At 45.2% G+C, this 230,686-nt stretch carries 188 protein-coding genes, 1 tRNA gene, 1 rRNA gene, 1 other RNA gene and 1 pseudogene (1 of these 192 cut by a window edge); 62 read left to right on the forward strand and 130 right to left on the reverse strand.

Annotated elements, in window-relative coordinates; translation table 11 throughout:
- The 12 genes from ACU1JV_RS20030 to ACU1JV_RS20085 form a co-directional block, all read right to left on the reverse strand.
- Positions 1-98, reverse strand: a 16S ribosomal RNA gene (locus ACU1JV_RS20030); the annotation flags it as partial.
- 387 nt (positions 99-485) lie between these two features.
- The gene (locus ACU1JV_RS20035; protein ID WP_413987370.1) at positions 486-2,096 is read right to left on the reverse strand and encodes an FAD-dependent oxidoreductase; all 1,611 of its coding nucleotides are present in this window, start codon (positions 2,094-2,096) and stop codon (positions 486-488) included.
- A gap of 23 nt (positions 2,097-2,119) precedes the next feature.
- A complete protein-coding gene (locus ACU1JV_RS20040; protein ID WP_255305283.1) occupies positions 2,120-3,061 on the reverse strand; it encodes an ROK family protein in 942 nt (313 codons plus the stop codon).
- A gap of 116 nt (positions 3,062-3,177) precedes the next feature.
- Complete coding sequence (locus ACU1JV_RS20045) at positions 3,178-4,017, reverse strand: MurR/RpiR family transcriptional regulator (RefSeq protein ID WP_337684100.1); 840 nt, start codon at positions 4,015-4,017, stop codon at positions 3,178-3,180.
- Positions 3,995-4,714 carry an N-acetylmannosamine-6-phosphate 2-epimerase gene (locus ACU1JV_RS20050; RefSeq protein ID WP_413987369.1) on the reverse strand — a complete coding sequence of 240 codons (720 nt, stop codon included), beginning with the start codon at positions 4,712-4,714 and terminating at the stop codon, positions 3,995-3,997. The genes ACU1JV_RS20045 and ACU1JV_RS20050 overlap by 23 nt, the downstream gene beginning before the upstream one ends.
- A 5-nt stretch (positions 4,715-4,719) precedes the next feature.
- A complete protein-coding gene (locus ACU1JV_RS20055; RefSeq protein ID WP_413987368.1) occupies positions 4,720-6,261 on the reverse strand; it encodes a DUF4127 family protein in 1,542 nt (513 codons plus the stop codon).
- 95 nt (positions 6,262-6,356) lie between these two features.
- On the reverse strand, positions 6,357-8,183 hold the full coding sequence (locus ACU1JV_RS20060; protein ID WP_413987367.1) for a protein O-GlcNAcase: 1,827 nt from the start codon (positions 8,181-8,183) through the stop codon (positions 6,357-6,359).
- Between the two features lie 50 nt (positions 8,184-8,233).
- The gene (locus ACU1JV_RS20065; protein ID WP_264217704.1) at positions 8,234-9,124 is read right to left on the reverse strand and encodes a carbohydrate ABC transporter permease; all 891 of its coding nucleotides are present in this window, start codon (positions 9,122-9,124) and stop codon (positions 8,234-8,236) included.
- Positions 9,124-10,005, reverse strand: coding sequence for a carbohydrate ABC transporter permease (locus ACU1JV_RS20070; protein WP_013369014.1), 882 nt, complete (start codon positions 10,003-10,005; stop codon positions 9,124-9,126). Before ACU1JV_RS20070 ends, ACU1JV_RS20065 begins: the two co-directional genes overlap by 1 nt.
- Before the next feature lie 64 nt (positions 10,006-10,069).
- Positions 10,070-11,344 (reverse strand): ABC transporter substrate-binding protein, encoded by a 1,275-nt coding sequence (locus tag ACU1JV_RS20075; RefSeq protein WP_413987366.1) that lies wholly within the window; start codon positions 11,342-11,344, stop codon positions 10,070-10,072.
- 184 nt (positions 11,345-11,528) lie between these two features.
- Positions 11,529-12,095: a DUF420 domain-containing protein gene (locus ACU1JV_RS20080; RefSeq protein ID WP_013369012.1), complete on the reverse strand. Its 567-nt coding sequence runs from the start codon at positions 12,093-12,095 to the stop codon at positions 11,529-11,531.
- A gap of 286 nt (positions 12,096-12,381) precedes the next feature.
- The gene (locus ACU1JV_RS20085; protein ID WP_013369011.1) at positions 12,382-12,657 is read right to left on the reverse strand and encodes a GNAT family N-acetyltransferase; all 276 of its coding nucleotides are present in this window, start codon (positions 12,655-12,657) and stop codon (positions 12,382-12,384) included.
- A gap of 193 nt (positions 12,658-12,850) precedes the next feature.
- Between ACU1JV_RS20085 and ACU1JV_RS20090 the strand changes: the two genes are divergently transcribed.
- The 3 genes from ACU1JV_RS20090 to ACU1JV_RS20100 all read left to right on the forward strand — a co-directional run bounded on the left by ACU1JV_RS20090 (position 12,851) and on the right by ACU1JV_RS20100 (position 15,383).
- Positions 12,851-13,813: an ATP-dependent DNA ligase gene (locus tag ACU1JV_RS20090; RefSeq protein ID WP_216976271.1), complete on the forward strand. Its 963-nt coding sequence runs from the start codon at positions 12,851-12,853 to the stop codon at positions 13,811-13,813.
- Positions 13,814-13,923: 110 nt separating this feature from the next.
- Positions 13,924-14,463, forward strand: a complete 540-nt coding sequence (locus tag ACU1JV_RS20095; RefSeq protein ID WP_025674441.1) for a MarR family winged helix-turn-helix transcriptional regulator — start codon at positions 13,924-13,926, stop codon at positions 14,461-14,463.
- A gap of 56 nt (positions 14,464-14,519) precedes the next feature.
- Positions 14,520-15,383, forward strand: a complete 864-nt coding sequence (locus tag ACU1JV_RS20100) for an alpha/beta hydrolase (RefSeq protein ID WP_413987532.1) — start codon at positions 14,520-14,522, stop codon at positions 15,381-15,383.
- Positions 15,384-15,445: 62 nt separating this feature from the next.
- Here the strand turns inward: ACU1JV_RS20100 and ACU1JV_RS20105 are convergent, their stop codons facing one another.
- On the reverse strand, positions 15,446-16,381 hold the full coding sequence (locus ACU1JV_RS20105) for a manganese-dependent inorganic pyrophosphatase (protein ID WP_413987365.1): 936 nt from the start codon (positions 16,379-16,381) through the stop codon (positions 15,446-15,448).
- A 362-nt stretch (positions 16,382-16,743) separates the two neighbouring features.
- Here ACU1JV_RS20105 and ACU1JV_RS20110 point away from each other — a divergent pair, with 362 nt between their 5' ends.
- Positions 16,744-21,027, forward strand: a complete 4,284-nt coding sequence (locus ACU1JV_RS20110; protein WP_413987364.1) for a S8 family serine peptidase — start codon at positions 16,744-16,746, stop codon at positions 21,025-21,027.
- Positions 21,028-21,110: 83 nt separating this feature from the next.
- On the opposite strand, the gene ACU1JV_RS20115 is transcribed toward ACU1JV_RS20110, so the two are convergent.
- On the reverse strand, positions 21,111-22,607 hold the full coding sequence (locus ACU1JV_RS20115; protein WP_413987363.1) for a sensor histidine kinase: 1,497 nt from the start codon (positions 22,605-22,607) through the stop codon (positions 21,111-21,113).
- A complete protein-coding gene (locus ACU1JV_RS20120; RefSeq protein ID WP_014599406.1) occupies positions 22,604-23,290 on the reverse strand; it encodes a response regulator transcription factor in 687 nt (228 codons plus the stop codon). The genes ACU1JV_RS20115 and ACU1JV_RS20120 overlap by 4 nt, the downstream gene beginning before the upstream one ends.
- A 241-nt stretch (positions 23,291-23,531) precedes the next feature.
- On the opposite strand from ACU1JV_RS20120, the gene ACU1JV_RS20125 reads away from it, so the two are divergent.
- The 5 genes from ACU1JV_RS20125 to ACU1JV_RS20145 all read left to right on the forward strand — a co-directional run bounded on the left by ACU1JV_RS20125 (position 23,532) and on the right by ACU1JV_RS20145 (position 29,265).
- Entirely contained in the window at positions 23,532-25,880 is a 2,349-nt protein-coding gene (locus tag ACU1JV_RS20125) for a glycosyltransferase family 39 protein (RefSeq protein WP_413987362.1), read from the forward strand.
- A gap of 17 nt (positions 25,881-25,897) precedes the next feature.
- Entirely contained in the window at positions 25,898-26,989 is a 1,092-nt protein-coding gene (locus ACU1JV_RS20130; protein ID WP_264217712.1) for a glycosyltransferase family 2 protein, read from the forward strand.
- A 3-nt stretch (positions 26,990-26,992) separates the two neighbouring features.
- Positions 26,993-27,415 carry a GtrA family protein gene (locus ACU1JV_RS20135; RefSeq protein WP_413987361.1) on the forward strand — a complete coding sequence of 141 codons (423 nt, stop codon included), beginning with the start codon at positions 26,993-26,995 and terminating at the stop codon, positions 27,413-27,415.
- Positions 27,412-28,332 carry a UTP--glucose-1-phosphate uridylyltransferase GalU gene (gene galU, locus ACU1JV_RS20140; RefSeq protein WP_413987360.1) on the forward strand — a complete coding sequence of 307 codons (921 nt, stop codon included), beginning with the start codon at positions 27,412-27,414 and terminating at the stop codon, positions 28,330-28,332. The genes ACU1JV_RS20135 and galU overlap by 4 nt, the downstream gene beginning before the upstream one ends.
- Before the next feature lie 105 nt (positions 28,333-28,437).
- Complete coding sequence (locus tag ACU1JV_RS20145; RefSeq protein ID WP_413987359.1) at positions 28,438-29,265, forward strand: class I SAM-dependent methyltransferase; 828 nt, start codon at positions 28,438-28,440, stop codon at positions 29,263-29,265.
- 163 nt (positions 29,266-29,428) lie between these two features.
- Here the strand turns inward: ACU1JV_RS20145 and ACU1JV_RS20150 are convergent, their stop codons facing one another.
- The 13 genes from ACU1JV_RS20150 to ACU1JV_RS20210 all read right to left on the reverse strand — a co-directional run bounded on the left by ACU1JV_RS20150 (position 29,429) and on the right by ACU1JV_RS20210 (position 46,448).
- Positions 29,429-30,175 (reverse strand): glycerophosphodiester phosphodiesterase, encoded by a 747-nt coding sequence (locus tag ACU1JV_RS20150; protein ID WP_413987358.1) that lies wholly within the window; start codon positions 30,173-30,175, stop codon positions 29,429-29,431.
- Between the two features lie 90 nt (positions 30,176-30,265).
- Positions 30,266-31,327, reverse strand: a complete 1,062-nt coding sequence (locus tag ACU1JV_RS20155; RefSeq protein ID WP_013368997.1) for a hypothetical protein — start codon at positions 31,325-31,327, stop codon at positions 30,266-30,268.
- 24 nt (positions 31,328-31,351) lie between these two features.
- Positions 31,352-33,247 carry an HSP90 family protein gene (locus tag ACU1JV_RS20160; protein ID WP_413987357.1) on the reverse strand — a complete coding sequence of 632 codons (1,896 nt, stop codon included), beginning with the start codon at positions 33,245-33,247 and terminating at the stop codon, positions 31,352-31,354.
- A 424-nt stretch (positions 33,248-33,671) separates the two neighbouring features.
- Entirely contained in the window at positions 33,672-35,186 is a 1,515-nt protein-coding gene (gene arfA, locus ACU1JV_RS20165) for an arabinosylfuranosidase ArfA (protein WP_413987356.1), read from the reverse strand.
- 331 nt (positions 35,187-35,517) lie between these two features.
- Positions 35,518-36,216 carry a muscle M-line assembly protein unc-89 Uncoordinated protein 89 gene (locus ACU1JV_RS20170; protein WP_413987355.1) on the reverse strand — a complete coding sequence of 233 codons (699 nt, stop codon included), beginning with the start codon at positions 36,214-36,216 and terminating at the stop codon, positions 35,518-35,520.
- 432 nt (positions 36,217-36,648) lie between these two features.
- Positions 36,649-38,496 carry an ABC transporter ATP-binding protein gene (locus tag ACU1JV_RS20175; RefSeq protein ID WP_413987354.1) on the reverse strand — a complete coding sequence of 616 codons (1,848 nt, stop codon included), beginning with the start codon at positions 38,494-38,496 and terminating at the stop codon, positions 36,649-36,651.
- Between the two features lie 65 nt (positions 38,497-38,561).
- Positions 38,562-39,707, reverse strand: a complete 1,146-nt coding sequence (locus tag ACU1JV_RS20180) for a hypothetical protein (RefSeq protein WP_413987353.1) — start codon at positions 39,705-39,707, stop codon at positions 38,562-38,564.
- Positions 39,704-40,393 (reverse strand): ABC transporter permease, encoded by a 690-nt coding sequence (locus ACU1JV_RS20185; RefSeq protein ID WP_025674410.1) that lies wholly within the window; start codon positions 40,391-40,393, stop codon positions 39,704-39,706. The genes ACU1JV_RS20180 and ACU1JV_RS20185 overlap by 4 nt, the downstream gene beginning before the upstream one ends.
- Before the next feature lie 4 nt (positions 40,394-40,397).
- Entirely contained in the window at positions 40,398-41,276 is an 879-nt protein-coding gene (locus ACU1JV_RS20190) for an ABC transporter ATP-binding protein (RefSeq protein WP_446724620.1), read from the reverse strand.
- Positions 41,266-42,687, reverse strand: a complete 1,422-nt coding sequence (gene papB, locus ACU1JV_RS20195) for a PapB family radical SAM/SPASM ranthipeptide maturase (RefSeq protein WP_413987352.1) — start codon at positions 42,685-42,687, stop codon at positions 41,266-41,268. The genes ACU1JV_RS20190 and papB overlap by 11 nt, the downstream gene beginning before the upstream one ends.
- Positions 42,688-43,400: 713 nt before the next feature.
- Positions 43,401-44,255 carry a carbohydrate ABC transporter permease gene (locus ACU1JV_RS20200; RefSeq protein ID WP_413987351.1) on the reverse strand — a complete coding sequence of 285 codons (855 nt, stop codon included), beginning with the start codon at positions 44,253-44,255 and terminating at the stop codon, positions 43,401-43,403.
- Between the two features lie 18 nt (positions 44,256-44,273).
- A complete protein-coding gene (locus tag ACU1JV_RS20205; protein ID WP_016820227.1) occupies positions 44,274-45,158 on the reverse strand; it encodes a carbohydrate ABC transporter permease in 885 nt (294 codons plus the stop codon).
- Positions 45,159-45,194: 36 nt separating this feature from the next.
- A complete protein-coding gene (locus ACU1JV_RS20210) occupies positions 45,195-46,448 on the reverse strand; it encodes an extracellular solute-binding protein (protein ID WP_413987350.1) in 1,254 nt (417 codons plus the stop codon).
- Positions 46,449-46,952: 504 nt separating this feature from the next.
- On the opposite strand from ACU1JV_RS20210, the gene ACU1JV_RS20215 reads away from it, so the two are divergent.
- From ACU1JV_RS20215 to ACU1JV_RS20225, 3 genes are all read left to right on the forward strand, one after another.
- Positions 46,953-49,127, forward strand: coding sequence for a glycoside hydrolase family 3 N-terminal domain-containing protein (locus ACU1JV_RS20215; protein WP_413987531.1), 2,175 nt, complete (start codon positions 46,953-46,955; stop codon positions 49,125-49,127).
- A 13-nt stretch (positions 49,128-49,140) separates the two neighbouring features.
- Positions 49,141-52,581, forward strand: a complete 3,441-nt coding sequence (locus tag ACU1JV_RS20220) for a GH36-type glycosyl hydrolase domain-containing protein (RefSeq protein ID WP_413987349.1) — start codon at positions 49,141-49,143, stop codon at positions 52,579-52,581.
- A 166-nt stretch (positions 52,582-52,747) separates the two neighbouring features.
- The gene (locus ACU1JV_RS20225) at positions 52,748-53,752 is read left to right on the forward strand and encodes a LacI family DNA-binding transcriptional regulator (protein WP_413987348.1); all 1,005 of its coding nucleotides are present in this window, start codon (positions 52,748-52,750) and stop codon (positions 53,750-53,752) included.
- A gap of 94 nt (positions 53,753-53,846) precedes the next feature.
- Here the strand turns inward: ACU1JV_RS20225 and ACU1JV_RS20230 are convergent, their stop codons facing one another.
- The 6 genes from ACU1JV_RS20230 to ACU1JV_RS20255 all read right to left on the reverse strand — a co-directional run bounded on the left by ACU1JV_RS20230 (position 53,847) and on the right by ACU1JV_RS20255 (position 58,598).
- On the reverse strand, positions 53,847-54,524 hold the full coding sequence (locus tag ACU1JV_RS20230) for a hypothetical protein (RefSeq protein ID WP_413987347.1): 678 nt from the start codon (positions 54,522-54,524) through the stop codon (positions 53,847-53,849).
- Between the two features lie 73 nt (positions 54,525-54,597).
- Positions 54,598-55,830 carry a stalk domain-containing protein gene (locus ACU1JV_RS20235; RefSeq protein WP_413987346.1) on the reverse strand — a complete coding sequence of 411 codons (1,233 nt, stop codon included), beginning with the start codon at positions 55,828-55,830 and terminating at the stop codon, positions 54,598-54,600.
- Between the two features lie 355 nt (positions 55,831-56,185).
- Positions 56,186-56,671, reverse strand: a complete 486-nt coding sequence (locus tag ACU1JV_RS20240) for a CcdC protein domain-containing protein (protein ID WP_025674386.1) — start codon at positions 56,669-56,671, stop codon at positions 56,186-56,188.
- Between the two features lie 39 nt (positions 56,672-56,710).
- On the reverse strand, positions 56,711-57,478 hold the full coding sequence (locus ACU1JV_RS20245) for an ABC-2 transporter permease (RefSeq protein WP_264217725.1): 768 nt from the start codon (positions 57,476-57,478) through the stop codon (positions 56,711-56,713).
- Complete coding sequence (locus tag ACU1JV_RS20250) at positions 57,475-58,188, reverse strand: ABC transporter ATP-binding protein (RefSeq protein WP_264217726.1); 714 nt, start codon at positions 58,186-58,188, stop codon at positions 57,475-57,477. The genes ACU1JV_RS20245 and ACU1JV_RS20250 overlap by 4 nt, the downstream gene beginning before the upstream one ends.
- Positions 58,185-58,598, reverse strand: coding sequence for a GntR family transcriptional regulator (locus ACU1JV_RS20255; protein ID WP_013368976.1), 414 nt, complete (start codon positions 58,596-58,598; stop codon positions 58,185-58,187). The genes ACU1JV_RS20250 and ACU1JV_RS20255 overlap by 4 nt, the downstream gene beginning before the upstream one ends.
- Before the next feature lie 218 nt (positions 58,599-58,816).
- Here ACU1JV_RS20255 and ACU1JV_RS20260 point away from each other — a divergent pair, with 218 nt between their 5' ends.
- Together ACU1JV_RS20260 and ACU1JV_RS20265 are read left to right on the forward strand one after the other, a co-directional pair.
- Positions 58,817-59,392 (forward strand): hypothetical protein, encoded by a 576-nt coding sequence (locus tag ACU1JV_RS20260; protein WP_264217727.1) that lies wholly within the window; start codon positions 58,817-58,819, stop codon positions 59,390-59,392.
- 261 nt (positions 59,393-59,653) lie between these two features.
- Positions 59,654-60,199, forward strand: coding sequence for a GNAT family N-acetyltransferase (locus tag ACU1JV_RS20265; RefSeq protein WP_025674379.1), 546 nt, complete (start codon positions 59,654-59,656; stop codon positions 60,197-60,199).
- A gap of 50 nt (positions 60,200-60,249) precedes the next feature.
- On the opposite strand, the gene ACU1JV_RS20270 is transcribed toward ACU1JV_RS20265, so the two are convergent.
- Positions 60,250-60,582, reverse strand: a complete 333-nt coding sequence (locus ACU1JV_RS20270) for a hypothetical protein (RefSeq protein ID WP_025674377.1) — start codon at positions 60,580-60,582, stop codon at positions 60,250-60,252.
- A 186-nt stretch (positions 60,583-60,768) separates the two neighbouring features.
- Between ACU1JV_RS20270 and ACU1JV_RS20275 the strand changes: the two genes are divergently transcribed.
- On the forward strand, positions 60,769-61,593 hold the full coding sequence (locus ACU1JV_RS20275; protein WP_058711935.1) for an alpha/beta fold hydrolase: 825 nt from the start codon (positions 60,769-60,771) through the stop codon (positions 61,591-61,593).
- An 82-nt stretch (positions 61,594-61,675) separates the two neighbouring features.
- On the opposite strand, the gene ACU1JV_RS20280 is transcribed toward ACU1JV_RS20275, so the two are convergent.
- The 3 genes from ACU1JV_RS20280 to ACU1JV_RS20290 all read right to left on the reverse strand — a co-directional run bounded on the left by ACU1JV_RS20280 (position 61,676) and on the right by ACU1JV_RS20290 (position 65,043).
- On the reverse strand, positions 61,676-61,891 hold the full coding sequence (locus ACU1JV_RS20280) for a cold-shock protein (protein ID WP_013308357.1): 216 nt from the start codon (positions 61,889-61,891) through the stop codon (positions 61,676-61,678).
- A gap of 131 nt (positions 61,892-62,022) precedes the next feature.
- The gene (locus ACU1JV_RS20285) at positions 62,023-62,223 is read right to left on the reverse strand and encodes a cold-shock protein (protein WP_007428290.1); all 201 of its coding nucleotides are present in this window, start codon (positions 62,221-62,223) and stop codon (positions 62,023-62,025) included.
- Between the two features lie 384 nt (positions 62,224-62,607).
- A complete protein-coding gene (locus ACU1JV_RS20290) occupies positions 62,608-65,043 on the reverse strand; it encodes a LamG-like jellyroll fold domain-containing protein (protein ID WP_413987345.1) in 2,436 nt (811 codons plus the stop codon).
- A gap of 430 nt (positions 65,044-65,473) precedes the next feature.
- Here ACU1JV_RS20290 and ACU1JV_RS20295 point away from each other — a divergent pair, with 430 nt between their 5' ends.
- Together ACU1JV_RS20295 and ACU1JV_RS20300 are read left to right on the forward strand one after the other, a co-directional pair.
- The gene (locus ACU1JV_RS20295) at positions 65,474-65,815 is read left to right on the forward strand and encodes a DUF805 domain-containing protein (protein WP_264217729.1); all 342 of its coding nucleotides are present in this window, start codon (positions 65,474-65,476) and stop codon (positions 65,813-65,815) included.
- 291 nt (positions 65,816-66,106) lie between these two features.
- The gene (locus ACU1JV_RS20300; RefSeq protein ID WP_025674361.1) at positions 66,107-66,505 is read left to right on the forward strand and encodes a hypothetical protein; all 399 of its coding nucleotides are present in this window, start codon (positions 66,107-66,109) and stop codon (positions 66,503-66,505) included.
- Between the two features lie 76 nt (positions 66,506-66,581).
- Here ACU1JV_RS20300 and pyk read toward each other — a convergent pair whose 3' ends face one another.
- Positions 66,582-67,997 carry a pyruvate kinase gene (pyk, locus tag ACU1JV_RS20305; protein ID WP_413987344.1) on the reverse strand — a complete coding sequence of 472 codons (1,416 nt, stop codon included), beginning with the start codon at positions 67,995-67,997 and terminating at the stop codon, positions 66,582-66,584.
- A gap of 178 nt (positions 67,998-68,175) precedes the next feature.
- On the opposite strand from pyk, the gene ACU1JV_RS20310 reads away from it, so the two are divergent.
- The gene (locus tag ACU1JV_RS20310) at positions 68,176-68,964 is read left to right on the forward strand and encodes a helix-turn-helix domain-containing protein (protein ID WP_413987343.1); all 789 of its coding nucleotides are present in this window, start codon (positions 68,176-68,178) and stop codon (positions 68,962-68,964) included.
- A gap of 127 nt (positions 68,965-69,091) precedes the next feature.
- Here ACU1JV_RS20310 and ACU1JV_RS20315 read toward each other — a convergent pair whose 3' ends face one another.
- The 5 genes from ACU1JV_RS20315 to ACU1JV_RS20335 form a co-directional block, all read right to left on the reverse strand.
- Complete coding sequence (locus tag ACU1JV_RS20315) at positions 69,092-70,510, reverse strand: sucrose-specific PTS transporter subunit IIBC (RefSeq protein ID WP_013368965.1); 1,419 nt, start codon at positions 70,508-70,510, stop codon at positions 69,092-69,094.
- Positions 70,511-70,577: 67 nt separating this feature from the next.
- The gene (locus ACU1JV_RS20320; RefSeq protein WP_413987342.1) at positions 70,578-72,053 is read right to left on the reverse strand and encodes a glycoside hydrolase family 32 protein; all 1,476 of its coding nucleotides are present in this window, start codon (positions 72,051-72,053) and stop codon (positions 70,578-70,580) included.
- Positions 72,054-72,222: 169 nt separating this feature from the next.
- Entirely contained in the window at positions 72,223-73,245 is a 1,023-nt protein-coding gene (locus tag ACU1JV_RS20325) for a LacI family DNA-binding transcriptional regulator (RefSeq protein WP_413987341.1), read from the reverse strand.
- Positions 73,246-73,411: 166 nt separating this feature from the next.
- Entirely contained in the window at positions 73,412-74,254 is an 843-nt protein-coding gene (locus ACU1JV_RS20330; RefSeq protein ID WP_413987340.1) for an aldo/keto reductase, read from the reverse strand.
- 31 nt (positions 74,255-74,285) lie between these two features.
- Positions 74,286-75,482: an MFS transporter gene (locus ACU1JV_RS20335; RefSeq protein WP_264217733.1), complete on the reverse strand. Its 1,197-nt coding sequence runs from the start codon at positions 75,480-75,482 to the stop codon at positions 74,286-74,288.
- Positions 75,483-75,622: 140 nt separating this feature from the next.
- Between ACU1JV_RS20335 and ACU1JV_RS20340 the strand changes: the two genes are divergently transcribed.
- Positions 75,623-75,988, forward strand: coding sequence for a winged helix-turn-helix transcriptional regulator (locus ACU1JV_RS20340; RefSeq protein ID WP_413987339.1), 366 nt, complete (start codon positions 75,623-75,625; stop codon positions 75,986-75,988).
- A gap of 80 nt (positions 75,989-76,068) precedes the next feature.
- On the opposite strand, the gene adhP is transcribed toward ACU1JV_RS20340, so the two are convergent.
- Positions 76,069-77,085, reverse strand: coding sequence for an alcohol dehydrogenase AdhP (gene adhP, locus ACU1JV_RS20345; protein ID WP_013368958.1), 1,017 nt, complete (start codon positions 77,083-77,085; stop codon positions 76,069-76,071).
- 241 nt (positions 77,086-77,326) lie between these two features.
- Here adhP and ACU1JV_RS20350 point away from each other — a divergent pair, with 241 nt between their 5' ends.
- Entirely contained in the window at positions 77,327-78,163 is an 837-nt protein-coding gene (locus ACU1JV_RS20350; RefSeq protein WP_013368957.1) for a carbonic anhydrase, read from the forward strand.
- Positions 78,164-78,282: 119 nt separating this feature from the next.
- Here the strand turns inward: ACU1JV_RS20350 and ACU1JV_RS20355 are convergent, their stop codons facing one another.
- Positions 78,283-79,569, reverse strand: a complete 1,287-nt coding sequence (locus ACU1JV_RS20355) for a Gfo/Idh/MocA family protein (RefSeq protein ID WP_058831167.1) — start codon at positions 79,567-79,569, stop codon at positions 78,283-78,285.
- A gap of 137 nt (positions 79,570-79,706) precedes the next feature.
- Here ACU1JV_RS20355 and ACU1JV_RS20360 point away from each other — a divergent pair, with 137 nt between their 5' ends.
- The gene (locus ACU1JV_RS20360; RefSeq protein WP_013368955.1) at positions 79,707-80,543 is read left to right on the forward strand and encodes a helix-turn-helix transcriptional regulator; all 837 of its coding nucleotides are present in this window, start codon (positions 79,707-79,709) and stop codon (positions 80,541-80,543) included.
- 10 nt (positions 80,544-80,553) lie between these two features.
- Here the strand turns inward: ACU1JV_RS20360 and ACU1JV_RS20365 are convergent, their stop codons facing one another.
- From ACU1JV_RS20365 to ACU1JV_RS20410, 10 genes are all read right to left on the reverse strand, one after another.
- A complete protein-coding gene (locus tag ACU1JV_RS20365; protein ID WP_013368954.1) occupies positions 80,554-81,384 on the reverse strand; it encodes a carbohydrate ABC transporter permease in 831 nt (276 codons plus the stop codon).
- Positions 81,374-82,246, reverse strand: coding sequence for a carbohydrate ABC transporter permease (locus ACU1JV_RS20370; protein ID WP_413987338.1), 873 nt, complete (start codon positions 82,244-82,246; stop codon positions 81,374-81,376). The genes ACU1JV_RS20365 and ACU1JV_RS20370 overlap by 11 nt, the downstream gene beginning before the upstream one ends.
- 38 nt (positions 82,247-82,284) lie before the next feature.
- Positions 82,285-83,583 (reverse strand): ABC transporter substrate-binding protein, encoded by a 1,299-nt coding sequence (locus ACU1JV_RS20375; protein WP_413987337.1) that lies wholly within the window; start codon positions 83,581-83,583, stop codon positions 82,285-82,287.
- A 267-nt stretch (positions 83,584-83,850) separates the two neighbouring features.
- Positions 83,851-84,408 carry a GNAT family N-acetyltransferase gene (locus ACU1JV_RS20380; RefSeq protein WP_165083253.1) on the reverse strand — a complete coding sequence of 186 codons (558 nt, stop codon included), beginning with the start codon at positions 84,406-84,408 and terminating at the stop codon, positions 83,851-83,853.
- A gap of 125 nt (positions 84,409-84,533) precedes the next feature.
- On the reverse strand, positions 84,534-85,562 hold the full coding sequence (locus tag ACU1JV_RS20385; RefSeq protein ID WP_165083255.1) for an iron ABC transporter permease: 1,029 nt from the start codon (positions 85,560-85,562) through the stop codon (positions 84,534-84,536).
- 276 nt (positions 85,563-85,838) lie between these two features.
- Positions 85,839-86,288, reverse strand: a complete 450-nt coding sequence (locus ACU1JV_RS20390) for a hypothetical protein (RefSeq protein ID WP_337684073.1) — start codon at positions 86,286-86,288, stop codon at positions 85,839-85,841.
- Positions 86,289-86,336: 48 nt separating this feature from the next.
- Complete coding sequence (locus tag ACU1JV_RS20395; RefSeq protein WP_013368947.1) at positions 86,337-86,480, reverse strand: hypothetical protein; 144 nt, start codon at positions 86,478-86,480, stop codon at positions 86,337-86,339.
- Entirely contained in the window at positions 86,481-86,843 is a 363-nt protein-coding gene (locus ACU1JV_RS20400; RefSeq protein WP_058831160.1) for a DUF1304 domain-containing protein, read from the reverse strand.
- A gap of 131 nt (positions 86,844-86,974) precedes the next feature.
- A complete protein-coding gene (locus tag ACU1JV_RS20405) occupies positions 86,975-88,486 on the reverse strand; it encodes a methyl-accepting chemotaxis protein (protein ID WP_413987336.1) in 1,512 nt (503 codons plus the stop codon).
- Between the two features lie 258 nt (positions 88,487-88,744).
- On the reverse strand, positions 88,745-89,998 hold the full coding sequence (locus tag ACU1JV_RS20410) for a cation:dicarboxylate symporter family transporter (protein WP_013368944.1): 1,254 nt from the start codon (positions 89,996-89,998) through the stop codon (positions 88,745-88,747).
- A gap of 211 nt (positions 89,999-90,209) precedes the next feature.
- Between ACU1JV_RS20410 and ACU1JV_RS20415 the strand changes: the two genes are divergently transcribed.
- Positions 90,210-91,514, forward strand: a complete 1,305-nt coding sequence (locus tag ACU1JV_RS20415) for a sensor histidine kinase (protein ID WP_040102352.1) — start codon at positions 90,210-90,212, stop codon at positions 91,512-91,514.
- Between the two features lie 5 nt (positions 91,515-91,519).
- Positions 91,520-92,449, forward strand: coding sequence for a response regulator (locus ACU1JV_RS20420; protein WP_013368942.1), 930 nt, complete (start codon positions 91,520-91,522; stop codon positions 92,447-92,449).
- A 101-nt stretch (positions 92,450-92,550) separates the two neighbouring features.
- Here the strand turns inward: ACU1JV_RS20420 and ACU1JV_RS20425 are convergent, their stop codons facing one another.
- Complete coding sequence (locus ACU1JV_RS20425) at positions 92,551-93,033, reverse strand: MarR family transcriptional regulator (protein WP_013368941.1); 483 nt, start codon at positions 93,031-93,033, stop codon at positions 92,551-92,553.
- 97 nt (positions 93,034-93,130) lie between these two features.
- A complete protein-coding gene (locus tag ACU1JV_RS20430; protein ID WP_337684070.1) occupies positions 93,131-94,630 on the reverse strand; it encodes a monooxygenase in 1,500 nt (499 codons plus the stop codon).
- Between the two features lie 309 nt (positions 94,631-94,939).
- On the opposite strand from ACU1JV_RS20430, the gene ACU1JV_RS20435 reads away from it, so the two are divergent.
- On the forward strand, positions 94,940-95,437 hold the full coding sequence (locus ACU1JV_RS20435; RefSeq protein ID WP_337684069.1) for a DinB family protein: 498 nt from the start codon (positions 94,940-94,942) through the stop codon (positions 95,435-95,437).
- A 122-nt stretch (positions 95,438-95,559) separates the two neighbouring features.
- Positions 95,560-96,828: an MFS transporter gene (locus ACU1JV_RS20440; protein WP_413987530.1), complete on the forward strand. Its 1,269-nt coding sequence runs from the start codon at positions 95,560-95,562 to the stop codon at positions 96,826-96,828.
- A gap of 25 nt (positions 96,829-96,853) precedes the next feature.
- Here the strand turns inward: ACU1JV_RS20440 and ACU1JV_RS20445 are convergent, their stop codons facing one another.
- The gene (locus ACU1JV_RS20445) at positions 96,854-97,675 is read right to left on the reverse strand and encodes an endonuclease/exonuclease/phosphatase family protein (RefSeq protein ID WP_413987335.1); all 822 of its coding nucleotides are present in this window, start codon (positions 97,673-97,675) and stop codon (positions 96,854-96,856) included.
- Positions 97,676-97,680: 5 nt separating this feature from the next.
- Positions 97,681-99,345: a PTS transporter subunit IIBC gene (locus ACU1JV_RS20450; RefSeq protein ID WP_025674323.1), complete on the reverse strand. Its 1,665-nt coding sequence runs from the start codon at positions 99,343-99,345 to the stop codon at positions 97,681-97,683.
- Positions 99,346-99,589: 244 nt separating this feature from the next.
- On the opposite strand from ACU1JV_RS20450, the gene ACU1JV_RS20455 reads away from it, so the two are divergent.
- The 9 genes from ACU1JV_RS20455 (at position 99,590) to ACU1JV_RS20495 (ending at position 112,908) form a co-directional block, all read left to right on the forward strand.
- Positions 99,590-100,597 carry a LacI family DNA-binding transcriptional regulator gene (locus tag ACU1JV_RS20455; protein WP_013368935.1) on the forward strand — a complete coding sequence of 336 codons (1,008 nt, stop codon included), beginning with the start codon at positions 99,590-99,592 and terminating at the stop codon, positions 100,595-100,597.
- Positions 100,598-100,751: 154 nt separating this feature from the next.
- Complete coding sequence (locus ACU1JV_RS20460) at positions 100,752-103,034, forward strand: glycoside hydrolase family 65 protein (RefSeq protein ID WP_413987334.1); 2,283 nt, start codon at positions 100,752-100,754, stop codon at positions 103,032-103,034.
- A gap of 24 nt (positions 103,035-103,058) precedes the next feature.
- Positions 103,059-103,724 carry a beta-phosphoglucomutase gene (gene pgmB / locus ACU1JV_RS20465; RefSeq protein WP_413987333.1) on the forward strand — a complete coding sequence of 222 codons (666 nt, stop codon included), beginning with the start codon at positions 103,059-103,061 and terminating at the stop codon, positions 103,722-103,724.
- A gap of 164 nt (positions 103,725-103,888) precedes the next feature.
- A complete protein-coding gene (locus ACU1JV_RS20470; RefSeq protein WP_413987332.1) occupies positions 103,889-105,367 on the forward strand; it encodes a spore germination protein in 1,479 nt (492 codons plus the stop codon).
- Positions 105,368-105,371: 4 nt separating this feature from the next.
- Positions 105,372-106,523 (forward strand): Ger(x)C family spore germination protein, encoded by a 1,152-nt coding sequence (locus ACU1JV_RS20475; RefSeq protein WP_446724622.1) that lies wholly within the window; start codon positions 105,372-105,374, stop codon positions 106,521-106,523.
- Positions 106,524-107,642: a GerAB/ArcD/ProY family transporter gene (locus tag ACU1JV_RS20480; protein ID WP_413987330.1), complete on the forward strand. Its 1,119-nt coding sequence runs from the start codon at positions 106,524-106,526 to the stop codon at positions 107,640-107,642.
- A gap of 193 nt (positions 107,643-107,835) precedes the next feature.
- Entirely contained in the window at positions 107,836-109,491 is a 1,656-nt protein-coding gene (locus ACU1JV_RS20485) for an SWIM zinc finger family protein (protein ID WP_413987329.1), read from the forward strand.
- Positions 109,488-112,451, forward strand: coding sequence for a DEAD/DEAH box helicase (locus ACU1JV_RS20490; RefSeq protein WP_346835038.1), 2,964 nt, complete (start codon positions 109,488-109,490; stop codon positions 112,449-112,451). Before ACU1JV_RS20485 ends, ACU1JV_RS20490 begins: the two co-directional genes overlap by 4 nt.
- Before the next feature lie 112 nt (positions 112,452-112,563).
- Positions 112,564-112,908, forward strand: coding sequence for a hypothetical protein (locus ACU1JV_RS20495; protein ID WP_016820169.1), 345 nt, complete (start codon positions 112,564-112,566; stop codon positions 112,906-112,908).
- Between the two features lie 87 nt (positions 112,909-112,995).
- On the opposite strand, the gene ACU1JV_RS20500 is transcribed toward ACU1JV_RS20495, so the two are convergent.
- Positions 112,996-115,089, reverse strand: coding sequence for a pectate lyase family protein (locus tag ACU1JV_RS20500; protein WP_413987328.1), 2,094 nt, complete (start codon positions 115,087-115,089; stop codon positions 112,996-112,998).
- Positions 115,090-115,429: 340 nt separating this feature from the next.
- Here ACU1JV_RS20500 and ACU1JV_RS20505 point away from each other — a divergent pair, with 340 nt between their 5' ends.
- The 8 genes from ACU1JV_RS20505 (at position 115,430) to ACU1JV_RS20540 (ending at position 126,813) form a co-directional block, all read left to right on the forward strand.
- Positions 115,430-115,951 carry a ClbS/DfsB family four-helix bundle protein gene (locus ACU1JV_RS20505; RefSeq protein ID WP_165083293.1) on the forward strand — a complete coding sequence of 174 codons (522 nt, stop codon included), beginning with the start codon at positions 115,430-115,432 and terminating at the stop codon, positions 115,949-115,951.
- A gap of 75 nt (positions 115,952-116,026) precedes the next feature.
- Complete coding sequence (udk, locus tag ACU1JV_RS20510; protein ID WP_013368919.1) at positions 116,027-116,662, forward strand: uridine kinase; 636 nt, start codon at positions 116,027-116,029, stop codon at positions 116,660-116,662.
- Between the two features lie 236 nt (positions 116,663-116,898).
- On the forward strand, positions 116,899-118,464 hold the full coding sequence (locus ACU1JV_RS20515) for a response regulator transcription factor (protein WP_413987327.1): 1,566 nt from the start codon (positions 116,899-116,901) through the stop codon (positions 118,462-118,464).
- A 39-nt stretch (positions 118,465-118,503) separates the two neighbouring features.
- Complete coding sequence (locus ACU1JV_RS20520) at positions 118,504-120,318, forward strand: cache domain-containing sensor histidine kinase (protein ID WP_165083296.1); 1,815 nt, start codon at positions 118,504-118,506, stop codon at positions 120,316-120,318.
- A 290-nt stretch (positions 120,319-120,608) separates the two neighbouring features.
- Positions 120,609-121,898 (forward strand): ABC transporter substrate-binding protein, encoded by a 1,290-nt coding sequence (locus ACU1JV_RS20525; RefSeq protein ID WP_013368916.1) that lies wholly within the window; start codon positions 120,609-120,611, stop codon positions 121,896-121,898.
- Positions 121,899-121,999: 101 nt separating this feature from the next.
- Positions 122,000-122,896: a carbohydrate ABC transporter permease gene (locus ACU1JV_RS20530; protein ID WP_165083298.1), complete on the forward strand. Its 897-nt coding sequence runs from the start codon at positions 122,000-122,002 to the stop codon at positions 122,894-122,896.
- Positions 122,893-123,717, forward strand: a complete 825-nt coding sequence (locus ACU1JV_RS20535) for a carbohydrate ABC transporter permease (RefSeq protein ID WP_013368914.1) — start codon at positions 122,893-122,895, stop codon at positions 123,715-123,717. Before ACU1JV_RS20530 ends, ACU1JV_RS20535 begins: the two co-directional genes overlap by 4 nt.
- A gap of 51 nt (positions 123,718-123,768) precedes the next feature.
- A complete protein-coding gene (locus tag ACU1JV_RS20540) occupies positions 123,769-126,813 on the forward strand; it encodes a glycoside hydrolase family 2 TIM barrel-domain containing protein (protein WP_413987326.1) in 3,045 nt (1,014 codons plus the stop codon).
- Positions 126,814-126,982: 169 nt separating this feature from the next.
- On the opposite strand, the gene ACU1JV_RS20545 is transcribed toward ACU1JV_RS20540, so the two are convergent.
- From ACU1JV_RS20545 to ACU1JV_RS20560, 4 genes are all read right to left on the reverse strand, one after another.
- Positions 126,983-128,599 (reverse strand): DUF4179 domain-containing protein, encoded by a 1,617-nt coding sequence (locus tag ACU1JV_RS20545; protein ID WP_413987325.1) that lies wholly within the window; start codon positions 128,597-128,599, stop codon positions 126,983-126,985.
- Positions 128,583-129,101 carry an RNA polymerase sigma factor gene (locus tag ACU1JV_RS20550; RefSeq protein ID WP_013368911.1) on the reverse strand — a complete coding sequence of 173 codons (519 nt, stop codon included), beginning with the start codon at positions 129,099-129,101 and terminating at the stop codon, positions 128,583-128,585. Before ACU1JV_RS20550 ends, ACU1JV_RS20545 begins: the two co-directional genes overlap by 17 nt.
- Positions 129,102-129,338: 237 nt before the next feature.
- Positions 129,339-130,277, reverse strand: a complete 939-nt coding sequence (locus ACU1JV_RS20555) for a YwqG family protein (protein WP_129548547.1) — start codon at positions 130,275-130,277, stop codon at positions 129,339-129,341.
- Between the two features lie 115 nt (positions 130,278-130,392).
- Complete coding sequence (locus ACU1JV_RS20560; protein WP_413987324.1) at positions 130,393-131,286, reverse strand: helix-turn-helix transcriptional regulator; 894 nt, start codon at positions 131,284-131,286, stop codon at positions 130,393-130,395.
- A gap of 130 nt (positions 131,287-131,416) precedes the next feature.
- On the opposite strand from ACU1JV_RS20560, the gene ACU1JV_RS20565 reads away from it, so the two are divergent.
- Positions 131,417-133,672, forward strand: coding sequence for a beta-L-arabinofuranosidase domain-containing protein (locus ACU1JV_RS20565; protein WP_413987323.1), 2,256 nt, complete (start codon positions 131,417-131,419; stop codon positions 133,670-133,672).
- 117 nt (positions 133,673-133,789) lie between these two features.
- Here ACU1JV_RS20565 and ACU1JV_RS20570 read toward each other — a convergent pair whose 3' ends face one another.
- Both ACU1JV_RS20570 and ACU1JV_RS20575 read right to left on the reverse strand, forming a co-directional pair.
- Positions 133,790-134,938 (reverse strand): RDD family protein, encoded by a 1,149-nt coding sequence (locus tag ACU1JV_RS20570; protein ID WP_413987322.1) that lies wholly within the window; start codon positions 134,936-134,938, stop codon positions 133,790-133,792.
- Between the two features lie 6 nt (positions 134,939-134,944).
- On the reverse strand, positions 134,945-135,787 hold the full coding sequence (locus tag ACU1JV_RS20575) for a LysR family transcriptional regulator (RefSeq protein ID WP_413987321.1): 843 nt from the start codon (positions 135,785-135,787) through the stop codon (positions 134,945-134,947).
- Between the two features lie 134 nt (positions 135,788-135,921).
- Here ACU1JV_RS20575 and ACU1JV_RS20580 point away from each other — a divergent pair.
- Positions 135,922-136,910: pseudogene (locus ACU1JV_RS20580) on the forward strand (zinc-binding dehydrogenase).
- Between the two features lie 86 nt (positions 136,911-136,996).
- Here the strand turns inward: ACU1JV_RS20580 and ACU1JV_RS20585 are convergent.
- The 3 genes from ACU1JV_RS20585 to ACU1JV_RS20595 all read right to left on the reverse strand — a co-directional run bounded on the left by ACU1JV_RS20585 (position 136,997) and on the right by ACU1JV_RS20595 (position 142,006).
- Entirely contained in the window at positions 136,997-138,388 is a 1,392-nt protein-coding gene (locus tag ACU1JV_RS20585; protein ID WP_064962697.1) for an MATE family efflux transporter, read from the reverse strand.
- Between the two features lie 276 nt (positions 138,389-138,664).
- The gene (locus tag ACU1JV_RS20590; protein ID WP_165083310.1) at positions 138,665-140,035 is read right to left on the reverse strand and encodes an MFS transporter; all 1,371 of its coding nucleotides are present in this window, start codon (positions 140,033-140,035) and stop codon (positions 138,665-138,667) included.
- 27 nt (positions 140,036-140,062) lie between these two features.
- Complete coding sequence (locus ACU1JV_RS20595; RefSeq protein ID WP_413987320.1) at positions 140,063-142,006, reverse strand: glycoside hydrolase family 127 protein; 1,944 nt, start codon at positions 142,004-142,006, stop codon at positions 140,063-140,065.
- 193 nt (positions 142,007-142,199) lie between these two features.
- Between ACU1JV_RS20595 and ACU1JV_RS20600 the strand changes: the two genes are divergently transcribed.
- A complete protein-coding gene (locus tag ACU1JV_RS20600) occupies positions 142,200-143,075 on the forward strand; it encodes a helix-turn-helix transcriptional regulator (protein ID WP_064962695.1) in 876 nt (291 codons plus the stop codon).
- Between the two features lie 99 nt (positions 143,076-143,174).
- The gene (locus ACU1JV_RS20605) at positions 143,175-144,572 is read left to right on the forward strand and encodes a phytase (RefSeq protein ID WP_413987319.1); all 1,398 of its coding nucleotides are present in this window, start codon (positions 143,175-143,177) and stop codon (positions 144,570-144,572) included.
- Between the two features lie 79 nt (positions 144,573-144,651).
- On the opposite strand, the gene ACU1JV_RS20610 is transcribed toward ACU1JV_RS20605, so the two are convergent.
- The 6 genes from ACU1JV_RS20610 to ACU1JV_RS20635 form a co-directional block, all read right to left on the reverse strand.
- The gene (locus ACU1JV_RS20610) at positions 144,652-148,392 is read right to left on the reverse strand and encodes an alpha-L-arabinofuranosidase C-terminal domain-containing protein (RefSeq protein ID WP_413987318.1); all 3,741 of its coding nucleotides are present in this window, start codon (positions 148,390-148,392) and stop codon (positions 144,652-144,654) included.
- A gap of 260 nt (positions 148,393-148,652) precedes the next feature.
- Positions 148,653-149,645: an SPFH domain-containing protein gene (locus ACU1JV_RS20615; protein WP_413987317.1), complete on the reverse strand. Its 993-nt coding sequence runs from the start codon at positions 149,643-149,645 to the stop codon at positions 148,653-148,655.
- A gap of 21 nt (positions 149,646-149,666) precedes the next feature.
- Positions 149,667-150,461 (reverse strand): TPM domain-containing protein, encoded by a 795-nt coding sequence (locus ACU1JV_RS20620; RefSeq protein WP_413987316.1) that lies wholly within the window; start codon positions 150,459-150,461, stop codon positions 149,667-149,669.
- Positions 150,458-151,492 (reverse strand): TFIIB-type zinc ribbon-containing protein, encoded by a 1,035-nt coding sequence (locus ACU1JV_RS20625; RefSeq protein WP_413987315.1) that lies wholly within the window; start codon positions 151,490-151,492, stop codon positions 150,458-150,460. The genes ACU1JV_RS20620 and ACU1JV_RS20625 overlap by 4 nt, the downstream gene beginning before the upstream one ends.
- A gap of 26 nt (positions 151,493-151,518) precedes the next feature.
- Positions 151,519-152,178, reverse strand: coding sequence for a PspA/IM30 family protein (locus tag ACU1JV_RS20630; RefSeq protein WP_013368895.1), 660 nt, complete (start codon positions 152,176-152,178; stop codon positions 151,519-151,521).
- A 177-nt stretch (positions 152,179-152,355) separates the two neighbouring features.
- Positions 152,356-153,198, reverse strand: coding sequence for an aldo/keto reductase (locus ACU1JV_RS20635; RefSeq protein ID WP_413987314.1), 843 nt, complete (start codon positions 153,196-153,198; stop codon positions 152,356-152,358).
- Positions 153,199-153,533: 335 nt separating this feature from the next.
- On the opposite strand from ACU1JV_RS20635, the gene ACU1JV_RS20640 reads away from it, so the two are divergent.
- Positions 153,534-155,105, forward strand: a complete 1,572-nt coding sequence (locus tag ACU1JV_RS20640) for a hypothetical protein (protein WP_107734416.1) — start codon at positions 153,534-153,536, stop codon at positions 155,103-155,105.
- A 1,622-nt stretch (positions 155,106-156,727) separates the two neighbouring features.
- Here ACU1JV_RS20640 and ACU1JV_RS20645 read toward each other — a convergent pair.
- Positions 156,728-159,112 (reverse strand): phosphoketolase family protein, encoded by a 2,385-nt coding sequence (locus tag ACU1JV_RS20645; protein ID WP_413987313.1) that lies wholly within the window; start codon positions 159,110-159,112, stop codon positions 156,728-156,730.
- Between the two features lie 292 nt (positions 159,113-159,404).
- Positions 159,405-160,127, reverse strand: a complete 723-nt coding sequence (locus ACU1JV_RS20650) for a GntR family transcriptional regulator (protein WP_013368893.1) — start codon at positions 160,125-160,127, stop codon at positions 159,405-159,407.
- A 316-nt stretch (positions 160,128-160,443) separates the two neighbouring features.
- On the opposite strand from ACU1JV_RS20650, the gene ACU1JV_RS20655 reads away from it, so the two are divergent.
- Positions 160,444-161,595, forward strand: coding sequence for a glycosyltransferase (locus tag ACU1JV_RS20655; protein ID WP_040102387.1), 1,152 nt, complete (start codon positions 160,444-160,446; stop codon positions 161,593-161,595).
- Between the two features lie 211 nt (positions 161,596-161,806).
- Here the strand turns inward: ACU1JV_RS20655 and ACU1JV_RS20660 are convergent, their stop codons facing one another.
- The 12 genes from ACU1JV_RS20660 to ACU1JV_RS20715 all read right to left on the reverse strand — a co-directional run bounded on the left by ACU1JV_RS20660 (position 161,807) and on the right by ACU1JV_RS20715 (position 172,516).
- On the reverse strand, positions 161,807-162,757 hold the full coding sequence (locus ACU1JV_RS20660; RefSeq protein WP_413987312.1) for a ring-cleaving dioxygenase: 951 nt from the start codon (positions 162,755-162,757) through the stop codon (positions 161,807-161,809).
- Positions 162,758-162,832: 75 nt separating this feature from the next.
- A complete protein-coding gene (locus tag ACU1JV_RS20665; protein WP_013368890.1) occupies positions 162,833-163,231 on the reverse strand; it encodes a DoxX family protein in 399 nt (132 codons plus the stop codon).
- 69 nt (positions 163,232-163,300) lie between these two features.
- The gene (locus ACU1JV_RS20670) at positions 163,301-163,528 is read right to left on the reverse strand and encodes a DUF896 domain-containing protein (RefSeq protein ID WP_013368889.1); all 228 of its coding nucleotides are present in this window, start codon (positions 163,526-163,528) and stop codon (positions 163,301-163,303) included.
- A 337-nt stretch (positions 163,529-163,865) separates the two neighbouring features.
- Positions 163,866-164,282 carry a DUF4280 domain-containing protein gene (locus tag ACU1JV_RS20675; protein ID WP_064962686.1) on the reverse strand — a complete coding sequence of 139 codons (417 nt, stop codon included), beginning with the start codon at positions 164,280-164,282 and terminating at the stop codon, positions 163,866-163,868.
- Positions 164,283-164,804 carry a hypothetical protein gene (locus ACU1JV_RS20680; RefSeq protein ID WP_413987529.1) on the reverse strand — a complete coding sequence of 174 codons (522 nt, stop codon included), beginning with the start codon at positions 164,802-164,804 and terminating at the stop codon, positions 164,283-164,285. It abuts the gene before it with no gap.
- Between the two features lie 14 nt (positions 164,805-164,818).
- Positions 164,819-166,069 (reverse strand): pentapeptide repeat-containing protein, encoded by a 1,251-nt coding sequence (locus ACU1JV_RS20685; protein WP_413987311.1) that lies wholly within the window; start codon positions 166,067-166,069, stop codon positions 164,819-164,821.
- A gap of 77 nt (positions 166,070-166,146) precedes the next feature.
- On the reverse strand, positions 166,147-167,562 hold the full coding sequence (locus tag ACU1JV_RS20690; protein ID WP_413987310.1) for a hypothetical protein: 1,416 nt from the start codon (positions 167,560-167,562) through the stop codon (positions 166,147-166,149).
- Positions 167,559-168,233: a hypothetical protein gene (locus ACU1JV_RS20695; protein ID WP_413987309.1), complete on the reverse strand. Its 675-nt coding sequence runs from the start codon at positions 168,231-168,233 to the stop codon at positions 167,559-167,561. Before ACU1JV_RS20695 ends, ACU1JV_RS20690 begins: the two co-directional genes overlap by 4 nt.
- A 554-nt stretch (positions 168,234-168,787) precedes the next feature.
- Complete coding sequence (locus ACU1JV_RS20700) at positions 168,788-169,279, reverse strand: GNAT family N-acetyltransferase (RefSeq protein WP_413987308.1); 492 nt, start codon at positions 169,277-169,279, stop codon at positions 168,788-168,790.
- 388 nt (positions 169,280-169,667) lie between these two features.
- Positions 169,668-170,975, reverse strand: coding sequence for a DUF6270 domain-containing protein (locus tag ACU1JV_RS20705; RefSeq protein WP_129548532.1), 1,308 nt, complete (start codon positions 170,973-170,975; stop codon positions 169,668-169,670).
- 756 nt (positions 170,976-171,731) lie between these two features.
- Entirely contained in the window at positions 171,732-172,007 is a 276-nt protein-coding gene (locus ACU1JV_RS20710) for a hypothetical protein (RefSeq protein ID WP_025675891.1), read from the reverse strand.
- A gap of 23 nt (positions 172,008-172,030) precedes the next feature.
- The gene (locus tag ACU1JV_RS20715) at positions 172,031-172,516 is read right to left on the reverse strand and encodes a hypothetical protein (RefSeq protein WP_025675890.1); all 486 of its coding nucleotides are present in this window, start codon (positions 172,514-172,516) and stop codon (positions 172,031-172,033) included.
- A 749-nt stretch (positions 172,517-173,265) separates the two neighbouring features.
- Here ACU1JV_RS20715 and ACU1JV_RS20720 point away from each other — a divergent pair.
- Together ACU1JV_RS20720 and ACU1JV_RS20725 are read left to right on the forward strand one after the other, a co-directional pair.
- Positions 173,266-174,246, forward strand: a complete 981-nt coding sequence (locus ACU1JV_RS20720; RefSeq protein ID WP_025675889.1) for a hypothetical protein — start codon at positions 173,266-173,268, stop codon at positions 174,244-174,246.
- Between the two features lie 91 nt (positions 174,247-174,337).
- Positions 174,338-175,846: an Eco57I restriction-modification methylase domain-containing protein gene (locus ACU1JV_RS20725; protein ID WP_025675888.1), complete on the forward strand. Its 1,509-nt coding sequence runs from the start codon at positions 174,338-174,340 to the stop codon at positions 175,844-175,846.
- 1,079 nt (positions 175,847-176,925) lie between these two features.
- On the opposite strand, the gene ACU1JV_RS20730 is transcribed toward ACU1JV_RS20725, so the two are convergent.
- The 7 genes from ACU1JV_RS20730 to ACU1JV_RS20760 form a co-directional block, all read right to left on the reverse strand.
- A complete protein-coding gene (locus tag ACU1JV_RS20730) occupies positions 176,926-177,447 on the reverse strand; it encodes a hypothetical protein (RefSeq protein WP_025675887.1) in 522 nt (173 codons plus the stop codon).
- 21 nt (positions 177,448-177,468) lie between these two features.
- The gene (locus ACU1JV_RS20735) at positions 177,469-180,453 is read right to left on the reverse strand and encodes a contractile injection system protein, VgrG/Pvc8 family (RefSeq protein ID WP_025675886.1); all 2,985 of its coding nucleotides are present in this window, start codon (positions 180,451-180,453) and stop codon (positions 177,469-177,471) included.
- An 88-nt stretch (positions 180,454-180,541) separates the two neighbouring features.
- Positions 180,542-180,958, reverse strand: a complete 417-nt coding sequence (locus tag ACU1JV_RS20740) for a DUF4280 domain-containing protein (protein WP_025675885.1) — start codon at positions 180,956-180,958, stop codon at positions 180,542-180,544.
- Positions 180,959-180,972: 14 nt separating this feature from the next.
- Positions 180,973-181,497, reverse strand: a complete 525-nt coding sequence (locus ACU1JV_RS20745; protein WP_025675884.1) for a hypothetical protein — start codon at positions 181,495-181,497, stop codon at positions 180,973-180,975.
- Positions 181,494-182,786, reverse strand: coding sequence for a pentapeptide repeat-containing protein (locus ACU1JV_RS20750; protein WP_025675883.1), 1,293 nt, complete (start codon positions 182,784-182,786; stop codon positions 181,494-181,496). Before ACU1JV_RS20750 ends, ACU1JV_RS20745 begins: the two co-directional genes overlap by 4 nt.
- Before the next feature lie 62 nt (positions 182,787-182,848).
- The gene (locus ACU1JV_RS20755; RefSeq protein ID WP_025675882.1) at positions 182,849-184,264 is read right to left on the reverse strand and encodes a phage baseplate assembly protein V; all 1,416 of its coding nucleotides are present in this window, start codon (positions 184,262-184,264) and stop codon (positions 182,849-182,851) included.
- Positions 184,261-184,935, reverse strand: coding sequence for a hypothetical protein (locus ACU1JV_RS20760; RefSeq protein ID WP_025675881.1), 675 nt, complete (start codon positions 184,933-184,935; stop codon positions 184,261-184,263). The genes ACU1JV_RS20755 and ACU1JV_RS20760 overlap by 4 nt, the downstream gene beginning before the upstream one ends.
- 302 nt (positions 184,936-185,237) lie before the next feature.
- Between ACU1JV_RS20760 and ACU1JV_RS20765 the strand changes: the two genes are divergently transcribed.
- From ACU1JV_RS20765 to ACU1JV_RS20775, 3 genes are all read left to right on the forward strand, one after another.
- Positions 185,238-185,633, forward strand: coding sequence for a hypothetical protein (locus ACU1JV_RS20765; protein WP_025675880.1), 396 nt, complete (start codon positions 185,238-185,240; stop codon positions 185,631-185,633).
- The gene (locus ACU1JV_RS20770; RefSeq protein WP_025675879.1) at positions 185,606-186,121 is read left to right on the forward strand and encodes a hypothetical protein; all 516 of its coding nucleotides are present in this window, start codon (positions 185,606-185,608) and stop codon (positions 186,119-186,121) included. The genes ACU1JV_RS20765 and ACU1JV_RS20770 overlap by 28 nt, the downstream gene beginning before the upstream one ends.
- 85 nt (positions 186,122-186,206) lie before the next feature.
- Positions 186,207-187,247 carry a hypothetical protein gene (locus tag ACU1JV_RS20775; RefSeq protein WP_025675878.1) on the forward strand — a complete coding sequence of 347 codons (1,041 nt, stop codon included), beginning with the start codon at positions 186,207-186,209 and terminating at the stop codon, positions 187,245-187,247.
- Positions 187,248-187,268: 21 nt separating this feature from the next.
- On the opposite strand, the gene ACU1JV_RS20780 is transcribed toward ACU1JV_RS20775, so the two are convergent.
- On the reverse strand, positions 187,269-187,631 hold the full coding sequence (locus tag ACU1JV_RS20780; protein ID WP_025675877.1) for a helix-turn-helix domain-containing protein: 363 nt from the start codon (positions 187,629-187,631) through the stop codon (positions 187,269-187,271).
- 535 nt (positions 187,632-188,166) lie between these two features.
- On the opposite strand from ACU1JV_RS20780, the gene ACU1JV_RS20785 reads away from it, so the two are divergent.
- The 7 genes from ACU1JV_RS20785 to ACU1JV_RS20815 all read left to right on the forward strand — a co-directional run bounded on the left by ACU1JV_RS20785 (position 188,167) and on the right by ACU1JV_RS20815 (position 196,871).
- Positions 188,167-189,795, forward strand: a complete 1,629-nt coding sequence (locus ACU1JV_RS20785) for a hypothetical protein (RefSeq protein WP_025675876.1) — start codon at positions 188,167-188,169, stop codon at positions 189,793-189,795.
- A 139-nt stretch (positions 189,796-189,934) separates the two neighbouring features.
- Positions 189,935-190,918, forward strand: a complete 984-nt coding sequence (locus ACU1JV_RS20790) for a hypothetical protein (RefSeq protein ID WP_025675875.1) — start codon at positions 189,935-189,937, stop codon at positions 190,916-190,918.
- A 214-nt stretch (positions 190,919-191,132) separates the two neighbouring features.
- Positions 191,133-191,696, forward strand: a complete 564-nt coding sequence (locus tag ACU1JV_RS20795) for a bifunctional DNA primase/polymerase (protein WP_025675873.1) — start codon at positions 191,133-191,135, stop codon at positions 191,694-191,696.
- Entirely contained in the window at positions 191,678-193,588 is a 1,911-nt protein-coding gene (locus ACU1JV_RS20800) for a DNA primase family protein (RefSeq protein WP_025675872.1), read from the forward strand. Before ACU1JV_RS20795 ends, ACU1JV_RS20800 begins: the two co-directional genes overlap by 19 nt.
- A gap of 391 nt (positions 193,589-193,979) precedes the next feature.
- Positions 193,980-194,345, forward strand: coding sequence for a hypothetical protein (locus ACU1JV_RS20805; RefSeq protein ID WP_025675871.1), 366 nt, complete (start codon positions 193,980-193,982; stop codon positions 194,343-194,345).
- A 128-nt stretch (positions 194,346-194,473) separates the two neighbouring features.
- Positions 194,474-194,923: a JAB domain-containing protein gene (locus ACU1JV_RS20810; protein ID WP_025675870.1), complete on the forward strand. Its 450-nt coding sequence runs from the start codon at positions 194,474-194,476 to the stop codon at positions 194,921-194,923.
- Between the two features lie 388 nt (positions 194,924-195,311).
- A complete protein-coding gene (locus ACU1JV_RS20815) occupies positions 195,312-196,871 on the forward strand; it encodes a recombinase family protein (protein WP_025675869.1) in 1,560 nt (519 codons plus the stop codon).
- On the opposite strand, the gene ssrA is transcribed toward ACU1JV_RS20815, so the two are convergent.
- The 10 genes from ssrA to ACU1JV_RS20865 all read right to left on the reverse strand — a co-directional run bounded on the left by ssrA (position 196,832) and on the right by ACU1JV_RS20865 (position 208,707).
- Positions 196,832-197,196, reverse strand: a transfer-messenger RNA (tmRNA) gene (gene ssrA / locus ACU1JV_RS20820). The two genes, ACU1JV_RS20815 and ssrA, sit on opposite strands and share 40 nt — an antisense overlap.
- A gap of 255 nt (positions 197,197-197,451) precedes the next feature.
- Positions 197,452-197,931, reverse strand: a complete 480-nt coding sequence (gene smpB, locus ACU1JV_RS20825) for an SsrA-binding protein SmpB (protein ID WP_007428162.1) — start codon at positions 197,929-197,931, stop codon at positions 197,452-197,454.
- Between the two features lie 263 nt (positions 197,932-198,194).
- Entirely contained in the window at positions 198,195-200,804 is a 2,610-nt protein-coding gene (rnr, locus tag ACU1JV_RS20830; protein WP_413987307.1) for a ribonuclease R, read from the reverse strand.
- A gap of 188 nt (positions 200,805-200,992) precedes the next feature.
- On the reverse strand, positions 200,993-201,226 hold the full coding sequence (secG, locus tag ACU1JV_RS20835; protein ID WP_013368823.1) for a preprotein translocase subunit SecG: 234 nt from the start codon (positions 201,224-201,226) through the stop codon (positions 200,993-200,995).
- A gap of 327 nt (positions 201,227-201,553) precedes the next feature.
- The gene (gene eno, locus ACU1JV_RS20840) at positions 201,554-202,840 is read right to left on the reverse strand and encodes a phosphopyruvate hydratase (protein ID WP_165084372.1); all 1,287 of its coding nucleotides are present in this window, start codon (positions 202,838-202,840) and stop codon (positions 201,554-201,556) included.
- A 63-nt stretch (positions 202,841-202,903) separates the two neighbouring features.
- The gene (gpmI, locus tag ACU1JV_RS20845; RefSeq protein WP_165084370.1) at positions 202,904-204,448 is read right to left on the reverse strand and encodes a 2,3-bisphosphoglycerate-independent phosphoglycerate mutase; all 1,545 of its coding nucleotides are present in this window, start codon (positions 204,446-204,448) and stop codon (positions 202,904-202,906) included.
- A gap of 1 nt (position 204,449) precedes the next feature.
- The gene (gene tpiA / locus ACU1JV_RS20850) at positions 204,450-205,202 is read right to left on the reverse strand and encodes a triose-phosphate isomerase (RefSeq protein ID WP_013308264.1); all 753 of its coding nucleotides are present in this window, start codon (positions 205,200-205,202) and stop codon (positions 204,450-204,452) included.
- A gap of 59 nt (positions 205,203-205,261) precedes the next feature.
- Entirely contained in the window at positions 205,262-206,443 is a 1,182-nt protein-coding gene (locus tag ACU1JV_RS20855) for a phosphoglycerate kinase (protein WP_044786793.1), read from the reverse strand.
- Between the two features lie 123 nt (positions 206,444-206,566).
- Positions 206,567-207,577, reverse strand: a complete 1,011-nt coding sequence (gap, locus tag ACU1JV_RS20860) for a type I glyceraldehyde-3-phosphate dehydrogenase (RefSeq protein WP_013368817.1) — start codon at positions 207,575-207,577, stop codon at positions 206,567-206,569.
- A gap of 92 nt (positions 207,578-207,669) precedes the next feature.
- Positions 207,670-208,707 carry a sugar-binding transcriptional regulator gene (locus tag ACU1JV_RS20865; RefSeq protein ID WP_013368816.1) on the reverse strand — a complete coding sequence of 346 codons (1,038 nt, stop codon included), beginning with the start codon at positions 208,705-208,707 and terminating at the stop codon, positions 207,670-207,672.
- A gap of 259 nt (positions 208,708-208,966) precedes the next feature.
- On the opposite strand from ACU1JV_RS20865, the gene ACU1JV_RS20870 reads away from it, so the two are divergent.
- Both ACU1JV_RS20870 and clpP read left to right on the forward strand, forming a co-directional pair.
- Positions 208,967-209,038, forward strand: a tRNA-Arg gene (locus tag ACU1JV_RS20870).
- Positions 209,039-209,249: 211 nt separating this feature from the next.
- Positions 209,250-209,846, forward strand: a complete 597-nt coding sequence (gene clpP / locus ACU1JV_RS20875) for an ATP-dependent Clp endopeptidase proteolytic subunit ClpP (protein WP_013368815.1) — start codon at positions 209,250-209,252, stop codon at positions 209,844-209,846.
- Positions 209,847-209,958: 112 nt separating this feature from the next.
- Here clpP and ACU1JV_RS20880 read toward each other — a convergent pair whose 3' ends face one another.
- From ACU1JV_RS20880 to lgt, 22 genes are all read right to left on the reverse strand, one after another.
- On the reverse strand, positions 209,959-211,068 hold the full coding sequence (locus tag ACU1JV_RS20880; RefSeq protein ID WP_413987306.1) for a PdaC/SigV domain-containing protein: 1,110 nt from the start codon (positions 211,066-211,068) through the stop codon (positions 209,959-209,961).
- Between the two features lie 237 nt (positions 211,069-211,305).
- Positions 211,306-212,061, reverse strand: a complete 756-nt coding sequence (locus ACU1JV_RS20885) for an SIMPL domain-containing protein (RefSeq protein ID WP_137077578.1) — start codon at positions 212,059-212,061, stop codon at positions 211,306-211,308.
- Between the two features lie 273 nt (positions 212,062-212,334).
- Positions 212,335-212,604 (reverse strand): HPr family phosphocarrier protein, encoded by a 270-nt coding sequence (locus ACU1JV_RS20890; RefSeq protein ID WP_013368811.1) that lies wholly within the window; start codon positions 212,602-212,604, stop codon positions 212,335-212,337.
- 135 nt (positions 212,605-212,739) lie between these two features.
- Entirely contained in the window at positions 212,740-213,684 is a 945-nt protein-coding gene (gene whiA / locus ACU1JV_RS20895) for a DNA-binding protein WhiA (RefSeq protein ID WP_013368810.1), read from the reverse strand.
- 5 nt (positions 213,685-213,689) lie between these two features.
- The gene (locus ACU1JV_RS20900) at positions 213,690-214,676 is read right to left on the reverse strand and encodes a gluconeogenesis factor YvcK family protein (RefSeq protein WP_013368809.1); all 987 of its coding nucleotides are present in this window, start codon (positions 214,674-214,676) and stop codon (positions 213,690-213,692) included.
- Between the two features lie 12 nt (positions 214,677-214,688).
- Positions 214,689-215,588: an RNase adapter RapZ gene (gene rapZ, locus ACU1JV_RS20905; protein WP_013368808.1), complete on the reverse strand. Its 900-nt coding sequence runs from the start codon at positions 215,586-215,588 to the stop codon at positions 214,689-214,691.
- A 63-nt stretch (positions 215,589-215,651) separates the two neighbouring features.
- Positions 215,652-216,602 carry an ROK family glucokinase gene (locus ACU1JV_RS20910; RefSeq protein WP_058831115.1) on the reverse strand — a complete coding sequence of 317 codons (951 nt, stop codon included), beginning with the start codon at positions 216,600-216,602 and terminating at the stop codon, positions 215,652-215,654.
- A gap of 406 nt (positions 216,603-217,008) precedes the next feature.
- The gene (trxB, locus tag ACU1JV_RS20915) at positions 217,009-217,962 is read right to left on the reverse strand and encodes a thioredoxin-disulfide reductase (protein ID WP_013368806.1); all 954 of its coding nucleotides are present in this window, start codon (positions 217,960-217,962) and stop codon (positions 217,009-217,011) included.
- A 39-nt stretch (positions 217,963-218,001) separates the two neighbouring features.
- Positions 218,002-219,771 (reverse strand): tetratricopeptide repeat protein, encoded by a 1,770-nt coding sequence (locus ACU1JV_RS20920; RefSeq protein WP_413987305.1) that lies wholly within the window; start codon positions 219,769-219,771, stop codon positions 218,002-218,004.
- A gap of 224 nt (positions 219,772-219,995) precedes the next feature.
- Positions 219,996-220,820, reverse strand: a complete 825-nt coding sequence (gene hisJ, locus ACU1JV_RS20925; protein WP_025675864.1) for a histidinol-phosphatase HisJ — start codon at positions 220,818-220,820, stop codon at positions 219,996-219,998.
- Between the two features lie 36 nt (positions 220,821-220,856).
- Complete coding sequence (hisIE, locus tag ACU1JV_RS20930) at positions 220,857-221,597, reverse strand: bifunctional phosphoribosyl-AMP cyclohydrolase/phosphoribosyl-ATP diphosphatase HisIE (protein WP_058711444.1); 741 nt, start codon at positions 221,595-221,597, stop codon at positions 220,857-220,859.
- On the reverse strand, positions 221,594-222,352 hold the full coding sequence (gene hisF / locus ACU1JV_RS20935) for an imidazole glycerol phosphate synthase subunit HisF (RefSeq protein ID WP_016820119.1): 759 nt from the start codon (positions 222,350-222,352) through the stop codon (positions 221,594-221,596). Before hisF ends, hisIE begins: the two co-directional genes overlap by 4 nt.
- Positions 222,353-222,363: 11 nt before the next feature.
- Positions 222,364-223,095 (reverse strand): 1-(5-phosphoribosyl)-5-[(5-phosphoribosylamino)methylideneamino]imidazole-4-carboxamide isomerase, encoded by a 732-nt coding sequence (hisA, locus tag ACU1JV_RS20940; RefSeq protein WP_013368801.1) that lies wholly within the window; start codon positions 223,093-223,095, stop codon positions 222,364-222,366.
- Positions 223,096-223,187: 92 nt separating this feature from the next.
- Positions 223,188-223,817 (reverse strand): imidazole glycerol phosphate synthase subunit HisH, encoded by a 630-nt coding sequence (hisH, locus tag ACU1JV_RS20945; RefSeq protein ID WP_129548524.1) that lies wholly within the window; start codon positions 223,815-223,817, stop codon positions 223,188-223,190.
- Between the two features lie 3 nt (positions 223,818-223,820).
- The gene (gene hisB / locus ACU1JV_RS20950; protein ID WP_013368799.1) at positions 223,821-224,429 is read right to left on the reverse strand and encodes an imidazoleglycerol-phosphate dehydratase HisB; all 609 of its coding nucleotides are present in this window, start codon (positions 224,427-224,429) and stop codon (positions 223,821-223,823) included.
- Positions 224,413-225,726 (reverse strand): histidinol dehydrogenase, encoded by a 1,314-nt coding sequence (gene hisD, locus ACU1JV_RS20955; protein ID WP_413987304.1) that lies wholly within the window; start codon positions 225,724-225,726, stop codon positions 224,413-224,415. The genes hisB and hisD overlap by 17 nt, the downstream gene beginning before the upstream one ends.
- Positions 225,727-225,789: 63 nt before the next feature.
- Complete coding sequence (hisG, locus tag ACU1JV_RS20960) at positions 225,790-226,434, reverse strand: ATP phosphoribosyltransferase (protein ID WP_013368797.1); 645 nt, start codon at positions 226,432-226,434, stop codon at positions 225,790-225,792.
- Positions 226,431-227,636: an ATP phosphoribosyltransferase regulatory subunit gene (locus ACU1JV_RS20965; protein WP_013368796.1), complete on the reverse strand. Its 1,206-nt coding sequence runs from the start codon at positions 227,634-227,636 to the stop codon at positions 226,431-226,433. The genes hisG and ACU1JV_RS20965 overlap by 4 nt, the downstream gene beginning before the upstream one ends.
- A gap of 225 nt (positions 227,637-227,861) precedes the next feature.
- Entirely contained in the window at positions 227,862-229,013 is a 1,152-nt protein-coding gene (locus ACU1JV_RS20970) for an acyltransferase (RefSeq protein WP_413987303.1), read from the reverse strand.
- 143 nt (positions 229,014-229,156) lie between these two features.
- Complete coding sequence (locus ACU1JV_RS20975) at positions 229,157-229,654, reverse strand: acyltransferase (RefSeq protein WP_013368793.1); 498 nt, start codon at positions 229,652-229,654, stop codon at positions 229,157-229,159.
- A complete protein-coding gene (ppaX, locus tag ACU1JV_RS20980; protein ID WP_413987302.1) occupies positions 229,651-230,304 on the reverse strand; it encodes a pyrophosphatase PpaX in 654 nt (217 codons plus the stop codon). The genes ACU1JV_RS20975 and ppaX overlap by 4 nt, the downstream gene beginning before the upstream one ends.
- A protein-coding gene (gene lgt, locus ACU1JV_RS20985; protein WP_413987301.1) for a prolipoprotein diacylglyceryl transferase crosses the window boundary here: on the reverse strand, positions 230,301-230,686 show its end. Its footprint extends 670 nt past the window's final position; the window shows 386 of its 1,056 coding nt (coding positions 671-1,056); its start codon lies beyond the right edge, outside the window; the stop codon is at positions 230,301-230,303. The genes ppaX and lgt overlap by 4 nt, the downstream gene beginning before the upstream one ends.

Consider the following 230,686-nt stretch of genomic DNA (forward strand, 5'->3'; position numbering starts at 1 on the left):
GTTATGTAGAAGCAAGCTTCTAAATAACCCCGCTCGACTTGCATGTATTAGGCACGCCGCCAGCGTTCGTCCTGAGCCAGGATCAAACTCTCCATTAAAGACCAACCGAAGCTGGTTTATAGAAAGAGCGATTAGCTCATGTTGAAACTAACGAGATAAAATATCTCTTGTTTGATTTTGCGAACAAAATCATTTACTCACTCGTTGTTCAGTTTTCAAAGATCAAATTCTTTTCACTGCGTTTTTCAACAGCTATAAGATCATATCATGTTCATTTCAAAAATGCAAGGGTTATTTTTTTTCTTCTTTTCGAAGATTGTTTCGCCCTAGTTATTCTTTTTCGAAACGGCTGTTTTGTTGTCAGCTCAAATAATATATCATATACCTAAGCAACTTAGCAAGTATTTTTTTATTATTTTTATTTTTTGAATACATCTACTCATTTTCTGCTCCGATAAATCAGTCAAGGGGCTTGTGCCCCTTCATTAACTGGTCACTCCTTCTGGTTCGAACACCTCTACTGGCCAATGCAGCTCCACACCTTGACGAAGGAGAACATTTTGAAAACGTCCAAGATGTTCTTCTGATCGGCTCACTTCAATAGGATATACTCCGTTGGAGACACAGTAAGCCGCCAAGCTTCCCGATGATTCTCCTATATTCCATTCTGTAGGATGTAGCCGATAGCAACCATTGGCTATTTGAGTCATCCCTATATTTTTGCATGCAGGAAGCAAATTACGTACTCTCACAGGAATCAGTGAACCCAATGGAATTTCATAAGGATAGTTAGGGATGTAAAAGGTTCGCTGAGATACCGTAGTCGGATGAAGATCTAAATGATAGCTGCCCACACCTACACTGTCTGAATATCGTTTGGGTCCCTCCTTCCCCCGAAGCTCACGACTTACATCAAACTCCGAAATCGTATACTTGGCCTTAATCCGGCGCGACTCGCGAATATAAGCCGTTTTAGCCAGACCGTCAGAAGTGCCAAGAAAATCACCCCGTGGTCGAATTCCAGGATAGCCGAAACCTCCATCTAATCGGGGAGCCTCAGTTTGAAGCCAATATATTAATGAACGAGTCAACTCACGCGCTCCTTCTCGATGCCTTGCCTGCTCCTGAGCGGTGACACCAATCAATGGTCCTAGGTAATAATCATTTTGAGCCCAGTTTAAAAGAGTAACCTCACCATCGTTTAGCGGTTCGCTCCATATGGAAGGATCTACGATACGACGATAATCCCATAAGGATACAATACCCTGATCGTTAGGGAATAATGTGAACTGTTTTAGCTTACTGGTATCATCTGCATCTGTTGCAAACCAGCTCAAAATCGGAAAACGGGAAAAGGACGGGATATAATTTCTCCAGAAATCGTATTGTTGCGGTCGCTCTATAATGAAGCTTTCCTGAGGAATGTAGTCTACAGCAGCCACATGCGTGATAGATTGCATATCAAGAGGATTAGCATACTCCAGTGCATGAGGCTCCCCCGTTGAAGCTCGGGATTCCGCTCCACTTGTATGCTCCACACCCGCCATGGGAAGGAGATCACCACACTCTGTGGCATCCAGATAAAACGTTCCATGCAGCACTCTGAGGCCACTCTTATGATCAGGATTATACGAGGTGCGGACGGTAACAGAAGTGATAGAATCTCCATCTGTCTGAGCAGCAATAGGCACAGTGTGATAATATACACGAACACGTCCCGTATTTAAATAAGGAGCAAGCATATCCTCAAGCACCTGTAGAGCTACCCGTGGTTCATGAGCCAGACGACTTACCCAGCCGTTCCCAGGATTAAGAATCGGATCATTGTACGCTTCTTCAGTTAATGGATAGTTCTGACGGTAGTAGTAGCGTACACGATTGCGGAACTCACGATACGTTGCTGTGCAACCAAACTGTTCGATCCAGCGGTGCTCATCCGGAGGAACAGCCTGTGAAGTTAATTGCCCTCCCAGCCAGTCCGTCTCCTCTGTCATGATGACTCTCATACCAGCTTTCGCCGCTGCAAGGGCTGCCGATGTCCCACCCAGACCTCCGCCAATCACAACAATATCGGCATCAAGCCGTTTTTGCGTCATGGTTCGTTCCCCTTTCATTTTTACTAAGATTCCGTCATCTCAAAAGCAAGCCTGGCAGCGCCAATGAATCCAGCGCGGTTTCCCAACATTGCCCGACTTACTTCTGTCTGAACTCCCAGTCGGTCCAGATGCTTTTCCAGCAAGGGCCACCAGACATCTCCCGCGTCCGCTACTCCTCCCCCAACAATGATCAACTCAGGATCAAGAGTCACCGATATATTAGCCAGAAGAACAGCTAAATCTGCTGTGTAGTCATCTAGCGCCTGAATTGTCTTCAGGTTGCCGTGAGCGGCCTCTTCCACAATCTCGTTCCCAGAACAATACAGTTTTCCGGTGCATTCACTACCTCGACGTAACAGGGCGCTACCTGATACGTATTGCTCAGCACATCCCTTTTTCCCGCAATTGCAGGGGTGACCTCCAGGAAACAAAATACTGTGCCCCCAATCGCCGCCGCTCCAATGAGCACCTCTACACAAGAGGCCATTTTCCATATACGCGCCTCCGACCCCTGTTCCCAAGGTGAGCATGGCTAGGCGCTGCTTACCCTTCCCGGCCCCCTGCCAAGCTTCTCCAAGTAACGCAGCGTTCGCATCATTATCAGCAACCGCACGTAAAGCAAGCTTTTCTCTAGCCCACCTCACCAAGGATGTACCCTGCCAGCCAGGTAGGTTATCTGTAGCGTACACAACTTCACCGCTCTCCACATTCACTCTGCCAGCAGTAGCAATACCTAAAGCGCCTATACCTACAGGGGTACTCACACTGGTATCCCCAAAAGAACGCATCAGTCCGAATACAGACTCAGATACACGCGACAACACCCAGTCACGCCCACGGGAGGCATCTGTATCCATTCGAATTTCATCAAGTACAGATCCATCCCGTGCCACTATGGCGGCCTTTACAGAAGTCCCCCCAATGTCGATCCCAATGACTTTGTTCAATGCAACTGCCACCACCATATCCTCCTTGTTCCCCCACATAAAAGCTTACGAGCTCTTAGCACAAACCTTCTATAGATAGAAAAACATGATGAACTGTCGGAGCGTGCCGTATTCCAATCCACAATCGCAGAATTTCAATAACTTCGTTCAATCACCGCTCTCGCTGTTTTTTCCTTCATTTGTTTGGTGTGACTCGTGTGCTTGCGAGCAAGTCCTTCACAGATGAGGTCAATCACGAATAGCTGTGAGATTTTGGCGCCGATTGAACCGCCTTCTATCGGAGCTTCCTTCCCTGCGGTCAGTAAAACAATATCTGCAATGGAGGTAATAGGTGATTTTGCATAATTCGTAATTGCGATAACTGTTGCACCGTTCTGCTTGGCCTTGTACAGCATGTCGTTCGTATCCAGCGTACTTCCTGATACACTGATGCCAATAGCGACATCACCAGCGCTCATGGACACCGCCATCATCGACTGAATATGTCCGTCTGCCACAGCCTCGGCGCGCCGCCCAATCCGCAAGAAGCGGTTTTTAGCATCCTGCGCGGAAATGCCCGATGCACCTACCCCGAAAAATTGAACATAACCCGCTTGATCGAGACACGCTATAGCACGACTAAGCTCCGAATGATCCAAGAGCCCCATACTGGAATGCAATATATCGAGCATATTGTGATACACCGTGCGGGTAATATCATGTTCGTTATCTGGGTCGATGTTCTCCTCGCTCATATCGGTTTTGCGATAAGTCTGGTTTTGTGCTAGCGACAGTCGGAAATCCTGATACCCTTTAAAACCAATTTTCCGGCAAAAACGCATAACCGTCGTTTCGCCTGTACCTGCGAAGTCAGCTAGCTCCGTCACAGAGAAATATATGATGTCTGCGGGGCACTCCAGTACACACAAAGCGACCTTTTGCTCCGATTTCGTTAATGAAGGATAATACGTGTTAATTCGGTCGTTCATCTCCATAGATGCATTTCACTGCCTTCCTTGCGGCATCGGCAAACCGCTGCGTAATCAATTGGGGTCTAGTAATCGCCGAGCCTACAACCACTGCATGTGCACCCAGCCGAAACGCTTCCTCTACTTGTGCCGGATCATGGATTCTGCCCTCTGCAATGACAGGAACAGGAACCAGCTCTGATGCTCTCCGAACCAATTCCAGATCCGGACCCTCTATCTGAGTAGAATATGGCGTATAACCGGATAACGTCGTGGATACGCAGCCTATACCAAGGGAAGCCGCATGAAGTGCTTCCTCTAGTGTCGATATATCCGCCATGGAAGCGACTCCGTGCTCATGAGCGTAATCTATGAGGTGTTTCAACTTACACCCCGCTGGGCGCGGTCTCAATGTGGCATCCAGCGCAATGATATCCGCACCTGCCTCCACCAGTTCCTCCATTTCACGGAGGGTAGGCGTAATGTAAATATCAGAATCATTATAATCCCGTTTAATCAAACCAATGACTGGTAGAGGGATCGCCTGTTTAATCGCACGTACATCCGATGCACCATTGGCACGAATCGCTACAGCTCCCCCCTGCTGTGCAGCACGCGCCATTTTGACCATAGAATCTGCTCCATGCAACGGTTCGCCTGGTAGCGCCTGACAGGAAACGATCAGTCCATGCCAAACCTTGGATAATACACCTTCCATTCCCATAGGAATCACTCCCTCCCCTCGGCATAATGCCGTACAGTCAATCCAACTTCAAAGGTACGGTTCCACGGCATGTAGCAATCTGTAATTTCCACGCGATCTTCCGGCCCATTTACATATTCATCGAGCGCCTGCTCCAGCCGTCCGCGAATGACTGCAGTTACCGACCCTCTAGAGCCATCGAGCATAAACTTGTTAAAACCCATCTGCTCCACAATTCCATTATTCATAGCTGTACGTACCACAGCGCAGTAACAGGCATCCTCAGCGTAGCGTAGCCCCAGAAAATCCAGGTGTTCCTCCGTAGGACCATAGCGGACATAAAGCATAGACTGAGCAATGACAGTACCGAGCGTATTGGAACTGGTATTCCAGCCTGCATAGCCTGCCAGCTTAAATAGCAATCCCTTTTGCCTCAATAGTCTAAGTAGCTTGAGATCGGCTCCATTGGCATAGGCTACATCAGCAATAGCGACATTTTTATTGGCATAATGCTGCATATAAGCTCCGTACTCTACTAGTTCTACTAGATTTCGTTGTACATCATATCCGGTCATCGCATGCTGCTGGGAGGAGGCCTCTGCCATCGTGTCGCCAGGCGTGTTAGCTAGCAAAATCAAATCAGCCTCCGCTGCCGAGGAAGCAATCAGCCCACCTGCCGCTATAATCTGATACTTTAATGTCTCGTAAAAATAACGATCCTCAAAAAGCGGGACTACAAATGCTGCCTGCAAAGCAGACAATCGAGGATACACCAGTGGAACTAGATGATTCGTCTGATTCACCCAACGAGCTAGCAACGTACAACCCACTTCGTCTGCCCCCGGGTACATATATACTTTCAAATCTAACCCAAGCTCGGAAATACGACTTCTTAGCCGTTGTTGATCCTTGGCGGTATAGCCGTAGGGAGCCGAATCATCCTGTGGGATGATCATAAAATCAATCACGCCTTCTGCTACCAGTTCCAGTGCTACTTGATTGGCTTCCAAATTCACACGGCGACGCCCTAGATAATCATCCAAAATCTCTATAGGCAAACGCTCATCGATGTACGCTAATTCCAGCAACTCTTCTGCGGTAGCGATCGCTAGCTCCTGACGATGCTCAATGAAACCCTTTCTGAATATCTCACGACCCCAATCAGCATAGTAGTCTGGTTCCTCATCAGCCAAAGAGTATTGCGGACAACGCATAATCAATTGAAAGGCATACAAAGTCAGTTGCGGGTATAGCTGCTTCAACCTGCGAAGACGATTAGCCCTGTCCCTGACCTGCTCACTCGACATTCCGTGTAGCCGGGAGGGTACGATTCCCCCGTACAGCAGCGTATCCATCGCAATAATCGCTCCATCAGCAGTCGCCGCACGTTCTTCGAGCCACGTCCATAGCCTGGTCGTATCGCCAGGGATTTTCTTTTGTCCCATCCATTCTAAAGGAGGGCGCTCCATTTCAAGGTCTGTGCCCTGTGCTAGTAAGTAAGGAAATTGATAATTGCAGGGCCGCTCATCCAGCGGTACAAAAAGTAATCGGGTATTTGGCTTCACCATACGCTCCACCTCTCCTGGAAATTACCGTTATTCTAACGGCAAATGGTAATTTTCAAGGCAGCTATGCTGTCTTGTTTCTTAACCATCACCAATTCTCACAAGATCAGTCGATATTTGCCTTGTTCATCCTGATCGACATAGCCCCACTGCACGGCGGCACGGATCGCTGGATTGCTCCCCAGTCGAGTCTCTGCTTCTAGGCAAGCCGTGATACCGCGTCGTAGTTCGTCCACGACCTCGTCCGTCAGAGGCGGCGGCTTTTGTCCGCCAGTTGCTTCGCTCTGCATGAGGTTTCCTAGCGACTGCACATCGTTCTGGCGCTCGTTGCCTAGCGCAGCTTGGCGCAGCACTTGCCACAGGTCCACATCCAACTTGGCACGTTCCAGCCAAGGCGTAGCCTGTGCCACGAAGCCTGCCGCCGCATCATTGGCAGATATATTCTGTAGGACGCTCACAACGTGAAGCAGCCGCTCGAAGTAGATATCCAGCGCAGGGATATCACGCATTTGCAAGGCAAGGTCCACGTCCTCATACGTGTTGCCGCCCAGTCGGCTGTTCTTGTTTTGGCGACAGAAAAACATCAGTTCATCTGCATGCTCCCCCGCTAACTCCCGCACAGCCCATTCCCATGACAGCCCCGGCATATAACGCTCACTGTTCCACATATAGTGGGACATCGTAATGAGCGTCACCTTGGAGCACTCCCATTGGTTCATCGGGTTGGCCACCATGCCGGTATGTCCGCAAGCTGGAAGCCCGGAATACCGTCCGCGCAGCGGATCGAGGAATAACCGATCATGGTCACAATCATTCACCGGGATGTTATCCCATAACCACAGCTCATGCCCATAGAATGCATGATTATCGGCAGCATGCTGGCGACCAATCTGTGGAGCAAATACAAAGTATCCCGTCCAGAATACCTTAATATCTGGATGCAATCGCTCCCGGAAATCCTTTTTGTATTCGGTATCCCAATAGGACCAATATTCCGATGGACAGACTGTCAGCGTAAATTCAGGCAGCCGCTCAGCCAACCATGTATGAACCTTGTTCGTCAAGAAGACATGAGCGTGACCCGAACGGCCCAGCAAATGCCGATTTTCCCCTTTAAGGACGTAATCAATATCATCCATTAATACAGAAAAATGGCGCACGCCTATCGCTATCATGGCTGCCAACTTTTCCGTCAATTTGAGAAAATCTTCAGCGCTACCAAAATTCAGGTCATTCCCTGGACTAATACAATAGTGAAAATCAACCTCGTGCCGTTCACAGGCTTCCTTTAATTCGCGGATTTGGGCAAATGTCTCCTCGGGGTACGGTTCCCTCCATAGCTCGCGATGATAGGGATCGTCCTTGGGAGCGTACATAAACGTGTTCATCCGATGCGCAGCCATAAAATGAACGGCATCCAGCCGATCTGCGAAACTCCACGGTTTCCCGTAGAAACCTTCAATGATTCCTCTGACCGGAAAGGAAGGCTCATCCCGAATAGATATCACCGGTAGCGTACATCGTTCCTGTTCTACTTGAAGCAGGAGATGTAGGGCATCCATGCCGTACTTAAGCCCTCTTTTATTGGATGCATGGATTTCAATTCTCCCTTCCTTCTGAATGTCCAAACGATATCCATCGGCAGTAAGCGTTCCTTCATATTCGAGCATCAACTGCACGCTTCCCCTTGTTTCAGTCGGAACACCGGGCCCCGGAGGTGCAATGAGTCGGATCGGTCCCTCGGGGTCAAGCACACCTTCATACTCCTGATTCATTGCAAAGCGAGAGGACAGTTCACAGATCAGGTTCGGTTCAGCGATAACCAGTTTGTCCCCACTGTCATACACATCACGAAAATAATATTGAACCTCCTGTGGTATTAGCCCTACATCCGAATTAGGTCTCATTCTTTTGGACAGTTCCATCGCAATCGTCTCCTTCCATTTACGGGCTCTCCGTAGCCGAGACTTCTGAATTATCCTTTCACCGCTCCCGCTAAGCCTTCCATATAATAGCGCTGCGTGAACAGGAACAATATAATGATCGGCAATACCGAAATCATTGTGCCTGCAGCAATCCAGCCAAAATTATAGGCAAACTGACCATTGAGATACGTAAGTGCAGCTGCCAGCGGGTATAGCTCCGTATCGTTTAGAATAACGATAGGCCACAGGAAGCTGTTCCAGAACGACATGGCCTCCAATAGAGAAATCACAGCAAGCGCCGGTTTGACCAGCGGAAGCACCAACTGCCACCAGATTCGAAACTCCGAAGCGCCGTCCATTTTACCCGAATCACGCACGTCGGCGGGGATATGAATAAACGTCTGCCGCATTAGAAAAATGTTGAACACAGAGACTGCCCCAGGCAACACTACACCCATATATGTATTGCCCAGATGAAGTCCTTGAATGGTCAGATAATGCACAATAAATGCCGTATAAGAAGGAATAATCATTGTAGCAATCAGCAGCGTAAACACCACATTTTTACCCTTAAAACGAAATACAGCCAAGGGATACCCCGTCAAACTGGCCAGTACCACATTGAGCACAACGCCCAACACCGTAATGATGACTGTATTCAGCATATATTTAGGAAAATCCATGAACTGCCACACCTGAACATAGTTGTCGAAATTAATAAAGGTCGGGAAGATCGCAGGCGGCGTTGAAAAAATATTACGGCCTGGCATGAGGGATACACTAAGTAGCCATAGAAACGGTCCCATTAAAAAGAGGGCTAGCAGCACTAAAAGCAAATACATTATCGTCATTCTGAGCACTCGACCAAGACTAAGCTTGATGCGACTGGTTTCTTTTTTAGGAAGAGACGAGCGCAGCATTTTATCATTCTGTAGATTCATCAATAGGGATTGACACCGCCTTTCCTATTGAATCGGAATACGATAATACTAAGTACCGCAATCATTGCACCGACAATTAAGCCAAGTGCCGAAGCGTACCCAAAATTAAACTGCTCCATCCCCTTTTGAAAAATATACAAGCTGGATGTTAATGTGGCCGTTCCCGGTCCACCCTTGGTTAACACATATACCTCATCAAAAACACGAATAGCTGCCATAAGCGATATGAGGGTACAGAATAAAACGTAAGGTTTTAGCAGCGGAAGCGTAATATGAATAATCAAACGCCATCGACTTGCTCCGTCCACCCTAGCGGCTTCGTACAGATCATGAGGAATGTTTTGTAATCCTGCCAGATAGAGCATCATATAATACCCGAGTCCCTTCCACATCGTGATGAACATCAGTACATACAAGGCTAAATTACTGTCCGATAGCCAGTGTATGTCTTTGCTAATCAAACCTGCCTGTATAAGCAAATAGTTCACTACGCTGTTATTGCCCAACAGCCAACTCCAAATTAAGGCCACAGCTACCATCGAAGTCACAACAGGGATGTAGTAGGTCGTACGAAATATTTTAATTCCAGGGATACGGCTGTTCACCAGCACAGCCATCAGGATAGAGAAAAGTTGAAGAAAGGGGACAATGAGCACGTACAACAATGAGTTCCAAATCGAAATAAGAAAGTTACGGTCCTTAAACGCTGCTTCAAAATTATCCAAGCCGACAAAATGGGTATCTGATATGACAGAGTAGTCCGTCAATGCCAGCGGAATGCTGTAAATAATAGGCCAAAATACAAAGACGGCAAGCAATAACAGTCCCGGCGTCATAAAGGCCCAGGCCGTAAAGGACTCCGACCTCAACCATTTGATCATGCTGCATCACCACCTGATTTTGATAAATGAACAGGGGAGTATTCGCATTACTCCCCTGTCATACCTATTGCTTTAAAATATCGTTTACTTCCTGCTCCAGGGCAGTAAGCGTCTCCTTCGTATCTCTTCCGTTCAATAAAATATTTTGCAAGGCTCGCGCGATTGCACTGTTCACATCCTTGGCATTAGGCACACCGACCATATAATCTGTCGCCTTATCCAAGCTTTGTGCAGATACTACCTTGGCTTGTGCTTCTAATGATTGGTCAGACTGAGTAAAATACGGGTCTTTAATGGATTCTTTCGTGGAAGGTAGGGTATTGGCCTCTTTAGAAAAAGCCGTTTGACTCTCAGCATTTGTTAAGAAAACAGCAAATTTCACCGCCTCGTCTATATGTGCAGACTTGGTAGGTACGACCAGGTCCATAGAGTTGGAGAGCCGCACATCAGCTTTGCCAGTTGGGACGGGAACAGCAATCGTATTCTTATATACGTCCGGCGCCGCCGTTTTGATAAAATTGATGAACGTCGGACCTGCCAGCTCAAAGGCAACCTGCTCGCCGGCATAATATTTCACTTGCTGTGAAAAATCAGCATCTTCCTTGAGCACGACACCATCTTCCATCTGTTTTTTTAGATTATCAACCATGGTGACTGCGTCTGGAGTGTTGAATGCAGCTGCTGTCTTCTCTTTATTTAGAATGGGAATACCGTCAACCGCAAAAAGCTTGGATACGAGCTGCTGGGCATAGCCGGCCTTACCGATTTTTCTATTGATTTGGCGGCCCCATTCTGACAATTCCTCCCGCGTTTTGGGCGGATGAGCAGGGTCCAATCCAGCAGCTTTAACCAGCTTTGTATTCATGTAAAGTACTTCCGTGCCGGTATACCAGGGTAGTGCATAAGCTTTACCGTTAATAACCGTAGAATTATAAATACCCTCGAAATAAGCAGCCTTTTCCTCGGGCGACAAGTGTTCATTCATATCAACAACAGCACCCTTAGAGCCCATTTGGCTAGCAAATTCCGTATTGAGATTCACTACATCCGGGCTGCTGTTGCTAGCAATACTCGTCAATAACTTATTGGTCACTGCATCATATGGGTAATCCTTCCAATCAATTTTGACATTAGGGTTCTTCTGCTCATAATCGGCAATGACCCGATTAAAATACGGGGTAAATGTAGGTTGTAGCGCAATGGTCCAAAACTGCAGTGTCACTTTCCCTCCGTCTACCTTTTCCGGCTTTGAGCCTCCGCCACCGCAGCCGCTCAGCAGTACAACCAGTGCCAGCATAGATACAAGCAACCGTAACCTGCCTTTCGCTTTCTTTGTCACATGGTGACCCCCTTGTTCTTAGTTGATTAAGGTAAATTATAACAGAAATACCGTTATAGAAGGAACATTTTTTCAATAAAATAAATTTAGAAGGAATAATTTTTCTTTTATTGGATACAAAAAAGACGCCTCTTCAATAGAGACGCCATGTTTTCCAAATCAACCTACAGAGGATTGACATCTATTAATAATATGGAGCCATGAAAACGTACACCAAAACCCCAGTCAAGCTCACATATAGCCAAATAGGCATCGTCCAACGGGCAATTTTACGATGTTTTGCTACCTGCATCGTCCATCCCCATACAACTGTGAATAGCGCCAGCGGTACGATAATCGCAGCCAGTATACTGTGCGAAATCAACAGCGTAAAGTAAATCGGCCGCAGGATACCTACACCACCATATTTTGCAGTTTCCGGCGAAATGTAATGGAAGGTTAGGTAGGAAAATAAAAACAAAACGGTACTGGCAAAGGCCAGCAGAATAAAGGTTTTATGCACCTTAATGTTTTTCTTGAAAATCGCAACCAATGCAGCCACCAGGAAAATAAATGTGAAGCTGTTAAAAATCGCATTCAACCTTGGGAAAATAGTGAGATCAAAACTAACACTCCCCTGGTATCCGATCGGCGAAAAGAACAGTAGCAAAATAATCACATTGGCTATAATGGAAACGGTGATAATCAAGGCTGTAAAATTACGATTGCTCGTTGGAACGTACTGCTTGTCCTCACTCGCTTTATTCATCATGAGCGTCTCCTTCGTTTAAATTCAGGTTTTCGTTATTTTTGCGGTCATAACCATAATATATTATATAGAACTCATAGATAGCCTGTGAAGTGACAACAGTATGAACAATTTCACAGCCATTCTCCTGAAAATATGCTTCATCATTTGGGAATCGCTCTTATCTCCTCATATCAACGGTAGAATGCATTCATTTTACAAGCTTTATGCACACAAAAAACACCGAAAAGGGATCGTTCCCCACTCCGGTGTTGTGTCGGCTATGCAATACGCTGCCATGATATCATATCTATTGCTGCCAGACGTCACTGTATTCCTGATGACGCTTGAACAGAGCCAGCGCGTACGAGCAAGCAGGGATCACCTTTTTATGCTGTTCCCTTGCCATAGCAACAACTTTGTCGATAAGCTCCTTGCCAATTTTTTGACCCCGTAACTGCTCGGATACAAATGTATGGTCAATGACCAAAGAGTGGTCATCTACGGATTTATAACCTACTTCTGCAACTACCTGTCCATCATCCACCATGACTACTGCATGGTCTTCCTCGCGAATTTGTCTCATGAGACCAATCCCCTTTCTGACTGAAGAAAATGCGGGTACAACTCCATGCGAACGAGTACTGCAATCACTTGATGCCCACGCTAGATATCCTTATCATTCCCCTATTTAGGGGACAGCGAAACATCACATACATAAAAAAGGAACTATCGTCGACACTATATTTATTCCAAATAAGGTAAAGGGAGGTGCTGTGTTGGGTACGGAAATGAAGCCTGTCATCCCGTTTGAACCAGAACTGAGCGAAAAGGTCCCTGTAGATGCAGGCCTTTGGCGTTACGAAATAAAATGGGACGGTACAAGAATTTTAACGTATCACGATCAGGGCAGCACGCGTCTGTTCAATCGCAAGCAGCATGAACGAACGCTATTGTACCCGGAGCTTGCTCGCTTCTCCTCCTACTGCAGGGCAGATTCAGTCATACTGGACGGGGAGATGATCGCACTTGGTGCCGACGGTAAACCGTCGTTCCATGAAATTATGCGCCGGGATCTGATTCGCCGGACGGATCGAATTCAGGCAGCCTATAAAGCCGTACCCGCTACTTACATGCTGTTCGATATTGTTTATCTAAATGGGGAATGGGTTCATCGCAAACCGTTACAGGAAAGGCTTGAACTGCTGCATCAGATCATCATACCGAGTGAACGGATCCAACTGGCTCCTGCTCATCCTGATGGACAAGCTCTATTTCAGGTTATGTGCAGCCAAGGAATGGAAGGTATTGTGTGCAAAAAACTGGATAGTCCGTACACATTGGGCGGACAGGACAGACGATGGGTCAAGGTCAAAAATTATGGTGATATCATTGCCGTTATCGGTGGCTATACCCTAAACGGAGGCGTTATCAACGCTGTATTGCTGGGCCAGTATGATAGACAAGGAATGCTGCGCTATATCGGGCATGTGGGTACAGGTAAGCTGACTCGTGGAGATTGGCGTCAGCTAACCGAGCGCCTCTTGCCACATACCATATCGGAGCGACCTTTTATTAATAAACCGGATCGGCATCAAGACGCATTTTGGGTAAAACCCATGTTTACCGCCAAGATTCAATATAGTGAATGGCGATGGCAAGAAGGACGTACCTTGCGTCAGCCCTCCATCCAAGCTCTTGTGGATCAAGGTATTGAACAGTGCATCGGACCTTGGAAGTGACGTTTTGCCGATACTTTTTCAAAAAATGCAGAACAAAGTTTGTATAAATCATTGCAACCAGTGGTTAATTAAATTACAGTTAACTAATTAACTACATCGAGGTGGATCGCATGTTCTTTTTTTTGGACTCCGAAATTCGTCAACTGGCCTATAATCTATTTCCAGGTGGCAATAAGCCGATTGGTGTTTTGGTAGATTTATTTTCTATAACGTACGAAATAAGAAAAAATATGGAAAAACGTTCGCGTGAATTTGGTCTCTCCTACGGGCAATATATTGCACTTTGTGTACTTTCTGCGCAAAGAGATGAAATGTCCTCTCCTTCTGCTTTAGCTGAAAAGATGGGTGTCAGCCGAGCAGCAATCAGTTCTATGGTCATTTCTCTTGAACAAGAAGGATTCATTAATAAATACGACGATCCCAATGACAAGCGGGGAGTGTTTGTTTCCCTGAATGATAAAGGAAGAAGTAAAATTCAGCAGATGGACCCTTTTTTCATAGGGCTGGCTTCACGTCTGATGTCAGACTTTACTGAAGCGGAACTCTGCCAGTTTCAGACCTATTTGTCACGCGTACGAGATGCTTTTGAAGATGTAAAAGGTTCGCGTCTAACCACCCCCAGCGCCCTCAGAGAGGAGAAAGACAAGTAGTGCGAAGACTGAGACAAAATCTGTTCGTCAAACTTGCCCGCAGATCGGCTGGCCGGATGATAACAGCATCCGATTTTAAACCTTCGCATTCTCCCAAAGTACATCGGACAGAGAGGATGATTCCCACCTCTGTAGGTGATTCCAGGGTGATTGTATATGAGCCTTCCCTCAGGTCTGCTGATCCACTCCCCGTATTCGTCAATTTTCATGGTAGCGGATTCATTATGGGCAGCGCTGAAATGGATGACCCCTGGTGCCCGGTCATTGCTGAACGTGCGAATTGCGTCGTCGTTAATGTCGATTATCGCTTGGCCCCGGAGCACAAATTCCCTATTCCGCTACAGGAAAGCTATGATGTGACCCAATGGGTGTACAAGCATCCTAACGTGCTGAACATCGATCCCCAACGCATTGCGGTCGGCGGACATAGCGCAGGAGGTAATCTTGCAGCAGCACTGTGTCTTATGGCCCGAGACTGCAAGGAATTCCCGATTGTGTATCAGGTGCTGGATTACCCATCACTGGATATCGCTACAGATCCCAAGCTGAAGCCCCAATTTGAGAAGGCGATTCCGCCTCGCGTGGCAAAAATCTTCAATGAAAGCTATTTGCGCTCGCCAGATGAGGCGCGAAATCCGTTGGCTTCTCCTATTTATGCAGAATCGCTACATGATCTCCCTCCTGCGCTGATCATAACGGCCGAGCTGGACTCCTTGGCTGATGAAGCTGAGTTGTATGCCAAGCGGCTGATTGAAGCGGATGTACCCGTAATGTATAAGAAATACATGGGTGCCGCACATGCTTTTACTCATAGCGGGGATCTCGCTGTAGCTGAAAGTGCCTGGCACCTGATGAGCGACCAGTTGAAATTGGCATTTGAATTTCGTATCGAGGACGTTCTGGAAGATCTGAGGAAATAAAAATAAGCCTCCTGCTACCACTGCCTTCATGCAGTCGGGTTCAGGAGGCTTATTTTATATCATTACAAACTGTTAAAAGCTTCTGTCAATACAGGCACAATTTGCGATTTGCGCGATACGACGCCTTTCAGAACAGCCTTGTTGTCATCCAACTGTACATTGTAGGCTTTTTCAACTGCCTGAGCCTGGCTTCCCAGCGCAATACCAATGGAATCACTGTTCACAATGTCTGTTACGACGAACAAGAACAGATCAAGATTTTTGGCTGCAATGGTTTGGGACAAAGCAGCTTCCAGATCAGCTTGACGGGACAATACGTCGTTTACGTCTACTGCGTTCACTTGTGCGATCTCCACTTTGCGTCCATTCATCTGGAATTCTTTGGCGTCCAAGCTTACTAACTGCTCAATCGTGTGGCCACTCAAATCAGCACCCGCTTTAAGCAAGTCAAAACCGTAACGGTCTGCATCCACACCAGCAATTTCAGCCAGTTCGCGGGCAGCGGCTACATCCTGATCTGTGCAAGTCGGGGACTTGAACAACAGGGAATCAGAAATAATCGCGGACAACATCAGACCTGCGATTTCTTTGGGAATGGCTACACCATTTTCCTTGTAGAGCTTGTTCAAAATGGTGGCTGTGCAACCTACTGGCTCAGCGCGGAAGTACAGCGGCTGGCTTGTTTCAAAGTTAGCGATCCGGTGGTGATCAATGACTTCAGTTACGCGCACCTTGTCAATGTCAGTTGCGCTTTGCTGGCGTTCATTATGATCGACCAGAATGACGCTGTCTGTTTCAGTAGAAACCTGCTCAACCAGACGCGGCGCGCTCACTTTGAAATAATCCAGCGCATACTGCGTTTCCCCGTTAACCTCGCCCAGACGAACCGGCTCTACGTCCGCGCCCAGTTTGGTTTTCAAGTCTGCATAAGCAATAGCTGAGCAAATGGTATCCGTATCCGGATTTTTATGCCCAAAAATCAATGTTTTTGCCAACATAATCGACTCCTTCACCTTAAGCATTTTACGTGATTGTGTAACCTCTACAATTCCAATGCAGATTATATCATTAATTCTTGCATTCTCCCATTCCTCTTCGATTGATTTCAAAAATAATCTAGTAAATTCATAACATTTCCATGGAATCTATATGTGAAGTTAACCTTATTTTTTCTAAAAATATAAAAAACATATAGTAATATATCCCACCAATATGGTAAGATATGCCTCAAAACTGGCAAGTTAGTCACCAGTGGTCAATTCTATTATTTTAGATATTAAGGGAGGCGTGAGAACAACGGCAGTGGCTTCAAATCCTAGTATGTAGAGATATCATATTTTGATTGAAAAGAGGGAAATCTTTGAAAAAGCCGATCATTTTGCAAAAAATACCTGTCGTATCACTCGCTCTTGCCTTGACGGTAAGCTTATCTCTACCGTCTTTCAGTTCTGCCGCTACTGCAGATCTGCCAATCGACTCATTTTTAAAAGCTCAGGAAGCATTAACTATTGAGTCGGCTCCAGCCTTTATCTCACCTGAGCTGAGCACAGACTCCTCTCGTCAGGTCAGAGTCATCGTACAGCTTGATGGTGAGCCCCTAGCTGTGGACAAATATGCCGCACGTTCAAGCGCCAAAGCTTTCACCGCTCAATCCGAGCAAAAAGCCGAATCTGCGATCGCCACCGAGCAAACAACGTTCGTAGACCAAGCCGCTGAGCACGGCATTTCCCTTCAAGTGAATTACCAGTACAATACGGTGCTTAACGGACTGGAGGTTACAGTGCCAGCCAATAAAATTCCAGAATTGGCTAAACTACCAGGCGTTAAATCCATTCACGAAAACAAAACGTATTATTCCATCCCCGTGCAGGACCCGCCAACACTTACAGCCAATGAAGCCACTTATGACAACGCACCACTGGACCAAATTGGTGTGCCTGAAGCCTGGGCCAAAGGATTGCATGGCGAGGGAATCAAGGTCGGGGTTATTGATACCGGTATCGATTATGAGCATCCAGATTTGAAAGAAGCCTACAAAGGCGGATATGACTCTTTTGAACAGGACAACGACCCTTACGAGGAACCTTTCCTTGAAAAAGAGAATGATCCGTACGGCACAGGTTTTAGTGGAACGACACATGGTACTCATGTCTCCGGTACAATTGCCGGGAAAGCTGCAAATAAATCCTCGGATATTGTACAAAAAGGCATTGCCTATAAATCGGACTTATACGTGTATAAGGTGCTTGGACGCAATACCAAGACCGGTCGTTCCTCGGGTTCCTCGGCTCAGGTCATTGACGGTATTGAACGTGCTGTCAAGGATGGCATGAATGTCATCAACCTGTCGCTAGGTTCAGATTCTGAAAAGGATCCCAACTCCCCGGATGCCATCGCCATCAATAATGCGGTACTTTCCGGGGTAGTCGCAGTCATCGCGAACGGTAACGCTGCACAACAAGGGCCCTATTTTTACTCCATGGGTTCTCCCGCAACATCCCAGCTGGCGATTTCCGTTGGTGCAGCCACTTCCCCCAGCCACAGCTATTCCAATAAAGCATCCGTCAATCTTGTAACCTATGGTGATGATGAAAAGCCGATAACAGTTACATCAGATACCTATTACAATTTTAACATGATGGGTTGGCAGACATTTCACGAGGATTTTTCTTCTATTTTGGGGACAGAACCATTGGAATTAGTTTATGCCAACTTGGGATATCCAGATGATTTCACTTCTAAAGATGTAAAAGGTAAGGTTGTGGTCGTATCGCGTGGCGTCTTGGGCTTCGTGGATAAAATCGCGAACGCACAACTAAATGGTGCAAAGGCTATTATTATTTTTAATGGTCAAGCGAAATCTAGCGACAGTACACAAGCCAATCTGAGTGATGCTATCCCTGGTTACGACGGTTACATTAATTCGAATCAAGGAGACAATGTAGATTATATTCCTACCTTTGACATGATAGGAAAAGAAGGTAGAGCACTGGCAAGACAAATCATTGAAAGCCAAAACCACAAACAAAAATTCTTTATTACTTTTGGTGAAGAGTATCGTCGTACTGACAATCCTGGTAATACCATGGCCGGATTTAGCTCCCGCGGACCAAATGGCGATGAACTGCTGAGCATCAAGCCGGACGTGAGCGCACCAGGGGTTGGCATTATGTCAACGTACCCTGCCTTCGCCAAGTTCTATCCAGATGCATCCTATGAGCAAGCTTACAAACGCAGCAACGGAACGAGTATGGCATCTCCGCATGTGGCTGGACTTGCCGTGCTGCTGAAGCAGCAGCATCCGAACTGGACACCGTTTGATATCCGCGCTGCTCTGGCAAACACTTCGATTACACTCTTTGATGAGGATAAAATCCAATATGATGTGTATTCCCAAGGTGCAGGTCTTGTAAACATTGCGAATGCGATTCAGACTCCAGCCCTGCTGGAAACCGTTGAAAAGATTACGATTCTTGACAAGAACTTTAATCGGCAGGAGGTTGTGAATTATAATCCTTCCGCCAGCTTCGGGCTGTTACGATCTGGTAGTGATGCGAAGCAGATCCAGCTTCAACTCAAAAACTTGTCCGCAAACCCTGTGCAGTATGAAGCCAGCTACGTTTTACATGATAATGTCACCTCTGATCCGACTAAGCCTATTGCTACCCCCGATGTGAGCAATATTAGCGTTCAGTTGCAGGGTATTGGCGCGAATGGAGCCATCTCGGCAGAACCGGGCAAATCGCAACCGTTCTTCCTGTCTGTACAACCAAGTGCGAATGCAGCTACTGGTGTATATGAAGGAGAGGTTATTCTAAAAAGCGCTGGACAGCCAACACTTCATCTTCCGTTCGTTGTGCATGTCGGCAAAGAAAATCCAACGACAGGCTTCGGCTTGCAGGACCTGAGTTTCACGAACCCGATTATTTACCCAAATCGTACAGGTGCGCAGCGCACAACAGATTTGGCTTTCCGTCTGACCACAGATAAAACCAATCAGATCGCGCTCTATGTATATGGATTAGATGATAAGCTGATCGGTCTGATTGATGGGATTGCCACTACCAAGGAGCAAGGTACTAACGCTCGCCTCAAACAAGGCGCATATTCCTTCAAGGGGATTGGCGGAAGTTACGTTGAATTTGATGACAATGGCAAGCCTGTCCTGGATGCTAACGGTCAGCCTGTTATTCAGCACTTGAAGGATGGCGTGTACAAGCTGGAAGTCAGCTCTCCAGAACTGAATGAAAAGGGAGAAGTCGAACGCAATACCGATGGTCCTAAACTGTTCACTGCCACTAAATCGATCCGTGTGGATAATAGTGCCCCATCCGGTGGTAGTAGTGGCGGCGGGGGTGGAGGTGGCGGCAGAAGCAATACTACACCTTCTGCTGCAACTAATACATCCACCCCTGTCGCTACATCTGCACCTTCACTGCAAAGCGTAGTGAAGCAAGGACAAGCTGTAAAAGCTGTGCCTACAGCCGTTGCGTTAAACAATAATATACAGTCACTGACAGTAGCTGATGCAGACCTGCAGGCTGCTGTGACAACAGCTGGCTCCAGCCCGACAGCTATCGTATTGTCGGCTACTAGCCAAGCAGGCCAAACGACTAAAGCATCACTCACTTCGTCACAGCTGGCAACGCTGGGCAAAGCCGCAGCAGGAAGCAGCCTGATTGTGGGCAATACAGGTTCTTCCCTAGCATTGCCAGTATCAGCTCTAAAAAATGCACCTCAAGGTGCAGGCATTGAAGTGAGTATCAGCAGCCAAGCAGAGGCGAGCGGCACATTTACAGGCAAGCTTAAAGGCTCGAATGTGATCGGCACCCCGGTAGGGTTTGAGGCCAACGTAATCACTGGCGGTAAGAGCCAACCGCTCAAAGTTGCGCCAGGACAATTTATTAGCCGATCCTTTACCGTACCTGGTCAAATTGATCCTAATACAGCCGGTGTGCTCTATACAGCGAACGGAAATGTCTATCCCGTCCCATCCGTCTTCACCAAGCAAGTTGATGGATCTACCGTCGTTAAGGTAAGCCGTCCGGGCTTCTCGACGTATGCAGCGGCGACACGACCTGTTAGCTTTGAAGATATTTCATCGTCGTATGCCCAATCCGAAATTCAATCGCTTGCAAATAAATTGCTCATTAACGGCACAACCGACACGAAATTCTCACCGAAGCAAAACGTGACGCGTGCAGAATTTGCAGCCTTGGTCACCCGGGCACTTGGCCTGACACCAGGTACTGCTGTACCATTCAGTGATATTCCGGCAGGTAGCTGGTATGCCGGGGATGTGGCGGCCGCTTATGAGGCCGGATTGATTACAGGTCGCAACAACGACAAGTTTGATCCGCAAGCAAATATCAGTCGCCAAGAAATTGCTGTTGTGCTGGGCAAAGCAGTAGACCTGCTTCAAATCAAAACAGCAGCCGATGGTCCTGCACGCACACCATACCATGATACTTCATCCTTTGCAGGCTATGCCAAGGACAGTATTGAAAAAGTAAGTGCGGCAGGTATTATTAACGGAGCCACGATTAAAGGCTCTTCCTACTTCCAACCGAATGCACCTACAACACGTGAGGCATCTGCCAAGGTGCTGCATGTGCTCTTACAAAAAGCTGCACTCATTAACTAACAATTACAAAGCCCCCCGAGCCGTTATTTAACCAAAGTCGCGGTTCGGGGGGCTATTCTTATGTTAGACCATAATCTGCGATACTATACTGTTCCTGCTAAAGGCAGCGTTACTTTAAATATACTTCCCGTTCCCAGTGTACTTTCAGCTGTAATGCTCCCTCCGTGTGCTTCCACGATTGATTGCGTAATAGCCAGACCAAGGCCCGCTCCGCCTGAGCTGCGTGTACGCGATTCATCTCCACGATAAAATCGCTCAAATATCCGCTCCAGCTGTTCCTTCCCCATGCCGGGTCCATTATCACGAATTTGAATATCTGCCAGCTTCTTACCAGCCGATAGGTTGACATGGATCACGCCCTGCTCTATATCAGTATGTTGAACAGCATTGTGAAACAGGTTAAGTACGACCTGTTTGATCTTATCGCCTTCTGCCAATACCCAAACACCTGCCGTCATATCAAAAAATACCTTACGTGTGCCTGCCAGCATAAGGAGCTGTGGCTTCATTTCCAACAGCAATGCATCTAGCGATATATCTTCCAGCTTCAACTCCGGTGTTCGGTCCAGCTTAGCCAACAATAGCAAATCAGAGACAAGCTTGTTCATGCGCTTGGATTCACCATACATACTTTCTAGTGCTGATTGGAGCTGCTTCGGATTGGATGCTGCTCCACGAAGCAGCACTTCCAAAAAACCGTGGATGGATGTGAGCGGGGTACGCAGTTCATGAGAAGCATCCGCAATAAATCGTCGCATTTGCATCTGCAATTCCCGCTCGGCAGCAAAAGAATGCTCCAGCCGCTCCAGCATTCCATTAAATGAAACTGCCAGGCGATCTACCTCATACTGACCCTGCTCTGCGTCAAAGCGCTCGTCCAAATTGCCCGCATCAATACGTTTGACTGCCTCGACCATTCTGGAAAGGGGCACCAATGTACGGCGAAGCACAGGAAGCATAAGCGCCAAACCAATCGCAAGTGCAATCAGAGACAATAAAATAAAGGTGCGGAGTTGATTAATCAGCTGCTCTTGCATGGAATTCGTGGATACGCCCATTTGCAGTAACCCTGACGAACGGTCTGGTGGACCGAGCGGGCGAAATACAACTAGCTGCTCTTTTCCCTGTGCATCCGTAATTAATTGATAGCCGTGACGCATGCGCTTGCTCTGCTGCATTGCTTGATACTGCTGAGTGGTGAGGCGCGGCGGTTTAAGCCCATTTTCGTTGGACAAGCTCTGAAAGGTGCCGTCTATACCTATAGAAGCAAGCGACATATCCGGCCAAAACAGAAACGGCCCCGGTCGATTACCTCTCCGATTGGTATCATCTTGGGGAGCGGCGATCCCATCCCCACTATTTTCCTGTGAATCCTTAATCAATAAGTCGACAGGAATTGAATTCAGCTGTGTATTCATAGCGTCTGCTCGACTGCGATACAGAAAATCTTTCATTAGAAAGTATTGGAGAAAACCGATCAACACGAGCAGCAATGCCAAAATGAGTAAGGTTCTGGCCAAAAGCTGGGACCGGAGAGAACGAAGCGCATATTTTCTCCGTTTTTTCCTCCCCGCCTTCATAACAGATCCACTCGGTACCCAACACCACGCAGCGTCCGAATGACCCGATGCTCCTTATCTTTGAGTTTTTCTCGCAAGGAGCGAATGTACACTTCCACAATATTATCCTCGCCCCCAAAGTCATACCCCCAGACTCGGTCCAGGATACGACTTTTACTCAGCACGATTCCATGGTTTAACACCAAAAACTTCAATAGTTCGTATTCGGTAGGCGATAGCTCCAGCACCTGACTCTGATAGCGAATCTCCTTTCGTCGATCATCCACTTGAAAGGGTCCGTGAACCACTTCCCCCAACAGGTCAGGGAACTGATTTCGCAAACGCGCCTCAATACGAGCCAGCAGCTCATTAAAACTGAAGGGCTTAACGATATAATCATCCGCGCCGAGCTTGAGCCCTTTTACCCGATCGTCCACATCATCCTTGGCGGTCAGCATAATGACTGCGATGTTATCTTCTGTCTCCTTGAGACTTTGGCATACCTCAAATCCGTTCATTTCAGGCATCATTACATCCAGCACCGCTACATGCGGACGAAACTCTCTTGCCAGATCGAGTGCATCACTCCCGTTCTCGGCGGTTCTGACTTCATATCCTTCATTAATCAGTCCAAGCTCTAAAAATTGCAAAATATGAGGCTCGTCGTCCGCCAGCATAATCTTAACTCCGTGTATTGGATTCATTATTAATCTTCCCTTTCATATTGCTTCATTCTTATCATATTAAAAGTCGATTCATTTTTACCTGTATCTAATATACCTGAATCCTGCCGTAAAAAAAGCACCTCACCCCAGCTTTCAGCTAACGTTCAGGGAGCGCTCAGAACCCATTAAGGTACGTCTGGCATGATAATAGCAAGCCGGTAGTTCACCGGGCCAAGATCGGAATAAATACAAAGAAACTTTCACAGGGAGTGGAACGAACATGATTAAGAAATGGTTTAAGACCAGGGCAGACATCCCCCTGATCATCATTATGCTGATATCCGCATTTTTGAACGGATACAACATCTGGCAAGACAAGTACGTAAACACCTACTACACGACGGCAGTAGCAAGCATGCTGCAGAGTTTTCACAATTTCTTTTTCGCCTCACTTGATTCTGCAGGATCGGTAACGGTAGACAAGCCGCCTGTGGTGTTCTGGATTCAGACGTTGAGCGCCTATATATTCGGACTTCACGGATGGAGCGTGATCCTGCCGCAGGCACTGGCTCAGGTCGGCTCGGTCTTGCTCGTTTACTTACTCGTTAAACCAAGCTTTGGTACACTGGCCGCACGTTTGGCTGCCTTCGCTATGGCAACAACACCGATAGCCGTAGCGGTTAGCCGCACGAATAACATTGACGCTATGTTGGTCTTCACATTATTGCTCGCAACTTGGCTATTGTTCAGAGGCCTTAAAAATAGCAAAACCGGGCTGATCCTGGCTGCTTTCGCAGTCGTCGGCATTGCCTTTAACGAAAAAATGTTGCAAGCCTATATGATCGTTCCTGCGTTGGGCCTGTTCTATCTGCTGGCTTCCAAGTATAACTGGAAACGAAAAGCAATAACGTTGGCAGGATCGGCAGTGGTTCTCCTGATTGTATCGCTCTCTTGGGCAGTCGTAGTGGATTCCACTCCGGCCGATGAACGTCCTTATATGGGGAGTAGCGGAACCAACTCTGTACTGAATTTGGCCTTCGGTTATAACGGCCTGTCTCGCCTGACAGGAGATCAGGGAACAGGTGGCAATCGTGGCGGTCAACGCTCAGAGCAGAACAATAACGCTGCAACGAATAGCAAAATTATGAACACGGATCAGGTCCAGACGACTACATCATCTGACAGCACTACCACTACGGATGACTCTGGTGCCAACAACATGGCAGCAGACGGACCCGGTGCAGGTGGTCAAATACCACCCGGCGGATTCGGGGGGAACGGACAAGGCGCTCCTGGTGGAGACGGCCAGGGTGTTCCAGGCGGTGGCCCGGGTGGAAATTCCGGTGGCGGCATGTTCGGTACTGGTGAAAAGGGACCTTTGCGGTTGTTCCAATCTTCCCTGTCAGGCCAAGCCAGCTGGCTGCTTCCGTTCGCAATCATTGCTTCCATCGGCCTGCTTGCCAGTATTCGACGCCGTAATATCACACAGAAACATAAAGAAGTTATCTTCTGGCTCGCCTGGTTGATTCCCGTAGCTGCATTTTTCAGCGTAGCAGGTTTCTTCCATCATTATTACCTAATTATGCTCGCACCACCGATTGCAGCGCTCTTCGGAGCAGGATTCGTAGAATTGTGGCAGCAGTATCGTGAGCATTCCAACTGGCTCTCCTGGCTGTTACCCGTGGCAGTATTAGCAACATCGGTATTTAGCTGGTTCATTCTACAAAATTACAACGATACCATCGGCAGTGGCTGGTCCATCGCGGTATTGATCCTAGGGATCATCGGCACAGCACTCCTGGTGGTAGCACGAATGAAATCCGAGAAGTTCACAAGATACGCTATTATCGCAAGTGTACTCGCTATGTTTATCGGCCCTGTGTACTGGGCATTGACACCAATCGTCTACGGGGGGAACAGCATGATTCCGCAAGCTGGACCGACTCAATTTGGCGGCGGCGGTGGCGGAATGCCAGGCCGCAATGATGGCAATAGAGGTGCAAGCTTCAATGGTCAACAAGCCGAAGGAACTCAAATGAATAACCAGACTCAAAATGCAGAGAATTCCAACTCTGATGGAAATACCTCAAGCACACAAACAAGTGCAGACGCGGAACAAAAAGCTTCTACCCGTTCCAGAGGAATGGGAGGCCCGAACGGCAGCCAAAGTTTAGATCAAAAAACATTGAACTACTTGCAAAAAAATAACACAGGTGAAACCTATCTTTTCGCAGCAAGTAATTATTCAACAGCCGCTCCTTACCTGGTCGAGGCCGGACAAAAAGTAATTATTATGAACGGTTTTGTGTCTTCCGATCCGGTCTATACCGTCGATAAAATCAAGGCGCTGGTCGAAAGTGGGCAAGTGAAATACTTTATGATTTCTGGTGGCGGCGGTGGACCGGACGGCGGCAACTCCGAAGTCACTGCATGGATTAAAGAACACGGCAAAGTAATCCCTACAGATGAATGGAAAACAACAACCACAGCAGAAACAAGTACAGCAGTGAAAGCAACGAACAGCGGAAACGACACCACGAACACCAACGCAAGCGCTCAGGATGGTCAAGGTGGATTTGGCGGAGACGAGCGTGGAGGAAGCGGTACTTTATACGAAATCACATTATAAATGAGGAGGAACTACGAATGAGTGAACCTATCCGTTATTCCATAGTTATCCCGATGTACAACGAGGAAGCCGTTATTACGGAAACCTACCGGAGGCTGAAACAAGTCATGGGCTCAATGGGCGAGCCCTACGAGCTGATCTTCGTCAATGATGGAAGTTCGGACCGCAGCGTCCAACTCATCAAGGAATTCAGTCTCAGAGATGACACGATTGTATTGATTGATTTCTCTCGCAACTTTGGTCATCAGCTAGCAATTACCGCCGGGATGGATTATGCGGTGGGAGAGGCGGTCGTCGTCATTGACGCTGACCTCCAGGACCCGCCGGAACTGATTATTGAGATGGCTAACAAGTGGAAGGAAGGCTATGAAGTCGTCTACGCCAAACGACTCAAACGCAATGGCGAAACTCGCTTCAAGAAATGGTCTGCCAGCCTCTTTTACCGCGTACTTAAAGCATCAACGGATATTAATATCCCGGTCGACACCGGGGACTTCCGCCTAATGGATCGCAAGGTCATAGATGAATTGAAACGTCTGCCTGAAAATAACCGATTCGTACGCGGTCTGGTCAGTTGGATCGGTTTTAAACAAACTGCTGTTGAATATGAGCGCGATGAGCGGCTCGCAGGCGAAACCAAGTATCCGCTAAAACGCATGATCAAGCTCAGTCTCGACGGGATCACATCCTTTTCGATTAAGCCGCTCAAGCTGGCAGGTTATATCGGCGCACTTTTGTCCATGTCCGGCTTCCTGTATCTGATGTATGTGTTGTTTCTTAACTTTTTCACCGATTCCTATGTGATGAAAGGCTGGTCATCCATGATTAGCATCAGCCTGATCTTCGACGGAGTGATTCTGATTATTCTCGGTATTATGGGTGAATATATTGGACGGATTTATGACGAAACCAAAGCACGTCCACTCTACATTGTCCGTGAGCGTCTGGGTGGACAATACGATAACGGTCCGACACATGCTATGAAGGTTCCTGAACAACGCGAGTCCCTGTACATGAAAGGGGCCCGTGATAGTCTGATTTCGGGTGAACGTACAGTACGCGACAACAGCGCGGTATATACTGGACCCAAATCCGGTCGTGGGGCCTAATCTATGAAAAGTCGCATGGCCCAGCTGCTTCCTATGATCCGATTTGGCATCGTAGGTCTGGTGAATACAGGAGTAGATTATATCATTTTTATGCTACTGGCTTGGACCGGAGTGCCGGTCGTGGTGGCGCAGATCATTTCGTACAGCTGCGGCACAGCCAACAGTTATATTTTGAACAGCAAATGGACATTCAGCAAACAACAAGCAAACAACACAAGTAAAGGTCAGTTACTCAAATTTATCGTCATCAACCTCATCGTATTGGGGATAACCTCCTTATTGCTGCAAGTGCTTCACACTGAAACCGAGCTGCCGCTTGCTTTAGGCAAGCTGATCGCCACCGCAGCCGGAACGATCATCAATTATATCGGGAGCCGATACTGGGTATTCGGTTCCCCATCCCGAAAGGAAAGTGAATCTCTATGAGAAAAATTACAAAAGCCGTTATCCCTGCCGCCGGTTTGGGAACCCGTTTTTTGCCAGCTACGAAAGCTTTACCAAAAGAAATGCTTCCAATCGTAGATAAACCAGCCATTCAATATATCGTTGAAGAAGCCATCAAATCTGGAATTGAGAGCATCATTATCGTTACGGGGCGTAATAAAAAAGCCATCGAAGACCATTTTGACAAGTCTGTAGAGCTGGAGCAAGTACTGGAGAGCAAGGGAAAATATGATCTTCTGCGTGAAGTTCAAAGCATCGGAGGCAAGGCAGTCATCCACTATATCCGTCAAAAAGAACCGCTCGGCTTGGGACATGCGGTACGCTGCGCCCGTCAGTTCATTGGCGATGAGCCCTTCGCCGTGTTATTGGGCGATGATATTATGAATTCCTCCACTCCGGCGATTCGTCAGATGATGGATGTATACGAAGCCACTGGCAAGCAAGTGGTCGGCGTGCGCACGGTAGAAGAACAGGATGTAAGTAAATACGGCATTATTGACTCCACTCACCAAAATGGCCTTATTCATGAAGTCGGCGGACTTGTTGAAAAACCATCCCCGGCAGATGCTCCTTCGCGGCAGGCTGTCATTGGTCGCTATGTATTGGAGCCTTCTATTTTCTCCATATTGGAGAACATGTCCACTGGAGCGGGCGGTGAATACCAATTGACAGATGCTCTGCATCAAGTAGCATTGCAAAACCAGCTGCTTGCATTGGAACTGGAGGGCACACGCTACGATATTGGTGATAAAGCTGGCTATCTGGAAGCAGTGCTCCACATGGGCATGCAGCGCGAAGATTTGCGTCCAATGCTTGACTCCATGATGCGTGAGTGGGCACTTGCTTCAATGATAAAAAATAGGAAGATTTCCTCCTACCGAAATCCGATGATGTTGTGAAATCACGAAAGTAGCTGGTTAAGCACATAAACTTGTACAATGTAAAAGTACAGAGCATCGGAATTTACGCGGTCGCCCGGGCGAAACTAAGGAGGAAAAGCCCCTATGATACCTGAGGGAAATCTGCAAAGTAATGTGGATCGTTTCAATGGCTTTGCCGACAACTACGATCAACACCGTCCAGAAGCGCCATCACTCGTCGTGGAAATCATCAGCCGCTATCTGGATCGGAACGTAACGCTAGTTGCCGATATTGGCTGCGGTACTGGGCTCTCTACTTTCATATGGAAAGACACCGCTCGTCGAATCGTCGGCATCGAGCCTAACCCGGACATGAGAGGGATAGCGCAGCGCAAGCTGGAGAGAGCAGGAACGACAATGACAGGTACCATTTCCTTCGAAAGCGGGTTCTCCAACAACCTGCCCTTTGAGGACGGCACTGTAGATGTCATCACCTGTTCTCAGTCCTTTCACTGGATGGACCCCGAGAGCACACTCCAGGAAGCAGGCAGGGTCTTGGCACAAGGCGGCGTGTTCGCAGCCTTTGACTGTGACTGGCCTCCTGTGCTGCAATGGCAGATAGAGCAAGCTTATACAGAGCTTATCACCAAAGCTGATACCGTTTTGGAACAGGAAGCTCCTGTAGAGCAACAGGCTCATAAATGGAGCAAGGATCAGCATCTAGCTAATCTGCACCATAGCGGGCAATTCCGCTATATTCGGGAGATTGTCTTCCACAATCGTGAGCAATGTGACGCTGCTCGTTATACTGGGCTCGCTCTTAGCCAGGGAGGAATTCAGAGCCTGTTCAAACTTGGCAATCGAACGCTTGACGACGATATAGCCCGCTTCGTGAAGCTGGTTGAGAATCATTTTAAAGGCAGAACACTGGATATCCTGTTCAGCTATCGTATGAGACTCGGCATCAAGTAGAACGGAATCAAAATCGTCGTGATGATATTCACTTCGGCTCAAGCCAAAAAAAGACTCTCCTTGTCTCGTGAAAGCGAGTACGTAGGAGAGTCTTTTTTCTTTCAATACATAGCTACACCTACTTCCCTACAATCCTTAGCTGTAGGTTTACTGCGTCTTCCTCTTAGGAAGAGTGGACAGCTAGAATATGCGCCAACCGATCAGGATAGTCTGTGATGATGCCGTTCACTCCGGCCTCCAGCAGACGCTCCATTTCCTCCGGCTCATTCACCGTCCATGGGTGGTAGACGACGCCTAATGCCAAAGCCTCGGACACCGCTTCCGGTGTAACCACTTGCTTGTAGGCATGAAGTGCTGTAGCCCCGAATTGGGTTGCATACTCCGATGGGCGAACCATAATCTCAATATAGAGCGCTCCCGTCTTGATCTCGGGGGCAATCTGCGCACAGAGCGCGAGCGATTCATGATTGAAGCTGGATAAGATCACCCGCTCTTCCAATCCAAAGCGCTTCACAGCGGCAATGACCTCTTCCTCCATCCCCGGATAGAGATGAATGCTATTTTTCAGTTCCAGATTAATAATGGTATCCGAGGACTGGGCCAGTTCCAGTAACTCATCTAGCATCGGTACCCGCTCGCCTCGAAATTTCTCATCAAACCAACTGCCTGCATCCAGTTTATTTAATTCTTCCAGCGTGATATCTCTTACATCCAGCGGGCAACCTGTCGTGCGCTCCAGCGACTCATCGTGAATCAGCACCAAATGCCCATCTTGGGTACGCTGCACATCCGTTTCAATGCCTGTTGCTCCCAGTTCCAACGCGTGGCGGAAAGCCGCCATCGTATTTTCAGGACATACCCCGGAAGCTCCGCGATGCGCAAAATTAATTACCTTCTGGGTCATAGTCACGATTTAATCCCTCCTGTCATTTCAAACAAGAATATTCTACTTGTTCATTGTTTGGGCTGTATAAAATATTCGCCACAGTCGCCTGTTCTTCTACGCCGGTTGAACAATCTTCCCAATCCATTTCGAATAAAATGCATTTCCATTCCGTCGATCAAATTCAGCTGCCGCAGACTCTGCCAGTGGTCTGAAGTACGCAATGATCTCTTCTAACGTACGTTCCTGTTTGCCCCATTCAAAAGATGCAGGCATCCGAATCAAACGAAGTTTTCTCGAAGTATCCAGCTTTTGCAGCAGCCCTACCATCGCTGCGTAAAAATACATTTGCTCCAATCCGCTCTCATAGTCCAATGCGATGTGCAAATGACGTTCCACCACTCCGATTCCCTCAATCGGATTTGCAACCGTCAAATACTCAATATGCTCTGCTATCGTTTTCAGGAAGTCACGGTCATCACGAACCAGGCGATAGCCTTTGCGATACTGCTCCTTCGCCTGATCAACCTCGCCTTGACGATACAGCGGCAATAGCACCTGCGAGAGCGTCACATGCGGCACTTCTGCACATCTCATCCGTCCCGATAAAATCGGTTTTGCCACGGCAAGCGCCTGCTCGTCTTCTCCGGTCAAATAATAGAATCGCACCATCTGGCTCTGCTCACAGGCTTCACAATCACTCATACTGTCTGGCTCAATTACGCGGAACATATCCAGATACCGCCGTGCTTCATCCAGTTCACCCATGTCCATCGCGATGCGGAACTTATAATAGTAATATGGTCGCTCATTATACCCGTATTCAGCATAACGTCTGCGCATATCCTCTACCAGATCCTCGATTTGAGTTTTTGATATATTCGGAAAACTGCACACCTTTCCAAGTATCCATTTATAGTTCCACAACAGCTCAACGGGGTCGTATTCCTCTGGATTTTGGTCAAATTGACCCAGCTGCCATGAAAAAGCAATCAGCGACTTCAATGGATATCCGTTAAAAATAGCACAGTCTACAATCTCTCCCCGAATTTCATAAGCGAGCTCCTTCAAACCTGAAGTATCCGCCAGGCGAACAGCCTCTTCCAGAATCGCCAGCTTTGCCGCCCCTCCGGGCATATCCTGCGCCTGCTCCATCATTTCATATATCGTCTCTTCCATTTGAATCCTCCTTTAATTACGCAATTACGTATTCTGTCCGTTCCCTAATCCCCAATTGATAAAATGCAGCACACTCCGGTTCATCAGCCCTAGCTCACTGCGGTTCATCGGATAGTGACCCATCATAAGCGCATTCACATACATCATTTCTGTTGCAGCCGTAATCATCTGTGTATCGGTAGCTTCAAAAATCCGCGCCACTACCGGATTGCTTAAATTAAAATACAAGGTCGAATAGCCCGCGTTCTGCTGGACTCCCGCTTTTAGACTATCGAGCACATTGGAAAAAAGCGAAGTGGTCTCTTCAACTGTGTGTTCCATGGAGCGCAAGGTTAGTGCATCCTGTGAAATGGTGTACAGCACAGGCAAGCTCGCAGGCTCAAAACGCTTCAACTCAGCACGACAGCGCATCGGCTGCAAAGCAGCATCCATCACACGTAGCACACCGTAATACTTGGTGTGCTCTTCCTGCGTCAACCCGGTAAATGATAAAGATACATCCTCAGGGCTGAGTCGCTCTGTTTGCAGGGTAGCGTCGAACCAGTGCAGCTTATCCAAAATTTCTGAATCATAGATATATCCGCCGTTGATCACCAGCATCGATTGCGCTGCCGCCACATGCGTAATCTGGCGATACTCATCCACGGTCGCCGTGTAATGGAGCGGACGCCCGCCCGCCTCTCGGATCAGTTCACTCAGCTCGCGCCGCCCAAAAGTACTTTCGAAGGAAAACCAGCGGTGCATAATCCGCAGAAATTCATCATCCTCAACCGCGAGCGCCTTCATGGATAGCTCGTGCAAACGAATCCAGTGCTGCAAGCGGTCTGGCTCATATTCCGCCATGCGAAGCAGTTCTTCTCGAATACAGGTTCCCAATTCGGAACGAACCGCATCAAGCTGCTCATTTTCATAAAAGTATTCACGAGATGCCGTTGGTTGCAATTCGTCTGTCCAAATCAGGCTTTTAATGAAAAATGCCCATTCTGGCAATACATTTTCCGCTTTGTCGGACACGAGCATATGCTTTAGATACACCCGATGCAGCCGCTTGCTGTTCAGATTAACACTGCGAGGCAAAATGAATGCAATCCCGCCTGTTCTGCCCGATGCCGTCCGCAGCGGTATAAAATCACTGAAGCGCTCACCCATTAGGCGATAGCCTAAATCCAGCACCTCACCGCGTCGACTCCGTAATTGTTCCGGGTCCTGCATCCAGCTTGTCGATGGAAGATTGACCTGCTTAGTCTCCCCGTCTACAGACAGCAGGACAGGATATGGCAGCAAGGCTCCATAATAAAATAAGGAGTCTTTCACCTGCGCTGGCTCATAATAAAACTCGCTCCCCGGCTTACAGCGCAAATAAATTTGCGTCCCTATAGGCAGCTCAGTCTCTAATCGACGAATCGTATACGTCCCATCCGGCTTCCCTCTCCATTCCATAGAGATGCCTTCCTTCACCGAACGGGTCAGTACTACAATTTCATCGCTCACCATAAAACAAGACAGCAAGCCAATCCCAAAACGCCCGATAAATGAAGTCTCCGAGGTTAGCAAATCAGCCCCCTTCTTGGAAGACTGCCCGATGATCGACAGAAACCGATGAATGTCTTCTTCAGACAATCCAATACCGTTATCCTGAATCATCAATACCTGCTGATCCCCGGCACCGGATAGCTCTACGATGACTTTGCCTTCATAGTCGTTACTCTCAGAAACTGTATCTTCAAGGGTATTGTCTTCTTTCAATGATCTACTTTCAGCTTCAGTCTTCCGTAGCTCCTTGCGAGCCGTGATCGCATCTGTTGCATTTTGTAGTATTTCACGTATAAACACTCGTGGACTGCTATATAAATGATTGGCCAAAATATCAATCATGCCGCCCAAATTTACTTGAAAACGATATTCGTCTGTTTGACTCATAGAGATCATTCCTTTCACGAAATGCTACAGCCATCTTTTATTTAAAATAGCTATCTTTTAAAGTATAACGTGGATTTAAGACGGATTACACACCTTCATTTCAGATATCAATTCATTGACAACGGTACAACAGGGTCTTTTTTCACCCAGGAGGGTGGGCACTGGGTCTAATTAACTTCATAAAAATGTACGAGGCACGAACACTTAGTGATTAAGGATCATCTTTACCTAGTTAAATTTAGGAATAAATATAATATTTATTGGAATTACCTCTTCCTTTCGAGCACTATGTTGATGGAGGGACAAATGGCTCATTTTATACAAAAAGCCCGCATTCCTGCTCTTGTAGTAGCCTTACAAGAGAGAATGCGGACTTATTAGGTATAACTCAGTCCGTTCCTTTTAGAAAGAGAATTAATGAGATTTAATGAGATTTAGCAAGACGAATAACGTTCCACGAGGCTTTGCCCAAATGAGCTTTTACAATTCCGTCTTCAAGCTTGGCATTGCCACCGTTATGAGGCGTAACCTTTTCTCCAGCTGGGCTATTGGTCGCTTTGAGATCATCATGCTCCAGCACGGTATGCTCGACAATATGGTAGCCTTCGAAACTGCGTACATCTACCGTCAGCTCCAGCGATTCAGACAAGTGACGGTTCACTGCAAAGACAGTCAGCGCGTCTCCCTCTTCATCATAAACCACAGCGCTATCCAGATATGGAATGTCTGTAAAGTCCTTGGAATCGTATTTTTCGGAATCCACTACAGGCATCAGTGATACCCCACGACCATAACGGGAAGCATGCAGATACGGATAGAAGATCGTTTGCTTCCACGCTTTTCCGTTATTCTCGGTCATGATTGGCGCAATAACGTTGACCAGTTGAGCCAGGCAAGCCATTTTTACACGGTCCGCGTGACGCAAGAACGTAATCAACATGCTGCCCACCAACAATGCATCCTCAAAGTTGTAAATATCCTCAAGCTGCGGTGGTGCCACAGACCATGGATCGATTTTTTTGTCTGCATCATTGGAGTGGTACCATACGTTCCATTCGTCAAAGCTGAGCATCATTTTTTTCTTGCTACGTTTCTTCGCTTTGATATAATCACAAGTCGAAATGACAGTATGAATAAAATGATCCATGTCCATGGAACGTGCCAGATAATTAGCCGTATCATTGTCATGGTTGCCGTAGTATTGGTGCAGGGAAATATAGTCGGCTACCTCGTACGTATGATCCAGTGTAGTTGCCTCCCATTCCGGGAACGTCGGCATCGTGGAGCTGGAGCTTCCACAGGATACAAGTTCAATGTCAGGATCAATCAGCCTCATGGCTTTTGCAGATTCTACAGCCAGACGACCATATTCCTCCGCTGTCTTGTGCCCAATCTGCCACGGTCCGTCCATCTCATTGCCAAGACACCAGGTTTTAATCTTATGTGGCTGCTCTATACCGTGACTACGACGTAAATCACTCCAATAGGAGCCTCCTGGATGATTGCAATATTCCACCAGATTACGCGCCGCATCAATTCCACGCGTACCCAGATTTACCGCCATCATTACTTCAGAGCCAACATCCTTGGCCCATTTAAAAAATTCATTCGTTCCTACTTCATTCGGCTCCACTGTTCTCCACGCCAGCTCCAACTGTCTAGGTCTGGATGCAACAGGGCCGACACCATCCTCCCAATTGTAACCGGATACAAAATTGCCGCCCGGATAGCGTATAATAGGAACATCCAGCTCTTTTACCAGTTCTTTAACATCATTGCGGAAACCGCTTTCATCACTAGTCGAATGAGTAGGTTCATAAATACCACCATATACAGCACGCCCAAGATGCTCTACAAAAGAACCATAAATGCGTTTATCGACTTCAGCAATACGAAAAGATTTGTCTACAATCATCTTTGCTTTTACAGCTGCTGCCACCTAAACCATCCTCTCTGAATGCGAAAATAAAATTTGTTGTACCTAAAATCAACAAGCCATTTTATTAACGCTTCCAATATAACACACCGTAATTAGCATAGTCAATATTATTATTAAATACTTAATATATATATTATGTATTTAATAATAAACGATAAGCATTTGGTTACGTATTTTTGAACACTTCATTTTATAAACAAACCTATTGAGCAAATAGCCTCTTTACTAAATAGCAATAATAGTCCAATTAAACTGCAATATTAATCTTTACACCTGCATTCTTAGCTTCGTCTTTAGCCGAATCCACATAGGCATTGATCTCTTGTTCAGTCTACACCCTACCAACCTCTATACTTGATTCTTTCTCATCCTTTGGTTCATCTCGATCTATTATCGTCGCTTCCTCATTCACTGCTTTTCTAATGCACTCATTGATATTTGAGACAATCTCCATAATTTTCTCATTAAGGCCTTCTGCCTTCTCACGCAAAGTAGTTGATCTTGAAGGGTTAGTGTTTTCCCAACCTTTAGCTTCGCTTTCTAATGTAATTTGTGCCCTTTTAGTGATTTTGGAATTCTTCAGCTGGTTGTTTGCTGATACAATACTATGCATCGTATAAGTCATGAGACTTTGCTTCTGCTCCTCTGCAGTCTTGTGCGTATATTGTTCCTTTTTATCTTCCTGGGCTTCTTTTTTACTTTCCTCATCCATTCCAAATGCTTTTTTTTGTTCTTCTATCGATTGCTTCTGAATATTCTCGTCAATTTGTTGAATCTGCTTATCTATCTTTTCCATTTCGGCTTTTACAGCTTCCGAACCGAGGCCACGTTTTAGAGCATTACTTATATAGTCCGAACGCCTCTCCATCAGATTTTGCTTCTGCTCAATCAATTGCTGAATAATCTTGTTTTGCGGCTTGCCTATACTCTTCCTTTCAGCCTGAGGGGAGAGGGGATGCCGTAGTTCAAGTCGGTTGTTATCTGTGGTGTGGAACGGCGATTGGTGAGATGATGTAAAAGATACATTCATCTTAAAACCTCCATTTCTCTTCTAAATAGTAATCCTAGAGGTATATCGGATTTTTTGTATGTTTTTGTATATTTTATCATCGTTATTCATAAAGTCTTCATTCCTTTTTCACTGTTAAGCAGTCCTTTATCGTCTATCAATTTGTTATATGTAAGCAGCCTCTCCCAATATAACGCTGTATATGTCCTTCCTCGCTGACAAATATAATATTTCAGTTACGGCGACAACGACCCGCATCTACAGACTGAAAAGAAAGATTCGTGCACTATCCCATCAATATTGGCTAACTCATATAGAAAATGTCCAATGTGAAGCCCAAAAGCGGGGCCTCTCGAAGGGAAGCTCCGCTTTTTTTGTTATAGTCTACTTCTCATAAGGTAAAAAACAATTCTGTTCGCAGTCCCACTATTTTGACAGAATCTCAATACACAGTTAGCGTACATCATTAATAACTAGCGCTTTCTGGAATGTATGAATTTCGTCAGAAAATAAATTATAGTAAAACCCTCTATTTTCAATTAGTTCTTGGTGGGTTCCTCCTTCTACTATCTGCCCCTTCTCCATAACTAAAATTTTATCTGCATATAAAACAGAGGTATAGCGATGAGATATGTAGAGGCATAGTCTATTATCAACGAATTTTTGAAATTGTTTAAATACTTGTTTTTCCGATTCTGGATCAAGAAATGAACTAGGCTCATCTAATACATAAACGTCAGCATCTTTGAAGAGCGCTCTCGATATAGCAATCTTTTGCCACTGCCCTCCTGAAAGCTGTATCCCCCCTTCGAAGTTTCTTCCTAGCTGTTGTTCTAATTGATTAGGCAAATCTCGTATTACCGAATCTACCCCTGTATGTTGGGTCGATTCCCATATCCTGGTATCAAGTTCAAGATCCCCTATACTGCCAAAACCTATATTTTCTCTTACTGAAAAATCAAATTGGACAAAATCTTGAAATATAACACCTACTTTCTTGTAAAGCATTTCTTTATTGTAATTTCGAACCGAGATAGAATTGATTAAAATATCTCCTTCAAAGTCTTCATATAACCCCGTTAAAAGTTTTATCACTGTTGTTTTCCCTGATCCATTCCTGCCCACTAGAGCAAGAGATTCACCACGTTTCATTTTAAAACTTATATCTTTGAGAGCCAATTCTTTTTGATCTGGGTAAGCAAATGAAACATTCTTAAATTCTATGCATTCTATCGTTGAATCAGCTTGTATACCTGACTCTCTTAGCAACATTCTAGAACTGTCTTGTTTAGGTTTTATGTTAAAAAAAGCGAATAATTCATCTAGATACAGATTATGATCACACAATGAAATCAATCCTTGAGATACTGTGTTAATATTTTGATTAGCTAATAATACTGCTTGAACTAATGCATAAATACTGCCAACGAGAAATTCTTCTTTCCATGCTATTTGTATAATCATAATCAAAGCAATGGCTATAAATAATGTACTTATTACTTGAAAAGACAAATATAACGCAATACGTTTTTTGGCTAAATACTTATCCTCTTTGTAGAAAACATCAAAAATGTCCTTATATTTTGCTGTAAAGTAGTCACTAAGTTGATACAATAGGATTTCTTTAAAAGACTTCTCATTAGTCAATAAGTAATTAATATACCTGGATTTACGTTGTAAAGGAGCCCGTTTTTTCTTGGCTACATATTGAATTTGTGTGAATCTCAATAAAGAATAAAAAGATGCCAGGGGGGAAACAACAAGAATGAGTAATATCCACCATCTGAATGCTATTAAAATGGCAATACTAGAGCATAACGTAACCATAGAACTTAACAAATTAATGAGTTCTTTATAGATCTGAATAGGTCTATCTATTGAGTCGTTCTGTACTCTTTTGAGCTGATTGTGTACTTGCGGACTCTCAAAATCCGCAAGATTAAATGTTGATGCTTGTGATACTATTAATGTTTGTAATTTATTTATCAGTGAAATTTGGAACAATTTATCAGAATATTCAATTAAACTTGAAATAAGCAAACTAGAAAACATCACGATAATTACAGGGAAAACTGCGCTGATTTGAAGCTTATGCCATACCGTGTTAGTCTCAAATTCAGAAACCAAATACTGTATGGAAAGAAGGTTAGCAATCGGGAGTGTTCCTTTTAGTAGATAGCCAAAAATAATGATAATAAAGTAGATAGGTTCTGTACTCCATAGTAACTTAGTTAACTTCGGCCAATATTGGAATGAATGAAATATAGCTCTTATATTCAAATGGTCTGCCTCACGTTCCATGCATTCCATCCCTTTCTTTTTATCTACTATTATTCGTTCTTCATGAAATCTCACTATTTTAGCTCTCAGTCACCCTGAATTGTATAGATATTTTCGGGATTTTTTTCTCTAACTTCCAAAATAATTTCATTTTTGAGGCGTTTAAAAGCGCCAACTTGCTCATTGGACAAGTGGGTCAATTGTGGCAAAATGTAATCAATCCACTTACTCGCCCAATCCATTCCGAAATTAAACTCTAAAAGCTTATTTGAATAAATATTGATTTGAAGTTTATTATGATTTCGCACTATTATTTTCGGCTCGAACGATGACATGGAGTGTATTCGGGTGATTTCCAAGGTATAGCGAATCGGGTGTGTCTCCTTTTTTTTAGCCACTTGATACAGCGTTTCAAAAAGGGTGGCAAATTGCCTAGCCTGATACGAACTAATCCCCTTATACTCTACTTGTGTTTGTCCCACAGTTATTTTTTGAAACGACGATGTCTGTACATTCTCATTAAATAGCCTCTCATATCCCCATACGCCCATCAATATACTACAAGCAAGGACCGTACTAATCCAAGGGATTATAGACTTTTTGCCGCCTCCGCGCCGACTGGATAACAATGTGCCTAATCCGTAAAATAATAAACTACAGCCTAAGAGTCCAAAGAGATTTCGCCAGTTGATCATATAGGGGTTGAATATATTCACTACAGGAGATATGTAACGTAACTTTTCATTAAAAGACCAGGAAACTAAACCTATAGGAAGGTAAAAAGCAATGAGAAAAGTGAAGGCCAACCCATAATGCTTTACTACCTGCCCCAAGAAGAGACCCAACATCGATGAAAAAACACTAGAAAAAAATACAATGATAACCAAATTCCATAATGATACATCAGCGAATGATTTCCATAAAAGTCCTACCATCATGAGCAAGAGAGGAAACGAAAGAATTAAAGAAACATAAAGCTGGTAAGCGATTAGACGATAATTAGGAAAGACAGAAATATATATATACGGTTCTGTATGATTACGATTGTGTATACTCGCAGTCTGTAAAGAAAAAAAAGCTACAAATAACAAGTTAACACTATAAGTTATTGCAATACCTTCATTCATTATTAAATTGAATAAAAGAACCACACTAAAGGAAACCAGCAAGGTTACTGCTTGTTCTCTTCGAAGTAAAAGCTGTAGCCAGAAACGAACTATAATTCCATTCATTCTTGTACCCTCGCCATCCATAGATGATTACTGACTTTCATCAATACCCACATAAGCAAAAATAGGAATACTCGCCCAAAAGCAAACGACTGTGTGAAGAAATTGGAAATAATCCAATCTGGATTAAACCAGATTGAAATGTAAGGCAAGTTGATAGTAATACTGATTAAAAGGTAAACGAGCACTACAATGTTCACATACAGTTGTTTACGTAAGAGCAAGTTCAATATGACGGTAATTTGAACAGAATATCCAGTAGTTGCTACACCTGCTACTGTTAGATGAAGCAGTATCAAGAATGGAGCCTTCCCATGAGTCGTCCATTGAACCACACAAAATATAGCTAAAGCGACAAATTGAAATAAGCAAACCACTCCCCATAATACACAACTCTTACAATAAAAATATTGGGCTCCTTTAGGCAATTTAGGCATAATAACAGAAGAAATCATTTTTTGCTTCTCGCCATCATAAAGAACAGAATACATTAACGGCATAAGTAATATGGTAAAGAACATTTGTCCATGATGCAAAAATATCCATAACGCGTTATTCTTATTCCCTGCTCCTAGATATAAAAATAAAGGAATTAAAAAACAAGAGAACGTTAGTGCTATAAAAAATACTACACTTTTTTTCATAAGCAAAACTTCAAATTGAACTAGGGCTCTGATTACTTGTCCCATTCTGCTAACTCTCCTCCGGATCGGAAATGTACAGATACGCATCCTCAAGATTAGCCGTTTCGGGTGTGACTTCTGTACAACAATCTGGAGGGTAGTTACACAATAATCGAGCCTGAACTCTTCCTTCCTTCCGCACAATGGAAGTGATTCGAGCTTGTTGGCTTAATTGTTCCAATTGACGCTTGCCAACATCAACCAACCACACTTTACCCTCGACAGTTCGAATCATATCGTCTATAGCCCCTTGGTACAGACAACGGCCTTCTTTTAAAACGAGTAGTTTGTCACATGTGCTTGAAACGTCAGGAACAATATGAGTAGATAACAATATAATCCTGTCTTCTCCATAATTTTGAAGCAAGTTTCGAAAAGCAATTCGTTCTTTGGGGTCCAGTCCAACCGTAGGCTCATCAACAATTAACAACTTAGGCTGTCCTAACATAGCTTGAGCAATTCCTAAGCGCTGCTTCATTCCCCCAGACAGCTGTTTTATTTTTTTATCAACTTGATCGATAAGTCCCACCTCAATTAATCGCTGTGATGTCTCCTCTTGAATATGATGTTTACCTTGAATACCTTTTAAAGCCGCAAAATAATTCATGGATTCCAAAATAGTCACATTTGGAAAAAAATCAAAATACTGTGGCAAGTAACCTAGTAAAAAACGAATAGCATCAGGTTCTTTTTTCAAAGAATGTCCGAATATTTCAACTTCCCCTCGGTCGAATCTAAGTAAAGTGGCAAGAATTTTCATTAAAGTGGTCTTACCCGCTCCATTGTCTCCGAGCAGTCCGAATATACCATTATCAATGTGAAAATGAAGCTCGTTAAGTACTTGGTGAGAACCATATGACTTACTTAAAGCTTGAATATCAATTGTCAAATGAGGCATCCTCCAATAGTTGCTCTCGCTGCCGCTTAGCAGAGAACAGGTTTTTCTTGTCTTCTTTAGTTAATCGTAAATACAATTTCATACAATCCATTATTGCACTACGAGTAAAGTTACAGTATTTATCCACTGGCTCATTAATTGAACCACTAAGCACCATATTTTCTTGAGGACAACCTCCACCACATAGATTCTTAGCCCAACATTCTCCGCATACAGTTCTCTTCTCTAAACGCATCTCACTAAGCATGCCACTCTTCTTTCTTACATCCATCCCTTCCCTTACATTTCCTAAAGAGTAATCCTTTTCATTAACAAATCGTTGACAAGGATAAAGATTACCATGCACATCAACGGCAAGCATATGCGAGACCGCTCCACAAAAATAATCTCGCTTAGAAGAAGAATGAATCATCAACAAGTATTTTAGAATGTTCGATATTTGACGTGCTTCCCCATATTTTTTGACCTGAAGCAAAGATTCAAAATGAACAACCAATTTGGTGAATTCTTGTGCATACTTCTCAAAGTCATTCTCACTAAGCATCTCGACTGCAGGATACATCGCAACATGGCGGATACCAATCCCCAATAAATGTGTAAGTGTATGTGTTATATCCAATTGTACTGGTGAAATCGTAGCTCTTGCTGTTATGGCACCTTTTTTTCTTAAACTTTCTGTTCTATTTAAAATGATTTCATAGGTACCTTTTCTGTTCTGATAATATCGATTGAAATCGTGCGTCATTTGATCACCATCTAGACTTATCTGAATAGAAACATGATGATCTAATAAGAAATTTTCAATTTCTTTGGAAATTAAGGTGCCGTTCGTTGTCATACTATATGTAACACGTTTATTTGATTTTTCTTGTTTTAGCTTAGTGTAGGCTACAACTTCTTTAATCACTTCAATGTTCAGAAGTGGCTCCCCTCCAAAAAAGCAAATATTCAGTTCTTCTTCCTCGCCAGAATGATTAAACAGATAATCAACTGCTTTTAATGCGGTCTCTGTGTCCATGCGTCCTCGATCATTATATTCTCCGTCTCCTCCATAACAGTAAGAGCATCTTAGATTACACTCTTGAACCAGCATAAGGATTATAGATGATAGACTCACTTGCTCATCATTGCAACTTTTACATTCCTTTTGAACAGACAAATCTTTATTATATATAACCGATGCTTCCTTCAGACTGGCTAATAACCTATCTACCTCTTCTCTACTAGAACGATGCTTAAGTAATTCATATATTTCTTCAATTTCCTTACCTTCGCTATTGCATATATCTACTACGACATCATCAATCTGAAAAAGCCCATTTGTTTTTATATTGTATAAGTATAACTTTTCATTTTGTTCTATGATTTTGACGGGATTTTTTTCAAATGGAGCACTAATCACTATTAATCATCCTCTCAAAGTTACAAAATAGGAGGAAGTCCAAGAAGATTAGTTCCCAGACCTCCTAAGTTGACTACCTGTGTTTGAAAGCTCTATCGTTGCGAGTTTTACTTCAATTAATCGAATTAATCGCTATCATTATTAGTACACCAATGACCACTTTCTTTGCTACAAAACCAGTCGGTAGCATCACAACCTACACAACGATCACGTGTATCACAAAAAACACACGTCATAGGAGAAACACTGCCTTCAGCTGCTTGGTTAATAGGATCAAACAATTTGATCCACCTCATTTTTTGTATTTTTTTATTTCTTTTCCAATATAATCATTTTTTTAGTTGGCCTCTATACTTTTTTTGAAGTAATTATGTAAAATTTGTTAACCTATTATTTTGAAATATTTTCAAATATATATAATAAAAGTATAGTTCACTTTGCTGAAAAAAGCCGGTCGTTGTTAATGTAATGCATACCCTAATGATTCTGGAGACCGAAACTTTTATTCACCTTCGTAACACTCAATCTGAATTCTAACTCTTTCATTTTTCCGTTCCCCATATATAAACAAAATCCTGATGCAGCTTCTCTAAGAATGAACATGAGCTGACCAGGAATTTTCGTTTTTTTATACACAAAAAACGGAGGGCTTCTTTTGCTCAAACTAGGAAGTCCTCCGTTTTTGTGTTTTTATCAATTTACGTATTAAGCTATTACTTAATCCCCGAAATCGTATAATTCTCGATAATATACTTTTGGAAAATAATGAAGATAATCATGATCGGAACGACCATGAAGGTCGAGCCCGCCATTTGCAGAGCAAATTGACTTTCGTTCTGTCCCTTGAGCAGTGACAGACCGACAGACAAGGTGTACAGCTTTTCATCGTTCGCAATAATGAGCGGCCATAAGAAGCTGTTCCATCCGCCGATGAAGGTCAGGATGGCCTGTACCGCGATAATCGGCGTCGAAATGGGTAGCACGATTTGTAAAAAAGTGCGGAACTCACCTGCTCCATCAAGACGGGTCGCCTCCAGCAGTTCTTCTGGGATATCGGACATGAACTGCCGGAAGAGGAAGATCGCAAACGCGCCCACCAATCCAGGAAGGACAATCCCCAGCATAGAATTGGTCAACCCCATCTGGTTCAGAATCAAATAGACGGGAATCATCGTCACTTGACCTGGAATCATCATGGTTGCCAGCACCAAATAGAACAGGAAGCCCTTGCCCTTGAAATGGAATTTGGCAAAACCATAACCCGCCATGGCGTTAAGGAATAATCCGAAGAAGGAAGCTAGGACAATGATCAGCGTATTCGTCAGATAGGTTCCAAACGCCATGCTATCGAATAGAATTTTAAAATTATCCAGTGTAAAATGCTCAGGCCAGATGGTTGGAGGAATTTTGGTTACCTCGCCCTCTGTCTTAAAGGAGGATAAAATCATCCACGCAAAAGGCAGCACCATCAACAGACCTCCCACAGTCAGGAGAATCGCCACGAACCATTGAAATGTTTTTTCACCACTGCGCGTATTGGCGCGGGCTTGCTGAACAGCTGTTTTCACGTTCATCACCTCTCTCTATCAGGACTCCGCTTTATTTTGCAAACGGAACTGAATCAGCGTCACCGCGATGATCGCGAAGAATAGAATGAACGATCCCGCCGCGGCATACCCGAATTTACTAAATTGGAAGCCGTTATTGTAAATGAACAAGGATGCCGTTAGCGTGCCGTCCAGCGGTTTCCCTTTGGTCATGACAAAAGGTTCCTCGAAAAATTGCAGCCAGCCGATCATCGTTGTGATGGACACGAAGAAAATAGCATAACGAAGCTGCGGAAGTGTAATATAACGAATTTGCTGCCATGTATTGGCCCCGTCAAGCTGTGCCGCTTCATAATAAGAGCCTGGAATCCCTTTAATAGCCGCAATAAAAATAATCATGTTTAAACCGATGCCCCGCCAAACCGCTAACACAATCAGCGAAATTTTCGCTACTGTTGGATCGGTCAGCCATGGGACGGGACCTAAATTCACCAGACCAAGTACGTAGTTGAATAATCCAAGCGTCGGATTATACAAATAGCTCCAAACCACTGCGACCGCAACCACATTCGTTACAGACGGCAGATAGAACACGACGCGGAATACTTTGAAAGCACGTGATTTACCCATGTTAATCAGGATCGCGATGCTGAGCGAAAATATCAGCACCAACGGAACACCAATGATAACAAAGAACAACGTATTCCCAATAGACTTCAAAAAGGAAGGGTCCAAAAGCACGTTCGTGTAATTTTCCAATCCTATAAAGCGAATACTTTCATAATTAACGAGTCCGGACAGATCCATATCCGTGAAGCTGATCACGAGCGCCAGTAGTATCGGCAACAACGAAAACAGCGTTAACAGGATGATGGAGGGACCGATAAACAAGTATGGCGCAAGCTTCTGCGAGCTTCCTTTCATGCCTTCACTCCCTTTGACAATGACGGATATGGATCATTATTTTTTCATTATACTTGCAGCCTGCTGATTAAAGTCATCCATTTCCTTCTGTACATCGGCATGACCGCGGTAAATACGCTCAAAGCTCTTGATGAATTGTTGAGAAACTTCTTCCCATGCAGCCAGTTGCGGCAATGCTGCGGAATGATCCAGCTGTTTGCGAATCGTCAGAAGCATCGGATCACTCTTCATTTTGGCATCTTCCCACGATTTAGTAGTCGCAGGCAAGTTACTGGACAGCTCCATCCATTTCAGTTGTGTTTCTGGTTTGCTCATGTAAGCCAGGAATTTGGCTGACTCCTCTGGGTGCTTGCTGAATTTCATAATTGAAAGGTTGGCTCCACCCAAAACGGATAGGTTGTTTACTTTGCCAGGAAGCTCCGCAATATTCCACTTGCCTTCCAGTTCTGGTGCCTTGCTCTTGATTTCTTTAATCATGAAAGGACCGCTGATAAACATTGGAACGATCCCCTCGCCTTGCAAACCTTGAACGGAATCAATTCCAATATCCACTGCGTTAGAGCCATTTTGGAAAAAGGTATTTACATACTTCACAGCATCTACAAACGGTGCTTGGTTGAATAGCGGATTGCCCTGCTCGTCAACCAGCTTGGAACCGTTCTGGAGAGCAAACATAAAGCCCATGGACTGCTCCTTTGCACTAAAGGAGATACCATATTTGCCTTTACCCCGAGCCGCTAGCTTTTGAGCAGCATCGGACAGTTCCTCCCACGTTTTAGGTGCTTCATTGTATCCAACCTGTTTCAGTAGGTCCGAACGATAGAATAAAACTCGCGTTTCAGTGTACCAAGGTACGGCGACCGGTTTAGCTTCAAATTGAGCCGTACTCACAGCGCCCTTGAAGAAATTTTTCGCTTCAAGCTCAGGGTATTTGCTGATGTAAGGCGTGATGTCTGTTAGTGCACCCGCAGATGCTAATTCCGGCACCCATGATGTACCGAGCTGGACAACATCTGGACCTGATTTTGAGGCAACCGCCGTGAGCAATTTGTCGTGAGCGTTATCCCAAGGCAACGCCTGTACATCAACGTGAATATCTGGATTTTCTTTTTCAAAATCTTTTACAATTTCAGGCAGCAACTTTCCTTCCGCTCCCATGCCCCACATGGTGATGGTCGTCTTGCCATTTGCATCTTTGCCTGACGAATCATCCTTGGATGAACAGCCTGCCAACGCCCCCCCCAGTAATAAGGTGCTTGCCAAAATGATCCCCAATGTTCTTTTCATCATACGAATTCCTCCCGAGATGATCTGTTTACCGATCATGCAATATGATAACGGATTCAAGTACATGAGTTTTGCAAAATTCTGATACATGCAAATACATAGCAGTTAAAGCATACCGTTATAACAATTATGTTTAAAGCCTAAGGACCATACTCATCAATAGAAACGTTTCGATAGTCATTATAGAACAAATTGAAACCGTATTCAATAGGGATATTATTTTTTGTTTACTTAGAATCGCATCTTTTTTTCATTTATTTTATCTTTATTACGCTATTCTTCCTATAAAAGGACCTCCGTTTTGCATTTGACTCTCCATTTGAAAGCGTATATAATCCAACTGAGTTCAACAATAGAAACGTTTCGATTAATAATACAACAGAATATTATGCTTCTATACTAGCTATTAGCCTGTTCAGCACTTTTTTGAATCAACTTGTCCAAAAAATCTCATGAATCTGAAAAAGAGAGCTGTTCTACCAACCATACAGCTTATGGAGGATTATGATGGAACAACACCTGAATTCCTATTTACAAAACATGACGCTTGAAGAAAAAGTCGACCAACTACTTCAGCTTGTGGGTGGCTTTTTTGAAGAAGCGGGTACAGAGGGCCAAATTACTGGGCCTATGGCTTCTCTCGGCATTACCGAGCAAACGGTTCACAATGTTGGTTCCGTGCTCGGCCTTGCAGGAGCTCAGGAAGCGATTCGTGTTCAGCAGGCTCATTTGAGTAAAAATCGTCTGGGTATTCCACTTTTAATTATGGCAGATATTGTACACGGCTTCAAAACGATTTTCCCGATCCCGCTGGCTATTGGTTGCTCATGGGATATGGAACTTGCAGAAGAGAGCGCTACTATCGCTGCCCGGGAAGCAGCCGTATCTGGTGTTCACGTCACATTCGCTCCTATGGTCGATCTGGTACGTGACCCCCGCTGGGGTCGTGTAATGGAATCCACTGGGGAAGACCCTTATCTCAACAGTCAATTTGCCCGTGCGTTTGTGCGCGGATTTCAGGGTAAAGATCTGACGAATGATACCGAGCGGGTAGCCGCATGCGTGAAGCACTTTGCTGCCTATGGTGCCGGTGAAGGCGGACGAGATTACAATACCGTAGATATATCCGCATGGCAGCTGCGAGAGTATTATCTCCCCTCCTACAAAGCTGCTTTAGATGAAGGCTGCGAAATGGTGATGACGTCCTTCAATACCGTAGAAGGCGTAGCGGCAACGGGCAATAAGCGCCTGATGCGTGATCTGCTTCGTGATGAATGGGGATTTGACGGTGTACTCATTTCGGATTGGGCCGCGATCAAAGAGCTTATTCCTCATGGCATCGCCGAAGATGAGCGGGAGGCAGCAAAGAAAGCATTGCTGGCAGGCGTAGATATTGAAATGATGACCTCCTGCTATAATGGACACCTGCCTGAGCTGATTCGCAGCGGACAGCTGGATGAAGCGCTCGTTGATGAAGCGGTGATGCGTATATTGAAGCTCAAACAAAAGCTGGGCTTGTTCGAGAATCCGCTACGTGGCGCAGACCCTGAGCGTGAACGTGAAGTTGTGTTCTGCGAAGCCCATCGTGCGGTTGCCAAAGAACTAGCCATTAAATCATGCGTGCTGCTCAAAAATGATTCCGTGCTTCCATTGAATCGCAATCAACGTATTGCATTGATCGGACCTTTTGCAGAGAGCGGCGATATTTTGGGTTCTTGGTCGTGGAGCGGTTCACAAGAGGAAGCCATTCGTGTTGTCGACGGGTTTCATTCGAAAATATCCTCCTCGCTGCTCACCGTAGCGGCAGGATGCTCTGTAGACGACATAACAGAGGAGCAATATGCAGAAGCTCTGCATGCTGCCAGTCAAGCAGAGGTCATCGTTTTAGCGCTTGGCGAGCGCTCAGATATGAGTGGTGAAGCAGGCAGCCGTTCGAATATTCGCCTGCCACAGGCCCAATTGGAATTGGTGAAGCGCCTGAAGACACTGAATAAGCCAATGGTAGCCGTACTGTTTAATGGTCGTCCATTGGATCTGCACGGCGTCATCGAAGAAGCAGACGCTGTACTGGAAGCCTGGTTCCCTGGTGGCGAAGGCGGCGCAGCAATTGCCGATCTGTTATACGGTGATGCCGAACCTACGGGTCGTCTGACGATGTCCTTCCCGCAATCGGTCGGGCAGGTGCCTGTGTATTACAATCATTTTAATACAGGACGTCCACAGTTAGATCCGAACACGACAGAACGCTATGTGTCCCAGTATCTAGATATACCGAACGAACCTTTATTCCCGTTCGGCTATGGCCTGAGCTACACCGATGTAGCCTATGACAGCTTACAGCTTTCCGGCGATACCCTTATTCCCGGTCAAGAACTGATTGTTAGAGTACAGGTAACGAACACAGGAACACGTCCAGTCGAGGAAACGGTTCAGTTTTATGTCCGTGATATCAGCGGTGATACGGTTCGTCCGATGAAAGAACTGAAAGATTTCTGCAAAGTCCTGCTTGCCCCAGGCAAAAGCCAGGAAGTGGAATTTACAGTGACCGAGCCTCAGCTGCGCTATCATCATGCAGATTTGAGCTTCGACAGTGACAGCGGTGAATTTGCCGTCTTTACAGGACCTAACAGCCGAGATACTACAGAAGGCCGTTTTCGGTTAGTAAAAGAAACAGGAAAGTGAGGCGTTCCCTTTGATGAATACAAGTCTAGATCAAAATATTTTGCTGCGGGCCGGAGACCTGTCCTTTACCTTTTTAAGCAGCGGTGATGTGTACAAGATCGCTCACGGCTCAACGATGATCAACCAACTGTTGACCAATTCAGTCGATGGTTCCTTGAATAATCTGTACCTGAGACTGTATCGTCCTTCTGGCGTAAGCATCACTCCACTGCTTGGAGTTCGTTCGCCCGGCGTAATCAGACAAACGGATCAGCAGATTATTTGGGAAGGCTTCACCGCCGGTGTAGGCTATCAGGTGACCTTCACACTAAGCCGCCTGGGAGTATGGTTTTGGGATGTAACCCTACAGGGCGATGACGTTGAAGCAGATATTGTGTACGGTCAGGATATCGGTATTGCCGATACCGCTGCTGTGCGCAGTAATGAAGCTTATTTGTCTCAGTATATTGACCATACTGTCTATCATGATGAACAAAGAGGCTATACCGTTTGCTCACGTCAGAATCAGCCGCAAAGCCAGGCATTCCCTTACATTCAACAAGGCTCGTTAACCCGTACTGTCGGATACTCGACTGACGGATTTCAGTTCTTTGGACTTTCTTACAAGGAAACGAATGAGCCGGAAGCACTTCGCCGCGACTCGCTCGCCAATGAAGTGTATCAATACGAATTCGCTTATACAGCGCTGCAATCTGAGCGGGTAAAACTCGCCGGGGAAGCTCGCTTTACGTTTTACGGTCTGTTCCAGCCGAGCCATCCGGCTGCAGTGACGAAGCTGGAGTATCAGGACCTGGTAACCAAAGCACGCGATGAAGTAGTTGGCGTTCTAGCGGACGCTTCCGCGACCATCATACCAGCGCGCATCGCAAGTGACTTCCAGGCAGAACGTGAAGCTACAGGGCAAACCATCGGTGAACCGCTGCGCACGCTGGACTTGACCGATGCCGAAGTGGATCAGCTTTTCCCGAAACGCCAGGAAGAAGAACGGGATGGCGATGAACTACTTTCCTTTTTTACGGATAGCTATGAGCATGTTGTACTCAAATCCAAAGAGCTTCGTGTAGAGCGTCCTCACGGGCACATTTTAATGGGTGGGCATTACTCTGGAGGTAAGGAAGAAACCATTACAACCACCTCCTATATGTACGGGGTATTCAATTCCCAACTCGTGATCGGTAATACGAATTTCAACAAAATGATCACCAACGTGCGTAATGCGCTCAACATTCCCAAGACATCCGGTCAACGTATCTACGTCGGAATTCAAGGAAAATACCGCCTGCTCACCATGCCTTCCCTGTTCGAGATTGGCTTTAATTATGTGCGCTGGTATTACAAAACGGCTGACGATACATTCATTATTACAAACCATACGAATGCCGATCGCCCAGAAGTGCGGCTTCACATGCGCTCGGCAAGCGGTAAAGCTTACCCATTCCTGATCACTCAGCAAATGTCTATGCATGTGAACGAATACGAGCTTCCGTTTCATATGGAACGCGAAGGTGACGAGCTGCTCTTTAGAGCTGATTCCGCTTCCCTAAGCGCCGAGGCTTACCCGGATCTTTTGTACCGAATGCACATAGCAGGCGCTTCGTTACAGCAAGTGAGCGATGCTCAAGCGATGCTACAGGGTGGGGCCTCCCCTGATGCATCGCTGGTCGTTTTGGAACTGGGCGACAGCAGCGAATGGACCTGCACTGTACAGGGCTGGCTGCATGGCCGTTTGACCGGGAAGGACCGAGCACATAAGGAGCTTCACGCCTCCTTTGAAGATGAGCGTGAGCGCTACCGGGAATATTTTGCCGAGCTTATGAATGGCTTCCATCTGACGCTTGGTCAACAGGAAACCAGCGAGCTATTCCGTGTGAACGCAGTGGCCTGGTGGTACACCCACAATATGCTCGTCCACTACTCTGTGCCTCACGGTCTGGAGCAATACGGCGGAGCAGCCTGGGGAACACGCGATGTATGTCAGGGGCCTGTGGAATATTTTTCGGCTGTGCAAAAGTTTGATGAGGTTCGTTCCATTTTGCTAACTGTATTCAGCCATCAGTATGAAGACAGCGGAAACTGGCCGCAATGGTTTATGTTTGACAACTATACTCACGTGCAGCAAGAAGAAAGCCATGGGGATATTATCGTTTGGCCACTCAAGGTACTGGGCGATTATTTGACCGCTACCCGTGATTACAGTATTCTGGGAGAAAATGTGCCTTACACTCATCGGCATACTTTCGATTATACCAAGCAGACTGCGACCCTTATGGAACATGCCCTGAAGGAAATCGAATATATTCGGGAAAATTTCCTACATGACACGTACTTATCGGCTTATGGCGATGGAGATTGGGACGACACGCTCCAGCCAGCCAATGCGCAGCTGAAGCAATACATGGCGAGCAGCTGGACGGTTGCCCTCACCTACCAAGTGGTTCGTAACTTTGCTGCTGCGTTGGAGCAAGCTCCTGCAGATGTAGTAAGCGAAGCTGATAAGATCGCACAAGATCTACATCAGATGGCGAACGGCATCCGTAAAGACTTCAATCGCTACATGCTGGAGAGCGGAATTATTCCAGGCTTCGTATATATGGAAGAGCCCGGTCAACCCAAGCTGATGCTCCATCCGTCCGACACCGAGACGGGAATCCACTACCGCTTGCTGCCGATGACACGCAGCATGATCAGCCAGTTGCTCACGCCTGAGCAAGCTTTGGCTCATGAGCAGCTTATCCGCGAGCAGTTCCTCTGCCCGGATGGTGTGCGTCTGATGAACCGCCCTGCACAATATGACGGCGGTGTGAGTTCCCACTTCAAGCGCGCTGAGCAAGCGGCCAACTTTGGACGTGAGGTCGGGCTGCAATATGTGCACGCCCATATCCGCTTTGTGGAAGCCATGGCCAAGTTAGGACGCAAGGATGACGCTTGGCATAGCCTGAAGCTCATCAATCCGGTCGGCATCCGCGCAACCGTACCGAATGCCGAATGGCGCCAAAGCAACGCGTATTTCAGCAGCTCGGACGGTAAATTTAACACCCGGTATGAAGCACAGGAACGGTTTGGTGAACTGCGGGAAGGAGCCGTACCCGTCAAGGGTGGCTGGAGAATCTATTCCAGCGGTCCGGGAATCTACATGAATCAGCTCATATCGAATGTCCTTGGTATTCGTCAGTCAGGCGAGGACCTGATCCTGGACCCTGTGCTGCCGGACGATCTCGACGGATTGGAATTTAAATTTTCCTTTGCAGGAAAGCCAATCACCTTCGTCTACCGCATGCTGCAAGAGCATACGAGCGGTGAGCAAGGTCGTACAGTATTGAACGGTGCCCCTCTGGAAAGCGAGCCAGCCGATGATAATCGCTATCGTTCCGGTGCCTTGCGCATCAAACGCGTGACTTTCGAGCAGGCGTTAGCAGAACATGATGGTGTACACCGCCTGGAGATTATTTTATAAAATCGAATGATGCATAAGCGAAATCTGGTATAGGCAACAAAGGGATGGCGATCTTGCGGGATCGCCCTTTGCTGCTTGCATGTAGAACTACGACATTTGGAATAGATATGTGGTTAATAATGAATATACAATAGCAGATATAAGACGGACACAAGGAGGTGACGCTGTGGTCAGCATTAAAGATATCGCCAAACAGGCGGGCGTTTCCATATCTACCGTTTCATATGCTTTGAACGGTAGCGATAAGGTAACAGAAGAGACTTGCGCACGTATTTTGGCCATTGCCAAAGAGCTTAACTATGTGCCAAATGCCGCCGCACGGAATCTCAAAAAAAGGCAAACCAAAATTATTGGCGTATTCCTGACTGATTTTCGCGGAGATGTTTATGGAGATTTGCTGTACGGCATCAAGGAAATCTTGAACCGCAAGGGCTATGACCTCATTGTATGCAGCGGAAAGCAATCACATCGAATGCTGCCAGAACGCATGATTGACGGAGCCATTGTACTGGATCAGACGTTTGATAGTCAGGAGCTGCTGAACTACGCCGAGCGGGGACATAAAATTGTCGTATTGGACCGTGAACTGAATCATCCTAACATTAACCAGGTGCTGCTGGATAACAAAGCAGGTGCCGCGCTTGCAATAGAGCATCTATTGGAATTGGGACACCGCAAGTTATATGTTGTGACCGGACCAGAAGGTTCTTATGATTCCTGGCAGCGGATGCAGGCGGTCAAGCAGACCATTGAGCGTAGCGGCGTCGCCGAGATGATTGAAATAGGCGGCAATTTCGAGAAATCGGGCGGCGAGCAGGCGGCTGAAATCATTTTACAGCAGCAAGCTGACCCGGATTCGAAGCCTGTAGCCGTATTTTGTCTCAATGATGAAATGGCCGTAGGCTTTTACAATCGAATGGCTCAGTCAGAGCTTACCATTGGCAAGGATGTTCATATCGTCGGCTTTGATAATATCGAGCTGGCGCAATATATTCAGCCCCGGCTGACAACGATAGACTACTCCAAACGCAAATGGGGCGCTGTGGCCGCTGAGCAGGTTCTCAAAATCATTGCCGGGGAAGACGTGGAACATGAACGGTTATACGTTACGCTTGTTCAAAGAGAATCGGCAGGCGCAGCATTCATCTTCCAGGACCAACAGAATCTCTGATGAACAGCAAAAGAGGTGCCCCACCCGCCAACCTCCAAAAAAAGAACTTCCACTGTCCCAAAAATGGGTTGGAAGTTCTTTTAGCTGTGCTTATTTAACCTAACAAAACCTTAATTAAATTCGCCAACGACCGTAAGGGATTGGCAATCGTCCGCCCTGTCTCCAGTTCCACCTGCAACGCAGCATCAACCATCGATAACTGTGCGACAGCCAGCCCTCTGCTGGGATCAGCTTGCCTCAATTCATGCAATGAACGAACCAGCAATTCCTCATACTCATCTTTACGTCCCTGCATAATCAGTTCAAAAGCGCTCTCCACCACCTTGACCTCTATCAGTGAAGAGAGTTCCGGCTTGCCTAATAGAGTGGCCGTATGGTAAAGACGCTTCATCGTGCCCTCTACGGTAGCCGGATTCGTGAATACCAAGGTTCGTGGCAGCAAATCATCACACATCTCATGAAATAGAGGCTCATCCAGTGCGACAATTGGTGTAGGCATTGACCCTTGAGCCTTCTCCGCCAAAGCAATATAATTCGTACACGTTATCAAAATAACATCTAGATCGCTTTGAGACATCCAACTCAGCTGCTCTTCTACCTTGCGACTGGCATCATCCGAAGAAAAATGCGGGTCCGACGATACCCGGCGCATAAGTCCTGGTTCCACAAAATGTACCAGCTCCACCTCATAAGAAGCAAAAGCTCGTTCCACATAAGCTATGTTCGAGTGATGCGCATGCAGGCAACCGACACGTTGCTTCAAGTCTTTCACCGTTCCCCCCTGATCTATGTTTGCACCATTTTAACAGGAACCGGACGGTCTGGACAGTGCCAATCAGCTCACACTATATGTGCATTTTTAAAAATTTACCGTTCGTATTTTTCCACTCTGTTTTAGCTGGAATCTCCTGAACTACATCCCAATGCTCGGCTATTTTGCCGTTCTCCACACGGAACAGATCATAGACAGCGGCTGAAGTCCCCTTAGGAGATTTCAATTCACTTACAACCAGCACGAAGTTGCCTTCTCCAAGAACCATATGCACCTGATCATATCCAATAGAAGCTCCCTGACCTGCTGCCGATAATGCTTGCTTCAGACTGGATACACCATCACCAAAAAGAGGATTATGCTGAATATACTGATCCCCATTATAATAGCTTTCCAATGCTGCACGATTTTTGCCAACCAGCACATCATCTACAAACTTGCGGATCAGCGTTTTGTTCGTCTCGGTTTGGTTGGGATCCGTAATTTGTGTTGTTCCGTCAATCATGGTATGTCCGCTAGGATTGATTGGAGCTGAGTCCTGCATGTTGTCCCAATGCTCAACAATTTTACCATTGCTATCGAAGCGGAAAATATCAAAACCAATGCTCGTTTTCCCTGCAATAGACTTTTTATAATGTACTGCTACATCATTGCCGTCCTGAATAACCCGCTGGACTTCAACCAGTACGTTAGCTCCCTTCGATTGGCTAATCCCTTGCAAAAAAGCATCTCTCCCGCTAGCAAAGCTCGGATTATGCTGAATGTACTGATCTTTGCTGATCCAAGCCTCAGCTGCTTTCGTATTACCCGTTTCAAAGCTTTTCAGAATCTCTACAACCTTATCCTTATTGCTCACCCCGATTTGCAAGGTTTGGCTGGCCGGGTCCCAAATCACTTGCTTGCCCCACGCTTCTTTGACGACATCGACCGGCACATAGGTTACCCCTTGCTTGGTCAAGATGGTTGAGGTGGACAGTGGTACCTTAATCCCGTTGATTTGTGCTTCCGGACTGCCGGATACTAGTACAACCGTCGCTTGATCATAACGAATCGTCGTACTTTGACGCGCCGTATTGAATGTAATATGCTTGGCGTCCAGTGGAATTCCTAAACTGGTGGCCAACTGTCTCAGGGGGATCAGCACCTGCTTGTTTCTCACGATAGGCGCAATTTTGTAAGCCTCCTTCTTGCCATCTACCCAAACCTGAATACCTGTAGCAGGTTTTACGCCGGCTGCTAAAGCCGGTACAGCAGAAGACAGAACAAGCAAGCCAGCAAGTGCAGCAGTAACCGTATGTTTTTTCATGAATGTAAGCCCCTCTCAACCTGTAAAATAGAGTATGAAATAAAATTTTATGTAACCAATATAGTTGCAGTTAACCGCGGAAGTATAAACATTCCCCCCTATCTAACTTTAAACCCCATTTAAATCATTTGAAACCTTAATAACCCTCCTTTGAATTTTTATACTTATGACTGTTGCCACGTAAACCACAAACCTTAGAATAAAGGATATGGAAAGCAATAACAATGTATGATACTCTCCATAATTTTATTATGAATAACATGCACTAATAAAGTTAGCTCAAAAAAACGGCTCCTATCACCAAGCGAATAGACGCTTTTTGAATAGAAAGCCGCTGTTAACCTCATTAATATTGTTATACGGACAACGTTCTCCGGAACTTGATAAAGCTCCCAATTCGCCAGATTGAGATATACACCAGCGCCATCGTAATGGCCAGCATGCTAATTTCGGTCGTACCCAGACTACTGAGGTATTGGGTCAGAACAACGCGAATCAAAATAATAGCGATAATAATATATTTAAAATATTGGTTCGGCTTGGGATAGATGAGACCGTCATCCCGTCTTTCATAGGCTGTATGCAGCAAAATAACGTAGCCAAACAGAGCCCCTAATAACCCAGCAACCAACAGTTCCCAAAAGGCGGGGAGCGCGTACGTTTGACCAGGAATATGCATCAATTGATATACCGATATCATCATAGCTGGGAAAGCAATAAACATGGGAAGCAAAATCCGGAATCCATTTCCTTTTACCGGGCCCCTTCGTCTCTTGGTTCTCAACCAGATCATTAGCCCCACCAGAACAGCCATCAACGCATAAATAAAGATTGTCGTCATGGTGAAATTCCTTTCTAATATATAGTCATTTATCCTAAGTTAAATCGACAGCTTTTTCTCCAGCAAATAAGCGTTCAAGCGGATCAATGCATATGCAGCAACCCAACTAATCAACACCGCAACCGGGAAATGCCAGGTAAAAGGAAACCAATGTCCGTTTTGGACACGATCAAACTGCTCATAAATCCGCTGATCGCCTGACCAATAAAAGATACTCCCTCCACCCATCAAAAGAATCCACAGAATCGGGCTAAGTGGCCGCAAAGTGCTGTATTTGGTACTAGCCGTCAGCAGACCCACCGCAATAACCAACGGAGTAAAACCAATAATCATCACAAACCAGTTCAAGCCGGCTATCATAAAAGACGCTGCATCCGCAAACGTATAAGCCTGTATGGTCGATGAGATAAACAGCGCGTATAGAGAACCTACCACAAACAAGAGCAATATCACGACAATGGTTTGTAAAATAGCAGCAATCCATTTGGCGCTAATCAACCACATACGCGGATAAGGAAGGGTCAGCCACCAGCCGTAGGTATCATTTTCCCATTCTCTTCTGAGTGTTCCCACACCCATAAAAACGATCATGTACGGCAGGCCCAGGGTGACATACCACAGCCTTGTCAATTCGAGTTGGTTGTGAAGAGCGAAGTACAAGGAAATCGCGAACGCCGCAATTAGAAATAGTGAGAAATATACAAGTCTCCACGATCTGGGCAGTCGATTACGGCTTTGCTTTCTCCAACTTCCTTTATTCCGAAATTCATGGCGTATTAAATCTTTGAACAGCTCGGATGAATTCACACCTTCCACTCCCTTTTGTACAAATTGCGGAACACCTGATTCAGCGAGCCATGCTCTGCACGCAGATCATCCGATTCACCAGACCATATCACTCGCCCGCGGTCCATCATGACCGTGTAATCAAACAAGCCTTCCACTTCCTGAATATCATGTGTGCTAATGAGTATGGATTGTTGCCGATCCTCCAAATAATCAATAATCCCAGCTACGATCGTTTCTCTAGAGAGAACATCTATGCCTACAAAAGGTTCATCCAGGATCATAAGCGGTACTTCTCGTGCCAGGCACAGAATCAGCAGCACACGTGCCTCCTGTCCGCGACTCAACCCGGCCATCTTTAGCTCCAATTCCACATCCATATGGTCAGCAAGTTTATAGGCATCCTTTATATTGAAGCCAGGCAAAAAGGACTTCCCCCATTCCAGCGTCTGCTGAACTGTATGATTGGGATACCAGCGTGCCCGGTCAGGAAGATAGGATATATTCCGGTTGGTTTCCCAGCCTGGCTGTTGGCCCAGCACCTGAAGCTCGCCCCCGTCCGGCTGAATCAACCCCGTGATGGCTCGAAAGAAGCTGGACTTCCCGCAGCCATTGGGCCCAAGCACACCTACAATACGTCCTGTCGGAATGACGACATTCAGTTGGTCTAATGCTTTTTTATTTCCATATTGCTTTATCAGCTTCTTTGCGGTTACCACAGACTCTGTCATGCCTTTTCGCCTCCTTCCTCGTGATCTCCGTCCTGTCGGTTTCTTATATATTGCTGTACATCTTCCCAGGATAATCCCAGGCTGCTCATCTGTCCGAGAAACTGATCTATATACGTCATAGCCAGTTGTTCCCGAAAGCTGGCAATCCGCTCACTGGACGAAGTTACATACGTACCCAGGCCGCGCCGCTTCTCAGTCAATCCGTCCCGCTCCAACTCCTGATACGCCCGCATCACGGTATTCGGATTCATACGCAATTCCTGCGCCAGATCACGAACAGATGGCATTTTGCTTCCCATTTCGATCTCCCCTTTAGCAATGGAGCTTCGTACTTGATTTAATATTTGTTCATATAATGGCTGGCTAAAGTCAATTAAAAATCGGAACGAGCCAACCCGTTGTTCTTCCATGGGTGTTTTCCCCCTAATTCAGCTGTATCTATCGTGCCTATAGTGTATTATATCACTTAATACACTTAATACAAGTGCAATTCGTTAAAATGTTAGTTAGTCCTGCCATCCAAATTTCATTCAGTAAATGCTCAGCTTGCGCTCAGATAGCATTCAAGTTAATCCCTTATGATGTATCACGTACCAAACAAACCATAACCGAAAGGTGGAAAATGAAGATGAAGAGCACCAAGAAAGCAATTTTGGCCGGAACGTTGGCGTTGGCATTTTTAGGAGGCGGAGCGCTGTACTCCACAAGCGCAGCCCATGCTGCTTCAACTACACCTGATAAGGCTTCCACTGCAAACAAAGCACAGGCACCTAAGGGAAACCCCGGCGATGCTAACGGTCCACAAATCGCAGGAGGAAACTATGCTGAGAACAAGGCTCTCCTGAAACTATTAAAATTGTCCTCCAGTCAGTTGAATACACAGCTGAAAGCCGGTAAATCCCTTGCTACGATCGCCACAGCACAAGGCGTGAGCGTAAACTCCGTGATTGATGTGATGGTTTCGGATATGAAGTCAAAACTCGCTACGGAAAAACAAAACGGCAAGATTACCACAAGCGAATATAATCAACGTGTTTCCAACCTGAAGCAAATGATTACCGATATGGTGAATGGCGTTAAGCCCTCTAAGCCACCAGTAGACGGGGCTAAAGGAGAAACAGGTAAAGCTCCTGCTAAAACAGATGCGGCGGCCAAGGCTCCCGCCAAAACAAATACAGCTAAAGCCTCTGCTAAGCAAAAATAGCTACAGCTTCTGTTTTCCAAAAGCTGTAGCTCGATAAGTCATATTCGTAAAAACCATTTGTTAATCTGATACAGCCACTCCATAATAATAAAATCTCCATCCGGCTTCCCTGTACGGATCGAGAATGAATAAGCCTGTCCTCTACTGCGATACAACAGAAGAGGACAGGCTTATTTTTCATGCATTACATACAATATGTGGTAAACTAACATAAACCAGAGATCACATTTTTTATCCTGATTCAGGTAAAGGGAGTATGTAATGAAAATAAATAAACAGGAATTTAATGTACAAGGAGTAAGCTATACCATCAGATCAGCTATGATTCAGGATGCGATGAACTTGTCGGAAATCCGCGTACTAATTGATGGAGAGACTGAAAATTTAGACAGAGAGAAGGGAGAAGCATTCATAAGTACATCCGGTTTTGAACAGCTTATTAAAGCTGATACAGAGCATGCCAAAAATCTATTTTTAGTTGCGGTCGTTCATGATAAAGTCGTTGGATTTTCAAGATGTGAAGGTCATCTTCTGCGTCGATTCGCTCATAAAGTTGAATTCGGTGTGTGTGTACTAAAGGATTTCTGGGGTTATGGAATCGGTACGAATCTTTTGAAAAAATCTATTTCCTGGGCAGACTCCAACGGTATCCAGAAAATGACTCTACAAGTTTTGGAAACCAATAATAAAGCTATTGAGCTTTATAAAAAGCATGGATTTGAAATCGAAGGGTTATTAAAAAACGACAAAATTCTCTCAGATGGTCAATACTACAACACCATAATCATGGGAAGATTTCATAACTAAAAAAGATCCTGTTCCACAGGATCTTTCATCATTTCGGCGCGATATTGACCCTAGTAGCGATAATCATCGTAGGGATTGCGATTACGATAGTGATCTCGCGGCTGTTGGGCTGCGGTAATCATCAAAAATATGCCTGAGAGCAAGTGCATTAACCAGCCCACAAATGGAATCCACCCAACAACTGAGGTCACGATCCCTAAAATAGATCCATAATAAGCCTCTTTATTAGTCACCGATAGCACCAACGTAACAATGTGGAAAATCAACATAAAGAACAATACAGTATACGCAGAATTTATGACGAGCAGCCCGCCCAAAACAGGAATAGCAAAAAATAGCTCCAATCCGCCTGTGATCCATTTTAATGTTTTTGATGGTGTCATTGTTTCACTCTCCCAATGCTGTTTCATTCCATAAGTATATCCTATCCCCATGCAGGATGACATACATATATTACTAATTTCATACCTGCATAGCGACGATCTCACCCCTTTTTCGAATGAGCTAAGCCCTGGCTACATATATGTGAGAGAGAACGAAATTTCGTGATTTTTAAAGGGGGGAGCATCATGGGATATTATATTGAAGTGGAACGTGGCGTTAAGCTGTATGTAGAAGATATAGGAGAAGGCATCCCTGTTCTGATGGTGCACGGCTGGCCGCTGGACCATCGAATGTACGAATACCAGGTTGCCCTGTTGCCTGCTTACGGATACCGCTGTATTCAAGTAGATCTTAGGGGGTTCGGGAAGTCTGATCGACCATGGCATGGCTACCATTATGATCGACTGGCAGACGATCTCCTGGCTGTTATACAGGCCCTTCAATTAAGCCATATACGACTGATCGGCTTTTCCATGGGGGGAGCTATTGTTACGCGCTACATGAGTAGGCACCGGGGATGGGGTGTTGACCAGCTGATTTTGATCGGAGCTGCCACGCCTCGATTCACCCCAACCAGCGACTTTCCTTACGGTACTCCTGTCGCTGAGGTAGATAAACTCATCAAACAAGCCTATACAGATCGCCCACAACTGGTAACATCATTTGGCGAAATGTTATTCGCCAATCCCGTCAGCCAGAGTTTACGTGACTGGTTACGTGATCAGGGCTTCGCAGCGTCGGTTCATAGCATGGCTTGTACTTTGTATTCACTGCGTGACTCTGATTTACGGCCCGATTTGCCATGTATACACGTGCCTACGTGGATTCTGCACGGCAAGCTGGATCGAGTCTGCCCCTTCCCCCTAGCGATCCAAACTCAAAAAGGAATTGCCGGTTCCAGGCTTATTCCTTTCGAACGAAGTGGTCACGGTGTATTTTATGAAGCACTACCTGAATTTAATTCCACCTTACTGAGCATACTATCCCCATCCTCTTTACACCCTAATTGAAAGCCTGTTCTCAGAAAAACAAAAAAGACGCCTCAGCGCCGTTATGGCTATGGGGCATCTTTCACTACAAACATGTATCCGCTTAGGATTGTTTGGTATGATTAAAGCTCGTATTGTTTAAAACAGCCAGCTTTTTCTCGCCCTTCACCATGGCAGAACCGCAAATGGGGCATGTCGGCTCGACAGAAAAAGCGAAGTTATCCCGCATCCAGCCGTTGCATGTATCACTGGCGCAATTCCAAACTGTTGTTATTTCCTCAGGAATCTCATCCATTGGCTTTTTCCGTGAATTGTACATAAACATCCCTCTTTCTTCATGATTTATAAAGCGATAAGATGTAATCAGTTCAAAAACGGTCTTGTGAACAGATAAAAACAAATGCCCCAAACGCTATGTTCGGGGCATCTGAAGTAGGCTGTAATTTAAAATTACAGTTTTACAACGTTCTCAGCTTGTGGTCCACGGTTTCCTTCAACTACGTTGAATTCTACGCGTTGGCCTTCGTCCAAAGATTTGAAACCTTCGCCTTGGATTGCGGAGAAGTGTACGAATACATCGCTTCCACCTTCAACTTCGATGAAACCGAAACCTTTTTCTGCGTTAAACCATTTAACTGTACCTGTTTGCATGGAATTACCTCCAAAATATATTTATATGACCTTTATTTTTTACAAATAAAAATTCACATATTGCACAAGGTTATTTCAACCTAAAACAATAACCCTCTACAATATGTGAATCTCAGGTCACAATTTCAATATACTCATATTACCATAAGTGTATTGAAAACGCAAGCACTGGAGAATTTAATTTATGCAGAGTGCTCATGTCATCTATTGCTGCTTCAACCTGTCTTCATCAGACAAGAGTGAATCATCAACGCCTACTTAAAACATTATATCCGCAATTACCTCCTATTATACCAGTAATCAAGAAATAAATATACACAACGTTGCGCAGGAGATGAACTTCTTGAGAAAAAGTTCATCTCCTGCTTTATTTGCTCATTTTAGTTACAAATCCGCCAGTGCTTTAATTTCCTCTGCTGTCAGCGCTTTGTTATATAACTGTACCTCATCCAGGCTACCGTTAAAGTAAGCATCGGCAACAAAGCGGCTTTTACCGAGATACGCCTCGTTCGTCAGCAACTCATTGGGGTTAAAGGTAATACCGTCATTTACAGCTACTTCTTCACCATTTACATACAGCTTCCCTGTATTCCCCTCCAGTGTAACCGCCACATGGGTCCACTGGTTTAGAGGTAATGATGATTTGGAAAGCAAGCTCTGATCCGTACCTTCATGGATTATAAACTGGAGTACACCGCTTCCTTGGGAAGGGGTGAGGAACATATGGCGAGCCTGGCCGTTGCCGAAGTCAAAAATCCGTTGCCAAGCTGCTCCACCCTTCCAGTTCACCCAAGCGGAAAAGGTAAAGTCCTTCGCATCCGTTACCGTATTGGGCAGCTGCACGTAACCATCCTTGCCGTTCAGGGCAAGAGCACCGCCAAGCTTCCCGTCTTTGTCCCATGTGGCACCGCCATAGGTCTTACCGTCGAGTTGGTTGTATGTGCTGTCAACAACCGAGGTGCCTTGATCCTCACTCCACGAGTAACGTGCGAGCTGAGGACCCTGAGCCTGCTCAGGAACAATAGCTGTAAAGCTTTTCTTCGCTGTAGCTTTGTCCTTTTTAATAGTCGCCGTCAATGTAACTGCTGCAGGCTGGGAACCGGCTTCTGGACGGTACACTTCACCAGTGACAGAAATAGTCTCAGGGCGGGAGGATTCCCACGATATAGTAGTATCTTGTGCAGCTTGAGTAGGTAACGTGAGATCATAAAAAACGTTGCTCGTATCGCCTAGACTCAAATCCTTCTGCACCGCAGCTACAATCTTGCTGGCCTTCAGGTCAGGCTTTAGCGAGCCCCATACCGCAACACCCTTGGAGGACAATGCGGTAAAAGCAAGCGTCTTGGCTCCCGTGTCTGGATCACGGTGCCGCAGAAATACCCCTTTGTACTTCGCACCATCTGCTGTAATTTCCAGCTGATTGTCTGCCCCCAGCTTCCATGTACCGTTCACTCCGCCAGACAGTTTGCCACCGCGATCCAGATTGACGGTAACAGCTTGCTTAATATTGGCCGAAATTTCCTTCCCGTGATTTACATACGAGTATTGACCGATGACATCCTTCTCTGATAGCTTTTTCAGTGAAACCTCATCTCCTGTATAGCGATAAGGAGCAACTACAGGCCAATCGTCGGCGTTCATGAACATTTCATGTACACGCACTTCAAACTGCTCGCCTCTCCCCGGAAAACGGGAGTGAAAAATGACAAAATGCTTATTCGTCTTGGGATCATAATAAGCCGAGTTATGTCCAGGCGACACATAGCCCGTACCCAGCCCTGTTCCCGGATCGCCAATTTCTCTTGGAATCAAGTAATTACCTATTAACTTGACACCATATGGCTCAATGGAAGCGTCATCAAAAAGAGGTTTATCAGGATTCGCTTTAACCTTGATCATGTCGTTGCCCTCAGCATCGTAGAAAGGGCCATCCGGTGTTTTGGACCGAGCCACACGCAGGTTGTATCCGCCATCCGCTGACAATCCACCATAGGACAGGAACAAGTAGTAATAGTCCGTTTGCGGACTGTATTGTATGTACGGCCCCTCCATACGAGCATGGTTACCGCCCGTCAGCTTTTTCCCGTAGCCTTGGCCTGGCAGAGGCTTCCCTGTTTTTTCATCCATCTGCAAAATGAAAATGCCTCCGGAGTAGGAGCCATATACCATCCACAGCTTGCCGTTCTTATCATAGAAAGTGTCAGGGTCTACGGCATTGGGATGCTTGGTTGCGTCATAGATCGTCCCATCTTCACTCGGTTGACCCCACATGCCGGATTTCAGAAAAATCCCTTTATTCTTATAAGGTCCTTCAATTTTATCAGCAACTGCTAGGCCCATAGCTGAACGCGGGGAGTCACCTTTGCAAGCGTTATAGTACATATAGAACTTGCCATCCGCCAGTTGAATGACATCAGCTGCCCACAGCGTGTCTGTCTGCGCCCAATCCAGCGCTTCCTTTAATTCCTCTTTGACGTTGGGAATCAATGCATTACCATTTGCCACACCTGTCGCAATTGTATCCCAATTCATAAGGTCCTTGGACTTGGCAGCCGCCAGATGTGAGCCAAAAATGTAAAATGTGTCTTTCACTTTCAGGATGGATGGATCATGTACGGAAGTCTCCTTGAAGGAGACGGCCTTTTTACTTTGGCTTAAAACATTTTCCAGACCTTGAGCTTGAAGGGAAGTTTGCTCCACACTTTGAATCCCAGCTGTATCTGAATTGAGTGTTGACTCGGCGCCCACCAGAGAAGCAGGCAACAACAGCGCACCTGCCAGAGAAGCAGCCGTTACTTTACGAACAAATAATTGCTTCATAAATCAATCTCCTCTCGTTTTGAACATTCCTGATAACATAAAACAATAATGCATAAGACGGTCAGGATTATGTTTGTATTAACTTCCTCACTCTCAAATTAAATGTTGATCATCTCCTCCTTTGTATTAAAGCGCTTTCAAATAATTCGAAAAATAAAACCTCCTTCTATTAAGAAGGACGATTCAAACCAGATGGTTAATCGTATCTCTATATTATTCAATGGGTATGGAAAATTCAATATGTAATTTTATATTTTTATAAATAATTCATTTAATTATTAACATTAATAAATGTGTTGCTTTAATTCCTAGTTTAAAGTTATAATTTGACAAGTAAAATTCTATATGTTACCTGCCGATATATTTAAAAACAACTGTTTTATGATGACTATAATACAAATATTTACATTTTATGAGGAGGTGAAAATTTATGCAATGGTATTTAAAAGTGCTGCAAAACTATGTAGGATTTCAAGGTAGAGCAAGACGTACAGAATACTGGATGTTTACTTTGTTCAATGCGATAGCTGGCCTGGTATTATACTTGTTGGATTTCCTCTTGGGACTTCCTTTCGTATTGTCATTTATCTATGGCTTGGCTGTTTTGTTACCGTCTCTGGCAGTTCTTTTCCGCAGACTACACGACACGGGCAAAACCGGGTGGTGGATTCTGATCGCTTTGGTTCCTTTTGGGAGCATTGTGCTGCTTGTATTCACATGTCTAGACAGTCAGCCTGGCGACAATAAGTATGGGAAAAACCCTAAATTGTAATTTGATGTAGTTGTCTAAAACCTCTTTCACTTTTGTGAAGGAGGTTTTTTTCATATCCTCTTTTTGTCATCTGCGAATTTTTTTAGCGCTACCTGTTTACAATCTTCTCTTTTAGTTTATTTTAAACGAGTATTAAGCTGGCGCTAAGATTGGGCGTGTATGATGTATTTAAGAATCTGGTAACTACATAGGCCGGATGGGCTAAAGGCATAAACATCACTCCCGTTGGATATCCATATACCGTTCCACCCCGTCAGAAATTTAATGAAACACAAAAGGAGATTTACACTTATGAATCGAAAACGAATGTTGGTCATCTGCACACTGTTGCTGGCGTTATCTATTGGGCAGTCATCCACTTGGGGAAGTCGGGCTAATGCTGCTGCACTGGCTCCAGAGAGAGCCCTTCATGTACAAGACAATGAAGCTTCCAAGGATGATGACTTGTTGAAAACACTGGGTATATCCTCCGATGAGCAATTATATGATGCATTATATAACGGTCAAACCTTGGCTGATATTGCACAAACCAATAATCAGGATGCTCAGGCTATCGTTGATTTACAGGTAGCTCAGTTGACGGAGCAGTTGGATCAACGACTGGCCAATAAGAGCATTACCCTTGAGCAATACCAAGCCCATAAGGCAGAACTGACACAAGTCGTTGCCAAAAGTGTGTTCGGCCTTTAAGCCTAGGACACGACCGAACATCAAAAAGGCGCTGAACCCATAGAGGATCAGCGCCTTTTTTTGTATTTGATGTAACTTACGCTTGATATACCCGAATCAGATTGGTAGTGCCCGCCTCAGCGACAGGAACACCTGCTGACAGGACTACAGTATCTCCTTTATGGATATAACCTGCATTCAGCGCGTTACGGATGGAAGATTCGAACATTTCATCCGTTGTGGCTACCTTATCCCCTTTAATCGGGAATACACCGGACAACAGGCAAATTTTAGCGAATACCGTGTTATTCGGAGTAACCGCAATGATCGGTGCCTTCGGACGATATTTGGACACCATACGAGCCGTGAATCCACTGGCAGTCGAGGTAATAATCGCTTTGGCATCCAGCTCCAGAGATGAACTCACCGCACCCTGACTAATGACTTCAGTAATGTTGGTGCTTTGGCGTGCTCTGCGCTTATCGAACTGCTCCTGGTAATCCAATTGGGATTCTGCACTGGCAGCTACCGCAGCCATGGTCCGTACGGATTCAACAGGATATTTACCTGCAGCAGATTCGCCCGACAGCATCACTACGTCAGCTCCCTGCATAACGGCATTGAACACGTCACTAACTTCAGCTCTCGTCGGACGCGGGTTCACCTGCATGGACTCCAACATGTGAGTAGCGACAATAACGGGCTTACCGACCAGATTACACTTGTCGATCATTTCTTTTTGCATCACAGGCACGTCTTGAATCGGCACTTCCACGCCCAGGTCGCCACGAGCTACCATAATACCGTCCGAAGCTTTGATGATATCATCCAGGTTTTCCATGCCTTCGGCATTTTCAATTTTGGAATAAATCTGTACGTGCTCGGCATGATGTCCCTTCAAAATCTCACGGATTTCACGGATGTCGTCGCCTTTACGCACAAAAGAAGCCGCAATAAGCTCGATACGCTGCTCCACCCCAAATTGAATGTGCTTCACGTCGCGCTCTGTTACGCCTGGAAGAGTTGTATGAATCCCTGGCAGATTCACACCTTTTCTCGGCTTCAAAATACCGCCGCTTACGATATTACAAATCATCTCGGTTCCTTCGATGGAGGTTACAGTCAGATCAACCAAACCGTCGTCGATGAGAATGCGGTCACCTGCTTTGATATCCTTCGGCATATCTGGGTAATTCACCGAAATACGATGCTCGTCCCCCAAAATCTCTTCCGTGGTCAGAATGAGCTGGCTGCCTGGCTTCAGTAGAACAGATGCCTCTTTCAGCTTGCCAATCCGTATTTCCGGTCCTTTAATATCCATCATGACAGGGATACAGGTATTCATTTCCTTCGCTGCCTGTCTTACATTTTCAATACGTTTAACATGATCCTCCAGCTCCCCATGAGCCATGTTTAAGCGAGCTACCGTCATACCAGCCTGGATCATTTCTTTTAACAAATCAATGGAGTCACAAGCAGGTCCCATAGTACAAATAATTTTCGTTTTAAGCATAGTAATGTCATCCTCCTGAATGTCTTTACTGTATGGCTTCTATTCCACTTTGCTTCTCTATCTACATTAAACTTATATTCTTCTATTCTACCTGTACCCGTGCACCAAGACTATGAACTATAGTATGATGAATGTACTACAGTATAGTGAATGTTGAAGACATCGGGGAGTGAGTTTCATGATTACATTGGTGGATATACGGCAGGACAACGGTGTGGACTGGTATGAAAAGACTGGCGCAAATAGCGACCACGATGACTTACTGTTCATTTTGGTCACCTTTGGCAAATGTGTATATTGGGTGAACGATTGCAAGTTCATTCTTGGCAAGGGTGAAGCACTGCTTTTACCCGCCCATCTGAACTACTATGGTAAGAGTATTCCTACGCTTTTCCATACCAAGTATGTGATACATTGCCGCAAAACATGTACGAACAGCGCACTTCCCATACTGAATACAGAGCAGCCGTTATTGATCAAACCAGGATGCTACGATATGCTGCATGAACGGATCAAATCGATGTATTATCAATGGACAGAACACCCAAGCTACTATACTCTGATGGCTGACTGTCTGCTGACCGAGGCCATGATTTATATGAACCAGGAATGGGACAAAGGCGCCATTTCTTGCGATAAAGAGCGGCATGTGGAACATATGAAACAGTATATACAGAATCACTACAGGGAAAAGGTAACCAAAGAAGAGCTTGGCGACGCCATCCACAAAACCCCAAACTATGCGGCGACACTGCTGCGTGAGGTCACACGCCAAACGATTAGCGAGCATGTACATACGCAACGTATTAAAACCGCCATTTACATGTTGACGGAGTCGCGGCTAACGATTCGTGAAATTTCGGAGTATGTGGGCTATAGCGATGTTTCCTATTTTCATCGGATCTTCAAACGCTTAACAGGCTGTTCCCCGTCCGAATTTCTGGATGAACGTTCCTCCATCGTCTAATCTATAGCCTGAAGCGGAATTTCATAGATTAAAAAAATGGTCGCCCTACATGGAATTCATGTAAAAGCGACCATTATCATATACTTACGCGCATGAATCTGCGTGTATTTGGGCTGACTGGATGATATTATTTGGAGGAGCCCGCTGTTTTCACTTTATCCAGCATTTTATCACTAAAGCCAAACATCCAAGTCAGGACAAAAGATACAGCCATAGCAGCCAAGTTCGCCAAAATGTAAAGCGGAAGCTGATGGTTCATGTAGAGCAACGTACCCGGAATAACTGTAACCGCCATCCCTGTAGCCGCCAAATGGAAGACTGAAGCAATAAAACCACCAACCGCTCCGCCGATGAGACCCATGACAAAAGGCTTCATATATCTCAGATTGACTCCGAAGATAGCCGGCTCTGTAATCCCCAGGAAAGCAGAGAACGAAGAAGGAAGCGCCAACGCTTTCAGCTTGCTGTCCTTCGTTTTCAGACCAACCGCCAGGCAGGCAGCTCCCTGTGCAGCCATTGCGCAGGTAATAATAGCATTGAAGGCATTTACGCCGTTCTTTTCAAGCAGTTGGATCTCCAGAAAATTAAATATATGATGCACACCTGTAACGACGATAATCTGATGCAAAAAGCCGATGACGATCCCTGCAATACCGAAAGGCAAATCAAGTACAAATATTGTTCCGTGCAGCACCCATTCTTCAAGTGAATGGAATACTGGACCGATAGCAAACAGTCCCAAAGTGATCATAATCAACAGTGTTAAAAACGGTGTCAAAATCAGATCCAGCGCTTCAGGCACCCGTTTACGCAGCGCCCGCTCCAGTTTGGCTCCGATCAAACCCACGAAGAAGGCTGGCAATACTGAGCCCTGATAGCCCACCACTGGAATGAATCCGAACATCGTCAACGGATGAGCTGAGCCGTCCGCAACACTATACGCGTTAGGCAAAGCCGGGTTTACCAGCATCAGACCGAGAACGATACCCAGCACCGGACTACCGCCGAATACTCTAAAGGCTGACCATGCGACTAACGCAGGCAGAAAGGCAAAAGCCGTATCCGTTAATACCTGTGTATATAATAAAAAGTTAGGTGAAATATCCTGCGGCGTCATACCGAGCAGAGCGAGAATTTGCGGCTGAGTGAGCAAACCGCGCAGTCCCATAAACAACCCCGTAGCGACCAGTACTGGAATAATCGGTACAAACACATCGCCAAAGGTGCGAATGGACCGCTGGAAGACGTTGCCCTCCTTTTTCGCCTGACTCTTCACCTCTTCTTTAGATGAACCCGTCACGCCAAGCTTTTCAACCTCTTCAAAAATCCGATTTACCGTTCCTGTACCAAAAATAATCTGATATTGACCTGAATTGAAGAAAGCACCCTTAACCTTGTCGATCTCTTCAACTTTTTTCTGATCAATCTTCTCCTTATCATGCACCATAATCCGTAAGCGCGTTGCACAGTGAGCAAACGAAGCGATATTCTCCTTTCCACCGATCGCCTCGATCACTTCTTTAGCTATCTCTCTGTTTTCCGCCATGATGTTCATCCCCTCGTTCATTCCGTTATGTTTGATGATTAACGATCCACTTGATGAATTAGCCTACTCATGTAAAATTCCATTTTACCGCTTGGAAGAGAGCCTCTCCCTTGTCGGCAAAAAAGCGTATTTCGTCACTCTCTCGGTGCGGAAAAATACGACTGGTGAACACTTCTTCCCCATCATTGACGAAAATCTCAACCGAAGATGTATCTACAAACAGATGAAGTTTGATATGATCTTTATCCCATGCACACTGCCGCACTTCACCATACTCAGCGGCTACAGGCTCACCTGATTGCGAACGGTCCAATACAAGTTTGCGGCTGACGGCGTTATATTTTATCACCGTTTTCTCCGTCTCACTCGCACGGAATTCGATACCAAATGCCTTCGCATCCAAAAGATCTACTTCACAGATCAGCTCATACGCTGTACCTTTAAATCCTTCATAGGTTTTGCTCTCTGAAGACAACGTATCAGCTACCCGATCCTCACTATTTCTACGCAATGTGGTTAGTTCTGGGATTGGCCGCTGCAAGAGTTTCCCCTCATGAAGCGTAAGTTCTCTCGGTAACGTCAGACAATGGGCCCATCCGTTCGGATCTGTCGGGTATTCGATATCCGGCAGCCCCATCCAGGCCACCATAATACGCCGCCCCTGCGGGTCAATCATCGTCTGTGGTGCATAGAAATCAAAGCCTCTATCGAGCTCGTGGAATGCGCCATGCTCCAGTGTTCTTGTCTCTGTATTCAGCAGTTTGCCGATGACGTAGCCCGATTGATAAATGTTGTGGTTTTCGTCCCCTGAAGGCTCCAAGCCCTGTGGAGAAAAGACCAAGACCCCTGCTCCGTTCAGTTCAAAATAATCTGGACATTCCCACATATATCCAAACGATTCCAGCCCGGTGTTCAGTTCCCCCTCGAACTGCCAAGTATGAAGATCGGTTGAACGATAAAGGACAGCGCAGCCTGTTGAATTCGTTCTCTGGGCACCAATCACACAGTAGAAACTATCGCCGTCCTTCCACAGCTTGGGATCTCGAAAATGATCTGTATAGCCTTCTGGTACATGGTCAATAACAGGATGCTCCCACTTGGTAATGCGACCGCTCTCATCCATCACAGCCATGCATTGATAAGGATGTCTAATCCAGTTTTCGTCTCTTGTATTTCCTGTATACATCATGTATAACTTGTCCTCATGCTCTAGCGCGCTGCCGGAATAAGCCCCATGCGAGTCGAAATCGTCCCCAGGTGTGATGCCAATGCCTGCACTATGCCATGTGACCAAATCTTTGGATTTCAAATGATACCAATATTTCATCCCATGATCGGTTCCGAGCGGGAACCACTGATAAAATAAATGGTATTCACCTTGATAATATGAAAATCCATTCGGATCATTGAGTAAACCTGTCGGTGGCTGGATATGAAACGACTGTCGCCACTGACATTGCTCCACCTTTTTCTGCAAGCTCGCTATTTCACCGGGCTCTGCCTGCTCGATCAATCGATACTTTTGTTCTTTTGTCATTTTCATAGGTGTACCTCATTTTTTAAAAACTTAGATTTAGGGAACCGGTTCCAAATATTATAACGGAACCGGTTCCTATACGATTAAAAAAAATACTCATCCATGGAGTTGCAACCGATTCCAATTGTGCAAGAGTAAAATGGAACCGGTTTCGAAGAAATTATAATCCACTTGTTTAACGTTTGTCAACGCTTTCTCTTTCAATAAGGGAATAATCCATGACTATCACTTGCTCTACCGTTTTATGTTCTACCAGCCGTACAATATTTTGTGCTGCTACACGTCCAGCCTCCATATACGGATATTGAACAGTTGTTAGCGCAGGGTGAATGACCTCCGTAATATCGTATCCCCCAAAGCCAGTTACCGACAAATCCGACGGAATGGTAATTCCTCTGGAATAAGCCGCGTTGATTACCCCAAGCGCGATATTATCTGTAGCACACACCATTAACGATGGTTTGAATTGGTCCAAAATGGCGGATGCAGCAATCCGTGCATCGGACATTTTAAACCCGGTTTCATAGTATCTGATATCATATCCTGCGGCTCGCATCGCCTCGTCCGTACAACACGCAGCAGGTAATGCATCGCGAATAGCCTGCCTAAAGCCCTCTTTGCGTTGCACACCGACAGCAACATCCCTTTCAGTCACACCGACATAGGCAATTTCACGGTGGCCCTGTGACAGGACATATGCACCGATATCATATCCGGCACGATAATCATCATGGATAAGGCTATGGATCTGCTCATGTTGTTGGCCCACCAGCAATACCGGAATACTGATGTCTCGAATCGCGGTCAGATGGTCGTCTGTAATTTGAGCAGCCAGCAGAATGATACCTGAAATTTTTTGCCGTGCGAACTCATAGATCGCTTCGATTTCACGTTTTACATCCTGACTCGTATTAGAGATCAACATCTGGTAATGCTGGGAACGCAGCTCCTCGTCAATCCCCATTAACGTATGAGATGTGGCAAAAGAATCCAGCCGTGGCACGACGGTTCCGATAATGTTGGTTCGTTTTGCCTTTAGACTCTGGGCAAAGGTATTGGGCACATACCCCGTGGCTTTGACCACCTTTTCAATTTTACGTCTCGTATCCAGGCTGACAGACCCACCGTTCAAAAAACGGGATACCGTGCTCTTGGATACACCAGCCATTTGGGCTATATCTGCAATCGTCTTATTCATGAGGTCCCCCGGAGATTTTCATTTTCATAAGTGTCCAAAACTTCTCATTTTATATAAATCTATAATACCATATGGCGGGATTGGATTGCTGTAGCTCCAAACTCATCATACACAAAAAGCCGTCCCCTCCATGAAGAAGGAAACGGCGGTTCATGATGAACTGAATTTAAAAATCGAAGTTATCCGGATCAGGACCTACCCGAAGATTGGCATTTAACGCCTGAATTTGATCCATATCCTCACGCGTCAATTCAAAGTCAAAAATATCGGCATTTTCGACGATTCGATGTGCCTTGGTGGACTTGGGAATAGTGACGACTCCTTGCTGTACATCCCAGCGTAAAATCACTTGAGCCACCGATTTACCGTACTTGTTTGCTATGTCTTGCAGTACCGGATGATCGAGCAATTGGCCTTGCATGAGCGGGGACCAGGCTTCCATTTGGATGTTGTTCTTTTGACAGAATTGCAGCAGCTCGGCTTGAGTTAATTGCGGGTGGAATTCCACCTGATTGACCATTGGCTTGATTTCTGCATCCTTCATGAGATCTTCCAAATGATGAATTTGGAAGTTGCTGACTCCAATTGCCTTAATCCGTCCTTCTTTATACAAGGACTCCAAAGCTCTCCATGCTTCTTTGTACTTCCCTTGAACCGGCCAATGAATCAGATATAGATCCAGATAGTCCAGTCCCAACTTGTCTAGGCTTGCTTCATAAGCGGCTCGTGTCTCTTCATAGCCTAAATCTGCATTCCACACTTTGGACGTGACGAACAGATCTTTTCTGGATAGATTATTCTCCGAGAGGGCTTCCTGAATAGCCTGTCCTACACTGTTTTCATTTGCATAGATTGCCGCTGTATCTATACTGCGGTAGCCATGCTTTACAGCAGCCTTTACAGCATTGACGAGCTCTGAACCTTCCTCCACTTTAAATACTCCGATGCCAAACCAAGGCATACGAACTCCGTTGTGCAATGTTGTTGTGCTTTGTAGGTTTTGTGTCATTTTGTAACTTCCTCTCTATTTTTTAAAAGTTTTAGCCTACCAAGGCGGTTGTATCCCTTTTTCCGAGCATACGACTCCAGGCTGTCAGTAGAACCGCAACAAAAACCATTACCCCACCGACCCAAGTCGTATGCATGAGACCCAGTGAATCCGTCACCATTCCTCCCACATATGCTCCAATTGCGATCCCTGCGTTGAAGGCCGCAATATTAACAGCAGAGGCGACATCGACAGCTTTGGGTGCAAAACGTTCGGCTAACATGACTACATATACCTGTAGACCAGGCACATTCATAAACGCAAGCAATCCCATAAAGAAAATCGTTATCAGGCCTGCCGTTTGAAATGGCACGGTAAACCATAACAGAAACAGGATCACGGCTTGAATGAGAAACATATAAAATAAAGCTGAAAGCGGTCTGCGATTCGCAGCTTTTCCACCGATAACATTCCCGATAGCAATGGCGATTCCATACAATAAGAGAATGAGCGTTACCGTATTTTGTCCAAAACCGGTTATGTCGTGAAGTAATGGAGATAAATAAGTAAACACGACGAATGTGCCTCCGTATCCCAAGGCAGTAATGATAAATGCAAGTAGCAAGCGACCATTCGTAACCAGTTTGACCTGCTCGCTGAAAGGAGTCTTATTTCCTTTTCGAAGCGTAGAAGGCAGCAGAATCAGATTGGCAATGAGGGCCACAACACCGACGACCACAATGGCCATAAATGCAGCCCGCCAACCCCATTGCTGCCCAACGTAGGTGCCCAACGGTACCCCTGTGACGGTGGCAACGGTCAAGCCAGAGAACATAATAGAAATAGCACTCGCCCGCCGATCATCGGGAACAAGGTCAGCCGCGATGGTGGACCCGATGGACATGAACACCCCATGGGAGAACGCCGAGATTACACGTGCAATCAGCAGCAGGGTGATTCCGCTAGAAACCGCTGCAAGGCTGTTGCCTGCTATAAATACAATCATGATCCACAGCAGCAGCGTTTTACGAGGAACACTCGATGTTAATGAGGTCAACACAGGTGCCCCAATGGTAACCCCTAATGCATACAGCGTTACGGTTAGTGCGGACATCGTTACGGATATGTGCAAGTCTTCAGCGATCAGGGGAAGCAGTCCTACACTGATGAACTCAGTTGTCCCAATGGCAAAGGCGCTTACGGCTAAAGCCAGTAATGGCCAGATACTTCGCTTGGATTCTGGCGACATGTTTTTCACTCCTATCTATAGTAATCTTCGACCAGCAGATGTTATTATGAGTTATTCAATCAATTATGAACAGTACGTACTTTTTAGTGATATAGGTACCAAAAAGTACCCTACTGGTGACATACACGGAGGGATCGGCATTGGGAAAGAAAAAATACAATATCTCTGTTGAGGCGACATTAGAGGTAATCGGGGGAAAATGGAAGTGTGTGATTCTGTGTCATTTGACCCATGGAAAAATGCGGACAAGTGAATTAAAGCGAATGATGCCTTCTATAACACAAAAAATGCTGACTCAACAGCTTCGTGAATTAGAGGAAGACGGCATTGTCAATCGAATTAGCTATAATCAGGTTCCACCCAAAGTGGAGTACGAGCTTAGTGAATATGGATGTAGTTTGAAAAGCATTTTGGATTCACTTTGTGCCTGGGGAGATAGACATATTATTAAAGAATACGGGGATAAATCCGCGGTTTTGGAGGATAATATTCTGAATAAGCTGTAAAGTAAAAAAAAGCGTCTGCAATAGATCAGCAGGCGCTTTCTCTCTCTTAGAATTCCAAGAGTTACGAATTGGACATCATGTTATTTTGTGAAATCAATGACCATACGTCCTTGGATTTTGCCATGCTCCATCTCTTCGAAGATCTCATTGATGTCTTCAAGCGGACGTTTTTGTACAAGAGGTACAACTTTACCTTCTGCAGCGAACTGGAATGCTTCTTTAAGGTCTTCACGAGTACCGACCAAGGAGCCGATTACTTGAATGCCGTCCAGAACCAGACGCGGAATGTCGAGATCCATCTTATCAGTTGGAAGACCTACAGCTACGACACGCGCGCCAGCCTTTACAACGTCAATGGCTTGGTTGAAAGGTGTTTTGGCAACAGCAGTAACTACGGTTGCATCCAGACCAGCACCGTTGGTTAATTCCTTAGCTCGGGCGACTGGATCTTCTTTCATGCTGTTAACAATATAGTCAGCACCAATTTTTTTGGCCAGTTCGAGTTTTTCATCACTGATGTCAAAGGCTACAACTTTAGCATTGAACACATTTTTTGCGTATTGTACAGCCAGGTTACCCAAACCGCCAATACCAAAGATACCGATCCATTGTCCTGGTCTGATATCACTCACTTTAACAGCTTTATAGGTTGTAACCCCTGCGCAAGTTACACTGCTTGCAGCAGCAGGATCAAGATTATCTGGTACTTTGACCGCATAGTCAGCTGTGACAATACATTGTTCTGCCATTGCACCATCTACCGTGTATCCGGCATTTTTAACTTCACGACACAAAGTTTCTCGTCCGGTTAAACAATATTCGCAGTGACCGCAGCTTTCGAACATCCAGGCAATACTTACGCGATCGCCAACTTTAAGGCTGGTTACTCCTTCACCTAATTCAATGACTTTCCCAATACCTTCATGTCCCAGAACTCTGCCTGTGACATCACCGAAATCTGCATTTTTTACGTGTAAATCTGTGTGGCAAACCCCGCAATATTCAACTTGGACTAACGCTTCCCCATGTTTCAGGGAGCGCAAAGGTTTCTCTTCTACACTAACTTTCTTGTCTTTTGTAACAATCGCTGCTTTCATGTAGATCTCTCCTTTGAGTGGATATGGAATTATTTTGTAATGCACACCCCACTATTATAGTTACTTCCCCCAAAGAGGACAAACAAATATTTCACCACTCCATTATTCTCTCTACACCCGGTAATAATAAGCAACCAGTTCTACCTTTTTCCTAAGTCCTTGTACCCTTGCAGGAACTTTGTACAATAATTTACAATGTAAAAAGTTTCACATAATCTATTTGGAAGAAGGATAAAGAAACATGAAAAAACACTGGAGAGGTTGCTTGTTCAGCATATTTTCCATAATCTTGGCATTGTCGGTAACAGGATGTACACCATCCGCCACTTCTAGTACTACTAGCGCAACATCATCATCATCCGCTAACAACGTACATGCAGTTGTTCAGAAAAGCCCGCACTGGTCCTACGAAGGGGATGAAGGACCCGAGCATTGGGGGGAGCTGGAAAAGGATTTTGTCGCTTGTGGTAATGGTCAGGAACAGTCTCCCATCAACATAGAGCATTCCCATCTGGAAGCTTCGCATACGCAGCAACCGCTACAGGTTCATTATTCAACCACTAAAGTATCCATACTAAATAATGGACACACCGTCCAAGTCAATGCAGCTAGTCCCAGCAATGATATTGTCGTGGATGGCACAAAATTCACTCTAAAGCAGTTTCATTTTCATCATCCAAGTGAACACCAAATAGATGGTAAAAATGCTGAAATGGAGCTTCATTTTGTTCATCAAAGCGACACCGGAAGCACAGCCGTCTTAGGCGTTCTTATTCAAAGCGGCAAAGAAAACAAGGCTTTTAATCGCATCTGGTCCAAACTGCCGAAAGATATTTCCCAAGAAGCGGTTCTGGATGAGGATGTAAATCTCGCTGCGCTGCTGCCAAAAGACCTTCACTCCGTTCGCTACAACGGGTCGCTGACTACCCCGCCATGCACAGAACATGTGAATTGGACGGTATTGGAACAGCCTATTGAAATGTCGGCAGACCAAATTAAACAGTTTGCTGCCATTTTTCCCGATAACCATCGTCCTGTACAACAACTGGGAACCCGTGAGCTGAAGGCCGATAAATAATAAAATATAGTGCCCTAAGATGTAAGGTGCATTTATATCTAATACAAACAAGAAGCCTCCTCTGTTCATCTGAATAGAGGGGCTTCTTGTTATTAAAGGTGCTTCCTAGCTTACAATCGTTATAATCGCACCAGTTGCTCCACCTTCACCGGCTGGCCTGTACGCATAGAGCGGTTGGCGGCGATGCCTGTTAAAATGGACCACGCGCCGTCGATATGAGAGGCCGCACGATGAAACCGATCCTCTGCCGGCTTATCGAAAATATCCCGTAGCATGACTGGATCTCCTCCGCCATGTCCCCCCACGCCTTCCTCTACTTCGACCTCGTAAGGTGCTGCAAAGTGAGGATAGATCGTGATGGTTTTCTCTTTTAACGCCCCCTCATCTGCCTTGCTGCCACCGGAATTGACATAGGATTGCTCGGATACCCGAACTTCCATCCGTCCCTTGGTGCCGTTAAATACGATGATAAAGCCCTCCCAAGGCATATAAGCGTTCAGTGAGTAGTTCATTACCGTTTTATTCTGATACTTCACCATGACACTCAGCGTATCCTCGATACTGATATTGTCGCCAAATACGCTTTGGTCCCGCACGTACCCATCCTCATGCTCCGCATCCAGATACATGTTTTTTAGATGTTCGTTACGATCCAAGTGTAAGGCAAATGGGTCATTTTCCGCCGCCTTGCTGCCGTAAGCGCGTTGATAGAACTCCGTCACGCCACGCTGCTCCGCATTCTCCCGGCCGTAAAATTTCAAGTCGCCCATCGCATATACCGTCTCCGGCTTTGAGCCAAGCCAGAAGTTCATCAGATCAAAATGATGCGTCGATTTATGCACCAGCAGACCGCCGCTATTGCGCTTGTCCCGGTGCCAGCGGCGGAAATAATCTGCGCCATGCTGGGTATTCAGCAGCCATTCAAAATTGACGGACAAGATGTCACCCAGCGTCCCGTCCATGATAACCTCACGGATTTTCGTATTATGCGGGGCATAGCGATAGTTAAAGGTGACGCGCAGCTTCCGTCCCGTGCGGTCTATGGCATCCAGAATGTCTTGGCATTTGTCTTCGTCGACCGTCATCGGCTTCTCGGAAATGACATCACAGCCCAACTCCATCGCCCGGATAATATACCGATGATGCACCCGGTCAATGGTGGTGACGATGACGATATCCGGCTTCGTCTCCGCGATCATTCGGTCAAATTCGTGGGCTTTATAGGTTGGAATCGGATGGTGTTCGTATTTCTCCTGCAACAGCCGATTGGCATAATCCATTCTCGTCTGATTGACGTCACAGAACGCGACCAGCTCTGATGTATCTTTGAAAACGGTAACAACTTCACCGTAAAAAAATTCAGCTCTTCCTCCGGTGCCCACAAGCGCATATTTGATTTTAGCCAATTGGTTCACACCCTTTACATGAATTACTTATATTTTATAGTATAAGAAAGAGCAAAATCTTCGCTTTTATTGTGAATTCATCCAAAAAGTATGCATATATTATTCTCATGAATGCTTTCATAAAGGAGAACGCTGCTATGATCGCTACACCCCTTTTTGCCATCGAGCAAGCGCTTCGGATGGTGCCTTTTAGCATGTCTGCCGACCATGTCCATCAAGCGCATGAAATCTATTATCTGCTGGCAGGAGAGCGCTACTACTACATTAATCAGCGTGTATACGCGCTACAAAAGGGGGATCTGATCTGGATAAGCAAACATGATTTTCACCGTACGAGTAACAAGGGGAGCGGCAGCCATGAGCGAATTTTAATCAACTTTGATGAAGCGTTTGTAGCCTCGTCCACGTCTGTTACTCCATCCAGCGATCAGAGCCACCTGCTTTTGCCTGAAAAAAGCTTTTTGCTTCGCCCCTCCGCGGAAGAACAACGCGAGCTGGAGCATCTGTTCCAGCAAATGCTGGATGAATACCATCAAGAGCATGCATACCGTCATATGTATCTTCAAAGCCTGTTGCTACAGCTACTGATCCGAATCCGCCGCATACAATCAGCGGCTCCTGACACCATAGCGCCGGAACGCAGCGAGCAGCAGCAACGTGTGTACTCGGTGATTGAGTACCTGCATGCCCACTATGCCGAGAAGCTGTCGTTGGAGCAACTGGCAGGACATTTTTATATTAGCAGCACATATCTGTGCCGCATTTTCAAGCAGACCACAGGCTTTACCCTGGTCGAGTATCTTCAAGATGTACGGGTCCAGCAGGCTCGGGCGTATTTGAAGGAAACGAACTGGAAAGTGACCGCCATTGCTGAAAAAACGGGCTTTGACAGCATTGCTCACTTTGGCCGTGTATTCAAGCATTTCACCGGGCGTACTCCGTTACAGTATCGGAAATCGCACAAAAAGGAGTAGGGAAACGCCCCTACCCCTTGATGCCTGTTAAGGTAATGCCTTCAATAATTTGCTTTTGGGCAATGATGTAGACGATGAGCACCGGGACGACAGAGATGGTGGTGCCTGCCATCATCAGTGACCAATCGGCGGTATATAGTCCTTTGAAATTGTTGAGCAAAAGCGGAACTGTAAATTTCTCCGGTGTATTGAGATAGATCAGCGGATCAAGAAAGCTATTCCAGGCACCCAAAAAGGTGAAAATTCCGATCGCCGCCAATGCTGGACGAACGAGTGGCAGAATGACACTCCAGTAAATGCGAATGTATCCCGCCCCGTCCATGACTGCTGCTTCCTCCAGATCGCGTGGAATACCCATGACGAATTGACGGAGCAAAAACACCGCAAATGCATTAAACAAGGCTCCAGGTACGATCAGCGACCAATGCGTATCCAGCCAACCGATACGATCCATCACCAAGTATAACGGAATCATCGTTACCTGCTTAGGCACCATCATCGTAGCGAGGAACAAAATAAACAATATATCCGAACCTGGAAAACGGATTTTAGCAAAAGCATACGCCGCCATAGAAGCGCTAATCAACGTTGCTGTCACGATGATAAACGTAATGTAAAAGCTATTCATGTACGCCTGCACGAAGGGCATGGCCTCCAGCGAAGCCGGATAGTTACTCCATACAAACGGATCGGGAATCCATTGCGGCGGAACGACAAAAATTTGAGAGATATCCTTTAGAGAACTGAGGATGGTCCACAGAAATGGAAAAAACATGATTAAAGAGCCGACAGCGAGCAGCACATGGCGCAGGAACATCCTGCCTCTGCAACTAATCTCCATAGTGCACCCACCTCTTTTGCATTTTAAATTGCAGCAGTGTAAATATGAGAATGATCACGAATAAAATCATCGCCGCTGCCGCACTTTCTCCCATCGTGAAATCTATGAATGCCTGATCGTAAATGTGATACACAAGCGTATAGCTTGCTTTGGCCGGTCCGCCGTTTGTCATGACGAACGCCTGATCGAATACCTGAAAAGAGCTAATAACCATCATGATGGTGACAAAAAAGGTCGTTGGTGACAATAGCGGCAATGTAATATACCTTAGCTGCTGGAACTTGCTGGCCCCGTCAATTTCGGCTGCCTCGTAATAGCTTTTGGAGATGCCCTGGAGTCCTGCCAAAAAAATGACCATGTTGTATCCCAGTCCCAGCCATATGCTAAGTAGAGCAATCGATGGGATCACCCAATGCGTATCGGTAAGCCACATTGGGCCTGTAATCCCAATCGCTCGCAGCAAGTGGTTTAAAATGCCGAATTCACCATTCAGTATCCACATCCAGATGACCCCAACCGATACCGAGCTGGTTACGACAGGCATGAAAAAAAACAAGCGATAGATTTCCCTGCCCTTTACTTTATTGAGCACGATGGCTACGAGCAGAGCCAACACAATCCCCACCGGGATGACCAGCAACATATAGTACACCGTATTGATAAGTGCCTTCCAAAAATCAGGATCAGATAATTGACCTTTAAAATTGTCCAAGCCGACAAACAAAGGTACCCCGAAACCATCCCAATTTACAAAACTTAAGTAAAACGCATACAGCAAGGGCAGCAGCGAAAAACATAACAGACCAAGAAACTGGGGGCCAATGAACAGATAGCCCCACAGCGCTTGATGCTTTTTCTGCATCTTGTCACCTTCCTCCCTGGTCACGGCCGATCCCGTGTTTACTTGACCGCCTTGGATATGATCTGATTCAACTTTTCAATGGTTGTCGCAGCATCCTGCTTGCCCAGGAACATCAGGTCAATGGTTTCCGTGATATCGGAGTTCAACCCCGGCACCTGTGCATCATACGCCAATGCAGAACCATAAGCATGCCCTTTATCTCGTCCCTCAGTCAGATAGCCTGAGTGCTCAATCGTCGCCTTTTTCATGATGCTCTCGTCTGCGGCAGCAAGCGTACCCATGGCATTGCCACCTTCAACCAACCGCTCCTCCTGCCCTTTCACAGAGACATAGAAGGCTGCCAGCTTCATGGCCTCTTGCACATGCGGACTATTTTTGTTTACAGCTACATATGCAACCGGGATGGCGACAGGCTCATTTTTACCAGTGTTGGAGGGCCAGTAGATATAATCAAAGTCAAGGCTTTTATTTTGGCTAAACAAAGGCTCCAGCCATCTTCCCGCCGCCAGCATGCCGACCTGGTTGGACATGAACATGGCATCTGCCCCCTGCCCTTTCGGAAGCGAACCAAGGTATACCGCATTTCCCTTTTTCACCATATCGTGCATGAAAGCGAAGGCTTCCTTACCCTTTTCATTGTGGTCCAGCACATATTTGCCTTGTTCATCAAAGATCCGGCCACCATTCGACCACACCCATGAATACCAGTGAGCCCACCAGTTTTCCGCAATATAGCCCTGCTTTCCAGCGGCCTTCAGCTTAGATGTAACCTCCTCAAAGGCGTCCCAGTTCCACTTGCCCTCATCATAGTATTCCTGCGGTGTCTTCACGCCTGCTTCCTTAAATACCTTTTTGTTGTAGTACATGACCATCGGGTTCGAATCGGGAGTAACCCCATAGATTTCCCCATCACGCTTAGCCGGGCCCCATAATCCTTCGGGGAAATCCTCTGCCTTCACGTCACTTGCGTCACTTTTTAAAAATTCACCCAAAGGCTGTACCTGCTTTGCTCCGATCAAACGCGCCATCGTCGATTCATAGGAATAAAAGACATCTGGTCCGCGGCTTCCCTGTAGCTGTGTCAACAGCTTTTGCTCATATTGGTCTCCTGGTACAGGTACCAGCTTAACCTCGATATTCGGATTCTCTTTTTCAAATGCATCCAGTGCACGCTGATACACCTTCACCTCCGCAGGATTACCCCAAACCTGCATCGTAAGCCGCACTTTTTGCCCAGCCGTGTTCTCTATCTTGGGGGAAGTGCTGCATGCTGCTGCAAGTAAAAACAGAACGCTGAGGAAAAATCCAATCTTTATCCAGCTCATGTAATTGTCCACCTTAACCGCCTCCTGTAGCTTCGCATGGTTGTATATCACCCTTTTTTGAAGCGCTTACAAAACTTTCCCTATCATCATATGTAGAAGGAGAAAGCGCGATATCCCCATTTTCATTTTTATATAATTTTTTTTCTTTTGAGTGGCTCTAATATGACAGCAACCCAGAAGAAAGACATCACGAGGACGTAAAGGTCTGCACAACAAAAAAAGAAGAATGCAGATCACCTGCTTCCTTCTTTTGTATTCCTTCAATTAGGATTCGTTTTTCTATGACTTTATTAGCATCTTTTCAAAAGTGTTATAGCCATTCGTTTCGCCCATATAAGTATAGCCGCATTGTTTGTAAAACCCGCTAAGCTTGTCATTGCCCGCAATACAATCTAGACGGATTCGATCCTTGCCTGCAAAACGGATGCCTTGCTCAATCCACTGCATGAGCTCACGGCCCAGTCCCTTCCCACTATTATCTCGATCTACAACCAAACGATGCAGATATACGGAAGTTCCTTCCTCAGAATCTGTCTCCTCTAATCCCCACAATCTACTATCCCAAGCACTGGGCTGCTGCTGCAAAATTACTGCACCTGCCAATCGATGATCCACTGACGTTCGGAAAATAACCACTTCTCCGCGTGCAATAGCGCCGCCCAGATTGTGATCATCTTCTCCTTTTAGTAATTTGCCCCATTGCGTGGAGCCCTTGCTGTGCAGCCATCTAGCCGTCTTTAAAATTAATTCGTGAACCTCAGCCTGATCTTCAGCACTTGCCTGAAAAGCTGTTAATCCTGGTTTGACGGATGGATCGACAATAGTCATTGATGTCATGCTGCACCTCAACCCTCTGATTATTTTATTAATGTATAAAATATAGCATAAAAAAGAGAGTATGATGAGCTGGCAGAGCAGTATGATAACAGTCTAGCTGTCCGGTAAATATTACGTTTGATAATCTAGTACTTCTCAAGCAGAGAGCTTCTTTTCCATTCTCCCCGCACCATAAAGACCAAGAAGGGTATGCCAACGCAGGCCAGCACCGGGGTTAAGGGCAACCCAACCGGCTCGTTGATTCTAGCGGAAATGACTTTGGCCAGCATTAATAGGCCTCCCCCCCAAAGGATGGAGCCCAAAATGAGAAGCCGCGGACGGTTTCCTATCATACAACGCATGAAATAAGGCACAATAAGTCCTATATATCCGATGGCACCACACGCCCACACCGTAGCGGCGGTCAACACCATTGCAAAGGGAATGTACAGTGGTCTAAGCTGCTTGGGGAATGCGAAGACAGATCCTGCAACGAGAAGTGTAACCAAGGCAAGCCAAAACGTGAATGATCCTTCCCTTATCCCCCATCCTCCCACAGAAATTGCCCACTCTTGCTGATTTTCTCCAAGTAGCACAATAAACCCAGAGATTGAACGAAGGGCAACATCAATAATGAAACCAATCATGAATAAATGAATTCCCGCAGACCGTCCACGAATGAAATGGATTTTATTCAATGTAAATACAATGAATCCCCCAAACACTGCTCCTGCAATACAAAGGGCCATACTGCCAAAGGAATCTATGTTCATTCCAAGTAAAAGGACAACACCTAGCCCCGTCATTGCCCCAGGCATAAGTCCGGTTAAGGTGGGTGATGCAAACCGATTAGCTGTTCGTAATTGTAAGAGAGTTCCTGATACGGCCAGACATCCTCCTAGCAACAACATATCCAAGACAAATGGCATACGAGTTTGGTATACAACTTCCTTTAATATGGGATCGGGATTGGAAGAAAACAAAACTTCCCATAACTCCGCATAGCTGATAGGGAATATACCTGTGATTAGAGAAAGGAAGAAACTAAAGATCAAGAAAGCCAATCCTGCAACCAGGGTCAAAACAATTCTTTGTGGACGTGGTGAAACTGCGTTCGGTTCAGCGACGATCGTCCCACCTCCACATTCACTCCTATGTATTTCTTGTTCACTCATCAGTTTTAAAATATCCCCTTTCCTCATTTTCCATAAAATATAAATACTACTATACTTTTATCGGTCATATATGGTGAAAAATGTAACCTTTCTAATCATTTCAATCGATGATATCCGTATGAGGAAAAATGGAAAGGTTGTGAATGAGGCACCAAGCCGTAACCGTATCTTCTCAAGTATGAAAATGATGAAGAAGAATTGCATTAAAAAACTAGCTGGCCTCCCTGGCCAGCCCGTTTCAATTTCTGGTAAAGTGGGTTACTCCCTCCCCACGATTTAATTCGTCTGTGCAGCAGGCACAATTCGGTATAATCCTGCAGTATCGCCAGTCGCGGGACGTGCTTCCTGAATGATCCAGCCTAACGACAGCACCTGCTCCAGCCGATCATACTCAGCCTGCGTCAGTTCGGATGTTACAGCTTCGCTTCCTTCTTCCAGAGACAGCTCAGGCTCACGCCCGAGCGCCACGGCAATCCACGAGCGAATGCCACGGATCGTATTATATTTGATCTGATACCCGTCTGTTACCGCGTTGACAAACACCTCCGGCTCTTTGGACGCCAGCCCGGTGGCCAGTTCCGTATAATCAAACTGTCCGTCCGTTGGCAGCTCATTTTGCTGCGCCCGATGGATGAGTTCCTCATGGGACCAGCCTAATGAACGTAAAGATTCCAGCATGAGCGCGTCCCACTGGGAAATACGTACTCTTTTCGTCGATTCAGTCATCATTTTTTACCTCCTATGGGTTATGTACACCGTACAATCGATCTTAACCTAACGGCCAACCGGGTACGCCACATAATGGCCGGGACTAATTTCTTTCAGCTCGCCGGTATCGCTGCTATCCTTGTCCCATGCCCATTTTAGTGAACGAAATGTGATCGAATGAGCAAAAAAGACACCCGTTAAGAGTGTCATTTAGAAGACCAGCAAACTGATTAATGCCAGAATGGCAGGCAAGCCTTGCTTTAGTAAAATAGATTTATTGGCAGTTAATGCACCATACAACGCAGCCACTACCACACAAATGACAAAAAATAATTGGATTTGCCGCCCGATCACAGGATCGGGATAGAACAAGCCCCACACCAATCCAGCAGCCAGAAATCCGTTATACAGCCCCTGATTGGCTGCCAGAGGTTTGGTCACTCCTGCCAGTTCCTTGGAGGTGCCGAACGTACGCATCGCTCGCGGGGTTGTCCATAAAAACATTTCTAATATTAAAATGTACACGTGCTCCACAGCTACAATTCCCACCAATATTGAACTAAGTAGGCTCAAATCATTCCCTCTTTTCCACGTAAAGTTACTATGAGGTCATTTTCAGGTTAATCCTCAAAAAGTATAGTTCATCTGCCAAAAACAGTAAAGAGACCGAGCCTATGGCTCGGCCTAGTTATTAGCACGAGGTCTTACATCGTTCTCGCAAAATCCAACAAAGCTTTGGACATACTGTTGATCTCGTCCGTAGATGCATTCACTTGCTGCGTTAGCGCGGCTTGTGTTTGTGTCAGCGTAGACATGTTCCCGATGTTGTGCAGAATTCGCTCAATGAGTGTTTTCATTTCATCCAGGCTGGTCTCGATATTCCCGGTCGCATCAGCGCTATGGATGGCCAGTTTTCTCACTTCATCTGCAACGACTGCAAAACCACGTCCCTGCTCGCCTGCTCGCGATGCCTCGATTGCAGCATTCAGACCCAGCAGATTCGTTTGATTTGCAATCTCTTTAATGAAGTTCGAAATGTTTTGCGTCTCTTCTGCACTGACTTTGGCTTGATTCGCTGCCTCTGTCGATTGCTCTTGAGCCGTAGCCAATTCCTGTGCCTGGTTACTAACCGAGTTAACACCGTTCACCATTTCTGTAATGGAATCAGAGAGATGCTGGATTTTGAGCGTAAGCTCATCCGCCACAGCCTGCTTTTCCTTTTCTACTGTGATATCACGGATTGTTCCGGCAATGCGAATAGGTACTCCTCTGCTATCGCGTATGCTTCTTCCACTGTTTTGATACCAGCGATATTCTCCATTTTTACTTTGTAAGCGACATACCATGTCATATGGCGTACGATCTGAATAGTCATTTAAATGATCGACTACAGCCTTAACTGCATGTTCGGCATCGTCAGGATGTATACGCGAACTCCAGCTGCTTAATACACTCGGAAAGTCCTTCTCGTCTGTAAAGCCCAAGGTGTTGCGGAATTGCTGGGACCACCAAAATACATTATCCGGGTGCTCAATGTCTCCATCCACCAGAATGACGTCATAGGGTGCCTCCACCAAAACACGATTGATGAGATCAAATCTTGTAACTAGAGCCTGAAGCTCCTCCGACTTAATCTTCTGATCGTGCACATCCAGCAGAGCGCCCGCAATCCGAAGCGGCACTCCCTTATCGTCGCGGATCGTCGTTCCGGTAGCCCGGAACCAGCGGTATTCTCCATGCTTCAGCTTCAAACGATACTGTACGTCATATGGCGTCTTTCCCGTAAAATCCAGCAAATGATCAGACAATCCTGCCAAAGACCTGTCATAATCTTCGGGGTGCAGTCGAGATGACCAGCTGTCCAATACATTGGGGAATTCCTTTTCGCTCTGATATCCCAGCATAGAACGGAATTCTTCCGACCATGTGAACGTATTATTGGGATTGACAGGATCACCCGCAATGACCTCCATGTCCCATAATCCAATCTCTATCGCCTTGGTAACAAGCTTCAAACGGATATCAACATGCTGAGCATCATTTTTCATGGACTCTATAGCTTGGTTAACATTGTTTGCGATTTCTTGAACCTCAGGAGATGCTAAGGGAACCTGTATTGCAGCAGCATAATCCTTTTGCTGTATTCTCTGTGAAAGTTTGCGGCTTTCTTCTACTAAAGGAGCAAGTGATTGAGACTCATTTTTCTTGAGAAACATGCATGATCTTCCCTTCTAAGCCAATATATAAAACGGTATAATTTAATATCGGTATTTTATTAAGAATCATTATAAATAATTCTATAATCACATAGGTACTAAGGCTTATTTTTCATGCCCATATACCTATATATCCATACAAAAAACATCGAAAAATGTTGAAAAAGGAAGTGTGTTAACAAGTCTGGAAACAACAAGAACACCTCTGCATTACTTCGCAAAGGTGCTCTTGTTATCCACTATACGGGTCAATGTATCTTATTTAATTGAAGCAACGTATTCCTCGCCTTTTTCTTTATCATATTGTCCTTCCCATTTGGACATGACTACAGCCGCAAGCGAGTTCCCTAAAACATTGACTACCGTACGCGCCATATCCAGAATACGATCAATACCAGCGATAAAGGCCAGACCTTCCAACGGGATATTCACTGCTCCCAGCGTAGCGAGCAACACGACAAAGGAAGCACCCGGCACACCAGCAATCCCTTTGGAGGAAATAATCAGTACGAGTACAAGCGTGATTTGGGTCGTGATCGGCATATCAATGCCATACATTTGGGCAATAAAAATGGCAGCTAGTGCCTGATACAGAGTGGAGCCGTCCAGATTAAAAGAATATCCGATCGGAATGACAAAGGACGTGATTCCCTTCGGACATCCGAATTTCTCCATCTTCTCCATGATCTTAGGCAGGACACTTTCCGAGCTGGCCGTCGAATACGCAAGCAACAGCTCACTTTTCAAAATTTTAACCATGGTCCAGAGACGGGTACCGCAAAGCTTGGCGATAATTCCAAAAACAATCACAATGAACAGTAACATGGAGCCGTACACTGACAGGACAAGCTTCAATAACGGCCATAACGAGGCTAATCCAAACTTGGCCACTGTCGTTCCAATCAGTGCAAATACGCCAAACGGAGCCAAGCGCATAACCTGATTGGTTACCCAGAACATGGCGTCGGCTACACCTTCAAAGAAGTTCAGCACAGGCTTGCCCTTGTTACCAATCGCAGCTACTCCTAGTCCAAACAACACGGAGAAGAATATAATAGCCAGCATATCTCCTTCGCCCAGAGCTTGAATAACATTGGTAGGTACAATATGCACAATTGTATCTATAAAGTTATGGCCAGACTTTTCTGCAGTCTCCACATAGGAATGGATATCGCTTTTGGCCAGGTGGGACATGTCCACGCCCTCACCGGGTCGAACCAGATTGGCAACAAGCAGACCAAACAGGATCGCAATGGTTGTTACAATTTCAAAGTACAGAATCGACTTCCCGCCGAGTTTCCCCAGTTTCTTCATATCTCCGACGCCGGCTACACCGATAATGAGCGTTGAGATCACAATAGGTACGACAATCATCTTAATTAAGCGGATGAAAATATCACCGATCGGCTTTAAGTAGACTTCCACCCCTGAATTGCCGTAAAATAAGGCACCAACAATAATACCTAAAGCCAGACCGATAAAGATTTGCATTGTTAAATTAATCTTTTTCACTTCATGTCCCCCCTGGCTGGTTTGTATATTTTTGCAGTATGCAGCTCTCAATATTCAAATGATGTTATTTATACTACAATCCGAACTATAAAAACCGACAGTTATCTACACATGTATTTGTTTTTTTCTATAAATTCACAAACATTAATGTTGAGCCTGTGAATTTATCTTACATTGCCTTTCTGAAACAAATATCCGGAGGTGAATTGGGATGAAGCTAAATACCCTTCTTTTCCTGCTGATGCTTATCTTTGTACCACTGGCAGGTGAGTTGAATATTCACCCGTTCGATAATACATTTCGTCTCAGCTTCGGTACGCCTGTGTTTTTTTTCTTTCTGTTATCCATACGTCAAATTCCGCCTGCACTATCGGGTGTGCTTGTCGGGATCGCAGTAGTCGCTTTTCGCATTTCACTCAATCATTATCTCCATCCCGGGTCTTCCTTTGAAGCGTTGGTGACCTTGCATGGACCTACCTTTTTTTATTACATGGTTTATGGCCTGCTCTTTCAGGTCCTTAACATTAATGCCGAGCCTTACCGCGCACTGCGCGTAGGCCTCCTCTCGGTGGGGATTGAGGTTGCCGCAAGTGTGGCGGAACTTAGTGTCCGGCGAAGCATTGACGGCGATTTCTGGGACATCATGAAGATCAGCAAAGTGGCTTTTATGGCCATGATCCGCAGCTTCTTCGTGCTTGGGTTCTATAACATGATTCGATTAAATCAATCTGTTCAGCATGAAGAGGCACAAAGACAGCAGACGGAGCGAATTTTACTCCTGGTATCGGACTTGTATGAGGAGTCAGTCCAGTTAGGCAAAACCCTGTCGCACGCAGAGCGGATTACCCGTGAAAGCTATGAACTCTACCGTGAACTGCAGCAGGATGAATCTCTGAAAGATAGAGAGCATTACGCCAGACAGGCGCTACGTATTTCCGGACAGGTTCATGAGATTAAAAAAGACAGCCAGCGGATTTTTGCCGGTTTGTCCAAGCTCATTGATTCGGAAAGCGACGTGCATTATATGACTTCACAGGAACTTGGTGAGCTGATCGTCCGAACGAACAGCAAATACGCCCAATCGCTGGGCAAGTCTATCCGTTTCACGCTGAATTTCGATCCTTTGTTGCCTAAACTGCATGTTTATACAGTTCTCACGCTGATTAACAACCTGACATCCAATTCAGTGGAAGCGATGAAGGACAGTGGAAGGATTGACGTTTCCATTCATTTTCTACCGGGACAAGAGGATATAATATCCTTTAGTGTCACCGATAACGGTCCAGGTATTCCTCAGCGTAAACGGGAAATGATCTTCACACCGGGATACACGACCAAGTATGATGAGGGAGGACAGCCTTCGACCGGCATGGGTTTATTTTATGTGCGTGAAGTCGCGGAGAGCCTTGATGGAACGCTTGAACTACTACAAAATGAAGATGAGCACACAGATAGATCACAGACCACTTTTAGAGTCATATTGCCTTTACGGAAACTGACGGAGAAAGGAAGATAGCCCGGATGCGTTTTTATATAGTAGATGACGATCAGGGGATTCGTTCTATGCTGGCAGACATTATTGAAGACGAGGGTTTAGGGGAGGTCGTTGGGGAAGCGGAGGACGGTTCCTACGTGAATAGCAGCCTGCTGGAGTTGAACCGAATTGATGTGTTACTGATTGATCTGCTGATGCCGCTTCGTGACGGCATTCAGACCGTGCGTGCACTTGGTGATCAATTTAGCGGAAAAATCATTATGATTTCTCGGATTGAATCCAAAAACATGATCGGTGAGGCATACTCGCTAGGTATTGAATATTATATTGCCAAGCCCTTGAATCGACTGGAAATTATTGCAGTTATCCAAAAGGTGACCGAACGCCTGCGCATGCAACAGTCCATTACAGATATCCAGCGCACACTGCAAGGACTGTCGATGTTCACATCGAATAGCCCATCAGCGACACTGGAACCGACCCGAAACATTGTCAGTTCAGGGCAGTTTCTGCTCTCCGAGATGGGAATGATCGGCGAAGCCGGAAGTGTGGATTTACTGGATATGCTGGAATATTTGGAGCAATATGAGGAAGAAACCGGCAATCTATCGCCCTATCTGTTTCCCTCGCTAAAGGATATATTTGCGAATATAGCGTCCAAACGATTAGGAGACTCGGCCTCAGCAATAGAGTTGAGCAAGGAAATCAAGGCATCGGAGCAGCGTGTCCGCCGCGCCATTTTCCAGACATTAAGCCATATAGTATCGCTCGGATTGACCGACTATACCCATCCTAAGTTTGAAAATTATGCATCCAAATTTTTTGATTTTACAGAAATCCGCAAAAAAATGCTGGAGTTGCAAAACAATGTGGAGCCTTCACTGTCCCAAGCCCGCATTAATACGAAAAAGTTCGTCCAGGTGCTCTATATGGAAGCAAAACGACTATTGCATTAAAAGAAAAGCTCCTGCATCTCCCCATGTGGCTATCACACAGAGATGAAACAGGTGCACATTGTCGATGATTTAAATGTCTCTTGTTTAAGATTCTTGTTCTGCTACTCCATAGCTTCCAAGAAACCTACGCCATCGGACAGCAGACGCTTCAAGACATGTAGTTCTTCCGAGCTATAACGATCTAAAAATTGAAATAATTGATGCTGTACCTTAGCATGCAGCCGCTCATGTACAAGAAAGAGCTTTTTCCCTAACGGGGTTAGCCGAAAATAAATTTCTTTCTTGTTGTCGTTCAGCTGGGTTCTGCGAATCCAGCCTTCCTTGAGCAGCTTGGTGCTAACTTTCGAAATGGTACCTTTGCTCAGCTCCATTCGTTCCGCTAATGTCGTAACATTGATCGGCTCATGCCTCCCAATACAATCCATAACGTGCACATCCGTCATATTGAGCGAAGTCATTCCGTCAAAGTGCTCGCGGATTTCTTCGAGAAAGGTCATGCTCTCTCTCTGCTGATGCTGCTCCAGCTGGTGATTCATCTTAATAAGCAAATCATAGACATGCTGAACCGATGTCGCCTTCTCCATACGAACAAGTAGTCACTCCTTTGGCATACTCCTCCTTTCATTATAGCCCACATTTGTTTCACAGGAAACAATATGGTCATGATCATACCTTTTTCCTTTATATTAACGTGACAATGCCAGCCTTAATAACACTCGCTATATCCGTTTGTTCCACCGAAATGGCCCAGGCGATATACCCATCGGGACGGATGAAAACCGTATGCACACCTCTCCATCCAACGGGCAATTCTTCGGCTATGGCCTCCACATATGAAATATGTGAAAGGGAGATATGGCGAAACTCATTCGATACCTTAGAATCCTGTGCAAGATGGAGAAGTACAAAGCGGCCTTCATGAAGAAGATCGTAAGCATACGATGTCACTCCGTCAGGCAACTGCAATTCAAAATCCGCAAACCGTTTTCCGTTCAGCGGATGCTGCGGTATATTGCCAGCCGCTGGATAACATACATCCAGTGCACTAATCTGCTCTGCCATAGACCGATTAATTTCCGGATGGCGGAACCATTCCTCGTGTAATTGGCGGTGTGCCAATACAGCAGGCGTAAAATCCAATAAGCGAGTCTGAACCTCGGTATTCCGTAAAAACTGCGTATTAACCGGATAACGTTCGTCATGATAACTATTCAGCAGCGTGTCTGGAGCCCAGCCACGAATCACTCCTGCCAGCTTCCATCCCAGATTCGCCGCCTCTTGCAAGCCAACATTCATTCCCTGTCCACCTGCCGGGAAGTGAATATGCGCAGCATCACCTGCTAGCAGGATTCTCCCTTTTCGATATGTCTGCGCTTGCCGCGTTGCATTCCCGAATCGGGATAACCAGCGAGGATTGGTGACGCCAAGATCTGTACCAAGCAGATCGCGCAGTTCTGTCCGCACTTCTTCCAGCGTCACAGGTACGTCTTTGGGGACATTTATCAGTCGAGGTGTAGTCAAAATAACCCGATAAATATCTGGAGACACAGGGGCAATCATCACCCCACCTCGTTCACTATATTCGGAATGTACGCCATTTTCAGGCGGATTGGCTAACTCTACATCCGCTAATACAGCGGTCAGAGTAGTATCCGTGCCCGGAAAAGCAATCCCGGCTTGTTTGCGCACGATACTCCCGGCCCCATCCGCTCCTACGACATAGGCAGCAGTCATCACCGATACATTGGCTTGTGCTCCAGATGCACATACACTAACCACCTCTACGCCCTGCTCTTGCTCTCGCACAGATACCACTTCCATACCACGGTGAACGACAACTCCCAGCTTGAGCGCATGCTCCTCGATCACTTGCTCTGTAATCACCTGTGGAATAAACAACGTATAATTGGAAGAACTATCAAGCACAGAAAAGTCCAAGCGGGTATTCAGCATTGAAAAGTGACCCGTACGTATAGGTCTGCCGCGCTTCATAAACCGCTCCTTTAATCCACGCATATCAAACATCTCAAGCGTCCGTGGATGTAGCGTAAGCGCACGCGACTGGCGAATAGGCTCCTCTAAACGTTCAATTACACATACGCTTACCCTCGCCAATGCCAACTCAGCAGCTAACCACATCCCAACAGGTCCGCCGCCTACTACAATCACTTCGTAATCCATGTTCGCACCCCTTATTTAAAAACTTTATTTCCACCACCTAATTGTTTCTAAAGAAACAATATACATATACGGAAAGCTCCCCTTAACATTTCCGTATATATTAAACAACACATACAAATGTCTTTTATTGTTTCTCTTGAAACAATATTATTGTAATTTAATTGATAACAATTATCAACTACTTTATTAAAATGATTTCTGCCCTTTACTTTAGACCACGCATTTATTTCCATTTCGAAAAATATAATTGTATAATTGCTAAATAAGACTAAGCAAGAAACAAGCTCTCCATAGAAGGGATGATTATACATGTCGGATGCCAACCAATTATTCGCTCAAGCACTGGTTAAATCACTGGTCGGGGATCGTGGGCATATTCGCGTGGCTCGGGCTTTGCCAGACATTGACGTTGAGCTGGCAGGGAAGAAAAACGCGGAAATGCCCTACAGCATTTATCAACTGCTGAAGCATATGATTTACTGGCAGCAATTTATGCTGGAGCATTTGGAAGGACGGAAACCCCAGCTTCCAGGCAATGTCATGGAAAGCTGGACCGAAGAAACTGGACCGCAAAGCGAAGAGGCATGGCAGGCTGTCATTACTGAATTTTTACAGGGCGTAGATCGGGCTGTGCAAATTGCTGAAACCACGCAACTGGATGAATTACTGGCTCATTTCCCAGGGGAAACAAAAGCGGGATTGCTGCGGAATATCGCTTCCCACAATTCCTATCATTTGGGTGAAATCGTACTGCTGCGCCGGATTTATGGAGCTTGGCCACCCCCAGGAGGCGGCTTCCCTGCTTAAAGGCTACACCACTCCCTTGCCATACGTGTCACACCTCCAAAATTGCACTGGGATTTAGGCACAGCGTGGAGTACGCCTGCGTATCCTATGAAGGAACCCACTAGCTCGAATGGAAGCCGTTCATTCATAATAAAGAGTTATCGAAAAAAAACGGTCCCCATGATGCAAGCTCAAAGAGAGGTTTCGAGGATATGGTAAGAAACTTATATTTAAATCGTAATATTGCCTGTATGATCGTAATCAGCCTTATTGCTAACATGAGTGGAAGTATGATCCTTCCACTCTTTGCTATTTATGTAGAGCAATTCGGGGTATCTACACTTGGCATGAGCATTTTATTTTCTTTGTTTTATGTGGGAAGATTTCTTGGCGGAGGCATGGCAGGACGAATCTATGAAAAGATAGGCGCAAAACGCTTGGGGTTAGGCTTACTCATCGCTGAAATCGCTTGTATGCTCCTGTTTCCGATTGCAACAAGCTTCATCATTCTATCCATACTGAGACTTCTTCAAGGCTTGATGGCTATAGGGCTAACCGTCTTTGTAAGAGTCACGGTCAATCACATGAGCACCGCAGAGAATCGAGGCACACTAAATGGATATATTAGCAGCAGTGAAGGTGCCGGTATGATTGTAGGCCCTCTTATAAGTGGAGTCATTGTTTCCTATTTTTCTTTATCCGTACCGTTTTACTTCGTTGCTATTTTTGCATGTATATCCTTCATTGCCGTTTCAAGAATGACTTTCGCTAATTCTCCCTTAAAGCCACAGCAACAGCATCCCCCCCTTCAAAAACCGCAAAGAAGAATCATATTAACAAAACAGTTGCTGCTTTATTCCACCGTTCATTTCCTTGAAATGAGTGCATTTGCTATATTTTTAACATACTTCTCTGTGTATGCAACCTACAAGCTCCATTGGAGTCCAGCAGAAATCAGCTTAGCTTTTACAATCATCGGCATATCTACCTTTGTATCAGCACCCTTTATTGGTAAAATATCTGATATGCTCAAGGATCGCTTGCTGCTATGTATTATCGGTCTATTATTAATCATGATGGAAATTATCTTATTTTTATGGTTCACAGAACCGTGGATCGTATACTTGGGGATGTTCATCGGAGGTATAGGAGGAGCCAGCTATCTGGATTCCTTTTACTCGCAGCTAGGGGATGTTATTCCTGAAGAAAATAGAAGCTCATTTATCGGCAACGTCGTATCTTTGTCCGAATTGGGGGCCATTGTGTCTCCAATCATTGCAGGCGCGCTCATGGACTGTTTTAGCATCAATACTCCCTTTTATTACAATATGATGTTGGTATTGATTGCGATTGTTATTCAATATACCATTCGATTAAAATCGAAATCCGTAAGAAAAAGGCCAATTGCATAAGCAAATGGCCTCCTTTGTGTGTTCATCACAGTTCCAACTCGACTGCAACGCCGAAATGATCGGATACAACCGGTCCTGTTTTCCCATTCAGTACAACTGCTGAGGATTGAACCTGTGCTGCCTTACTGGAGAAAATATAGTCAATACGAAGCGGCTCCGCATTACTTTCCCAGCCAGCAATAGCTTTGATAACTGTGTGTCCTGCATCACGTACTGTAGCGTTCGAATAGGTGTCTGACCAACCGGATTGCATTACATAGTCGTATCCCTCTCCGCGCACTTCAGCCGCGTTGTTGAAATCCCCCATCACAAATACAGGAGCCGGAGCTAAAGGATCGAGCACTTCGGTTGTACGATCCCATAGTCCGCGGAAGGATTCCTCATCATTCCACCAGTTATAATGCCCACTGACAAACCAGGCCTGTACTCCGTCCACCACAGTCTGAATGCCTACAATTTTACGCGAGCGGTAGTTGTCATAATCCTGCATTGAGGAAATATATTCGTTCACCGTCGCTGTAATCGGTGTTTTGGACAGAATCGCCAAACCCTCGTCATATTTGGCAAAACCAATATGCGCGGGAGCCCACGTCCAGTGATAAGCATCGGACAATAGACCGTTCAGCACATAAGCATAGTTATCGCGTTTAATGACAACTTCAGGATCTGCACTATAGTACGCGCCCAAATCGTCCGGTGTCAACGGAGTCTCTTCCAGGGACTGGTTGACTTCCTGCAAAGCAATGACATCAAACTGCTGTTCATCAATAAAAGCAGCCAATTGCCTCAGCTTATCGTGTTGGTTTTCTTCCATCCAAGCATGTGCATTTAAGGTTAATAATTTCAAGCTAATCACCTATTGAGTATGTCTTGTATATCTGATTTAAGCACATCGGCCTTTGGTCCGTAAACCGCCTGTACCCCATTATCTACTTTAATTAAGCCCAAGGCGCCTAACGCTTTCCACGTCTTTTCATCCCCGACGGCTTCTGTATCCTTCACCGTTACACGCAGTCGGGTCATGCAAGCATCCACCTCGACAATGTTCTGCTCACCCCCAAGTGTCTTGATGATATCCGCAGCCAATTGATTTTTAGTTGAAACCGCTGCCAAACCATCGGCTTTTGTACTCTCTGCCTCGGAAGTCGCTTGAGGCTCTTCATCTGTATAATTCCCCAGTCTTCCTGGCGTAGCCATTTTGAATTTGCCGATCATAAAATAAGCGATAAAGTAGGTTGCTACCGCAAACACTACACAAGTCAGCACAAAGTTAATGATATCCTGCACCAACCCTGCATTTATAGACAATGGCAAGCGAGTCAGCAGCTCAATCATACCAAACGAATGTAAACGCAAATGTATAATATCAGCCATTCCGAAAGCAATACCGGTAAGAATAGCATAAACCACATACAATACAGGCGCCACGAACATAAACATGAATTCCAGCGGCTCCGTCACCCCTGTTAAAAAAACGGCTGCTGCTGCAGAGAAAATCATCGACTTGTACTTGCCGCGTTTATCTTTGTCTACACGGCGATACATTGCTACTGCCAGCCCCATAAGGATGCCCGCTCCGCCGATCATTTGTCCTACCTTGAAACGGGCAGGCGTCACGCCTCCCAGCAAGCTGTTGTAGGCTGCCGGATCGGTACCACGAAGCGCACTGAGATCACTAGCCCAAGCCAGCCACAGCGGGTCTTGCCCAGCAACAACACTTCCTGCTCCAGAACCCGTGAGTACCGTGTAAACGCCACCAAGTTGAGTATAGTTAATAGGAACGGTCAGCATATGATGAAGACCAAAAGGAATCAACAGTCTCTCCAGTGTACCATAGACAAATGGCGCTATAAAAGGAGCTGACTCTCCTGAAGTCGCCAACCAAACGCCAAATTGGTTAATCCCGCCTTGGACAAATGGCCAGACAGCAGACATGATCAAACTCACGATCACAGACCAGAGAATCACGACAAACGGAACAAAGCGCTTACCGTTAAAAAAAGCTAGAGCATCGGGGAGCTTGCGATAATTATAGTATTTATTAAACACCACGGCCCCGACAAAGCCGGAGATGATACCGACAAACACACCCATATTGAGTGCAGGAGCCCCCAAAATAGAGGTGAAATAACCACTGACCGGAATCGATGCACCGAAAAGAGTATGAGTGGTTGCTCCCTCCTGGGTTAGCATCTTCGAGGATACGCCCAAAATCGTTCCTGTTGATATATTGATGAGAACAAAAGCAATTAAGGCCGCAAAAGCTCCGCCCGCCCGTTCCTTAGCCCAGGAACCACCAATCGCCACGGCAAACAGGATGTGTAAGTTGTTGATAATACCCCAACCCAGATTCTCCATGACCCCGCCGACAGTCACCCAGAAATGAATATCGCCAGCCAACATCGCCACTACTTTACCAAGTGAAATCATAATCCCGGCTGCTGGCATGACAGCAACAACCACAAGAAGTGCCTTCCCAAGCTTTTGCCAAAAATCAAATGATAGAAGTTTTTTCATGCTCGTTCAGTCTCCATCCCTTATAGTATGTATAGCATGGGTAGTGCTCAATAAGAAAATTATGCAATCGGTTGCACGATTATTATAATGATATCGCTTTCTATTGGCAATACCCTAGTTATAAATATCTTGGTTAATGCTGATAGAAATACTCGAAAAAGCCGCTAATTTGTTGAAATTGGAGCAATATCGTATGATAGAACATAATATTTTCTGCTTGAGATAGCAAAAGGAGACGAAGACGATGGCAGTAACCATCAAAGATGTCGCAAAACGTGCTAAAGTTGCTACTTCCACCGTATCCCGTGTCATTCAAGACAGCCCCAAAATCAGCGAAGCCACCAAAGCACGCGTTCGCAAAGAAATGAAGGCGCTTGGCTATGAACCCAACTATTCCGCTCAAAGCCTGGCTAACCGTGTCACACAGTCAATAGGCATTATTATGCCTGAATCGGACGTGGCGATCTTTCAGAATCCTTTCTTTCCGGAAAGCCTACGCGGGATCAGCGAATGGGTAAACGAGCACAACTATACACTGTCGATTGTCACAGGCAAAACGAGTGATGAATTGCTATCCCGCGTAAAGCTAATGACCCGGACCGGACGCGTTGACGGCTACATTGTCCTGTACTCCAAGCAAAAGGATAGCATCGTGGAGTATCTTCATAAAGAGAAAATTCCCTATACCGTCATCGGCAAGCCTCAGCAGTTTGTCAGTGAAACTACCCATGTAGACAACGATAACTACCAGGCTGCCAAGGATGTGGTCACTTATTTGACGGGGCTGAACCATGAGCGCATTGCTTATGTTGGCGGTGATCAGGAACACATCGTAAATCTTGAAAGACTCCGAGGCTACCAAGACGCACTACGAGAAGCCGGCTTGCCTCTACCGAAGGAATACGTGGTCAGGGAGCCCTTTAATCTGGAGGACATGCGCACGTTATTGCAGGCTACCCCGCCGCCTACTGCGATGATCGTTAGCGACGACCTTGTAGCCATGGCCGTACAGAAAATGCTTGCTCAGTTAGGCGTATCCATGCCAGAGCAGCTGTCCATGGTGAGCTTCAATAACTTGATGCTGGCTGAGCTGATGAATCCCCCACTTACTTCCGTGGATATTGATATCTTCAGCCTTGGTTATCAGGCTGCCAAAAGTCTGATCGAAAAAATTGAAGACCCGAAAGAATTGACCAAGCACATCATTGTTCCCCACCGAATTGTAGAGCGCAAATCAAGCCAGACACTATGAATCTCTAAGAAATGAACAAGAACTGATTTTATGGATATTCATAAAATCAGTTTTTTTGCGTTGACAGGGCAAACGGTTGCACTATATACTGAACTCGCTCATATATTGGTTCCGTTAAAACAACGATCTCATTTTCCGAGAGGGGTACACAATCATGGTTTACAACCGATTATTTGACGTAGATAGTTGGAAGCTGACAACACACACTCTACATAGCACACACATGCGATTACAGGAAAGCTTAACGTCCATAGGCAACGGTTATATGGGCATGCGCGGCAATTTTGAAGAAACTTATTCAGGTGATCATCATCAAGGAACGTATATCTCCGGTATATGGTTCCCTGACAAAACAAAGGTAGGCTGGTGGAAGAACGGCTATCCTGAATATTTTGGCAAGGTCATCAATGCCATGAATTTCATCGGCATCCGTCTGATTGTAAACCAAGAGGAAGTGGACTTATTTACGGCACAGATCAGCGATTTTGTGCAGGAACTGGACATGAAGCAGGGAATCCTGCGGCGCGCTTGTACTGTGAACGACCAGGTTCGTATCACTACAGAGCGTTTTCTGAGCATTACTACACGTGAATTATGCCTGATTGATTATCAGGTCGAAAATATAAGCGATCAGCCTTTAAGCATTGAGCTTGTTCCTTATTTGGATGGCAATACGAAAAATGAGGACACAAACTATGACGAGGTATTTTGGCTGGAAGAAGCCCGTGAGGTTCAAGAGCAATTCATCAGCCTGTCCACAACGACGATAGATAATCCCTTCGGTATTCCGCGCTTTACCGTAAACGCAACCATGGGTATTGTAACCGAGGGACAAGATGAGCAGACGACGGAAGAGAGCTTTTTGTATGCTGCACGCCACTATCAATACAACGTCTCGCCAGGTGACCGTATCCAACTGCAAAAAATTGTAGCCGTCACCACTTCACGCGATATGGAAAAGGATGCATTGATTCCGCAAGCTGAACGCATCGCCGTGGAAGCTGTCAACAAAGGCTACACCTCTCTTAAGCAAGAGCATATCGACGCTTGGGCCAGACGCTGGGACAAGGCAGATGTTGAAATTGAGGGGGATACGGAGGCTCAACAGGGAATACGCTTTAACATTTTCCAGCTATTCTCTACGTACTACGGTGAAGATGCCCGTCTGAATATCGGACCGAAGGGCTTTACGGGTGAAAAATATGGCGGTGCCACCTATTGGGATACAGAAGCATATGCCGTACCTATGTACCTCGCGCTTGCCGATCCGGAGGTAACGCGAAATCTGCTGCTATACCGTCATCAACATCTGGAGGGTGCCAAGCATAACGCAACCCAGCAAGGGCTTCGCGGGGCACTGTATCCTATGGTCACTTTTACAGGCGTGGAATGCCATAACGAATGGGAAATTACCTTCGAAGAAATCCATCGTAACGGTGCAATTGCCTATGCCATTTACAATTACACCAATTATACGGGGGACTTGACCTATCTGCATGACTACGGGATCGACGTACTGGTCGAAATTAGCCGTTTCTGGGCCGATCGAGTTCATTTCTCCAAGAGCCGTCAGCAGTATATGATCCACGGGGTTACCGGGCCAAACGAATACGAAAATAACGTTAATAACAACTGGTATACCAATACACTGGCTGCATGGGTTCTAAAATATACTTTGTCAGTCTTGCCTCAAATTTCGACTGAGAAATCGCAGCGCCTGGCCGTAACAGCTGATGAGCGTGCACATTGGCAAGATATCATCAACAACATGTATTATCCTTATGATGAAGAGCGGGGCGTCTTCGTACAGCACGATACCTTTATGGATAAGGATTTACAGCCTGTATCCACTTTGCATCCTAGCAATCTGCCACTTAATCAGAAATGGTCTTGGGATAAAATTCTGCGTTCCTGCTTCATTAAGCAAGCGGATGTACTGCAAGGGCTCTATTTCTTTGGAGACCAGTTCACGCTGGAGGAAAAAGCACGCAATTTTGCATTTTACGAGCCAATGACCGTTCATGAATCCAGTCTGTCTCCTTCGATTCATGCCGTACTGGCCGCTGAACTCAAAATGGAGGATAAGGCAGTCGAAATGTATAAACGGACGGCCCGTCTGGATCTGGATAACTATAATAATGACACCGAAGACGGACTTCATATCACCTCCATGACAGGAAGCTGGCTGGCGATTGTACAGGGATTTGCCGGGATGAGAACCTATAATGAAACACTCAGCTTTTCCCCTTTTCTGCCGAAGGACTGGAACAAATATACGTTTAAAATCAACTATCGCGGCCGCTTGCTAAGTATTCTCGTACAGGAGGGTGAAGTAGTCATTACCCTGCTGGACGGAGAACCGCTGACGCTGGAGCTGTATGGACAGCCAACGCATATCACCAGTGGGCAGTCGTTAATGGCGAGCAGTGCTTCATAAATGGACCAGACAGGGGGAAAGCAAATGAAAGCAGTTATTTTTGATCTGGACGGAGTCATTACAGATACCGCCGAATATCATTTTCAGGCATGGGGTAGCTTGGCGGCAGCGCTCAGCATCCCTTTTGATCGGGAATTTAATGAACAGTTAAAAGGAATCAGCCGTACGGAATCGCTTGATAAAATACTGGCGCGCGGTAACCTGTCCGATACGTTATCAGAAGAAGGCAAGCAAGAACTGGCTATACAAAAAAACACCGAGTATCAGCGGCTCATCTCGGCTTTAACTCCCGCAGACGTTCTGCCAGGCATTCAAGCGCTTTTGAAGGAGCTTCGTGAAGCCCGAGTTGGCATCGCGCTGGCCTCTGCGAGCAAAAATGCAACGTTTATACTGGATCGGCTGGAGCTAGCACACTATTTTGACAGTGTGGTGGATGTTACTGCCATTCGGCATGGAAAACCTGACCCGGAAATTTTCCTCGCCGGAGCTGCGAATCTAGGCGTTCAGCCTGCCGACTGTATCGGCATAGAAGACGCACAGGCAGGCATACAGGCGATCAAGGGTGCCGGGATGTTCGCGGTCGGTGTAGGAACACCTTCGCAAATGCAAGGTGCAGATATCGTGGTAGCCACTACAGCCGAGCTTTCCTTGAGCATGCTGGAGGAACATTTTTACGAGTTCAAAAAATGATCCCATTCTGATTAAGTTCATATAGCGTTATGTATGACTAGAGACGAACACCATTAGGTGTTCGTTTTTGCTTGTGGCGGAAAAAAGGATTCATGAATATTTATCACTATTTTACACATATTACATGCATATCATGCTTAAGTTTTTTGAAGGGGGAAACGTCATTGGCAAGACCAATCGAGGCAAAATTAGATTATCTTGAAAAGACTCTGGGTCATCTTCCTGATGTCGTCTTCAAAAAAATGAATGTGGGTCAAACGGGAATTCATGTCATTATGATCTATCTCTCCGGTATTGCGGATACAAGTATGATTAACGAACAAATCGTCAAGCCGCTCATTTTAACTGGAATCCGTGAAAACCACTCCCCAGTTAATCCTGACAAAATAAAGGAGGAGTTGATACAGCAGACAGCATTTACGATCGATATGAAAGAAGGGACAGACCTTGAAACGTGTGTAAGCAAAGTGTTATCGGGCAATACTTGTCTGCTGATCGAAGGGACTGATGATGTTTTTTTTGCTTCTACAGGCAAATTTCCTTCGCGAAGTGTTGAGGAACCCAGCACCGAAACTTTGGTTAGAGGACCAAGGGAAGGTTTTATTGAGGATTTGGAAAGCAACCTGGCAATGGTTAGAAGGCACATCAAAGATATTAGTTTCAGAATAGACAAAATAACCATAGGAAGGAGATCTTCCCGTAAATTAGCGATCTTGTACATATCGGATATCGCAAATCCGGAGCTAGTTCAGGAAGTTAAGCGAAGAGTCGAAACGATTGATGTGGATGATGCTTCCGATACCGGGGTTATTGAACAATGGATCGAGGAACATCCATGGTCTCCGTTTCCCCAGATTCAAGCCTCTGAACGCTCGGATAAAGCTATAACGGCCTTAATGTCAGGGAGAGTGGTCATTATGCTAGATGGCACCCCTTTTGTCCTAATTGCTCCCATGACCTTCTGGATGCTGGCTCAATCCCCAGAGGATTATTACGAGCGTTTCCCCTTAGGGACATTTTTCCGCATGCTTCGTTTAATGGCTTTGTTCATTGCAACATTCCTGCCTTCGTTGTACGTTGCACTGATTTCTTTCCATCCTGGATTAATCCCGCCTGAGCTGGTTATATCTATCGTTGCCTCAAGGGAAGGGATTCCTTTTCCCGTTTTTGTGGAAGCTCTCATTATGGAGTTATCATTGGAAATACTGCGCGAGGCCAGTCTGCGGCTACCTAAAGGCATAGGACAAGTTATCGGTATTGTAGGCGGTCTTGTTATTGGACAAGCCGCTGTCGAGGCGGCGGTCGTAAGTGCCTTTCTGATTATTGTCGTTGGTCTTACTGCCATTGCGTCCTTTGCAAGCCCGCAGTACAGCGGCAGTATTGGAATCCGGCTTCTTCGTTTCCCCATTATGATGATTGCAGGAATTTATGGGCTGTATGGTGTAATTTTAGCCTTTATTTGTTTAGGCGTACACATGGTCCAGATCAAAAGCTTTGGAGTTCCTTATATGTCACCTCTAGCCCCAATTCGCTTAAGAGATCAACAAGATACTTTAGTTCGGGTTCCTTTTAAATATCTCAAAAAGCGTCCTATGATGCTAAAGACAAAGGATGAGACACATTCTAAATGGAAAAGGAAGTAAGCCTATGAGCTCCTATATCTTTCTACTTCGTCGAAGCCTGTGGGTGCAAAAATGCATCGCCACATGGATCGCATGTGCCCTCCTCACCGGTTGTTGGGATAGCAGGGAGATCGATAAATTGAGTATCATACAGGGCGTCGCCATTGATATGGATCAGGATATGCTGGAACTAACCTACCAGCACTTAATATCGCAGAAATCCAAAAAAAGTATGTACAGAAACGTAACCACCTTTAACAAGGATTCCATTCAGTCTGCTTCCAGAGAACAGGCCAAGCAGGTATCCCATGCTCCTTTATATAGTTTTATTCGCTTGATTTTGATTAGTGACCAAGCTATACAAGAAAGAAGAATCGACCAATTGTTAGATACATTTACTCGCTCCTATAAACCGAGTCGAAAATCACTTGTTATGATCACAAAAGGCAGCGCGAAAGAAGCGTTTAATAAGATGGGCAAACATCAAGATATACCTACCATTGACCTTGAGGCTTTGGCCAAAAATAGCGATCTCAACTCCGAGATTCCCCATGAAATAACATTAGGGGAGATCTCTACACAAACTTCACAAGAAGCTGACTTCCTCATTCAATGCATAGAAACCAATGGAGGCAACCACTTCTCAGGCGCAGCTTTGGTCCGCGGCAAAACGAAGAAATTTGCTAATTGGATAGATGAAAAGGAAGTCACCGGGATCAACTGGATACTAGGGAAAACGAAGGATTCAGTTATTAAAACAGAGGACCCAGAGTCAAAACAATCCATGGTCTTTGAAGTTGAGAACGTCCATACAAAACTTATCCCCCACCTCAACGGGCAGGACCTCTCATTCACAGTTCGTATTAAAACAGATGTCAAACTAAACGAAAGCACGGATAATTCTGTAGATTTCCTGAAGGAATCATTCATTCGATCGGCTAAAGAAGCGGTGCAGGATGAAATCAAACAGATAGTATCCCAATCGCTAAACACACTTCAGAAAGAATTGAGAGCAGACGTAGTCGGTTTTGGCACAAAAGTAAAAGTAAACTATCCCGCTTACTGGGATCGAGTAAAGGAAAATTGGCAAGACACTTTCAGTCAAATACCGATTGATGTTAAGGCTAAAGTACAGATCGAGCGAACTGGTGCTTATTCAAAAGAAGAGGGTGAGTAAATGTCTAACATACCTTCCATGAAACAGGAAAAAATATCCACACCACAAGCCTTATTCACCGTCACTTCGACTGTATATGCTGTGGGTATTGTTAGTTTACCAAGAACCATTGCGGAGAAGACGCAAACACCCGACGTGTGGCAGGGACTTTTGCTGGCAACTCTGCTTGGGATCGGCGTCATTTTTATCCATGTTAAATTGTGCCATAGATTTCCAGGGAAGACGTTCTATGAGTTCAATCCTGTGATTGCAGGTAAATTCATCGGCTTTCTGATCAATATCGCATTTATTGTATTTTGCACGATGATCTGCTCTCTTGTATGTAGAATGATGGCGGAATTCCTCAAAGGTCTTGCACTGGAGAGAACCCCGATAAGCATGATTCTCTTGCCGTTTCTTCTGCTTATTGGGTATTTGACCTGGGGCGGTCTCCATGCAATGGTGCGATTGATCGAGCTTTTTTTCCCTTTAACCTTTATTGTTTTTTTATTGTTGATCATTCTTAATATCAACCATTTTAATCTTGATAATTTGCGCCCTGTTTTCCATAAAGGTTGGCGTCCGATCTTTGAATCACTTAAAGTAATCCCTTTTTCTACAATGGGTTTTGAGTCCATTCTTATCTTAACTAATGTGATGACCAACCCACAAAAAGCATGGAAGGCCGGGTGGATTGGCTACTCGATTGCGATGGGTTTGTATATTTTAATGGTAACGATGGTCATTGGCTGTATGTCCGTTGAGGAAGTTTCCCGATTGCAGTGGCCCGTCGTTTCTTTTGCACAGCAAATTGAATTCCCCGGTGCGTTCCTGGAACGATTTGAAATATTATTTATCATTTTGTGGACGATCAAAATCTTCATGACCGCCTCAAATTATTATTTCTATATTGTTACTGGAATCAGCCAGCTCACCCAGAAGTGGAACAAGTATATCTGTTATCTCCCGTTAATTATATTATTTTGCCTGAGCATGTATCCCCAAAATTTTATTGAAATAGGCAACTTCGATAAAATAATAGGTTATGTTGGAATTGTTGTATGTGCAGCAGTACCTTCGGTGCTTCTTGTCATCTCTATGGTCTTCCATCGAACAGAAAAAACGGATGGAAAACAGTAAAGGGTATCTCCTCGCTCTTGCCAATGACTCCCCCCTTATGCTATAGCGTAAGGGGATTTTTACTTTTCACCCCGCCGTTATTCCTCTAAATTTTCCAACTGCCCCCTCCACTCAATTTACATCTGTGAACTGATATAATGGAAGAGTTAAGCTACTTCCAGATCAACTATTCTCTCTTAGGAGACTATTGCATATGAAACCAACCTATCTTATGGATGATATACAGTGGCAGCAGCTTATTCAAAACGTGGCTGACCATTTTAATGATGTGACAATCAAACGAGGTTTTCAGTACTTTAAGCAGGGAAAGGTAAAAGAATTCGCAATGCCTGATGCTGACCATATTGCGGCTGTCGTGGATGGGAATGAGCTCTACGAAGTGGATCTCCACTTGAGTGCTTTTGCTGCCAGCAGATGTACATGTCCTGTTCGCACCAACTGCAAGCATATGATCGCCGTATTGCTGAATTACGCGAATGAACAGGAACGTTCCGTTCATGCATTAGTGAACGCTCATTCGGCGGGATTCACTCGGCTGGCTGCAAAAGCAGACACCCGTACCCCACCTACTTTCCGGTCGAACCTTTCGCTGGAGCACAAGGAAACAACACGAGATGCTCTCAGTAAAACAGCAAGCAACATACCGGACATGCCCGTTTCCGAATGGCATGATCTGTTTGATCAGTGTATCGCCCTTAATCATGTGCACACCCAAAATTCTCAATATGTCAAAAGTGCTTTAGCTTCGATCTATGCCGTGAAGCCGCCGCTTTCACCTGGCATGCAGCAGCTATATGGACTGCATGCTCATCTGCGTGTGCTGGAAAAGCTGGTGCCTCAGGCCCCCATGACAGGTTACCCTACTCATACCTATATGGGTTACTACACACAAATTGCCGCAGATGAGCTTAAAGAAGCGATTGAGCGTGATTTTGAAAGTCCACTGGAGCTGACTGATGAACCGATGCATGAGGCCCGTATGGCAGAAACTGTAGCTTATTTGCGCCGAAGAATGCTGACAGAGTCGCGGAACGGTACTTATTTTTCAGACGCGTATTATCAGTTTTGGCTATACTGGGTGCATCCTGCAAGGCAGGACTCCAACATATATACGGAGGAATTGCAGCATTTACATGCAGCTGAGGAGGAGTATAGTGCAACGTTGGCACGGCTTCCGTGGATGCTGGCTCAGAGCTGGATGTATGTTTACCAAGCGCAGGATCATAAAGCCTGGGAACTTCTACAGGAGGCGGAACGGGCTTTTCCACTAAAAATCTCCTCCAGCCAATTGCTGTTGTTCTTACATGCGTTGCGACAGGCCGAAGATTGGGTACGTCTCAAAGACGGACTGCGACATATCGGCCCCCTCCTTCACAGTCATCGGGATGATCATTTACAGGATTATATGCGTAATTGGGAGCTGGTTTCGCAGCACCTTCCAGAAGCAGAGGAGGACATGTGGGACACGCTGAAGGGTATGCTTCCATTTGCGGGTGGAATGTATGAAGAGGCTCTACTTGCTCATGAAAAATGGCGGCAATGGATCGACTATCAGCTAAGCATACGCAGTGAACCTTTAAGTTTTCGGGTGAGCGTGCTGCAACCGATTGAAAAGAACGCGCCTGAGTTGTTGCTGCCCTTTTACCATCAAGCGGTAGAACGTTATGTGCTGGAAAAAAACAGATCTAGCTATAAAGCAGCGGTTAAGCTGTTAAAGCGATTGTTCAAGCTGTACAAGAAAATGAAGCAAGAAACACGCTGGGAGCTGTTCTTCACGACCTTTACCAGCCGTCACAGCCGCCTGCGGGCGCTGCAGGAGGAATTGCGGAAAGGGAAATTGTTATCATGAGCCAATATACCGAAACGATTACGGTGCATATTCAATTAACTACCTATGGGGACGCGCTGATCTATGGCGATTCCTCCATGAACTATAGCATTTCCGGTCAAATGTTGAAGCAGCGTTTGTTTGCTTGGCATGAGGCTTCATTTTATGGCACCGAGCTGGAGATTCAACATGTTCAAGACACAGATATTATCGTGTTGCCCTCGGAGCAAGTAATTCCTTTTCTGGCAGAGCAGGAGCTTCTACAGCATATCGAATGGATCTGGGACGAGGCCAATGCCCCGTGGCTTCGGCTGATCCCTCTATTGGCTCACTGTATTGAAACGAAAGCCTATGTGCCCAACTTCATGTCGTTCCAGGCAGGGAAGCTGCAATGGAAGTGGGATGCAAAAGCATTGGAAAACATCCAACCAGCAGAGCTTGCTTTGCTGGACAGCCTGGATGAGAACGAGCGCGAAGGGCTGGTAGCGGCGTTCTCGGCCGCTGTATTTCAGCGCTGGTACGGCACTGAAGCGGAAGCCGCTGATTTGCGAAGAGAATATCCGATTCTCTTCGCTCCCCAACGCCAGGTCGCGGCGGGTCTGGATGCCCAAGCATGGCATATCGCCATTGGATGGAAGGCCGATACCGCGCCATTTCGTCCGCTTCTGCAACTGCTGGAGCCAGAGCTGGAGGACGACGAGCCATCTTGGAAGCTCAAGCTTGTGTTGCAGGACAAGCAGGACCCGGCCTTGCTGGTGCCTGTACAGCTCGCCGATGATGGATATGCATCCGGCTCATGGCCCGATGCGTGGACGGTGCATGTGCGTGAGCGCTCAGGCGGATGGCTGGAACGCTTGACCGCTATTTTGCCCGCAGGGCAGCGTGCCGGAAGCCGCGATGACATACTGAGTCGCCCGCTCTCTGACGAAGCAGCGTGGCAATTCCTGACGACCGACAGCCAACGCCTGCTGGAAAGTGGTTGGCAGGTGCTGCTGCCGGCTTGGTGGGAGGCAGCCACCCGCAAGAAGCCAAAGCTGCGGGCCAAGGTTCGCCCCGGCGAGGGAGCGGGAGAGCGCTCGAAGGGCAGCTCGCTGTTCGGACTGGACTCGATTGTCCAGTTCGATTGGCGCGTTGCCATTGGCGATGCCGATCTGAGCGAGTCGGAATTCGCCGAGCTGGTCGCTCGCAACGAGCGCTTGGTGCGCTTCCGCGGGCAATGGATCGCGCTTGACCCTGCGCTGCTGGCGCAAATCCGCCGCGCCATGGACGGAATCGACAGCGCTCAGGGATTGTCCTTTCAGGACATTCTGCAGCTGCATCTGCTTGGCAACACCGACGAGCCTGAAGGCGAGGCCTCAGGCGAGCAGCCGGAGGATCCGGCACGCTTCCGACTGGAAGTAGAGCTGAACGCTCATCTACTGAAGCTGATCAGCCAGCTCGGACGGCAATCGGAATGGCCCGCTCTGGACGTGCCGGATGGACTGCAAGCCGAGCTGCGGACATATCAGCGGGACGGATACGCATGGCTTGCCTTTTTACGGCGCTTCGGATTGGGCGCCTGTCTGGCCGATGATATGGGGCTCGGCAAAACGGTGCAATTTATTACTTATTTACTGCACCTACAGGAAATTGCCGCTGAGACGGGTGTCCGCTCCAGTTCGCTGCTGATTTGCCCGACGTCGGTGCTGGGCAACTGGCAGAAGGAGCTCAGCCGCTTCGCTCCTTCATTAAGGGTCATGCTGCACTATGGAAGCAAGCGGGAGCAGGGAGACTTGTTCCGCGAAAAAGTCGAGCAGGCCGATGTCATCCTGACCTCCTTCGCTACGGCAACTCTAGATCAAGAGCTGCTGCAAAGCATGACTTGGGATTCGATCTGCCTGGATGAAGCGCAAAACATTAAAAATGCGCAAACCAAGCAATCCACAGCTGTGCGCAGCTTTCCTGCTCGTCATCGTATCGCGTTGACAGGAACACCTATTGAAAATCGCTTGTCCGAGCTATGGTCCATTTATGATTTTATCAATCCAGGTTATCTGGGCAGCTCACGCGCCTTTAGCAATCGCTTTATGAATGCTATTGAGAAAGAACATAATGAGCAACGCACGATGGATTTGCAGAAGCTGGTTCAGCCCTTCATGCTGCGGCGCAAAAAGAAGGACCCTGCGATACAACTTGATTTGCCTGACAAGAACGAGATGAAAACATACATTCACCTTACCTCCGAGCAGGGTGCGCTCTATGATCAGATTGTTAAAGAACTGATGGAACGGATGCAGAAGCTGGAGGGGATCGAGCGCAAAGGAGCTATTTTGTCAGCTCTGACCCAGTTGAAGCAGCTTTGTGACCACCCTGCTCTTTTAACCAAGGGGGCGCTTCTGGATGCAGCAGCTTCTGGTTATAGTCAGCCCGATCTTGAAGCAGTCATTAGCCGTTCATCCAAACTTGAGCGCATATTGGCTATGGTCAAGGAGCTGCGGGAAGAGGGCGAGCGCTGCCTTATTTTTACGCAGTATATTGGTATGGGTCAGATGCTCCAGCAGGTACTCGCTCAGGAGCTCCAAGAACCTGTGCTCTATCTGAATGGCAGTACATCCAAATCTGCACGTGACCGAATGATTGACCAATTCCAATCGCATACGCTCTCTCCTGACGAGCAGCCGTCCGTGTTTATTTTATCGCTCAAAGCCGGGGGGGTGGGTCTCAACCTGACAGCTGCCAACCACGTCTTTCACTTTGATCGCTGGTGGAATCCAGCTGTTGAAAATCAGGCTACAGACCGAGCCTACCGGATGGGACAAACCAAGGATGTACAGGTTCACAAATTTATCTCGTTGGGTACGCTAGAGGAACGCATTGACGAGATGCTGGAGAGCAAGCAGCAGCTCAGCGACCAAATTATCACCAGCACCGAGGGCTGGATTACTGAGCTGTCTACAGACGCGTTAAAAGACCTCTTTACGCTACGGCGTGAGTGGGCATAATATGTCCCAAGTTCAATATATGCCTATTTTTAGGAAGCCGTAGTTTATAGCACGGTCCAAAGCTCCTTTGTGTGCATTTACTATCTCATCACAACAAAGGAGTTGATTTGAAGTGGCCATTCGTCCTCCACAAACGCTGAAATCTACGGGCAGAAAGGTTCCTGTTACGAGATATCGCAATGTGAGTCCAACACAAACCCTTCGTAGATTTACAGTTATCTGGGCTAACAATGATGGTGTACCTTTTAACACGTCTGGATTTTTTGCAACACTCCGGCGTTTAGATGGAACCTTTGTTCAAGCTGCAGGCTTCGACCGCTTTGGTACTGCCCGATTCAACAGAGTCCGCACACCTACGAACCAGCCTTATATTCTGCGTACTTTTAGAGATGATGGAGTATTATTCCGCGTTAGATCCGTACCTGCTGGCGTATCCTCATTTGTCGTAATCGGTTAAGTTCGTACCGAACCTAGACCTAGTTAACAAAAAGAGCAGTCAGGAACAGAGCGTATCTGTCCTGACTGCTTTTTTCAAACTACCTACCTACTCAGAATCTTCTTCTACTTGTACGTCTTTCGTAGCGGCTGTATTGTACACCGTTTTGAGCCAGTTCTCACTCGACCAGTTCAGCTTGCCTGCGCCCGCTCCATCCTTGGCCTGCAATTGAGCAACCAGGTTGGCAGGGTCTTCGGCTGTATAGCTGTATGGCAACGTTGTGAACCCATTCCAAGAGAAGCTCTTAGCCTTCGCTGGATAAGGAGCTACTGGGCTATTCGCAGCGTCACTGCCTCCTCTGAACACGGCACCGTTGTCCGAAAAGATAACATCCTCAGCTTTGATTTTACCTGTATAATCCGCTTTGTTAGGGTCTTTTTGATTATTACGCACTGGAGAAAACACATCTATTAAATACGATTTTTCTAGCAACACCGCCCCGTTTTCTGTTGAAATCGCACCATTACCCACGACGTCAAAATGGTACCCTTTGGCAGCGATCGCTTTGGCCATGTCGGGCGTAATTCTTTTTTTGGCTCTGGCCAATCCAGCATCATCCATAACGATGTTATATGCATGAGCATTACCACCACGCAAACGTGGCATACGGTCTTGAATATCCAGATAGTAATTATGATGCAGCGTCACTTCCAAATCCGCATTGTCGCCTGCCATTTCCGTGGCACCCACCAGATGCGCTTTCTTTTGTCCTGCTGCAATATCAATGATATCCTCTTTACTCATGCCCACTGCACTGCTTCTCAAATAAGCGTACATAGGATAGGAGGACTTATCTGCTTCCATGGCATTGACTTGTTGGGTTACCCAGCTGTTGGAACTGCGGTCATCTCCTTTGAACAAGGACCAGGAAATCGTAACTCCGTTACTGCCCTTTTTCACATCTACCAGGCCATCATAGGCTTTGTTAAATGTACAATGGTCGATCCATACCTTAGAGCTTGCACCTTCGATGGTAATATAATCCCAGTCATTCTTGTCATAGTTTCCTTTGGTTGCTTCATCCCATTCCCACAGTTCATCAAATTCAAGGTTGCGGAAAACCAAATTAGAGCTTCGTTTGATGACAAAACCGGCATGCTTGATTTTCGCACCATTGGCCGAGAAAATCGTAACTCCATTCATATTCTCGATATAGACTTTGCTCACCCCTGTCTTTTTCAGAACAGGATGTGTTTGTACAGGATTGTTGGCGCTAAATGGCATTGCCTTCGCAGCGCTAGGGATTTCATTCCAGCCAAGGTCCAGATCGTTCATAATTTCAATCACTTTAACTTTGCTGCCTTTTTTCAGTGCTTCGTTGAGATCTACAGCATTGTACACCTTTTTGTAATTAGCATCGGTATCGGTAATGTTCCCACCACCTGTATTACCATACGAAAAGCCAGTCAAATTATAATTATTTTTGGAGGTTACACCGGGGTCCATCCCTGGAGTTGGTTGTTCTGTACCCGGTGTCGGCTTCACAGGTGGTGTACTTGCATTCCCTTCTGAAGAAGCACCCGATACAATCACATTGTCGAACTGGGCAACTGCTTTAGACGTTACCAGACCCATAGCTCCAGCAGTGAGACTAGTGTCTGTGGCGGACAACTCCAGCTGATCATTAACATACATTTTGATTTCCGAACCGGATAGCTCCAGCTTCACTCTGTACCATGTATTGGTGTCTAGTTTGTATTTTTTATTGGTAGCCAATGTCTTCATAGAGCCTTTAACCTTTTTACGAATCTCAAGGGCTCCGCCTTTCTTATTGTACAACGATGCTGCATAGAAATTGTTTGAATCTGTGTATCTACCTGCCACATATACTCGATTAGAGCCATTAAAATCATTTACATATACATCTGCTTGCACACTATAATTCGTCCATGAGGTATTGCCTTTAACGGAATGGCTTTCGCTTCGACTAGATTGTTGGTATGTAGAACCATTCCCGTCCTTGACCACAGACCAGTTCCCTGAACCTGCAGACCATCCTTGAGCTTCTCCTTGTTCAAAATCATCACTTACCTGTACATTCTCATCAGCCTGTGCATGGCCTAAAAGCGGTAGTGATAAAGACAGTGCCAACGTACTGCTTAACATTACACTTGCACATTTTTTTAACAAACTCGATTTCATATCACAATTCCCTTCTCAATTAGATTCATGAATACTAAAGCAAACGGTATATAACGTACTGATGGATGGAATCATATCCACACACCAATGAGGGCCCTAATCGCTATACTCCAATAATTATAGGCACTTAAATAAATATTAAAATATGTCTAATTACTTATCTTTTGTCTTAATTTTTCTATTAATTTTTCGTTCTTTTTCGCGAACACGCCAAATGATGTTTCATAAAATCACAAAAAACGGGATTTTTTTATTTTTGAATAAGACATACGGTTGTCATGTTGAGAATGATACATATAAAGGAGTTAGTATCACCCATATCATGTAAAGGAGCGATTAGATGTCTAGCTACGAATATGCTTCCAAATCAGAGTTAAAAGAAGCCATTCATACCTCTTACTTACGGTTTGACAGTGAGTTCCAAGAGATCGACGAAAGCCACAAGGATACTCGAATCGACGAAGTCGATAAAACACCCGCAGAGATGATTGCCTACCAGCTCGGATGGCTTCATCTTGTCATGAGTTGGGACAAAGACGAACGGGAGGGAAAAACCGTCATCATGCCCGCCCCGAATTATAAGTGGAATAGACTAGGCGAACTATACCAATCATTCTACAAGACCTATTCAGACCACTCTCTATATGAATTACGAAATATGCTCAAGCTGGCTGAGCAAACGTGGCTGGATTGGGTGGACACACTCAGTCATGAAGAACTCTTCACCCAGGGCGTTCACAAGTGGACAGGCACCAATCCGAACTGGCCTATGGCGAGATGGATTCACATCAACTCTGTAGCACCGTTTAAAACATTCAGAGCCAAGATACGGAAATGGAAGAAATACAACGCGCAACAGTGATGAAAAAAAGTGTGCATTGTGCTACAATACTTTAGTTGTATCGGGATACATTTAGGGAAGGGTAAGTGAAACGCCATGCTTATTATTGGTATTGCCGGCGGTACAGGTTCCGGTAAATCGACGGTCGCACGCGCTGTCGTTGAGCGTCTGGGATCTAATAAAGTGACTTTCATATCTCAGGATAACTACTATAAAGACCATTCACATCTGAGTTATGACGAACGTGCTTTGGTCAACTATGATCATCCGTTTGCCTTTGACAACGACTTGCTGATTGAGCATCTCCAATGTCTAAAAAAAGGACAAGCGACTCAAGCGCCCGTGTATGACTTTACGGTTCATGCCCGCTCCACGGACGAGACGGTAGAGCTTTTGCCGAATCATATCGTTATGTTGGAAGGTCTGCACGTACTGTCAGACGAAAAACTCCGCAGCCTGCTTGATATTAAGGTATTTGTGGATACGGATCCTGATGTGCGCATTCTTCGTCGGGTTCTTCGTGATATTGAGGAACGCGGTCGCACCATCCATTCGATCCATGATCACTATTTGACGACGGTTAAGCCAATGCACGAGGCATTTATTGAGCCTTCCAAGAAATACGCCGACCTGATCCTTCCTGAGGGAGGACATAACGAGGTCGGTATTCAACTGCTGTCTATTTTGACTGAAAAATATTTGGCAGGAGATCGGACATGGGGTACTGTATAAAGTAATCCCGGTTGTTCAGGCTGTCGAGATTTTCTCGGCGGCCTTTTTTGTCTTTTATATGCCATTTGAACTAAATTATCTTTGGAATCACCGTGTCGTTTATGTTAGCATGTAAAGATTGAATGCATTCGTTTTTAGTTAAGGTTGGAAGCGTTATCAACTATGTCCGTCAGATGATTAGGCCCTCGCCTTAATGGCGTCTTTTTTGAATAGATATAATTATGGAGAGTGCTGTCATGAATGAGCTATGCAACATTTTGATTGTAGATGATGAGATATTGGTGCGGCAAGGGATCAAACATCATTTGTCGTGGGAACAATACGGATTTCGAATTGTAGGTGAGGCCTCCAACGGGAAAGAGGCGCTGGAGCTGATTGAAGCCTTACGTCCTCATATTATCATTACGGATATCGTGATGCCGATCATGGACGGCGAGGAGCTGACACGCATAGTCAGACAGAACTATCCAGATATCGAGGTCATTGTGCTCAGCAGCTACGGCGAGTTTAATTACGTACGCTCCACCTTTCAGCAAGGTGTGGCTGACTATATTTTGAAGCCGAAGCTGGACACAGATGAGCTGCTTCAAGTGCTTCAGCGAACGGCCCGCAAAATCACATCCATTCAGTATCAGGAAGATGCCGGGAATAATCGAATTACGATAGATCATGTGATCGAAAAATTGATCTCCGGCTATAGCATAGATTATGACGCTGAACTGCTGAAGCAAGCATTTCCTTATCCCCGTTTTGCGCTCATAGGTATAGAACAGTCGGTACAGCAAGATAAGGGGCGCTCTACTACTACCTCTGCTTCGGACCTATTTTCCAAGCTTACAGATCGGTTAACCTCTGCCTGTGAACACATGGTTCTGCGACAACTGCCATCTGATGTCTATACAGCTGTTTTTTTAGCCAATTTGGAGCCACGGGAATTAGACGCCTGGATGGCTGCGGTTAGGGAAGTTGCTCAAGAGACGAAGCAGGTCGAGCCACAGACAGGCTGGGCGGTCAGCCATCTATTTGATGATTTTAACCAGATTAGCAGTGTCTATCAGGATGAGCTGCCGAAGCTGCTAAGTTACAGGTTTTATTTCCCAGAAACGGCGCTACTGATGGAAGATGAACTCCCTCAGCCTGTTCAGATGAATAGTTCGTTTAACCTAAAACAGTTTACGGAAGAGATGAAGCGTGAGCATTTTGATACGGCTTTTCAGGATTTGAGGTCCTATGTAGCCGCCATGTCCGGTAACTATACCTCTACCGCTTTTGAATTCAAATCGCTGCTCGGAAATATCGTGTTCAACATTACAATTTTGCTCGGGAATCAGGGGTATGATATGAAGGAGCTGGATGCGGCGAAATATTCGTATTTCAAAACAATTAATGATGCTCCTCATGTACATGAAGCCGTGCGGTTGCTGGAGACTTTTTTGGAGGAAGCGAACCGACAGATCCTGGCCAAAACACAGCAAGGAAGTAGTGCAAGCATGAAAAAACTGCTGGAGTATATTGAGGAACATCATGCTGAAACACTCAATTTGACGACCCTTGGGCAATATTTTCATTTTAACCCCTCTTATTTGTCCAGTTATTTTACGGCACACCATACAGAGGGATTTAGCGAGTATCTGAACAAAATCCGGGTTGAGAAGGCTGCTGAATTACTGCGATCGGGGACGCTGCCTATTTCAGATATTAGTAGTACAGTAGGTTATTCGGACCCCAGCTATTTTACTAAAGTGTTCAAAAAAGTGAAGGGCTACTCACCCAGCCAGTACCGCCGGGAGCATCTCCATTAGAGAGCAAGCGCATATCTGCCAGCAGAAAAGAGATTAAATATGAAAAGATATATCCACAAGATCAAATATCAAGGTCTGTTCTTCAAAATCTTTATTGTTATGGTGGTCAGCATCACTGCGGTGTCCTTGCTGACCTCTTTGGTGACGATTCGAATGTCTGAACGACTATTCGCTGAGACATTCAGTATTACGAATGCCAAGGTGCTTAGCCAGATTCAATCCGGCTTTGAATCCTTCAATGACTCTATCGTGAATGCTGTAACCCATGCTTCGGAAAATGGAACCGTCAAAAACTATTTGACTGGCGGCCAATCTGACTCGATTAACTCGGCAAGGATTTACTTTGGTATGGCACAGCAAATGAAGCAAATTAAATCGAACGTCGATGCTTATGATGTCGGTGTCGCTGTAACAGGGATGAACGGTCGGAGCTTTTACTCCGACTCGTCCTATTGGCCTGTAACTGCGGAACAGCTTAAGAGCAGTGCCATTACAGCCCGAAGCGTGGCACGACCAGCACAGCTTATGTATCAAATGGATACGGAGTTGTTTCATCAACAAATGAATAGCACTGCACAGAAGCCAACTCCCTATATTATTGCCTCCAAAGTATTTATGGAGCGAACGAGCGGCACCATGTACGGTATGATCTACATCGCTATCCGAGAGCCGGAATTTCGGCGTTTTTATAACAATTTCACGAGTAATGGTAATGATGTGCTGATTTTGGACAAATCAGGACTGATTGTATCAAGCAACCGCCAGGACCTGATCGGACAACGCTCCAGTGAACTGCTGGGCTATGCCACCAAAATCAATGAACAGGGACTGAACTATATTAATGCCGATGTGATGAATAAGGAGAGTATCGTTCTTTCCAACTATATTCCTTCATTTGATTTTTATCTGGTGAACATGATCGATAGACAAACGGCGGTTGGGCAAATTATTGACGTTAAATCTGTTGTATGGATCTGTATCGCCATCGTACTGATTGCTTTGGTGATTGTTTTCCTCATTTCCCGTCGCCTGATCCGTTCACTGACTCGGCTGGTCAAGCAAATGTCGACGATACGCGAGAAAAATTTTGATAATTATATCCCGGTCACAGGCAGCTACGAGGTCAGACAATTAAGTCATGCTTACAACTACATGCTCGATGAACTAAATGATTATATTCATAAGCTTTTAGAAACGCAAAAAGGCCAACGAAATGCAGAGCTTGCTGCACTACAACGGCAGATCAATCCACATTTTCTGTACAATACATTGGCTTCCATCAAAATGCTAGTGCTCAAAGGAAACAAGGAAACCGCCGCCGAGACGATTAATGCGCTCATTTCCCTGCTGCAAAATACAATCAGCAATGTGAGCGAAACGATCACCATCGAGCAGGAAATGGCCAACATGCAAAATTATGTATTTATTAATCATGTACGTTACGGGCAGCGGGTACAAGTGAATTATTTTGTATCCCCCGATTGTCTGGAGTACCATGTGCCCAAGCTCATCATTCAGCCTTTTATCGAAAACTCCTTTTTCCATGCCTTTAATGAGAAAAATGCAGGGCACATCTATATATTGGTGTCCAAAACAGAGGATACATTGATCTGTGAGGTGGTCGACGATGGAGACGGTATGGATTTGGATGGGCATACAGCGCAGGACGGACTGCCGAATCCTAAGAGCAAACGCCAACTATTTACGGGCATCGGCATCCAGAATGTTCACAATCGCATTACCCTTCTGTATGGAGAAGATTATGGAGTGACCATCTCCAGCAAGAAGGGCGAAGGCACCAAAGTTAGAATGACCCTACCACTGATCATAAAACCCGCCCCTCCTACCTCATAAAAAATATAGGCTGAACTAAACAAGAAGGTGAAACAAGAACGGAGCGGGCGGAATGACGCTTCGTGAAGAACTTTAGTTCAGTCTATAAAAAGTACCTAAAACTAAAGAAAGTACAAATGTAAGCGGTGCCTTTTTAGATAAATCATAATAATAAGACCAATCTGTATAAAGATATTCCTAACTGCCAGCAAAGCAAGGATGATAAACTAAATTCATAAACAAGGTAACCGCTTTCAAAAAAAGTTTTACATGATTAGCAACATATAAAAAAAGAGTAGGGGTTGAACAAAATGAAAAAAATGTCTTTCCTTCTGCTGATCGCAAGCTTGATCTTGCTATCCGCGTGCTCCAGCAATTCCGAGAAAGCAGCTACGACCACAGATTCAGGCAAGAAAGAAATCACAGTTTGGGCTTGGGACCCGAACTTTAATATCGCAGCCCTGAAGCTGGCAAAAGATCGCTATGTTGCCAAACATCCAGATGTAACCGTAAACATTGTTGAATATGCTCAAAACGATATCGTACAAAAAATGAATGCCGGCCTCAACTCCGGTTCTACTAAAGGATTGCCGAACGTGGTTCTAATTGAGGATTACCGGGCACAGAACTTCCTGCAAGCCTATCCCGATTCTTTCCATGATATGACTAATTCGATCAAAGCATCCGACTTCGCGGATTATAAAATCGGGCCGACCAGCTACAACGGCAAGCAGTATGGAGTTCCTTTCGACTCCGGCGTTATGGGATTGTATGTAAGAACGGATTATCTGGAACAAGCTGGCTACAAAGTAGCGGACTTGACCAATATTGATTGGGACAAATTTATTGAAATCGGTAAAGCTGTAAAACAAAAAACAGGCAAAGATATGCTGACTCAAGATCCGAATGACCTGGGTCTGATCCGTGGCATGATCCAAACTGCAGGTTCTTGGTACCTGAAAGAAGACGGTAAAACACCAAACCTGGCTGGTAACCCAGCTCTGAAGGAAGCACTCTTGACGTACAAATCCTTGTTCGACGCTAACATTGTTAAAATGAATGCCGACTGGAGTCAATTCTTGGCCGCGTTCAACAGCGGTGCAGTTGCTTCCGTACCAACAGGTAACTGGATTACGCCTTCGATTAAAGCTGAAGCTTCGCAATCCGGTAAATGGGCTGTAGTTCCTTTCCCTAAGCTGAAAAATATACCTGAATCCGTGAATGCTTCCAGCCTCGGCGGCAGCTCCTGGTATGTCCTCAACTCGGACGGTCAAGATACCGCTGCTGATTTCCTGAAAGAAACATTCGGTTCAGATCCAGAGCTGTATCAAGATATGCTGAGCAAAATCGGAATTGTCGGTTCATTGAACGCTGCTTCCAGCGGTAAAGCTTATGACGTGGAAGATGCTTACTTCGGTGGCGACAAAGTATACAAGAAGTTTGCTGATTGGACTAAGCAAGTTCCAAAAGTCAATTATGGCCTGCACACTTATGCCATTGAAGACATCATGACCGTTGAAATTCAAAACTACCTGAACGGGAAAGATGTAGACACAGTTCTGAAGGACGCTCAAGGACAAGCGGAAGCACAGCTTAAATAAGACAGTCCATCTAGCCAAGGCTAAACAATAAAACGATAAGCACTTAAAACCTTGGGCTTGCGAGTTCAAGGTTTTATTGCTGCATAGGGAGTTGACATGGTATGAAGACAGCCGCGCCCAAAATGACTACAACACGTCTCAAAGCAGGTATGACAGGATGGTTGTTCATATCCATCGCAGTGATCATGATTGCCGCCTTTTATTTTTATCCGATGATTCAGGCGCTGATCTTATCCTTTAAAACGGGTACAGGGTCTAATCTGAGTTTTAACGGCATTGATAACTATAAGCGCCTGTTCACCGACAAAATGTTCATCACCGCCGTAAAGAATACGTTTGTCTACTTAATTTTCCAGGTACCTTTAATGGTCATTCTGGCTCTGTTCATTTCCGTATTGTTGAACGATAAAAACCTGAAATTCAAGGGCTTTTTCCGCACCGCCATCTTCTTGCCGTGTATCACATCTCTTGTAGCCTATTCGGTTGTTTTCAAGTATCTGTTCTCATCTGACGGTTTGGTAAACTCCTTGTTGCTGAATCTGCATGTGATTGGTACGCCAATCCAATGGATTACAGATCCTTTCTGGGCCAAAGTAACAATTATTATCGCGATCACATGGCGCTGGACCGGGTACAACATGATCTTTTATCTGTCGGGTCTTCAGAACATTGACAGCTCTATCTACGAAGCAGCCCGCATTGACGGAGCTTCCCCGATTCGGCAGTTTTTCAGCATTACCGTTCCACTGCTTAAGCCGATTATCCTGTTCACCTCGATTACATCGACGATTGGTACACTCCAGCTCTTCGATGAAATTATGAATATTACGAAGGGTGGGCCCGGTAACGCGACATCTTCTATTTCGCAATATATCTATAATCTGTCCTTCAAGTATTCATCCGACTTTGGTTATGCGGCGACCGTATCTTATTCCATCGTCATTATGATCATTATCTTGTCGATTATCCAGTTTAAAGTGGCAGGTGAGAAAAAATGATGAAAACAAAAAGAGCATTTACGTACGCCTTTCTGATTCTTGTATCATTCATTTCGATTTTCCCGTTCCTGTGGATGCTATCCAGCTCCACAAACCTGTCAGTCGATGTGACCAAAGGCAAACTTCTGCCTGGCTCCCATCTGATGGATAACATGCACAATCTGCTGGAACAAGTAGACATCGTTACTGCACTCAGTAATTCTGCAAAGGTTTCCATCTCAACGACGCTGCTAGCTATGCTCATTGCATCACTGGCTGGCTATGGCTTTGAAATTTACAGAAGCAAAGCGAAAGACGTTGTCTTCAATATCCTGCTGATGTCGATGATGATTCCGTTTGCGGCAATCATGATCCCGCTTTACCGGATGTTCGGCAGCATTTCTAATGTCATACCATGGATCGGCATTGATACGCTCTCTTCTGTCGTTATTCCGACTGTAACTACGGCGTTCCTGATCTTCTTTTTCCGTCAAAGCACCAAGATGTTTCCCAAGGATCTGCTGGAAGCTGGCCGGATGGATGGATTATCCGAGCTGGGTCTGTTCTTCCGGGTGTATATGCCTACGATGAAAACAACCTATGCCGCTGCCGCAATCATCACGTTCATGTCCAGCTGGAACAACTACCTCTGGCCTCTGATTGTACTGCAAACGCCAGAAAATCAAACCATCCCGCTGTTGATCTCGAACCTCGGCTCCAGCTATGCACCGGACTACGGCGTTATCATGATCGCCATTGTCCTGTCCACACTGCCGACTGCACTGGTATTCTTCCTGATGCAGAAGCACTTTGTCGCAGGTATGGTCGGCTCGGTAAAATAATAGATTTGTGTGTACGGTCTTCATTCAATTTAAAAATAAGGAGTGTTCGCCTTGACCATTCATACCCCTAGTCTGGACTGGCTCACCGATGTGACCAAGTTCGCGGTAAATCGCTTGCCTGCCTATTCCGACCATAAGTATTACGCCACGCTTCAGGAAGCAGAGCACCAGGCCGATATGGCCTGGCGTCACAGCCTGAATGGGAGCTGGAAGTTCAACTATGCGACGAATCCGGCCACTCGCCCAGTAGAATTCTATGCCCCTGACTTTGAGTATGGCGGCTGGAGCGATATTCAGGTACCAGGTCATATTCAGACACAAGGCTTCGGCCAAATGCAGTACGCCAATACGATGTACCCGTGGGACGGACATTCAGACGTTCGTCCACCCCATATTCCAGAAGACCACAATCCGGTCGGTAGCTATATCAAAAGATTTGTTTTGCCCGAAAATATGGCTTCCGACGCGCAACCTGTGTTCATCTCTTTTCAAGGTGTCGAGTCGGCCTTCTATGTATGGCTGAACGGACAATTTGTCGGTTACAGCGAGGACAGTTTTACACCGTCTGACTTTGAGCTAACACCCTACCTGCAAACTGGTGAAAACAAGCTGGCGGTAGAGGTATATCAAAGAAGTACAGGAGCTTGGCTGGAGGATCAGGATTTTTGGCGTTTTTCCGGCATTTTCAGAGACGTATATCTGTACACGATCCCTACTGTTCACGTACGCGACCTGCATGCCAAGGCGGATCTGGATGCTACCTACACGCAGGGCCTGCTAGAATTGAAACTGACTTTGGAACAACCGGCAACGGCCCATACAACTGTCGATGTGAAGGATGCCGCCGGTCATATCGTAGCTTGTTTAAAAGCTGACTTTACAGACGGCATCGCCTCGCTGTCGGCAACCTTGGAGCAAGTAGAGCGCTGGAGCGCGGAGAAACCTTATTTGTACACGTTGTTCATTCAAATTTATGATGCTGATGGATCACTTGTCGAGGTGATCCCACAAAAGGTCGGCTTCCGCAAATTCGAGATGGTCAACAAGGTCATGCATCTGAACGGCAAGCGCATCGTCTTTAAAGGTGTGAACCGTCATGAATTTAACGCTCGTACCGGACGTGCGATTTCACGTGAAGATATGCTGTGGGATATTCGGACACTCAAGCAGAACAATATGAACGCTGTCCGTACCTCTCATTACCCGAATCAGACACTGTGGTATGAGCTCTGCGATGAATACGGGATATACGTGATTGACGAAATGAACTTGGAAACACACGGTTCCTGGCAAAAACTCGGCGCAGTCGAGCCTTCGTGGAATATTCCGGCCAATCTGCCGGAGTGGCAGGATATCGTTATGGATCGCGCCATTTCCATGCTGGAACGGGACAAAAACCATGCATCCATTCTGATCTGGTCTTGCGGAAATGAGTCGTATGCAGGTGAAGTGCTGCGCAATGTCGCTAACTATTTCCGGTCCACCGATCCGAGCCGTCTGGTACACTACGAAGGCGTGTTTCACAATCGTACGTACGATGATACCAGCGATATGGAGAGCCGGATGTACGCCAAGCCCGCAGATATCGAGCAATACTTAAACGACAATCCACAAAAGCCGTATATCAGTTGCGAATACATGCATGCAATGGGCAATTCCGTAGGCGGCATGCACAAGTATACCGAGCTGGAGAACAAATACGAGCTGTATCAAGGTGGGTTCATTTGGGATTACATTGATCAGGCGGTCATGAAAAAAGATCGCTACGGACGCGAGTACCTGGCGATCGGCGGCGACTTTGACGACCGTCCAACAGACTATGGTTTCTGTACAGACGGAATTGTCTATGCAGACCGGAAAGTTTCACCGAAGATGCAGGAGGTCAAATTCCTGTACCAAAATCTGAAGCTCATCCCGGATACCAAAGGTGTGACCATTCGCAACGAAAACCTGTTCGAGGGTACAGGAGACTATGAACTGGTATACAGCCTGCTGCATGAAGGTCAAGAGATCGCGCGAAATGTGAGTCATGTGGATGTGGCGGCTCAGACCGAAGCCTATATTCCATTGACGTTCCCAAGCACAGACGAGAAGCCTGGGGAATATGTCATTCACACGGCGCTTGTATTGAAGGAAGCGACGCTCTGGGCTAAGGCTGGGCATGAAGTGGCCTTTGGACAACATATTTTCATTGTGGAATATCCAAATCCGCTGAAAGCTCCAATAGCTGGAGCCCTACGAGTGGTGCATGGTGATGTAAATATTGGCGTTCACGGTACGGATTTCACCATCATGTTCTCCAAAGGAGCAGGCGGCCTGACTTCACTTCGCTACGCTGGACGTGAGATGATCGCTACGCCTCCTGCCCCGCTGTTCTGGCGAGCGACCACAGACAATGATCGGGGAACGGCACTGGGTTTTGAAGCTGGTGGTTGGTTCGCCGCAAGCCTGACACGTAAATGTGTGGATATCGAGGTTACGGAAGAGCAGACAGACCGTGTGACCATTACGTTCCGCTACACCCTAAGCATTCATGCTGACGTACAGGTAGCGGTAACCTACACCGTCCTGGCGGATGGCAGTTTGAACGTAAAATCCACCTATGAAGGTGTATCAGGGCTGCCTAACCTGCCGGTCTTTGCCCTTTCGTTCAAGGTTCCAGCGGACTATCGCCATCTGGACTGGTATGCGATGGGACCGGAGGAGAATTACATTGACCGAGCCCTTGGTGCTAGACTCGGCGTATTCCGCAACGAAGCTGCGGATAATGTGTCCGGGTATGTCGTGCCACAGGAATCCGGCAACCGTACAGGCGTGCGCCGGGTCGATATTACCGACGATTCCCAGCGAGGCATTCGCATTACAGCACCTGCCACCGCACCAGTGGAATGCAATATTTCGCCGTATACAGCGTTTGAGTTGGAAAGTGCAGGCCATCTGTATGAACTGCCCAATGTGTATTACACCGTTGTCACCGTAGCTGGCAAGCAAATGGGCGTAGGCGGTGACGACAGCTGGGGTGCTCCGGTACATGAGGAATATCAAATTCCGGCTGATCAAAAGCTGGAATTCGAGTTTACCGTGCAGCGGATATAAATAAACTCTCCGTATAGACAAGTATATGTATAAAAGCCCCTCCGGCTTCCCTGATGGAAAGCCGGAGGGGCTTTTATATTTACGTACCAAATAGTTGTACTTATCCTAATCGTATGGACTACTCTTCCTAAATTGACCTTATCTGTAGAATAGGCGGTGAACGCCCTATCTATTTCAAAACAACTTCAATATTACGTCCAGGATCGCTGTACTTGTAGAGGCCAGGATTTAGTTCCAATTTTCCGTCTAATTCAATATCTTTATAACGGTCAACATTAACTCCTGTGGATACCATACCCTTCGCAATGATCTCAGGTACTACTTCTTTGCCGTTAATTCGCATCGTTGTTTGGTTGACACCTTTGAAGCCAGGGGAACCGGATTTCGATTCGACAATCAAATCTTTTCCCTCTGTATAGTATGTGAAATCAATTTGATAACCGTCTACATTAAGCTCAGCGAACTGTTTTTCTTCTTTGGGTTTATGAAGAGAAATCCAATTCTTGGAAGTATCGCGTTTCTGGATGACAGCATCTTTCAATATAAGTTTCATTGGAACATCAGACCAGTCCTTATACCACTCTGAGGATTCAAATTGATATAAGTGTTGATAATTTTCAGGACCAGCCCCTTTAAGATTCCATCCTCCGTTAATTTTTTTATCACCTATAACCAACTGAGCCGTTTTATAATGGACATTTCCTTTTTTAAGTGAATCACGCTCTGTTACTAGAATTTCAATATCCAAGGGGGTAATAATCAGTTGGTCTAAGGTAGCGCCTGTATTTTCTTGGAATTCAGCGCTGCTATGCAGCTTCTTAGAATAAATCGCTTCACTTGCTTTTTTTCCATCCGCTTCAAATTCAAACTTCCAAGTACCTTCAATTCGTTTTGCTTCCTCAATGTAACAGAAATGAAGGTTTGCCTTTCTCCAATCTTGTGCAGTCATGTTGAATACCTGCTCAATATGCAACTCTGGGCTGTCACTAGGTAGAATGGTTGGGATGGCGTCTATTTCTTTGTCTCCGACTTTCATTACCAAATGCGGGTTCCCACGTCCTAAATCGGATGGAGCTGCAGCAACTCTAAAGCGGACAACAGTCTTGTTATTGGTTTGTCGAACGGATTCTATATATATGTTAGGATACTGCTTGGTCCCCGTAACGAGGGTATCCCCAGCTTGATGATTCGTCTTTAAAGGGATATCCTGATTACGATAAAAAATTAGATTCTGTGCCTCAAGTGTATAATTTTTTTTACGATCCTTTAATGTATCAACAGTTTCATAAATGCCTAGGAGTTTCTGGCTTTTAGGATCGTAATTCAAATATCCGTGTGCTCGTTCCTTGTTATTAGAATTGCTAGTTACCATAGTTTTCTCTATAGCAAACCCAATATAACTGCTTGGGTCGGTTCCCGGATCCAGAGAGATGAGCATTTTCATTTTTTCGCCATCTGTTACAACACCATTCAAATTCATCGTAATGCCTGCATCGGTTACTTTTAGATCATACCGCTGACCAATACCATTATTTATCGCATTGGTTACACTACGTCCGCCTATTCTATCCCAATTGATAGTCACACTAGCGAATACAGGGATGGCAATGAGCAGAAAACATGAGAATACAATACTCGCAGGAACAATTTTTGTTCTATGCATAGGTGCTTCCTGTGACTGTTGCAGAGTTGCTTTTCGTTTGGTTGCTTCCTGTTCTATATTTACCCACATTGCATCATATTCGGGTTGAGGAATGTGCTGTTCTTTCTCAAAATACCGACTCACTGCTATTCATCTCCTTTACTTGGGATACCACCATTTTTTTTAGCAGTTTAAGCCCTCGATTTAATCTGGATTTAGCTGTTCCTTCGGGTATATTTATAACTCTAGAGATCTCCGGCACAGTCAATTCGTTTACATAACGAAGGACCACGACCATTCGAATTTTATCTGGAAGCTTGTTATATAGCTGGTGTAGCTCTGTCTTAGTTTCTCGATGATATAAGCTCTCTTCCACCGGATTAAATGAATGAGGACGTGACAATAAAAAAGTTCGTATTTCCTTCATCAGCCCAGTTTTTCGCCTTCTAAGCACATTGCTGCACTCATTGGAAGCAATTCGTAAAATCCATGATTTGAGATCTTGTACTTTGGACCTGTCGGCCAAGATTGCTTTGACAAATACCTCCTGGCAAACATCTTCTGCATCTGCTTGATTTTGCATCAGATAATAACAAAAATAATATATCTGTTCCTTATATAGTTCAAACAGCTCTCGATCAGTCATATACGTGCACCTCCCTTGTTGTGGTCTCATCTATTAAGACTATTAACGGAGTACAATCGTTCATTTACATCGAAAAAAGGCAGTCCTATATAGGACCACCTATTATTGATCGTTCAATTCCCAACGCTCGGATACTGTGCCACATGCTCAATTCACTTCTTTTATCAATCAAAAAAACCACCCTGCTCTAACCCCTGTCATTAGCCTCCAAAATAAACATGAGTCCTGGCGACCCGGCTAGCTTGTAGCCAGATTAACATATGTTCGCGAGAAATCAAGGTTCTTCAAGTCCCTTTGATCTATAAAAAACTCCAAATACCCTGCGTCCCACCAGCACATACCAACCTCATTCAAGGATGATACAGAGAGCAAAACATGCCAATTTTCCGAAGCTTGATCGTGCTTTTCCCGATTCGCCTGGTATTCTTGCAGCTGAGGCAGCACTTCGGATCGTAAATGCTCCGCATACTCCGTACTTCCCCTATGCATAGCTTGCTCGGCTTCCTGATGGATCTGACCCTCACTCTTATGCCAATTAAACAGAAGACCCTTTAGCCCGTTACGGCACAGATAAGCATCCCGACGAGTGTTCCCGGCAAAAGACTGATGCTGTCCCCACACCGTGTCGCTATGTTCATATAAAAGCTCATAAAGCTCTTCGTACTGATCTAATAGAATATCTCCTAGCTCACCCTCCGATGGTAGCGTCAGGATCGGATGAAAAGAAATTGCATACGCAGTGAAATCCCGTTGCTCCACCGACACCTCTACGCGCCCAGCGGGCGGTAATGTTTTCTGCAAAGCACTGCTGTCGCCGTTATAGTAAAAGATTTTATGCTCAATATCGTAAGCTGGCTCATCCAGCCCAAGAAAAAAGTATAGTATGCCCTGATGAGGCAATCCCTCAAATGGTGAAAAAGGCAACTCGCTTAAATTGATCTGAGCAATAAACGTATAATATTCTCCGTCTGAATTACACGGCCACTCTATTGTGGGCGGCAGATCTGGATAGCCGGCGATCCGACTATTCCCAACGTTTTCATAGTTTTCCTCATGCTCTAGCTGAAATTGTATAGTAGCTTCGGCTGCCTGATAGATCTCTTCTTTTAACTCATCATCAAGTGAATGCTCTTCGAGTATTCGAGTCAGTTCTTCCTTTAATGGTGATTGCAGCATCTCACTCGCCCCTTTTGACAAAGTATTATGTATTGATTGCTCTCATTCAATCTCTCTTAAATCAGATTATCAAATTATGGTCTGATAAGCTATGCTGCTGTGAAGCGGAAATAGACTAGACATTGTTCATAAATGTTTTGTGATAGGCATTCCGATACTGTGAAGGAGTCATATGTACTCTCTTTTTAAACAACCGCATAAAATACTTCTCATCCGTGTATCCTGCTTCTTCCGCTACCTGCTTAATGCTCATATCTGTACGGGAAATCAATTCCTTAGCTTTGTTGATTCGAATACTGTGAATGAACTCCAATGGACGCATGCCCGTATTCTGCATGAACAAACGGGATATATAATCCTTGTTGTAATTGAACTTCTGAGCCAAATCGGTCACGGTCAGCGGTTCTCCAGCATGAATTCGAGTCCACTCAATAATCTTGTTCATGCTCACATTCCCCTGTGAATGGACAGGATTGGAGATCAAGCGACTGAGGGCCAGTTCAGATATCTCGATCAGCAGTGAGGTGAACAAATAATTTGCACTGTGATACGTAAGATAGTGTGAGTTGGCGACATGCAAGATTTGATTGACAATAATATGAATCCGATCACCGTTATCTGCCTGTACACTTTGCGGTAAATAGATATCGCGTATCACGCCATGACGCTGTACAAGCCCGTCCATTGCACTTGTTTCCTGCTTCATTTCCTCACTAGATAATACATTCGGGGTCGCAGGTACATCGAAATGAAACCAATAAAATTTAACCCCAGGCAACGATTCCCGGTATCCTCGATGCGTACGACCGCGGTACAGCAATAGAATATCTCCTTCCCCTACTTCAAAATCCTCCTCTTCCTCCCGTATATATACCGTCTCTTGGACACCAAGGATCAGCTCAAAGTTCTCAATGGAACGGCTCATATGCTTCCATGGCACCTCGGAAACGAACTCGCCTGCCGAGATCAGTTGGATCGGAGTATCTACATTCACTTTCAGATAGGTCATGTTATCGCCTCTTTAGATTCATGTTCGGATTTGTCCACCTATTGTATGGTTAAGCTACTGACATACCGCGACTCCAATGCTAATGTAGTGGAGAAATATACACTTTCATCTTAGCTAAGGAGCGATGATTTTGAAAGCACAAGCTTTTGACTTGCATAAAGTAAGCATTGATTCCGGCCCACTTTACCACGCCATGGAGCTGAATACGACCTATCTGCTGAGTTTGGAACCTGACCGTTTATTGTCACGTTTTCGTGAATATGCGGGATTGGAGCCCAAAGCGGCTCATTATGAGGGCTGGGAGGCACGCGGCATCAGTGGACATACACTTGGTCACTACCTGTCTGGCTGTGCACTAATGTTTGCCTCCACAGGCGACAAAAGACTACTGGAACGAGTAAACTATGTGATCGACGAGTTGGAAATATGCCAAAACAGTCATGGAAACGGATACATTTCCGGCATCCCGCGTGGGAAAGAGATTTTTGAAGAAGTCAAAGCCGGAGATATTCGTTCCCAGGGCTTTGATCTTAACGGAGGCTGGGTTCCGCTATATACGATGCACAAGCTCTTCGCAGGCTTGCGTGATGCCCACCTGCTCGCTCATCATCCCAAGGCTTTAGCGATGGAAATCCAACTCGGCGACTGGCTGGAGGATGTATTCCAAGGACTGAGCGATGAGCAGGTGCAACAGGTACTCCATTGCGAATTTGGCGGTATGAACGAGGTGCTGACCGATCTGGCGGAACATTCCGGAGAAAAACGCTTTTTGAACCTGGCGGAACGCTTTTATCATGGAGAGGTGCTGAATGATCTGGCAGACAGTCGCGATACGCTGGCAGGACGACATGCTAATACGCAAATTCCTAAGATCATTGGTGCAGCACGGCAGTTCGAAGTGACAGACAAACCTCTATATGCGGACCTTTCCCGCTTTTTCTGGGATCGGGTGGTTCACAAGCATTCCTACGTAATCGGCGGCAATAGCTATAATGAACATTTTGGTGAACCCGGCAAGCTGAATGATCGTTTGGGCGAAGGCACCTGTGAAACCTGCAACACCTACAATATGCTGAAATTAACAAGACATATGTTCGAATGGGACGCGTACGCAGCCTATGCCGACTACTATGAACGAGCAATGTTCAATCATATTCTGGCTTCACAGCAGCCTGTAGATGGACGTGTATGCTATTTTGTATCGCTGGAAATGGGAGGACACAAGTCCTTCAATTCTCAATATGAGGATTTTACATGCTGTGTCGGGTCCGGTATGGAGAGTCACTCTATGTACGGCACGGCGATTTATTTTCACACGGCAAACACAATCTATGTCAACCAATATGTCCCTTCTACCGTGACGTGGGATGAGATGGACATACAGCTCAAACAAGAAACCCTCTTTCCGCAAAATGGGCGGGGAACGCTTCATGTCATAAGCAAGGAGCCCAAGTTCTTCACGATCAAACTAAGATGCCCGCACTGGGCGGAGCAGGGGATGAAGATTATAATCAACGGAGAAGAGTATGCCGCTGAGGCTTGTCCTACCAGCTATATTGTAATTGAACGGGAATGGAAAGATGGAGATACGGTCGAATACGATATTCCTATGACAGTAAGAGTTGAGGAAATGCCGGATAATCCGCGTCGGATTTCATTCATGTACGGCCCACTTGTGCTGGCTGGAGATCTGGGTCCTGTTGTACAGGAGTCCAACGAGGAACGTCTGCTGGCATCTGTTCTGATTGGATCGGCCGATTCCCTGACAACCAAGCTGATTGCTGATGAGAAGGAGCCGAACACATTCCATCTAGACGACCTGGGCTATATCGGAGACTTGCAGCTTCGTCCGTTTTATCAGATCTATGATCGTTCTTATACCGTCTACTGGGATCTCTTTTCCAAGGAGGAATGGGTATCAACAGAGGCAGAATACCGTACCGCGTTAGCGTACCAGCTAGAGCTGGAACGACTTACAGTGGATGTTGTGCAGCCTGCCGAAATGCAGCCTGAACGGGATCATGCCTTCACTGGAGAACACGTTGGCCTGGGGTCCATTTATAATCGCAAATATCGCGACACATGGTCTGGGGGCTGGTTCTCTTTTGTCATGAAGGTGCTCCCTGATAAGCCTGTCCAATTAGCAGTGACCTATCTGAAGGACTCCGACCGCTCTCATCGTGACTTTGACATCACTGCAGATGGTCAGAACTTAGGAGAAGGCAAGATGGAATCCGAGGAAATGAATAAATTCGAGACGTTTATCTATGAGCTGCCTCTGTCTGTGACGAATGAAAAGAATGAAGTTACGATTCGATTCACAGCCCAGCCACAAGGCAAGGTGGCGAGGGTGGCTGGATTGCGAGTGATCAAGAGTCATCTATAGCACCATTCCGTAGCACTATCCCGCCTATATAACAACAAGCAGACGCTTCTATAAGCTGTCTGCTTGTTCTGCTTACCGTCTTATAATTTGAATCATCGTTATTGCTCCATGTTCACTTTACATCATGTTCATTTCACGGAAACTGTCTCTAATCTTGCGCAGCTCTTGCTGTGCCCTGCTGTATCGCGAGGCGTAGGTCCAGGCAAGCACCTGATGATAATGCGAAGGTGTTTCAATTGTGGTCACGTTATACATGGCCAGATTCCCGTCTATTTCTCCTTTTAGGGTAAACTCAATGGCAGGATATCCGTTCACCACCATATCTGAAGCGGTCCCCAATTCAGGGTCCGTAATTCCTGACACCAAATGATCCTCAATGATTCCTTTATATTCTTGAAGGGTCATACTGCTGTCAAAGTCGCTTTTCGGTTCAGACAATACAATCAAATATCTATCGGTAAATTCATTTTTAATGGAAATATCCGCTTCCTCATTAATCCTATTGTCTCGTGACCAATTCCACGGAGCCGTAACTGCAAACTGATTATCCTTACTGGTAAATACCTCAGGCTTCACGATTTGAGTAATGAGCGTAGAAATTAAGGATACAGCAAAGACAATCGTAGTGATCGTCATCAGGATGATTGCTCCTGCAATAATCCCGGTTTTCTTTTTGCTCACCTTCCCCAAATCCCGTGTCCTAACTACATATGTATTGGCGGCCATATCTCCAATTCGTTGTTTCCGAGGTGTCACCAGCACACATATACCGGCGGGCAGCCCCCAGAAAAGCAGCGGGTTCGTATCCACCAGATGTATGAGCGTACGGATCAACGATTTAATCATGCCTGGCGGCATTCCTTCTCCATTCACGACCTGAATGCGAAGTACAAACTTGCCCAGCGTATAGCCTGTAAGTCCTTCCAGCAACAGATAATAGCAGAAAGAGCCAATCAAGAAGAGTATCACTACCATACCCATATTTGGGATTTCCGCTTCAGCTACTTTTTTCGCTATAAAATAGACAAGCCCACCATACCCAAAGACGATAAGAATGAAGTCAATCATCCAGGCGGCCCATCTCCTGAAAAAGATAGAGGCTCCGTATGTTTCTGATAATACCGCCATCCTATCTGGTTCTCGTCGTTGATAACCGCCATTCCTCACAAATTCTCCCGGAGCTACTGTAGATGGATTTTTCGATAAATTATGTTCTTCCAAATGATACACCCCTGATGTCAATTTAATCCCAGTTAAGTATAGCATTCTTTTTCATCCAGTGGAGCAATCCTGACAGCGCACTGGAGTAAACCGAACCCGCCGATGAACAAACCACACCTCTAATTTACGATATGTTTCGGGTAAACGATGCGAAGCAATACTTCCCTCCTTCTTCGCCTTTACAATTGACGAGTGTGGAAGCATGGACACCCCTAGACCAGAGGCTACACCACCTAAAATGACTTCCAATGTTCCGAATTCCATAATCTGATACGCATCCACACCTGCATCGCTCAGAAAACTTTCCGCTCTTGCCCGATGTGTGCAGCCTACATCGAAGAACAGCATAGGCTTGGCAAGCAACTTGCTCATATCACTTTCTCCCGGTTCCGAAATAAGCACCAACTCCTCTTCAAACGCCGCAACATGCTCTATATTCGGATCATCGACAGGGCCATAGACGAATGCCCCATCTAATTCGTAATTTAATACCTTTTGTACAAGGGCATGCGTCCCCCCGGTCATCAGCGATAGCTGCACATTAGGGTATTCAGCGTAATATCCCGTCAATAAAGTCGTTAGATGCGTAACCGCAGTCGTCTCAATCGAGCCCAATCGCAGTAGTCCCGCAGGCTGGTCCGAATATTGAGTAGACTTCTCTGCCTCGTCGAGCAAAGTCAATATGGATTCCGCATACTCCAGCAGATTCTCTCCTGCCGACGTTAGTGTCATTCCGCGATTAGATCTGCGAAATAGCGGTACGTTCAATTGTGCCTCAAGCTGCTGAATCCGTGAGGTCACATTGGACTGTACATAGTTCAACACTTGCGCAGCCCTTGTGATACTACCCTCGCGAGCAACCGCCCGAAAAATTTTCAAATCACTGCTTTCCATATATACATCACCTGCTTGGTATGATCATTTATGATACTGACGTTCGATTTTGTTCATTTTACCGGATGCTTGCCGCTCTGTACAATTCAAAGTACATGCAAATGCATCTAAAATCGACCACAGGAGGTATTAAAATGAAAGCTGTAATACATACCGACAAACACGGCCTTGAGGGCCTGATGTATAAGGACGTTACGGACAGACAGCCGGGGCACAGCGAAGTGAAGGTCAGACTCAAAGCCGCAGGCTTGAACCATCGGGATCTGTTCCTCATGGCCGATCGAACCGCCAACGATGGTCCACTCATTCTCGGATCGGATGGAGCAGGCGTGATCGAGGCTGTGGGCGCTGGCGTCCCAACCTCACGGTAGGCACTGACGTAATCATCAATCCATGTATCGGATGGGAGAAGACGCACCACGTTCCCTTGATTCCTGCCATTCTGGGCGTTCCTTCAGACGGGACATTGGCCGAATCGGTTATCATTCCCGTTCAAAATGCCGTCAGCAAGCCAGCTTACCTGTCCTGGGAAGAAGCAGGGGTACTGCCTTTGTCTGCCTTGACCGCTTACCGCGCTCTCTTCACTAGAGGCCAATTACAGCAGGGTGACCATGTCCTCATTCCCGGTATTGGCGGCGGTGTAGCCACGTATGCCATGCTAATGGCTTTAGCGGCGGGCGCACGGGTCAGCGTCACATCACGTAGCGAAACAAAAAAACAAGCTGCCCTCGCCCATGGCGCTCATCATGCATTCGACAGTGATAGCGATTGGAAAGAAAGCATGAACGGAGACACCGTGGATCTGATCCTTGACAGCATCGGACCCCCTACGTTCGACAAATATCTAGATGTCATCAAACCGGATGGCCGGATCATTACATTTGGCGCAAGCTCAGGAGATCACATAGAGATTCCGTTGCGTTCTATATTTTTTCCGCAAATCAGCATCATCGGTACCTCTATGGGGAGCAGCGAGGAATTCGCAGATATGCTCCAATTCATGGAGCGCCATTCCCTTCATCCCATTATAGATAGCGTCTTCCCTCTACAAGATACAGCGCAAGCCTTTTACCGTATGCAGCAGGGAGTGCAGTTAGGCAATATAGGGATCAGAATAGAATAAGGCGTACGTAACTTTAAACGTCTATAAAAAAATCCACTACTATAAAGTGCCTCATCCCGAGGTCAATTTTATAGTAGTGGACCTATTCAGTCGATCAAACGATGCTGGACCCATTTGTTGCCACGGAAGCGCCAGAGGAAAACGATCCCCCGCACACCCCATTCAATATCCATGGCCAGCCAGACACCAACAATCCCCAAGTTGAACACAATGCCCAAAACATACCCGAGCACTACCCGACACAACCACATGGACAGCATCGAGGTGAGGGACGTAAATTTGGAATCACCTGCTGCCCTAAGCGCAGAGGGTGTAATAAAGGCGATGGACCAGAGTGGAATCTGGGCCAGCGTATTAATCAGCATGACCATAAAAATGTCATCTACAATTTCAGCAGGTGGATGAAACAACCCCACCATCGGCTTAAACAAAGGCATTAGGATTAGCCCCATTACAATAAACGAACCGGACGACAGCCAAATAAACGATTTGGTAAACTTGCGGGCATCGTGTACATTTCGCCGTCCCATGCATTGACCCACCACGGTCACAATCGTAAGAGCCAAAGCATTCGCAGGAATTTGGAACACGTTAGCTAGGGATGAGCAAATGGCATTCGTCGCCAATGCATTGGTCCCCAGGTTCACAATGAAGATTTGCGTTAAAATTTTACCTCCATTAAAAAACATCTGTTCCGCTGCAAAAGGAAGACCAATAAACAGGATCTTTTTAAGCATGGCTAGATTAAAATAAAGCATATCTCTAAGCTGAACACGCAAGTCGTCATCTACCCTAACCAAATAAATCAACGCGCAGGCAGCCCCTGCATATCTGGACACATTGACTGCAATCGTCATGCCCAGTACACCCATATCTAACAAGTTAATAAATACGACATTCAGCAGCACATACGAAAGGTTCATGATGAGCGAAAGAGCCAGCGACGCCCTCGTCTTGCCGATCCCTCTCAGCGCTCCACATACGGCCTCAACGATCGCAATCCCCACGAAAGACATACAGCTTCCCAGCAGGTACACCTTGCCGTTAGCCAATACATCAGTCGAGGCAGAGCCAAACAGGACGCTTAAAATGGGATTGTACAACAGGATCATAAACAGACTGATACATAAGGCCAGCAAGGAAACGGAGGATATAGTACCGGATGTTGCTTTAGAGACCATAAGATCGTTGCCGCTCCCCTTATACTGCGCTACAACAACCGTACCCCCGGTAGACACTGCCACAAACACATTAATTAGGAAAATATTTAATGAATCAATCATATTTACGGCACTGACCGCCGCCATCCCTGACGAGCTAATCATTGCTGTGTTCACCAAATTAAGACCCACGATAAAAGCCTGATCAATTAGAAGCGGGATAAACAAGGCAATCATCTGCCGATAATCAATAGACTCTCCAGAAAAATGTCTATTCAGAAAGCCGTGCGTTCTCATCCTTACACTCAGTTGACTCATATCATCACATTCTTTTTATCAAATTGAAAAAAACCCTTCAACAGAAGAGTCTTTCATGGCGAAAAAATGTATAAAGTTGCAAGGCTAGATGTCTCTGGCTCTTGATTCTGTACACTTTTCTCTACATAGAAGTATCACTCCAAAAGAAAATTCTGTCAATGCGTTTGCTCACATTTGAATAGAAAAAAGGTGAAAAACCTGCTCAGCTCGGTGAACAGGTTTTGAAACAGGATTATACCATCCCTCGGTATGCATAACATCTTGTTAAGAGAATATCTATGATCTTCTCGCAATTAAGTCTTGTTGAATAGAAGCTTCATTCTTTTCGAATTTCTTATAGAAAAACATAGGGATAATTCCGATCAAGAAGACGATAAACGGCAGCCAGATGAAGCTGAACTGAATGCCAGACAAAGCAGTCGGGGTCTGAACCTTTCCAGCAATATAGCCCGTGCTACCCATAACCCATGCTGGCAATAATCCGCCAATTCCGCTACCTGCTTTAATACAGAATGCGCTTCCAATAGAAGTCAGGAATCCACTTGCCCGAATTCCATTTTTCCATTCCCCATAATCAACCGTATCGGACAACATGGCAAATGGCATAGAACACGCAAAGCCTGATCCTAATGCACCAATGATCCAGCCAGCAATAATAAGGGTTAAGTTTGTACTTCCCATTAAAATCACAACTTGACCTAATGCAGCTAATATCAATCCGATAATCATGATCGTATTTTTAGTTAATTTTCTGGCAAACAACGGAATCAGAACCATAGAGATTAATTGCAAAGAGGTCAGTCCGTTGATTAAAGGCACCAAGTCCTTACTGTCCAGATTGTAGTGCAGATAAAAGATAAGCGTGGCAGAACGAATATTCAAACCGATCCAGTAACACAGGTTAGCAGCTACAACGAGCATCCAGGGCCAGTTTCGCTTGATGGCTGTAAAGCTTTTAGCAATGGGAACAGATTTCGTTTTCACTGCCGCATTTTCACGCAAATCGGCGAACGCTATGAAAAACATAATAATCGCCATAATTCCAAATAAAACGAGCGTTAGAGAAAATCCTTTTTGGTCATTCCCCTGTCCAAAGAAGGCGACCAGAGGTAAGGTGAACGTGGTGGCGATGAAGAAGCCCACGTTTCCCCCGACCATACGGAAAGAGTTCAAGACCACGCGTTCATTGGAGTTGGTGCTCAGGTTAGGCAGAATAGACGTAATCGGTGTACTGATTCCCGTATACAAAATACCCGCTATGATATAAGTGATGGCCGCATATGCAATTTTCCCCGATTCACTCCAATTGGGCGTCGTAAACGTAAGGACCATGAACACGGCAAACGGAACAGCTAGCCATAGAAAATAAGGTCTGCTCTGGCCGTATTTTGATTTGGTTCGGTCAATCAGGATACCCCAGATCGGGGCATCAATGGCATCGATAAAACGGGTGATAAATAGTAATGTTCCGGCAATCCCAATAGAAAGACCGAATACATCCGTATAAAAATATAGTAGATAGCTGGAAATGACACAGTATAGTAGATTGCCTGCCGTATCCGTTAACGAATAGCTGATTTTACGATGAAAAGGAACGGTACTGGCTGCTTTTTCGGGTGGTTCCGTACTCACAATTCTCGTACTCATGATCTTTCCTCTCCCCATGCGAATGAATTATGATTCATAAACCCATACACGCATTTCCCCTTTGGCCCTGTTGCACCAGGCGTAGTAAGGAATGGCGGTAATTTGTTGAGGAACAAGTTCAGGGGGCTCCGAGCTGTATAATGCATTTGAACCTTTTACCCGATATCCCTCTATGGTCAGCTTTACAATGCCACCCAGCAGATTTTCGCTAAATTCTTCTGTAACGGGATTATCCTTTGGTAATCTTAATCCTGCCAGGTTCGCCCCATTATCCGCTTCTTCCAGACAGTACACGACTGGGCCGCGTTGAAGGGCAACTTGCTGCTGGTTCATGGAGACAAGCGGGTTGCTCCGAATGCGCTCCACCGGCATAGCCAAGTGCAAAGTTACCACATCGCCATCCTTCCAAGTGCGCTGAATCTCGATATAGCCTTTTTCAAGATGGTCTAGCGATATGACTTCCCCATTCACCTTGACCTCTGCCTGCTTGCACCACCCTGGAATTCGCAGTGCCCATTTAAATGCAGTTGGCTCTGTTACATGGATCGAAAGAGCAAGATCTGCATCCCACGGATAATGATGGGTTTGTGTAATTTCAATCTCTTGTCCAGATAAAGTCATGTTCACCTTGCTGGCAATATACAGATGCGTATACAACGTGTCCTCGGTCTGGGTGTACATATTGTCCTCCACCGATGCAATCATTCGCGCCAAATTGGGTGGACAGCAGGCACAGAAAAACCATTTTTGCCGCTCTGTTTTTACATGTTCCTGATCTTTTCTCGATTTTTGAAAAGGATTGACTTCCAGCGGATTCACGTAGAAAAACCGTTTCCCATCCAGATCCATCCCACTGATCGTTCCATTGTAGAGCGCACGCTCCAGAACATCAGCATATTTCCGGTCCGGCGCTAAACGCAGCATGCGATTAGCCCAGAAAGCCAGCCCTACAGAGGCGCAAGTTTCGCAGTACATGCTGTCATTGGGAAGATCATGATGGCAAGTGAATGCTTCCGCGTTCACCGTAGATCCGATTCCGGCAGTAATGTACATTTTGTGGTTCGTGACATCATCCCACAGCGTTTCACAGGCTTGTAACAGAGAGGCATCTCCCGTTTTTGCAGCTAGGTCCGCCATCGCAATATACAGATACACTGCTCTTACCGCATGACCAACGGCCTCTTTTTGTTCTCGCACAGGTTGGTGTGCCTGCTGATATTCGAAGCCTAGGCCAAAATTAATATTGTTATCATCATTCCAGGTGGGCTCTGTTTGAATATGCTTTCTCTTTTCTTGCTCCTCCACAAAATAAATAGGATGCTGTCCCCGCTGTTCGATAAAATATTGCGCTAATTTGAGGTATTGATCCTTAGCCGTTACGTCGTATAATTTGATCAAGGCCAACTCAATTTCTTCATGCCCCGGATAGCCTTTCCGCTTCCCTTCTTCTGTACCAAATATCTGCTGAATCAGGTCTACGTATTTCTCCATAATGTTGAGGAATTTCGTCTTACCCGTCGTTTCATAATAAGCAACAGCCGCTTCTATAAAATGTCCCGCACAATACAGCTCATGATTGTCCCTTAAGTTTGTCCAACGATTGTCAGGTTCCTTCAGCAAATAGTACGTATTCAGATATCCATCCTCAGCTTGTGCTCTTCCCAATAGATCAATGACTTCATCAGCCCGCTCTTCAAGCTCAGAATTTGGATGATCCCTTAAGCTAAAAGCAACCGTCTCCAACCATTTGGCAAGATCGCTATCTTGGAAAACGGTTCCATAATACTCTCCACTAGATTCTCCGGCCGCAATTCTAAAGTTCTCAATCGCATGGCTGGGTTCTGTATCTGGTAATTCATCATTTAATGCTTTCCACTGATAAGGAATAACCTCTTCCGCCACAACCTGCTTATACTTTTTCCAAAATGAATCATCGACGATGACATGCTTCACTGGCTTTGCCGTTTTCATTCAATAAACATCCCTTCCTGGAAATAGAACGCTTTCATTTTTGAAAAAATAAGGATAAAGTAATGATAATATCGAACAAGCTAACCTGAGCTCCCCTTGCTACAGTCCTTATTTTATCAACCTGAATTTATAAAAAAAATCGCGATCTTTAACTAAAACTTATACGATTTCACACACAAAGGAGCTGACTTCCATGAGCAAAACAGACTTTCTATCTTTCCTTGTCCCTCCATTGCCTTATTTCATTGAGGGGAATTTTACTACATACCAAAAGGGGGACTGGCATCCGAATCGCTATAACTTGGGATATTTTGACGTAATTATTATTAAAGAAGGACTACTGCACATCGGTGAGGAGGATGAGTCGTGGAAGATAACTGAAAATCATGCACTTATTCTTGAGCCGGATAAGCACCATTTCCCCATAGAGGCATGTACAGAACAAACCTCCTTTTACTGGTTTCATTTTCAAACTAATAGTATGTGGTGCGCCCAATCCTCGCCGAATCTTATTATCCCTAGCACCCCCATTCCTGAGCTGCATTTTCACTCAGAACATACCACCATCCATCTACCCAAATATCAAAAACTAATTAATCCCCATGAGCTGTTCTCCAAATTGGACTATTTACTAGCCTCTACTTTAAAAACTCGAAAGCTGGCTCTATGGGAGACTCAACAAACATTTGTGAATATTTTTCAGAGTTTGGAATATGATGAGAATTACAAAAGCAGTTCCTCCAAGTTAGCTGAACAGATCGAAATATTCTTAAAACAAAACTACAGAAATGCCATCACGAATAAAGACCTGGAGGCACATTTTCACGTACATCAAAACTATCTTGCCAGATGCATGAAGGCCACCTTCCAGCGCACACCACTTGAATATTTGATGGACTATCGTCTGGATCAGGGACGCAGTCTTTTGCTGCAAACCGACTGGTCCATCCAGCAAATTACGGAGGAAACAGGATTTTCTCAAGCCAGCTATTTTTCAAAGTGTTTCAAGGAGAGATTTGGAATGTCACCGAAAAATTACAGACAACAATACTGGAAACCAGCCAATTGAATGTTTACGTCTCTTTTACATTTTGATTGTATTCTTTTGATATTGTCACTTTATACTGAGTCGGTTATATCATTTTCGCTTCAGAAAAGGGGCATACATATGAAGGTAAATAAACTAGCATTATTAACCATGTTAACAGGGATTCTGGTATCACCAGAACTGACCCATGCGGCAAACACTCAGCCATCCGGGTACGCATCACTACGAACACAAGCAGATAAAATGGGGGCAACCATTACATGGGACAGTGATGACCATTCAGTGTTGATCAAGCTGAAAAATGGCATTGTCGGGACTTTTACAGTCGGTGAGAAGCAATATCGTCTAGCTGGCCAAAGCGGAAAAGCAGACCGAGAAATTAAGATGATCAATGGAAATGTATATCTTCCTACAAAAGTGATTACTACGCTTGAAGCAGAGAACAGCAAATATACAGATCCCAAGGACGCAGTCCCCACCTATAAAGTGCTCCCCTCTGTCGAAACAGAAGCCGTGGAGGATGGAGAAGATGCAGCTGACGACCCTGCAATCTGGCTTAATCCGGTTAATCCAGATAAAAGCAGAATTTTAGCTACCAATAAGGGCGGCGGAATTTTAGTCTATGACCTGGATGGCAAGCAACTGCAAAACATGAAAGTCGGAAAAATGAACAACGTGGATCTTCGTTACGGTTTCACATTGGGCGGTAAAAAAGTCGATATCGCAGGTGCAACCAATCGAACCAACAACACAATCGATATCTTTACCATTGATGGTGTATCAGGAACGTTGACCAATGTGGTTGACAAACCTATTAAAGCAACCATGAAAGAAGTATATGGATTCAGTTTGTACCATAGCCTCAAGACAGATAAGTTTTATGCGCTCGTTTTGGGCAAAGAGGGTGAATTTGAGCAATATGAGCTGATTGACAATGGAAACGGTAAAATTGCCGGCAAGCTTGTCCGCCAATTTAAGCTGGCTACGCAATCCGAGGGCATGGTCGCTGATGATGAATATGGTACGCTCTACATTGCTGAAGAGGATTACGCCATTTGGAAATATAGTGCCGAGCCAGACGGTTCATCCAAGCCGCTGCGACGTGTTGATATTGCAGATGGACGTAGACTTCACGATGACATAGAGGGACTCACATTGTATTACGGCAAAGACGGCAAGGGGTATCTCATGGCCTCCAGCCAAGGCAACAGCAGCTATGCGATCTATGAACGACAAGGCGACAATGCGTATATAAGCAACTTCACAATCGGCGACAGCCCTACCGTAGATGGTACGTCTGTCACAGACGGTATTGATGTTCTGGGTTACGGATTAGGCAAGAATTTCCCCCATGGTATCTTCGTTGCACAAGATGACGAAAATCTCCAAAACGGCAAGAAGTTAAATCAGAACTTTAAAATGGTACCTTGGGAGCGAATTGCTACAGGTGCGGCTACCCCGCTAACGATAGACGACGGCACCAATCCGCGTGAACTGGTGAACAGAAGCACGAAGTAATGCCCGTCAGGGAAATAAAATCAACAACATTCTGACTTGATTCATAGAAAAACCCGCTCAATGAGCGGGTTTTCATTGTTTACGCTTTAAGATCCAGTACCAATACATTTACCGAGTTAGCCGGTAATTGTAAGAGGACAGAATCCGTATGCAGCGTAACCTGCTGTTCGGTAGGCACTACCTTTTCATCATTTTTCTTATTCACGTTAGGTACATGAACAAGCGAGGAATCGCCGGTTAGTGTAATCAGCTTGGCACTGGATTCAACATTCAAATCTTCCAGGTTCAGCTGTGTTGCCTTATCTACGTTATCGGCATTCACAAGCTTCACATATACATGTTCAGCATCTTGGGTCACCGAATTAAACACGTCTCTGTTGTAAGCCTCCAGCTTGTAGTCCAGCACTTTACTGGTAGTTTTGCCGTCGGTGTAGGAGCAAATCAGGTTGTTGCCCGTTCCCCCCCCATAGTTCACCGTGATGGTGTAGTCGGTGTTGTCGGCCAACTCTTCATAGCTCGCCGCTCTCAGGTTGCCCGCCGCTGTACTGGAAGAGTAGTCACCCATGGTATAGCCTTCTATGCCTTGCTTGTAAACCTTCACGCCAGTAGCATTGCCGCCATAGCCAATCGCGTATTCGATAACGTTCTTTTTCTCAGTGGTAATATCCGTGAGGCCTGCACCCACATAAAAACCGTCCGTGCCGGAAAGGCGGGAAGCAACCACCTCTACCTTGTAGTTGTTCCAACTGTCGTTCAAGATGTACAAGCCATTCAGACCGCTATCCTGAGCTTTGAGGACAAGTCCCTTGCCTTCCTCCAACGTAGATCCTACAGAACCAGGAATAACTTTCCATAATGAATTCAATTCCTTAGTAAAATCTTGATCCAGCAGTACACTGCCGTCCTTATTGGAGGTAACGGTCACACGCTTAACTACAACCTCGGCGTTGCCTGTCGCGATTTCGATTCCACCCTGAGGAATGAGGTCGATCGGCTTGCCATTTTTGTAAGTAGAGAACGAAGTGGCCAATACTTTATCGCCCAAATATTGGGCATACATTTGCTGCACATAATAGTTTGGTGTAAACCACACGGTTTCGTCATCGAACCAGATACAATCCGGTGTCCATCTGTAAGTTCCGTCCGTCAGGACTTTGTTAAACAGCGGCGCATAGGCAGCCAACCGGACGACATCGGCATTATTTTCGAAGCCCGTCATCACTGCTGCTTCTGCTACTGCGCCTGCCAATGTATTTTTATCTGTCGAGGCATATTCCCCAACAAAAACCTTCGACGTTTCTTTCCAGTTGACACTGCCATCCGCGTTATAAGCTCTATAGTAGTAATTATAGCGGTCCACATTATTCAACAGATACTCATTAGAACGGTAATAGTGTTCATCGGCAATGGTGTCCATATAGTCTTTTTGCTTTTCATACCAGGTTACAGTCTCTTCCGTCACCTGGTTACCATCTGCAAAAGCAACCTTGGCTGAGCCCTTCATATTACCGCTCAGGAACTTCCAGCCCTGCTGATAAGCATCGTCGTCTGCTTGAGCGCCAACCGTGGAGATGATATGCAATTCATATCCCGGATAATTTTTCTCCATGTACTCATCAATTGATGTCTTGAACACCTCAAAGTTGGCGAAGAACTCTGTACCCCAGTTTTCGTTGCCCACGCCCAGATAACGCAGATCGAACGGTGCTTCGTGGCCCATTTTTTTACGCATGGCGGCCCATTCATTATGTTCAAAATCAACGCTAATCGCAAAGTCGATCAGATCCGTAAAATTCTTGATATAGTATTCTCTTAGTGCACCTCCAGCCGGATGAGCATAATCCGAGCGGGCTTGGCAAAGCACACCACAGGCCATAACCGGAAGCGGAGCTGCATTCAGGTCTTCTGCCAACTGGAAGTATTCCATATAACCAAGACCCATGGTCATCATATAGCCCCATACATTAAAGTTTTCCTTGCGCAGCTCGATATCCCCAATGGATTCCTTCCAGTCGTATACATTTTCCCATATAAACGATCCTTCGGAAATACAACCACCTGGAAAACGCAAAAACTTCGGATGCATGCCAACCAGTGCGTTCACCAGATCTTTTCTCAATCGGTAGTTCGGATTACCCTGATAGTTGGCGTGTGCCGACGGGGACTGCTCTTCCTCTCCTGCTCCCCATACATCTTGTGGGAATAAGGAAACCATATCAATGGAAATGTCCCCTTCAAATGTAAGTGCCAGCTGTCCCAGCACCGTAGCTGTACCTGTCAGCACCAGCTTGGAGTCGACACCGTATTTTTTCCACGTGCTGCCACCTTCCACCTGTACGGTTACCGAATCACTGATGTCCTTTTCCTTCGAGTCTTGAAGTTGCAGTGTGATGGTACCCGTCGAATCGGCCTTTGCCCAGATGGTGAACTCATACTTGGCACCCTCTTGGATGGACATGGCACAATTCTGATTAGAATCAGAAAAGCCTTTGTTCCGAATCGTTGCCCCATCCGCTACCGTCACATAATAAGAGTTCACATCCTTGTCTTTTGCGCCCAAAAATTCATTTAATCCACCGCTATGCTGTGGAGCCATCTTGTCCGTATCACCAGACCAGGCGAACAGCGGATTGCGGTTCCGTCCTGTAGAGCAGCCGCATTCACCCGAAGCATGGGAATACGTATCAAACTCGAAGGATTCGAAGGAACGATTTTGTACAAGTTCTGCATATATCCCGCCATCTGCGGCGTTATTGATATCCTCATAGAATAAGCCGTACATCACTTCGCTGACATCCACAACTTCTTTATTCCCATGAATGGTCAGCGTGTATGGAGGCAATTGTTCTGGGAGAACGGATACTTCAAAGCTTTCTTCAATCCGACTTGAACCTCTGGTCAAGAGAGCCGTAACGATGACCCCCTGTGCGGAAGTAATCGCCTGAACCTGTCCATGGTCAGAGAGTATGCTAGGTTGGCTGGATTTCCAGGTCACTTCTACTCTTCCACCCATCAGAACCGTTGGTAGAGATATGTCTTTGGTTATAATCGTCGTCGGAAATGATAAATACTTATCGCGGGCAAGCTTCACAATCTCCTCATCTGTCAATGAATCGCACATGACCTCAATGACTTCATCCGCCGTCAAGCCTGCTTTATAAATTCGGAAGTCCGAAACCAAGCCAGCAAAGTCAACATCCGCTGCATGTTGGGAACGACCGATAAAATTGTTACTATAGTTGGTCGAATCTGCAAACGTTTCGAACCATTTGCGCAGCTTGGCATAGTTGCCACTGGAGGTTTGGCTGATGGAACCGTCTGCTGCCACTTCACCATTGACATATACCACCGGGCCCGCACTACTTAATGTGCCCCCTTCCGTGCCGATTACAGACAGGGCTATGTGCATCCATTCATCTCTGACAAAACCTCTTCCTGGGTCTACGGATAAGTCAGCCTCAGTGAAAAGAGTTCCACGCAGATTCCGTGTCATAAACATATAAGGACCCGTGTGGGATTTACCAAAGTCAAAAACACGTTCCCACATATCCGTGAATCTGCCGAAATTTACCCAAGCCGTCACTGTAACACCAGTGTTATCGCTTACATCTTTAAACAGATCAGAAGGTAGCTGAATATAAGATGTTCCGTTGGGACCTCCCTCAAGTGCCAAAGCCGCTCTTCCGGTAGTATGGGAGATCGTAGGTGCTGCTGTGCCTGAAGCAATCCCGTCATTACCTTGTCCGGAGCTATCCTTGCCGACATTCTCTGCATCATCAAACTTGTACCGCGCAATGATTTGATCTTGGAATTTGGTCATCTTTATGGCTCCTATATCTATAGTTTATTAATGTAATACCTAATTAGTTAATATAAATACGTACTATATAGCTATAGTACCTTATCTTGTGTACCTTTTTCAATCCAATAAATCGGATTTATAAAGAAAATGCTTGAACAATCTACATTAAAAAAGCAGTCATCACAGAGAATACTCTGCAACAACTGCTGTTTGGTTCATAGAATTACTTAGCCAGTCGGCAATTTCCTGAAAGGAAACAGTTCAGCGGTTAGCTATGGCTACCCGTTCAATTTCTGTCCACAATTCGGACAAAAGTTAGCTCCCTCGTTTTTTGTGCCACAATTCGGACAAAAATTAGGTCTTTTACCTTCACCAGAAGGGGTAGAGGTATCGGATGCAGGCTGAGTCTCAGCCGGGGGCTTCTGGCTTGGGTTCAAGTTTTTCATCATTTCATTCGCTATATTCATGCCCATCATCATACTCGCCATATCCGAAGCAGCACCGCCGCCTTTTACATTCCCCGATGCAATACCGTCGGTCATCGTCACTTGTTGGTACTTTTGTAGATTACCGATCATTTCATGAGAAGCTGTCTTTGTAATCATATCCTGGATTTCTTGAGGATAATTGAAGCTCATCACATGGAACCCTGTAATCGTCATACCGTTGTCCATCACTTGCATATCCAGATCTTCCTGAATGCCCTTCGAAATATCAGAAGCATTTGCCTGTAGATTAAACATATCCTTGCCTTCTCGGCTGATCCACTTCATCAATAACTGATCCAACACCGAAGTAATCCGTATTTTCACATCCTCAACAAGATAACTGTCCTTTACCCCGGCAATCTTATCAATAAGCGTAACATAATCGTTTACTTTAAAATTAAATGTGCCGTTGGCACGAATCGGCATCCCGCCTGGCAGTTGGGGAGTAGGGATCAAAACCGGGTTTTGTGTTCCCCATTTGACCGTAAACTCCTTCGTATTAACAAATAAGACCTCCATCCGCATGCCACTGTTAAAGCCGAATTTAAATCCTTTTAATGTCGATAGAAATGGAATAATATCCGAGTCCATGTTATATGACCCTTCATTCTCAAAAATGCCCTCGATCTTGCCGTTATTTACAAAAATGGCGTCCTGACCGGAGCGAATAATCAATTTACTGCCTTTTTTAATTTCACGATTGCTCCACTTCCAAAAAATCATATCATCCCTAAATTCTTCCCATTCAACAACATTTGCAAATTGATTCCTGAAGAACCCCATGCGCTGTATCCATCCCTTCCATTAAAATGATCCTCTGCTGCCGCTATGCGAATGACCGCCGCTGGTGGTTCCGCCTCCTCCGCCTGATGAGCTGCTGCTACTGCTCTTTTCAATCTTCCGCTTCGTTGTCGTTGTGTGAGTGTACAGATCTTGATGTGCCAGAACCCCCGACGTGCTTGCATCCTCGTAGGTCTGCCGATTTACCGTAACCCGACCGCCGGAATTGGAAACCATCTTACCCACAATAATCGACGCCACCCCCAAAGCAATCGCCAAGTGAAGCCAGCCTTTGAAAAATATGCTGTCCGGATTCACACCTGGGCGGATGGCCAAATATTTGTGCGCGCCCAGAATATACTTTTGAAATGCAAGCCCATAGTTACCGTTCGTCAGATCCGGGGTAATCTCATGGCGGATTTTAGTAAGCCTGTCGTCATCCAGATACCGTTCTGCTTTGTAAAAGCCAGCTAAATAAACCTCTCTATTCCTCATATCCATCGTTAAAATGACTGCATTCCCATGGGACCTGTCATACCCCGGGCCATGGTCATCATAAAAATCCTGCGTCATTTTCATAACATCCATATTGTCGGGGTTGTTGGTCGTATAAACAATAATGTCTGTTTCTCTTTCGGCTCCGTATTGGTTAGCCATAGTGTTCAACACATCATACTCTTCCTGATTAAGCAGCCCCGCCTCATCAAAAATCAATGGCTTCATTTCTGTCGCTGCTGCTTCGCTCTTCATTTCCATAGGAACCGCTAGAAAGGCGGCAAAGAACAACAAAACAGCCACAATGGCTCTATATTTTTTCAATAGAATTCTCCCCCCATGATTAGCCAAGTGATTAACCTTAATGAAAAGAGAGTTATGCCGAAAATGCTTGCAAACCAAGCTGTCACTTTGAACTTGCTAATCGGAGGTTTACCAACTACCTTGCCCGTCTGACCGTTCATCGCAAACGTATGCTCCAATTGATTGTAGTCATAGTGTATGACCCATACCGGGAGCAGGGCATAATCCGCTTGTTTTAATGTAGTATCAATTTGCTTTTCCGTGTAACTCACGGACGTATACTCTGACACCGTAGACTGAATATAAGCATCAATATATTCCTTCACTTTGTCTTTTACTCGCGGGAAAAGCTCTTCTTCGTTATAACTATACTTTTCCGCAATATAACCCGCTAGATATGGCGTTTTAAAAGGTTTGAGCTGATCATAGGGAAAAGGCTCCAATTTATCCATCAGCTCGTCATTCATTTTCTCCGCAGCATCAATCGGAACCTTCACATAATTCAAACGGATTTTCCGATATACATCAAAATGCTTCGTTTCTGTATATTCGTAATCTCCACTCGTATAGGTTCTCACTTGGGTACCCTCACCTTGAACCTCAATTTGATTATGTAATTCATATAACCAGAAGGGGACATACATACCGGTTATTCCCTTGATTCGGTCGGCCATCATGAATCGGTTCGGTGTCAGACGGCCATTCTTGCACCATTTTTTGAATGCAGCTATGGCTTCTTCCTTGCTGATCGAAAAAGGAATAACTTGCGCCGGAGCTAGCTCTCCGGTCAGTCGATCACCCAGCACCACGGCAGAACCACAAAAGCTGCACACCGTTGCACTCGTCTCCACTTCGGTCATAATCACTGCTCCACAGTTATTGCAATGATACTCATGGGCCTCATCTTCTGAAAAAATACGATTAGTCAGAGGATCAGGAATCGTATCGATGTTGTCCTCTCTTCCGCAGCTATGGCATGATAGCATTCCTGTCTCACTGTCAAAGACCATGCCGCTGCCGCAGTTGGGGCATTTGTATTCGATAACCGGCATCTGCTCACCTCTTCATGTAGAAACTATTATGATTCTTTGGGGTTGATTTTCTTCTTGATTGCAGCCAGCTCATCTTCTGGATTGGTACTCTTCTCATATTGTGCGAATAACGCATCCAGGTCGTCCTTCGTTCCTGTTCGGAGCTCGGCTATCGCCATCGCTTCATCATATGCCCTGTTCACCTTTTCTTCCAAGGCCTCGAAAACAGAATCATGGTCACCCATAGAATTCAAGGTTTGCTGTGCTTTGGCGATCGCCAGCTTCCCTTTAAGTTCGGCACGCCGCAACTCCAGTTGCCCTATATCGGACACCAATTTCTCCTGCATTTGTTTCATATGTACGGCGTTTGCCGAAGCTAAGTCATAGGATGTCTGTAACGATTCCAATTTCTCCGCCTGCAAACCTTTACGCTCCAAAAACTTTCGAGCTTCCTCTTCATTGCCAGCTTCCACAGACTTACTTGCATAATGCTGGAGCTTTTTGATCTCAGTTCTACATTCATCCAGTGCTCTTTTCGCCCTTTTCTCATCAGCCAGCACTGAGGCCGTTTCCGCTTTCACCTTGCCTAGATCACTATTTAGATTTTGCATATAATCATCAATCGTCTTCTCCGGATCACTCGCCTTATCCATTAAGGCGTTGATATTCATCTTCATAATATCCCTAAACCTTGACAAAATCCCCATGATGACCTCCTTCGAAAGGACTACATTCCCCCATATCATACCTCAAATCCGGTTAAAAATGTTCATCATTCATCATAGCTATATACCGGACCAGCGAATACTTTCGGCTATTATTCAAAGCGAAGGGTTCAAAAACCCTTCACAGATTTTTGAACCCTTCTCATGTACTCTTGTAGATTATAGCTCCTCATAGGACTTGGGGTCCTGCCCCCATATCCGTCCATCTTCTCTGCTGAGCGCCGAAATGACGTTCATTTCCTCTGGTGACAACTCAAAATCAAAAATGTCCAGATTTTCCGTCTGATGTTTTACGGAAGAGGCCTTAGGAATCGGAATCGCTCCCAGTTGGATATGCCAACGTAAAATCGCTTGTGTCGCGGTTTTGCCATGAGCAGCAGCAATTTTCCCAATCTCTTCGTTTTCCATCATGCTGTGCCCACGCCCCAAAGGACTCCACGATTCCGTCACAATGCCCTGTTCAGCATCTTTTGCACGCTGATACTCCTGGTTAAATAATGGATGCAATTCAACCTGATTGATACTCGGCGCGATACCAGTTCCCCGAATTAAACGTTCATTATGCTCAGGCAGAAAATTGCAGACTCCGATGGAACGAATATAGCCCCGCTTCTTCGCCTCAATTAACGCCTGCCAGGCTTCAACATAACGGTCAATTTTGGGATTCGGCCAATGGATCAAATACAAATCATAATAGTCCAAACCGGCTCTATATAATGACTCTTCAATCGTGACAATGGCTTCCTGATAGGCATGTCGACGACCCGGCAGTTTGGAGCAAATCAACAATTCTTCTCTGGGTACAGAACTCTGCCGGACAGCTTTCCCGACAGCACCCTCATTTTCATAGTTGAAAGCTGTGTCAATCAGACGGTAACCTGCATCAATCGCGCTAGCTATCGCTGTTACTCCATCTGCACCCTTCAATCCAGCAGTTCCAAATCCAATGACAGGCACCTCAGTGCCATCATTCAATACCTTCTCCGGAATTGGTTGTTTCATATTAACAGCCTCCTCCTATTCTCTTATACCATAATACCTCTTCAATATTCAGACAAAATGCAGCGAACCATTCAGTTCCCCATATACTTATTACCCACTACTAACCTAATGGCGCTAACCTATGCATCGTCTTACAGCTAATCAACCACCGTAAAACTACACTCAATTTTAGCAATATGTCAATAATCGAACTGAGAAATCAATAAAGAACTAACGATGGTTCTATTGAACTATACAATGGGTCAATTGTCATGATATAGTTAAGATGGAATATTATCCGATTGGTTCAAACAAATAAAAAAATAATTCCACTAACAATTTTGGGGGCATGTTGTATGGATAAGCTGCAAGAAGTCAAAATAGTTTTTATAGGAGAGTCAGGTTGTGGGAAAAGTACACTCATCCGACATCTGGCAGAATCTCCACAGAAACTAAAATATGCTTCATCTAGTGATGGTCATGCAGGCACTACAAAAGTGACTATAGAATATTTATTTGGAGATTATGAATTTATAAGAGTTAACTCTGTCTTTTGCAATATTAAATACTCTAAAGATTCTGACCTCGACTTTTTTGGAGATACTGGATTTGAAACATTTCTGAGCAATATTGAAGATGTTCAAAAATTAGAGAAATCTAATGATAATTATGTACAAACCATCAACAACTATGCCAAACAGTATCTAAATGGTAAATCTCTTCAGGAAGTCTTCAAAATTATAAACACCCCAAATACATTTTTCAATCAAATAACAATGGAGGTTCCTGCTAATAAAGATTTATATTCTCAAATGAGAATAAACGAAATTGATGTATTAAGAATTGTCGATACTAGGGGTCTTGGGGACCAAGATGACATAGAGAGAGTAATCCCATTTGCTGGTGCAGATGCTATCATAATAGTAGGAAAAAATGAAACACCATCACCAGTAATATTACAAGGCTTAATTAAAGTGTGTCAGGATTATAAACATTTACCCGTTTTATTCATAGGCAAACATGCGATTAATGAAGATGAAGTTAACATAACTTCCGTTGATACAGCGGACGATTATTTATCAAGATTGATCAAATTTAATAAAAATCCAGATTGTTCGATTAGACGTCTGTATGCAGATGTTTGTGAAGAACATTTAGAATTAATTAAACCTGTTCAGGATGTTATGAAAGAATGTCGTATTAATAATGTCCCTTATATCAACTCTTTAGCATTTTCAACTGCTAAGGAATCTAACTACTACAAGTTTTACGTCCCCGCATGTATTCAGATTTTTAGCAATTGTATTAAGACAATTAGCTCTTACCAAATCGCCCAGAAAGATGTATCTAATCAATTGCGTAATAGTAAAGCTAATCTTTTCAATAGTATGTTTACAAAAGAAATTTTAGAAAGTGTCATTCATTTCCTATCAATTGAACCAAAAAAATATAATCGTTACGTTGACTTTCTCTCTGTTGCAAAAGGATACTCCGAAAGACATGGCTCCCCGCTTGATTACTCATATGATTGCGTAGCTGCAACTATGCATGCAATGCTGAAAACTGCAATTGATCGCGCTATAATAAGCGTTGACAACACAATTAGCAATGATATTCTTCTCTTTTTCTTCAACCGAGTGCTGCAACACAATTCATATAACTGGTACTGGGGCTACGACAATGGTTACTACTACACCATTATTAATTTCAGTTATAAAGCTGCTCGTGAATGTAAAAAGAAGCTTCGAGAACAAAATCTCAAACTAGATCAAGTAGTATGTAAAAGATTCGGAAAGCAATATGATCGATATGATTCAATAAAAATTTTACTCTTTGAAGAAAGCCTGAATATGTTAATAAACAAGATAGATAGTGACATTGATGTAAATAATTACTTTTCCAATATCCTTGACGCTGATCCGGCATAAACTTTGTCATAATCAATGTGAGAGGTGCAATATCCAAGTATGTTTTACAAGCACTAAGCGTAGATCAGCTACACTATACTCTCCTAGACAGAAAAATTGTGTTCTAGTATAGTAGATCGCAGACCAATTCTTGAAGGATCAAAAAAAGACTTAAAAAGAAAGACATACCTTTAGTTCTGAATTTAAAGCACAGATGGTTCATCTCTTATCAAAGCAACAAATCACGAAAGGATATCATTCAATAATATGATTGAATCCTTCATTACTAGATAAATGGGAGAAATAGAATTCCACATCTGATCCTTTAAAAAGAAAGACAACCGGAATCAAAAGTGCTAGTACTCATCAAGCTTCGGAAACAGAACAAGAAAATTCTCATTAGGCCTACCCATTTGATAGGCCTCTTTTACATTCACCTGAACAGATAAATCACATGCGAATTAGTAAGTTCGATCTCAACGTAGCCTATACTCAGAGAAGTAAGGAACAGAACGTATAATACCATTACAGTCTAGGGAACTTTGTAGGCAAGGAAACGGATGGTGAAGCATGGTACTCTAGTTGAGACTTGAGAATGTCAGTGAGAGAGAGACATTTCACCGGAATATGTGAAGTGTAGTCACCAGAGTGATTGACTCAAGTGGCCTAACCCCCATGTAGGTTACCTTATACCTATGTAGACCACGTAACTTTCAGTTTGCCCACTGACTCTTAGGGGTTGGAATACGTCCTTCAAACCCACGGCTGTCGGGTCGCAGATTTGCCACTTTCGGCGTTTAAGTGCCTGAGATCCGGATGTCGGAGACTAGAAACGGGCTTTGCAGCATAGGGGACATGAAAGGGACAATGGCAGCGGGCAAGAAAGTTTCGTCCACCTTTTCCGGTAACGTTGCTAATCCTAGGAGGGGATGACTTTTAGAACAATTGAATACGTCGTTATAGATACTTACAACCACCTGTCTATGTCTATGTATATACATTTATGTTTACTTTTTTCACCAAAGTTTGTCGTAGTCCGAATTGATCTATATAGTCAAGTTTATCTTAACGTTACCGAAAGTTATACCAACATGCTCAGAATCTTTCGCTTATTCCTGTGTGTTCCGGGTTTGCGTAATTTTTACTTGGTTCGTGAATCTGTGAGCTGGCTATTATGCTTCCTCTTGGGGGAGATGTATGGTTTTCTCTGTTTTAGGGGTATATGACCCCGGGACTGACTTGGCTTATGTACTTCCCTTTGAACTCTGCCTCCTGACTAATGGCGTTCATGGATACTGGTGGGAATCAGCGCTATGTAGTCATCTCTCTTTAGGGTATAACATCTGATTCTCCGAAAGGATGCTTACCAACAAAATGCAGTCAAAAAGATTTAGTATAATCTCTGAAACAAACTGATTGGGACATAACTTGTATTCATTGCTCGTTCAATATAAGGATTGACATCCGCTGTGACTTCCCTATTAAATTCTCTGTGTGCTACATCAAAAAGTGCCTGATCCCCGTTGAAAACATACTTGAAGTCAAGGGGCCAGGCACTTCTATTCTGCTACCAAATCATATATTTCACTTCATGCTAGACTGCTTGGTTGTCCAACACAAAGCTGAAATGTACTGTACTTTTTTTATTTCAGGCCTTCCCATACCCAGTTCTCTACCTCTGGCAAGTCAATGCCTTCTTCGCGAATGAATTGATGATGCTTCTTAACCATTGCATCCATTTCATCCGCAATATTCGCGTACTTTCCAGCGTCAGGTAAGTTTAGAACAGCTTCCTTCACTAAATCAAAACGGTCCATTTGATTCAATACACGCATATCAAATGGTGTCGTAATATCGCCATTTTCACGGTAACCATGTACATGCAGGTTATGGTTGTGATGATCAAAGAACAGATCTTTGATCAGACCTTCGTAACCATGGAAAGCGAATACGACTGGTTTGTCCTTTGTGAAAAATTGATCAAACTCAGCGTCAGATAATCCACGAGGATCTAACTTTTGGCTTCTCAGCTTCAGTAAGTCTACTACGTTGATGTAACGAATCTTCAAATCAGGCAGTTTTTTATGCAAGATAGAGATCGCAGCTAAGCTTTCAATCGTTGGCTCTGTACCGGCAGAAGCGATAACAATATCAGGCTCTCCACCTTGATCTGTACTTGCCCAGTCAATAATCTTTAACCCTTTGTCCACCAATTCCTTCGCTTCATCAGCAGAAAACCATTGTGGGCGTGGGTGTTTGGACGAAACAACCAAATTGATCTTTTGACGATCATTTAAAATGGTGTCAAAAACAGCTAGCAGAGAGTTGGCGTCAGCTGGCAGATACTCACGAATAAATTCTGGTTTCTTATCAGCCAAATGACCTAACAAACCTGGATCTTGGTGTGTATACCCATTATGATCCTGTTGGAAGACCGTTGAAGTAGCTACAACATTCAATGATGGGATGCCTGCACGCCATCCTTGATCCGTTGCTTTACGCAACCATTTGAAGTGTTGAGTGATCATCGAGTCAACCACACGCAGGAAGGCTTCGTAACTTGCGAAGAAACCATGACGGCCTGTTAACACATAACCTTCCAGCAATCCTTCAGCTTGGTGTTCAGACAATTGGGAATCAATGACACGACCATAAGATGACAAGAATTCATCATTAGGCTCAATAATTTGATCCATCCATTGGCGTTTGGTTACTTCAAAAACAGGAGCCAAGCGGTTAGACATCGTTTCATCAGGTCCGAAGATTCTGAAATTGCGATTCTCTTCATTTAATACAACCACATCTTTAACGTATTTGCCCAAAACCGACATATCTTGCGCAATCACTTTACCAGGCGTGGAGTTATCCAGCGCATAGTTACGGAAATCTGGCAATTTCAAGTCTTTAATAAGGTTACCCGCATTCGCAACAGGGTTCATTCCCATGCGTTTCTCGCCTGTAGGCAGAATTTCAGCAATCTCAGCTTTTAAACGACCGTTTTCGTCGAACAATTCCTCTGGTCTATAGCTATTCAGCCATTCTAATAAGGCAGGTGCGTGCTGCATATTTTTTTGATCAACTGGAATTGGAACCTGATGGGCACGGAACGAATTTGTATTCGGCACTCCGTCCCATTCCTTTGGACCCGTCCAGCCTTTAGGTGAACGGAAGATAAGTACTGGCCACGCCGGACGAGTAAGGTCATTATTTTCACGCGCATTCTTCTGGATAGCTTCGATCTTCTCGATGGCAGTATCCAATACTTTCGCCATTTCTGGATGCATGTGATCAGGGTCTTCACCTTCAACAAAAAACGGTTCCCAACCCAAACCTTTAAAGAACGAAGTTAACTCTTCTTTCGATTGGCGAGACATAATCGTTGGGTTACTAATTTTGAAGCCATTTAAGTGCAAGATTGGCAGCACTGCGCCATCCGTGATTGGATTGATAAATCTGTTAGAGAACCACGAAGCGGCTAATGGTCCCGTTTCAGCTTCACCATCCCCAATAACAACAGCCGAAATCAGATTCGGATTATCTAAAATAGCACCTACACCATGAGAAAGGGAATAGCCCAGCTCTCCACCTTCATGGATAGATCCAGGTGTTTCAGGAGCAGCATGCGAAGCAATACCGCCAGGGAACGAAAATTGTTTGAACAGTTTCTTCATGCCTGGGATATCTTGAGTGATTTGCGGATAAATTTCGGTGTAGCTTCCATCAAGATATGAATTTGAAACCATAACTTGGCCGCCGTGACCAGGACCTTCAATGTAAAGCATGTTCAAATCATATTTATTAATAACACGATTAAGATGAGCATAAATAAAGTTTTGGCCTGGAATCGTGCCCCAGTGTCCAATAGGCTTAACCTTTACATCCGAATCTTTCAAAGGTTCTCTCAACAAAGGATTGTCTTTTAAATAAAGCTGACCTACTGAAATGTAGTTGGTTGCACGCCAGTATGCATCAAGTTTTTCCAAATATGTTTTAGACGAGTAATCTTCTAACACGGGTGATAAAGCCATGGTGTCCACTCCCTAGTAATTTTGTTTGTAATTTATTTCCGGAAATTTCATCTACATGTACATCATAACGCTACACTGAATTAATTCAACCTTTTTCACAAGTGATACGGTCCAATTTTGTGAAATTTTGAACATACTATGAAATATAAATTAAAAAGACAGTTAAAAAGCTCTTACATTAAAATATATAGCAGGATAAACCAATAAAATTTGTGATAAATGAAGAGTTTGCAGACTCTAGTCCTTTTTCAAAACCATAAAAAAAAGACCGGAGAATTCTCCAGTCTTTTCGTTAGTGTACCGATACAAAGGTATTAAATTTCAAATATTTGTAATGAAACCGCATATGTGAAAATTCAAATGGCGTGCCGTTATCCAAAAAGAAAACACCCTCCATAATGCCTACCGGTTCATTTTCTTTTAATTGTAGTAGCTTTTGATCATTCTCTTGGGACGGTTCTGCAAAAATGGATAAAAAAGATTTGGTGACGGCCAGGTTCCGCGAGTCTTCCAAATAATTAAAAATGGAACCCTCAATAATCGTCTGATTTAAATCTTGGACAATTTTAATGGGGATGTAGCCCGTTTCAATCATAAAGGGATCGTCATCAAACAGGCGTAAGCGAACAATTTTATAAACAAAATCATGGGTATCCAAGAACAAATCGCGCTGTAGTTCTTCTGTCGGTGGAATGACCTCGAAACTCAATACTTTGATTTTTGGCTTTTTGCCATGCATTTGAAAATTATCAGTAACTCCTAGATTAGAGCCTTCATAGTTAAAGATAGATTCATTTCTTATGTATAAGGGATTAATAAATGTCCCGGAGCCTTGTTTTTTGAAAATAATTCCGACACTCTCCATTTTAGTCAGAGCGCGTTTAATGGAACTACGACTAACCTGGTAAGTCTCACTAAGACTACGTTCATCTGGCAATCTCATATCTGCAAACTTTCCAGCGAAAATTTTCATTTTAAGATCGTCAATAATTTGCTTATAGACAAATTGTGTCATATAGTACTCCTCTTTCAGGTCTTCTATAACTCCATATAGTTTACCATAAACATGTCCATTTCATCTCATGTTTGTTTGTATCTCTTTTACTTTACATCCTTATGCGTAATGCTGCCATGACATATACATCATACCACTGAAAATACCTGCAAAATAGCAAAAATTACAGAACCTCCACCTTAACATCCTCAATATGACCAAGCCTGTTTCGCACCTTGAGGGGTGTTTGACCAGACCAGGCTAAAATCCTTGAATACATTGTTATTATTTATCTTGTTCAAACGTGTTCTAATAAAAATGGTGGGGGGAGATCACATTGGCTATCCGCTACAGCGTCATCATTCCAACCTATAATCGAGCCCAGCAGCTGCTGCTCACACTCGCCTCATTTGAAGCGCAAACCTATTCCAAGCAACTATTCGAAGTGATTGTAGCTGATGACGGCTCTACAGATGGAACGAAAGAAATGGTTGAAGACTTCAAAGCATCCTATCCTCTTATCTATGTGTCACACCCGGAACAACGTGGTCGATCTGCCGTTCGAAATTTGGGACTGCGCCAGGCAAAAGGGATATATATCATTTTCTGCGACGCTGACTTTTTGGTGCTACCTCATTTCATTAAAACCGTGAGTCGTTATCACCGCAAGTATCCCAAATCCGTGCTTTCAGGCATTCCTCACTCGTGGGACGATGCATTTACCCATTATCACCCTGACTTTTCTGTGGAAGAAAAAGAACATTGTCGGAGCATACTTACACAATCAGGCTTATGGAATCCCGACTTTGAAACAGCGAATGAAATTATCCCGATCATCACCCCTCATGATGTCCTGCATCAAACGGGTGCATTGTCTAAAGTCGTTAGCCCCACCAGGGTTCCGCCCAGTACTCAAAAACAATTTGCCTCAACGGACGTAGCTCCCTGGATGATGCTAGTAACTCGTTGTGTAGCCATCAGACGCAACCACTTGATTCGTATTGGAGGTTTCAATGAACGGTTTGTGCTGTACGGACTCGAAGACTGGGACTTGGGCTATAGACTGCATCGCTTAAAAATCCCTTTTTATTGCATCAAAGAGGTGGTCGGATATCATCAGGAACATCCAACCCATCTTAGAGGTAACGTTTTAAATACGGAAAATCTGAGAATCATGTATGAAACTTACGGGTTCAATGACTCCTCGTTAAATTTATTCGCTCTAATTCCTCCATCCGAGGATTTTGAGACCTACAAAAATACGCTGCGCGTATTACGCAGGGGACTCCGTTCTAGGTTAACACGTTCATCGGCTATGTTGTTGAGAAGGACATTACGCATTGCTGCCAAGCAGTTTTATTATCAAAACAACAACCCAGCATACCAGCAAGCATTACGGGTGATAAAAAAGAAAGCAGAGAACCGGAAAAGCCGAGTCGCCCACGTGTTACGAGAAATGCTGGTAAAGTCTGAAAAGCTGTTGGAATAACAAGAGGACGGTAGCACACGAGACACATACCTGGAAGCAGATTCTGTCCTGGATAGATAATGTCGTATATTAGATTAGTCAAATCATAAATATAGGTTAATTGCGGAGGATTTCATTTTCAGGTGGTAACCTATCAAATGAAAAATCCACAATCGAATGAGATTGTGGATTTACGTGACTTCATCTGGATGCAAAACAGCAGCCATTTCATTTACTTTTGTTTATCTGTTAATGTTCTCACTTCAATACGATGCAGGTTTGCCTCGATCTGAGCCCGCTGTGGTTCATACCACTCTGGCAGCATTAATTTCTGCCCCAAAGATTCAGCAGGCTCATCGTTAGCAAATCCCGGTGGATCAGTAGCAATTTCAAACAGTATGCCGCCCGCTTCTCTGAAATATATTGCATTAAAATATTGGCGGTCGATGATTGGAGTTGGCTGATAGCCATAATGCTGAACTGCGCTTCTCCACTCTTCATGTTGCTCGAAATCTTTTGCGCGCCATGCAATGTGATGTACCGTACCTGCTCCACCAAAGCCTAAGCCCATTTTGACGAGCGGAACATCCACAATGTTGCCGATTTCTCCAGCAGATTGATAACGAGCATATTCGGCGTCTTCGTAGATTTTCGTAAATCCGAGTATGCTCTCCAATGCATCCATCGTTTTCTGTGGATTGACGCTAAATAGTACGGCGCCTCCGAACCCTTTAATGGCGTTATCAGCCGAAATGCCATCGTAAGACCAAGTACTGCTCGCTCCCTCCGCACGTTCAACAAGCTCAAGACGTAGGCCCTCATTATCCTCGAATTGAAGATATTGTTCATTAAACCGGCTTGTTTTCGTAACTTGAATACCAAAGCTTTGCAAACGATGCTGCCAAAAATCAAGCGAACCTGGCGGTACCACATACGAGGTTATGCCCACCTGACCACCTCCGATGCGCCCTTTGGGAGTTCCTGGTGCAGGGAAAAAAGTAATGATCGTTCCGGGGCTTCCTGCCTCGTTACCAAAGTACAAGTGGTAAACCTCAGGGGCATCGAAGTTGATGGTTTTCTTCACTAACCGAAGTCCAAGAATACTTGCATAGAAATCGACATTTGACTGCGGATTACCGGCAAAAGCTGTAATATGATGGATACCTGTCGTTTGAAGTGACATATAAAACCCTCCTTTTAATTGTAGAAATCCTTATTTTTCATTATCGTTCAATTTTTAATGATCTAAGTTCATGTATTAATGAAGTATTGCATCAATGGAATATGAACCTGCACCTGTCAACGCAATCCCGATTACGACAGCAATAAGAACCAGTGGATATTCATAGCCATTAGCGGTTGCCCAGATTCCGTTTTGACCATGCACTTTGACAATCGCTCCGAGCATCGCCATCGTAATCAACAGTGCAGCCAGTGGAGTGAGCAGTCCTACAGTAAATAGAGCCCCTCCCAGCAATTCCATCAATCCAGCGGCCACAGCCATCAATACCCCAGGCTTGATCCCGATTGATTCCATCCAACCACCGGTACCTTTTGGACCATAGCCGCCAAACCAGCCAAAAAGCTTCTGAGCCCCGTGCCCCACGAATAGCAATCCAACCACCAAACGTATCAACAACAATCCACTCGCCAACATAAAATCACTCTCCATATTATATTTATTATTTAAAGATTTTTTAATTTAAGATATTAGGCAAAATTAAATTCATGGCTTAACGATTTGCGCCTGTTCTTTTCTTAATTTTTCAGGAGTAACATCATCTCCATTCGGATCATAAATCGTAGCATTCAAAAGTATGCTTTTGATAGAGCCTCGAAAGATTTGAAGGTATTCTTTGCGAAGATCCATTTGTTCCGTTTTTTCAATTTCAGTTAACCCAACTTCTTTTGCTTTTTTTGCCAACTGGTTAATTCTTTCTAAAATCGCAATCATGTGTATACCTCCCTATTCAAAATTTGCTGTTGTTTTATCTTTAATTTATTTATCTTGATATAAAGATATAATATTTTATTGTTCTTGTCAACACTTTATTAAAGAGAGGAGAAAATGAATCCTTGAGTTGCTTCTCCCCCTAATATCAATGCTATCTCCATGCTGGTAATACTGGTATTTTTGTACCATCGCAGTGACCAGATCATCGTAGGTCAATGGATATCCTGATAAGATCGTCTCTTCATCTGGATATCCATCTAGTACGAATGCGAAGCACCCTTCAGTTCAACTGTATACACGTCCCGAATCCAAAACCCAACGGCTTTGAAACAGACTCTTAATCCAGCTCCTGTCCATCATTTTCAATTTGGATATGACCACAATACAGACACTGATGGGTACAGTTTTGTGTCAAGGCCGGCTGTCCCTCGATCTTCACATCACTTTTCCCATTCAGCCACGGCATGGTCAGAACTGGAACACACGGAGCCTTTTTCACGCCATAGATGTCCACCATCTCACTAGCCTGTACAGCCGGATTTAAAGGACTGGAGCAATTTCCAAAAGACTGAATGTTCACTCCTGGAATGTAATCTCCAATGTTCATTTGTGCTTTGTTTTTTACGTAGACACCATGGCTAAAAGGTCTTTTCAAACGGGTAGGTTGTGTGCCATAACTACAACTTAAGATCGCTCCTGCCACGACATAGCTTTTTTTTGCGCCCGTTCCCGGGTTCACTTGGGCTTCTTCCACTTACCCCATCCTCCTTAGTGCTTCCATCTCGACTCTTTGCACTCGAATGCCTGTAAAAGATCGGCGCAGCAGGCTTTCTACCACAGCCAAATGGATATAGATATGAGGTTCGATCAGTCCCTCAATCCGAAAAACAGGGGGCTCTATCTCCCCCTGTCTCAGTATCAAACGCTTCAACGTACCATTGGGATACCATTCCGTTTGTGCGGACAAACAGTCCACCATCGGCGGACGAAGCACCCAGTATACCTCCTGTCTGGCCTGCTGGAAATCGGTAAGGATGGCCGCTTTCCATTTCAGTCCCGGCATATATTTCTCCATTAATACTTTCATCCGATCAGACACCAGGGGTAGGGGAAATTCCAGGAAATCCGGATACACTGTTCGTGGATCGGTATGTACAGCTAAAAAAAGAGGATCATCCTTCTGTTGCTCTCCCTCAGCTTCTGTTAGGATTTTCTCTACTTGCAAAGGAGACAGCGCAGCAGGCTCCACCCGATGTTTTACCCGCTCGTCTATCATCAGTCGAAAATATCTCAATGCAGCCACTCCTTTTTGCTAGCATCATCCCTTACCTGTGTAGACCACTCCAAACCAATGGCTCCTCTACGCTGCTCATCGGTAAAAATGACTCCTTGTACGTTTGCACCCGTAAAATCGGTTCCAATCAAACAAGCCCCTTTAAAGGATGCACCTGCCACATCTGCTCCAACAAAGCAGGCATCCGTTAGATCTGCCCCGTCCAAGGACGCTTTTTGTAGTAACGCCTCTTGAAATATGGCACCCCGCAACTGTGCATCTTGAAAACGGGCCCCCTGCAAGTTCGCCCCTGTGAAATCTACGCCAGCAAAACCCAATGGCTCCCAATCCAATGAAGCATCTGATCCATATCCGGCGTTACCCATAACGACATCCAATATGGCCCCTTTCATCGAGCATCCGCTAAAATTGGCTCCATGAAGCAAGCTGTATGTCAAATCAATTCCATTTAACTGACTTTCCTGCCACACCGTTCCTACCAGGACACAGCCATACAAGCGACTATGTTCCATTCCGATTTGGTGAAAAGCCGTATAGCGGAAATCCAACTGACTATAATCTCCGTCCGACAGTTGAACTTGGGTCAATGCCTGATAGCTGTACGCATGTTCCTCTTTTTCCTCCAACCATGACCGAATCTCATTCGCCTCCATGGCTCTGCGATCTTCTCGATATACCGATACACTATGATCCAAATATTCGCCGACACGAATCTCGAATGTCTCTTCTCGCTCCAGCTCTTGAAACTCCGATAAGTACACCGCCTGTTTCATTGCCGAGCGCACCACATTCACAACGAGCGCATGAATGTGTACCGCTGCTTCCAACATAACCTGCTCCCATTCAAGCTCTGATAGAGAAACTTGCTGCTGCTCTACCTCCCTTCGCAATTGCTGCTGCAAATCGGTCCAGTAGGAATATGCCCAGCTTGTATCCCATTCCAATCGGATCGGCTGTGGATCAAGCATCCATAAAGCATCGGAAGCCTCTACGAGATAAGCAGGCCGTTCTTCCAGCCATGTGGTACGTAGCATAGAGTACGTGATATAACCAATGCTTCCTTTTCTTCCTTGCAGCTGCTCTTGCCGAATGTGCTGGCAATATCCCCGAAACTCTTCGACACAGGCTTGAATCCGTTGCTCCTGCGTTACCTTGAACTTCAGCGCCCAGTCTCTGCGGATGAGAAACCACGCCTGATTCAAAATGGCTTGCCATTGCGGTTCTAACTCATCAATAGACTTCTCCATTTGTACCCAACCACCACCTAAAGCTCTTCATAAATTTATGTCTTCAGGCTGACGCCATTCACCCGCTGCCCTATAGCCTAATTCGACTTCACTTCACTGCCTTTCATGTCCGCTGATCCACTCAATTGAATATGACTGCCATTGCAATCCATACGCAGCTCGCTGCCTGCCGACAAACTCATCGTTTTCCCTGCCGACAAGCTCAGATTGCCACCCGCCGAGATACTTACCTGTTTATTGCTCACAATATGAATACCTTCCTTGTCGTCCAGCTTGATAAAAATAGCACCATCTTTACCCGTCACGACCAGTTCATCCGGTCCCAAACGAATTTCTTTTCCATGAGGCGTTCGCCATATTTTCATCTGCGGATTTGATAGCTTGTTATGCCCGCTTCCTCTGTCTGCACGTCGGACTGCACTGCCTGCTACACCATCTTCTTCACGGCTGCCCGGAAAATAAAGTGAAACCGGGTCCCCTTTTTCCGGCATTACGTACCAGCCTGTATGTCCCCCACCGCTATATACCGTAGAATAGTTGAACCAATGCGCCTGATCGACCGCCTGCTTCTCGTCGCAATCCAGATGGATACGTACCTGATCCTGACGCACGTCCACGACCACCCCTCCTAATGAAGCGCCCGCCAGCTTTTCCTGATAGTAGCCTTTCTGCCGTAAGCCTTTATACGAGGCAAGCACATATTGATGCCACAACAGACCCTGTCTCATTTCCGTATAAGCCTCCATGACATACAAACTGTGTCCCTGAAAGGTCAACTGAGCGCCCAAATCCAGCACCTCGTCTGTCTCCACCTCATAAAAAATAAAGTCATTTTCGTTTACCTTTGCCTGCTCATTTTCCTGAAAGTAGCGGAAAGGCAGCATCTGCTTGCGTACCGTATAACGGGTATGATCCAGTACTGCCTGTGCAGGGCTGTCTTCAATGCCGAAATAAAATTTGGGACTATCAAAACGGGACACAGGCATCAGGCTCGTATGATAGCGGGAAGCCATGCGTCTTAAAAAAGCCCAATCCGTCTCTTGATACTGGATGGCAATCCGTCCGATAGGCTCTCCACCAGTCGCTCCATCAATCACATCCAACCCCTCATAATCCTTACCAATCTGCTCCAGCATCTGAGGAATCGTCATTTTGGTATATTGAAAAGAACGGGTGCGTTGCTGAATATCCATCCGATAAGTATGGGAGATGGCCTCTACCTCCAGATAGTACACATCCCGCACAACCTTCACTTCGACCGATAGCGCAATTCCACTGAATAGCGGCTTACTTTCACCCGATTCATTGCGCTGGCTTACCTCAATAACCGTGTTCTTTTCCGTCGTTTCCACATAGCTGTCCTGCATTTCTTCCGGGATGATCCCTGTAAAATAGAGCCGAGTATGCTCGTTGATTTTCTTCGCGAGGGTAAGCTGCTCCAGCTCAACCAGCTCGTAAGGCTGGATTTGGATATTATCGTAGCCCAAACTCATAGCGAATCCGCTCCTTTCTCAAGTGAAGATTGTAAGGGCAATGAAACTGCATGGAGCGAATGTACTGTATTTTCCGCTACAGGCAGCCATGCCTCCATGTCCGATTCCATACAGTTAAACGTCCCCATCATCACCTGTCCTGCATGGGTGAACAGCAGGATTTCGTTGTACAAATTCGTATCCACGCCTGCAGCAACAAAACGGATCAACCCAATGGACAGCCCGGAATGATTTGCGATCACTTGAGTGCCTAGCCAATTACGGATTGGTTGTACAGATCGCAAAACGTCCGCCATTTGCTCCACAAACTCAGGAAGCTCCTCATCTGCCAAAGTGGATTCTGTCCGATTAAAGGTGATATTCACCGTTCCATCCTCCGAGGTATAAATGACCTCTGGACGATACTCCGAAGGATACTTAAATTTGGCCTGCTCCAGCGGCATCAAGCTAAAGGATTTCGGCACGCTAACCTCAATTTCTCCGTCCAAAATCACCCTTAATTCCAGCGGAATGAGCTCATCACCTAACCGTAACGCCAAACTTTTCTCAGAAACGGAGTGATCCTGTTCGGAAATAACAGTTTGAGAAAGACTCGTATTTACGTTATTAGATGCAACATCATAATTAAGCTTATTTTTAAGACTTAAAATATGCTCGTCCATATAGTTCATAGGGTTAGTCCCTTCTTCTTAAAAAAGTTGAGTATTTAATTCAAAATATAAAAGCAAAAGGGCATATTTAACAATAACCCATCTTATGTATGTATCGGCCAGAATAGATATTTTGTTTACAGAAAGAACCATAGCATGCGTTATTTTCAATGTGTATTTCTGAAATCAATATAGATAAGAGGATTGATCGGAACGGACTATGGATCGAATTGAATCCATCCTTGCTCAGAATGAAAGCAGGTATTATGACTTGGAAAGGCAGCTACCATAATACAAATGATTTTTATCAAGTGGTTTGGATAATGGGAGATTGTTGAGTTAAAATTATACTTGGTCCGGATTCGAACCTACTAAAAAGCAAAAACCCGCTCATAGAGCGGGGAAGTGGCGACGGATCTAAACTGAAACTAATGCAATTAAATGAGAGAGTAGCCCTTCAAACCAAAAAAAAGCCAGTGCCGACGAAAGCATCATTCAACGCGAAGTCCGTACCACCTCTATTCAAGAATACTACACAAAATAATTTTAGTTAATTCAAATTGTCCTTGTAATATTCATAATATGCTTTTCTCAAATAGAATTTCATCACGAATTGTAATACCATTATTTGATATTTTTGGTGTATTAGGTTTTATAATCCTTGCCTTTTCAACAGAGTTTGGGAATATTTTCGCAATTTGATAACCCTTTTTTTGATAAAATAAAAAAGAATGCAAGTTATCATTAGTTGTTACTAATTTTATTTTGCAACATCCGCTCTTTTTTGATACTGCTTCCACCTCATTCAATAACGCAGTACCAATTCCCTTATTTTCATCTTTGCTATCTAAAGAAATGATTTCACATTCATTATCACTTATAACATAAGTGATTAATCCCATAATCTTTTCTTTATGATCTACGACAGCAAATCCATCTAACTCATCACATTGATAGATCCCGCTAGAAATCACCATTTGTGGAGTTCCCCAATTACAAATAAAAAAATCGGTTATCATTTTTTTATCAAATTCTTTTGTATCAACTACGCAAGATTTCCCCTCCATCTTATAACTTTATAAATTGTCATTTTTCATCTAAGTATTATATCTAAAATAGGCCAAATACAAGCTTTGGATGTGAATGCAATAGAATAAAAGCTATTAAAAGAAAAAGCAGCCATCAACGGAAGAAAATCTGTGATGGCTGCTTTTTGTCTTTCAGGACCACATCACCAGCTGGAACCATCTTGAGATCAAGTAGTTCATCGGCGGCTATGTATAAAAGCTGACCGCTACAAGGAAAACATAGAAGTCATCTTTAAGCTACAAAGTTGTGGATTTGATCGATGGAGGCGAGGGGAGTCGAACCCCTGTCCGAAGATAACGTAACATAAGCTTCTACGGGTGTAGTTACAGACAGATATCACTTCCACTGGAGACTAGTCATACGGGTTTATTCTACACAATTTAGCCGTTGCTTAAGCTTAGTAATCATCAATTTATTATCAACAGCGATAGAGTACTGCAAATGATAATACATAACCGCTTCATCTTCTGGAAGCAATATACCCAAACAATTCAGCATTTGAACCCATCTTAAGTCATTTTTATCTAATGCTTCTGTAAAACTTTCCACCAAATGCTCAACAGGTAGATTTAAGTACTCCTGTTTTTCTTTTAGTTTATTTAAATAATACCGTTGAAACACATTATCTTCTTCCGATAGTTCAATTCCATTGATGAATTCATTTATAAATGTTAATTTTTCATCCATGTTTATATCAGAGAAGGTTGAATATACTTCATCCACCTTTTGATAAAGGGTGGCTAACCATTTTCTGTTTTGAATAATATCTATTGAAGCACTTTCTAAACATATATCATCCAGAAGATCGTTTGAAACAAAAAAACTCTCTGTTTCTCTCCAGATCACCTCAAAATTTCTCTCATCAACCCTTCTTCCCAATAGGTCGGCAACCACCTGCGGCCTAAGGTTATCATAGTATCTTTGTTTCGGTTTATTCAGGATAATATTTTGCATCAATGACCAAGAACTTATGGCATAGTTTTCTTCAAAGTGAACGGGTGTTACATCCCGATTATACTCTTCGTCGGCAATAAAATATTTTGAAACATCTAAAACATAGGGATTATATTTATTTATAACATACTCTTCGAGTTCATAAAGTTGTTTATTATAAATCGCATTTCCAAAATGCAACATCGCAGGAGGAGTATCCTTAACCTCTCCATCTCTCGATATATAATGATTACAACCTCTAGTTCTAACCAGTATTATATTTCCTCCAAATTTCTCAATCATTTTCTCCCAATATAGATCTATATATCCATACCATAACCAACTTGGAATTTCCAAGAAATTAATGGACTGGAATTGTTCCGATTCACTTTTATAGGCTGCCGTATTATAAAATGAATAATCATAAGTAGAGAAAGTCGTATTTTTATATACAGCTACCGGCTGGCAAAGGTCAAAAAAATCAATCACTAGGAAATCAGCACTAGAATTCAGAAGGATTGGAACAGTGTTTTTTTCAATACCGTTTCGTAAACAACGATGAGAATACTCACTATTAAAAAAAAGCAACTCTTCAGATCTTGTAGAAATATTTGCAGGAGGCATCATACTAGATACAATATTATTTCTGCTTAAATAACTATTAACTGATATATTAGTGTCTTTATTAACGTTGAAAATATCTCTGCTTAAGCATGAACCATGCACGTCTACCAATACCATTTAAGAGCCTCCAATGTTTTACATAGATAGTGGTACTACGATGAAAATTATTCATGGTCTGTATAAATGGCTCTATTCCTCCTTAGGAATCAATCTTGTCAATCCCAAAGCTCAACGCTTAATATGATTATCGGCAGCATACACAAGGAAGATTAAACGCATTTTAAATAGCCTGGATGCGAGGCAATGGCATTTCATATTTTCAACAAACCGGCTTTGCATTTCTGCGATGATTGAAATGGCTCAATTGGCGGTTAATAATTGACATTGGCTCACTCGCTAATATATCGAATCGTCCCTCACGTCCGGCGTGGTAGGCAAATCACTTTTCGGTATAACTTGAGTGATTCATCATCAAGCTATCTATAAATGCTTGTTTAATAGAGAGCTCCTCAAATCTTATTAGAACTCCAACAACTCCTTCAAGATAGCAGAACTCCTTAACATAAACTCATTTTTAAGGAATGCGGATCTAAGTATTCAATATCCAATCTGTTGACAAGCTAGAAGTCAAATACAATAAGACTGCCAACATTTATTTTACCTCACTTTGGACTATGCGACAGGGAAATTAAAGTAAGCAAAAAAGCGACCCATCAAGGCCGCTTTTCATAATACTACATATGGAGGCGAACCGTGGCACGGTAAATCCACAATTAGGCGTGTTATGATGTTGAGATTGTCCGAGGAGGTAGCGTAATGCCTCCCTACTATCGCTAATCAAATTTAAGCAAACGTAGTAAATTAATAATAAAATTAGATGAAGCAATATTTTTGTTGACCAAGATACGAAATGCGATCAATGTAGGGACGGACCGAATGAATGTAGTTTTTCCAAAGTGGGTATTTTACGTCTTTGCGATATATGTAGTGCTCATTGGGAATAAGCTCTGATTTCAAGAATATTTCATAAATATTTTGTAGATCGTAAATACCTGGAGGAAACAAATTACAATCTTCAAGCGCTCTTTTATACAATCCTGTTTTTTCAACACGTTTATTTTGGAAACATGGGTAGTCGCTGTTTTCCATCACAATTCCTCCCTCATTGTAACTTAGTTATCAACACTTAAAACGTTTAGTATGCGATCAGCTTTTGAATATTTAACAGTCAATTTGGATCCTACTTTGAATACATCAGGGAATTTTTTATATAAGTGGACACCATTAATACGCGCTCTTACTGACGGAGGAATCGTCCCTTCAATGGACATGTCCTGATAAACAATCTTAACTCTGCCATTCTGGGGTAAATTTTTAGCGATGTCTGACTTAATCTTAAAACGGAGATTATTATAAGACAAATCTGCTTCCGTTAGAACGGCTTCTCCAAGAATTTCATTAACTTGCGATGAATCTTCATAACTTTCAATGGCTAATTCGTGTACAGGTGAACTTAGAGGTTTGGGTGAGACATCATCCTTTTCTAAAACTGACAGTATTATTTTTCGCTCAATTTCCAGATCTCTCAAACGAGTTCTTAGTTTCTCAGGATCTGTTTTAAAAAGCTGATCAAGAATGTCTTGATAATCTTTATCCATCCTTTGCCACCTCCTTCTGCTTACGTTTATATTATATTTAAAAACTCAAGATTTTGTCAAGTTTTTTTAAAATAATCTTCAAGACAAATCTCAGGTTTAGTTGAGTGATTGTGCCAAAGAAAAAATACTTTTATCCACATCGGACTGAAGCTGCCTTCTTTTTCTTACACAACGAGAGGAAAAGGACCATAATCCCTCTACTTCGTTATTCGTTAATAGATATAAGAACTTCGATCGGGGTACCAACGTTCACATAGTAGTAGGATTTAAAAATATAGTATACATTAAGATATTTCAAGTCATCCTCCTTAAATGCGGATAGAGGAGAGTCTGTATGGACACAAATGATGCTTTTATTTGTCAAGCTAAGTATGATTTCTTTGGTTAGGCAGTTATTACGCGTGCAGATGCCTCCATCTCGGTGACCGCACTTTGGGCAACATGGAGAGCTTATTTGGAGGAAAGACCTTATGCCCTTCAACAATTTTTATTCCAATTGAAATAGAATTTTGAACTTCACTATCTAAATCTCTATCCATTAAATCACCCCCAATCTAATACTATAAAAGAACCATCGGGACCACAATAATATATGGAGAGAGAACTGTTAATTTCTGTAAATTCTCATATTTATACTATAGTTCACTGTATCAATTTTAGAGAGGAAGCATATTGTCCTAGCTTGGAGGATTCAGCCAAGATGTGTCGAAATCTATATTTAGCATTACAAATATAGTGGAGGCGATCTTTTGAATTTTTCGGAGTTAAAGGATAATATTCTAAACGTAATGAGAGAAAGTGCTTCAAAGCAAATCCAGCATATTGAAAAAAGTGGCGTCAAGAAAAATCAAGATAAAACAAAAACCATGAATAAAAGTCTAGAGGAAAATCGCGATGTAATATTCCGCCATCTTTCTAGTAAAGTAGACCCAAAAATGGTCCCTACATTGAGCTTTTTAGTAACCTATTGTTGGATTGTGATTTCAATTGAAACACGAAATTCTCTCTGGAATTATAATTCGATGGATCTTTCAAGAAGATCAGGGGAACTCTGGGAGACTCTTTTGAAGAACTGCTGGAGTTACCCTATCAACAAAACAGTTACAAGGTTTGAGGCTCCTAGTTTTTCAGATGTTTCGAGACAAATCCAACAAGCATTTAGAGAAAAACTACAAGGGCTAAGATTGCCACCTGAAACCATTGAAGATATATTTAAAGATTACAAGATTGTCTGGTCTTTACTAGGAGAAAGTATAAACTTGAATTCTGACGAACTGTTCGAAACCATGTTTGATGAGCTTCAAGAGGAGACGTTAGAAGCAGATATAAAAGACAAAAAAATAGTGGTTGATTTTAAAGGTAGTTATGGTTCTAACGAAAAAGGAAACAAAGAGCGACTGCTTACTGTAGCGCGTATCTATGACTTACTAAATGCCCATGGTCTTACCCAGAAACCTTATGAATGTATTTTAGCAGTTAGAACAGTTGAAGAAGGTGGCCATAACTATTTGAGGCAACTTGAAGTATCTGGATTATGGACTGTGAAAAGAGGACATGAAGTATATGATATGGTGAAAGAGTATACTGGCTGTGATATATTGAACTTTGTACGTAAAAACAACATGTACATAGTCAATGATCTAAATACAGAAACACAAGAATATATGACTTTAAACCATACCTCTAAGCAAAATAAAAGTTTCGCTGAATACTATTTAACTTGGTGGTAAAATTTCGCTCCTACTTAACCAGTAGGAGTTTTTTAATTTGCGAACATGCCAATAACCGTTTAAGATATACTTTTAGGGAGATGACAATCAAATGAATGATATTTACCGTTCCTTTTATACCAAGTCTCAAGTTATAACTGACTATATGATTCAACAACTTGATGTTCAAAAGAATGATAAGATTCTTGAACCTTCCGCTGGAGATGGAATATTCATCGAGGAATTACTCAAATTGGATTATCAAGGTGTAATAGATGCTTATGATATCGATCCAAGCGCTATCAGTATGCTCGAAAAAAAATTTTCTGATAGACAAAACATAAAAGTCTTTTCCGAAGATACTCTAACCAGCATAAAACTGGATATGCACGTATTAGCTGGTGGTTACTACGATAAAATAATAGGAAATCCTCCGTACGGCGGATGGCAAGATCATGAGAAAAGAGCTCTTTTGAAGAAGCAGTTCGTAGGTTTTTATGTAAAGGAAACTTATGCTTTATTTCTTGCCCGATGCGTATCTTTGCTCAAAGAAAATGGAGTTTTAACTTTTATCATCCCAGATACTTTTATGAATATCCATAGACATACTAAGTTGAGAGAGTTCCTTTTACTAAATACCAAAATAAAAAGGATAACCATGTTTCCTTCACACTTCTTTCCTGGAGTTCAATTTAAATACTCTAACATGTGTATAGTAACGCTTGAGAAGAAAACTGACGAAGCTCTAAGTAACGAAATAGAAATCGTAACAGGCTTCAAAAAAATTGAAGAGTTGAAACGTTATACTGAAGGACAGTGTTGTGGGGACATTATAATTCATCACTTGAATCAAGAAGAAGTTTTCAAATCAAAGGATCAGGCATTTTTGATTAAGGCTGGAAAGGGTATTAGATCATTAATAAACACTTCAAAAAGGACTCTTGATGAAGTAGCAGATTGTGTTACTGGTATATACACTGGCGATAACAAAAGATTTTACAAAGTAGCTTCAGGAGAAGTTAAATTCAATACTAGCAAGTGTTCTATAGTTCATAAAGAAGAAATAAGACAAGACTATCTATCGGTTGAAAATTTGATAACTGGCTTAGATGGTGATCCTAACTTCATTCCTGTCGCCAAGGGAAGCTCTGGTCCTTATATCAGACGAAATGATTGGTATATTGACTGGAGTAAAGCTGCTGTCAACTACTACAATACAGACAAAAAAGCGAGGTTCCAGAACTCGGGCTATTATTTCAAAGCAGGAATAGCTTTACCTATGGTAAAATCAAGTAAAATACGTGCTAACCTTCTAGAAAATCAGGTTTTTGATCAATCAATAGTTGGGATCTTTCCTAAGAATAATGAACACTTGCTTTATTTACTGGCTTTTTTCAATACAGATGTGTTTAATCGAATCATCCATACGATAAATCCAACGGCAAACAATTCAGCAAACTATGTAAAAAAGATTCCAATAATTATCCCAGAAGATTTTTCCGATGTGGATTCTATTGTAGAAGAGATAATTCAATCTCTAAAAGCAAAGAATACCTTTGATGCTCAATTGCAAGAAAAGCTAGATGACTATTTTAATGATATCTACAAAGAATGGATATGAAAATTTAGTTTTACTAAGAGCTAACTCTAAGAGTTAGCTCTATTTTCATATGAGGAGCATATATGGGAAATCATCCAAACCCAGCAAGACATAAACGTCTTGCAATACATCAAACTCTTCCCCGCCCTGCTCTCACATATCTAGCAGTACTTCGATCATTTCTGCTTCACTTACAACTGTGAGAAAGAAACGCTCTTTACTCTTGAACATTACTGCCCGATCATCATTCTAGAACCAGGGCACAACTTGTATGGCCCTTTCTTCGTCGGGCTTAATCGTGAGAACAGCGGTCTGCTTGGATGCATACCGGAGTACGTACAGACAATTGAACTTCCAGAAGACGATAATGCTGCCTACATGATCGGTGTCGCTTATAACAACACCTGTCTAACAACGTACTTTTCGATCTCTAGCCCACATTGACAAAATCTAAACTGGATCAGCTAATAAATCAGCGTGCCAATTAGTTAAATTCGTTTTATTCACAATGAAAACAGGCAAACTACTATCTGTTCTCTACACATATAAAATTTGCTAACCCTCTATCCAAAAGTTACTTTTCCTTCCTAACTCCCTTAAAAGTGGTGTTATCGGATGTTTTAGCTTCTATGAATCTTCCGTTACTTGCATCTCTTTTAACCAACGTGTCATTTTTAGGATTGAACGTTTGGTATCTTTCTCTTACCACTCCTTTTCTGTAGTCGTTTCAATATTTTTGCCATACTAGTCCAATCCCTTCCTTTTTAATATTGTAAATTATATGTATCTATTCAATATCTATCAATAACATTTAGCAACGATACCGACGAAAGCGTCAAACTACGCCAAAGTCAGTATCGTCGCTATTTTTCTGTAGAAATGGAGAGAGTCCCGTCATTCTTACTCTTAATGGCAGAAGGGAGGCAGAACACGCATCTATCTAGCTTCTCTTTTGCTATTTATCACATGTGTCCATTAGAAACACTAACATGCTTCGACCTGAATTGGTCAAAACTGTGCCTACTTAAATAACGTACGTTACATAAAAAAGATACCATCATGCGGCTAACTCATATTGATGCAAAACAATTCCACCCTCATTAATGATTAAATTCAATACAAGTTTCTTTTGGGTAAGCCCCCACTCTTGGCAGGACCCTCTCCACAAAGTTTTCTTTCCAAAAATGCTTTTGCTCTATACCACCTATATTAATCCCGAGAAACGAGGGATCAATAAATAAATCCTGTCCGTTAATTAATTTAATATGCAAAACATCACATATTAAAGCATCATGCTCCATCTCCAAATTGAAAAATATTATACTACTCACTTCATTAGTTGCTAATGGGTTCGTGAATATAAAATCACCGATCTTGGCTTTACTAGGAGTCATATCTTCAATATCATTTTCATATTTGAGGAAATCAACTATTGTGATACGAAGTCTACCATAACCATCTATTGCTTCAAGTTCAATAAACTGATCGCCAAACTCAAAATATACAAAATTTGTATTAGCCACAAATTCAGAAACCCCGTCCTCCTCCACGTGTACAACACCAGTTAAATGGATATCATCTATTGAATTACACCCTATCAGTTCTTTCATTTTCTCTAACATAATATAATACCCTCCAATTTTTTATGGGACAAAAACTATATTCAAGTCCATTGCCTTACCTTGTTCAAGAAGCGTGACCCATTCACCATTAGGCTTTGTTACCACTGTCAGCCCCTCACCCCTATATATATTAAGTACTCCAGAATCTCTATTTATTGTCCCCTTACCAACAAATTCAAATGTCCCATTATCAATATTTTTTTGAATATCCTGCAAAAATCTAGGCCCATCTGCTTCGAGTTTAGGATATTTTGTACCTAGCTTCTTTTCTAAAAGTGTTTTGTGTTTGAGAAAATGCTTTTTGAAATTATTACCTGCAGTAACTACATTTTTTCCAACTTCACCAGGAGCTTTAGTTTCAGGAAGCTTTTCGTTTGGTTTACTTGGTTTCTCCGAGGAAGGTGTTCCTTCGCTCTTGCCTGACTTTGCACTGGAAGGTTTAGATGGCGTTGAGCTATTAGGACTTGGACCGTCGCTTTCAAACATCCGATAAAGATCCTTAGTACTTTCCACACTATTGGATGCTCCGATATACGTTACCGCCGTCCCATGTGCTCCCAAAACGACAGATTGTGCCATAGCAAGGACGCCTACAGGTGCCCCTACTCCTGAAGCTGTTACCAAACCACCTAAGAATCCTTCTGTCACAGCACCAACCGTTTCTACGGCTCCGGCTACAGTTGTCAAGGAATGTCCGATCACTTCACCTGTTTTACGCGCCATCGGATGATCTGAAGTATATTCCTTATTCATTAATCCAAACGAATAATCTTCTACAACCGCTGCTGCTGCTCCTAATATAACTTCTCCACTCACATCTGCGGCATACTCCAACTCGTTCGCCATCTGCTTCGCCATAATGGCTTCATTTTCCGCATTCTGGACCTGGACTGCCGCCATAAGATCCCACCATGTCTGCTCTTTTTCTTCTTGCTTCGGCTTCGGCTGCTGAGCCATGTAACTGTCGTAGTTCGCCCTCCAGCGTTGTCTTAAGTCCGCAGGAATCTGTTGGTATAAATGTGCCACTTCATTTGCAAGCTGAGCTGCATGCCGTATGTAGGGTACTAAGCCCTCCAATGAAGTGGGTAACCCTAACGCACGCGCACTTGTAAGCACCTTTCCCAGTATCCACTTACTATAATAGGCATCCCTGGCTTTCTCGTGCTCGTACTGACTGATGAGTCCTTCCAGTGCTAAACCAGCCAAATATTTCAGCGGGTGCAAACCACCTTTAGCACCTCCGCCTCCAGCACGACTCGTTCCTGTGCTGCGAACAGGAACAGCTGCAGTTGCGAGCAGAATCGAACCCGCTGCTATTCCCATAGGTCCGATTAGCGCTGCTGCTCCCATCGCAACTCCCGCCACTACTCCCATCACCGGAATGGAGCCTAACAACTTGGACACCGTCCCCAGCAACGCATCGGCTTTTTTTTGAGCTGCCGGGCTCGTGATCTTCGCGGTCGGGGGCTTTGCTGTGCTGTTGGATGTAGCCTTCGCTGCTTCGGATTGTGCTGCTTCATATGCCTTAATATTCATCAGCGGCGGTTCCGGCACGGGAGGAAGGTCCATGACGAACACTGGAGCCTTCACCGTGCCCTCCTGATGAATCACCGGAGCCTTGGTATCCGTTTCACCATCCAGCACCATGCTGCTGGCTCCGCCTTTGAGATACAATGCACTTCCTGCTTCAAGTGACAGCTCCTGCCCTGCATCCAGCTTCACGTGACCGCCTTGAATCTGCACATTCCCCGGACTACTGACGGTAATGCCACTCCCTTCATGGAGTGTAATGGAAAATGCTCCCGAGGTGGACAGAGTTAGCTCTTGCTCCGACATGTCCACGCCACTTCCTTGCGCATGTCTCCATACTTTGACGTCTGGCTGCCCCGTTGCGTGTCGCTGCTGCCGTAGCGAATCCGTCACATACGCTTCATGTTCCCAACTCGTCGGCAAGTACAGCTCCACACGCTCCCCGATCTCCGGCATATCATACCAGCCGCTGTGTTCTTCCGCTACATAGCGAGTCGCCACCGGAAACCAGCATGCTTTAGCCGGGTCTTGTTTAGGATCGATATCTAGCTGGAGCTGTACAAAGTCTTGCTGTACCTTTAACACACTACCCGTAAGTGTAATGCCCGTAACCTTATCGTTTTCATAACGGGCATAGCGGATATCCTGTTCGGCCTGGAGATCGTAACGAGTGAGCAACAAACCGTCCTCTAACCGTGTCACCGCCCGAACGACGACCAACTCTTTTCCTGATCCAATCGGTAACGTCATGAGATCCCCTAGCGCCACATAAAGCAAACTTTCGATCACATAAGTCACATACGAGCCTGCACGTTTTCCCGGCTTTCCCTCATCTAGCTCATGAAACGTTTTCCGTACCCGGTAAAATACATCCCGTTCCACCTTATACGTTTTGCCTTCTGGCATCCCGAAAAAAACCTTGGGCGAAGCTGCGGTCACCTCCGGCACCAGCACTGACCCAAAGCGAGAGGCGAGGCGCTTTAAAAATGCCCAATCCGTCTCCTCATATTGTAAAACAAAAGTGTCCAGTTTGGCATAGTTCGTGACGGTATCAATGGCATCTCCGTACTGGTATTTTCGAACCATCGTTGTGACCAGATCATCATAGGTACGATGAATATCCTGATAGGATCGCTTTTTTAGCTTGATATCCATCTGATACGAATGTGAAGCCGCCTCCAGTTCAAAGGTATATACTCCCCGTATGCAGTGTACGGACATGCGTGTAACCAAACCGTGAAACAATCGTCTTAGCGACTGTCCCTGCTCATCCAATTGGCGGATGACAATCGGTTCCTCCTCCATGTTCTGCCCCATACACGCGGCTCCCTGTTCTTCCGACAGCATGCCGCTCACCGTCAAATATACATGATCGTTGATGGCTCTTGTCATTTGAAGCTTCTCTATATGTTGAGGCTGAAAGGAACCGTAAAAACGCAGGCTTTCATACCCGATTCCGTTTTGTAATACACTCAAGTGAGTTCATGTCTCCTTTCTGACAGCATAAAGCCGTGAGGTGGTGTCCGAGATATAGCTTTCATGAAACAGATCATGAAGCGGGCCTTTAATCCAGCTCCTGCCCGTCATTTTCAATTCGGATATGACCACAATACAGACACTGATGGGTACAGTTCTGTATTAAGGCAGGTTGGCCCTCGATCCTCATGTCGCTTTTTCCGTTCAGCCACGGCATGGTCAAGACCGGAACACACGGGGCCTTCTTCACACCATAGATGTCCACCATCTCACTGGCCTGCACGGCTGGATTTAGAGGACTGGAGCAATTCCCAAAAGACTGAATGTTCACTCCAGGCACGTAATCTCCAATGTTCATTTGCGCTTTGTTTTTCACGTAGACGCCATGGCTAAAAGGTCGTTTCAAACGGGTAGGCTGCGTGCCATAACTACAGCTTAAAATCGCTCCCGCCACGACATAGCTCTTTTTCGCACCCGTTCCCGGTTTCACTCGGGCTTCTCCCATCTTGCTCATCCTCCTTAGTGCTCCATCTCGATTCGTTGTACTCGAATACCTGTAAAAGATCGACGCAGCAGACTTTCCGCCACAGCCAAATGGATATAGATATGGGGTTCGATCAGTTCCGCAATCCGAAAAACGGACGATGGGATATCCCCCGGTTTGAGCACTAAATGCTTCAACGTATCATTGGGGTACCATTCCGTTTGTGCGGACACGCAATCTACTATCGGCGGTCGAAGCACCCAGTACACGTCCTGTCTGGCCTGCTGGAAATCGGTAAGGATGGCCGCTTTCCATTCCAGTCCCGGCAAATATTTCTCCAATAATGCTTTCATCCGATCCGATACCAGCGGCAGAGGAAATTCCAAAAAGTCCGGGTACACCGTTCGTGGATCGGTATGTACAGCCAGAAAAAGAGGATCATCTTGCTGTTTCTGTCCCTGGGTCTCCGTTAGGATGTCTTCTACTTGCAAGGGAGAGAGCGCTGCAGGTTCTACCCGATGTTTTACTCGCTCGTCTACCATCAGTCTAAAATATCTCAATGCAGCCACTCCCTTTTACTAACGGCACCCTTCGCCTGTGCAGACGCAGACGGCTCTTTGTATGAAAGGGAAGTCTCAAGAGTTGCCCACTCCAATCCAATGGCTCCTCTACGCTGTGCATCGGTAAAAATGACTCCTTGTACATTGGCGCCCGTAAAATCAGCTCCGATCAAACAAGCCCCTTTAAAGGAAGCACCTGACACATCTGCTCCAGCAAAGCAGGCATCCGTTAGATCCACCCCGTTCAAGAACGCCCTTTGTAGTAACGCATTTTGAAATACGGCTCCTCGCAACTGTGCATCTTGAAAACGGGCCCCCTGCAAGCTCGCCCCTGTGAAATTTACGCCAGCAAAACCCAAGGGCTCCCAATCTAAAGCAGCATCTGATCCATATCCGGCGTTCCCCATAACGACATCCAGTATCGCCCCTTTCATCGAGCATCCGCTAAAATCGGCTCCATGAAGCAAGCTGTATGTCAAGTCGATTCCATTTAGCTGACTTTCCTGCCACACCGTTCCAACCAAGACACAGCCATGCAAGCGACTATGTTCCATCCCGATTTGGCGAAAAGCCGTATAGCGGAAATCCAACTGACTATAATCTCCGTCCGAAAGCTGGATTTCCTCCAACGCCTGATAGCTGTAGGCATGCTCTTCTTGTTCCTCCAGCCACGACCGGATTTCGTTCGCCTCCATGACTCTGCGATCTTCTTTATACACCGATACAGTGTGGTCCATATATTCACCCACACGTATCTCGAACGTCTCTTCCCGCTCCAGCTTTTGAAACTCCGGTGAGCACACGGCCTTTTTTATCACCAAACGCATCATATTCACAACGAGCACATGAATATGTACCGCTGCCTCCAGCATGACCTGCTCCCATTCAAGCTCCGGTAGAGAAACATGCTGCTTCTCTACCTCCCTTCGCAATTTTTGCTGCAAATCGGTCCAATAGGAATATGTCCAACTTGTATCCCATTCAAATCGGATCGGTTCAGGATCAAGTACCCATAAAGCGTTCGCTACCTCCACCAGATAGGTAGGCCGCTCCTCCAACCATGTGGTACGTAGCATGGAGTACGTGATATAACCGATCTTTCCTTTTCTTCCTTGAAGCTGCTCTTGCCGAATGTCCCTACAATATCCCCGAAATTCCTCTACACAGGCTTGAATCCGTTGTTCTTGCGTCATCTTGAACTTCATCGCCCAATCTCTGCGGATCAGGAACCACGCCTGATTAAAAATGGCTTGCCGCTGCGGGTCTAGCTCATCTATAGGTCTCTTCATTTGTATTCCTCCACTACCTGAAGCTCTTCATATGTCATATCATCATGCTGCTGCACTACAGCCTAATTCGACTTCACTTCACTGCCCTTCATGTCCGCTGAGCCGCTCAATTGAATATGACTACCGTTGCAATCCATACGCAGCTCACTGCCTGCAGACAGACTCATCGTTTTCCCTGCCGACAGGCTCAAATTGCCACCCGCCGAGATGCTTACCTGCTTGCTGCTTACGATATGAATACCTTCCTTGTCATCCAGCTTGATAAAAATAGCGCCGTCCTTGCCCGTCACGACCAACTCATCTGGCCCCAAACGAATCTCCTTGCCATGGGGCGTCCGCCATATTTTCATCTGTGAATTGGAGAACTTGTTGTGTCCGCTCCCTCTGCCCGCACGTCGGACCGCACTCCCCGCAATCCCATCCTCTTCACGACTGCCCGGAAAATAGAGTGAAACCGGATCACCTTTTTCCGGCATCACGTACCAGCCTGTATGACCACCCGCACTATACACCGTCGAATAGTTGAACCAATGCGCCTTACCTACATCCTGCTTTTCATCGCAATCCAGATGGATGCGCACCTGATCCTGACGCACGTCCACGACTACACCGCTTAACGAGGCTCCCGCCAGCTTTTCCTGGTAGTAGTTTTTTTGCCGTAAGCCTTTGTACGAGGCAAGCACATATTGATGCCGCAGCAGCCCTTGCCTCATTTCGGTATAGGCCTCCACTACATACAAGCTGTGTCCCTGAAAGGTCATCTGAGCTCCCAAGTCCAGCACCTCGTCCGTCTCTACCTCATAGAAAATAAAGTCATTTTCCGTCACCTTCGCTTGCTCATTCTCCTGAAAATAACGGAAAGGCAGCATCTGCTTACGCACGGTATAACGAGTATGATCCAGCACGACTTGTGCTGGGCTATCCTCGATGCCAAAATAAAATTTTGGACTGTCAAAACGAGCCACAGGCATCAGGCTCGTATGATACCGGGAGGCCATGCGTCTCAAGAACGCCCAGTCCGTCTCCTGATACTGGATGGCCAGCCTTCCGATTTGCTCTCCACCTGTCGCTCCATCAATCACATCCAGCCCTTCGTAGTCCTTGCCAATCTGCTCCAGCATCTGAGGAATGGTCATTTTCGTATATTGAAAAGAACGGGTACGCTGCTGGATATCCATCCGGTAGGTATGGGAAATCGCCTCCACCTCCAGATAGTACACGTCCCGCACGACCTTTACTTCGACCGATAAGGCAATCCCGCTGAACAGCGGCTTACTTTCGCCCGATTCATCCCGCTGGCTCACCTGGATGACGGTGTTCTTTTCCGTCGTTTCCACATAGCTGTCCTGCATATCCTCGGAGATGATTCCTGTAAAATAGAGTCGGGTATGCTCGTTGATTTTTTTCGTAAGGGTAAGCTGCTCCAAATCGACCAGCTCGTAGGGATGGATTTGGATATTATCGTAGCCCAGACTCATAGCGAATCCGCTCCTTTCTCACATGTGGAATCCAAAGGTAACGGAACAATATGGAGCGATTGCACTGTATTTTCTGCCACAGGCAACCACGCTTCCATGTCCGATTCCATACAGTTAAACGTCCCCATCGTCACCTGTCCCTCATGGACAAACAGCAACATTTCGTTGTACAGATTAACATCCACACCTGCTGCCACAAAACGGATCATCCCAATGGACAGCCCGGAAGGATTCACGATCATTTCCGTACCGATCCAGTTACGAACGGGTTGTACAGACCGCAATACATCCGCCATTTGCTCCACAAACTCGGGAAGCTCGTCCACCTCCAAAGCCGATTCTGTTGGATTAAAGGTGACATTCACCGTGCCGTCCAAAGAGGTATAAATGATCTGTGGACGATGTTCCGAAGGATATTTAAATCGGGCTTGCTCCAGTGGCATCAAGCTAAAAGATTGGGGGACGCTAACCCCCATTTGTCCATCCAAAATCGTTTTCCATTCCAACGGGATCAACTCATCACCCGTCCGCAGCACCCTGTTTTGTTCAGCAACGGATTTGTCTTGATTGAGTCCAGTAGTTTGAGATAGGTTCGTATTTACGTTATTAGATGCTGCATCATGGTTAAGCTTATTTTTGAGACTTAGGATATGCTCGTCCATATAGTTCATAGAGGTAGTCCCTTCTTCTTAAAAAGATGAGAGTTTACTTCAAAATACGAAAGTAAGAGGGGATATTTAACAATAGCCCATCTTATGTATGTATCGGCCAGAATAGAGATTTTGTTTACAGAAAGAACCATCCCACGCGTTATTTTCAATTTATTTTTCTGAAATTAATATGGAAAAGAGGATGAATACGAACGGACTACCGATCAAACTAAAGCCGTCTTTGTCTTGAAATAAATTATATATTATTAATTTGAAGTAATTACTTTTATTGCTTCTATTAATTTATTTTAGGAGGTTGTATCATGCGTATCATACAGACCCAGCAAGACATGGATTCTTTACATGTATCCCTGCTTCCCCCCGCCCTCTTGGATCACATTCAGGAATACTTCACCCAGCTTCGCGACTCATTCCATGACAAAGATGATCCGTATTTCTCCCTCCAGCCTTACGGTCCCATCTTCATCCTGGAGGCAGGGGATAACCTACACGGTCTCAGCCTCGTAGGTCTTAGACAAGAAGATGACGGACTTTTCGGTAGTTGCCCTGAATACGTCGAATTGTATGACCTCGGCAACACCCAAATCTACAAAATCGCCGTCATGAACACCAATGACTACATCATCACTTTGTTTACACAAGTCGGAATTCACCACAAGGAGGCCGAACAATGGCTAAAAGAACAAGCAGAAGTTTAAAGGCAAATGAGGACGACGTACTGAACAAGCTAAAAGAGGTCATTGAATACAACGGGGATATTATCAATGATCCAGAATCGTACGGAAATACCTGGATCATGGCGGTGTCACTTAGATCATTCATTCACAATCAAAATCAGTTCCTACCCGCCTGTTTGGAAGAGCATGAAGTGCTCCATCCCGAACAGGCCTTTTTTGTGCGTGTGATCGTCAGGACAACCGATCAGAGTGGGACAAACAAATATGTGGATGGTACGAATCTGTTTTTGACGATAGACCAGGATACTGGGATTGTAGATATTGTAAAAGAGGACGAAGCACTGTCAGACAGTCCTATATTTCATGGCGGTGAAATTGCAGATGCCTTACGTTGGGCGAATGAATTAGCCGATCCTTGTTACATTGCGCTAGAAGATCCGTTCCTTACACCGGAGCAACGCATTCTGTTCATGCAGAGTGCAAAAGAAGATGATCCGTTCTCCTTGTAAATTAATCTTACCAACCAAAAAACGACAGTACGGGCATGTGAATGTCCATGCTGTCGCTATTTCATGTAGAAATGGAGCGAAAACCATGTCAACGTTAACCTTCACGGAAAAAGAAAAACGCGCCCTCGTTGCTCTCATTCAAGAGCAGATAGATACACATCTCTCACGCTTCCCATATGCCAGATATCCCGTATATCCTTTGGAAGAATGGAAGCGTCTTTTGTGTGATCCAGCTACTGTGACGCCAACGATTTTAAAGCAAATACTTGGTTGGACATTCGGAGGCTGGCAGCGGAAAGATATGCCCTCTGCACAAAGTAGTGTAGTTAGAAGCATCATCAAGCTGTGGCCGGAGTTCACAGAAAAGGTGCCCCCAGAATCCGCTGGCATCCTTCAATTTTGGGAGGAGCGGCTGACAGACTGGACGAATGGATTTCAGGCTGTTTCCTTCCTGTTACACCTTATGCGTCCCGATGAACACGAAATCACTGACCCTCACCGCATTCAAGCCATGTACGAGCTACTTAAAGCCATCCATCATCAGGACGGAGAGAGTGTCTTATCTCGCTCTTTACGTGACCTCAAAAATTACACTAGCTTTTTCCGCGCCATCTTACCCAAGCTTTCCTTTGGTGATCATAACCGTATTCAACTCGACCGTTTTCTAAAAGCCTACGGCAACCGTCATGCTTACAAAAATGTAGACAGCAACTACACCACCAGAGAACCTCACATCTGGAAAATTTCATGGAATGACGCTAAAACAGAGCACTACAACCTAGAGAAAATCACCCTACGTTCCAATGCAGACGTCCTGTTTGCTTGCCTACTCTCATTGCTGGACGAGCAGCCAGAGGTGGGGCAAAAACTTACCATTGGACAAGTTGTTGATCTGCTTCCTTTGGGTACCGGAGGCATTTGCAATCCCGCCAGCTTTAAATACGCATTGATTTCCTTGTTTGGTAAACAGAAAGGAAGGGATTACTTCATTACGCAGGATTCTTCGCTCCAACAGGCTTTTACAGTACAAGCTAATCAATCAACTCGTGACATGAAGTTTTACACTCATTTTCAGGAAACAAAAATTACTGTTAATAAGAAATATATTAAGGAACATGATCTTTGATCTAATCATTGTAAAACTACATTATTTATTCTTTTCTTTATCAAATGTATGAAGCATGTCGCGCACAACTCTTTGAATCATTGCAACCTCCTCAAAACTTCTTTCCATGAGTAAAGAACGGTGCATTTCTATAACATGATGCTTCTCTGTATTTCCTTCAATTCCATCTAACGAGCCGAACCTAAAAATTTCGACAGGTTCAACTTCAAGTGCAGAAGTAATTTTATCAATTGATTTCAGCGATATGTTTCGCTCTCCTCGTTCAATGCCGCCAATATAGGAGTCCTGTAATTCGGACAGTTCTGCAAGCTTTGCTTGAGAAAGTCCTCGCTGCTTGCGTAAATTCCTGATCCTTGCTCCGACCAATTTTAACAAATCAGACATCCTATACACCCCTTATAAAGTAAGGGTAGTTAAAATGAATAAGGTTAAGTAATACTACTAAACTATAAAAATATCTTGTTTAAGATATTATAAGTACTTTATAATGGATTTATCTTACTTATAGTACTTGAGTAGTAGGCCAAATTGTATGCCCTCGCTATTCTGCATAAGTGGCAATTTGTCTTAATCATCTTCTATTTCATACTGAAAGGATTGAATTCAATGTTAATGAAGTGGGCTATTGGGGGAGCATTCCTTGGGCTAATCGGCGCTTACCTTACGGATACAAATGTAGGGTCGGGTATAGTATTTGGTGCTATTCTCGCCGTGATCATTCGTAAATGGATCTTTAGGAACCTTTGGATGTAGAACTGGTAGGTTTCTTTCAAAGATAGGAAACAAGGCCAGCCCGAAGCTGGCCTTTTGCACAAAACAACGAATAACTAAACTGGACTAATTCATAATTATACAAACCTCATAACTTATATTTATTTTCATTAGCTACGTTAAATCAATGTAGAAAGGTGTACCTCAAATGCTAACCAAGGCCGAACAAACTCCATCCACACCCAAAAATTTTAATTTTGAATGGAACGGAGGTTTCAGTTATCTTACGTACTTAAAAAAGAGAACAACCGCTACATTCGAGGGCGAAAAGCTGTTGCTCACTAGACAAAACTTCATCTTAGGCGCTTTTCCCTTACAACCATCGACTCAGGAAATTCCGCTCACCAACATCAACTCCATAGCTGTGGGCTCCAAGATCAATTGGTTTGACCTGGTATTTGCTATTTTGTTTGTATTCGTAACTCTGATCACCATGAACTTTTTGCCTTTACTCCTGACTGCTCTTTTTCTGTGGCGCACCTTTAACACCAACATTCAAATCCGCCAGCTCTCAGGAAACAACCTGAACATCCTGACTGGTTCTAAAGGTGATGCAAACTCATTCATTCAAGTTCTAGCCGATACGATCAATCAAATAAAGCATTCCGACAACACAGAAACGGGACAAAATCCCATCGTTCCCCAAGTCCTAAGCAACAAGCCTAAAAAAATATTTGGCATAGTAAGTGCGGGGATTGTGGCGAGTCTCATTTTACTGCTTGTCATTGCATCACGCGGAGGCTTTGATAATCCGTACGTCACCTGGGTTAAAGATGCTACGGTTCCAGGCGGCACCCATCATACAATGGACGAAGCCCTGAGCAATGACAAGTATTTTAGCAATGTCGTCTGGAAACAGGTCAACAAGGACGGCAACGAAGAAGATGTAAACAAATACGTTATGTACCAAGCCACCTACACCGATCAAGGCGTGAGCATCAACATTCAAACCGTATTTCAAGTGTTTGCCAAAAACCAATTCACTCCCGTTGCTTATGCCATTGATGGAGATGGGCAAGAACTGTCGGACTGGACTTACTTTTTAGTAGAGGTTACTTCCAAACTGGATGGAAGTCCCCCATCCTCGGATAAAGAAACTTGGCAAGAAAGCACCTCTACTTCCTCCACTTCAACGTCCTCTCAGTCAGAAGCCCCGACTCAAATCAATGCCGAAGCCAAATCATCTGAACAGGAACCCGCTCCTCCTGTGCAGGTAGCTACAACACCTGTGAAGGAAGCACAGGCTCCAGCTCCAGCATCCGATGCCGTCCCAACGGTGAGCTTAAAAGACTTCAAGCACTGGACTCCTCCTGCTGCTGATCTCACCTATCCTGTTCATTTAGATGGGGATAATATGGACATTGTGCTGGGTTTGGATCATCCCAATGGCGTGAAAGTACAGGTTGTCGATCATGCTTTGGGGCAGGGCTGGAACATATCCTTGCCTTCCATAGAAGGCAGTAGTCCCTTTGATGAGTTTGGGGACCTGTTGCCTGGTTACTCCCTGGCTGTCAAAGAACATGATTTTACTCAAGATGGAACGCCGGAAATTGTTTTGGTTGCGAGTGATGGACAAGCCGACATGTACGTGTGGATACTCACATATAATTTCATGGCTTCGGAACAGGGAACTAACCCTTTAGAACTGCTGTGGAGTGGCATGGGACAATCGGATATTTTAATGTCTGGCAACCAGTTCCTACTTCCATACGGTTCGCAGGGACTGTACGAGGAATACAAGTGCGCTAATGGAGTTTTTGTGAAAAATACACAGTAGCTGGCTCAGATTACACAAGGAGACGAGTTAGAATACTCGTCTTTTTTTTGTTCCCCTTTGTATCACCATCCTGAGAGGCAAAGATTGCCCCCACTAAGTTTTCATCATAAAATAAGGAAAACTATTAGGTGGCGATGACATGGATACAATCATTAAAATTCCATTTTCAAAAATTGGAGAAGAGTTGTTTCAGGAATCTGGTAAAGAAGAGAGGTATAAGAAATCGGACCCTTATGACTTAGAGGAAAAAAAGAAGGACTTCATCAAAGCACAAAGATATGATTTTTTACTTATCTTGAGGATTTTAGGGGTAGATACCGAAATCTTTAAACATCCAGATAGGAACGAATACTCCTTGCCTGAATCCCAAAAAGGAAGTATTAAAAAGCTATTATCCTTTCGATCAGGAAAGACTATCCAAGCCTTTAGGAAATTCTATTCAGATTTTAAGAATTTTGATTTAGAAGAACAACTGACAAACGAGGAAATTAATTTCCTTCGTGAGAGATACAAAACCGAATCTAAAAAATTCGATCTTTCTGAATTGAAAGAAATTGTAGATTTGGTGGAACTCATTCTGAAAGACGGTGCAACTTACTTTCAATATAAACATTATGTGGAGAAAATGCATAATCTAACTAGAATCCATCTAACACAAGCCACAAAAATGATCGAGCAGGAATTGGTTCCATTTGTGACGGAAAAGATTGACAGGCTCTTTCCAATATTAAAACACTACTCTTTGAATGATGCCGATAAAGTAGAGCTACTTCGTTTTTATAAAGACATGATTGTTAAGATTAATCATGATTTCAATTCGATCGTAAACATAGCGGACGACATCAGAAGTTCTGAAATTAGTGCTATCTCTGAAAAGGAAATAGAAGATGGGGATAAATCACTTTCTTCCATTGAAGATATCATAGAGCAGGCCCGCGAACAATACAGAGAGGAAAAAGAAGAAAGACACCATCAAGTAAAATGGTCTGAAAAAGAAAGTCAGGAAATAGATGAGTTCATCAATTCAAGACCTGAAAATAATAAAACCCATATGAATTCTAATGAGTACAAGTTCAAGCCTGAAAGATATAAATTAAGTACATATCAAGATAAATTAAGGTAGTAGGAAAGGCGGGAGTAACTCCGCCTTTTTTTTGTTTACAAGATTCATTAAACCAGTATTTTTAACCAAATCAAAAAAATATTTAACACCACAAATAAACGAATATGTCAAGGGGGTTGGAACTATAATTTTTTTCTCCCTATATTGCAGTTTGATCTTGTCATATTCTAAAAGTGCAAAGGCAAGCAAGAGGACATAAACGGGAGGAAACAACATGAACATGAGCAAGGCAGACCGACACAAAGACACTACAGATCGTACCGAAGCACTACGGCACAACTTTTACAAATACGCTGACATGGGCTTACCTGTCATTCCTCTTTGTTCTCACGATCACGAAGGAATGTCTAAGAGGCATAAAGAAACGTGCAAACGCCCTGGAAAAACCCCTTTGTTCAAGGAATGGCAAGAGGCTGAACCACCAACCCAAGCCAAGATTGACCGTTGGCTCTCCAAATACCCGTCATGTAACATCGGATTGGTGCTAGGAAAGAACAGTGGCATCATCGGCGTCGATGTGGACGGAGAACAGGGATTCGGCATTCTGGAACGCTTGTCCCAAGGGAATGTACCCTCTACATGGCAATTCAGTACCCCAGGTGGAGGAATGAGATACTTGTACAAAATCCCGGAAGGATCGTCGTTCACTAGTTGGGTAGAGCGACACCCGACGGAGTCACATTGCGAAGTAAACGTGTTGGGAAGTGGACGTCAGACCGTTCTTCCCCCATCCATTCATACAAACGGAGGTCAATACCAATGGATCATCGAACCCTAAAGGCCAGTGCAGTGCTGGCAGAAGCACCCTCATGGATTTTTCAGCGTCCTACTCGGGTGCCAACCAACAAAAACACGTTTGCATCTGCACAAACCAACGTACAAGGTAACCTGAAAACCTTGTACGGTCGTTGCCCCCGTTTTGCCCAGGATTACGTCACCCAGCAACAACAGGGTCTGGATGAAGAAACCTGGTTTAAGTGGGTACAGTTACTCCCAAAGGAGTTAGCATTAGAGTTTTCTGCGCTTTCTGATAAACACGACACACATAGTCAGAATCGCATTCGTCAATTACAGCAGAACAAGAAGCCACCTACGCGCTGCCGCACGTTTGGCTGTAATGAACAACAAATCGCCACTTGCTTCCAAAACCATGTACGTACAAATGAGGAGGGAATCATCGTGAATAGTCCTGCTAAAATGTTAAGTCAACCCAAAACCAAAAAAAGTACTCGTCCTAATTCCTACATGTCCAAAACGTCCAAACTGAAGTCTCTGCATAATATAGGTCCGAAAGACGTTGGCTTTACCTTAGATAATAACAATAAGCCGACACGCTTAAACCCTAACCTATTTTCTGAATTCATCCGTCGTCATTACCTCAAAACTATTTTTGTAGCTCCTGAGCAACGTTACTATGTTTACAATTCTGGAGTATGGCGGGATCAACTTCCCGATGTACTCAAAAAGAATGTACGAAAAATTCTTCACACTTGGGTTCCTTATTTCTGGAATTCTAAAATCGAAGCGGAGTACATGACTGCCTTGACACGTGATTGCACACGGGAACATCCAATGGACGGCAAGCGCGACTACATTAACCTAAAAAATGGGATGCTTGACCTACGTAACTTCCAGTTGGACGATCATGATCCTAAGTTCTATTCCAGCGTACAGGTTCCCATCGCGTATGACCCTGAAGCTACATGTCCAAAATTTGAAGCCTTTTTGAATGATATTTTCGATCAGGACCAGGAGCGTATTGACCTCATTGCCGAAATCTTTGGCTACTGTCTGACCACATCCACCCAAGCCGAGCAAGTCTTTCTCTTTTACGGCAAAGGATCTAACGGGAAGTCTGTACTCATTCATGTGCTAAAAAGCCTGATTGGAGAACGTAATACATCGGCTCTCTCTTTAAATGACCTGGAAAAACCTTTTGCCCGTTCCGAGATGATTAACAAACTGGTCAACATCACCACCGAGAATGAAGTAGGCAGTAAGGGGATTGAAACGAGCTACCTAAAGGCTATCGCTTCCGGCGATCCCGTTCGTACGGAAGAAAAGTTCAAACAGGGCTACATGCAGGAGCTGTTTTGTAAGCTCATATTTGCAACGAACAACCTGCCCTACTCCAAGGACAAAAGCTACGGACTAATACGTAAAATGACCATCCTTCCCTTTGAAAAGACATTTACAGACGAGCAAAAAGATCCGAATTTGAAGGACAAGCTGATGAAGGAGGGTGCTGGTATTTTGAACTTCGCGTTAAAAGGATTGGAACGTTTACGTAAACACTCATACCGTTTTACAAAGTCGAAAAAGGTACAGCAACTGACTAACCAGTACAGCCAAATGATCAACCCTGTTCAAATGTTTGTTGAGGATATGATTGAAGCTAATCCTGAGAGTAGACTGCTTAACAAGAATCTAAAAGCTGGTTTTGTAGACTGGTGTCAGCGTGAAGGCCATAACGGTCTGTCCAATATCAGTAACCAGCAACTGACGAATAAAGTAAAAGAAGTTTTGAATGAACAAGGAATTGTATTTGAAACCAATAAGTCCGGCGGGGAACGTTTAATCAAAGGCATTTGCCTGAAACTCGCTCCTAAGCCTTCTTGGATGAAGAGCACTCAAGTCCAAGTCGTTGATAACATTGATGACCTGGATTAAACGGTAATCCGAGGCGTTGTAGGACAGTCAGGGACGAAGGTGTGGCAGGTAAATCAAAGGTACGCCACGCCTGGACTCCTTGCCTGGTAAGGGGTTTGAAGAAAGCGGGGCGCTTGTGGCTTCTTTTCTCCCCCCTGACAAATCTTTTCATCCTTAATCATCTAAAAATAAAAAGAATAGTTTTTCAGAAAAAGGATCACAAGCGCCACGACACCTAAAAAAGCCATATCCTGCAAGGAAAGAAGGCCGTGGCACAAGATTTCACAAACGCTCCTTTCGGGTCGCTTCAACGCCACGACACTGAGCACGATTTCTTAAACGATCTTCATTTGTTTGTAATCATTTTCTATGTTGTTTTTCCAAAAACTTTTATCATACGGGGGTAATCACTATGAAATTTTATAATGAACCGTACACAATCAGTGAATTGCTAGAATACATCTATTCCAGTGTCTGCATCCTAGGGCATTACGTTATCCGTATTCCTTGTGATCAAGTACATCTCGATGACTTTTCTATACTCAAACTGACCAAGCATTTACAGGGTACCTGCGAAGATTGGAGCGTTCAGGATGGATGGTACTTCATTACCTTTGAGCCCGGAGGTCATGACTATGTTATAACCTTCGAACAACATCATTTTTACACGTCTAGTGTTGTCCGCTCGGTTACCGAATGGTTACATGTAGATGAAAGCTCTATTGATTTGGAATGTCATCTCCGGTTTACCAATGAATCACGCGATGATTTTAGTTAAGTATATTTGAATACAAGTTATTAAAAGCACGTTAAAACGTTTCAAATAAGTCTTCAAACAGAAATTATAAATAGGATGGGCCTATTAACAGCGTCTATCTTATAATATTCTGTTCTGGAGGTTATCACATGAATAACACTATGAAGCGAGTTCAAGTTATTCACTTGAAGTTAATTCGGGAAAAGTCAATGCTGTTTTCAGGTCGCAAAGTTCATAAGCCGGACGATACCGTCCAACTCTTTCGAGAGTTCATTGGTGATTGTGATCGGGAGTCCTTCTGTATTCTCACGCTGAGTACCAAAAACCAGCCGCTGGCCTTACAGCAGGTTTCACTTGGCACGCTTAATTCATCTATCTTGCATCCCAGGGAGGTTTTCAAATTTTCCATTCTTTCCAATGCAGCATCCATCATCGCTTGTCATAACCACCCGTCGGGTGACCCTACGCCAAGTAGCGAAGACATTTCCATGTCCAGAAGGCTTCAAAAGAGTGGGGAACTGCTCGGTATCGAGCTACTGGATCATATCATTTTAGGCCAGGATGGCTATGTCAGCATGAAGGAAAGGGGGTTGTTTTAAATTGGAAAAGTTAATCTTGGCCCTCATCATTGCTGCAGCTCAACTGACCATAGAGATTATTAGTCAAAATAAAAAATAAGCCATCGGGGGAGATCATCATACTCGCACATTACGTCACTCGTATTTCAAGGCATAAGCTGAAACACACCTGTACTGATCCAGATACGACGTCGTGGAACCAAATCGACCAAGTGCGGGAAACAACGGAATGTTACTATCTTCCTGCTGTGCAGATGCTGGATACCATTCTCAAAAAGCAACGCTGAACCAATAGGCTCGCTTTATCTTTATCTTTATCTTTATCTTGCTGTGCTCCTCTTTCTGAGGAGCCAGCCTTTGATTTCTATTTACTATCATTTCGCCTACATCGAAAGGGGTAATTATACCAATGACTATTCAACGCGCCGCAGCTTACGCTCGCTTTTCCAGTGACAACCAACGGGATGAATCCATCGACGCTCAGGTTCGAGCCATTGAAGCCTACTGCAAACAAAAAGGCTTTGAACTCGTTAAAGTCTATATCGACCGCGCCAAAAGCGCCACCTCAGACAAACGTCCACAGTTCCAGCAAATGATTCTCGACAGTGAAAAAGGATTATTTGATGTGCTCATTGTTCATAAGTTGGATCGTTTCAGCCGGGACAAATACGACAGTGCTAAATACAAACGCAAACTGAAGTTGAACGGTATTAAACTGTACAGCGTCACCGAAAACCTAGATGGCTCTCCCGAAAGTGTCATTCTGGAATCTTTGCTGGAAGGTATGGCTGAGTACTATTCCAAAAACTTGGCCCGTGAGGTCATGAAGGGGATGAAAGAAACAGCATACCAATGTAAACATACAGGCGGCTTACCTCCCATCGGCTATGCTGTAGATCCTGTAACAAAAAAGTACATCATTAATGAAGAGGAACGCGGCATCGTCGAAACTGTTTTTTCTATGTTCCTCGCTGGTCACGGCTATAATCAGATCATTCGAGAACTGACGGAGCAAGGCTACACATCACGTTATGGAAAACCGATCAGCAAGGGAACCCTAGGTACCATTCTTCGCAATGAAAAGTATACAGGCACTTACATTTTCAACCTCACCGACAGCAAGGATGCGGCTGGTAAGCGTAATGGTAATCGACATAAAAATAGTGAAGATGTAATTCGTGTCGAAGGTGGTATGCCACAACTTGTAACCAAGGAAGATTTTCAGAAGGCACAGGATAAGATGAATCAAAACAAGCGCCAACCTGGCGCTTACAAGGCAAAAGAAATGTACCTGCTTAGCGGACTCATTGTTTGCGGGGAATGTTTGAAAAACGTAGGCATTCAGTATGCCATGATGGGCAATACCAAATACAGTGGTAGAAGCAAACTGAAATATGTTACCTACCGTTGCGGCAACCGTGACCGAACAAAGGCATGCAAGAATCCCGAATTACGCCGGGAGTACATTGAAGCCTATGTACTAGCCCAACTCCAAGAGAAGATTTTTAACGATAAAGCTATCCCTCTTCTGGCTAAACAGCTTAATGAGTACCAAAAGTCCAAAGAAACTCATGTGAAAGCCGATCAACAACGCCTGAACAAGAGTCTGGAAGGTGTAGAGCGCCAGATCGATAACATTGTAAATGCGGTGGCTGGCGGTCTGAACAATCCTACCATTCTTGAAAAGTTGTCCTCACTGGAACAGCAAAAGATTGAGCTAGAAACGAAACTGCTTGAGGCTCAGCAGGTAAAAGAAAAAGCAGCGATCACAGAGGATGCTCTGCGACAACTGCTTTCTGGCTTTCAGGACCACATCACCAGCCGCAATCTTCCTGAGATCAAGAAGTTCATCGGCAGCTATGTAGAAAAGGTGATCGTCTACAAGGAACACGTAGAAGTCATCTTTAAGCTACAAGTTGTGGATTTGATCGATGGAGGCGAGGGGAGTCGAACCCCTGTCCGAAGATAACGACACATAAGCTTCTACGGGTGTAGTCACAGTTTTGATGTCACCCGAGTATCGCCCCGTAACCGGCTATACGTTGGGTCAGCCTGATTGTCTTCTTCAGCACACCCCAGGCGGAGATGTGGCAGCGTATCCCACTATAGGTTAGCCCCTACATCCGGCACATGGGCGATACAGGAGAGGAGCACGCTCACAGGTTATTAAGCTGCGAAAGCGTAGTTGTTTTGTTGTTTGCCGTTTAATAGGCTTTAGCGTTGATGAAGTGGACGCGTCCCCACTACCCGCTACCCATGCTCGAACTATCCCCGTCGAATCCATAAACGCCCCCTTATTATAAAAGGGCTCCACGGATAAATCCGGAAATACCGGAGCATAAGTGCATAATATCAAAAGCTGAATCCTAAGATCCAACACTCGAATCAAGTTAAATCCAAGATCTTTGAAAACTTACTACTTCGTTAGTATAACATATTACATGTCATAACGAAACGGATTGAAGCCATTCTAGCTCGATAAAATAGCACCATTACAGGAACAAGTAACTTATCCACGTAATTTGTACCATACAGAGTAAGCAAACTGCTTATCTCGCTATTTTTTGCTTCTCGCGCAGAGCACGTTGGATATCACGCTGTGCATCACGTTTGGCAGCTGTTTCTCGCTTATCATACTGCTTTTTACCTCTACCCAGTCCAAGCAGCAGTTTGGCATAACCGTTGCGAACATATATCTTGAGCGGCACGATGGTGTAGCCTTCCTGTTTGGAGAGACCAATAAGCTTACGAATCTGCTCTTTATGCAGCAACAGCTTACGTGTGCGCGTCGGATCAGTCGGATTGTTACGATTACCTTGTTCAAAAGGGCTGATATGCATATTGTGAATATGGATTTCGCCATTACGGATCGTAGCAAAAGCATCGCTTATATTGGAGCGACCATTCCGCAAAGACTTAATTTCCGTTCCCGTTAACACCATGCCCGCCTCGTAGGTGTCCTCAATAAAATAGTCATGGGAAGCTTTTTTGTTCTGGGCGAGCACTTTCCCGTCTGCCTTCTTACCCATGAATACCACTCCTTATGAATAACTTAGATTCAATCTAGAATTCCTGCTACAAAGAGCTACCTAGAAATATATTGTAACAAATTTCGGAGGGTAAAAGCAAGAAAGGTCAAGCCTTCTACATTTCTCATTACACGTATAGCACACTAAAACCAAGCGGCTTCTATCCATTACTACAGACAGAAACCGCTCATATACCTAAGCATTCGTAAGCTTCATTCACTGCTCTCGGAAGCCCCAATCTCCTAACAGTAAGTTATATCAACCTACTTTTTCTTTTTCCGCACAAACCCAGCGGCGCTATACCCGCCGTTAGCGCCCTTTTTTTTCCGCTTGCGACGTGCTGCGCCTTCGCCACCTGGTCTGGCATCACTACCTGGGGTAGCTGCATCACCAATGAATACCCCGCTGGCAGACGTCTTCTTCCGTCGCTTGCTTGCACCCGTTGCTGGCGAATTGTATCCTCCCTTGCCACTACCAAAGCCGAAGCTGCCTGGCGAGCCTGTACCGACACCGTTTCCACCACCGCGACCTGCGCGACCTGCGGTGCTGATTCCTCCGTTGCCGCCCTCTTTAGGCTTTCCAGCCGCCTCACGACCGCCTTTACGCTCTCTACCAGCCTTGTCCTTACCGCCCTTACGGTCACGTCCTTCTCGGCCTCTGCCTTTAGCACGGCCCTCGCCACGTGCAAAATCTCCACCCTGGCCCGAGCCTCCCGTCCGTTCACGACGTTGCCGTTGCTTCATATCGACGAGTTCAAAGTCAATTGTGTAATCTTCCATATTCACACGCGCGACGCGAACCTTAACCTCATCCCCAATGCGGAATACCTTAGAGGTGCGTTCTCCGATTAACGCCATATGCTGCTCGTCAAAATGATAATAGTCGTCCGTAAGTGCACTCAGACGCGTTAAGCCCTCGACTGTGTTGTCCAGCTCAATGAACATCCCAAAGCTGGTTACACTGCTGATGATCCCTTCGAACTCCTCGCCGACCTTATCCAGCATATATTCAGCCTTTTTCATTTGTTCTGTGTCGCGCTCTGCATCCACAGCCACACGTTCACGCTCGGAGGATTGCTGAGCAATATCTGGCATGCGTGCAGTCAAATATTCCTGACGCTCGTCTGTTAAAGCCCCGCCATTCTCCAATACCTCACGAATGACACGGTGAATTACCAAGTCAGGGTAACGACGAATCGGTGATGTAAAATGAGAGTAATACTCCGCAGCCAGTCCAAAATGTCCTGTAGACTCCGCATCATATTTTGCCTGCTTCATCGAACGCAGCATCATTGTGCTAAGCACCGTTTGCTCCTTCGTACCCTGAATGTCTTCTAACAATGTTTGCAGTGCACGCGGATGAATGGAATTTCCTCGACCTTTGATCTGATGACCAAAATTAGCTGCAAAAGCCATAAAGTTTTGCAGCTTCTCTGGATCGGGGTCCTCATGAATCCGGTACAAGAACGGTACCTTGAGCCAGTGAAAATGTTCGGCTACCGTTTCATTGGCCGCCAGCATAAACTCTTCGATAATTTGTTCGGCTATCGTACGATCCCTCTTCACAATATCGACAGCTTTGCCTTCATCATCTACAATCACTTTGGCCTCATCAAAATCAAAATCAACTGCACCGCGGCGCATCCGATTCGCACGTAGCTTCAATGCTAAATCCTTCATCGTACGGAATACATCAACCAGGTCCTTGTACCGTTCCATCAGTTCTGCATCTTCCTCTTCGAGGATTTTGCGAACGTTAGTATAGGTCATCCGTTCCTTCGTTTTAATCACGCTGGTGAAAATATCATGCTTTACGACCTTCATATGCTCATTGAATTCCATCTCACAGGATAAAGTCAGTCGATCCACCTGAGGATTCAATGAACAAATTCCGTTTGAAAGTCGATGTGGAAGCATCGGAATGACGCGGTCAACCAAATACACACTACAACCGCGGTTATATGCCTCCAGATCCAGCTTGGAGTTCTCACGCACATAATACCCTACGTCAGCAATATGAACGCCCAGACGATAGTTTCCGTTCGGCAAACGCTCTACATTAACCGCATCATCGAGGTCTTTGGCATCTTCCCCGTCAATGGTAACTATGATCTTATCGCGCAAATCACGCCGTCCCTGACGTATAATCTCTTCTTCCGTAATCGCATCAGGAGCCTGATCCGCTTCCGCCATCACTTCATCCGGAAAAGCCTCTGGGAGCTGATGCTTGCGAATAACGGACAAGATGTCAACGCCCGGATCATCCTTATGACCCAGCACCTCCAGCACTTCGCCTTCTGCCGCTGCACGTCCTTCCGGATAGCTCACAATACGCACGACGACCTTTTGTCCGTTTACAGCTCCGTTAAAGCTGTCCTTAGGAATGAAAATGTCCCGGTTAATACGTTTATCATCCGGCAAAACAAAACCGTATGCTTCGTGGCTCTGAAACACACCGACTACCTGAAGCACTGCGCGCTTCACGATTCGCACAACTTCGCCTTCTAGTCGGCCACCCGCAGGTCCCTTTGATGTTACTCTTACCAGTACCGTATCTCCATTCATCGCGCTCTTTAAGTCGTTAGCATGAATGTATACATCCGGGTGCTCCCGGTCCTCTGGAATCAAAAAAGCAAAGCCCTTGGCATGGGCCTGCAAACGCCCGCGCTGCAAATCCATCCGTTCTGGAACACCATAACGGTTCGTGCGGGTCAGTAGAATTTTCCCGTCTTCCTCCAATGCGTTCAAGAGCTTAAGAAATTCACGAAACTCTTCTGCATCCTTAATGTCAAAATGTTGCTCCAGCTCCTGGTATGTCATAGGCTTGTATGCGGTCTCGCGCATGAAATCAAGTAGTTGTTGCTCTGTTATCATAATTTTGTCCACCTCGGGTGACCTTTAATTTTCAGTAATAAATCCGCATGTTCCTTGTTCCTGATACAAGGCTCTTTATATACTCATACCCTAGTATACACGAATTTAATCGACGGCATCCCTGCCTGTCCAAAATCCAAAAAAGCCCCCGTTTCCCGTGAAACGAAGGCTTAAGGTGTATATTTATCTTATTTTGCGAAAAATGCAACCAAAACGGAAACGATCATAAAACATGCACCCAAAACAGCAGTTACGCGTTGTAAAATCAAATCCATACCGCGAGCTTTGGTCTTGCCGAACAGATGCTCAGCACCGCCAGAGATGGCACCGGACAAACCTGCGCTTTTCCCCTTTTGCAGTAACACAACCGCAATAACAGCAATCGAGAACACAACGAGCAGCACTTTCAAAAAGATTTCCATGAAAAATCCCACCTCCTGAGCTTATACATCTGTTTTGCAAAACAACACAGCCTCTTTTATGAAAACATGCACATATCATGCTTTAAATAGCCGGAAATTAACGCAAAACACTACTTTCATTCTACCACAGCTTCCAGTAGATAACAACAGCTACAGCAAGACACTTAGCCATTAAGCTTCTGTAGATCATATATGCATTATTTATAAAAAAAACAGACCTGCTTGCATATCGCAAGCAGATCTGTTTTATTCATGCGCAAAAGCGTCGAGCGTCCTGACCCTATGATAAATCATAGACCCGAGGCGCCACCAGCATTTTTAGCAATATTATTTCTTCAGGTTGTAGAAAGATTTCAGGCCGTGGTATTGAGCCAGTTCACCCAGTTGATCCTCAATGCGGAGCAATTGGTTGTACTTCGCAATACGGTCAGTACGGGAAGGAGCACCAGTTTTGATTTGGCCTGCATTTGTTGCAACAGCGATATCAGCGATTGTGCTGTCTTCGGATTCACCGGAACGGTGAGAGATTACAGCTGTGTATCCTGCACGTTTAGCCAATTCGATAGCATCGAATGTTTCAGTCAGCGTACCGATTTGGTTTACTTTGATCAGGATAGAGTTACCGATGTTTTCATTGATACCTTTAGCCAGACGCTCTGTGTTAGTTACGAACAGGTCGTCACCAACCAATTGGATTTTGTTGCCCAGTTTTTCAGTGAGCAATTTCCAACCTTCCCAGTCATCTTCGGAGCAACCATCTTCAATAGTGATGATTGGGTATTTATCAACCCAAGAAGCAAGCAGATCAACGAACTCAGCAGAAGTGAAGGATTTGCCTTCGCCTTCCAAAGTGTATTTTCCATCTTTGAAGAACTCAGTGGAAGCAACGTCCATACCGAGGAATACGTCAACGCCTGGTTTGTAACCAGCTTTTTCGATCGCTTCGATAATAGTGGACAGAGCTTCTTCGTTGGATTTGAAGTTAGGAGCAAAACCACCTTCATCACCAACAGCTGTGTTCAAGCCTTTGGAATTCAGTACGGATTTCAGGTTGTGGAAGATTTCTGCGCCAACACGCAGAGCTTCTTTGAATGTAGGAGCGCCTACAGGCAGAACCATGAATTCTTGTACGTCAACGTTGTTGTCGGCATGAGCACCACCGTTAACGATGTTCATCATTGGTACTGGCAATTGTTTAGCGTTGAATCCGCCCAGGTAAGTGTACAGTGGCAAGCCCAGAGCTTCAGCAGCAGCGCGAGCTACAGCCATGGATACAGCCAGAATTGCATTCGCACCCAGTTTACCTTTGTTTGGAGTACCGTCCAATTTGATCATCAATGTATCGATTTCTACTTGGTTCACAGCATCCAAGCCGATTACTTCAGGAGCAATAATTTCGTTCACGTTTTTAACAGCTTGCAGAACGCCTTTGCCCAGGTAACGGGATTTGTCGTTATCGCGAAGCTCTACAGCTTCGTGAGCGCCTGTGGATGCACCAGAAGGAACGATAGCGCGACCAATCGCACCGGATTCCAGATATACTTCAACTTCAACCGTAGGGTTACCACGGGAGTCGAGGACTTCGCGAGCGTACACGTCAGAAATAATAGTCATTTGTACTTAATCTCCTTTGTAATTCATAATTTATTGGACAAGCCTATACTTATTAAATCAAGCTTACTTGCGGGATGCAATCATAGATTTTCCTGTCATTTCCGCAGGTTGCGGAAGTTGCATCAAATCCAGAAGCGTTGGAGCTACGTCAGCCAGAATTCCATGCTCACGCAGAACGATATTTTCGTCAGTCAAAATGAACGGAACCGGATTCGTTGTGTGAGCTGTGAACGGACGTCCCTGCTCATCAATTTCCATATCCGCGTTACCATGGTCAGCGATGATAATTACCACGCCACCTTTGGCTTTAACTGCATCTACAACACGTCCAACACATTCATCCGTCGTCTCTACTGCCTTAATTGTTGGTTCCAGCATACCGGAGTGTCCAACCATATCCGGATTGGCAAAGTTCAGGATAATCGCATCATGCTTGTCAGCTTCGATTTCCTTAACAGCAGCATCCGCTACTTCATACGCACTCATTTCAGGCTGCAGATCATATGTAGCCACTTTAGGCGAATTGATCAAAATACGAGTTTCGCCAGGAAGCTCCACATCGCGTCCGCCACTGAAAAAGAAAGTAACGTGCGGATACTTTTCTGTCTCAGCAATACGCAATTGCTTTTTGTTGTTTTGTACCAGCACTTCACCAAACGTGTTGTCCAGATTTTTCGGTTCATAGGCAACAAAGCCTCCAACCGTTTCACTGAACAAGGTCAGGCAAACAAAGTGCAGATCCTTAGGCCATTTTGGCCCACGGTCAAAACCACGGAAATCTTCATTGGTAAATACTTGAGACAATTGAATCGCACGGTCAGGACGGAAATTCAGGAATACGACAGAGTCATTGCTTTCGACCAGCCCTACAGGGCTTCCATCAGCCTTCACAATAACAGTTGGTTCCACGAATTCATCGAACACTGACTTTTCATACGATTCCTTCAATGCTTCGAGTGGGTCGGTGTATTGAGGACCTTCACCGTATACGATTGCACGGTAAGACTTCTCAACACGTTCCCAACGTTTGTCGCGGTCCATTGCATAATAGCGCCCTTGTACGGTTGCAATTTGGCCAATGCCCACTTCCTGAATTTTAGCGACCAGTTGTTGCATAAAGCCTACGCCGCTATCAGGCATAACGTCACGTCCATCCATGAAAGCATGAATGTACACTTCAGTTAATCCTTCTTTTTTAGCCAGATCCAGCATAGCGAACAGATGGCTGATATGGCTATGCACACCACCGTCGGACAGAAGTCCGTACAGGTGAAGTTTAGTGTTGTTCTTCTTCGCATGTTGCACGGCTTTAACCAATGTTTCATTGTCGAAGAACTCGCCTTCACGGATGGACTTCGAAATACGAGTCAAATCTTGATATACAATTCGACCTGCGCCGATGTTCAAGTGACCTACTTCGGAGTTACCCATTTGTCCTTCCGGCAGACCCACCGCTTCACCAGAAGCCGTCAACGTGGTATGTGGATACTGTTTTAAATACTGGTCGTAATTCGGTTTGTTGGCCTGTGCAACCGCATTGCCTTCCACAGTGTCACGCAGTCCGAATCCGTCCATAATAATTAAAGCTACCGGTTTTGGTGCTGTCATCTTACTTCGCCCCCTCAACAAGCGCGATGTACGACGCCGGTTGAAGACTGGCACCGCCCACGAGCGCGCCGTCAATATCGCTTTGACCCAGGTACTCAGTAACATTTTCAGGTTTTACACTACCACCGTACTGAATACGTACAGCATTTGCTGTATTTTCATCATACAGCTCTTTAATCAGACTACGGATGTAGGAAATCACTTCATTCGCATCCTGCGAAGTAGAGGATTTGCCTGTTCCGATGGCCCAGATTGGCTCATAAGCAACTACGACTTGTGCTGCTTGATCTTTAGCCAGACCAGCAAAAGCTGCTACAGTTTGCACTTTTACAACTTCTTTGGTTTGACCTGCTTCACGGTCTTCCAGCTTTTCGCCTACACATACAATTGGTGTCAGGCCATGACGGAATGCTGCATGAACCTTTTTGTTCACCGTTTCGTCTGTTTCGTTGAAATACTCACGACGCTCGGAGTGTCCGATCACAACGTAGTCTACGCCCAGATCTTTAAGCATTCCGCCGCTGATTTCACCTGTAAATGCGCCATCTTCTGCAAAGTGCAGGTTTTGTGCGCCGATTTTAATAGATGTGCCTTTTACTGCTTCAACCAGAGCAGGAAGATTTGTAAATGGAGCACATATAACGCTCTCCACTCCTGCAACCTCTGCTTTACCTTTGATCTCTTCGATGAAGGTTTTAGCTTCTGGTACGGTTTTGAACATCTTCCAGTTACCCGCGATAATCGGTGTTCTCAATGGTTTCAACTCCTAACTATTAGGTGCCCTAAAGCCTTTATTACGCGTAATGCGTTTGATTATTTATCGTTAAGTGCAACAACACCCGGAAGTGCTTTGCCTTCCATGAATTCCAGGGATGCGCCGCCGCCAGTGGAGATGTGATCCATTTTGTCAGCCAAGTGGAATTTTTCAGCCGCAGCCGCAGAATCACCGCCACCAATGATGGTGTATGCTTCTGTTGTAGCACAAGCTTCCGCTACTTCACGAGTACCGCCAGCGAAAGGCTCGATTTCAAATACACCCATTGGTCCATTCCAAACAACCAATTTGGAGTTTTTGATAACATCTGCATAAATTTTACGAGTTTTCGGTCCGATATCCACGCCTTCCCAATCTGCAGGAATGCCGTCGATGTCCACAATGTTCGTGTTCGCTGTAGCGCTGAAATCGTCAGAGATAACGATATCCACAGGAAGGTAGAAGTTTTTGCCAAGCTTCTTCGCTTTTTCAATAAATCCAAGAGCTACGTCCAGTTTGGATTCATCCAGCAAAGATTGACCCACTTCATGACCTTGAGCTTTGAAGAATGTATAAGTCAAACCGCCGCCAATAATTACGTTATCTGCAATGTTCAGCAGGTTGTCGATTACGTCGATTTTGTCTTTTACTTTGGAACCACCAATAATGGCTGTAAAAGGACGATCTGGATTCGACAAAGCTTTACCAATAACAGACAACTCTTTTTCCATCAGCAAGCCGGAAACAGCCGGAAGGAAATGCGCGATACCTTCTGTAGAAGCATGAGCACGGTGTGCTGCACCAAAAGCATCATTCACGAAAATGTCAGCCAGTTCAGCAAATTGCTTAGCCAGTTCAGGATCATTTTTCTCTTCTCCTGGGTAGAAGCGTACATTTTCAAGCAATAGCACATCGCCGTTTTGCAGTTCAGCCACTTTCGCTTTAACAGCTTCACCAACTGCTTCGTCCACTTTAACAACTGGCTTTTTCAGCAGTTCGGACAAACGTACACCAGCAGCAGTCAGACGCATGGATTCAACGACTTGACCCTTTGGACGTCCAAAGTGACTCGCCAAAATAACTTTCGCACCTTTTTCAATCAGGTAGTTAATGGTTGGCAAGGTTTCGCGAATACGCTTGTCATCTGTAATTTTACCATCTTCAACCGGAACGTTAAAATCTACACGAACAAACACCCGTTTTCCATTCAGTTCTATATCACGTACGCTCTTTTTGTTCATCTCCATATTCCTCCGCACCCTTATAATTTTACGAAACAGGAATTTAAGGCACATTTTGATATATAAAGAGCGGAAACAATAACACCTGTTTCCGCTCTATGATGTTGCTCGATAAGGAAATTCTTATTTAGCCAATTTAGCGAAGTATTCCAAAGTACGGATCAATTGTGCAGTGTAGGACATTTCGTTGTCGTACCAAGCTACAGTTTTAACCAGTTGTTTGTCGCCAACAGTCAGAACTTTAGTTTGAGTTGCATCAAACAGGGATCCGAAAGTCAGACCTTTGATGTCAGAAGAAACGATTTGATCTTCAGTGTATCCGTAAGTTTCAGGATCGGAAGCTTCTTTCATCGCTGCGTTGATTTCTTCAGCAGTTACGTTTTTCTCCAGAACTGTTACCAGCTCAGTCAGGGAACCTGTTGGTACTGGAACACGTTGAGCTGCGCCATCCAATTTACCTTTCAGCTCAGGGATAACCAGACCGATTGCTTTAGCAGCACCAGTAGTGTTAGGGATGATGTTTTCAGCTGCTGCGCGAGCACGACGGAAGTCACCTTTAGCATGTGGAGCATCCAAAGTGTTTTGGTCGCCAGTGTAAGCGTGAATTGTAGTCATCAAGCCTTCAACGATACCAAATTTGTCTTGCAATGTTTTAGCCATAGGAGCCAGGCAGTTAGTTGTGCAAGAAGCACCGGAAATTACAGTTTCAGATCCGTCCAGAATTTCATGGTTTACGTTGTAAACGACAGTTTTCATGTCGCCAGTAGCTGGAGCGGAGATAACAACTTTTTTAGCGCCGCCTTTCAAATGTTTCTCAGCAGCTTCTTTAGTTGTGAAGAAACCTGTGCATTCCAGAACGATGTCTACACCCAGGTCTCCCCAAGGCAATTCTTCAGGGTTACGGTTAGCCAAAACTTTAACTTCTTTACCATTTACTTTGAAGAAACCGTCATGTACTTCTACTTCCCCTTGGAAAGTACCTTGTGTTGTATCATATTTCAACAGATGTGCCAGCATTTTGGAATCTGTCAAGTCGTTAATTGCTACTACTTCAATACCTTCTACGTCTTGAATACGGCGGAAAGCAAGGCGTCCAATACGTCCGAAACCGTTAATACCAACTTTAACTGTCATGAGTGAGTTCCTCCCAAAGTTCGTTTAGTTTAGTTTTATATATTCAAGACAGACCCGAAAGCCCGTCAAGACAACACAATTAAAAAACCTTATTAATCTCTTAAATAACGGCTTACAATCTCGGCAGCAGCGCCTTCGTCGGTGACAAGAATGTCTTCCTGTCCGAAACGCAATACCGCATGAATAGCAGCCGCCTTGCTCTTGCCTCCAGCCACACCTAACACCGTCTCCGTGCGCCTGATGTCCTCCAAACGGAGTCCAAGCGTCAGCATTCTGTGAACAACGACGCCGTCTTCGTTAAAATAATAACCAAACGATTCGGCGACCGCGCCCTCATTGCTGATCTGGGCGAAGGTTTCAGGGTCAAGCTTGCGTCTGTGGGCCATTGCTATGGCGTTGCCTATCCCGTGAATGATAATACGACTTTCTCGAATCAGGCTCAATATATCCTGAATATTCGTATCCTCAAGCAAGGAGTTGTAAGCATGATTGCTGAGCAAATCCGGTACATGGAGCAGACGGTATTGAGCGCCGACCTTGCGAGCCATCGTGGAAGCAATTGTATTTGCCTGCATTTCCATGCTCTCTCCCAAACCCCCGCGTGCCGGTACAAACCATCCGCCTTTAAGCGGGCCGTTAGCAGGTAATGTCAGTTGTTCCGCCACATCTGCAATCGTCGTGCCACCTGTTACAGCGACCACGTCCTCGTCATCCATAACACTCAGCAGCGCCTTTGCGCCAGCACGGCCCAGTTCCTGCTTTGCTAACGGTGAAGCATCCGAATCCCCTGGAACGACAACCACCTTCCTCAAACCGTAGGCTTGACGAATCTGATCCTCCAATTGGGACAGGCCGAACAAGTTGTTCGCAATCGGCTCCAGCTGTTCCAGCAGATCCAGTCCTGCTTTGCTCACCTTCATGCCCACACTCTCAATCTCAATTAGCCCTTGCGCTTTAAGGAGATCAGTCTCAGCGCGCAGTACGCGCTCGGTCATATCCAGTGAAGCTGCCAGTGTTCTGCGTCCAATAACTTCGGACAGCATGATCTGATGCAGGATCGTGTACCTTTTTTTCAAAACATCCATGAGGTCGGGCAGAAGCTGCTTCTGTATTTCTAATATCTTTCGCATGCTTTCCACTCCCGCACACTTCTAAGTTCTGTCTCTATGCTATATCTCTAACTGGTCTTAAAATGTCCCGGGATAACTTTTTAAGTCCCACGTATATCTTACCCAATATTTGCTTCACATGCAAGTCTATCTGAACCTATATTTCTCAACTTTTTATGTGAATATGCGCACGTAATAAAAGCTTGCAATTCAATGCCGTATATCATATAATCATCTTTGTTTCCAATTAATTAGTTAGTTGCTTGTAATGTTCATCTGTGCGCCCGTGGTCCAACGGATATGACGTAGGCCTCCGGAGCCTGAGATCGAGGTTCGATTCCTCGCGGGCGCGTCGTTTTATATGATTGGCTAATTGTTCCATATAATGTTTTTAACCAAAAAGAGCGCTGAGCGCTCTTTTTTTAATCAATAGTTTGACTTTCTTTGACTTTTTGTTTGAAATTGTTTATCATGTGGTTAATACGGTAACAGTTTATAAATAGGGATGTGTAATCGGCATATCCACCAAATCCACTAACGATATTTAAGGGAGGTTTTTTGACGTGAGCTATGTTCCTATGGTAGTAGAACAAAGTAACCGCGGCGAACGCGCCTATGACATTTATTCCAGACTGTTGAAGGATCGCATTATTTTGTTAGGCTCGGACGTCAATGACGTTGTAGCCAACTCAATTATTGCACAAATGCTGTTTTTGGCTGCTGAAGATCCTGAAAAAGACATTCACTTGTATATTAACAGTCCTGGCGGTTCCATCACAGCTGGTATGGCCATTTTCGATACGATGCAATACATTAAACCTGACGTATCTACCATTTGTGTAGGTATGGCTGCTTCTATGGGCGCTTTCTTGCTGAATGCAGGTGCCAAAGGCAAACGTTTTGCCTTGCCAAACAGTGAAATTATGATTCACCAGCCACTGGGCGGTGCACAAGGACAGGCAACGGATATCGAAATTCGCGCCCGTCGCATTCTGAAAATGCGTGACAAATTGAACCGCATTCTCGCAGATCGCACAGGTCAACCACTGGAACGCATCGAAAAAGACACAGACCGTGACTATTTCATGTCCGCTGATGATGCCAAAGAATACGGTATTATTGATAAAGTGTTAACTAGCTCCTCTCCAGAAGGTGTATAAGAAAAGTAGTTTACTTCTGAATAGCTGGTAAATAGAAAGGCTGCCTCGGATTTTTGTATCCAGTAGGCAGCCTTTTTGATTTGCTATTTTTTAAAAATATAGGTCATCCAAATTATTGATTTTGTCTCGCAAAAGGCTTTGCGCCCTGAGGCAGCAGTTGAGCGAACGAGTAAGTAAACTCCGGAATTCCATACGCGTATGGAGCATAATCATACAAATCAAACACGATGGTTACTCCACTGTTGGTCACATAAAAATTCTGATCTGCGGCCAACTCTTTAAATTTTTCAAAACCTTCGCCAGCCTGGAGCGCATCAATTTTTTTCTTCAAATCAGCATTCAAAAACTTTTTATAGTTCGGATTTGCCTTCAATACGTCAGACAATTGCAGCAGCTTGCCATCAGCGAGCGAGAACGTGTATCCTTTACGCGCCGTCATACCATGTGCGCCACCTGTATACGAGTAGTCCTGCATAATCACACTTAGAATACCGTCCTTGTTATAGGCAATTGCAAAATCATTCTCGAAATCATACGGTCTTTCTGCTGTAACCTCTCCCTCTGCCACCATCTTTTTGCCTGCTGCCAATACTGTCTCTGCATGCTTTTTTAGCACATTATTAATGGCCTGTTGAGCCTCAGGATTCAGCTGGCTGCCGCTGATTTGTGGATACTTAATCTTATAAGAGACCTTTGCATTACTCGAAGCTGGAAGCGTCTGAGATGCAATTGTGATTGGATTTAGCTGGCTTTTACTTAATGTTACGGTTTTCTGAACTGCATTCCACTGAGCATCTATACCCAGATAGTCTTTCAGCAGACTCATAGGAATGTACAGCTTCCCGGCGATCATTTTGGCATCCATGCTGCGCGTGTTGATTCCGTTCACATTGACATAGGCATCCGAGGAGGAGACCACGATATAGAGCTTGTTGTACCCACTCCCCACTGTATATGTCCCTTCTTTGGTGTCATAGCTCACCGGAATTCCCAAGCTGTCACGCAGTGCTGCCACTGGAATCATGGTGTTCCCGTTCACTTGAATACCTTTAGCGGCCAACGTTTTACCATTCCATTGGATGGCGATCCCTGGCTGCTGTGTTGTCGCTTGCTGCTGTTTGGTCGATGCTGCCCCAATATAGGAAACGGGAATAACCGCAACCCCTGCTAAAATTCCCGCTGCCAGCAATGCTGAGCCCCATTTTTTTGTATGTTTGTTCATCGTAAGTATTCCTCCTATTGCAAATCTGTATAATCTATGTGTTTTGATCACTTTTCTTATTATATCTATACCCTATTGTATGTAGTTTACAATCTGTACACTCTCTGATTTCAATCTGTACACCTAACAGCCATTAGCTATGACAGACTCATTACAAAACGGTTTCAATAGACAAAAGAAGCCAACAAGTCATCCTGCAATGTTGCAGGCGCTTGCGGCTCCGCTTAATGGTCTATACTAGTTCATCTCATATTGGGCAGACACTTGGACTTTCACCGTTACTTGACCCGACTGTATCTCTGTTCCGCCACTCATATCCATGAGCGCTTTGGACATGGCATTCTCACGTTGTGTGAAAACCTGAGCTTCCCCGCCATCTACTGTAACATTCACCAGAGCTCCTAAACCGCGTTTAGCTGATTTTGCTACGGCACTTGCTTTGGATTGAGCATTATCCAACGCCTTTGCAATGGCTGCTTCCTCATAAGCGGAAGGATTCTCTACGGAAAACTGTATATTATCTACGTTGTTTGCACCGGAGTTTGTTGCCTCATCCAACAGTTGACCAATTTTGTCCAAATTGCGGTATTTCACTGAAAGTGTATGGTTGGCCATGTAGCCTTTGAGCTTTTGTCCTTCTTTCTCGTTATAGGTATAGTTAGGCTGTACAGAGAACTGGCTTGTCTGAATATCGTCTGCACTAATGCTCCATTTTTCTTTTAACAGCTGTGTGACCTTGTTTATTTTCGCAGCATTGGCTTTTTGAGCAGCAGCAGCGGTGTTCCCTTCCGATTGCACACCAATAGAGAGATAAGCGATATCTGGCTTAGCCATTATTTCACCACTTCCACTCACGTTAATTACACCATTCGCCGTCGTCGCCGTTGCTGCATAAGCGCGATCAGCTCCCGTCCACAGCCCTCCTGCTATTCCCCCAGCTAATAATGCTCCTGCAAGAATTGCTGTGCTTACTGTTTTTGTCCAAACTCTCATTGTAGTCAGCCTCTTTCTTGAAAATGTTTGTACCTTCCAGACGGAAAAAACGGGAAAAGGTTGCAGTCAAGCGGTATAAATTTCCGAAACAGAGCATTACCTAGGGGTTTTAACTATTTGTAGCTTGGACTTAACGCGGTCGCTATATTCAAATAAATATACATAAATAGCTTAATGGCGGGGCTGGTTGAATGCTTTTTTCTGGATACAAAAAAAAGCCCCCGAGGGGGCTTTCACTAAGAGCATACATCATATCACAAAGCAAATGCTCGTTTATTGATTTTCTAGCTCTACCTTACTAACCAGACTTACTAAAGCGTTTACAGCCTGTTCGGCGTCCGCACCTTCAGCACTAATATTGATTTCAGTACCTGTACTGATGGCGAGGCTCATAATACCCATGATGCTCTTGGCATTAACCTTTTTGTCTTCTTTTTCCACAAAAATTTCAGATGAATATTTATTCGCTTCCTGTACGAACAACGCAGCAGGTCTGGCGTGCAGTCCTGTTTTCAAGCGTACAACTACTGGATGTTTTGACATGTCAGCTTACCCCCTCATCAAATAAATCTGGACGCTATTTACTCCATTTTATTTATCACATTATAACATTAACCCGGGACAGACACTAGAAAAAAAACTAAAAAAACCGGTTCTAAAAGCCCCACAGACCCTCTTTTACGGAATCAGGCCGTTTTCCCCCCTGATTTTGTCAGCCATCTCATCAATTTTGCGAAGTCGATGATTTACACCCGATTTACTCACGACCCCTTTGAGCATTTCCCCGACTTCTTTTAAATTCAAATCGGGATGAGCAAGCCGAATTTCTGCCACTTCACGCAGTTTATCTGGCAAGGTCTCCAAACCAACTTCCCTCTCCAGCAACTTAATATTCTCAATTTGCCGGACAGCAGCTCCGATCGTCTTGTTCAAATTAGCTGTTTCGCAATTAACAATACGGTTTACGGAATTGCGCATATCGCGCATGATACGTACATCTTCAAATTTGAACAAGGCTTGGTGCGCCCCAATGATACTGAGCAGCTCAATGATCTTCTCGCCTTCCTTGATGTAAAGGATAAAGCCTTTTTTTCGCTCAATACAGCGGGCATTGAGATGAAACTCATTAGCGAGATCAACTAGCGCCTGACAATGCTCCTCATACATCGAAGAAATTTCAAGGTGGTAAGACGATCCCTCTGGATTATTCACAGAGCCACCTGCCATAAAGGCACCCCGCAGATAAGCCCGCTTACAACAGTTTTTCCGAATGATATCCCGATTAATCCCGTCAGTGAACAAGAAACCTTCTGAGACAATATAAAGCTCCTTTAGCAGCTCTTGTACACCATTAGGAATACGGACAATATACACATTATTTTTTTTCAAGCGCATTTTTTTCCGTACAAGCAGTTCGATGTGAAGTTGAAAATGCTTTTTGATCAAGGAGTAAATCCGCCTTGCAATCGCGGCATTTTCTGTGGACACGTCCAATATCACCCTTTTATTCGACAGTTGTACGGATCCGAGCATACGTATGAGCGCAGACAGTTCCGCTTTTTCACAGCAGGGCTGGCTTTCAATCATCGTAAGCTCTTTTTTCGTTTGTGCCGCAAAGGACAAGGGACTCACCTCCTTCTTAACATCCAGTTTTGTACCAATTGGTAAATATGCTGGCTCAGTTTGTCGGCGTCATGCCGTAAATACGTGCGGAACAGAACTAACGTATCTGCCACTACTTTATATCCTCGATCAGCCAGCTCGCCCATGTCTACTTGAACAGGCTTAGCTCCCTGCTCGGCATACATCTCCTGTACTTGGGGTGGAATTTCTCCGTTATTTACAATGACATAGTCGAACAGATGATGTCCTACATGCTCATAGATCGCTTGCAGGTGATCTCCCACTGTATAGCCATCGGTTTCCCCCGGCTGGGTCATCACGTTGCAGACAAATATTTTGATAGCATCTGATTTCACCACAGCCTCAGCAAGTTTCGGTACAAGCAAATTCGGTAAAATGCTGGTATATAGACTGCCGGGACCAATCAGAATCGCATCGGCTTCATTAATGGCTTCCACAGCCTCAGGCAACGGCTCCACGTGAGTCGGTTCAAGAAAAACACGTTTGATTCGTCCGCCCGCTTCTGGGATTTTGGACTCCCCGGTGATCACCGTGCCATCCTCCATCTCGGCGCTGAGCACAACGCCTTCCTCAGCCGCCGGTAGTACACGCCCTCGGACAGCAAATACACGGCTAAGCTCACGCACCGCCGTTACAAAATCCCCCGATATATCAGTCATCGCTGCTAAGATCAAATTCCCCAGACTATGGCCTGACAATCCTGATCCAGCACCGAAACGGTATTTTAGCATATCTGACATTACTGGTTCCACGTCAGCCAAGGCAGTCAGCACATTGCGGATATCCCCTGGAGGGGGCATCTGCAGCTCACTGCGCAATATCCCGGAGCTTCCGCCATCGTCAGCGACTGTAACAATAGCCGTAATATCCAGCGGCTTTTGCTTCAAGCCCCGCAGCATGACGGACAAGCCGGTTCCGCCGCCCATAACAACAATACGTGGGCGCTCCCGTTGTGATCCGGTCTCTTTCATGATTTCACCTCATTAATGCCGGTCCCGATCAGCATCCCGATGCGAAACAGAAACGGATTCTGTCTCGCTGGCACCCAGCATTTTTCCTAAATACTCCGATATTGCAACTGAACGATGCTTACCTCCAGTACAGCCAATACCGATAATGACCTGGCTTTTACCTTCTTTGCGATACTGCGGAATCAAAAAGTGCAACATATCCAGCAACTTGGTCAGGAACGCCTGAGTCTCCGGCCACTTCATGACATAATCATATACATCGCTATCCTGTCCCGTGTGTGGACGTAGCTGGTCCACATAGTGGGGATTAGGCAGGAAGCGCACATCGAATACAAGATCGGCATCAATGGGAATACCATATTTGAAGCCAAAAGAAGTAATATTCACGGACAGCATACTGCTCTCCAGATGAGAAAATCTCGAAATAATCCTCGCCTTTAAGGTTGCGGGCTTCATCGTACTTGTATCAATAACCTGTGTAGCGGAGCTTTTGAGTTCCTCCAACATCTTACGCTCCAAACGAATCCCATCCAAAGGCATACCATCTGGAGCAAGCGGATGCCGTCGACGGCTTTCTTTGTACCGCTGTACGAGAACACCGTCATTCGCATTCAAGAATAAAATTTCACAATGAATCGTAAAATGATCTTTAATATAATTAAGCGATTCCGACAAGGCGGTGAAAAATTCTCGTCCGCGTAAATCAATGACAAGAGCCACTTTGCCTATTTTACCGTTAGACTGCTCAATCAACTCGGCAAATTTGGGAATCAGCACAGGGGGCAGATTATCAACGCAGAAGAAGCCCAAGTCTTCAAGGCTTTGCACCGCAATGGTCTTCCCTGCGCCTGACATCCCCGTAATAATAATGAGCGTTGCCCACGGCGCAGCATTTTTTAGATTGTCTGTCATATGGACTTCCCTCTCCTTCTGCTTCTTCGCTCTATGCCAGTACCCCTATCATCAACCTGTGGATTAGGAGCGTAGCAGCAACCCTGCAGCCCCTACGATACCCGCGTCATTCCCTAACACCGCTGGTACGATATATACACCTTTTTGAAGCGGTTCAGGTGCCAGCTTGGCGTATACGCGACGCATCTCTTCAAACAAAAAGTCGCCTGCTTTAGAAACACCGCCGCCTATAATAAACAATTCTGGATTGAGCACAGCGGCAACAGCTGCCATCGATTTCCCCAAATAAAAGGCAGCCCGGTTCACGATACGCAGCGCGACTTCATCCCCGGCTTTAGCAGCATCGAATACTTCCTTAGCAGCAATGTGATCTTCCAGCGCCAGAGAGGTCCGGTCGCCACGTTCCACAGCATCCTTGGCCATACGAATGATGCCTGTTGCGGAAGATACAGTTTCCAAGCAACCTATTTTGCCGCATCCACACTGAATAGCCTCCAGATCAGGCACGACGCTGATATGGCCAATTTCCCCAGCCATGCCCGAAGAACCTTGATATATTTTACCGTTTATAATAATACCGCCACCTACGCCTGTTCCCAGGGTATAGCATACGCAGTTTTCAATGCCTTTGCCTGCACCAGCCCAAGCCTCACCCAGCGCAGCAACATTCGCATCATTGTCTATTTTCACAGGCTTGCCAATCCGGTTCTCTAGGAGCGCACGGATCGGTACGTCACGAAAGCCAATATTAGGAGCGAGGACAATAATACCATCACGAACATTCGTAAAACCTGCAACGCCTGCACCGACACCCTTTAGTTGATCCCACTCATAAGGAGATTCCTCAACAATGTGCCGCACATATTTTTCGATATTACCAATGACAACGTCTACACCTTTATCGGTTTCGGTTGGTCCCTCATATGTGTGCAAAAGCTGTCCGTTTTCATTACAAATGCCGACTTTAATCGCGGTACCGCCCAAATCGACACCTACATAGATACTTTCAGACATGTTCCAAGCCACCTTTTATGTTTACTTAAAAATCTGGTATGAAATATAGCTTAAAATTCCTGCCTCATAATAGTAATCCTACGTTCCAACTATAATTGAAGCCCCCGTTACGGTCAAGGACACTTGCCTGTTGAAAAATGTACGATTAGCTGAACTTTTAACCTCATGCCTCCATAAGAAAAACGTCTATTGACGTACTTTCAAGGAAGCCAGACCACGCTTAACGGAAATTTTCCTTGCGATTAAAGAATTGTTCAGCTCCGCTGAACATTTATAAATACTATAATCATAAAAAGGAGAAAGCCTGTGCAAATGCACCAGGCTTTCTCTTCCTGAACAAACAACGGAGCTTAACAAAGGGCCATTAGCCCCTCACATTAGCCACTTTGTGTATTATAGACACCCTTTATTGATCCAGTGTTTCGCTCCAGTCGTGGACAGCGCTGCCTTCAAGATACTTCTCGCAATCCATAGCCGCCATACAGCCCGTTCCCGCAGCCGTAATGGCTTGTCGATAACGGTTATCCTGAACGTCCCCACAGGCAAAAACACCCGGGATATTCGTTTCCGTCGTGCCTGGCTTCACTTCAATATAGCCGTGTTCATCGGTATGGATCTGTCCGTTCAGAAAGCCTGTATTCGGTGTATGCCCAATCGCCACGAACACGCCATCTGCCTCTATTAGCTCATCCTGGTTGGTCTCATTATTGTGTACTTTCAGGCCCTTTAAGCCAGTTTCTCCCGTCACAACTTCCAGAGGAGTCCGGTTTAATGCCCAATGTACTTTTTCATTTTCGCGTGCGCGGTCTTGCATAATTTTAGATGCCCGCAATTCGTCACGACGATGGACCAAGGTTACACTGGAAGCAAAACGGGTCAAGAAGCTCGCTTCCTCCATGGCTGAATCGCCACCGCCGACCACGATAATCTTTTTCCCACGGAAAAAGAAGCCGTCGCAAGTTGCGCATGTGCTAACTCCGCGACCTACATTGTCCTGCTCACCTGGAATGCCGAGGTATTTGGCGGACGCACCTGTAGCAATAATAACCGACTCCGCCTCAATGATACCTTTACCCTCTACCTTCACTTTAAAAGGGCGCTTGCTGAAATCGACTTCCTCTACCCAACCGGAAGTAAACTCAGCGCCAAAACGTTCGGCCTGCTTGCGCATGTTATCCATCAGCTCAGGTCCGAGGATACCTTGCTCAAAACCCGGGAAATTTTCAATTTCAGTCGTTGTGGTAAGCTGCCCACCGGGCTGCATTCCTTCAATGATCAGCGGATTCATGTTGGCGCGTGCCAAATAAATAGCGGCTGTGTAGCCTGCAGGACCTGTACCAATAATTATGGATTTATACATACGTTTGTTGCCTCCTTTAAGTGATGTTTGGAGCAGGTCTCAGACCTGCTTTTTAAACGTGGAGAGCGGCTGCTTCAGCTTCTGTTTGATACCACACACGCTGTCAATTTGACGTGCGTAGCGGCTTACGGTCGATACGGAAATACCATAGCGGTCGGCTACTTCCTGATAGGTGACTGAATGATGATGCATTTTGGCTGTCAAATATTCCAGCGCAGCTGCCCATCCCTCAGTATGCTGAACCATCGGGACTTCTGGAGCAAGCCGATCCAGATACTCCTGCCAAAGTGATCTCAAATCATGCTGCATGGCCGGATCGGATGATTTGCTCATGACGGTCAGTACCTTGTCCAGCACGGCCTGCCATTGTGGATCAACTGACGAAGCAGAGATATCACCTTCGGTTGTATACGGATCTTTCTCAGCCTCCAACCGCTCAGGATGCTCCGTTTCCGCGTGTGTATTCTGTACTTCCTGCTCTGCCAGCTCTTGCAATACTTGCAAAGCACGGCGTTTGAGTTCACTTTCCTGATCTGGGTCTTCTACGAAGGACTCCAGCGCCTGACGCACCTCATCGTCACCGATCAGGCTTAACGCCTGAATGACCTGAAGCTGAGTTCCCCGGTCTCCGTGGCGCAAGGCCCAAAAGAAAGATGACCGGATTAGCGGGTCCTTCTTCATACTGTCAGGCACCTGCTCAGCACCAAACTTCTCCCACATGCGGAATTGCTCTTCAAACGGGAGATGATAGTGATAGCTGAGCACTTGCAGCGGTGTACCTTCCTGCTGAAGCTCTTCCAATCTGGACAGGAAAAATCTTGGAACCTCCGAGGAAGCATCCTGCTTTTGCAAATGACTCCATAACCGCCGAGCTTCTGTATATCTTCCTGTATTGCTGGCAGCTACCGCTGTGTAATGGTACAAAGAAGCGTCCGCATTGTTCTCTCCATTGCCATGAAGCAACCTACGAAAATGTCTGTAGGCCTCCTCATGACGTCCGAGAATCCCCATAGTGGTCGCCAGCTTGAATACCTGCTCCTCCTGAAACGGTATAGTGACCGCCAAGGTTTGAACCAGACGATCCAATTCCGGACCGCCGCCTTCGTGCTGATAAAAAATCGCCAAGTTGCACAATGCGTGTAAATTACCTGGCTCATCCTCCAACACTTGAATAATGGTAGCCTTAGCATTTTGGAACAATCCCATGTAGTAATACGCTAGCGCCAGATTATTCCGCGCAGCGAACATGTCTGGTTGCTCCTCAGAAATTTGCTTAAGCAGTTGGGCTGCCTGAGCAAATTTCCCTTCCTCCAGCAGAACACGGGCCTGATCATGCTCAACCACTCCCTGCCGGGCCTTAATGCGGTTCAGCTTCGTCGGACGGTCCAGCTCATAATAGAGCAGCTCCATCATTTCCTCGGCTTCATCAAGAAACTGGCCTTCTTCGTCCTCCTCCAGGTACGTGACCAATGCTTTTTCCGCTTCTTCAAACTGCTCCATATTAGCGTAATTATTCGCCATATAGAAATAACATTCTGTCATCGACGAGTCTACGTCACTCAGAACAGAGGACAGGATCTCATTCGAACCTGCATAATCCCCCATCTCTGATAATATACCCGCCATATTGCAATGATTCACCGGATTATCCGGTTCATATTCAACGGCTTTGCGAAAATATTTCAATGCCTTGTCATAATGATTGCGATCAAGCGAGCGCACAGCTTTCTCAAAAAAGAAAGATGCGTCGAAACGCAAAGCAATAATCTTAGGGCTAGGCTCCGAAACTCGCAGATGTTTCCCTTTCATAAATAACCAAGGCACCTCCTTCAAAAGTAACTGGCATGTTCATACCCTTCAGTATACCACAACTTCAAAACGACTTGACAGTTGATCCTACCTCATTCCAAAAATCGGTTCCGTACTCATACCCCGATAGATACATATGCAAAAATACGCAAAATAGCCGAGCGCATTTTCCCTGTATGAAAGGCGCGTTCGGCTAGCAACTAGATATAACATTTAATATAGTATTATAGCGTTAACGGAACCCGTGAACGCTCACGATGCTGAAATACGGCAAGCTCGCGATAGCCGACTTCATATAAAAGTGATCGCGCCTTCTCCAAGTGCTCAGACAGCTTCGCTGGATCATGGGCATCCGAGCCGATGGTCAACGGGATACCTAGCGTGAAAGCTTGCTCCAGCATGCGGCGGCTCGGAAACATTTCGGCACAGGGTTTGGATAGTCCTGATGCATTCAGCTCCATGGCCCGACCGCTGCGGGCTACGGCTGAGAGTGCGGAGCGCTCCAATTCACGCAGCTCCTCCTCTTCCTCTGGTTTCGGATGATAGCCGAAGCGCTTAATGACATCCAAATGACCCATGATGTCATACAACCCCGTAGCGGCCGCCTTGGAAACCGCATCATAATATGTGCGGTACACCTCTAGCACATTTTTACCTTCCCAATGGTGTACCTGACGGAAGTCGGTGACATCCCACTCACCGAGAAAGTGGACGGAACCAATCACATAATCCCATGGGTATGCATGGACGATATCTTCGATTTCGCGTTCCCAGCCCTCGATATAGTCGCCTTCCAAACCAACACGAATATCAATTTGCCCTTTATAACGCTCCTTCAGATCCAAGCATTCTTCCACGTATCGGGGCAGCTCATCCATAGGCATCGCCATTTCTGGATAATAGTTGGCTGGTTCTACATGCAGCAGCGGCATATGATCGGATAAGCCGAGCTGATCCAGCCCCAGCCGGATCCCCTGCTGCACATACTCCTCCAGACTTCCTATCGCATGCCCGCAGCGGGAATGATGCGTATGATAGTCAATTTTCATGCAGCCCTCCCCCTTTCAAATCCTACAATAGCCGTCCTAATCACGACGAGGGCGTTCATGACGGCGATTCAGCTCAGCCAGCACGTCATCGAGTGGTAGCTTGCGCTCCTGCAACAGCACCAGCAGGTGATAAATCAGGTCGCTGACCTCCAGACGCAACTCCTCATTATCTTTATTTTTGGCTGCAATGATTGTCTCAGATGCTTCTTCGCCAACCTTTTTCAGGATTTTGTCTACACCTTTATCAAAAAGATAGGTCGTGTAGGCTCCTTCAGGACGCGTCTCCTCGCGTTCCTTAATAATTGCTTCCAATTGGGCAAGCACCTCAAAGCGGCCTTCTGAAGCAATGGGAATAGCATCGGTACGAGTTACCGACACTTGAGCTCCTGCTTTTCCTGCCACAGGTGTTACAGCTGTTCCTGGCACGGAAATATCACGAGAAAAGCAACTCGTTGCGCCTGTATGACAGGCCGGACCGCTCGGAATGACACGCACCAATAGAGCATCGCCGTCACAATCCAGCTGGATGGAGGAGATCTTTTGCGTATTCCCAGAAGTTGCTCCTTTGTGCCACAGCTCCTGTCTGGAACGTGACCAGAACCAGGTCTCTCCTGACTCCAAAGACCGTTTCAGCGACTCGCGGTTCATATAGGCCAGCGTCAACACCTGAAGTGTAGCATCATCCTGCACAATCGCCGAGACAAGCCCCGCCTCGTTCCAGCGGACATTATCCAGTAGCTGCTCCAGTGATAGCTGTTGGTTCAATTCGTTGCTCATCGTATCTCCACTCCTCTGCGCTTCAAATCCCGTTTCAGCTCAGGGATTCCGATTTCTTTATAGTGAAAAATCGTTGCTGCTAATCCAGCATCGGCCTTACCTGACGTAAACACGTCATAGAAATGTTCCTGTTTGCCTGCTCCGCCGGAAGCAATAACTGGAATCCCTACGGTATCCGAAACCGCGGAAGTCAGCGGCAGGTCAAAGCCATCCTTAGTTCCGTCTGCATTCATGCTGGTCAGCAGAATCTCACCGGCCCCCAGCTGCTCTGCTTCCTTGGCCCAGGCCAAGGCGCGAATGCCCGATGGCGTGCGGCCTCCGTGCGTGTAAACTTCCCATTCGCCCCACGCCTCATTGTACTTGGCATCGATGGCAACAACGATACATTGTGAACCAAAGCTGCGCGCTCCTTCCGCAATGAGCTGTGGGTTGCGGACAGCCGCCGTATTTACGCCGATTTTATCAGCACCGGCCCGCAAAATGCGTTTCATATCATCGACATGAGATATCCCGCCACCTACGGTGAAAGGAATAGCAATTTCTCCGGCTGTCTGTCGAACTACTTCTTCCATCGTGGCACGACCTTCAACCGAAGCGGAAATATCCAGAAATACGATTTCGTCCGCCCCTTCCCGGTCATAAAGCGCAGCCAGCTCCACCGGGTCACCTGCATCGCGCAAGTTCACAAAATTAACGCCCTTAACCACCCTGCCATCCTTTACATCCAGACAGGGAATAATACGTTTAGCCAGCATGCCTACTCCCCCTATGCCTTTGCTACAGCTTGTACGGCAACCTGTAAATCAATGCTCCCTGTATACAATGCTTTACCCACAATAGCTCCGCCCACGCCTTCTTTCGCATAGGTGCTCAGTGTGATTAGATCATCCATCTTGCTGACTCCGCCGGATGCAATCACGGTTCGTCCACTGCTTTTGGCAAGCGCTGCGATTGCCTCCACATTCGGGCCCTGCATCATGCCGTCACGGGAAATATCTGTGAAAATAAATGTTTCCGCTCCCTTGGAGGCCAACTCAGCAGCCAATTCATCTGCTCGAACCTCCGAGGTTTCGAGCCATCCACGCGTAGCCACATAGCCATTTCGCGCATCTAGACCGATGGCGATCCGATCACCGTAGGTCCCCAATACCGCTTCCGTAAAAGCACGATCCTCAATAGCTGCCGTGCCCAAAATCACTCGGCTCACGCCCAGCGACAACAGCCGCTCCACATGCTCAAGCGTACGTAAGCCGCCGCCCACTTGTACAGGCACTTGCACCGCAGAAGCAATCCGTCCAATGAGCGCATCATTCACCGGTTGACCTGCTTTGGCACCGTCCAAATCAACCAAATGAATGTAGGAGCCGCCCAAGCGCTCCCATTCTCGTGCTACTTCCACCGGATTTTCGTTGTATATTGTCTCCTGGTTATAATCACCTTGTACCAGTCGTACACATTTGCCATCGCGAATATCAATCGCCGGGTATATCGTGAACAAAGTATGACCCCCTTATGAACTAATCAACAGCTATATACCTTCACACCCATCAACGCCCAAATTTGAGCCTACTAACACAAACGTTTAAGTAGTTATGCTCGCTTTTCCGCTTCCGCCAATTCCAAAAACTGACGAAGCAGACGCATCCCCATTTCTCCGCTTTTCTCCGGATGGAACTGCATACCGTATACATGGCCTCTGCCAACAATAGCCGTTACAGGTCCACCATAGTCGGTTACTGCCAGCAGGTCACTTTCGATCTCCGGCTTTGCATGATAGGAATGCACAAAATACACATGCCCTTCCTCCAAGCCCTGCAGTAACGGATGCTCTGGCTGGGTGATATGCAGACGATTCCAGCCCATATGTGGCACTTTAACGCCCAGATCAGGAGCAAACCGAACGACCTCGCCTGGTAATATATTAAGTCCTTCGTGACTGCCGTATTCTTCACCACGAGTGAACAATAGCTGCATTCCCAAACAAACACCGAGCAGCGGTTGTCCAGCACTTGCAACCTCCTGAATAACCCGATCCAATCCGCTGGAACGCAGATGTTCCATCGCGTCCCCGAAAGCCCCTACACCCGGCAAAATTACACCGCTAGAGGCACGAATCACTTGAGCATCTCCTGTCACTACAGCCTCATAGCCAAGGCGCTCAACCGCCCTGCTCACACTATGCAGATTCCCTCTGCCGTAATCCACAATGGCAATGGACATGGACTACAGCACTCCCTTCGTTGAAGGCACCCCTGTCACGCGCGGATCAATGGAGGTCGCCTCATCCAAAGCACGCCCCAGCGCTTTGAACACCGCCTCAATCATATGGTGGGTATTTTGCCCGTAGTGAACAATGACGTGCAGCGTCATGCGAGCCTCCAATGCAAATTTCCATAGAAATTCATGCACCAGCTCTGTCGAGAAGCTGCCTACCTGCTGAGACGGGTACTCTGCGCGATACTCAAAATGAGGTCGATTGCTCAGATCAATAACAACCTGCGCGAGTGCCTCATCCATCGGTACAAAGACGCTGGCATAGCGCTTGATGCCTTTTTTATCACCCAATGCTTCCAGCAAGGTTTGCCCCAGACAGATACCAATGTCCTCGACGGTATGATGATCGTCAATGTCCACATCCCCTCTGGCCTGTACATTTAGATCAAATTGTCCGTGCTTGGTGAACAAATCCAGCATGTGATTCAGAAAAGGAACATCCGTTTCAATCTCGGCCTGCCCTGTCCCGTCTACTGCAAATGACAGCTGAATGTCTGTTTCGTTCGTTTTCCGGCTGACACTGCCTGTACGCTCTGCTTTGTTATTTTCGTTCCCCATCGCCATCCACCGCCTTCTTCTCATTGTCCAATCGAACTTGTATCGCCCGTGCGTGGCCTTCCAGCCCCTCATGCCGGGCAAGCTGCATAATGGTCTCTCCATTGCGGAGCAGTGCTTCCTTGCTGTAATAGATCATACTCGACTTCTTGATAAAATCATCAATATCCACTGGCGAAGAAAAGCGCGCTGTTCCATTCGTCGGAATGATGTGATTAGGTCCGGCAAAATAATCGCCTACCGGCTCTGAGCTGTACGCTCCCAGAAAAATAGCTCCCGCATTTTCAATCAGCCCCATATGCTCCATCGGCTGCTCTGTCATGATCTCCAAATGCTCTGGCGCAAGCCGGTTGACAATACGGATGCCCTCTTCCAAATTGTCAACGACAATGATGGCTCCGTATGCCTCCACCGATGCAGCAGCGATATCTCTGCGCGGCAACTCCGCCAATTGGCGCTGTAACTCGGCTGATACTTCTTCGGCCAAGCGTTGCGAAAGCGTAACCAGAATGGCTGAGGCCATTTCGTCATGTTCCGCCTGTGAAAGTAGGTCGGCCGCTACATAAGAGGGATTCGCCGTGTCGTCTGCCAATACGACAATTTCACTCGGTCCCGCAATACTGTCGATATCCACTGCACCGTATACCTCTCGCTTCGCCAGCGCTACATAAATGTTGCCGGGACCGCAAATTTTATCAACCGGTTCAATACTATGTGTCCCGTATGCAAGCGAGGCAATAGCCTGCGCTCCGCCAACCCTGTATATTTCCGTTACACCAGCCTCTGCCGCAGCTACCAGTGTATAGGGGTCGATCCCTGCCTTGCCGCCTGTCGCCGGGGGTGTCACCATGACGATCTCCGGTACTCCAGCCACTTGAGCTGGAATAACATTCATCAATACCGAGGAAGGATAGGCAGCTTTACCACCTGGAACATACACGCCTACACGTTTCAAGGGTCGGATGATTTGACCGAGCAAGCTACCATCTGATTGTAAATCTATCCATGAGTTACGCTTTTGCTTGGTATGAAAAGCGCGAATATGAGCGGCCGCTTCTCGAATCGCCTGTATAAATGAAGGCTCTACCTTATCATAGGCCAACTTTAATTCTCCATCTGTCACACGAAGCTGCTCCGCTGTCAGCGATACACCGTCAAACATTTCTGTATACCGCAGGACAGCCTCATCTCCCTCTTGGCGTACCGATTGAATAATCGTACGCACAGCCTCGTTTTGCTCAGGTGTTCCGTAATCTACCTCTCGTTGGAGATTGAAATCACGGGCTGCTACGATCTTCATTTGCTCATTCCCCCTTACCTGCTGCTTGCTTGCAGAATGCTCCTTAACCGTTGCTCCGTTCCTTTAACCTTTCGGTACTACTTCAGTTGGAATCACCTGATGCAATCGATCACACAATGCCTGAATCGGACCATTTTTCATCCGGTAACTGACCCGGTTGGCAATCAAACGACTGGTAATATCCAGTATGCTAATCTGCTCAACCAATCCGTTCTCCCGCAAGGTCTGCCCCGTCTCCACCATATCTACAATGCGATCTGCCAGACCAATTAACGGCGCCAGCTCGATGGAGCCATTCAGCTTAATGACCTCCACCTGCTGACCTTGCTCCCGAAAATACTGGGAAGCCACATTTGGATATTTGGTTGCGACCCGCTGACGAATACCTGGTTGCCAATCGGGTAAAGCAATCACCGACATCCGGCAACGGGCAATCCCCAGATCCAGTAGCTCATATACATCCTTGTTTTCTTCCAGCAAAACATCCTTACCTACAATGCCGATGTCAGCTGCACCGTACTCCACATACGTAGGAACATCCACGGGCTTCGCCATAATAAATTCCATCCCCAGTTCAGGCAATGGAATGACCAGCTTGCGGGTTTCGTCCACATCCAGTGGAATTGGAACCCCTGCCTGGCGAAACAACTTGGAAGCCTGCTTATAAATCCGTCCCTTCGGCATGGCTACCTTCAATGTTTCCGTCATGGCAATTCCCTCCTTTGTACTGGCTGTCTTCCTTCAGCTGTATAGCTGTATACCTCTGCGTACAGATCCTGCTGCTCACGACGTCGATCTTCCGGCCCCCCCGTGAGTCCTGTCACCACATTAAGCCCCTCTGCACGTAGCTGTGCCGCTGCAGATAACGCCTCTCGACGTTCCTGCTCGTCATAACGAATAAGTACAGGACGCTTCGTCTCAATTGCAATACCATCCACACCATCGACGATTCGGTTCGTCTTCAATGCGAATCCCGTTGCTGGTACAGATCGCCCAAACTGCTGAAGCAGATTGTCATAACGACCTCCGTTGCATACCGGGAACCCGATTTCCGCTGCATAGCCCTCAAAAGTCATTCCTGTATAATATGAAAAATCCCCGATCATGGTAAGGTCAATTAACACATGCTCAGATACGCCGTATGCCTCCAGGACTTCCCACACCTCGCATAAATGTGCAATGGTTTGAAGCGTCTGCTGCTCTACACTAAGGCGGGTAGCCTGCTCGCAAATTTCCTTCCCGCCACGCAGCCGAAGAATGGCCTCCAGCTTATCGCGATGCTCGGGCGCCAAACCTAAAGCTTCAATCGCCGTTCGGTAGCCCACTACATCACGATTGAGCAACAGTTCTTTTAGCGCCTGCTGTTCAGCCTGGCGACCTGGAATGATCTCCTCAAATAACCCGTTCAGGAATCCCACATGTCCCATGGCAATTTTAAAAGAGGTAACACCCGCTGCCTGCAATGATGCAATGGCCAATGCTACCACTTCTGCATCAGCCTCAGGCGAGTCATCCCCTACCAGCTCCACGCCTGTTTGAAAAAACTCTGCCTCTCTTCCTGCCTCTTCCTCAATCGCTCGAAATACATTGGCGTGATAGGAAAGGCGAAGCGGTACTTCCTCTTCCTTTAGCAACGAAGATACCACCCGTGCAATTGGAGCAGTCATATCAGAACGAAGTACCAACGTAGTCCCTCGGTTGTTGAGCAATTTAAACAGCTTCCGATCAGAAGTAGAGCTAGCTACTCCTACCGTATCGTAGTATTCCATCGTAGGCGTCATAATCTGACGGTAACCCCAACGTTCCATACATGCGAGTACATTCAGTTCAATAGCCCGCAGCTTCGACACTGCACGTGGAAGGTAATCCCGAACCCCTATAGGAATCTCGAATCCTTTTGGCTTAGACATCTCTATCACCTCATGATTTCAATATCTTTATCATGGTAAAGTGCTAACAAACTAAAGTATATTCGATATATTATCATGCCCTACTTATGAACGTCAACCAAACGAAGCAGCCCATTTTTACAGCTTAGACAATCGCTGCCCCTCTCCATATTTTATCCAATGCAAAATGCATGAATCCTAAAAAAAAGACTGTCAGCCTTAAGCCAACAGTCTAAGTCAAAATATTTAACAATTTGCCTCTTTATCTTTACTCTGGAACGGAAACTTCGGAACTGTACCCAAACCGATCCATGAAAATGGTACATATCGAAAAAACAACGTCACAATCAGCCATGATCCAAACAGCGCCAACACCCATCCGCCAGCAACAGAGAAGACATATTCTATCGGTGTACCATGCAAATCCAGTTTGCGATACACTCGTAATAACGCCGGATGAAGTAAATATATACCGAAAGAACATGCTCCCAGCCAACTGATGAACATTCGCAGTCTATCACTAGTATGACGATATAATAAAACCGATAACTGAAACAGCACCAATGCAGATACAAGAGCATATGCATTATGTAGCAGTTCATAGACCAGCGATTCCGCATAAATGGCTTTGCGGTAGGCTATAAACCATATTTGTACATAAACGATCCCGAGTAATAACCAAGCCGCCCACAAGGCCCACCAGCTGATCAACTGGCCGCGACCCATTACCGTACCTGGGACTGGAAAAAGCCACTTTTTAAACCCTTCATATCCAATCGCTACAGCGGCACCCAAGGCAAAGTAACTGATATACGTAATCGCAAGGCTTCCTCTCTCCTCTTGCCAAACATATTTGTTCAGCAGTACAAACCCCCATTGAATGACCAACCCTACTGCCAAAATGACAAAAGCTGCTCTCCGTGGACTCGATATCCAATGACGTAAACGCTGCACTCCCCACAACAGTAGCGGAAAGACCAAATAAAATTGGATGATAATAATGACATAATACAAATGCGTATACGCCTTTCCCGTTAGCAGCACGAGCGGGAGATCACTAAGCGGCATCAACCCACGTGTCACCAAGGTCAAATAGTACATAAGAGAAAATAAAACGTAGGGTAACACAATAAACATCAGTCTTTTTCGAAAAAACAAAAGCATACTCTTTCCACGAAGTGGCCGATCGACATAATTGTAAAATAAAACAAAACCGCTCACAAAAATAAATACAGGCACTGCAAAGCTGCTAAAAATATTTAAAAATAAAAAGGGATAAAACAATAGAGAATGACGCGCATCAATCAATGCCATTGAAGTCGCATGAATGGTAATGACGGCCGCAATTAATATTCCCCGGTAAATATCAAGCTCTGGTATACGTTCTTTTTTGACCAAATCAACACGCTCCCATATCGCCTTGCAAAAATATTTATTATCAATTTTTAAACATAACCAATATGCATTACCCCACTTATTATACAGAAAAACAGCACAAGAAAGACCCCTTAATACATAAGGGGCCTTTCTTATCGTGCTATTTACTTTTCATCCACACCAGAGCGTCTTAAATCACGCAACGGATTACCGCCTACAAATGCACCTGCCGGTACATCTTTATGCACAACCGCTCCGGCCGCTACCACAGCTCCGTCACCGATGGTAACACCCGGCAATATGGTTGTGTTTGCGCCGATCAGCACACGATCCCCGATCACCACTTTACCGATGCGATACTCCTGTATAAGGTATTCATGAGCCAGTATGGTCGTGTTATATCCAATGACCGAATTGTTCCCGATTGTAATATGCTCTGGAAAAAAAACATCCACCATCACCATCAGACCGAAGGCGGCATGTTGCCCAACCTTCATCCCCAGCATTCTGCGGTAAATAACATTTTTCAGAGAAAGCACAGGACAATACCGGGCAATCTGTATGAAAATGAAGTTCTTAACGCCTTTCCAAGGGCTCACCGTCCGATAAATTTGCCACAACGCATTGGGACCTTCTACAGGATAGCGGTTCACCTTTCTCACGATACATTGACACCTTGAAGCTCCAGCTTCAGCAAATCCCTCATATCATATAGCATGTAGTCTGGTCCATATCCGCGCAGAGTTTCCTCACCCTTGAGCGACCAGACCACCCCAGCAGATTTCACACCTGCCGCCTGAGCTGACAAAATATCAAAGGAACTGTCACCAACCATCAACGTATGTTCCGCTTTAGCATTTAAACCTGCCAAAGCCTTGAGCACTGGCTCCGCGTGAGGCTTCGGATGTTCCACATCGTCAACCGTCACAATGTAATCCATAGACGAAGTCAGATCAAACAGGTTAAGTACACGCATCGTGGATGGTCGTATCTTGGTTGTCACAACCCCTAGCTTAATTCCTCGTGCGCGCAGCTCCTGAATAACCTCAATAACATGTGGAAATGGCTTCACCATTTGATCATGATGAATTTGATTATAAGCACGGTAGTCTTTAACTAGCCCAGATACATCCGTTAATCCCGTAAAAGTACGGAGTTGATCGTCCAGCGTTCCCCCCATATGAGGAATAATATGCTCCCGCGTTAGCGGATCAGCATCTGGATGGTTCAAAATGTGTAAAAATGTGCTGATAATCAACTCATTCGTATCCATAATGGTACCGTCTAAATCAAACAAAATCGTATTTATCATAGATGCTCCTTCTTGTCCTCATCCGTGTCTTCCTTAGATAGCTTATCCGCCGTGGCAGTTGGAGAAACCGCATCCTGTCCAGGACGGGACACCTGTTCTGGCGTCACATCAGGTACCTGATCAATCCCTGTCTTGCTGGAGACAATCGGGTCGTCATATCTCGCAACGGCTGAGCCCTTCCGACGACGAACCAAGATGAAAATCACAGCAGCTACAATGATGAAAATAGCAAGCAACTGTGAGATCCGTACGTTACCGTAATTCGGATCCAAGTACCCCGGTTCAAACCCTAGCCATACCATAGGGGACCACAGAGCATTCACAAAGGAAGCCAGCCAGTCCGGTCCCTGAAAGGCCAAGCTGTCCGTCCGCACCCGCTCGA

This window comes from Paenibacillus sp. T2-29 (assembly GCF_052921365.1).

Coding starts and splice junctions, on each gene's coding strand:
- udk (WP_013368919.1), top strand. CDS start 116,027: ATGCTTATTATTGGTATTGCCGGCGGTACAGGTTCCGGTAAATCGACG.
- ACU1JV_RS20250 (WP_264217726.1), bottom strand. CDS start 58,188: ATGACAGAGTCTGTGGTAACCGCAAAGAAGCTGATAAAGCAATATGGA.
- ACU1JV_RS20320 (WP_413987342.1), bottom strand. CDS start 72,053: ATGAAAATGACAAAAGAACAAAAGTATCGATTGATCGAGCAGGCAGAG.
- ACU1JV_RS20585 (WP_064962697.1), bottom strand. CDS start 138,388: ATGAGTCAACTGAGTGTAAGGATGAGAACGCACGGCTTTCTGAATAGA.
- ACU1JV_RS20415 (WP_040102352.1), top strand. CDS start 90,210: ATGAAGCTAAATACCCTTCTTTTCCTGCTGATGCTTATCTTTGTACCA.
- ACU1JV_RS20505 (WP_165083293.1), top strand. CDS start 115,430: ATGTCTAGCTACGAATATGCTTCCAAATCAGAGTTAAAAGAAGCCATT.
- ACU1JV_RS20670 (WP_013368889.1), bottom strand. CDS start 163,528: ATGATTGCGATTTTAGAAAGAATTAACCAGTTGGCAAAAAAAGCAAAA.
- ACU1JV_RS20590 (WP_165083310.1), bottom strand. CDS start 140,035: ATGAGTACGAGAATTGTGAGTACGGAACCACCCGAAAAAGCAGCCAGT.
- hisB (WP_013368799.1), bottom strand. CDS start 224,429: ATGGGGAACGAAAATAACAAAGCAGAGCGTACAGGCAGTGTCAGCCGG.
- ACU1JV_RS20065 (WP_264217704.1), bottom strand. CDS start 9,124: ATGAATCTACAGAATGATAAAATGCTGCGCTCGTCTCTTCCTAAAAAA.
- rapZ (WP_013368808.1), bottom strand. CDS start 215,588: ATGACAGACAATCTAAAAAATGCTGCGCCGTGGGCAACGCTCATTATT.
- secG (WP_013368823.1), bottom strand. CDS start 201,226: ATGGAAATCTTTTTGAAAGTGCTGCTCGTTGTGTTCTCGATTGCTGTT.
- gap (WP_013368817.1), bottom strand. CDS start 207,577: ATGACAGTTAAAGTTGGTATTAACGGTTTCGGACGTATTGGACGCCTT.
- ACU1JV_RS20475 (WP_446724622.1), top strand. CDS start 105,372: ATGAGCTCCTATATCTTTCTACTTCGTCGAAGCCTGTGGGTGCAAAAA.
- ACU1JV_RS20390 (WP_337684073.1), bottom strand. CDS start 86,288: ATGACTGAATCGACGAAAAGAGTACGTATTTCCCAGTGGGACGCGCTC.
- ACU1JV_RS20350 (WP_013368957.1), top strand. CDS start 77,327: ATGAAAAAACACTGGAGAGGTTGCTTGTTCAGCATATTTTCCATAATC.
- hisH (WP_129548524.1), bottom strand. CDS start 223,817: ATGTCCATTGCCATTGTGGATTACGGCAGAGGGAATCTGCATAGTGTG.
- ACU1JV_RS20185 (WP_025674410.1), bottom strand. CDS start 40,393: ATGGGACAAGTAATCAGAGCCCTAGTTCAATTTGAAGTTTTGCTTATG.
- ACU1JV_RS20160 (WP_413987357.1), bottom strand. CDS start 33,247: ATGAGTCAAACAGACGAATATCGTTTTCAAGTAAATTTGGGCGGCATG.
- ACU1JV_RS20035 (WP_413987370.1), bottom strand. CDS start 2,096: ATGACGCAAAAACGGCTTGATGCCGATATTGTTGTGATTGGCGGAGGT.
- ACU1JV_RS20695 (WP_413987309.1), bottom strand. CDS start 168,233: ATGAACTATATGGACGAGCATATTTTAAGTCTTAAAAATAAGCTTAAT.
- ACU1JV_RS20370 (WP_413987338.1), bottom strand. CDS start 82,246: ATGCAGAAAAAGCATCAAGCGCTGTGGGGCTATCTGTTCATTGGCCCC.
- ACU1JV_RS20060 (WP_413987367.1), bottom strand. CDS start 8,183: ATGGAACTGTCCAAAAGAATGAGACCTAATTCGGATGTAGGGCTAATA.
- ACU1JV_RS20125 (WP_413987362.1), top strand. CDS start 23,532: ATGATTAAGAAATGGTTTAAGACCAGGGCAGACATCCCCCTGATCATC.
- ACU1JV_RS20255 (WP_013368976.1), bottom strand. CDS start 58,598: ATGGAAGAACAACGGGTTGGCTCGTTCCGATTTTTAATTGACTTTAGC.
- ACU1JV_RS20750 (WP_025675883.1), bottom strand. CDS start 182,786: ATGAAGAGACCTATAGATGAGCTAGACCCGCAGCGGCAAGCCATTTTT.
- ACU1JV_RS20660 (WP_413987312.1), bottom strand. CDS start 162,757: ATGTCACTTCAAACGACAGGTATCCATCATATTACAGCTTTTGCCGGT.
- ACU1JV_RS20605 (WP_413987319.1), top strand. CDS start 143,175: ATGAAGGTAAATAAACTAGCATTATTAACCATGTTAACAGGGATTCTG.
- ACU1JV_RS20785 (WP_025675876.1), top strand. CDS start 188,167: ATGCTAACCAAGGCCGAACAAACTCCATCCACACCCAAAAATTTTAAT.
- trxB (WP_013368806.1), bottom strand. CDS start 217,962: ATGTATAAATCCATAATTATTGGTACAGGTCCTGCAGGCTACACAGCC.
- ACU1JV_RS20775 (WP_025675878.1), top strand. CDS start 186,207: ATGTCAACGTTAACCTTCACGGAAAAAGAAAAACGCGCCCTCGTTGCT.
- ACU1JV_RS20145 (WP_413987359.1), top strand. CDS start 28,438: ATGATACCTGAGGGAAATCTGCAAAGTAATGTGGATCGTTTCAATGGC.
- eno (WP_165084372.1), bottom strand. CDS start 202,840: ATGACTATTATTTCTGACGTGTACGCTCGCGAAGTCCTCGACTCCCGT.
- ACU1JV_RS20480 (WP_413987330.1), top strand. CDS start 106,524: ATGTCTAACATACCTTCCATGAAACAGGAAAAAATATCCACACCACAA.
- ACU1JV_RS20890 (WP_013368811.1), bottom strand. CDS start 212,604: ATGTCAAAACATCCAGTAGTTGTACGCTTGAAAACAGGACTGCACGCC.
- ACU1JV_RS20570 (WP_413987322.1), bottom strand. CDS start 134,938: ATGCTATACTTAACTGGGATTAAATTGACATCAGGGGTGTATCATTTG.
- ACU1JV_RS20330 (WP_413987340.1), bottom strand. CDS start 74,254: ATGACACAAAACCTACAAAGCACAACAACATTGCACAACGGAGTTCGT.
- ACU1JV_RS20405 (WP_413987336.1), bottom strand. CDS start 88,486: ATGTTTCTCAAGAAAAATGAGTCTCAATCACTTGCTCCTTTAGTAGAA.
- ACU1JV_RS20430 (WP_337684070.1), bottom strand. CDS start 94,630: ATGGATTACGAAGTGATTGTAGTAGGCGGCGGACCTGTTGGGATGTGG.
- ACU1JV_RS20135 (WP_413987361.1), top strand. CDS start 26,993: ATGAAAAGTCGCATGGCCCAGCTGCTTCCTATGATCCGATTTGGCATC.
- ACU1JV_RS20155 (WP_013368997.1), bottom strand. CDS start 31,327: ATGGAAGAGACGATATATGAAATGATGGAGCAGGCGCAGGATATGCCC.
- ACU1JV_RS20855 (WP_044786793.1), bottom strand. CDS start 206,443: ATGAACAAAAAGAGCGTACGTGATATAGAACTGAATGGAAAACGGGTG.
- ACU1JV_RS20665 (WP_013368890.1), bottom strand. CDS start 163,231: ATGTTGGCGAGTGGATTGTTGTTGATACGTTTGGTGGTTGGATTGCTA.
- ACU1JV_RS20965 (WP_013368796.1), bottom strand. CDS start 227,636: ATGTCTAAGCCAAAAGGATTCGAGATTCCTATAGGGGTTCGGGATTAC.
- ACU1JV_RS20900 (WP_013368809.1), bottom strand. CDS start 214,676: ATGAAAGAGACCGGATCACAACGGGAGCGCCCACGTATTGTTGTTATG.
- hisD (WP_413987304.1), bottom strand. CDS start 225,726: ATGAAGATCGTAGCAGCCCGTGATTTCAATCTCCAACGAGAGGTAGAT.
- ACU1JV_RS20275 (WP_058711935.1), top strand. CDS start 60,769: ATGGGATATTATATTGAAGTGGAACGTGGCGTTAAGCTGTATGTAGAA.
- ACU1JV_RS20650 (WP_013368893.1), bottom strand. CDS start 160,127: ATGACACAATTTGTCTATAAGCAAATTATTGACGATCTTAAAATGAAA.
- ACU1JV_RS20800 (WP_025675872.1), top strand. CDS start 191,678: ATGGATCATCGAACCCTAAAGGCCAGTGCAGTGCTGGCAGAAGCACCC.
- ACU1JV_RS20500 (WP_413987328.1), bottom strand. CDS start 115,089: ATGAAATCGAGTTTGTTAAAAAAATGTGCAAGTGTAATGTTAAGCAGT.
- ACU1JV_RS20055 (WP_413987368.1), bottom strand. CDS start 6,261: ATGGTGAAGCCAAATACCCGATTACTTTTTGTACCGCTGGATGAGCGG.
- ACU1JV_RS20130 (WP_264217712.1), top strand. CDS start 25,898: ATGAGTGAACCTATCCGTTATTCCATAGTTATCCCGATGTACAACGAG.
- ACU1JV_RS20315 (WP_013368965.1), bottom strand. CDS start 70,510: ATGGCGGAAAACAGAGAGATAGCTAAAGAAGTGATCGAGGCGATCGGT.
- ACU1JV_RS20630 (WP_013368895.1), bottom strand. CDS start 152,178: ATGGGGATTTTGTCAAGGTTTAGGGATATTATGAAGATGAATATCAAC.
- ACU1JV_RS20795 (WP_025675873.1), top strand. CDS start 191,133: ATGAACATGAGCAAGGCAGACCGACACAAAGACACTACAGATCGTACC.
- ACU1JV_RS20690 (WP_413987310.1), bottom strand. CDS start 167,562: ATGAGTTTGGGCTACGATAATATCCAAATCCAGCCTTACGAGCTGGTT.
- hisF (WP_016820119.1), bottom strand. CDS start 222,352: ATGCTGGCTAAACGTATTATTCCCTGTCTGGATGTAAAGGATGGCAGG.
- ACU1JV_RS20360 (WP_013368955.1), top strand. CDS start 79,707: ATGATCGCTACACCCCTTTTTGCCATCGAGCAAGCGCTTCGGATGGTG.
- ACU1JV_RS20040 (WP_255305283.1), bottom strand. CDS start 3,061: ATGGTGGTGGCAGTTGCATTGAACAAAGTCATTGGGATCGACATTGGG.
- ACU1JV_RS20490 (WP_346835038.1), top strand. CDS start 109,488: ATGAGCCAATATACCGAAACGATTACGGTGCATATTCAATTAACTACC.
- ACU1JV_RS20425 (WP_013368941.1), bottom strand. CDS start 93,033: ATGGAGAAGGCGACATCGGTTCAGCATGTCTATGATTTGCTTATTAAG.
- ACU1JV_RS20555 (WP_129548547.1), bottom strand. CDS start 130,277: ATGCTGCAATCACCATTAAAGGAAGAACTGACTCGAATACTCGAAGAG.
- ACU1JV_RS20575 (WP_413987321.1), bottom strand. CDS start 135,787: ATGGAAAGCAGTGATTTGAAAATTTTTCGGGCGGTTGCTCGCGAGGGT.
- ACU1JV_RS20180 (WP_413987353.1), bottom strand. CDS start 39,707: ATGAATGGAATTATAGTTCGTTTCTGGCTACAGCTTTTACTTCGAAGA.
- ACU1JV_RS20780 (WP_025675877.1), bottom strand. CDS start 187,631: ATGTCTGATTTGTTAAAATTGGTCGGAGCAAGGATCAGGAATTTACGC.
- ACU1JV_RS20610 (WP_413987318.1), bottom strand. CDS start 148,392: ATGACCAAATTCCAAGATCAAATCATTGCGCGGTACAAGTTTGATGAT.
- ACU1JV_RS20300 (WP_025674361.1), top strand. CDS start 66,107: ATGAATCGAAAACGAATGTTGGTCATCTGCACACTGTTGCTGGCGTTA.
- ACU1JV_RS20385 (WP_165083255.1), bottom strand. CDS start 85,562: ATGAGTGAACAAGAAATACATAGGAGTGAATGTGGAGGTGGGACGATC.
- gpmI (WP_165084370.1), bottom strand. CDS start 204,448: ATGACAGCACCAAAACCGGTAGCTTTAATTATTATGGACGGATTCGGA.
- ACU1JV_RS20450 (WP_025674323.1), bottom strand. CDS start 99,345: ATGAAAAAACTTCTATCATTTGATTTTTGGCAAAAGCTTGGGAAGGCA.
- ACU1JV_RS20105 (WP_413987365.1), bottom strand. CDS start 16,381: ATGTTGGCAAAAACATTGATTTTTGGGCATAAAAATCCGGATACGGAT.
- ACU1JV_RS20810 (WP_025675870.1), top strand. CDS start 194,474: ATGAATAACACTATGAAGCGAGTTCAAGTTATTCACTTGAAGTTAATT.
- smpB (WP_007428162.1), bottom strand. CDS start 197,931: ATGGGTAAGAAGGCAGACGGGAAAGTGCTCGCCCAGAACAAAAAAGCT.
- ACU1JV_RS20615 (WP_413987317.1), bottom strand. CDS start 149,645: ATGGGGTTCTTCAGGAATCAATTTGCAAATGTTGTTGAATGGGAAGAA.
- ACU1JV_RS20080 (WP_013369012.1), bottom strand. CDS start 12,095: ATGATGAATAAAGCGAGTGAGGACAAGCAGTACGTTCCAACGAGCAAT.
- ACU1JV_RS20455 (WP_013368935.1), top strand. CDS start 99,590: ATGGCAGTAACCATCAAAGATGTCGCAAAACGTGCTAAAGTTGCTACT.
- ACU1JV_RS20520 (WP_165083296.1), top strand. CDS start 118,504: ATGAAAAGATATATCCACAAGATCAAATATCAAGGTCTGTTCTTCAAA.
- ACU1JV_RS20220 (WP_413987349.1), top strand. CDS start 49,141: ATGAATACAAGTCTAGATCAAAATATTTTGCTGCGGGCCGGAGACCTG.
- ACU1JV_RS20290 (WP_413987345.1), bottom strand. CDS start 65,043: ATGAAGCAATTATTTGTTCGTAAAGTAACGGCTGCTTCTCTGGCAGGT.
- ACU1JV_RS20335 (WP_264217733.1), bottom strand. CDS start 75,482: ATGTCGCCAGAATCCAAGCGAAGTATCTGGCCATTACTGGCTTTAGCC.
- ACU1JV_RS20085 (WP_013369011.1), bottom strand. CDS start 12,657: ATGAGACAAATTCGCGAGGAAGACCATGCAGTAGTCATGGTGGATGAT.
- ACU1JV_RS20435 (WP_337684069.1), top strand. CDS start 94,940: ATGTCGGATGCCAACCAATTATTCGCTCAAGCACTGGTTAAATCACTG.
- ACU1JV_RS20050 (WP_413987369.1), bottom strand. CDS start 4,714: ATGGGAATGGAAGGTGTATTATCCAAGGTTTGGCATGGACTGATCGTT.
- ACU1JV_RS20645 (WP_413987313.1), bottom strand. CDS start 159,112: ATGGCTTTATCACCCGTGTTAGAAGATTACTCGTCTAAAACATATTTG.
- ACU1JV_RS20535 (WP_013368914.1), top strand. CDS start 122,893: ATGATGAAAACAAAAAGAGCATTTACGTACGCCTTTCTGATTCTTGTA.
- ACU1JV_RS20100 (WP_413987532.1), top strand. CDS start 14,520: ATGATAACAGCATCCGATTTTAAACCTTCGCATTCTCCCAAAGTACAT.
- ACU1JV_RS20815 (WP_025675869.1), top strand. CDS start 195,312: ATGACTATTCAACGCGCCGCAGCTTACGCTCGCTTTTCCAGTGACAAC.
- pgmB (WP_413987333.1), top strand. CDS start 103,059: ATGAAAGCAGTTATTTTTGATCTGGACGGAGTCATTACAGATACCGCC.
- ACU1JV_RS20625 (WP_413987315.1), bottom strand. CDS start 151,492: ATGCCGGTTATCGAATACAAATGCCCCAACTGCGGCAGCGGCATGGTC.
- hisIE (WP_058711444.1), bottom strand. CDS start 221,597: ATGAGCAACGAATTGAACCAACAGCTATCACTGGAGCAGCTACTGGAT.
- ACU1JV_RS20260 (WP_264217727.1), top strand. CDS start 58,817: ATGAAGAGCACCAAGAAAGCAATTTTGGCCGGAACGTTGGCGTTGGCA.
- ACU1JV_RS20515 (WP_413987327.1), top strand. CDS start 116,899: ATGAATGAGCTATGCAACATTTTGATTGTAGATGATGAGATATTGGTG.
- ACU1JV_RS20210 (WP_413987350.1), bottom strand. CDS start 46,448: ATGATGAAAAGAACATTGGGGATCATTTTGGCAAGCACCTTATTACTG.
- rnr (WP_413987307.1), bottom strand. CDS start 200,804: ATGATAACAGAGCAACAACTACTTGATTTCATGCGCGAGACCGCATAC.
- ACU1JV_RS20730 (WP_025675887.1), bottom strand. CDS start 177,447: ATGTTAGAGAAAATGAAAGAACTGATAGGGTGTAATTCAATAGATGAT.
- ACU1JV_RS20120 (WP_014599406.1), bottom strand. CDS start 23,290: ATGAATCCAATACACGGAGTTAAGATTATGCTGGCGGACGACGAGCCT.
- ACU1JV_RS20705 (WP_129548532.1), bottom strand. CDS start 170,975: ATGGTATTGGTAGACGTGCATGGTTCATGCTTAAGCAGAGATATTTTC.
- ACU1JV_RS20765 (WP_025675880.1), top strand. CDS start 185,238: ATGCGTATCATACAGACCCAGCAAGACATGGATTCTTTACATGTATCC.
- ACU1JV_RS20550 (WP_013368911.1), bottom strand. CDS start 129,101: ATGACTGATCGAGAGCTGTTTGAACTATATAAGGAACAGATATATTAT.
- ACU1JV_RS20280 (WP_013308357.1), bottom strand. CDS start 61,891: ATGTACAATTCACGGAAAAAGCCAATGGATGAGATTCCTGAGGAAATA.
- ACU1JV_RS20715 (WP_025675890.1), bottom strand. CDS start 172,516: ATGGATAAAGATTATCAAGACATTCTTGATCAGCTTTTTAAAACAGAT.
- ACU1JV_RS20285 (WP_007428290.1), bottom strand. CDS start 62,223: ATGCAAACAGGTACAGTTAAATGGTTTAACGCAGAAAAAGGTTTCGGT.
- ACU1JV_RS20680 (WP_413987529.1), bottom strand. CDS start 164,804: ATGATAGACGAGCGGGTAAAACATCGGGTGGAGCCTGCTGCGCTGTCT.
- ACU1JV_RS20865 (WP_013368816.1), bottom strand. CDS start 208,707: ATGCGAAAGATATTAGAAATACAGAAGCAGCTTCTGCCCGACCTCATG.
- adhP (WP_013368958.1), bottom strand. CDS start 77,085: ATGAAAGCAGCGATTGTTACAAAAGACAAGAAAGTTAGTGTAGAAGAG.
- ACU1JV_RS20310 (WP_413987343.1), top strand. CDS start 68,176: ATGATTACATTGGTGGATATACGGCAGGACAACGGTGTGGACTGGTAT.
- ACU1JV_RS20215 (WP_413987531.1), top strand. CDS start 46,953: ATGGAACAACACCTGAATTCCTATTTACAAAACATGACGCTTGAAGAA.
- ACU1JV_RS20395 (WP_013368947.1), bottom strand. CDS start 86,480: ATGACACTCTTAACGGGTGTCTTTTTTGCTCATTCGATCACATTTCGT.
- ACU1JV_RS20685 (WP_413987311.1), bottom strand. CDS start 166,069: ATGGAGAAGTCTATTGATGAGTTAGAACCGCAATGGCAAGCCATTTTG.
- ACU1JV_RS20115 (WP_413987363.1), bottom strand. CDS start 22,607: ATGAAGGCGGGGAGGAAAAAACGGAGAAAATATGCGCTTCGTTCTCTC.
- ppaX (WP_413987302.1), bottom strand. CDS start 230,304: ATGATAAATACGATTTTGTTTGATTTAGACGGTACCATTATGGATACG.
- ACU1JV_RS20640 (WP_107734416.1), top strand. CDS start 153,534: ATGGATAAGCTGCAAGAAGTCAAAATAGTTTTTATAGGAGAGTCAGGT.
- ACU1JV_RS20485 (WP_413987329.1), top strand. CDS start 107,836: ATGAAACCAACCTATCTTATGGATGATATACAGTGGCAGCAGCTTATT.
- pyk (WP_413987344.1), bottom strand. CDS start 67,997: ATGCTTAAAACGAAAATTATTTGTACTATGGGACCTGCTTGTGACTCC.
- ACU1JV_RS20070 (WP_013369014.1), bottom strand. CDS start 10,005: ATGATCAAATGGTTGAGGTCGGAGTCCTTTACGGCCTGGGCCTTTATG.
- ACU1JV_RS20205 (WP_016820227.1), bottom strand. CDS start 45,158: ATGAAAGGAAGCTCGCAGAAGCTTGCGCCATACTTGTTTATCGGTCCC.
- ACU1JV_RS20725 (WP_025675888.1), top strand. CDS start 174,338: ATGAATGATATTTACCGTTCCTTTTATACCAAGTCTCAAGTTATAACT.
- ACU1JV_RS20420 (WP_013368942.1), top strand. CDS start 91,520: ATGCGTTTTTATATAGTAGATGACGATCAGGGGATTCGTTCTATGCTG.
- ACU1JV_RS20805 (WP_025675871.1), top strand. CDS start 193,980: ATGAAATTTTATAATGAACCGTACACAATCAGTGAATTGCTAGAATAC.
- hisG (WP_013368797.1), bottom strand. CDS start 226,434: ATGACGGAAACATTGAAGGTAGCCATGCCGAAGGGACGGATTTATAAG.
- ACU1JV_RS20460 (WP_413987334.1), top strand. CDS start 100,752: ATGGTTTACAACCGATTATTTGACGTAGATAGTTGGAAGCTGACAACA.
- ACU1JV_RS20760 (WP_025675881.1), bottom strand. CDS start 184,935: ATGAACTATATGGACGAGCATATCCTAAGTCTCAAAAATAAGCTTAAC.
- ACU1JV_RS20365 (WP_013368954.1), bottom strand. CDS start 81,384: ATGGAGATTAGTTGCAGAGGCAGGATGTTCCTGCGCCATGTGCTGCTC.
- ACU1JV_RS20790 (WP_025675875.1), top strand. CDS start 189,935: ATGGATACAATCATTAAAATTCCATTTTCAAAAATTGGAGAAGAGTTG.
- ACU1JV_RS20635 (WP_413987314.1), bottom strand. CDS start 153,198: ATGAAACAACCAATTCCGGAGAAGGTATTGAATGATGGCACTGAGGTG.
- ACU1JV_RS20295 (WP_264217729.1), top strand. CDS start 65,474: ATGCAATGGTATTTAAAAGTGCTGCAAAACTATGTAGGATTTCAAGGT.
- ACU1JV_RS20920 (WP_413987305.1), bottom strand. CDS start 219,771: ATGAAAGGGAAACATCTGCGAGTTTCGGAGCCTAGCCCTAAGATTATT.
- ACU1JV_RS20095 (WP_025674441.1), top strand. CDS start 13,924: ATGTTCTTTTTTTTGGACTCCGAAATTCGTCAACTGGCCTATAATCTA.
- ACU1JV_RS20880 (WP_413987306.1), bottom strand. CDS start 211,068: ATGAACAAACATACAAAAAAATGGGGCTCAGCATTGCTGGCAGCGGGA.
- ACU1JV_RS20240 (WP_025674386.1), bottom strand. CDS start 56,671: ATGACGACAATCTTTATTTATGCGTTGATGGCTGTTCTGGTGGGGCTA.
- ACU1JV_RS20235 (WP_413987346.1), bottom strand. CDS start 55,830: ATGAAAAAACATACGGTTACTGCTGCACTTGCTGGCTTGCTTGTTCTG.
- ACU1JV_RS20045 (WP_337684100.1), bottom strand. CDS start 4,017: ATGGAGATGAACGACCGAATTAACACGTATTATCCTTCATTAACGAAA.
- hisJ (WP_025675864.1), bottom strand. CDS start 220,820: ATGAAAATTGACTATCATACGCATCATTCCCGCTGCGGGCATGCGATA.
- ACU1JV_RS20525 (WP_013368916.1), top strand. CDS start 120,609: ATGAAAAAAATGTCTTTCCTTCTGCTGATCGCAAGCTTGATCTTGCTA.
- ACU1JV_RS20755 (WP_025675882.1), bottom strand. CDS start 184,264: ATGAGTCTGGGCTACGATAATATCCAAATCCATCCCTACGAGCTGGTC.
- ACU1JV_RS20270 (WP_025674377.1), bottom strand. CDS start 60,582: ATGACACCATCAAAAACATTAAAATGGATCACAGGCGGATTGGAGCTA.
- ACU1JV_RS20600 (WP_064962695.1), top strand. CDS start 142,200: ATGAGCAAAACAGACTTTCTATCTTTCCTTGTCCCTCCATTGCCTTAT.
- ACU1JV_RS20595 (WP_413987320.1), bottom strand. CDS start 142,006: ATGAAAACGGCAAAGCCAGTGAAGCATGTCATCGTCGATGATTCATTT.
- ACU1JV_RS20175 (WP_413987354.1), bottom strand. CDS start 38,496: ATGGAACGTGAGGCAGACCATTTGAATATAAGAGCTATATTTCATTCA.
- ACU1JV_RS20885 (WP_137077578.1), bottom strand. CDS start 212,061: ATGAGAGTTTGGACAAAAACAGTAAGCACAGCAATTCTTGCAGGAGCA.
- ACU1JV_RS20910 (WP_058831115.1), bottom strand. CDS start 216,602: ATGTCTGAAAGTATCTATGTAGGTGTCGATTTGGGCGGTACCGCGATT.
- ACU1JV_RS20325 (WP_413987341.1), bottom strand. CDS start 73,245: ATGAATAAGACGATTGCAGATATAGCCCAAATGGCTGGTGTATCCAAG.
- ACU1JV_RS20380 (WP_165083253.1), bottom strand. CDS start 84,408: ATGACATCAATGACTATTGTCGATCCATCCGTCAAACCAGGATTAACA.
- ACU1JV_RS20170 (WP_413987355.1), bottom strand. CDS start 36,216: ATGAATGTATCTTTTACATCATCTCACCAATCGCCGTTCCACACCACA.
- ACU1JV_RS20710 (WP_025675891.1), bottom strand. CDS start 172,007: ATGGAAAACAGCGACTACCCATGTTTCCAAAATAAACGTGTTGAAAAA.
- ACU1JV_RS20530 (WP_165083298.1), top strand. CDS start 122,000: ATGAAGACAGCCGCGCCCAAAATGACTACAACACGTCTCAAAGCAGGT.
- galU (WP_413987360.1), top strand. CDS start 27,412: ATGAGAAAAATTACAAAAGCCGTTATCCCTGCCGCCGGTTTGGGAACC.
- ACU1JV_RS20560 (WP_413987324.1), bottom strand. CDS start 131,286: ATGACCTATCTGAAAGTGAATGTAGATACTCCGATCCAACTGATCTCG.
- ACU1JV_RS20770 (WP_025675879.1), top strand. CDS start 185,606: ATGGCTAAAAGAACAAGCAGAAGTTTAAAGGCAAATGAGGACGACGTA.
- ACU1JV_RS20265 (WP_025674379.1), top strand. CDS start 59,654: ATGAAAATAAATAAACAGGAATTTAATGTACAAGGAGTAAGCTATACC.
- ACU1JV_RS20740 (WP_025675885.1), bottom strand. CDS start 180,958: ATGGGAGAAGCCCGAGTGAAACCGGGAACGGGTGCGAAAAAGAGCTAT.
- ACU1JV_RS20700 (WP_413987308.1), bottom strand. CDS start 169,279: ATGGAGGGGAAATCTTGCGTAGTTGATACAAAAGAATTTGATAAAAAA.